This is a genomic window from Halarcobacter bivalviorum (assembly GCF_003346815.1).
Lineage (GTDB): Bacteria > Campylobacterota > Campylobacteria > Campylobacterales > Arcobacteraceae > Halarcobacter > Halarcobacter bivalviorum.
Genome location: NZ_CP031217.1, coordinates 576,715 through 807,400, shown reverse-complemented (window position 1 = coordinate 807,400; position 230,686 = coordinate 576,715). Strand labels below are relative to the sequence as shown.

The 230,686-nt window shown below is 28.2% G+C and carries 235 protein-coding genes and 12 tRNA genes (2 of these 247 running past the window's edge); 100 read left to right on the top strand and 147 right to left on the bottom strand.

The window, feature by feature from the left end:
* The 16 genes from ABIV_RS04085 to ABIV_RS04010 form a co-directional block, all read right to left on the bottom strand.
* A protein-coding gene (locus tag ABIV_RS04085; protein WP_114838688.1) for an EI24 domain-containing protein crosses the window boundary here: on the bottom strand, nt 1–629 show its 5' portion. 190 nt of this gene lie to the left of the window's left edge; the window shows 629 of its 819 coding nt (coding positions 1–629); its start codon is at nt 627–629; its stop codon lies beyond the left edge, outside the window.
* Nucleotides 630–645: 16 nt separating this feature from the next.
* Nucleotides 646–1,491: a radical SAM/SPASM domain-containing protein gene (locus ABIV_RS04080; protein WP_267284857.1), complete on the bottom strand. Its 846-nt coding sequence runs from the start codon at nt 1,489–1,491 to the stop codon at nt 646–648.
* Nucleotides 1,492–1,529: 38 nt separating this feature from the next.
* Nucleotides 1,530–2,066: a hypothetical protein gene (locus ABIV_RS04075; RefSeq protein ID WP_114838686.1), complete on the bottom strand. Its 537-nt coding sequence runs from the start codon at nt 2,064–2,066 to the stop codon at nt 1,530–1,532.
* A 9-nt stretch (nt 2,067–2,075) separates the two neighbouring features.
* Nucleotides 2,076–3,656: a PAS domain-containing sensor histidine kinase gene (locus tag ABIV_RS04070; RefSeq protein ID WP_114838685.1), complete on the bottom strand. Its 1,581-nt coding sequence runs from the start codon at nt 3,654–3,656 to the stop codon at nt 2,076–2,078.
* Between the two features lie 65 nt (nt 3,657–3,721).
* Nucleotides 3,722–3,798 (bottom strand) — tRNA-Gly (locus tag ABIV_RS04065).
* 47 nt (nt 3,799–3,845) lie between these two features.
* Nucleotides 3,846–3,922, bottom strand: a tRNA-Gly gene (locus ABIV_RS04060).
* Between the two features lie 14 nt (nt 3,923–3,936).
* A tRNA-Ile gene (locus ABIV_RS04055) sits at nt 3,937–4,013 on the bottom strand.
* Nucleotides 4,014–4,038: 25 nt separating this feature from the next.
* Nucleotides 4,039–4,129: transfer RNA gene (locus ABIV_RS04050), tRNA-Ser, on the bottom strand.
* 57 nt (nt 4,130–4,186) lie between these two features.
* Nucleotides 4,187–4,876 carry an orotidine-5'-phosphate decarboxylase gene (pyrF, locus tag ABIV_RS04045; protein ID WP_205526972.1) on the bottom strand — a complete coding sequence of 230 codons (690 nt, stop codon included), beginning with the start codon at nt 4,874–4,876 and terminating at the stop codon, nt 4,187–4,189.
* Between the two features lie 14 nt (nt 4,877–4,890).
* Complete coding sequence (gene nusB / locus ABIV_RS04040; RefSeq protein WP_114838683.1) at nt 4,891–5,286, bottom strand: transcription antitermination factor NusB; 396 nt, start codon at nt 5,284–5,286, stop codon at nt 4,891–4,893.
* 1 nt (nt 5,287) lies between these two features.
* A complete protein-coding gene (gene ribH, locus ABIV_RS04035; protein ID WP_114838682.1) occupies nt 5,288–5,758 on the bottom strand; it encodes a 6,7-dimethyl-8-ribityllumazine synthase in 471 nt (156 codons plus the stop codon).
* Between the two features lie 50 nt (nt 5,759–5,808).
* Complete coding sequence (gene kdsA, locus ABIV_RS04030; protein ID WP_114838681.1) at nt 5,809–6,609, bottom strand: 3-deoxy-8-phosphooctulonate synthase; 801 nt, start codon at nt 6,607–6,609, stop codon at nt 5,809–5,811.
* On the bottom strand, nt 6,609–8,297 hold the full coding sequence (locus tag ABIV_RS04025; protein ID WP_114838680.1) for a potassium channel family protein: 1,689 nt from the start codon (nt 8,295–8,297) through the stop codon (nt 6,609–6,611). The genes kdsA and ABIV_RS04025 overlap by 1 nt, the downstream gene beginning before the upstream one ends.
* 25 nt (nt 8,298–8,322) lie before the next feature.
* Nucleotides 8,323–8,700 (bottom strand): DUF6394 family protein, encoded by a 378-nt coding sequence (locus tag ABIV_RS04020; protein ID WP_114838679.1) that lies wholly within the window; start codon nt 8,698–8,700, stop codon nt 8,323–8,325.
* Entirely contained in the window at nt 8,690–10,438 is a 1,749-nt protein-coding gene (locus tag ABIV_RS04015) for an FMN-binding glutamate synthase family protein (RefSeq protein WP_114838678.1), read from the bottom strand. The genes ABIV_RS04020 and ABIV_RS04015 overlap by 11 nt, the downstream gene beginning before the upstream one ends.
* 1 nt (nt 10,439) lies before the next feature.
* Nucleotides 10,440–11,324, bottom strand: coding sequence for a DMT family transporter (locus tag ABIV_RS04010; protein WP_114838677.1), 885 nt, complete (start codon nt 11,322–11,324; stop codon nt 10,440–10,442).
* A gap of 90 nt (nt 11,325–11,414) precedes the next feature.
* On the opposite strand from ABIV_RS04010, the gene murA reads away from it, so the two are divergent.
* The 3 genes from murA to ABIV_RS03995 are packed head-to-tail and all read left to right on the top strand — an operon-like array spanning nt 11,415 to nt 14,413.
* Nucleotides 11,415–12,680 carry a UDP-N-acetylglucosamine 1-carboxyvinyltransferase gene (gene murA, locus ABIV_RS04005; RefSeq protein WP_114838676.1) on the top strand — a complete coding sequence of 422 codons (1,266 nt, stop codon included), beginning with the start codon at nt 11,415–11,417 and terminating at the stop codon, nt 12,678–12,680.
* 14 nt (nt 12,681–12,694) lie between these two features.
* Complete coding sequence (locus tag ABIV_RS04000) at nt 12,695–13,792, top strand: HdrB C-terminal domain-containing protein (protein WP_114838675.1); 1,098 nt, start codon at nt 12,695–12,697, stop codon at nt 13,790–13,792.
* Nucleotides 13,793–14,413 (top strand): HNH endonuclease, encoded by a 621-nt coding sequence (locus ABIV_RS03995; RefSeq protein WP_114838674.1) that lies wholly within the window; start codon nt 13,793–13,795, stop codon nt 14,411–14,413.
* A gap of 10 nt (nt 14,414–14,423) precedes the next feature.
* Here the strand turns inward: ABIV_RS03995 and ABIV_RS03990 are convergent, their stop codons facing one another.
* Both ABIV_RS03990 and ABIV_RS03985 read right to left on the bottom strand, forming a co-directional pair.
* Nucleotides 14,424–15,830, bottom strand: a complete 1,407-nt coding sequence (locus ABIV_RS03990) for a type II secretion system protein GspD (protein WP_114838673.1) — start codon at nt 15,828–15,830, stop codon at nt 14,424–14,426.
* A 57-nt stretch (nt 15,831–15,887) separates the two neighbouring features.
* On the bottom strand, nt 15,888–16,463 hold the full coding sequence (locus ABIV_RS03985; RefSeq protein WP_114838672.1) for a YigZ family protein: 576 nt from the start codon (nt 16,461–16,463) through the stop codon (nt 15,888–15,890).
* Nucleotides 16,464–16,540: 77 nt separating this feature from the next.
* Between ABIV_RS03985 and tlyA the strand changes: the two genes are divergently transcribed.
* From tlyA to ABIV_RS03950, 7 genes are read left to right on the top strand one after another with little or no spacing between them, the layout of a single operon-like run.
* Nucleotides 16,541–17,248: a 23S rRNA (cytidine-2'-O)-methyltransferase TlyA gene (gene tlyA / locus ABIV_RS03980; protein ID WP_114838671.1), complete on the top strand. Its 708-nt coding sequence runs from the start codon at nt 16,541–16,543 to the stop codon at nt 17,246–17,248.
* A complete protein-coding gene (locus ABIV_RS03975; protein WP_114840442.1) occupies nt 17,217–18,053 on the top strand; it encodes a bifunctional riboflavin kinase/FAD synthetase in 837 nt (278 codons plus the stop codon). Before tlyA ends, ABIV_RS03975 begins: the two co-directional genes overlap by 32 nt.
* Nucleotides 18,054–18,099: 46 nt before the next feature.
* Complete coding sequence (cmoA, locus tag ABIV_RS03970; protein ID WP_114838670.1) at nt 18,100–18,810, top strand: carboxy-S-adenosyl-L-methionine synthase CmoA; 711 nt, start codon at nt 18,100–18,102, stop codon at nt 18,808–18,810.
* 26 nt (nt 18,811–18,836) lie between these two features.
* A complete protein-coding gene (gene bcp, locus ABIV_RS03965; protein ID WP_114838669.1) occupies nt 18,837–19,346 on the top strand; it encodes a thioredoxin-dependent thiol peroxidase in 510 nt (169 codons plus the stop codon).
* A gap of 8 nt (nt 19,347–19,354) precedes the next feature.
* Complete coding sequence (locus ABIV_RS03960; RefSeq protein ID WP_114838668.1) at nt 19,355–20,446, top strand: plasminogen-binding N-terminal domain-containing protein; 1,092 nt, start codon at nt 19,355–19,357, stop codon at nt 20,444–20,446.
* Nucleotides 20,433–21,827 carry an FAD-binding oxidoreductase gene (locus tag ABIV_RS03955; RefSeq protein ID WP_114838667.1) on the top strand — a complete coding sequence of 465 codons (1,395 nt, stop codon included), beginning with the start codon at nt 20,433–20,435 and terminating at the stop codon, nt 21,825–21,827. The genes ABIV_RS03960 and ABIV_RS03955 overlap by 14 nt, the downstream gene beginning before the upstream one ends.
* Nucleotides 21,828–21,838: 11 nt before the next feature.
* Nucleotides 21,839–22,636, top strand: coding sequence for a YihY/virulence factor BrkB family protein (locus tag ABIV_RS03950; RefSeq protein ID WP_114838666.1), 798 nt, complete (start codon nt 21,839–21,841; stop codon nt 22,634–22,636).
* Here the strand turns inward: ABIV_RS03950 and ABIV_RS03945 are convergent.
* The 3 genes from ABIV_RS03945 to dbpA form a co-directional block, all read right to left on the bottom strand.
* Nucleotides 22,633–23,229 (bottom strand): pentapeptide repeat-containing protein, encoded by a 597-nt coding sequence (locus tag ABIV_RS03945; protein ID WP_114838665.1) that lies wholly within the window; start codon nt 23,227–23,229, stop codon nt 22,633–22,635. The two genes, ABIV_RS03950 and ABIV_RS03945, sit on opposite strands and share 4 nt — an antisense overlap.
* A 10-nt stretch (nt 23,230–23,239) precedes the next feature.
* The gene (locus ABIV_RS03940) at nt 23,240–23,626 is read right to left on the bottom strand and encodes a thioredoxin family protein (protein WP_114838664.1); all 387 of its coding nucleotides are present in this window, start codon (nt 23,624–23,626) and stop codon (nt 23,240–23,242) included.
* Nucleotides 23,627–23,690: 64 nt separating this feature from the next.
* Nucleotides 23,691–25,058: an ATP-dependent RNA helicase DbpA gene (dbpA, locus tag ABIV_RS03935; RefSeq protein ID WP_114838663.1), complete on the bottom strand. Its 1,368-nt coding sequence runs from the start codon at nt 25,056–25,058 to the stop codon at nt 23,691–23,693.
* Nucleotides 25,059–25,222: 164 nt separating this feature from the next.
* Between dbpA and ABIV_RS03930 the strand changes: the two genes are divergently transcribed.
* On the top strand, nt 25,223–27,622 hold the full coding sequence (locus ABIV_RS03930; RefSeq protein ID WP_114838662.1) for a methyl-accepting chemotaxis protein: 2,400 nt from the start codon (nt 25,223–25,225) through the stop codon (nt 27,620–27,622).
* Between the two features lie 17 nt (nt 27,623–27,639).
* Here the strand turns inward: ABIV_RS03930 and ABIV_RS03925 are convergent, their stop codons facing one another.
* On the bottom strand, nt 27,640–28,170 hold the full coding sequence (locus ABIV_RS03925; protein ID WP_114838661.1) for a DedA family protein: 531 nt from the start codon (nt 28,168–28,170) through the stop codon (nt 27,640–27,642).
* Between the two features lie 217 nt (nt 28,171–28,387).
* Here ABIV_RS03925 and ABIV_RS03920 point away from each other — a divergent pair, with 217 nt between their 5' ends.
* Complete coding sequence (locus tag ABIV_RS03920; RefSeq protein ID WP_162917972.1) at nt 28,388–29,602, top strand: EAL domain-containing protein; 1,215 nt, start codon at nt 28,388–28,390, stop codon at nt 29,600–29,602.
* Entirely contained in the window at nt 29,602–30,399 is a 798-nt protein-coding gene (locus tag ABIV_RS03915; protein WP_114838659.1) for a diguanylate cyclase domain-containing protein, read from the top strand. Before ABIV_RS03920 ends, ABIV_RS03915 begins: the two co-directional genes overlap by 1 nt.
* Here ABIV_RS03915 and ABIV_RS03910 read toward each other — a convergent pair.
* The 8 genes from ABIV_RS03910 to ABIV_RS03875 all read right to left on the bottom strand — a co-directional run bounded on the left by ABIV_RS03910 (nt 30,396) and on the right by ABIV_RS03875 (nt 37,821).
* Nucleotides 30,396–31,310 carry a 5-oxoprolinase subunit C family protein gene (locus ABIV_RS03910; protein ID WP_114838658.1) on the bottom strand — a complete coding sequence of 305 codons (915 nt, stop codon included), beginning with the start codon at nt 31,308–31,310 and terminating at the stop codon, nt 30,396–30,398. The genes ABIV_RS03915 and ABIV_RS03910 overlap by 4 nt on opposite strands.
* The gene (gene pxpB, locus ABIV_RS03905) at nt 31,307–31,984 is read right to left on the bottom strand and encodes a 5-oxoprolinase subunit PxpB (protein ID WP_114838657.1); all 678 of its coding nucleotides are present in this window, start codon (nt 31,982–31,984) and stop codon (nt 31,307–31,309) included. The genes ABIV_RS03910 and pxpB overlap by 4 nt, the downstream gene beginning before the upstream one ends.
* Nucleotides 31,985–32,734 carry a 5-oxoprolinase subunit PxpA gene (locus tag ABIV_RS03900; protein ID WP_114838656.1) on the bottom strand — a complete coding sequence of 250 codons (750 nt, stop codon included), beginning with the start codon at nt 32,732–32,734 and terminating at the stop codon, nt 31,985–31,987.
* Between the two features lie 26 nt (nt 32,735–32,760).
* Nucleotides 32,761–34,095, bottom strand: coding sequence for a TRAP transporter large permease (locus tag ABIV_RS03895; protein ID WP_114838655.1), 1,335 nt, complete (start codon nt 34,093–34,095; stop codon nt 32,761–32,763).
* On the bottom strand, nt 34,088–34,570 hold the full coding sequence (locus ABIV_RS03890; RefSeq protein ID WP_114838654.1) for a TRAP transporter small permease subunit: 483 nt from the start codon (nt 34,568–34,570) through the stop codon (nt 34,088–34,090). Before ABIV_RS03890 ends, ABIV_RS03895 begins: the two co-directional genes overlap by 8 nt.
* An 8-nt stretch (nt 34,571–34,578) precedes the next feature.
* A complete protein-coding gene (locus ABIV_RS03885) occupies nt 34,579–35,535 on the bottom strand; it encodes a TRAP transporter substrate-binding protein (RefSeq protein ID WP_114838653.1) in 957 nt (318 codons plus the stop codon).
* A gap of 68 nt (nt 35,536–35,603) precedes the next feature.
* Nucleotides 35,604–36,284, bottom strand: coding sequence for a response regulator transcription factor (locus ABIV_RS03880; RefSeq protein WP_114838652.1), 681 nt, complete (start codon nt 36,282–36,284; stop codon nt 35,604–35,606).
* Between the two features lie 4 nt (nt 36,285–36,288).
* Nucleotides 36,289–37,821 carry a sensor histidine kinase gene (locus tag ABIV_RS03875; RefSeq protein ID WP_114838651.1) on the bottom strand — a complete coding sequence of 511 codons (1,533 nt, stop codon included), beginning with the start codon at nt 37,819–37,821 and terminating at the stop codon, nt 36,289–36,291.
* Between the two features lie 159 nt (nt 37,822–37,980).
* On the opposite strand from ABIV_RS03875, the gene ABIV_RS03870 reads away from it, so the two are divergent.
* Together ABIV_RS03870 and ABIV_RS03865 are read left to right on the top strand one after the other, a co-directional pair.
* Entirely contained in the window at nt 37,981–38,604 is a 624-nt protein-coding gene (locus ABIV_RS03870) for an LOG family protein (protein WP_114838650.1), read from the top strand.
* A gap of 69 nt (nt 38,605–38,673) precedes the next feature.
* Nucleotides 38,674–39,216 (top strand): HPP family protein, encoded by a 543-nt coding sequence (locus ABIV_RS03865; RefSeq protein WP_114838649.1) that lies wholly within the window; start codon nt 38,674–38,676, stop codon nt 39,214–39,216.
* Here ABIV_RS03865 and ABIV_RS03860 read toward each other — a convergent pair.
* Nucleotides 39,213–39,647, bottom strand: coding sequence for a hypothetical protein (locus tag ABIV_RS03860; RefSeq protein WP_114838648.1), 435 nt, complete (start codon nt 39,645–39,647; stop codon nt 39,213–39,215). The genes ABIV_RS03865 and ABIV_RS03860 overlap by 4 nt on opposite strands.
* A 67-nt stretch (nt 39,648–39,714) precedes the next feature.
* Here ABIV_RS03860 and ABIV_RS03855 point away from each other — a divergent pair, with 67 nt between their 5' ends.
* Nucleotides 39,715–40,524: a DUF4197 domain-containing protein gene (locus ABIV_RS03855; protein ID WP_114838647.1), complete on the top strand. Its 810-nt coding sequence runs from the start codon at nt 39,715–39,717 to the stop codon at nt 40,522–40,524.
* Nucleotides 40,525–40,546: 22 nt separating this feature from the next.
* Here the strand turns inward: ABIV_RS03855 and ABIV_RS03850 are convergent, their stop codons facing one another.
* The gene (locus tag ABIV_RS03850; protein ID WP_114838646.1) at nt 40,547–41,158 is read right to left on the bottom strand and encodes a hypothetical protein; all 612 of its coding nucleotides are present in this window, start codon (nt 41,156–41,158) and stop codon (nt 40,547–40,549) included.
* The gene (locus ABIV_RS03845; protein ID WP_114838645.1) at nt 41,145–41,708 is read right to left on the bottom strand and encodes a hypothetical protein; all 564 of its coding nucleotides are present in this window, start codon (nt 41,706–41,708) and stop codon (nt 41,145–41,147) included. The genes ABIV_RS03850 and ABIV_RS03845 overlap by 14 nt, the downstream gene beginning before the upstream one ends.
* A gap of 116 nt (nt 41,709–41,824) precedes the next feature.
* Between ABIV_RS03845 and ABIV_RS03840 the strand changes: the two genes are divergently transcribed.
* Nucleotides 41,825–42,673, top strand: a complete 849-nt coding sequence (locus tag ABIV_RS03840; protein ID WP_114838644.1) for a YitT family protein — start codon at nt 41,825–41,827, stop codon at nt 42,671–42,673.
* Here the strand turns inward: ABIV_RS03840 and ABIV_RS03835 are convergent.
* From ABIV_RS03835 to ABIV_RS03805, 7 genes are all read right to left on the bottom strand, one after another.
* The gene (locus tag ABIV_RS03835; RefSeq protein WP_114838643.1) at nt 42,670–43,500 is read right to left on the bottom strand and encodes a tetratricopeptide repeat protein; all 831 of its coding nucleotides are present in this window, start codon (nt 43,498–43,500) and stop codon (nt 42,670–42,672) included. The genes ABIV_RS03840 and ABIV_RS03835 overlap by 4 nt on opposite strands.
* Before the next feature lie 11 nt (nt 43,501–43,511).
* Entirely contained in the window at nt 43,512–43,994 is a 483-nt protein-coding gene (locus ABIV_RS03830) for a GNAT family N-acetyltransferase (protein ID WP_114838642.1), read from the bottom strand.
* A gap of 80 nt (nt 43,995–44,074) precedes the next feature.
* A complete protein-coding gene (locus ABIV_RS03825; protein WP_114838641.1) occupies nt 44,075–45,874 on the bottom strand; it encodes a TRAP transporter permease in 1,800 nt (599 codons plus the stop codon).
* Between the two features lie 11 nt (nt 45,875–45,885).
* The gene (locus ABIV_RS03820; RefSeq protein WP_114838640.1) at nt 45,886–46,836 is read right to left on the bottom strand and encodes a TAXI family TRAP transporter solute-binding subunit; all 951 of its coding nucleotides are present in this window, start codon (nt 46,834–46,836) and stop codon (nt 45,886–45,888) included.
* A 174-nt stretch (nt 46,837–47,010) separates the two neighbouring features.
* Nucleotides 47,011–47,829, bottom strand: a complete 819-nt coding sequence (locus tag ABIV_RS03815; protein WP_114838639.1) for a LysR family transcriptional regulator — start codon at nt 47,827–47,829, stop codon at nt 47,011–47,013.
* Nucleotides 47,830–47,838: 9 nt separating this feature from the next.
* On the bottom strand, nt 47,839–48,582 hold the full coding sequence (locus ABIV_RS03810; protein WP_114838638.1) for a sulfite exporter TauE/SafE family protein: 744 nt from the start codon (nt 48,580–48,582) through the stop codon (nt 47,839–47,841).
* Between the two features lie 99 nt (nt 48,583–48,681).
* Nucleotides 48,682–49,302, bottom strand: coding sequence for an ATP-binding protein (locus ABIV_RS03805; protein WP_114838637.1), 621 nt, complete (start codon nt 49,300–49,302; stop codon nt 48,682–48,684).
* 216 nt (nt 49,303–49,518) lie between these two features.
* Here ABIV_RS03805 and ABIV_RS03800 point away from each other — a divergent pair, with 216 nt between their 5' ends.
* Nucleotides 49,519–49,857 carry a DUF6172 family protein gene (locus ABIV_RS03800; RefSeq protein WP_114838636.1) on the top strand — a complete coding sequence of 113 codons (339 nt, stop codon included), beginning with the start codon at nt 49,519–49,521 and terminating at the stop codon, nt 49,855–49,857.
* Nucleotides 49,858–49,864: 7 nt separating this feature from the next.
* Here the strand turns inward: ABIV_RS03800 and ABIV_RS03795 are convergent, their stop codons facing one another.
* The gene (locus ABIV_RS03795) at nt 49,865–51,064 is read right to left on the bottom strand and encodes a tetratricopeptide repeat protein (RefSeq protein WP_114838635.1); all 1,200 of its coding nucleotides are present in this window, start codon (nt 51,062–51,064) and stop codon (nt 49,865–49,867) included.
* A 235-nt stretch (nt 51,065–51,299) separates the two neighbouring features.
* Nucleotides 51,300–53,213, bottom strand: a complete 1,914-nt coding sequence (gene htpG, locus ABIV_RS03790) for a molecular chaperone HtpG (protein ID WP_114838634.1) — start codon at nt 53,211–53,213, stop codon at nt 51,300–51,302.
* 453 nt (nt 53,214–53,666) lie between these two features.
* On the opposite strand from htpG, the gene ciaB reads away from it, so the two are divergent.
* Together ciaB and ABIV_RS03780 are read left to right on the top strand one after the other, a co-directional pair.
* Nucleotides 53,667–55,541 (top strand): invasion protein CiaB, encoded by a 1,875-nt coding sequence (ciaB, locus tag ABIV_RS03785; RefSeq protein WP_228254332.1) that lies wholly within the window; start codon nt 53,667–53,669, stop codon nt 55,539–55,541.
* An 89-nt stretch (nt 55,542–55,630) separates the two neighbouring features.
* Nucleotides 55,631–56,068, top strand: a complete 438-nt coding sequence (locus ABIV_RS03780; RefSeq protein ID WP_114838632.1) for a globin domain-containing protein — start codon at nt 55,631–55,633, stop codon at nt 56,066–56,068.
* Here the strand turns inward: ABIV_RS03780 and ABIV_RS03775 are convergent, their stop codons facing one another.
* The 6 genes from ABIV_RS03775 to ABIV_RS03750 form a co-directional block, all read right to left on the bottom strand.
* Nucleotides 56,069–56,836, bottom strand: coding sequence for a GGDEF domain-containing protein (locus ABIV_RS03775; RefSeq protein ID WP_114838631.1), 768 nt, complete (start codon nt 56,834–56,836; stop codon nt 56,069–56,071).
* A gap of 83 nt (nt 56,837–56,919) precedes the next feature.
* Nucleotides 56,920–57,129 (bottom strand): hypothetical protein, encoded by a 210-nt coding sequence (locus ABIV_RS03770; RefSeq protein WP_114838630.1) that lies wholly within the window; start codon nt 57,127–57,129, stop codon nt 56,920–56,922.
* Between the two features lie 83 nt (nt 57,130–57,212).
* The gene (locus ABIV_RS03765; protein WP_114838629.1) at nt 57,213–60,413 is read right to left on the bottom strand and encodes an NAD-glutamate dehydrogenase domain-containing protein; all 3,201 of its coding nucleotides are present in this window, start codon (nt 60,411–60,413) and stop codon (nt 57,213–57,215) included.
* Nucleotides 60,414–60,510: 97 nt separating this feature from the next.
* The gene (ybaK, locus tag ABIV_RS03760) at nt 60,511–60,981 is read right to left on the bottom strand and encodes a Cys-tRNA(Pro) deacylase (RefSeq protein ID WP_114838628.1); all 471 of its coding nucleotides are present in this window, start codon (nt 60,979–60,981) and stop codon (nt 60,511–60,513) included.
* A gap of 19 nt (nt 60,982–61,000) precedes the next feature.
* Complete coding sequence (locus ABIV_RS03755) at nt 61,001–63,340, bottom strand: diguanylate cyclase (RefSeq protein ID WP_114838627.1); 2,340 nt, start codon at nt 63,338–63,340, stop codon at nt 61,001–61,003.
* A gap of 103 nt (nt 63,341–63,443) precedes the next feature.
* Nucleotides 63,444–64,520 carry a DNA alkylation repair protein gene (locus tag ABIV_RS03750; RefSeq protein WP_114838626.1) on the bottom strand — a complete coding sequence of 359 codons (1,077 nt, stop codon included), beginning with the start codon at nt 64,518–64,520 and terminating at the stop codon, nt 63,444–63,446.
* A gap of 93 nt (nt 64,521–64,613) precedes the next feature.
* Here ABIV_RS03750 and ABIV_RS03745 point away from each other — a divergent pair, with 93 nt between their 5' ends.
* Nucleotides 64,614–65,363 (top strand): TIGR00266 family protein, encoded by a 750-nt coding sequence (locus ABIV_RS03745; protein ID WP_114838625.1) that lies wholly within the window; start codon nt 64,614–64,616, stop codon nt 65,361–65,363.
* 13 nt (nt 65,364–65,376) lie between these two features.
* On the opposite strand, the gene ABIV_RS03740 is transcribed toward ABIV_RS03745, so the two are convergent.
* The 8 genes from ABIV_RS03740 to ABIV_RS03705 all read right to left on the bottom strand — a co-directional run bounded on the left by ABIV_RS03740 (nt 65,377) and on the right by ABIV_RS03705 (nt 73,843).
* The gene (locus ABIV_RS03740) at nt 65,377–66,687 is read right to left on the bottom strand and encodes a 2-isopropylmalate synthase (protein ID WP_114838624.1); all 1,311 of its coding nucleotides are present in this window, start codon (nt 66,685–66,687) and stop codon (nt 65,377–65,379) included.
* A 73-nt stretch (nt 66,688–66,760) separates the two neighbouring features.
* Nucleotides 66,761–67,456, bottom strand: a complete 696-nt coding sequence (locus tag ABIV_RS03735) for a helix-turn-helix transcriptional regulator (RefSeq protein ID WP_205526949.1) — start codon at nt 67,454–67,456, stop codon at nt 66,761–66,763.
* Between the two features lie 118 nt (nt 67,457–67,574).
* On the bottom strand, nt 67,575–68,495 hold the full coding sequence (locus tag ABIV_RS03730; RefSeq protein ID WP_114838622.1) for a manganese-dependent inorganic pyrophosphatase: 921 nt from the start codon (nt 68,493–68,495) through the stop codon (nt 67,575–67,577).
* Between the two features lie 60 nt (nt 68,496–68,555).
* Nucleotides 68,556–69,050, bottom strand: coding sequence for an asparaginase domain-containing protein (locus ABIV_RS03725; protein ID WP_114838621.1), 495 nt, complete (start codon nt 69,048–69,050; stop codon nt 68,556–68,558).
* An 11-nt stretch (nt 69,051–69,061) separates the two neighbouring features.
* Nucleotides 69,062–70,468, bottom strand: a complete 1,407-nt coding sequence (gene aspA / locus ABIV_RS03720; protein WP_114838620.1) for an aspartate ammonia-lyase — start codon at nt 70,466–70,468, stop codon at nt 69,062–69,064.
* A 74-nt stretch (nt 70,469–70,542) separates the two neighbouring features.
* The gene (locus tag ABIV_RS03715) at nt 70,543–71,226 is read right to left on the bottom strand and encodes a response regulator transcription factor (RefSeq protein WP_114838619.1); all 684 of its coding nucleotides are present in this window, start codon (nt 71,224–71,226) and stop codon (nt 70,543–70,545) included.
* Between the two features lie 4 nt (nt 71,227–71,230).
* Nucleotides 71,231–72,355, bottom strand: coding sequence for a sensor histidine kinase (locus tag ABIV_RS03710; protein ID WP_114838618.1), 1,125 nt, complete (start codon nt 72,353–72,355; stop codon nt 71,231–71,233).
* A gap of 45 nt (nt 72,356–72,400) precedes the next feature.
* Nucleotides 72,401–73,843, bottom strand: a complete 1,443-nt coding sequence (locus ABIV_RS03705) for an alanine/glycine:cation symporter family protein (protein WP_114838617.1) — start codon at nt 73,841–73,843, stop codon at nt 72,401–72,403.
* Nucleotides 73,844–73,989: 146 nt separating this feature from the next.
* Here ABIV_RS03705 and ABIV_RS13735 point away from each other — a divergent pair, with 146 nt between their 5' ends.
* The gene (locus ABIV_RS13735; protein ID WP_267284855.1) at nt 73,990–74,118 is read left to right on the top strand and encodes a hypothetical protein; all 129 of its coding nucleotides are present in this window, start codon (nt 73,990–73,992) and stop codon (nt 74,116–74,118) included.
* Nucleotides 74,119–74,132: 14 nt separating this feature from the next.
* On the opposite strand, the gene ABIV_RS03700 is transcribed toward ABIV_RS13735, so the two are convergent.
* The 3 genes from ABIV_RS03700 to ABIV_RS03690 form a co-directional block, all read right to left on the bottom strand.
* Nucleotides 74,133–74,453: an antibiotic biosynthesis monooxygenase family protein gene (locus ABIV_RS03700; RefSeq protein WP_114838616.1), complete on the bottom strand. Its 321-nt coding sequence runs from the start codon at nt 74,451–74,453 to the stop codon at nt 74,133–74,135.
* 127 nt (nt 74,454–74,580) lie between these two features.
* On the bottom strand, nt 74,581–74,787 hold the full coding sequence (locus ABIV_RS03695; protein ID WP_114838615.1) for a tautomerase family protein: 207 nt from the start codon (nt 74,785–74,787) through the stop codon (nt 74,581–74,583).
* A gap of 31 nt (nt 74,788–74,818) precedes the next feature.
* Nucleotides 74,819–76,009, bottom strand: a complete 1,191-nt coding sequence (locus tag ABIV_RS03690) for a YbfB/YjiJ family MFS transporter (RefSeq protein WP_114838614.1) — start codon at nt 76,007–76,009, stop codon at nt 74,819–74,821.
* A 98-nt stretch (nt 76,010–76,107) separates the two neighbouring features.
* Here ABIV_RS03690 and ABIV_RS03685 point away from each other — a divergent pair, with 98 nt between their 5' ends.
* A complete protein-coding gene (locus ABIV_RS03685) occupies nt 76,108–76,935 on the top strand; it encodes a LysR family transcriptional regulator (RefSeq protein ID WP_114838613.1) in 828 nt (275 codons plus the stop codon).
* A gap of 13 nt (nt 76,936–76,948) precedes the next feature.
* On the opposite strand, the gene ABIV_RS03680 is transcribed toward ABIV_RS03685, so the two are convergent.
* Nucleotides 76,949–77,812, bottom strand: coding sequence for an MBL fold metallo-hydrolase (locus ABIV_RS03680; protein ID WP_114838612.1), 864 nt, complete (start codon nt 77,810–77,812; stop codon nt 76,949–76,951).
* A 116-nt stretch (nt 77,813–77,928) separates the two neighbouring features.
* On the opposite strand from ABIV_RS03680, the gene ABIV_RS03675 reads away from it, so the two are divergent.
* Nucleotides 77,929–78,420, top strand: coding sequence for a MarR family winged helix-turn-helix transcriptional regulator (locus ABIV_RS03675; protein WP_114838611.1), 492 nt, complete (start codon nt 77,929–77,931; stop codon nt 78,418–78,420).
* On the opposite strand, the gene ABIV_RS03670 is transcribed toward ABIV_RS03675, so the two are convergent.
* The 7 genes from ABIV_RS03670 to ABIV_RS03640 form a co-directional block, all read right to left on the bottom strand.
* The gene (locus ABIV_RS03670) at nt 78,406–79,533 is read right to left on the bottom strand and encodes an MFS transporter (RefSeq protein ID WP_237673227.1); all 1,128 of its coding nucleotides are present in this window, start codon (nt 79,531–79,533) and stop codon (nt 78,406–78,408) included. The two genes, ABIV_RS03675 and ABIV_RS03670, sit on opposite strands and share 15 nt — an antisense overlap.
* Before the next feature lie 42 nt (nt 79,534–79,575).
* Nucleotides 79,576–80,289: an LrgB family protein gene (locus ABIV_RS03665; RefSeq protein ID WP_114838609.1), complete on the bottom strand. Its 714-nt coding sequence runs from the start codon at nt 80,287–80,289 to the stop codon at nt 79,576–79,578.
* Nucleotides 80,286–80,636 carry a CidA/LrgA family protein gene (locus tag ABIV_RS03660; protein ID WP_114838608.1) on the bottom strand — a complete coding sequence of 117 codons (351 nt, stop codon included), beginning with the start codon at nt 80,634–80,636 and terminating at the stop codon, nt 80,286–80,288. The genes ABIV_RS03665 and ABIV_RS03660 overlap by 4 nt, the downstream gene beginning before the upstream one ends.
* Nucleotides 80,637–80,648: 12 nt before the next feature.
* Entirely contained in the window at nt 80,649–81,365 is a 717-nt protein-coding gene (locus tag ABIV_RS03655) for a sulfite exporter TauE/SafE family protein (RefSeq protein ID WP_114838607.1), read from the bottom strand.
* A gap of 89 nt (nt 81,366–81,454) precedes the next feature.
* On the bottom strand, nt 81,455–82,105 hold the full coding sequence (locus tag ABIV_RS03650) for an amino acid ABC transporter permease (RefSeq protein WP_114838606.1): 651 nt from the start codon (nt 82,103–82,105) through the stop codon (nt 81,455–81,457).
* Nucleotides 82,105–82,830: an ABC transporter substrate-binding protein gene (locus tag ABIV_RS03645; protein ID WP_114838605.1), complete on the bottom strand. Its 726-nt coding sequence runs from the start codon at nt 82,828–82,830 to the stop codon at nt 82,105–82,107. The genes ABIV_RS03650 and ABIV_RS03645 overlap by 1 nt, the downstream gene beginning before the upstream one ends.
* Entirely contained in the window at nt 82,827–83,381 is a 555-nt protein-coding gene (locus ABIV_RS03640; protein WP_114838604.1) for a CD3072 family TudS-related putative desulfidase, read from the bottom strand. Before ABIV_RS03640 ends, ABIV_RS03645 begins: the two co-directional genes overlap by 4 nt.
* Before the next feature lie 211 nt (nt 83,382–83,592).
* Here ABIV_RS03640 and ABIV_RS13780 point away from each other — a divergent pair, with 211 nt between their 5' ends.
* From ABIV_RS13780 to ABIV_RS03615, 5 genes are all read left to right on the top strand, one after another.
* Complete coding sequence (locus ABIV_RS13780) at nt 83,593–83,844, top strand: CBU_0592 family membrane protein (protein WP_114840441.1); 252 nt, start codon at nt 83,593–83,595, stop codon at nt 83,842–83,844.
* A complete protein-coding gene (locus ABIV_RS03630) occupies nt 83,834–84,064 on the top strand; it encodes a hypothetical protein (RefSeq protein WP_114838603.1) in 231 nt (76 codons plus the stop codon). The genes ABIV_RS13780 and ABIV_RS03630 overlap by 11 nt, the downstream gene beginning before the upstream one ends.
* 89 nt (nt 84,065–84,153) lie before the next feature.
* Nucleotides 84,154–84,807, top strand: a complete 654-nt coding sequence (locus ABIV_RS03625) for a peroxiredoxin-like family protein (RefSeq protein WP_114838602.1) — start codon at nt 84,154–84,156, stop codon at nt 84,805–84,807.
* 8 nt (nt 84,808–84,815) lie between these two features.
* Nucleotides 84,816–85,388 (top strand): TetR/AcrR family transcriptional regulator, encoded by a 573-nt coding sequence (locus tag ABIV_RS03620; protein ID WP_114838601.1) that lies wholly within the window; start codon nt 84,816–84,818, stop codon nt 85,386–85,388.
* An 8-nt stretch (nt 85,389–85,396) separates the two neighbouring features.
* Entirely contained in the window at nt 85,397–86,191 is a 795-nt protein-coding gene (locus ABIV_RS03615) for an exodeoxyribonuclease III (protein ID WP_410471237.1), read from the top strand.
* Nucleotides 86,192–86,212: 21 nt separating this feature from the next.
* Here ABIV_RS03615 and ABIV_RS03610 read toward each other — a convergent pair whose 3' ends face one another.
* Nucleotides 86,213–87,196, bottom strand: coding sequence for a hypothetical protein (locus tag ABIV_RS03610; RefSeq protein WP_114838599.1), 984 nt, complete (start codon nt 87,194–87,196; stop codon nt 86,213–86,215).
* Between the two features lie 245 nt (nt 87,197–87,441).
* On the opposite strand from ABIV_RS03610, the gene ABIV_RS03605 reads away from it, so the two are divergent.
* A complete protein-coding gene (locus ABIV_RS03605) occupies nt 87,442–88,473 on the top strand; it encodes a cytochrome-c peroxidase (RefSeq protein WP_114838598.1) in 1,032 nt (343 codons plus the stop codon).
* Here ABIV_RS03605 and ABIV_RS03600 read toward each other — a convergent pair.
* The 4 genes from ABIV_RS03600 to ABIV_RS03585 all read right to left on the bottom strand — a co-directional run bounded on the left by ABIV_RS03600 (nt 88,470) and on the right by ABIV_RS03585 (nt 91,062).
* Nucleotides 88,470–89,360 (bottom strand): radical SAM protein, encoded by an 891-nt coding sequence (locus tag ABIV_RS03600; protein WP_114838597.1) that lies wholly within the window; start codon nt 89,358–89,360, stop codon nt 88,470–88,472. The genes ABIV_RS03605 and ABIV_RS03600 overlap by 4 nt on opposite strands.
* Nucleotides 89,357–89,782, bottom strand: a complete 426-nt coding sequence (locus tag ABIV_RS03595) for a phosphate-starvation-inducible PsiE family protein (protein ID WP_114838596.1) — start codon at nt 89,780–89,782, stop codon at nt 89,357–89,359. The genes ABIV_RS03600 and ABIV_RS03595 overlap by 4 nt, the downstream gene beginning before the upstream one ends.
* A 133-nt stretch (nt 89,783–89,915) precedes the next feature.
* Nucleotides 89,916–90,782 (bottom strand): ADP-ribosylglycohydrolase family protein, encoded by an 867-nt coding sequence (locus ABIV_RS03590; protein ID WP_114838595.1) that lies wholly within the window; start codon nt 90,780–90,782, stop codon nt 89,916–89,918.
* Nucleotides 90,783–90,795: 13 nt separating this feature from the next.
* The gene (locus ABIV_RS03585) at nt 90,796–91,062 is read right to left on the bottom strand and encodes a DnaJ domain-containing protein (protein ID WP_114838594.1); all 267 of its coding nucleotides are present in this window, start codon (nt 91,060–91,062) and stop codon (nt 90,796–90,798) included.
* A gap of 177 nt (nt 91,063–91,239) precedes the next feature.
* Between ABIV_RS03585 and ABIV_RS03580 the strand changes: the two genes are divergently transcribed.
* The 10 genes from ABIV_RS03580 (at nt 91,240) to ABIV_RS03535 (ending at nt 103,331) form a co-directional block, all read left to right on the top strand.
* Nucleotides 91,240–93,015: an ATP-binding protein gene (locus tag ABIV_RS03580; RefSeq protein WP_114838593.1), complete on the top strand. Its 1,776-nt coding sequence runs from the start codon at nt 91,240–91,242 to the stop codon at nt 93,013–93,015.
* 98 nt (nt 93,016–93,113) lie between these two features.
* Nucleotides 93,114–95,093 carry a methyl-accepting chemotaxis protein gene (locus ABIV_RS03575; protein WP_114838592.1) on the top strand — a complete coding sequence of 660 codons (1,980 nt, stop codon included), beginning with the start codon at nt 93,114–93,116 and terminating at the stop codon, nt 95,091–95,093.
* Nucleotides 95,094–95,224: 131 nt separating this feature from the next.
* Nucleotides 95,225–95,698, top strand: a complete 474-nt coding sequence (locus tag ABIV_RS03570) for a J domain-containing protein (RefSeq protein ID WP_228254331.1) — start codon at nt 95,225–95,227, stop codon at nt 95,696–95,698.
* Nucleotides 95,699–95,711: 13 nt separating this feature from the next.
* On the top strand, nt 95,712–96,209 hold the full coding sequence (locus tag ABIV_RS03565) for a SprT-like domain-containing protein (protein WP_114838591.1): 498 nt from the start codon (nt 95,712–95,714) through the stop codon (nt 96,207–96,209).
* A gap of 91 nt (nt 96,210–96,300) precedes the next feature.
* Nucleotides 96,301–96,777 (top strand): glutathione peroxidase, encoded by a 477-nt coding sequence (locus ABIV_RS03560; protein ID WP_114840439.1) that lies wholly within the window; start codon nt 96,301–96,303, stop codon nt 96,775–96,777.
* The gene (locus ABIV_RS03555) at nt 96,778–97,473 is read left to right on the top strand and encodes a choline/ethanolamine kinase family protein (protein ID WP_114838590.1); all 696 of its coding nucleotides are present in this window, start codon (nt 96,778–96,780) and stop codon (nt 97,471–97,473) included. It begins immediately after the preceding gene.
* Between the two features lie 63 nt (nt 97,474–97,536).
* Nucleotides 97,537–98,448 (top strand): hypothetical protein, encoded by a 912-nt coding sequence (locus ABIV_RS03550; RefSeq protein WP_114838589.1) that lies wholly within the window; start codon nt 97,537–97,539, stop codon nt 98,446–98,448.
* Nucleotides 98,449–98,497: 49 nt separating this feature from the next.
* Complete coding sequence (locus tag ABIV_RS03545; RefSeq protein ID WP_114838588.1) at nt 98,498–100,384, top strand: sensor histidine kinase; 1,887 nt, start codon at nt 98,498–98,500, stop codon at nt 100,382–100,384.
* A 5-nt stretch (nt 100,385–100,389) separates the two neighbouring features.
* Complete coding sequence (locus ABIV_RS03540; protein WP_114838587.1) at nt 100,390–101,049, top strand: response regulator transcription factor; 660 nt, start codon at nt 100,390–100,392, stop codon at nt 101,047–101,049.
* 182 nt (nt 101,050–101,231) lie between these two features.
* Complete coding sequence (locus ABIV_RS03535; RefSeq protein ID WP_228254330.1) at nt 101,232–103,331, top strand: methyl-accepting chemotaxis protein; 2,100 nt, start codon at nt 101,232–101,234, stop codon at nt 103,329–103,331.
* A 10-nt stretch (nt 103,332–103,341) separates the two neighbouring features.
* On the opposite strand, the gene ABIV_RS03530 is transcribed toward ABIV_RS03535, so the two are convergent.
* Nucleotides 103,342–105,246 carry a sensor histidine kinase gene (locus ABIV_RS03530; RefSeq protein ID WP_114838586.1) on the bottom strand — a complete coding sequence of 635 codons (1,905 nt, stop codon included), beginning with the start codon at nt 105,244–105,246 and terminating at the stop codon, nt 103,342–103,344.
* Between the two features lie 110 nt (nt 105,247–105,356).
* Here ABIV_RS03530 and uvrC point away from each other — a divergent pair, with 110 nt between their 5' ends.
* From uvrC to ABIV_RS03515, 3 genes are read left to right on the top strand one after another with little or no spacing between them, the layout of a single operon-like run.
* Entirely contained in the window at nt 105,357–107,210 is a 1,854-nt protein-coding gene (gene uvrC / locus ABIV_RS03525) for an excinuclease ABC subunit UvrC (RefSeq protein ID WP_114838585.1), read from the top strand.
* 3 nt (nt 107,211–107,213) lie between these two features.
* Nucleotides 107,214–108,236 (top strand): alanine racemase, encoded by a 1,023-nt coding sequence (locus tag ABIV_RS03520; protein WP_114838584.1) that lies wholly within the window; start codon nt 107,214–107,216, stop codon nt 108,234–108,236.
* Between the two features lie 11 nt (nt 108,237–108,247).
* Nucleotides 108,248–108,913 carry a tetratricopeptide repeat protein gene (locus tag ABIV_RS03515; RefSeq protein WP_114838583.1) on the top strand — a complete coding sequence of 222 codons (666 nt, stop codon included), beginning with the start codon at nt 108,248–108,250 and terminating at the stop codon, nt 108,911–108,913.
* 4 nt (nt 108,914–108,917) lie between these two features.
* Here ABIV_RS03515 and mgtE read toward each other — a convergent pair whose 3' ends face one another.
* The gene (mgtE, locus tag ABIV_RS03510; protein ID WP_114840437.1) at nt 108,918–110,285 is read right to left on the bottom strand and encodes a magnesium transporter; all 1,368 of its coding nucleotides are present in this window, start codon (nt 110,283–110,285) and stop codon (nt 108,918–108,920) included.
* A 2-nt stretch (nt 110,286–110,287) separates the two neighbouring features.
* A complete protein-coding gene (locus ABIV_RS03505; RefSeq protein WP_162917971.1) occupies nt 110,288–111,259 on the bottom strand; it encodes a zinc transporter ZntB in 972 nt (323 codons plus the stop codon).
* A 76-nt stretch (nt 111,260–111,335) separates the two neighbouring features.
* On the opposite strand from ABIV_RS03505, the gene ABIV_RS03500 reads away from it, so the two are divergent.
* Nucleotides 111,336–113,120, top strand: a complete 1,785-nt coding sequence (locus ABIV_RS03500; protein ID WP_114838582.1) for a mechanosensitive ion channel domain-containing protein — start codon at nt 111,336–111,338, stop codon at nt 113,118–113,120.
* Here ABIV_RS03500 and ABIV_RS03495 read toward each other — a convergent pair.
* The 33 genes from ABIV_RS03495 to rpsJ all read right to left on the bottom strand — a co-directional run bounded on the left by ABIV_RS03495 (nt 113,110) and on the right by rpsJ (nt 136,442).
* Entirely contained in the window at nt 113,110–113,823 is a 714-nt protein-coding gene (locus ABIV_RS03495) for a 2OG-Fe(II) oxygenase (protein WP_162917970.1), read from the bottom strand. The two genes, ABIV_RS03500 and ABIV_RS03495, sit on opposite strands and share 11 nt — an antisense overlap.
* A 123-nt stretch (nt 113,824–113,946) precedes the next feature.
* Nucleotides 113,947–114,711 (bottom strand): competence/damage-inducible protein A, encoded by a 765-nt coding sequence (locus ABIV_RS03490; protein ID WP_114838580.1) that lies wholly within the window; start codon nt 114,709–114,711, stop codon nt 113,947–113,949.
* 5 nt (nt 114,712–114,716) lie between these two features.
* Nucleotides 114,717–115,301, bottom strand: coding sequence for an adenylate kinase (locus ABIV_RS03485; protein WP_114838579.1), 585 nt, complete (start codon nt 115,299–115,301; stop codon nt 114,717–114,719).
* Nucleotides 115,302–115,372: 71 nt separating this feature from the next.
* Nucleotides 115,373–117,124, bottom strand: a complete 1,752-nt coding sequence (locus tag ABIV_RS03480; RefSeq protein WP_114838578.1) for a YgiQ family radical SAM protein — start codon at nt 117,122–117,124, stop codon at nt 115,373–115,375.
* Nucleotides 117,125–117,200: 76 nt separating this feature from the next.
* Nucleotides 117,201–119,774 carry a cache domain-containing protein gene (locus ABIV_RS03475; RefSeq protein WP_114838577.1) on the bottom strand — a complete coding sequence of 858 codons (2,574 nt, stop codon included), beginning with the start codon at nt 119,772–119,774 and terminating at the stop codon, nt 117,201–117,203.
* Nucleotides 119,775–119,858: 84 nt separating this feature from the next.
* Nucleotides 119,859–120,665, bottom strand: a complete 807-nt coding sequence (locus ABIV_RS03470; protein WP_114838576.1) for a metal ABC transporter solute-binding protein, Zn/Mn family — start codon at nt 120,663–120,665, stop codon at nt 119,859–119,861.
* Nucleotides 120,666–120,681: 16 nt separating this feature from the next.
* Nucleotides 120,682–122,433, bottom strand: coding sequence for an aspartate--tRNA ligase (gene aspS, locus ABIV_RS03465; protein WP_114838575.1), 1,752 nt, complete (start codon nt 122,431–122,433; stop codon nt 120,682–120,684).
* A gap of 59 nt (nt 122,434–122,492) precedes the next feature.
* A complete protein-coding gene (locus ABIV_RS03460; RefSeq protein WP_114838574.1) occupies nt 122,493–123,686 on the bottom strand; it encodes a hypothetical protein in 1,194 nt (397 codons plus the stop codon).
* Nucleotides 123,683–124,348 (bottom strand): uracil-DNA glycosylase, encoded by a 666-nt coding sequence (locus tag ABIV_RS03455; RefSeq protein ID WP_114838573.1) that lies wholly within the window; start codon nt 124,346–124,348, stop codon nt 123,683–123,685. The genes ABIV_RS03460 and ABIV_RS03455 overlap by 4 nt, the downstream gene beginning before the upstream one ends.
* Nucleotides 124,349–124,502: 154 nt before the next feature.
* Complete coding sequence (locus tag ABIV_RS03450; protein WP_162917969.1) at nt 124,503–125,756, bottom strand: GGDEF domain-containing protein; 1,254 nt, start codon at nt 125,754–125,756, stop codon at nt 124,503–124,505.
* Nucleotides 125,757–125,837: 81 nt separating this feature from the next.
* Nucleotides 125,838–126,056, bottom strand: a complete 219-nt coding sequence (gene infA / locus ABIV_RS03445) for a translation initiation factor IF-1 (RefSeq protein WP_114838571.1) — start codon at nt 126,054–126,056, stop codon at nt 125,838–125,840.
* An 18-nt stretch (nt 126,057–126,074) separates the two neighbouring features.
* A complete protein-coding gene (gene map, locus ABIV_RS03440; RefSeq protein WP_114838570.1) occupies nt 126,075–126,836 on the bottom strand; it encodes a type I methionyl aminopeptidase in 762 nt (253 codons plus the stop codon).
* A 4-nt stretch (nt 126,837–126,840) separates the two neighbouring features.
* Nucleotides 126,841–128,103 carry a preprotein translocase subunit SecY gene (gene secY, locus ABIV_RS03435; protein WP_114838569.1) on the bottom strand — a complete coding sequence of 421 codons (1,263 nt, stop codon included), beginning with the start codon at nt 128,101–128,103 and terminating at the stop codon, nt 126,841–126,843.
* 2 nt (nt 128,104–128,105) lie between these two features.
* Nucleotides 128,106–128,504 (bottom strand): 50S ribosomal protein L15, encoded by a 399-nt coding sequence (gene rplO, locus ABIV_RS03430; RefSeq protein WP_114838568.1) that lies wholly within the window; start codon nt 128,502–128,504, stop codon nt 128,106–128,108.
* A 4-nt stretch (nt 128,505–128,508) separates the two neighbouring features.
* Nucleotides 128,509–128,952, bottom strand: coding sequence for a 30S ribosomal protein S5 (gene rpsE, locus ABIV_RS03425; protein ID WP_114838567.1), 444 nt, complete (start codon nt 128,950–128,952; stop codon nt 128,509–128,511).
* Between the two features lie 9 nt (nt 128,953–128,961).
* Nucleotides 128,962–129,324 carry a 50S ribosomal protein L18 gene (gene rplR, locus ABIV_RS03420; protein WP_114838566.1) on the bottom strand — a complete coding sequence of 121 codons (363 nt, stop codon included), beginning with the start codon at nt 129,322–129,324 and terminating at the stop codon, nt 128,962–128,964.
* 10 nt (nt 129,325–129,334) lie between these two features.
* Nucleotides 129,335–129,868, bottom strand: a complete 534-nt coding sequence (gene rplF, locus ABIV_RS03415; RefSeq protein ID WP_114838565.1) for a 50S ribosomal protein L6 — start codon at nt 129,866–129,868, stop codon at nt 129,335–129,337.
* A 9-nt stretch (nt 129,869–129,877) separates the two neighbouring features.
* Nucleotides 129,878–130,276: a 30S ribosomal protein S8 gene (rpsH, locus tag ABIV_RS03410; RefSeq protein ID WP_114838564.1), complete on the bottom strand. Its 399-nt coding sequence runs from the start codon at nt 130,274–130,276 to the stop codon at nt 129,878–129,880.
* 13 nt (nt 130,277–130,289) lie between these two features.
* On the bottom strand, nt 130,290–130,475 hold the full coding sequence (locus ABIV_RS03405) for a type Z 30S ribosomal protein S14 (RefSeq protein ID WP_114838563.1): 186 nt from the start codon (nt 130,473–130,475) through the stop codon (nt 130,290–130,292).
* Nucleotides 130,475–131,023, bottom strand: coding sequence for a 50S ribosomal protein L5 (gene rplE / locus ABIV_RS03400; protein WP_114838562.1), 549 nt, complete (start codon nt 131,021–131,023; stop codon nt 130,475–130,477). Before rplE ends, ABIV_RS03405 begins: the two co-directional genes overlap by 1 nt.
* A gap of 1 nt (nt 131,024) precedes the next feature.
* On the bottom strand, nt 131,025–131,264 hold the full coding sequence (gene rplX / locus ABIV_RS03395; protein ID WP_114838561.1) for a 50S ribosomal protein L24: 240 nt from the start codon (nt 131,262–131,264) through the stop codon (nt 131,025–131,027).
* Nucleotide 131,265: 1 nt separating this feature from the next.
* The gene (gene rplN, locus ABIV_RS03390) at nt 131,266–131,634 is read right to left on the bottom strand and encodes a 50S ribosomal protein L14 (protein ID WP_114838560.1); all 369 of its coding nucleotides are present in this window, start codon (nt 131,632–131,634) and stop codon (nt 131,266–131,268) included.
* Entirely contained in the window at nt 131,634–131,885 is a 252-nt protein-coding gene (gene rpsQ / locus ABIV_RS03385) for a 30S ribosomal protein S17 (protein ID WP_114838559.1), read from the bottom strand. The genes rplN and rpsQ overlap by 1 nt, the downstream gene beginning before the upstream one ends.
* A gap of 11 nt (nt 131,886–131,896) precedes the next feature.
* Nucleotides 131,897–132,088 (bottom strand): 50S ribosomal protein L29, encoded by a 192-nt coding sequence (rpmC, locus tag ABIV_RS03380; protein ID WP_114838558.1) that lies wholly within the window; start codon nt 132,086–132,088, stop codon nt 131,897–131,899.
* Nucleotides 132,075–132,500 (bottom strand): 50S ribosomal protein L16, encoded by a 426-nt coding sequence (gene rplP, locus ABIV_RS03375; protein WP_114838557.1) that lies wholly within the window; start codon nt 132,498–132,500, stop codon nt 132,075–132,077. The genes rpmC and rplP overlap by 14 nt, the downstream gene beginning before the upstream one ends.
* A 2-nt stretch (nt 132,501–132,502) precedes the next feature.
* Nucleotides 132,503–133,204 (bottom strand): 30S ribosomal protein S3, encoded by a 702-nt coding sequence (gene rpsC, locus ABIV_RS03370; protein ID WP_114838556.1) that lies wholly within the window; start codon nt 133,202–133,204, stop codon nt 132,503–132,505.
* On the bottom strand, nt 133,204–133,536 hold the full coding sequence (rplV, locus tag ABIV_RS03365; RefSeq protein ID WP_114838555.1) for a 50S ribosomal protein L22: 333 nt from the start codon (nt 133,534–133,536) through the stop codon (nt 133,204–133,206). The genes rpsC and rplV overlap by 1 nt, the downstream gene beginning before the upstream one ends.
* 1 nt (nt 133,537) lies before the next feature.
* A complete protein-coding gene (gene rpsS, locus ABIV_RS03360; RefSeq protein ID WP_114838554.1) occupies nt 133,538–133,816 on the bottom strand; it encodes a 30S ribosomal protein S19 in 279 nt (92 codons plus the stop codon).
* A gap of 9 nt (nt 133,817–133,825) precedes the next feature.
* A complete protein-coding gene (gene rplB / locus ABIV_RS03355) occupies nt 133,826–134,653 on the bottom strand; it encodes a 50S ribosomal protein L2 (RefSeq protein WP_114838553.1) in 828 nt (275 codons plus the stop codon).
* Between the two features lie 11 nt (nt 134,654–134,664).
* A complete protein-coding gene (locus ABIV_RS03350) occupies nt 134,665–134,946 on the bottom strand; it encodes a 50S ribosomal protein L23 (RefSeq protein WP_114838552.1) in 282 nt (93 codons plus the stop codon).
* A 1-nt stretch (nt 134,947) separates the two neighbouring features.
* A complete protein-coding gene (gene rplD / locus ABIV_RS03345; protein ID WP_114838551.1) occupies nt 134,948–135,538 on the bottom strand; it encodes a 50S ribosomal protein L4 in 591 nt (196 codons plus the stop codon).
* Nucleotides 135,535–136,110, bottom strand: a complete 576-nt coding sequence (rplC, locus tag ABIV_RS03340; protein WP_114838550.1) for a 50S ribosomal protein L3 — start codon at nt 136,108–136,110, stop codon at nt 135,535–135,537. Before rplC ends, rplD begins: the two co-directional genes overlap by 4 nt.
* Nucleotides 136,111–136,127: 17 nt before the next feature.
* Nucleotides 136,128–136,442, bottom strand: a complete 315-nt coding sequence (gene rpsJ, locus ABIV_RS03335; RefSeq protein ID WP_114838549.1) for a 30S ribosomal protein S10 — start codon at nt 136,440–136,442, stop codon at nt 136,128–136,130.
* Nucleotides 136,443–136,705: 263 nt separating this feature from the next.
* On the opposite strand from rpsJ, the gene ABIV_RS03330 reads away from it, so the two are divergent.
* Nucleotides 136,706–136,957, top strand: a complete 252-nt coding sequence (locus tag ABIV_RS03330) for a hypothetical protein (protein ID WP_129088486.1) — start codon at nt 136,706–136,708, stop codon at nt 136,955–136,957.
* Nucleotides 136,958–136,960: 3 nt separating this feature from the next.
* On the opposite strand, the gene ABIV_RS03325 is transcribed toward ABIV_RS03330, so the two are convergent.
* From ABIV_RS03325 to ABIV_RS03310, 4 genes are all read right to left on the bottom strand, one after another.
* A complete protein-coding gene (locus tag ABIV_RS03325) occupies nt 136,961–138,046 on the bottom strand; it encodes an ATP-binding response regulator (RefSeq protein ID WP_114838547.1) in 1,086 nt (361 codons plus the stop codon).
* A 65-nt stretch (nt 138,047–138,111) separates the two neighbouring features.
* On the bottom strand, nt 138,112–139,362 hold the full coding sequence (locus ABIV_RS03320) for an NAD(P)/FAD-dependent oxidoreductase (RefSeq protein WP_114838546.1): 1,251 nt from the start codon (nt 139,360–139,362) through the stop codon (nt 138,112–138,114).
* A gap of 102 nt (nt 139,363–139,464) precedes the next feature.
* Complete coding sequence (locus tag ABIV_RS03315; protein ID WP_114838545.1) at nt 139,465–139,929, bottom strand: hypothetical protein; 465 nt, start codon at nt 139,927–139,929, stop codon at nt 139,465–139,467.
* Between the two features lie 5 nt (nt 139,930–139,934).
* Nucleotides 139,935–140,282 (bottom strand): RidA family protein, encoded by a 348-nt coding sequence (locus ABIV_RS03310; RefSeq protein WP_114838544.1) that lies wholly within the window; start codon nt 140,280–140,282, stop codon nt 139,935–139,937.
* A 106-nt stretch (nt 140,283–140,388) separates the two neighbouring features.
* Between ABIV_RS03310 and ABIV_RS03305 the strand changes: the two genes are divergently transcribed.
* The gene (locus ABIV_RS03305) at nt 140,389–140,655 is read left to right on the top strand and encodes a hypothetical protein (protein WP_114838543.1); all 267 of its coding nucleotides are present in this window, start codon (nt 140,389–140,391) and stop codon (nt 140,653–140,655) included.
* 20 nt (nt 140,656–140,675) lie between these two features.
* On the opposite strand, the gene def is transcribed toward ABIV_RS03305, so the two are convergent.
* The 7 genes from def to ruvA form a co-directional block, all read right to left on the bottom strand.
* Complete coding sequence (gene def / locus ABIV_RS03300) at nt 140,676–141,209, bottom strand: peptide deformylase (RefSeq protein WP_114838542.1); 534 nt, start codon at nt 141,207–141,209, stop codon at nt 140,676–140,678.
* A 17-nt stretch (nt 141,210–141,226) separates the two neighbouring features.
* A complete protein-coding gene (locus ABIV_RS03295) occupies nt 141,227–141,715 on the bottom strand; it encodes an HIT family protein (protein WP_114838541.1) in 489 nt (162 codons plus the stop codon).
* Between the two features lie 60 nt (nt 141,716–141,775).
* The gene (locus ABIV_RS03290) at nt 141,776–142,129 is read right to left on the bottom strand and encodes a four helix bundle protein (RefSeq protein ID WP_114838540.1); all 354 of its coding nucleotides are present in this window, start codon (nt 142,127–142,129) and stop codon (nt 141,776–141,778) included.
* A gap of 43 nt (nt 142,130–142,172) precedes the next feature.
* Nucleotides 142,173–143,621 (bottom strand): Mur ligase family protein, encoded by a 1,449-nt coding sequence (locus ABIV_RS03285; RefSeq protein ID WP_114838539.1) that lies wholly within the window; start codon nt 143,619–143,621, stop codon nt 142,173–142,175.
* Nucleotides 143,621–144,340 carry an alpha/beta fold hydrolase gene (locus tag ABIV_RS03280; protein ID WP_114838538.1) on the bottom strand — a complete coding sequence of 240 codons (720 nt, stop codon included), beginning with the start codon at nt 144,338–144,340 and terminating at the stop codon, nt 143,621–143,623. Before ABIV_RS03280 ends, ABIV_RS03285 begins: the two co-directional genes overlap by 1 nt.
* 1 nt (nt 144,341) lies before the next feature.
* Nucleotides 144,342–145,376: a D-alanine--D-alanine ligase gene (locus ABIV_RS03275; protein ID WP_114838537.1), complete on the bottom strand. Its 1,035-nt coding sequence runs from the start codon at nt 145,374–145,376 to the stop codon at nt 144,342–144,344.
* A gap of 137 nt (nt 145,377–145,513) precedes the next feature.
* On the bottom strand, nt 145,514–146,077 hold the full coding sequence (ruvA, locus tag ABIV_RS03270) for a Holliday junction branch migration protein RuvA (protein ID WP_114838536.1): 564 nt from the start codon (nt 146,075–146,077) through the stop codon (nt 145,514–145,516).
* 95 nt (nt 146,078–146,172) lie between these two features.
* Here ruvA and ABIV_RS03265 point away from each other — a divergent pair, with 95 nt between their 5' ends.
* Nucleotides 146,173–148,362, top strand: a complete 2,190-nt coding sequence (locus ABIV_RS03265; protein WP_114838535.1) for a methyl-accepting chemotaxis protein — start codon at nt 146,173–146,175, stop codon at nt 148,360–148,362.
* Between the two features lie 24 nt (nt 148,363–148,386).
* Here the strand turns inward: ABIV_RS03265 and ABIV_RS03260 are convergent, their stop codons facing one another.
* From ABIV_RS03260 to ABIV_RS03250, 3 genes are all read right to left on the bottom strand, one after another.
* Entirely contained in the window at nt 148,387–148,752 is a 366-nt protein-coding gene (locus ABIV_RS03260) for a hypothetical protein (RefSeq protein WP_114838534.1), read from the bottom strand.
* A gap of 95 nt (nt 148,753–148,847) precedes the next feature.
* Entirely contained in the window at nt 148,848–149,912 is a 1,065-nt protein-coding gene (truD, locus tag ABIV_RS03255) for a tRNA pseudouridine(13) synthase TruD (protein WP_114838533.1), read from the bottom strand.
* A gap of 31 nt (nt 149,913–149,943) precedes the next feature.
* Nucleotides 149,944–150,768 carry a thiamine-phosphate kinase gene (locus ABIV_RS03250; RefSeq protein ID WP_114838532.1) on the bottom strand — a complete coding sequence of 275 codons (825 nt, stop codon included), beginning with the start codon at nt 150,766–150,768 and terminating at the stop codon, nt 149,944–149,946.
* Between the two features lie 84 nt (nt 150,769–150,852).
* On the opposite strand from ABIV_RS03250, the gene ABIV_RS03245 reads away from it, so the two are divergent.
* The 7 genes from ABIV_RS03245 (at nt 150,853) to ABIV_RS03215 (ending at nt 159,751) form a co-directional block, all read left to right on the top strand.
* Entirely contained in the window at nt 150,853–151,239 is a 387-nt protein-coding gene (locus ABIV_RS03245) for a class II SORL domain-containing protein (protein ID WP_114838531.1), read from the top strand.
* A 320-nt stretch (nt 151,240–151,559) separates the two neighbouring features.
* On the top strand, nt 151,560–153,608 hold the full coding sequence (locus ABIV_RS03240; RefSeq protein WP_114838530.1) for an ATP-dependent helicase: 2,049 nt from the start codon (nt 151,560–151,562) through the stop codon (nt 153,606–153,608).
* A gap of 80 nt (nt 153,609–153,688) precedes the next feature.
* Entirely contained in the window at nt 153,689–153,997 is a 309-nt protein-coding gene (locus tag ABIV_RS03235) for a hypothetical protein (protein ID WP_114838529.1), read from the top strand.
* 82 nt (nt 153,998–154,079) lie between these two features.
* Nucleotides 154,080–156,713, top strand: a complete 2,634-nt coding sequence (locus tag ABIV_RS03230; RefSeq protein ID WP_114838528.1) for a valine--tRNA ligase — start codon at nt 154,080–154,082, stop codon at nt 156,711–156,713.
* 24 nt (nt 156,714–156,737) lie between these two features.
* Nucleotides 156,738–157,499, top strand: coding sequence for a hypothetical protein (locus ABIV_RS03225; RefSeq protein ID WP_114838527.1), 762 nt, complete (start codon nt 156,738–156,740; stop codon nt 157,497–157,499).
* A gap of 83 nt (nt 157,500–157,582) precedes the next feature.
* Entirely contained in the window at nt 157,583–158,845 is a 1,263-nt protein-coding gene (locus ABIV_RS03220; protein WP_114838526.1) for a serine hydroxymethyltransferase, read from the top strand.
* A 60-nt stretch (nt 158,846–158,905) separates the two neighbouring features.
* Complete coding sequence (locus ABIV_RS03215; protein WP_114838525.1) at nt 158,906–159,751, top strand: methylated-DNA--[protein]-cysteine S-methyltransferase; 846 nt, start codon at nt 158,906–158,908, stop codon at nt 159,749–159,751.
* A 9-nt stretch (nt 159,752–159,760) separates the two neighbouring features.
* On the opposite strand, the gene ABIV_RS03210 is transcribed toward ABIV_RS03215, so the two are convergent.
* The 3 genes from ABIV_RS03210 to ABIV_RS03200 all read right to left on the bottom strand — a co-directional run bounded on the left by ABIV_RS03210 (nt 159,761) and on the right by ABIV_RS03200 (nt 164,455).
* Complete coding sequence (locus ABIV_RS03210) at nt 159,761–160,528, bottom strand: sulfite exporter TauE/SafE family protein (RefSeq protein WP_114838524.1); 768 nt, start codon at nt 160,526–160,528, stop codon at nt 159,761–159,763.
* 61 nt (nt 160,529–160,589) lie between these two features.
* Nucleotides 160,590–161,300: a hypothetical protein gene (locus tag ABIV_RS03205; RefSeq protein ID WP_114838523.1), complete on the bottom strand. Its 711-nt coding sequence runs from the start codon at nt 161,298–161,300 to the stop codon at nt 160,590–160,592.
* A 65-nt stretch (nt 161,301–161,365) separates the two neighbouring features.
* Nucleotides 161,366–164,455 (bottom strand): efflux RND transporter permease subunit, encoded by a 3,090-nt coding sequence (locus tag ABIV_RS03200; protein WP_114838522.1) that lies wholly within the window; start codon nt 164,453–164,455, stop codon nt 161,366–161,368.
* A 362-nt stretch (nt 164,456–164,817) separates the two neighbouring features.
* Between ABIV_RS03200 and ABIV_RS03195 the strand changes: the two genes are divergently transcribed.
* Entirely contained in the window at nt 164,818–165,132 is a 315-nt protein-coding gene (locus ABIV_RS03195; protein WP_114838521.1) for a hypothetical protein, read from the top strand.
* 12 nt (nt 165,133–165,144) lie between these two features.
* On the opposite strand, the gene ABIV_RS03190 is transcribed toward ABIV_RS03195, so the two are convergent.
* Genes ABIV_RS03190 through ABIV_RS03180 form a run of 3 tightly spaced genes read right to left on the bottom strand, consistent with a single transcriptional unit; the run spans nt 165,145 to nt 169,357 of the window.
* Nucleotides 165,145–167,364, bottom strand: a complete 2,220-nt coding sequence (locus tag ABIV_RS03190) for a bifunctional diguanylate cyclase/phosphodiesterase (protein ID WP_114838520.1) — start codon at nt 167,362–167,364, stop codon at nt 165,145–165,147.
* A 10-nt stretch (nt 167,365–167,374) separates the two neighbouring features.
* Complete coding sequence (locus ABIV_RS03185; protein ID WP_114838519.1) at nt 167,375–168,022, bottom strand: transglutaminase-like cysteine peptidase; 648 nt, start codon at nt 168,020–168,022, stop codon at nt 167,375–167,377.
* A 21-nt stretch (nt 168,023–168,043) separates the two neighbouring features.
* Nucleotides 168,044–169,357, bottom strand: coding sequence for an MFS transporter (locus ABIV_RS03180; RefSeq protein ID WP_114838518.1), 1,314 nt, complete (start codon nt 169,355–169,357; stop codon nt 168,044–168,046).
* Between the two features lie 76 nt (nt 169,358–169,433).
* Here ABIV_RS03180 and ABIV_RS03175 point away from each other — a divergent pair, with 76 nt between their 5' ends.
* On the top strand, nt 169,434–170,024 hold the full coding sequence (locus ABIV_RS03175) for a non-canonical purine NTP pyrophosphatase (protein ID WP_114838517.1): 591 nt from the start codon (nt 169,434–169,436) through the stop codon (nt 170,022–170,024).
* 23 nt (nt 170,025–170,047) lie between these two features.
* Here the strand turns inward: ABIV_RS03175 and ABIV_RS03170 are convergent, their stop codons facing one another.
* From ABIV_RS03170 to ABIV_RS03150, 5 genes are all read right to left on the bottom strand, one after another.
* Nucleotides 170,048–171,373 carry a Na+/H+ antiporter family protein gene (locus ABIV_RS03170; RefSeq protein WP_114838516.1) on the bottom strand — a complete coding sequence of 442 codons (1,326 nt, stop codon included), beginning with the start codon at nt 171,371–171,373 and terminating at the stop codon, nt 170,048–170,050.
* Nucleotides 171,374–171,482: 109 nt separating this feature from the next.
* Nucleotides 171,483–171,815, bottom strand: coding sequence for a hypothetical protein (locus tag ABIV_RS03165; protein WP_114838515.1), 333 nt, complete (start codon nt 171,813–171,815; stop codon nt 171,483–171,485).
* The gene (locus ABIV_RS03160; RefSeq protein WP_114838514.1) at nt 171,812–172,171 is read right to left on the bottom strand and encodes a prepilin-type N-terminal cleavage/methylation domain-containing protein; all 360 of its coding nucleotides are present in this window, start codon (nt 172,169–172,171) and stop codon (nt 171,812–171,814) included. The genes ABIV_RS03165 and ABIV_RS03160 overlap by 4 nt, the downstream gene beginning before the upstream one ends.
* Complete coding sequence (locus ABIV_RS03155) at nt 172,161–172,466, bottom strand: hypothetical protein (RefSeq protein WP_114838513.1); 306 nt, start codon at nt 172,464–172,466, stop codon at nt 172,161–172,163. Before ABIV_RS03155 ends, ABIV_RS03160 begins: the two co-directional genes overlap by 11 nt.
* Complete coding sequence (locus ABIV_RS03150; RefSeq protein ID WP_114838512.1) at nt 172,435–173,199, bottom strand: pyrroline-5-carboxylate reductase; 765 nt, start codon at nt 173,197–173,199, stop codon at nt 172,435–172,437. Before ABIV_RS03150 ends, ABIV_RS03155 begins: the two co-directional genes overlap by 32 nt.
* 136 nt (nt 173,200–173,335) lie before the next feature.
* Between ABIV_RS03150 and ABIV_RS03145 the strand changes: the two genes are divergently transcribed.
* From ABIV_RS03145 to ABIV_RS03115, 7 genes are all read left to right on the top strand, one after another.
* Nucleotides 173,336–174,007 (top strand): outer membrane protein assembly factor BamD, encoded by a 672-nt coding sequence (locus tag ABIV_RS03145; RefSeq protein ID WP_114838511.1) that lies wholly within the window; start codon nt 173,336–173,338, stop codon nt 174,005–174,007.
* A 31-nt stretch (nt 174,008–174,038) separates the two neighbouring features.
* Entirely contained in the window at nt 174,039–176,456 is a 2,418-nt protein-coding gene (lon, locus tag ABIV_RS03140) for an endopeptidase La (protein ID WP_114838510.1), read from the top strand.
* A 4-nt stretch (nt 176,457–176,460) separates the two neighbouring features.
* Nucleotides 176,461–177,030 carry a hypothetical protein gene (locus ABIV_RS03135; protein WP_114838509.1) on the top strand — a complete coding sequence of 190 codons (570 nt, stop codon included), beginning with the start codon at nt 176,461–176,463 and terminating at the stop codon, nt 177,028–177,030.
* Nucleotides 177,017–177,550 (top strand): rhomboid family intramembrane serine protease, encoded by a 534-nt coding sequence (locus ABIV_RS03130; protein WP_205526948.1) that lies wholly within the window; start codon nt 177,017–177,019, stop codon nt 177,548–177,550. Before ABIV_RS03135 ends, ABIV_RS03130 begins: the two co-directional genes overlap by 14 nt.
* A 348-nt stretch (nt 177,551–177,898) precedes the next feature.
* Complete coding sequence (locus ABIV_RS03125; protein ID WP_114838508.1) at nt 177,899–178,939, top strand: HD domain-containing phosphohydrolase; 1,041 nt, start codon at nt 177,899–177,901, stop codon at nt 178,937–178,939.
* 5 nt (nt 178,940–178,944) lie between these two features.
* Complete coding sequence (locus tag ABIV_RS03120; RefSeq protein WP_114838507.1) at nt 178,945–181,890, top strand: ATP-binding protein; 2,946 nt, start codon at nt 178,945–178,947, stop codon at nt 181,888–181,890.
* Between the two features lie 175 nt (nt 181,891–182,065).
* Complete coding sequence (locus ABIV_RS03115) at nt 182,066–182,344, top strand: c-type cytochrome (protein ID WP_114838506.1); 279 nt, start codon at nt 182,066–182,068, stop codon at nt 182,342–182,344.
* A 26-nt stretch (nt 182,345–182,370) separates the two neighbouring features.
* On the opposite strand, the gene ccoS is transcribed toward ABIV_RS03115, so the two are convergent.
* Nucleotides 182,371–182,598 (bottom strand): cbb3-type cytochrome oxidase assembly protein CcoS, encoded by a 228-nt coding sequence (ccoS, locus tag ABIV_RS03110; RefSeq protein ID WP_114838505.1) that lies wholly within the window; start codon nt 182,596–182,598, stop codon nt 182,371–182,373.
* Nucleotides 182,599–182,610: 12 nt separating this feature from the next.
* Nucleotides 182,611–185,049 (bottom strand): heavy metal translocating P-type ATPase, encoded by a 2,439-nt coding sequence (locus tag ABIV_RS03105; protein WP_114838504.1) that lies wholly within the window; start codon nt 185,047–185,049, stop codon nt 182,611–182,613.
* A 96-nt stretch (nt 185,050–185,145) separates the two neighbouring features.
* Here ABIV_RS03105 and ABIV_RS03100 point away from each other — a divergent pair, with 96 nt between their 5' ends.
* Nucleotides 185,146–186,768: an EAL domain-containing response regulator gene (locus ABIV_RS03100; RefSeq protein WP_114838503.1), complete on the top strand. Its 1,623-nt coding sequence runs from the start codon at nt 185,146–185,148 to the stop codon at nt 186,766–186,768.
* Between the two features lie 2 nt (nt 186,769–186,770).
* Here ABIV_RS03100 and gmk read toward each other — a convergent pair whose 3' ends face one another.
* Genes gmk through rpsB form a run of 5 tightly spaced genes read right to left on the bottom strand, consistent with a single transcriptional unit; the run spans nt 186,771 to nt 190,743 of the window.
* On the bottom strand, nt 186,771–187,388 hold the full coding sequence (gene gmk / locus ABIV_RS03095; RefSeq protein ID WP_114838502.1) for a guanylate kinase: 618 nt from the start codon (nt 187,386–187,388) through the stop codon (nt 186,771–186,773).
* Complete coding sequence (locus ABIV_RS03090; protein WP_114838501.1) at nt 187,388–188,170, bottom strand: hypothetical protein; 783 nt, start codon at nt 188,168–188,170, stop codon at nt 187,388–187,390. Before ABIV_RS03090 ends, gmk begins: the two co-directional genes overlap by 1 nt.
* 2 nt (nt 188,171–188,172) lie before the next feature.
* The gene (locus tag ABIV_RS03085; protein ID WP_114838500.1) at nt 188,173–188,859 is read right to left on the bottom strand and encodes an ABC transporter ATP-binding protein; all 687 of its coding nucleotides are present in this window, start codon (nt 188,857–188,859) and stop codon (nt 188,173–188,175) included.
* A 35-nt stretch (nt 188,860–188,894) separates the two neighbouring features.
* Complete coding sequence (tsf, locus tag ABIV_RS03080; RefSeq protein ID WP_114838499.1) at nt 188,895–189,938, bottom strand: translation elongation factor Ts; 1,044 nt, start codon at nt 189,936–189,938, stop codon at nt 188,895–188,897.
* Nucleotide 189,939: 1 nt separating this feature from the next.
* Entirely contained in the window at nt 189,940–190,743 is an 804-nt protein-coding gene (gene rpsB / locus ABIV_RS03075) for a 30S ribosomal protein S2 (protein ID WP_114838498.1), read from the bottom strand.
* Nucleotides 190,744–190,967: 224 nt separating this feature from the next.
* Here rpsB and ABIV_RS03070 point away from each other — a divergent pair, with 224 nt between their 5' ends.
* The 11 genes from ABIV_RS03070 to ABIV_RS03020 all read left to right on the top strand — a co-directional run bounded on the left by ABIV_RS03070 (nt 190,968) and on the right by ABIV_RS03020 (nt 201,089).
* The gene (locus ABIV_RS03070; RefSeq protein ID WP_114838497.1) at nt 190,968–191,393 is read left to right on the top strand and encodes a rhodanese-like domain-containing protein; all 426 of its coding nucleotides are present in this window, start codon (nt 190,968–190,970) and stop codon (nt 191,391–191,393) included.
* A gap of 76 nt (nt 191,394–191,469) precedes the next feature.
* Nucleotides 191,470–192,420, top strand: coding sequence for an AAA family ATPase (locus tag ABIV_RS03065; RefSeq protein WP_114838496.1), 951 nt, complete (start codon nt 191,470–191,472; stop codon nt 192,418–192,420).
* Nucleotides 192,421–193,254: a DUF58 domain-containing protein gene (locus ABIV_RS03060; RefSeq protein ID WP_114838495.1), complete on the top strand. Its 834-nt coding sequence runs from the start codon at nt 192,421–192,423 to the stop codon at nt 193,252–193,254.
* Nucleotides 193,251–193,640 (top strand): hypothetical protein, encoded by a 390-nt coding sequence (locus ABIV_RS03055; RefSeq protein ID WP_114838494.1) that lies wholly within the window; start codon nt 193,251–193,253, stop codon nt 193,638–193,640. Before ABIV_RS03060 ends, ABIV_RS03055 begins: the two co-directional genes overlap by 4 nt.
* Nucleotides 193,633–194,547, top strand: a complete 915-nt coding sequence (locus ABIV_RS03050) for a vWA domain-containing protein (RefSeq protein WP_114838493.1) — start codon at nt 193,633–193,635, stop codon at nt 194,545–194,547. Before ABIV_RS03055 ends, ABIV_RS03050 begins: the two co-directional genes overlap by 8 nt.
* 10 nt (nt 194,548–194,557) lie before the next feature.
* Nucleotides 194,558–195,415 carry a hypothetical protein gene (locus ABIV_RS03045; RefSeq protein WP_114838492.1) on the top strand — a complete coding sequence of 286 codons (858 nt, stop codon included), beginning with the start codon at nt 194,558–194,560 and terminating at the stop codon, nt 195,413–195,415.
* 100 nt (nt 195,416–195,515) lie between these two features.
* On the top strand, nt 195,516–196,487 hold the full coding sequence (locus ABIV_RS03040; RefSeq protein WP_114838491.1) for a helix-turn-helix domain-containing protein: 972 nt from the start codon (nt 195,516–195,518) through the stop codon (nt 196,485–196,487).
* 104 nt (nt 196,488–196,591) lie between these two features.
* Nucleotides 196,592–198,661 (top strand): TonB-dependent siderophore receptor, encoded by a 2,070-nt coding sequence (locus ABIV_RS03035; RefSeq protein WP_114838490.1) that lies wholly within the window; start codon nt 196,592–196,594, stop codon nt 198,659–198,661.
* Nucleotides 198,662–198,705: 44 nt separating this feature from the next.
* A complete protein-coding gene (locus tag ABIV_RS03030) occupies nt 198,706–199,008 on the top strand; it encodes a hypothetical protein (protein WP_114838489.1) in 303 nt (100 codons plus the stop codon).
* A 9-nt stretch (nt 199,009–199,017) separates the two neighbouring features.
* Entirely contained in the window at nt 199,018–200,592 is a 1,575-nt protein-coding gene (locus ABIV_RS03025) for a PepSY-associated TM helix domain-containing protein (RefSeq protein WP_114838488.1), read from the top strand.
* Entirely contained in the window at nt 200,589–201,089 is a 501-nt protein-coding gene (locus ABIV_RS03020) for a hypothetical protein (RefSeq protein WP_114838487.1), read from the top strand. The genes ABIV_RS03025 and ABIV_RS03020 overlap by 4 nt, the downstream gene beginning before the upstream one ends.
* A 17-nt stretch (nt 201,090–201,106) precedes the next feature.
* Here the strand turns inward: ABIV_RS03020 and ABIV_RS03015 are convergent, their stop codons facing one another.
* The 4 genes from ABIV_RS03015 to ileS form a co-directional block, all read right to left on the bottom strand.
* Nucleotides 201,107–202,390 carry a UDP-N-acetylmuramoyl-L-alanyl-D-glutamate--2,6-diaminopimelate ligase gene (locus ABIV_RS03015; RefSeq protein WP_114838486.1) on the bottom strand — a complete coding sequence of 428 codons (1,284 nt, stop codon included), beginning with the start codon at nt 202,388–202,390 and terminating at the stop codon, nt 201,107–201,109.
* Entirely contained in the window at nt 202,371–202,964 is a 594-nt protein-coding gene (locus tag ABIV_RS03010) for a hypothetical protein (RefSeq protein WP_114838485.1), read from the bottom strand. Before ABIV_RS03010 ends, ABIV_RS03015 begins: the two co-directional genes overlap by 20 nt.
* Entirely contained in the window at nt 202,964–203,242 is a 279-nt protein-coding gene (locus ABIV_RS03005; protein ID WP_114838484.1) for a NifU family protein, read from the bottom strand. The genes ABIV_RS03010 and ABIV_RS03005 overlap by 1 nt, the downstream gene beginning before the upstream one ends.
* 112 nt (nt 203,243–203,354) lie before the next feature.
* Complete coding sequence (gene ileS / locus ABIV_RS03000; RefSeq protein ID WP_114838483.1) at nt 203,355–206,084, bottom strand: isoleucine--tRNA ligase; 2,730 nt, start codon at nt 206,082–206,084, stop codon at nt 203,355–203,357.
* 384 nt (nt 206,085–206,468) lie between these two features.
* Between ileS and ABIV_RS02995 the strand changes: the two genes are divergently transcribed.
* From ABIV_RS02995 to ABIV_RS02875, 25 genes are all read left to right on the top strand, one after another.
* Nucleotides 206,469–207,827 (top strand): FAD-dependent oxidoreductase, encoded by a 1,359-nt coding sequence (locus ABIV_RS02995; RefSeq protein WP_114838482.1) that lies wholly within the window; start codon nt 206,469–206,471, stop codon nt 207,825–207,827.
* Between the two features lie 73 nt (nt 207,828–207,900).
* Nucleotides 207,901–208,377, top strand: a complete 477-nt coding sequence (locus ABIV_RS02990) for a CinA family protein (protein WP_228254329.1) — start codon at nt 207,901–207,903, stop codon at nt 208,375–208,377.
* A gap of 58 nt (nt 208,378–208,435) precedes the next feature.
* Nucleotides 208,436–208,511, top strand: a tRNA-Lys gene (locus ABIV_RS02985).
* Between the two features lie 16 nt (nt 208,512–208,527).
* Nucleotides 208,528–208,602 (top strand) — tRNA-Glu (locus ABIV_RS02980).
* A gap of 8 nt (nt 208,603–208,610) precedes the next feature.
* Nucleotides 208,611–208,686 (top strand) — tRNA-Val (locus ABIV_RS02975).
* A gap of 12 nt (nt 208,687–208,698) precedes the next feature.
* Nucleotides 208,699–208,775: transfer RNA gene (locus tag ABIV_RS02970), tRNA-Asp, on the top strand.
* A gap of 16 nt (nt 208,776–208,791) precedes the next feature.
* Nucleotides 208,792–208,867 (top strand) — tRNA-Lys (locus tag ABIV_RS02965).
* Between the two features lie 16 nt (nt 208,868–208,883).
* Nucleotides 208,884–208,958, top strand: a tRNA-Glu gene (locus tag ABIV_RS02960).
* Between the two features lie 31 nt (nt 208,959–208,989).
* Nucleotides 208,990–209,065: transfer RNA gene (locus ABIV_RS02955), tRNA-Val, on the top strand.
* 37 nt (nt 209,066–209,102) lie between these two features.
* Nucleotides 209,103–209,179, top strand: a tRNA-Asp gene (locus tag ABIV_RS02950).
* A gap of 94 nt (nt 209,180–209,273) precedes the next feature.
* Nucleotides 209,274–210,857: a sensor histidine kinase gene (locus ABIV_RS02945; protein ID WP_114838480.1), complete on the top strand. Its 1,584-nt coding sequence runs from the start codon at nt 209,274–209,276 to the stop codon at nt 210,855–210,857.
* A complete protein-coding gene (locus ABIV_RS02940) occupies nt 210,838–211,500 on the top strand; it encodes a response regulator transcription factor (protein ID WP_114838479.1) in 663 nt (220 codons plus the stop codon). The genes ABIV_RS02945 and ABIV_RS02940 overlap by 20 nt, the downstream gene beginning before the upstream one ends.
* 178 nt (nt 211,501–211,678) lie before the next feature.
* Nucleotides 211,679–211,933, top strand: coding sequence for a DUF4212 domain-containing protein (locus tag ABIV_RS02935; RefSeq protein WP_114838478.1), 255 nt, complete (start codon nt 211,679–211,681; stop codon nt 211,931–211,933).
* Nucleotides 211,934–211,944: 11 nt separating this feature from the next.
* Nucleotides 211,945–213,822, top strand: a complete 1,878-nt coding sequence (locus ABIV_RS02930; protein WP_114838477.1) for a sodium:solute symporter family protein — start codon at nt 211,945–211,947, stop codon at nt 213,820–213,822.
* A 121-nt stretch (nt 213,823–213,943) separates the two neighbouring features.
* Nucleotides 213,944–215,761 (top strand): DUF294 nucleotidyltransferase-like domain-containing protein, encoded by a 1,818-nt coding sequence (locus ABIV_RS02925; protein ID WP_114838476.1) that lies wholly within the window; start codon nt 213,944–213,946, stop codon nt 215,759–215,761.
* Entirely contained in the window at nt 215,761–216,393 is a 633-nt protein-coding gene (locus ABIV_RS02920; RefSeq protein WP_114838475.1) for a 3'-5' exonuclease, read from the top strand. Before ABIV_RS02925 ends, ABIV_RS02920 begins: the two co-directional genes overlap by 1 nt.
* Nucleotides 216,394–216,643: 250 nt before the next feature.
* Entirely contained in the window at nt 216,644–216,958 is a 315-nt protein-coding gene (locus ABIV_RS02915) for a DUF485 domain-containing protein (protein ID WP_114838474.1), read from the top strand.
* A complete protein-coding gene (locus ABIV_RS02910; protein ID WP_114838473.1) occupies nt 216,958–218,607 on the top strand; it encodes a cation acetate symporter in 1,650 nt (549 codons plus the stop codon). Before ABIV_RS02915 ends, ABIV_RS02910 begins: the two co-directional genes overlap by 1 nt.
* A gap of 311 nt (nt 218,608–218,918) precedes the next feature.
* The gene (locus tag ABIV_RS02905) at nt 218,919–219,233 is read left to right on the top strand and encodes a DUF485 domain-containing protein (protein ID WP_114838472.1); all 315 of its coding nucleotides are present in this window, start codon (nt 218,919–218,921) and stop codon (nt 219,231–219,233) included.
* Entirely contained in the window at nt 219,233–220,882 is a 1,650-nt protein-coding gene (locus ABIV_RS02900; protein WP_114838471.1) for a cation acetate symporter, read from the top strand. Before ABIV_RS02905 ends, ABIV_RS02900 begins: the two co-directional genes overlap by 1 nt.
* 94 nt (nt 220,883–220,976) lie before the next feature.
* Nucleotides 220,977–222,821 carry a putative nucleotidyltransferase substrate binding domain-containing protein gene (locus ABIV_RS02895; RefSeq protein ID WP_114838470.1) on the top strand — a complete coding sequence of 615 codons (1,845 nt, stop codon included), beginning with the start codon at nt 220,977–220,979 and terminating at the stop codon, nt 222,819–222,821.
* A complete protein-coding gene (locus ABIV_RS02890; protein ID WP_114838469.1) occupies nt 222,814–223,434 on the top strand; it encodes a 3'-5' exonuclease in 621 nt (206 codons plus the stop codon). The genes ABIV_RS02895 and ABIV_RS02890 overlap by 8 nt, the downstream gene beginning before the upstream one ends.
* A gap of 60 nt (nt 223,435–223,494) precedes the next feature.
* The gene (locus tag ABIV_RS02885) at nt 223,495–224,688 is read left to right on the top strand and encodes an acetate/propionate family kinase (RefSeq protein ID WP_114838468.1); all 1,194 of its coding nucleotides are present in this window, start codon (nt 223,495–223,497) and stop codon (nt 224,686–224,688) included.
* Between the two features lie 194 nt (nt 224,689–224,882).
* Nucleotides 224,883–225,875: a phosphate acetyltransferase gene (pta, locus tag ABIV_RS02880; protein ID WP_114838467.1), complete on the top strand. Its 993-nt coding sequence runs from the start codon at nt 224,883–224,885 to the stop codon at nt 225,873–225,875.
* A gap of 36 nt (nt 225,876–225,911) precedes the next feature.
* Complete coding sequence (locus ABIV_RS02875; RefSeq protein WP_114838466.1) at nt 225,912–227,111, top strand: acetate/propionate family kinase; 1,200 nt, start codon at nt 225,912–225,914, stop codon at nt 227,109–227,111.
* A 64-nt stretch (nt 227,112–227,175) separates the two neighbouring features.
* Here ABIV_RS02875 and ABIV_RS02870 read toward each other — a convergent pair whose 3' ends face one another.
* The 3 genes from ABIV_RS02870 to mqnF form a co-directional block, all read right to left on the bottom strand.
* Entirely contained in the window at nt 227,176–228,558 is a 1,383-nt protein-coding gene (locus ABIV_RS02870; protein WP_114838465.1) for a DEAD/DEAH box helicase, read from the bottom strand.
* 156 nt (nt 228,559–228,714) lie between these two features.
* Nucleotides 228,715–229,605, bottom strand: a complete 891-nt coding sequence (gene sppA, locus ABIV_RS02865) for a signal peptide peptidase SppA (RefSeq protein ID WP_114838464.1) — start codon at nt 229,603–229,605, stop codon at nt 228,715–228,717.
* Nucleotides 229,598–230,686, bottom strand: partial view of an aminofutalosine deaminase family hydrolase gene (mqnF, locus tag ABIV_RS02860; protein ID WP_114838463.1) — the 3' portion only. 141 nt of this gene lie beyond the right edge of the window; only the last 1,089 of its 1,230 coding nucleotides appear in the window; its start codon lies beyond the right edge, outside the window; it ends in the stop codon at nt 229,598–229,600. Before mqnF ends, sppA begins: the two co-directional genes overlap by 8 nt.

Here is a 230,686-nt window from a genome sequence, read left to right as displayed (position 1 = left end):
CTTGAATGTATTACGGCATACTCATCTTTAGTAAGAATTGTTGAAGCTATATCATAATTTAATAGTTTGTGAAAAAAGTAGTATAGTGGTAAATTAAAAGCTAAGATATTAATAAAAGGAATAAAATATAAAGGCATAAAAAGAAAAAACATAACTACCATAATAATAGTACTTTTAAGTAAAACCCAAAGAGGACTTAAAATATTTCCAAAGCCATTTGTTTTTATCTCAGGATAGTGTCTTTTTTGAATAATATCTAAAATAAAAGGTGTTAAAAATCCAATAATAATAATTGTTGTAAAAACAGAGAACATCATTACAAAAACTGTACCTATAGTATAAAATAAAAATCCAACTAACCAAGAAGTAACAGAGTATTGAAATAAAAATGCAATTACAGTTGTTGCCCAAATATAATAAAAAGGAGCATTAGGGTCAATTGTTACTTCTTGTCCATTTTGAGTTGTCTCAATATAAACTTGTAAAGAATCAAAACCATAATCAGCAGCACTATAAAATAGTACTAATAAAACAAACATTGTAATTATAAGTGGTAAAAAAGCAATCTTAAGCATAGGCTTTGTAAAAAAATCCTTAACACTTATTGCTATCATTTTTCCTTCAATCATCTAAAATTTCCTTAATTTATTTATCAAACCTTGTTCTATATTCACATTTTTGACAAAGTTCTTCAATTACTTTACCATTTTTAAAACCATCTTTAATCTCTTGAACTTTTTTAGAAGATAGAATCTCTTTTAAAGAAGAGTTATTAATATCTCCTAAATTAATCACAGCATCCTTATCTAAACAGCAAGGTACGACTTTTCCAGAGCTTAATATTGCAAAGTGTGAATCTAAACCATAACAAGTTCCCTCTTTTGAAACAAACTTATTTTCTAAACTTGGCCAATTAAAATATTCATCAAAGTTTATAAAAATCATTCTTTCTAACTTTATATTTTTTGGCTTTTCTTTATAAATTGAAGCTAAATCTAATTTAACTTCAAACTCTTGTTCTAAAAGATTAAAAACTTTAGCATTAAACTCTTTTGCACTTTTAGATTCATCTAAATTCCAAATTCTATAATTTATAAAAAAGTGTTGTTTTCTTTTTATTGCATATTTAGTAAAATCAATAATTGGATTTAAATACTCTTCAAGAGATTTTTTATGTGAGTTTGCATTATATGAGTTAATTGAAAAGTTAATTTGTCTTATAGCCTCATGCATTAAAACTTCATGGAAACTCTCATTTATATTATTTGCTGTGGTTACAAGATTTACTTTTAATCCATGTTTTAAACTAATATCTAAATACTCTTTTAGGTTTTTTAAAACTAAAGGGTCTCCTACAACATGATAAGCTAACTCTTTAGTTACTTCTTTTAACTCTTGATTTAGCTTATCAAATTTTTCAAGTTTCATAGTCTCATTTGGTAATAGTTTAGGAGGACAGAAGCTACATTTTAAATTACAAATATTAGTAATTTCTACATGGACTTTTTTAAATTTTTTTATAACTATTCCTACTTAAGTAAATAAGGTAAATCAGATTTAATTGATTCTAATAAATCTTCATTTAAAAAGAAGTTTGCAAACTCAAATTCTCTATTTTTATATGCATAAACACATACATACCTATTTCTTCTGATTAATTCAATAGTTTGCTCTAAAGAAGCTTGTAACTCTTTATTTTCAAGATAGTAATTATACATAGCTTTTAAAGGTTCTTCCATATTACTATCTTTTAAAAATACAACATTATCATCTAAAAAATCAATAACATTCTCTTCATTTGATTTAATATTTAAAAAAGCTGATTGTATATCTTCCATTCGTAAATCAAATTTATATCCTAAAAGAAGTAACTCTTTTAAATTAGCTAAATCATTTTGTTGAAAATAGTATTGTAATAGAAGTTTTAAATAGTGGTCTTTCACATCCCCATCAAAATCCTCTAAATACTCTAAAACATAATCAATATCATCTATTTTTTTATTATCCAATAATGTCTTATGAATAATTCCTATTTCGCCTAATATTTCATGTAATCTATCATTCATCTCTTGGCCTTATCTATTTTGTACAAAAGGTAGTTTTATTTCAAAACATGCACCTAAATATATAGAACTATTATACTCAACATTAACATTTTCTACACTTATCTGACCATTCATATGTTTTACTATATTCTTTGACATATAAAGACCTATTCCTGTTCCTTGAGAATTATGTTTTGTAGTAAAATATGGTTCAAAAATTCTATCAACAATATATTTATCAATTCCACCTGCATTATCTTTTATTTTAATATATAAATAATCTGAATCAGAGTGAGTATCAATAATAATAAATTTTTTACCCTCTTTTTTTATTAATTCATCTTTTGCATTTGAAATAATATTTAATAAAACTTGTAAAAGCTCATTTTCATAAGTAAAAAGTTCCATATCCTCAATATTTGTGACAAAATCAATATGTTTTTTTGTATATCTTGCTTTTGAAAGTTTTATTGAAGTTTTAATTACATTTTTTAAATGAAATCTGTTTTTTTGTTTATTTGGCTTAAAGAAATTTCTAAAATCATCGATTGTTTTAGATAGATATTGTACTTGCTCATTTATATCATTTAAACCAGCATCTAATAAATCTTTATTTAGAAGGTCTTGTTCATTTTGCAATATCATCCCAGTAGAAAGAACTGAAACAGCAGAAAGAGGTTGTCTCCATTGGTGTGCTATGTTTTCAAGCATTTCTCCCATTGCAGCCATTTTAGATTGTCTTTTCATTATGTTTTCATAATCAATTAAATCTTTTCTTACTTTACTAATCTCTTTTTCTAAAGTTTTATTATAATTTTTAAGTTTTGAGTTTAAATCCTCTTTTTTACCCTCTATTTCAAGTCTTTCTGAAATATCTCTTGAAATTGCAGTAACAAAAAACTTTCCTTGATACTCTTTTAAATGAAGTGAAGTCTCTACTGGAATTTTTCTTTTATCTTTTGTTATATAAATACCAAAAGTTGTTAAAGTATGTTCTTTTTTTATCTTTTTAAGAACTTCAGAAATAGTAATATTTCCAGAGCTTTCCATTGGTTTTCTAATCTCTGAAACTTGTTTCTTTTTAAGTTCTGCTAAGGTATAACCCAAAGTATCACAAGCTGTTTCATTTGCAAAGGCAAAACACTCTGTTTCATGGTCAACTACAAAAATCATATCCCTTGAAGAGTTAATTAAATCAAAATATAAATTTATCTCTTCAGTTCTTCTTAGTCTACTTGTAATATCTCTTACAAAGGAGAAAAGATAATTTTCACCATTTATCTTAGTAAATTTAGAGACAACTTCAACAGGAAAAATCTTTCCATTCTTTTTTCTATGGTAAGTTTCTAAAGTATTTGGTTGCCCATCAGGACCTTTTATTTGAAAGTTTTCAACTGCTTGTAAGTATCTCTCTTTTGTATTTATATTAACATCAATTTCCCAAACATTTAATTTTATGATTTCTTCTTGTGTATAACCTAAAGTTTCAAGTGCAGTATTATTTGCATATAAAACTTTACCTTCTATATTTAATAGGTAAATTGCTTGATTTGATAAAGAGAAAGAAGCTTCTAAAATAGCATTTAAATTATTAGTAGTAAAATCGTTCATGCATCTATCTTTATTTGATTTTCTGGTATTGTATTGAAGTTTTTATTAAGATGTAGTTAAAAAAGTGGAGCGGGAGACGAGACTCGAACTCGCGACAATCTGCTTGGAAGGCAGAGGCTCTAGCCAACTGAGCTACTCCCGCAATGGGTTGAAATTTTATACTAAAATTTCTTAAAAAAAAATAAAAAGTGGAGCGGGAGACGAGACTCGAACTCGCGACAATCTGCTTGGAAGGCAGAGGCTCTAGCCAACTGAGCTACTCCCGCAATATATTATAAAGTGGTGGGTTCTCGGAGATTCGAACTCCGGACCACTCGGTTATGAGCCGAGTGCTCTAACCAGCTGAGCTAAGAACCCAACCACACTAATAATCCATAATTAGTGGCGGACAAGGAGGGATTCGAACCCTCGGTACCGTTGCCAGTACGCTTCCTTAGCAGGGAAGTGGTTTCAGCCAACTCACCCACTTGTCCAACGAATTAGGAATGAGATTTTAATGAATATGTACTTAAAAACATCTTAATTTCATACTAAATGTTATTTAAAATATTATCTACCACTTCTTTTGGATTTTCAGCTTTGTAAATTGGTCTTCCAACTACAATAAAGTCTACTAAGTTCTCCTTAGAAAAAGCAATATCAGCAACTCTTTTTTGATCTCCTGCCTCTTCACCAAAAGGTCTAATTCCAGGACATAAAGTAATAAAGTTATTTGAAGTATTCTTTTTAATATCTAAACTTTCAAAAGCTGAACAAACAACACCATCTACACCAGATTCATAAGTATCTACTGCTAATTTTGTTGCTTTTGTTTCTATATCTTCATTATAAACTGCTTTAAATTCATCATTATCAAATGAAGTAAGAGCAGTAACTGCAATAACTAAAGGTTTATTTGGAACATCTTTAATTCTATCCATAACCTCTTTCATAGCTCTTTTACCTGCACTTGCATGAACATTAAACATATCAACAAGTCCACCAAAAGAAGCAATCTCTTCAGCTGCATCAGCCATAGTATTTGGAATATCATAAAGTTTTAAATCTAAAAAGATTTTAAAGTTAGGATTAATAGCTTTTAGACTTTCTAAAAAAGCTTTCCCATCTCTAATAAAACTTCTAAATCCTACTTTTAACCAAACATCATAATCTTTAATCTGTTTTACTAATGCTAAGTTTTCTTCAGCACTTGGCAAATCAAGAGAAACACATAATTTCATATCATTCATCTTACTTATGCCTTGTTGATTTTATCTAATAGACCATTTACAAATTTAGGTGCTGAATCAGAAGCTAATTTTTTTGATAATTCAATTGCTTCATTGATCACAATTGCTTTATCAAGTTTTTTAAATTTTATTTCATAAATAGCAAGTCTAAGAATTGATTTTTCTACACTTCCAGTGTCTTTGATTCCACCTTGTTTTAAGTGAGAGATAATCTCTTCATCAATCTCTGTAATATTATCTACTACACCATTGAATAAATCTAAAGCAAAATCTTTTTGCTTATTTCTAATCTTTTTTTCTTCTAAAATTTCATCAACAAACTTTACAATACCTTCATTTCCAAGGTCATATGCATAAAGTAACCCTATAACTGATTCTCTTGCTTGTGTTCTTGTAGCCAAATTATTTCCCCATCTCTGAATAAAGGTCTAACATCTCAATAATTGTAACCATTGCTTCTGCACCTTTATTTCCTACTTTTGAACCAGCTCTTTCAATTGCTTGCTCGATTGTATCAGTAGTTAAAACACCATTTGATACTGGTTTTCCATATTTTAAAGTAACTGTTGCAATACCTTTTGTTGCTTCAGCAGAGATATAATCAAAGTGTGGAGTTGCACCTCTAATTACTGCACCAACACAACAAACTGCATCATATTTACCAGTTTCTAAAGCTTTTTCTAGGGCAAAAGGAATTTCAAAAGCACCTGGAACTAAAATTAAATCTAAATTCTCTTCATTTCCACCATGTCTTAAAAATGCATCTTTTGCACCTTCTACTAATCTATCAGTAATAATATGGTTGAATCTTCCATTGATAATAGCGATTTTTTCATCACCTTTTAATCTTAATTTACCTTCAATAATTTTCATAAAATTTCTCCAAATTTCTCAAATATTTAGCCATTATATCTAAAAATATATTAAAGGCTTTGAAGTGCTTCTTTTATAGCAAATATCTCTTCAATTGTTTTATATAATTTATCTACTTGAAGCATATTTGGACCATCACTTTTTGCTACTTTTGGGTTTGTATGTGTTTCAAAGAAGAATCCATCAACTCCAACAGAAGCAGCAGCTCTTGCCATATAAGGAACAAATTCTGAATTTCCACCTGTTGTTCCACCCGTACTAGGAATTTGAACAGAGTGTGTTGCATCAAAAATCACAGGAGCATACTCTCTCATAAGAATTAAGTTTCTCATATCTACAACTAAAGCTCCATATCCAAAGGTATTTCCTCTTTCACAAAGCCAAACACCTGCTTCTTGAGAGTTAATATAACTTACCTCATCAACTCCTCTAGTTTGTAAAACTTTCTCTACAGGATGTTTCATAGCATCAGCTGCTAAAAATTGACCCTTTTTAATATTTATTTTACAATTAGTCTTTGCAGCTTCTACTAGAAGGTCTGTTTGTCTACATAAAAATGCAGGAATTTGTAATACATCTAAAACTTCACTTGCTGGTTTTGCTTGATTTGATTCATGAATATCACTTACAAGTTTATATCCAAACTGCTCTTTTATCTCAGAAAATAGTTTTAAACCCTCTTCTAAACCTGGGCCTCTATATGAACTTAAACTTGTTCTATTAGCCTTATCAAAAGAGGCTTTAAAATAAAAATCTACTCTTTTATCTTCACTTAGGGGTAATAGTTTTTCTGCAATTTTTAATACTGTATCTCTATCTTCTAAAACACATGGTCCAGTTAATATTTTCATTAAATATCCTTTTTAAATATCGTTCTTTTTTCTTTACCTGTTAATGCATAATGAAACTCATAAATATTTTGTGAAATATACTCTATATCACTTTTTGCATTTTCATCACATGCAAATAATATTGAATCTAGTTTACCTACTTTCTCATCTAAAGTTGGTAGTAAAATATAATTATCATTTCTTTTTAATAGAAGTGGTATTATATTGTTTTCTTTATCTTTATTATATAAAGACCTAGTAAATATTTCTAAATTTATATCTTTTTTACTATCTATTGCTTCATAAATCATTGGGGCACTCTTTTTATCAATTGTTAATTCATATAATAAAGGAGATTCATCTATTTTAGAAGTTAGAGTTTTTACTAATTTTGAAGCCCAAGCATCATCTTTTTTAGACATAAGCCTAATAAACTTATCTGATAAGGGATTTATTAAAGCATTTGTTGTTTTATTAATTAAAATCCTTGAAGGCATAAAACTATGGTCTATTTTAGCATTTTGAAAGATAGAAAAATCATCCATCTCATTTTCTCTCGCTATTGTCATAATTTTTGGATTTAATTTTTTTGCTGTTGCTAAAACAGAAAGATTAGTTGTATCATCATTTGTTGCTGAAATAATTGCCACTGCATTATCTATACCTAAATCTTGTAAAAGATTTTTATCATCTGCATTTCCATAAGTAATATGCATATAGTTATCACTGGCAAAAGTACTAGCTTTACTTCTATCTATCTCTACAAATTCTACTTCTAAATCATAATATTTTAATCTTTTATAAATATGTTGTCCCATTCTTCCATATCCACAAATGATATATTTACCTTTTGGAAAAGATGGTAAACTTGCATTTAGATTATCAATTTTATAAATCCATTTTTCAAGTTTTAAAAGATTTGGTGCTGTTAAAGCCATAGATATTTCACTTGAGATTATAGAAAATGGATTTGCAATAATTTCTACATCTAAATCTTTTAAATTATCTGAATGATTTTTAGTTGTTGATTTTACTACTAATTTTACATGGGAATTTAAAAGTTTAGAAGTTAGAGCTATTCGCAAGTTTAAAGAGTCATCTTCAAATAAAGATACTAAACCTTTACAATATTTGCTCTTAATTCCTGCATGCTCTATCGCCCAAGCAGAATGTGCATCTGCCACTAAAACAGGAACTGTTGGAGTAAAATTTTCCAAGATAGCTTCATTTGCTTTTGTCTCATCTTTTTCAATAATTACTGCTCTAATTCCTTGTTCTATAGCTCTATTTACAATCTCATTTGTAATTTGGTTATAACCTAAGATAATAATAAACTTCTCTTTTATAGAACTAACTTGTTTTTTAAACTTTGTTCTTTTTATCTCTCTTATAAATAGTTTATCTTGAAGTAAAGAAACTAAAGTACCTACAGCATAAAACCAGCCTAAAACAGTAATATAAATAGAAGCACTAACCCACATTCTTTGAGCATAAGTAAAAGTATAAGGTGTTTCTCCAAATCCTATTGTTGTTGCAGTATATGTAACAAAATAAAAAGCATCAAAAATAGTCATTTGATAAGGCTTACCATCATTATCAACTCCATCAATAATCAATAAGCCTATTATTGCAATAGTATAAGTAATTATTAAAACCAGTACTGGTTTTCTCATTCTTTGTAAAACTATAAATAGTGAACTATTTTTCAAAACTTCTCTTTATTTTTTTAGTTTATTAACGCTTTGATTTTAAAGTATCACCAATATAAAGTGCTACTGAAACAAGATTAGCTAATAGTGCTCCACCTGATAAAGAGATAATAATACTTGTAATCTCTTGGTCAATCGTATAAGCATAAGCTGCTATTGTCCATACTGTTGCAGCTGCTATTAATTGAATATCAGCAACTAAAGATGTTGCTAAAAGAACAGAACCCATTTGAGTTTTATCCCCAAGCTTTAAAGTTGTTGCAATTAGGTTTACAATAATAGCTGCCATTAATTCATATTTACTATGAGATACTAAAGAGTCCATATCTCCATAAAAAAAACCAAAGTTTAGCGTCATTGCTAAAATTATAAAAAAACCAGAAATTACCTTATCAAGATTCATGAAACTTATCCCCTTTATCTTTTCCAATATCTAAAATTCGTCCAAAAACATCATCTATATTATCATGTACTTTTGAGTTTCTATCTAAGAACATGATTTTATGTTTATCTAACTCTTTTATGTTTTTTAATCCCATTACAGCTAATAAACCTCTCACACTTTTTAAAAGATTTTTATGATAATCCCTTACTTTTTTTGCTTGTTTATGTACAAAATATTTTTTTCTTTTCTCTTTATTTTGAGTTGCAAGTCCAACTGGACAATCATGTCCTGTAGTTCCAGAACAATATCTTGCACGAATACACCCGGCACTCATCATAAAACCTCTTGCAATTTGTACAAAATCTGCACCTAAAGCCATAATTACAATAATGTCATCAGGGGTTAATAGTTTGCCACTAGCTACTAACTTAACCTTTTGTCTTACTCCGTGGTCTTCTAAAACTTTATTTACTAAATAAATAGAATCTCTAATATTAAGACCTATTCTTTCCATCATTTCAATTGGAGCAGTAGCACTTCCGCCACTTCCTCCATCTATAGAGATAAAATCAGGATATGCACTACTTCCAGCCTCTATTCTTTTTTTAATCTCTTTTGCAAAGGGAACAATATTTTCATAATCAGAGATAACTATTTTAACACCAACTGGTTTCTCTGATAACTCTTGCATTTGCCCTATAAAATCGAATAACTCTTCTATTGTATTTGCATAAGGAAATCTATTTGGAGAGAATAAGTCTTTATGTGCTTCTACATTTCTATAATAAGCGATTGCAGGGCTTACTTTATCTGCAATAAGTTTCCCACCTGTTTGTTTTGCACCTTGTGCAATTTTTATCTCAGTCATCCTACAAAAACGCATAACTTTTTGATATCTTTCTGGGTCAAACTTACCATCTTTTGTTCTTACAGAATAAAGTCCTGAACTAACTTGTAAAATAATATCAGGCATATCTTCAGGAACTTCTTTAGGGAAAAACTCTAAAGGAGCATTCCAATTAGGTCTGTGAAAAACTTGTGTTCTTGCATCAAAAACATAAGTTTCTGCTTCTGGATTATCTTTAAATACTAACTTTCTATAAACATCAGCAGCTAAAGCTCCATTAAAAAGTTTTAATACAATATTTTTAACTCTTTTTTGAAAAGCAGTTCCATGAACTATTTCCATATACTTTTCATCATAATTTTGATGAGTAACAAAAAAGTTTGAAGTTAATCCACCCTCTCCTGAGTTTATTGGGAAATCTCCCATAAATGAACCTCTTACAAAAGCTCTTGTCCCTTCAGGAGAAATAGAACCATCACTCATTGCTGATCTTGCAATAATTGATTTTGCTTTATAAGGTTTATTTCTATTTAAACCAAAAGTTACAGAAAAATCTGTATCAACTTCATCTTCATTTAAAACAATAGTTGCGTGTCTTAACATAAATTTTGGTTTAGGTAAGGGTTGAGAAGGAGAGAAAGAGGCATAATTTGGTAAGTCTCTTGAAGCTTTATAAACCCAATCTAATTTATCTTTAGATTCATAAAATTTTTCATCTCCAAAATATTGTCTGAAAGGTTCTCTTGCCTCTTCTAATAGGTATCTAAGTCTTCCTATAATAGGATAATTTACAAGTAACTGATGATCTCTTTGTACATATTTATCATGTACATACCAAGCTAGAATTATTATTAGAATAACTAAAATAATAATTTCTATATATAAAAATAACTCATTTAGTATATCCATACTAATCCTTTTTTGAAGAGACTAAAACTCCACTAAATACGATTAAAATTATACCTAATATAATCCAAATATCAGGAAAATTATCACCTAAAAGTATTCCAATTAAAATACTAAAGGCAATATTTGAATAAGATATTGTACCAATTATTCCTGCTTTTGCAACAGAATAAGCTTTAGTCATATAAATTTGAGCAGCAGTTGAAACTAAACCTAAAAGTATTATATAAATCCAATCCTCAGTTTGAGGCATAATAAATTTTCCAAAAATAAAATCATATTTTTCATTTACATAAACTTCTGAAATAGCCATTAATATCATTGGTCCTATAGTTCCAATTAACATAAAAGATAAAACAATTGTTCTACTATCATAATATTTTCTAAGCTCTCTAATTGAAGTATATGCTAAAGCAGCTCCTACTCCTGATAAAATTCCTAACCAATCTGTTTTATCTAAACCACTTCCATCGAAACCTGTAATAAATAAAATTCCAATAAAACCTACAAAAACTCCAAGCCAACCTTTAAAGTTAAGCCTCTCTTTTACAAAAATAAAAGCAAAAATTGCAGTAAAAATAGTAGAGGTTTTAGAAAAGGTCATAGCTTCAGCTAAAGAGATATTTGCAATATTATAAAAGAAAAAAAGTAAAGCTGAAAATCCAATTGCACCTCTAAAAATTAATAACCAAGGTTTTCCACCTTTTTGAACAAGGGGAGTTTTATAGATAGAAATAAGTATTAATACTACTCCAAAAACATTTCTAAAAAATACAACTTCTATTGAACTCATTGTATCACTTAACTCTTTTGCGAATGCTCCCATACAAGCAAACATAAAAGAGGCAAAAAGCATATATTTTATCCCCAAAGAGACATTATTTGTCATTTAGCACCCTCTATTAAAAAGCGAATTTTAGTAACTTTTAGATAAAATATCAACATTTACATAATTATTGAAGATATTATTAGGAAACAAATGGAATATTTAAAAATTATCGGGCAAAAACCGCTTCAAGGTGAAGTTACAATTTCAGGAGCAAAGAATGCTGCTTTACCTTTAATTGCTTCAACTATCTTAGCAAAAAATGAAGTAAATATATGCAATATGCCAAATGTTGTTGATATTAACACACTTTTAAAACTAATTGATAAACTAGGTGGTAGCTTTACAAAAACTGAGGATTGTATCAAAATTGATACTTCAAAACTACACAACACAACTGCAACTTATGACATCGTTAAAACCATGAGAGCCTCTATTTTAGTATTAGGACCTATTTTAGCTAGATTTGGTCATTGTGAAGTATCTCTACCAGGTGGTTGTGCAATAGGTCAAAGACCAGTTGATTTACATCTTAAAGCCTTGGAAGCTATGGGAGCTAATATTGAAATTAAACATGGATATATTGAAGCTACTGCTCCAAATGGACTAAAGGGTGCTAAAATTGTATTTGATAAAGTAACTGTAGGTGGTACAGAAAATATTGTTATGGCTGCTGCTTTAGCTGAGGGTATGACTACAATTATCAATGCTGCAAAAGAGCCAGAAGTTGTTCAACTTTGTGAAGTGATTGCTAATGCTGGTGTAGAAATTGAAGGTATTGGAACTTCAAAACTGATTATTCATGGAACAAATAGACAATTACTAGATTTTAAAAATATTGATGTAATTCCAGATAGAATTGAAGCTGGAACTTATATGTGTGCTGCTGCAATTTCTAACTGCAAACTAAAAATAAATAAAGTAATCCCTTTACATCTTGAAGCTATTATTTCAAAACTTGAAGAGATGAATTTTGAAATATTACAAGATGAAACTTCTGTAACAGTTCTACCAACAAATGAAATTAAACCTGTAAATATAGTAACAACTGAATATCCTGGTTTCCCAACAGATATGCAAGCTCAATTTATGGCACTTGCAACACAAGCAAATGGAACAAGTACTATTGATGAAAGATTATTTGAAAATAGATTTATGCATGTTAGTGAACTATTAAGACTTGGAGCAGATATTCATTTAAATGGAAATATTGCAACAATTAATGGGAAAGGTGGAGAACTAAATGGTACTGATGTTATGGCTACAGATTTAAGAGCTTCATCTGCATTAGTACTTTGTGCTTTAGTTGCCCAAGGAGAGACTTCAATTCATAGAATTTATCATCTTGATAGAGGTTATGAGGATTTAGAAGGGAAACTAAGCAAAATTGGTGCTACAGTAAGTAGGCACAAAGAGTAAACTAAGGTTTTAAAATGAAACTAGAATTATCAATTTTTAGATTTGATGCTAAATCTGATTATTTACCATATTATAAAAAACACTTTATAAAAATAAAAGAGCAAAAGACGCTTTTAGATATTTTTAAACAAATAAATATTGATGAGCCTTTTGGTTTTGAAGCTTCAAATGATTTCTCTCTTGTAATAAATGGGCTTTATACAAAACTATCAATTACAATAGAAGAACTTATAAATCATTTTGGAAAAGATTTAACAATTGAACCTTTATCAATTAGAAGAGCTTATAAAGATTTACTTATTGATGAAGAGGATTTTAAAAGTAGACTTGAACTTTTAAAAGATTTTACTAAGGAAGAGGATAAAAAAGAGTATTTATCAAATAAAATCTATTTCTATGCTTCTAATACCTTAAATTTTCAATATAACTATATAGGAGATGCTCTTTTACTTCTTGCACATAAGCTAATTGAAAAAGAACCTAAAAACAAAGGGGCTATTTTAGAAATTATTTCCAATGAAGAGAATAGTATAGAATCTCATACAAGTTTAGAAAATAGAATCTATAATTTTGATAAAAGTATTGAAAAGAGAATTAGACAAATAAAAGAGAGTCTATCTTTAATAAAAGAAATAAAAGAGCAAAATTTTTGTTTAGATAAAAATTCAAATGTTAAATTCTTTGATTATGATAAAACTCTTCCTATAAAACATGATTTTCATGACTTTAATTTAGCATACTATTATGGAAATAAAATTGATGAAGAGACAAATAATTTGTTAAATAAGTTATGTGCAAAAAAAATAACTCTTGAAAACAAAGATGTTGATTTAAATTTAGAGACTTTTCATATTAATCCAAACCTTACAATAAGAATTGCAGCTTCAATTATGCTTGAAGCCTTTGATGGAGGAGCTGATTTATTAATTGTTGATAGTGAAGAGGTTTTTAAACTTTTTGATTCAAATAGAGAATCACTTTCAAAAGTAGTAGGTAGAGAAGTTATTATTCCTATTTTACATAAAAGTGAACTATTTAATTTAGCACAAGGTGAGCACGATAAAATAAGAGACTCTTTAAAAAAGCATGAAATAGATCCAGAGATAATATAAATGGTATTAGATTTAAGATTTGTATTTATTGGCTTTTTAGTTATTGCTTCATTAATTCCTCTTTATATTTATAGAAAAGAGATTTATAAAAGATTTTATAAAACAGGAAGCATAAAAGCTTTTTTAAAAGATTGTGAAATCTATTTAGTTTCAAATTTTCCTAAAATCTCTTTTGATTTTAACTGTTACTTAAAATATGAGAATGAAAAAGACATTAGAATAAAAGAGACTTTGATTGTAGAAGACTTTGTAAATCAATTTATAGCACAGGAATATGAACTAACGACTCAAAACTCTATAGCAAAAGAGCTTCTTTGGGGTGGATATGAAGCAAACTCAAGATTAATAAAAGACAATAAAAGACCTACAGATTGGGCACAAAGAAAAGAAGCAGCTTGGAATAGAGAAGCTGGTAAATGTAATAGATGTGGAACAAAAACAAAACTTATTGACTCTCAAGCTCTTTTAGCAAAACAGATGAAAGATGGAGGTGGATTTAATCTTGAAAATATTGTTATTCTTTGTTCTGATTGTAGTAAAATTATAAGATCAGAAAACAAACAAAGAACAGCAAAAGATTTAAACCTAACTTATAATTTAATGAAAAAAGTAGAAGCATAACTTCTACTTTTTAACTTTCTGTAAATCTTTTTAATATTTCTTCTTGCTTTAAAGAAGGCTTTTTTTCATCTATTCTTTTCTCTTTTAATTTAAACAAAAACTCTTCTAATAATTTATCTTCAAAAACTTTTATCTTAGACAATTCTTGAGTTACAAAAGTTAAATCTTTTTTTTCTGGAACTATATATGGAGTAATAATTATAATTAAATTTTTAGTTCGCTTCTCTTTATATCTATTTTTAAATAACTCTCCTAAAATAGGAATATCACTTGCAAAAGGAACTTTTTCTATACTCTTTTCATTTCTTTTTTCAATTAAACCACCTAAAATTACACTCTCCCCATTATTTACAAAAGCAGTAGTTATAATCTGTTTTTTAGAAGTATCTGGATTATTATTAGTTCTATTATTTTTAATTCCTTCAATTATTGCTTCGATATTTAAAAGAACCCTATTTTCATTTACTCTTGGTTTTACTTTCAAAGTTAAACCTATATCTTCTCTTTCAAATACATTTTTTGTAGTACCACCATCAGTAGTAGTACTTCCCGTTTGAATAGATACTGTTTCCCCTACATAAATAGAACTCTGCTTATTATTTAAACATAAGAGTGAGGGTTCTGAAACAATATCTAAAGCATAGGTTTTATTTAATAGATTTAAAGAAGCTCCTAAAGCAATAGAAGAACTAAGATTTGGAATTTCAAGACCAATTGTTGAAGTATCAAAAGTAAGAGCAGTTCCATTATTTAAATTGGAACTAAAAGTGTGTAAGCCTGAACTATAAGCCTTTGCTTTTAATATTCCAAATCTAAAGCCTATCTCATTTAATAAAGAATCATCAAGTTCTACAATTTTAGCTTTTACATAAATCTGTTTTTTTCTTCTATCTAAATCTTTTATTAAAGAGACCAGTGAAGAAAGTTCACTCTTTTTTGCACTTACAATAATAGAATTAGAACTCTCTTCATATACGATTATTGGAGAAAAGGAGTCTTTTTTATATCTTTTTTCTACTAACTTACTTATTATATTTTCTAACTCTTTAGCCTCTATATTTAAAAGTCTTACAACTTCTGTTTTTACTAAGAGGTTAGAACTATTTTTTATTTTAGAAAGAGTTACTTTTTTAGATAAAGGTTTAACTCTTAAGATTCCACTTTTCTCTTCTAAAAAATAACCATTCTCTTTTAAAGTAAGTTTTAAAATCTCTAATAATTGTTCTTTTGAAATAGGAGAAGAGGAGACAAAATTCACTTTTCCTTTTATCTCTTGGGAGACTAAAATATTTTTGTTTATTGTTTTAGAAGTGATTTTTATTAGTTCAATTAACTCTAAGTTATTGAAATTTACATTGATTTTATCTTCTGAATATAAAAAGATATATAGACAAAGAATAATTAAAAAAGCTTTCATAAAGCCTCCTTAAATAATAAATTAAATTATTATATTAAACTTTTATTTATAATTTATTTAATTATTCAATTGTAAGTCTATTGGTAGCTGTTTTTCCAACTCTAATTTTTGTTCTTTTGTTACAAGTAAAAAAAGAGTTACTTCATTTTGAAACTCTTTGTTAGAAACTTCTATTTCTAATTCATTTAAAATATATTCTATTTTTGATAATCTTGAATAATCTACTTTTAAAGTAACTTTTTGTTTATCTTCATATTTTATTAACTTACTATTATTAATCACTAAATTTACAGCATCACTATATGCACGAACTAAACCACCTGTTCCTAATTTAATTCCACCAAAATATCTAATAATAATTACTGCACTATTTATTAATTCATTTCCAGCTAATACATTTAAGGAAGGTTTTCCACTTGTACCTCGTGGCTCTCCATCATCACTACTATTTTCTACAATTTGATTAAATTCATTTAAATATCTATAAGCATAAACGAAGTGTCTAGCTTTAGGATGTTCTTTCCTTAATTCTTTCATCAAAGAATCAAATTTGCTAAAAGGTGCTAAATAAGCTATAAATTTTGATTTTTTCTCTTCATATGTAGATGAAGTCTCTTCTTTTACAAAATACATTTTGGTATTTTACAGAAAGAGACTAAAATAACTATAAATAATCAAAGCAGAAGTATTTTTTTATTATAATTTGCCCCATGAGACTAGATTTATATCTTACAAAACATTTTGATATTCAAAGCAGAAATAAAGCAAGTGAACTTATAAAATCAAAAAAAGTAAAAGTAGACGAAAAAATAATTTTAAAACCATCTTTTATTATTGATGAAAATTCAAAAATTGAACTACTTGAAGAGGATTTTTATGTAAGTCGTGCAGCATACAAATTAAAATACTTTTTAGAAGAGTTTAATATTGATATTAAAAACAAAACTGCTTTAGACATAGGAAGTAGCACTGGTGGTTTTACACAAATTCTTTTAGAGAAAGAAGTAAAAAGTGTTGTTTGTGTTGATGTTGGTTCAAACCAATTACATGAAAGAATAAAAGATGATAAAAGAATTACTTTTTTTGAAAATCAAGATATTAGAACTTTTGAAAGTGATGATTATTTTGAAGTAGTTTCATGTGATGTATCTTTTATCTCTATTTTAAATATTATTGAAGATATTCATAGATTATCAAAAGATAAAATCATTATTCTTTTCAAACCTCAATTTGAAGTTGGAAACAATGTAAAAAGAGATAAAAAAGGTGTTGTAAAAAATACTAAAGCTATTTTAGAAGCAAGAGAAAAATTCTTAGAAAAATGTAAACAATTAAATTGGAATCTTATAACTTGTGCAAAAAGCAAACTTGAAGGAAAAGATGGAAATGAAGAAGAGCTCTTCTATTTTAATAAATAAAAAAGAGATAAGTGCTATTGCAATTGGTGGTTTTGATGGGATGCATTATGCCCATCAAAAATTATTTGAAAACCTTGGAACAAATGGAGGTATTGTCTCTATTGAATCAGGTTTTGCAAACTTAACACCTAAAAGTTATAGACAAGAGTATTCTATTTATCCTATCTATTATTATGAGTTAGAAAATATTAAACATTTAAGTGGTAATGAGTTTATTAATCTTCTAAAAGAAGAGTTTCCAAATCTAAAAAAAATAGTTGTTGGTTTTGATTTTTGTTTTGGGAAAAATAGAGAAAATTGTATTCCTCAATTAAAAGAGCTTTTCAAGGGAGAAGTTGTTGTAGTTGAAGAGATTAAAATTGATAATATTGCTGTTCATTCAAGAATTATTAGAGAGTATCTAAAAGAAGGAAATATCAAATTTGCAAACAAACTTCTAGGAAAAAATTATAAAATTTTTGGAGACCAAATTAAGGGACAAGGTTTAGGAAGTAAAAGTTTTGTACCTACTATAAATTTAAATATTGAAGACTTTTTATTACCTAGTGAAGGGGTTTATGCTACTAAAACTATAATTGCCGAAGAAAGCTATAACTCAGTAACTTTTTTAGGTCATAGAGCAACAACTGATGGAAGTTATGCCGTTGAAACTCATATCTTAGGTAAGACAATTAAAAATAATTATAGAACAGTACAAGTTGAGTTTATTGATAAAATTAGAGACAATCTAAAGTTTGATTCTTTTGAAGCTTTAAAAAAACAGATTGAAAAAGATATAGAAATAGCAAATTCTATTTTAAAATAAATTATTGATAAATAATAATTAAACTTCATTTGGCTAAAATATCTCTATGACAGATAAGGTATTTGAAAAATCAATAACAAAACAATTTGAGTTTGACGAAGAAGTAGCATCAGTATTTGATGATATGTTAAATCGTTCAGTTCCTTTTTATAAAGAGATGCAACGATTAACAATAAACTTTGCACTAAACTATTTAGAAAATAATGATAGAGTTTATGACTTAGGATGTTCTACTGCTTCAACTTTAATAGAGTTATCAAAACACTCTTCAAAGAAGTTAAACTTAATTGGAATAGACAATTCTCCTGCAATGCTTGCAAGAGCAGCAAATAAGTGTAAAGCTTTTGGTGTAGAAGTAAAACTTTTAAATGAAGATTTACATAATATTGAATATCCAGAGGCAAAACTTATTATCTCAAACTATACACTACAATTTATAAGACCTCTTCAAAGAGAAAAACTAGTTAAAAAAATCTATGATAACTTAAAACCAGGTGGAGTTTTTATTTTTAGTGAAAAAGTGATTTCATCAGATAAAGTTTTAGGTAAACAATACATTGATGAGTATTATGAGTTCAAGAAAACTCAAGGTTATAGTGAATATGAAATTGCTCAAAAAAGAGAAGCTTTAGAAAATGTACTTATACCTTATACGGATGAAGAAAATAAGAAAATGATACTTGATGCAGGTTTTGACCATTGTGAAACACTTTTTAAATGGGTAAACTTTGCTACATTTATTGCAATAAAAAAATAAAGAACTATTGAAAGGAAATTATTAATATGTTAGAAGTTGGACAAGTAGCACCAGATTTTTGTGCACCAAACCAAGATGATATTGAAATTTGTTCTAGAGACTTAAGAGGTAAATGGATTGTATTATACTTTTACCCAAGAGATTTAACTCCAGGTTGTACAAATGAAGCTTGTGACTTTACGACAGCAGAGCCTGAGTTTGATAACTTAGATGCTATTATTTTAGGTGTAAGTCCTGATGATACAGCAAAACATAGAAAATTTATTGAAAAATATGATTTATCAATTACACTTTTAGCTGATACAAATAGAAAAATGTGTGAAGACTTTGGTGTTTGGCAATTAAAAAAATTCATGGGAAGAGAAAGCATGGGTGTTGTTAGAACAACATTTATTATCAATCCTGAAGGTAAAATTGCTGAAATTTGGAATAAAGTAAATGTTAGAAAGAAAAAAACTGTAAAAGGTGAAAAGATTGAAGTGCTTCATGCAGATGAAGTTAAACAAAGACTTCAAGAACTTCAACAAGCAAACTAAGGAATAAAATGAAACTATTATCAAAAACTTTAATTGCAGCAGTATCTACTTTTGTTCTTGCTCAAGGACTAAATGCAGAGACTACTATTTGTTATAAAAAAGATTGGAAATCTCCTTCAACAATTGAAACTACAAAATTAGATGGTGGACAATGTAAAGGTGAATTATCTTTTGCAGAGATGAAAAAAAATGGTTGGAAGTTAAAAGATTTAAAAATTGAAAATGGTAAAAAAGGTCTTAACTATATTTATGTATTAACAGATAAAGAGTTAATCTCTATTGATAATACAAATTTTATGGAAAACAAATATACTAAATTAGAATATAATCCAATTTATACAAGATTAAATAATCTATCTGAAGATACAGCAGAGATTAATGTAGGGAACCTAAGAGTTGGTCAAAGTGCAATTATTGAGCATACATATTCAAATGGAAAATCTCTTATTATTGCAAATGCTTATGTAACAGACTCAAATGCAAATAGTTCAACACTAAAAATTATTCCATTTTTAGATATTAAACAAAATGCTATTCCAACATCAAGTAGAAAACCAGTAAATGGGGATAAAGTTACAATCAATTATTTATATGATTCTTCAATGATTATTGCTCCTTCACAAGATGCTTTTTTAGCAACAAGAGAAAAATATAAAGATAATGATTTCTTACACTCAGATCTTTTTGCTGCAAAATTAAAAGTTGAAGCTGAACCATTACCTTCAAAAGAGAGAATTCAAGAGTTTGCTTCATCTCAAAATATTGGGACAATTTTCTTTGTTATTGGAAGTACAATATATATTGTAGATACTAAAACTTTTGCTATCTTAGAAAAAGGTTCTTTATCTTATAACTTTACACAAGATGAAAAAATGCCATTTTATACAAGAATTGAAAAAATTGAGAAAAATCCATTTGAATCAATCTTAGATTATGAAAACTGGCTTGGATTCTTAAAAACATTCTTAGGAGATGATGAGAGAACAGAAGAACAAATTTTATTAGAAGATGATATTGAATCTGGAGCTTTACAAGTAAAAGGTGACATCTATAATAATTATTATAAAACTATTTTAGGTTTAGAAAATGCAGCTAAATAAAGAACATATTGAATACTTTAAATCTCTAGTAGGCGAAGAGAATGTAAAAGCAGATAAAGCACATCTTATTGCTTACTGCTATGATGCTACAAAAGAGAGATTTGAACCAGATGCAGTTGTTTTTCCAAGGGATGAACAAGATGTATCAAAAATTCTAAAATATTGTAATGAACATGAAATCGTAATTGTTCCAAGAGGAGCAGGAAGTGGTTTCACTGGTGGTGCATTACCATCTAATGGAGGAATTATTCTTTCATTAGAGAGGCATATGAATAAACTTTTAGAGATTGATATGGAAAATATGGTTGGAGTTGTTCAACCAGGACTTATTAATATGCAATTTCAAAAAGCTGTTGAAGAAGTAGGACTATTTTATCCCCCAGACCCAGCAAGTGAAGAGTATTCAACTTTAGGTGGGAATGTTTCTGAAAATGCAGGTGGAATGAGAGCTGCAAAATATGGAATTACAAAAGATTATGTAGTTGCCCTAAGAGCTGTTTTACCAAATGGAGAGATTATTACTGCTGGTAAAAAAACAATTAAAGATGTTGCTGGTTATAACACAGCTGGTATCTTAATTGCTAGTGAAGGAACTCTTGCAGTTATTACTGAGATTACTTTAAAATTAATTCCAAAACCAAAATTTAAACAAACATATATGGGTGTTTTCCCAGATGTAAATAAAGCTATGAATGCGGTATTTAAATCTCTTGCTGCTGGTGCTAATCCAGTTGCTATGGAATTTTTAGATGCTCTTGTAATTAAAGCTTTAAAACAAAAGTTTCCACAAATTGACCTACCTGAAAATGCTGGAGGTATTTTAGTTGGAGATGTAGATGGTTCATCACAAGCTGAAATTGATTCACAAATTGCAACACTAAAAGAGGCTTTTGCAAAATATGGTTCTATTGACTTTATTGAAGCAAAAGATGAAGCACATGGAAAAGAGTTATGGTTTGCAAGAAGAAATGCAAGTCCAGCAACTATGATTTATGGAACAAAAAAACTTAATGAAGATATTTCAGTTCCAAGATCAAAACTTCCTGAAGCTCTAGATTCAATCTATGCAATTGGTGAAAAATATGGATTTAATGTTCCTTGTTTTGGTCATGCAGGGGATGGAAATATTCACGTAAACGTAATGGTTAAAGATAAGACAAATCCAAAAGAGATGGAAGATGGACACAAAGCTATTGAAGAAATTTTTCAACTTGTAGTTGATATGGGTGGTACTTTATCAGGAGAGCATGGAATTGGTCTATCTAAAGCTCCTTTTATGAATATTGCTTTTAATGAAGCAGAACTTGAGCTATTTAGAAGTATAAAAAGAGCTTTTGACCCTAAAAATATTTTAAATCCTTTTAAAATGGGTCTAAACTAAAAAGAATAAAAATGGAAGAACCAGAAATTGTAAAGAATCCAATTAAGACTTTTTTAAAAGCTTTGGATTCATTTTTCAATGATGACACGACTTATTATGCAGCAAGTCTTAGTTTCTTTACAATTTTTTCCATTTTACCAATAATTGCTCTTTTAATTGCAATTATCTCAAACCTTGAAGTAGTACAAAACTATGCTGATGTATTTATAAAATATACTTTTGATATTTTAAATCCTACGCACTCAGAAGATTTTATTAAAACCTTTAAAAACTATATTTCAAACTCAAATAAACTTGGTTGGCTTGGTATTTTATATATGCTTTTTGTTTTTATCATGTTTTTTAAAGATTATGAATATATTGTAAATAAAATACATAATGCAAAAAGAAAGCCTTTATTAACCTCTTTTTTCTTTTATCTATTTTTCTTAATTACCTTGCCTTTAATGCTTGCTATATTAAACATCGTATTATCTTTTTATGATAATTCTATTTTTAACTGGTTAATCACTTTCTCTTTTGCTTGGTTAATATTTTTTGGACTTTTTAAGTTAAGTGTTAATAGACATATTGATACAAAAGCTGCTGCTATTTCATCACTTTTTACACTGGTGGTATTATCCGTTACAAAAAACCTTTTTGTATATTATGTAGTTTATAATAAAACTTATGCCACTATTTATGGCTCTTTAGCAATTTTACTATTTTCATTTTTTTGGATATATATTTCATGGATTATCTATTTATATGGAATGAAAATGTGTCATAAACTAAATGTTCAACAACTTGCAAAGAGAAGAAAAGTTTAATCCTCGCAACTATTTTCATAAAGAATAGCTTCTTCTTGTTCTAAGTATTCACACTTCTTTTTTGAAAGAGTAGAGTTAGAAATTTTTGCATTCCAAAAGATAGCTTCGTCTATTTTTAAGTCTGTAAAGTTTATTGAATCAAAAATCGAATAAGCTGCACCTGCACCTGAGAAATCTACATTTTCAAAACTTGTATCTAAAAACCTTGCTCCCCAAAGTGAAAGATTTTTACATGAAAGGTTTTCTAAAGTAGCATTTGAAAGATTTGCACCTTTTAAAATTGTATTATCACATTGAACATTGATTAAAATAGCTCCTTCTAGATTTGAAGCTCTTAAATTTACATTATTTAAATTTACATTTTCTAAGGTTGTACCCCAAAGATTTGATTTAAGTAAGTCAGAGTTTTCAAAAGTAACTCCTGTTAAATTTGCTCCCATTAAGTTAGAGTTTTTTAAATCTTTATTACTCAAATTTGAAAAAGACAAGTCACACTCTTCACAAGATTTAGTCTCTAAATACTTTTCTAAATCCTCTTCATTATATGAAAAAAGAGATGTAATAAAAAATAGACTTATTAGAAAATATTTCATAATAACTCCTCTACTTTTCTATACTTTTTAAAAGTGTTAAAAACTCTTTTTCTCGCATTCCACCTAAACTTTTAGAAATAAGTTTCATATCCTTAGCATCGGCAAAAAAGAGAGTTGGTATACCAATAAATTTATAAGGAAGTTCTTTCTCCTGCTCTTTTATATCCATAATAACTGAAACAAAGTTTTCATTTACATAAGAGCTTACTTCACTATTTTTGAAAACCTTTTTTTTCATATAATTACATTCTGGACAAGTTGGTGTTGAGTACATAATCATTAAAGGTTTTTTCTCTTTTAATGCTTTTGCTTGTGCTTTTTTTAAACTATCTTCAAAATCTATACCTGAAGCAAACAGAAACGAAACCATAATTATTAGAAAAGATAATACTTTCATGATAAACTCCTTATTAATTTATACTATAGAAAACTCTGTCTTAAAATAGTCATAAATAAAATAACTACTTAATTTCACATCTAATAAACTTACCCTTAATTTTATTTTTTCGAAGCCCTTCATTAGCCTTTTTTATATACTCTTTTTTAATTGCAACATATGAAACAAAATCTAAAATATCAATTTTTCCAATTGCTTCTTTTGGTAATCCTATTGCAGCTGTTAACGCACCTAAAATATCCCCTGCTCTTAATTTATGCTTTTTACCACCATTTATAAAAAGTGTTCTATATTCACAATCAATTTCATCTAAACTAGCTTCAATTTCATCTTTATTACCAAAAATCAAATCATCAAATTTTTCTTCAATCATCTCAACTTTATATCTTGTTTCTTCATCATAAAAAGATACGGCTAAACCTTTTTTCCCTGCTCTTGCTGTTCTTCCTATTCTATGAATGTGAGTCTTTACATCTTTTGCTAAATCATAATTAATTACTAAATCAATATCATCAATATCTAACCCTCTTGAAGCAACATCAGTAGCAATTAAGATAGGATAAGATTTATTTGAAAACATGATTATTGTTTCATCTCTTTGTCTTTGCTCCAAATCAGAATGTAAAGTTAATACATCAACCTCATTTTCATATAAAATATCTGCCAACTCTTCACACTTTATTTTTGTATTACAAAAGATTAAAACACTTGAGGCTTTTCTTGATGCAATTAATGATGGGATTAATAAATCTTTTTCATTCTCATTTACTTCATAAAATATTTGGTTTATTGTCTGTTTTTCATGTACTGAATCATCTTGAATAAAGTGTGGTTCAATTAAAATCTGATTTGCTAAAGTCTCAATATCTTTTTCATAAGTCGCAGAAAAAAGCATTGTTTGTCTTTTTTTAGGTAAAGCCTCAATCACTTTAAGAATATCTTCATAAAATCCCATATCTAGCATTTTATCAGCTTCATCTAAAACAAGTAGCTCAACGCTACTTAAATCAATTTTTGTCTCAAAAATATGTTGTAATATTCTTCCTGGTGTTGCAACTATGATATGTGCCCCATGTTTTAAAGAAGCAACTTGTGGTTTATAAGGGACTCCTCCACAAAGAGTAAGTACTTTTACATTATGAATATGCCTACTTACTTTTCTAATTTGTTCTGCAATTTGATTTGCTAGCTCTCTTGTTGGAGCTAAAACTAAAGATTGAATTGCATATTTTCTTACTTTTAGTTTTTTTACAATAGGAATAGAAAAAGCAACAGTTTTTCCAGAACCTGTTTTTGCTTGTGCAATTAAATCTTTTCCTTCTAAAGAAAGAGGTAAAGACTCCTCTTGAATTCTTGTCATTGTTTTAAAATTAAGTGATTTTAGATTATCTAAAAATTTATCTGATAGGTTTAATTTGGTAAAATTGCTGATAACAATATCCTCTTTTTAAATTATTATAACGAAATCATTATAAATGTAATAAAATTATATTCCAAGTATATTACAATTTAAATATCTTTAAGTATAAATAGTATAAGCTTTTCAATATTTGTGAAAAAATTATTTTCATCAAAACCACTCTCAAAGGAGCCAGAATGCTTTCAAAATTATCTATAAAGCAGAAGCTAATACTAATAATGTCGATACCACTTTGTATTGTAATATTATTAGCTGCAAAACTTGGTTATAACTCTTTTATGTATTATAGCAATTTAAAGAGTTTAGACAATGTAATTGTCTTATCAACTAAAATAGGTGCTTTAGTTCATGAAACACAAAAAGAAAGAGGAATGACAGCAGGATATTTAGGAAGTAAAGGGAATAAATTCCATGATAAACTTCCAGGACAAAGAGAACTTACAAATACTAGATTAAATGAGATGAAAAGCTACTTAGCAAGTTTTAATGCAAAAGCTTATAGTCAAGAGTTTAACGAGAATTTAGACAAAAGTTTAGAGATGTTAACAAACCTTTCTAGTATAAGATCAAAAGTAACAGGTTTAAATATACCAGCTTCTGAGGCAATAGGTTATTATACAAAAGTTAATACTTCTTTATTAAATACAATAAGTAGTATCACAAAGCTTTCTACTAATGCTAAAGTATCACAAGATGTAATTGCTTATTTAAACTTTCTTTTATCTAAAGAAAGAGCAGGAATAGAAAGAGCTGTAGGTACAAATACTTTTGCAAGAGACAATTTTGGTGAAGGAATGAAAGCAAAATTCTATACTCTAATTGCAGCACAAAATGCTTATATGGATTCATTTTTAAAAATCACAGATGAATCTTCTAAAGAGTTTTATAATAATACAGTAAAAGGTAAAGCAATTGATGAAGTAAATAGAATGAGAGAGATTGCTTTATTTAAAGGACTTGATTCAAACTTTGGAGTTGATTCTTCATATTGGTTTGCAACAATTACAGATAAAATCAATCTTCTAAAAGAAGTAGAAAACTATATTGCAGAACATTTAATTGAAACAATTGATGAAGAGATGAATAATGCAACATTTGAAGTTATTCTATTTGGTATCTTAAGTGCTATTGGTGTAATTTTAACACTTGTTTTAGCTAGAACAATTGCTTTTACAATTCTATTAGATGTTGATTTAGTAAGAAAAGGTTTAGATGATTTCTTTGCCTTTATTAATTTTGAAAAAGATGATATTCATTTAGAAGTAGTTCATTCAGATGATGAATTAGGGAAAATGTCAAGACTTATTAATGAAAATATTAATAAAACAAAAGCAAATATTCAAGCAGATAAAAAACTTATTGAAAATACTATTGAAGTTGCAAATAAGATTAACAAAGGTCATTTAGATAGTAGAATTACTCATGATTCTAATAACCCTGCACTTAGTGAGCTAAAAAATATTATCAATGAGATGCTTCATACTCTAAATGAAAACTTTGAAAATATTATGAAAGTTTTAAACTCATACTCAAAACTTGACTTTAGACCACAACTTCAAGAGAATGACTTAGAAGGTATTATTAAAGAGCTTGAAGATGATGTAAATATCCTAAGAAATGTAATTACTGAAACACTAATTGAAAATAAAAGAAGTGGTTTAATCTTAAGTCAAAATGCGAATACTCTAACAAGAAATATGGATGAGATTGCAAATGCTGCAAATAGCCAAGCTGCCTCATTAGAAGAGACTGCTGCTGCTTTAGAAGAGATTACTGCAAATATTAAAAACAATACAGAAACTACAGTAAAAATGGCAGAATATGGAGATAAAGTTAAACACTCAGTTCTTACAGGACAAAGCTTAGCTAATAATACAGCTAAATCTATGGAAGATATTAATGCTCAAACAACGGCAATTAATGAAGCAATTACTGTAATTGACCAAATTGCATTCCAAACAAATATCTTATCTTTAAATGCAGCAGTTGAAGCTGCAACTGCGGGTGAAGCAGGAAAAGGTTTTGCAGTTGTTGCAGGTGAAGTTAGAAACCTTGCAAATAGAAGTGCAGAAGCAGCAAAAGAGATTAAAGATTTAGTTGAAAATGCCCAACTTAAAACTAATGAGGGTAAAAAGATTGCGACAGATATGATTAATGGATATGATGAATTAAATAAAAATATCTCAAATACTATTCAATTAATTGAAGATGTTACAACAGCGAGTAAAGAGCAATCTGCAGGAATGGTACAAATTAATGATGCAGTAAATAATCTTGATAAAATCACACAAGAGAATGCGCAAAATGCTTCACAAGCAGATACTATTGCACAAAAAACATTAGAGATTTCAAATATGATTATTGACCATGCAGATGCAAAAGAGTTTGATGGTAAAGATGAGATAAGAATTAGAAAAAGTACTACAGACTTAACTTATAATGGACAAGAAAAAAGAGCTATTGAAAAAGTTATAAAAAAAGAGCATCCAACATATAAAGAGGCACCAAAGCCAATCAAACCAAAAGAGATTAAAGCTACAAAAAGTAGTGGAGATGATGAATGGGAAAGCTTTTAAGCTTTCTCCTTCATAAATTAAACTTTTCTAAATAGATAAGCTAATCCTATTAAAATTGTAGCAACAATTGCTAAACCAACATATTTAAACTCTTCACTACTACTTAAGATATATTCTCCAGCAGTATAACTTGCAAATCCAACAACAAAAGCCCAAACCATAGTTGCAAGAGCATTAAAAACAACAAATTTCATTGCTGAATATTTTGTTAGTCCCATTGCTAAAGGAATAAGTGTTTTAATTCCATAAATATACTTTTGAATAAATACAACAAAAGAACCATATTTTCTCATCAAAATATGTGCTAAAGCAACTTTTCGTCCATACTTTTTCATCATATCTTTTGCATAAGCTTTATTTTGCCTAGCAAGAGTAAATAAAAATTGATCCCCTAAAAAATTTGAAATACCTGCAACTAAAATTGAAATAAAAATATTTAAATCTCCTGCATATGATAAAACACCTGCAATAACTAAGCCTACAAATCCTCCACCAAATGAGTATGCAAATAGAGCAACATATCCCCATTCCCTAATAAACTCTTCCACTTAATAGCCTTAAATTAATATTTAGTCCAATGCTTTTATAGCTCTGACTATTAGGATGAGATTTTAACTAAACTATCATAAATTAAGGGTTATTATACAGCATGTATAATCAATATTACAAATGTGACAATTTGCTTAAAAAAAATTACAAATTTGACTTTTATTAAAGAGTTAATCTTATATACTAAATAATTAATTTTAAGAAGGCAGTATGACTGTGTACAATAGTTTATGCAAATTTTTCTATAAAAATAACATTAAAACAACTTTTCTTGTTGATATTTTATATATGAAAGATATCAATGCTGTATATGGATTCGAAAATGGGGACTATATTATTAAGCAGTTGCATAGACTCTTAACTTCTAATATAAAAAACCAAATTCTATTTACACTTGAAAGAAAACTTTGTATTACAGTAGAAAATTCTCATGTTGATGTTTTTAATCTAACAGTCTATGAAGACCTATCAAAAATGGAAATTATAGAGATTAAAAATATAATCTTTAATACTATTATTTCACATCAATTCTCTTTACTTGATTCTGACCTTACTATTGATATTGATATTACTATTGGTTCTTCAAAAGGTAAAGGAAAAGAGCTGCAAGTTTATGCAGAAAAAGCTTTACATAATGCAAAGATGAACTATATAAACTTTATGTATTATGATGTGAATCTTTATAAATCACACTTTGAAAACGAAGAGTTATTATCTATTTTAAGAAGAAATATTGAAGAGAAAAGTGTTGAACCATTTTTTCAAGCTATTCAAGACAATAAAACAAAAGATATCTTTAAATTTGAAGCTTTAATGAGAATTTACGACAAAGATGGACAAGTTTTAATGCCTGCTGTTTTTATCGATAAAGCAAGAAAATATAGACTTTTCAATAAACTTATGGAGATTATGATTCTCAAAGTTATTGATTATATTAAAAAATATAAAATCAATGTAAGCATTAATTTAGACTATAATGATATTCTAAACCCTTCAATGAAAGAGTTTATTATAGAAAATATTAAAAATAGTGATGTGGGAGAACATTTAACTATTGAAATTTTAGAGAGTAAGCAAATAAGTAATTACTATTTAGTTAATGAATTTATTAGAGATGTAAAAAATTATAATGTTAGTATTGCTATTGATGATTTTGGAAGTGGTTTTTCAAACTATGAGCATATCTTAAATATCAATACAGATTATATAAAACTAGATGGTAGTTTAATTAAAAAGATTGATGAAGATGTTTATTATAACTTAGTAAAAAGTATTGTACTTTTTGCAAAAGAACAAAATATAAAAATTGTTGCAGAATTTGTAAGTGATTTAAAGATTTTAAGATATGTAAAATCACTTGATATTGATTATTCACAAGGTTACTATATTGCAAAACCTATGCCAATAAAAGAGATTATGGATGAGATGTAATGAAAGATAGATTAAAAGAAATTACTGACTTAACAATCAATGAACTACTTGAAGAAGAAGTTATTTTACCTTCAGAATATTTTGAATGTTTTGATAAACATGCCAAATTGTGTGAAGTTGATTTAGAAGATGAAGAGTTTGAAAAAGAAGTTGATGAGTTACTATTAAAAGAGATAGGAACTATTAATGATTATGTGAAAAGCGCTACTAAAAGTATTGATAGTGCTGCAACATTAACCCTTGATGCACAAAAAGCAATTGAAGAGAACAACTCAGATGCTTTAAAAAAGTTATATTCGCAAATAAGAGATTTACAAATTGAACTTCAAGATATTACAGAAAATATTTATAAAGACTATTTAACAAGTGCATATAATAAAAAATGGCTATATCATAAGTATTTAGCAGAAAACTCTAAAATAAAAGAGGATGCTATTATTATCTTAATAGATGTTACTGACTTTGAATATATAAAAAAGACTTACAATAAATTAATCTCAAATAATCTTCTGATTTTTATTTTTGAATTTATAAATAAAGAGTTTAAAAAAGAGGATATTGATTTTGAAATATGTAGATATTTAACTAATAAATTTATAATCTCAGTTAAAAACAATAATTTTAATAGTGTAACAAATCTAATTAAAAATACATCATCTGTACTTTTTGGAACAACTTTAAAGAGTAACTCTGGAGTAATGATTAAACCAAATTATAAATATTCTACACTATCTATTAAAAAAGATGACTCTTTTCATGAAATTTTAAATTCACTTATCAAAAAGCTTGAAGCCTAAGAAAAGGCTTCAATAAACTTTAATACTTTTTCTCGTGCTTCATTAACTTCAATTTTTTCAAACCTAATTTTATTTCCAGGTTTCATTTGAGCTAATTTAAAGCAATCAAGACTTAAAACAGACCCAATTTTTGGATAACCTCCAATTGTCTGTCTCTCTTTTAAAAGAATAATAGGCTTTCCATCTTTTGGAATTTGAATACTTCCAAAAGCAATTGCTTCTGAGATTAAATTTGAGATTGTACACTCAATAGCTTCTCCATCAAGCTTACAAGCCATAGAGTTAAAATCAGGAGTAATTGTGTACTCACTATTAAAAAACTTATCAATCTGATCTTGTTCAAAAGTATCACATTGATAAGAAAGAATAACTCTAAGAGTTAACTCTTTTTTATATTGAGGAATATATTTTTCTTTCCATCTTCTTTTTATAAAAGTAGAATTCTCTTCATATGGTAAAATATCATTATTTACAAGCTTTTGGCCATTTAAACCACCAAAACCCTCTTTTTGTGAAGTAGCGTAACTTCCAAACTCTTTTTCAATTTGAAAGCCACCTTTCACACCTAAGTAAACTCTTTGTCCTTCAAGGATTCTAGATACTTTTATCTCATCTCCTACTCTTACAAAATGAGTTTCCCAAATATTTTTTTGTTCACCATTAATAAAAAACTCGCACTTTGCACCTGTTATTGCAATAGTACTACTTTGAGTAACTTTTATCTGCAAAGAAGGAAAAAGTATTTCAAGAAGGTTAGTATCAAGACTATTATCTAAAAGCTTATTACAAGCATTGGCAGCATACTCATCCATAAAACCTGAATTTGTAACACCAAGATGCATGAAAGAAAATCTTCCTTTATCTTGTATTGTTGTATAAATTCCAGCTTTTATTAGTTCAAAGCCTTTCATATAATTCCACCTTGTTTTAAAAACTCTTCTTTTGAAATTTGATTAAATTTAATTTTTGTATTAATATCTATTTGAGATAAAGCCTCTAAGTTTTTATCAAAAAACTCAAAAGTTGTTTTCCCAATAATATTCCAACCACCAGGGCTATCTTTTGGATAAACAGCTGTTTGTGTATCAGCAATAGAAACACTACCTTTTGGTATTTTTTTTCTAGGAGTCTCTAATCTTTTTGTTGCAATTTTCTCATCTAGTACACCTAAATAAGCGAACCCTGGTAAAAATCCAATTGTATAAACATCATAAACCTTTGAAGAGTGCAGATTTATAACCTCTTCAATTGTTAGTTTATTTATACTTGCAACCCTTTGTAAATCAAAACCTACTTCTTCACCATAATAAACATCAATCTCTACAAGTTTTGAGTTAGTGTCATCATCTACTTTAACATTTTTTAGCTCTTCTTCTAAATACTTTTTTATAGATTCAAAATCATATTTTAATAATTCATATGTAATTAAAATTGAGCTATAAGACGGGATAATGTCAATAAAAGCTTCATTATTTAAAGATTTTAAATAAGCATATGAAGCTTTTACTTTGTTTGAAATCTCTTTTGAGATATTGTTATCAAAATAGATAATAACTGAATCAACAGAAGCTACTTTTATTTCCATTTAACTCACTACTTTTTGTAAAGCTTGAATAAAGCTAAGAGCATTTTCTCCATCTCCATGAACACAAACTGTATCTGCTTTTAAGAAAAGTCTATGTCCATTTATACTCTCTAAATATCCTCTTTCTTTTAGATTTTGAATTCTTTCAATAACTAAAAGTTCATCATGGATAACAGCATTTGGATTCATTCTTGATACTAAGCTTCCATCATCATTATAGTTTCTATCTGCAAATACTTCATAGATTAAATCTATTGAGTACATCTTTGCAGTATAAGCATAAGCCTCATTATTTGGGTTTGATAAAATCATTAATTTTATATTCTTATCATATGAAGATATTGCACTTAAAATAGCTTTAAAAATATTTTCATCTTTCATCATATCATTATACAAAGCCCCATGAGGCTTCACATAAGATACAGTAGTTCCATGTGCTTTACAAAAAGCACTAATAGCGCCTAATTGATAAAGAATAATTGATTTAATTTCACCTAGAGTACATTGAATTGTTCTTCTTCCAAAACCAACTAAATCTTGATATGCAGGATGTGCACCAATAGTTACATTATGTTTTTTTGCAAGTTCAACTGAACGATTCATTGTTAAAGGATCACTAGCATGGAAACCACAAGCAAGATTTGCCATACTAATGTATGGCATAATCTCTTCATCAGCTCCCATTTTCCAAATACCAAAGCTTTCACCCATATCACAATTTAATCGAATATTCATCTCATTACCTTCCATTAATATCCCTTATTTTACCAAAAAAACTATTTAATCATTTGATTAGGTAAATAGAATACTATTTCAGGGAATAAAGTAATTAAAACAACAGTAACAATCATAAGGATAAAGAATGGGAATGTTGCTTTTAAAATTGTTTGAATTTTTTCGTTACTTATTCCTTGAATTACAAATAATGAGAATCCAACTGGCGGTGTAATCTGTGCCATTTCAACCATAAATACTAAGAAGATACCAAACCATAAAGGATCATATCCAGCTAAAATTACAATAGGTAAAACGATTGGCAGAGTCATTACTACAATAGAAATTGCTTCTAAAATCATTCCTAAAATAATGTACATAATACCTATTAATAAAATCAACATTAATGGAGAAAGACCAAGTTCTGAAATAAACTCACTCATAGCTCTTGCAATTCCTAAGAATCCAATTACTTGAGAAAGAAATACAGCACCAGCAATAATAAACCCAATCATAACCGAAGTTTTAACAGAGTTTAAAAGAGCATTTTTTAGAATATCTATAGAGATAGCTTTGAAATATGTAGCAAGAATTAAACTTCCTAATACTCCAAGAGCGGCAGCTTCAGTTGGAGTTGCAAAACCACCATAAATAGAACCTAAAACAAGCCCAATAAGAGAAAAAATAGGTGCTAAATCTTTAAAAGAATTAATTCTATCTTTAAAAGTAAATACCTCTTTTTCATCAGGTAAAACACTTGGATCAACTTTTGCTTTATACATAATATAAAATGAATATAAAGAAGCAAGTAGAAGTCCAGGTAAAATACCAGCAACGAATAACTTTCCAATTGAAACATCTGATAGAACACCATAAATAATCATAATAAGTGATGGTGGGATTAAATACCCTAGTGTTCCTGAACCAGCTAATGATCCCATTGCTAAAGTCTTAGAATAACCTCTATTTTTCAGTTCTTCTAATGTAATTTTACCAACTGTTGCCGTTGTCGCAGCAGATGAACCTGATACAGCAGCAAAAAGTGAACATGCTGCAACATTTACGTGAAGTAAACCACCAGGAATGAAAGCTAACCAAGGTTTTAAACCATTTAATAATCTTGTAGAAACAGAAGACTTATAAAGTATTTCTCCCATCAAAATAAACATTGGTAAAGCTGCAAGAGACCATGAATTTAACGCATCATATAAAGATGAAGCTAATAAATCACCAATTTTGTCATAAACAGAAATTACAGGTGGTAAGTTATGATCAAACAGTAACATTCCAATAATACCTGTAAGAATTAAAGAAACACCAATCCATAATGATGATAATAAAAATACAAACATTATGGCAATTAAAATAACCGATAAAATTAAAGGATCACTAATCATTTGTAAATCCTTTAAAAATAAATAATACTACTGCTAACATAAACATTGTAATTCCTATTGGCATAGCAAGTTGAGTTAAATATAATGGTGTTTCAGAAACATTTTCTGATAACATCTCTAAAGAGTATGAATCATATGTAAATAAAGCTGTTCTATAAAGAGCAAAAGCTAAAACAGCTAAAGTAATAAGTGCTGCAAGAATATCAATTTTTCTATTTACTTTTTTTGATAACCTTGAAGTAATTATATTAATTCTAATATGAGAATCACTCGAAAAAGTATATGCAAGACCAAAGAAGATAGAAGCTAAATAAAAATATCCACTATACTCATCTGCAATCATTGTTGACATATCAAATAATGATCTAATAAAAATTTCTATTAAAATCAATGAAACTAAAGAAACTAAAATAAAAGCTGACAGATAAGCTCCCATTTTGGTAAGCTTATCTATAAAGTTTGAAATAAAACTCATAAGTTTTACTACTTTCTGTATTCTTCAAAAATTGCTTTAATTTGAGAATTTGCACCATCTAAGTAATCTTCTAATAACTCATTAGCAATTTTGTCTAATTGAGCTTTTAATTCTGGTGTTGCTTCACTAACATTCATTCCATTTTTAGTAAGCATCTCTAAAGCAACTTTATCTTCTTGTTTTGCAGCTTCCCATTGAGCTTTTTCAATCTCTGATGCTGCTTTTAACATAGCTTCTTGTTGAGCTTTATCTAATGAGTTCCAGTAATCTAAGTTAATTGTAACTGCTTGTAAAGGGTAAGCATAATTAATTTTTGTATAGTGAGATAATACTTCCCAGAATTTACCATCTTTTCCAGATGCTGAAGAAGTAACTACAGAGTCTACTAGACCAGTTCTTAATGAAGAATAAACCTCTCCCCATGGTAATGCAACTGCATTTCCACCCGCTTTATTAATAAATGAAGCTGAGTTTTTATCATAAGTTCTAGTTTTTACACCTTCAAAATCAGATAGTTTTGTAACTTCTTTTTTTGAATAAAAACCAGATGCTGGCCATGTTACAGAATAAAGTAACTTTTGATTCCATTTTTTTGCAGTTTTTTCATAAGCAGGCTTTGCTAATTGATATAACTTATAAGCATCTTCATATGAGTTTGCAATAAATGGTAAAGCAGAGATTCCGAACACTTTTCCTCCACCAGAAGTAAAAGGAATAAACATATCAGTCATTGCAACTGTTCCATCTTTTACTGCTTTTAGTGGGTTCCCTTTGATAAGTGCACTACCTGCATGTACTGTAATTTCAATAGAACCTTTAGAGTAATCTTTTACTAGTTCTGCATACTTTTCAGCACCTTTTGTATGGAAGTTATTTGCACCATATTTTGCATTTAAATCCATCTTAACATTACCTGCTAATGCAACACTTGCAAGAGCAGCTAAAAGTAAACTTTTCTTAAACATTTAAGACTCCTTTTTTAGTTTATGAAATTCATCATAAAACAATCAAGTGAGTTTCAAGTGAGTTTTTATTAAGAATTAATTAATTTATAGCCCTCTTGTGGCTTATTTGTAATAATTTCAATAGGAATTCGTTTTCTAAACTCTTTAATAAAAGTTTTTAAAGCTGTGATACTCATAGATTTATCTCGCCATAAATACTCTTCTATTAAATCATAAGTTACTACTACATTTCTATTTCGATGAAGTAAAAGCAAAAACTCTTTATCTCTTTTTCGTAGAGGAATTAATTGCTCTTTATAAAAAAGTTCTCTTTGCTCCATGTCAAAATATAAATCCTTATGAAAAGTGATAATCTCTTTTAATCTCTTTCCAAAGGCTTTTATTATTCCAGTTAATAAAGAGTCAGAATTTACAGGTTTTAAAATATATTGATTGATATTTAGATTAATAAGTTCTAAAAGATACTCCTCATTAGAGTAAGCTGTTACCATGATTACCAAAGTATCCATATCTTTTTTTCTTATATCTTCAACCAAAGAGATACCACTTTTATTTGGCATTTCAATATCAGTAATAATTAAATCAGGTTTATATTCATTATATAAATAGTATCCATCTTCCCCATTTTTTGCTTCATAAACACCTCTAAAATAGTATTTTAAAGTATTTACTAATCTTTTTCTAATACCATCTTCATCTTCAACACAAAGAACAGTATAGTTTTGAAGTTGTTTGATTATATTTTCCATATTATTAAACCACCTCTTCTATTGGAAGTACAATTAAGAAGCTTGCTCCTCTTCTTTTATTTTCAACACTAATTTCGCCATTCATATTTTTTTCAATAATCATTTTTGCCATATAAAGACCAAGACCTGTTCCCTTTGAAGCACTTTTTGTCGTAAAATATGGCTCAAAAATTAAATCAAAATAATCCTCTTCTACTCCACCTGCATTATCTTTTACTTTAATAATAACATTATTATCTCTTTTTGTTACTACTAATTTAATCTCTGGGTCAGAAATTTGTCTATGAATTAAAGCATCTTTTGCATTTGATAAAAGATTTAAAATTACTTGTGCAAACTCCCTTTCATAACCATGAATCATAGGATTATGTTTAATTCTTTTTTCTACTTTTATATTAAAGTTTTTTAAAGAAGCATCAACTAAAGTTAAAGCCTCATTGCAAGCATCTTCAATAAAAAAATCAACTTTTAATTTATCTGGTTTGAAAAAGTTTCTAAAATCTTCAATAGTATTAGACATAAATTCTATTTGCTTATTTGATTCTTTTACAGAGTCTTCAATCATTGAAGGTGTCACTTTATTAAATTTATTTGCCGTTTCAAGTTCCATTAAAATTCCAGAAACCTCACTTAAAGGTTGTCTCCATTGATGAGCAATCATTGAAAGCATAGCTCCCATTCTAGCAAGTCTTGATTGATGGAGCATTGCTCTATCTTTTTTCTTTACTTCTTTAATTGCTTTTTGAACTTTTAACTCTAAGTTTCTATTTAAATCCTCTAATAAAAGCTCTTTTCTTTTTACACTCTCTTGATAAGCACTAAATACTTGAGTAATCTTTTTTGACATAATAAAAGATAAAACACCAATAAGTAAAATAGCTAAGAAAGATACAGTAACAACCAATCGAATATGTTTATTAATCTTCTTTTCTAGTAATCTTTTATTTTGCTCAATTGAATCTTGAATATCATCAATATAAAGACCTGCTCCAATTACCCAATTATATTTTTTATAAAGTCTAAAGAAACCAAGTTTTTTTGAGAAATCTTTTTCATTTGGTTTTTGCCAATAATATTCAATAAAAACACCGTCTGGTTTCTCTTTAGTTTCATCAATAAACCTTTTAGTAATAAGTCCACCTCTAGCATCTTTTAAATCAATATCAAAGGTATCAATACTATTTTGTCTAAAAGGGTGTCCTCTTAAATAGTAGTTCGTATCATGTATCCAAAGGTATCCATGTTTTCCATATCTAATAGTTTCTAAATATTCTAAAATATCTTTTTTTAATTCTTGTTCATCTAGTTTTTTATTGTTATTTACTCTATGTTCAATGTAGTTAATGGCATAATCAATCTCTTTTTTTAGTATCTCTTTTTGTTTTTCTAAATATTGTTTTTCAACAATTAAACTCTCTTCTTCAAAATAGTTATTTTGATTTTCTATGAAAAAATATATTGTAAAAAAGGCAATTAATATAGCTGTAATAATTGGTGTAAAAATAATAAGTCTGGGTATATTTTTTTCATTAAACAACACGCTCTCCTGATAAAAAAAAGACATTTTAGCAAAAATTAGTGAGATAAAAGTGAGTATTAATTAGAAAATTAAATAAAAGTTACTACTTTTTTAAAAGATTACAAGCTTTATAATGAAAATATAAATATAATCTAGCTTTTATAAAAGGAGTTAATCATGGAAAAAAATAATGTAATTTATAGTACTAGAATAAATGATGACTTCACAAATGGTAGAGAACTTTTAAAGAATTTAAAAAACAATGTTACTATATTTGGAAGCGCAAGAACAAAACAAACAAACCTTTATGCAATGAAAGCACAAAAGTTAGCTTATTTATTAGCTAAAGAAGGAATTAATATCATCACTGGTGGTGGAGATGGAATAATGCAAGCTGCAAACAGAGGTGCATTTAAAGCTCCTGTAGGAGAGTCTGTAGGATTAAGTATTGACTTGCCTTTTGAGCAATCTGTAAATCCATACACTACAAAACAACTTACATTTAATTACTTTTTTTCAAGAAAATATATGCTTGTAAAATATTCTAAAGCTTGTGTTATTTTCCCTGGAGGATATGGAACTTTAGATGAACTTTTTGAAGTTGTAACTTTAACTCAAACAGGAAAAATGAGAGATGGATTTAGAGTTTACCTTGTTGGAAGTGAATTTTGGCAGGATTTAATGAAATTTATTGAAAATACTTTAGTTAATGAAAAAATGATAGATCCAGGTGATTTAGATATTATCAAAGTAATAGATGATATAGAAGTTATAAAAGAGGAAATTTTAAATATCTGTTAATTGATTCAAGTCATAGAATAAAACAAACATTATAGTTATACTTCATTTTTTTGAAGGTAACTATAATCTATGAAAAAGTTTTTTAAAAAATTTAAAAAAATAAATACTGAAAAAATAGAGTTTGAAAATCTAATTTGGTCTTGGATTGGCTCTTTCTTAGGAATAATTGCTATAGCTTTTATCCATTTTAGCTTTTTAAATGATACTGACTTATCTTTAGTTATTGGCTCATTTGGTGCTAGTGCTGTTTTAATTTATGGTGCAATTCACTCTCCCTTAGCTCAACCTAGAAATCTTGTAGGGGGACATATTTTAAGTGCAATTATTGGAGTTTCTAGTTTTAAACTTTTTGGTGATTATTTATGGTTGTGTTCTGCTCTTGCAGTAGCTAGTTCTATTTTAGTGATGCAATTAACTTTAACTTTACACCCACCTGGTGGAGCAACTGCTTTAATTGCAGTAATAGGAAGTGAACAAATACATAACTTAGGTTTTTTATATGTATTAATTCCTGTAACAACAGGAGCACTTATTATGCTTCTTATTGCTTTACTTATAAACAATATCCCTAAAAAGAGATATTATCCCAACTCAAAAAATAAAGATACCTAATATTGATACATATGGTATTTTTTATTCTCTTTTGCTTTTTGTTCTTCTAATTTTTTATAAGCTTCTAAAGCCTCTTGTTTTAAAACTTCATCAATCTCTTTTGTTTGAATCTCTTTTAAAATCACTTCTAAAACTAAAATATAAACGATAGAATTTAACTTCTTTGAGTCTTCATTTCTCATTTGGAAATCTAAATCTATTGCATAAATTGCTTCTTGAAAAGTAAAAAATAGTCTTTGAGATAAATCTTCTAATCTTAGGGTATATCCTAAAATCACTAAGAAGTTTTCTCTAAACTCTTCATCTAATTTCTTCTTTTTTAACTCTTCTGCAAAATCAAAAATTGCATTTGAATACTCGTTTTGTATTGAGTTTGAATCTACAACTTTTGTTTTAAAGCTATAAAAAAATTGTGAAATTTCTTCTACCATTTTATCCTACTAATATAAATTTGCGATATTTTAACATATAATATTAAAAACTTAATAGGAAATTATTATGAATAAAAAAGCAATTATCTCATCTTTAGTTTTATGCTCTTCTTTATCTTTTGCCTTTGATTTTAATGCATTGACAAAAGATGTAGTTGATACACTTACAAAAGATAGCACAAAGAAAGAACAAACTGTTACAACAAGCTCTTTATCACAAGATACAGTATCTCAAGGTCTAAAAGAGGCTCTAAAGGTTGGGGTTGATTATGCTGTTAAAAATTTAGGGGCTGAAAATGGATATTTAAATAACTCACTTGTTAAAATTCCTTTACCTGAAAATTTACAAAAAGTTGAGGCAATTATTAGAAAATCAGGAGGAGATAAAATCGCTGATGATTTAATAAACTCTATGAATAGGGCAGCAACAAATGCAGCTCCAAAAACTGCTGAGATTTTTATGAATACCATTGAAAAAATGAGTTTAGAAGATGCTAAAAAAATCCTTGCAGGAGATGAACACTCAGCAACAAACTATTTTCAAGAAAATACAAATGATGCTTTAAAAAAGATGATTAAACCAATTGTTATAAAAACAATGGAGCAAAATAGTGTTTCTACTTATTATAATAGTTTTAACTCATATTATAAAGAGTATGGAAAAGCTTATGTGGATAATAGTTCAGTTATGAATTTTGCAAAAAGTTTTGGTGCAGATAAATATATTCCAAGTGCAAGTGATGAAAATCTTGAAGATTATGTAACAAATAAAGCCATTGATGGTCTTTTTAAAATGATTGCACAAAAAGAGGCTTCAATCAGAGAAAATCCTGTAGAACAAACTACTTCTTTACTAAAAAAAGTATTTGGAAACTAAAAGTTTTAAGTTCTTAAAGAACTTAAAGCTCTAGCTTCTCATATCTAAAATAGCTCTCAATAATATTTTTTCTAACTAAGCTACTTGTATAGTCACCTTCAAATCTTTTTTTATTTAAATATTTATTTTCATAACTTGGGTCTATTTTTTTTAGCATTTTAGTATAAAACTTCCCATCATAATCTAATAAGAAAATATTTGTATTTGTAGTAGAGTAATAAACTGCACTTAAATAACTCTCATCATTGATTTTATAAGTTTTAAAACTGTATGCTCCACTATTAATTTTTTCTACAACTTCAAAAGCTTTTAACTTCAAGTCAAAATTTACACTTGTCTCAAAAAAACTATCTGGAAGTCCTGACCATTTACAAGCACTATTTAAATCAATATATTCTAAAAATATTTTTCCATACTCTTTATTTATATCTTGAATAGTATATGAATCATCAACACAAGAGGAAAAAGAGTAGTAGTTTTGTCTTGGAGTAGAAAACTCTATTGAGATAAAAGGACTTTTATCCTTTACAAAAGTTAGCTTTTGTGTACTATTTGAATAAGAAGTTATACTATAACAACCATAAAAAAATATTGTTGTTAACAATAAAAGAAATAAATGTTTAATTACTCGCATTGAAAAATCCTTTTAAACAATTCTCTTTTACTAAAGAGATATTAAAATTAACATGACCTTTCTCTTCCTCTTCAAATCTATATTTATAATCTAGTTCAAATTCAGCAAGCAGTTTTTTATATAAATCACCTTTCATATCAATTATAAATACATCAGTATTTACAGCCCAAATATAAATTATATGAAGAATAAAAACATCATCAACTTTTTTTACTTTAAAAGTATAATTTGAAACCTCTTCTTTTTCTAAAGTTTCAAACTCTTTTATTTGTAACTTCTCTTTAAAGAAGTCTTCATACATACTTAAAGCTTGTCCATTCCAAGCTGTATTTGTATCAGTTTTTACATATTCTAAAAATATTTCATCATTATTTATTGTATAAGCATCAACTACAAAAGGATCATGTCTAGTTTTCATATCATAATCTTTTAGCTCATATTCAAAATACTCTTCTGTATCCGTTTTAAAGGCTATTGCATTGTTTTCAAACTTATAAATTGGCATTGAGGCATGAGCGATTGCTCTAATGATTTTTTGAAAAATTCCCATATATAAAACCTAGTTATTTAATTATTACTACTTTATCATAAATAGCCCTCTTTTTCAATACCTTATGAATTCTTTTAATTAATTTGATATAATCCAAAAAAATAAGAAAGGAACATATGTCAACAATTTTTAATAAAAATGAATTGAAAAATATTTTTTATATCCTTCTTGGTACTATTTGTATCTCTATTTCTGTTGTACTATTTTTTATTCCTCACAACTTTACTACGGGTGGAACACCAGGAGCTGCAATTTTATTACATAAGCTAAGTGATTTTTCTGTGGGAACAATGGTTATTGCAATAAATATACCTCTTTTAATTTGGGGAATGAAATATTTTGGAAAGTTATTTGCCCTAAAAACAGTTATCACTGTAGCACTAATCTCTATATTTATTGATTTGTTTTCATATACACTAAACTTTGATTTACTTATTTCAAATATTCTTGTTGCTGCTATCTTTGGTGGAGTAATTATTGGTTTTGGTGTAGGTTTTATAATCAAAGGAAACTCTAGTGCAGGTGGTTCAACTATTATTGCAAAAATCATAGCTTCAAATTCTCATATTAAACCTGCTCAAGTAATTCTTATTAGTGATATTATTATTGTAGTAAGCTCTATTTATGTATTTAAAGATTTTGAAAAAGCTGTTTTAAGTATTATGAGTATTTACGCAACTGCAAAGGCTATTGATATTGTATTAACTGGTACTTTAACTACAAAGGTTATTCATATTACAACTTCAAAACCACAAGAGTTAGGAGCGCAGATCACTAAAAGACTTGGACATGAGGGTACACTTATTCAAGGAGATGCTCTAAATAAACAAGATGATAAAACTCTTATTTTTATGGTTATTGATGTGAAAAAACTGGGAGAGTTAAGAGAGATTATTGAACAAACAGACAAAGATGCTTTCATGATTGTAATGGAAGCATCTGAGATGTTAGGACGAGGTCATTAAAAACAGTTTTTGTTAAATTTGTCCTTATCTTTTAGAACTTCTGCTGAAGATACAATGTTCATGATGAATTCATCATGAACATTTGAAAACTTCTCAATAATCTCATCACAAATAGTTTTCAACTTCTCTTCTTCTTGAAGTTCTGCTAAGATAGCTGCTTTATTATGATAAGAAATTGCAACTTGTCTTACAAATTGTTGATAGCTTTTAATTACCTCATCAAAAAGTTCAATAGCTTTATCAAACTCATAAAGCTCTTTGTGTTTATTTGCTTTATTTACTAAAGCTTTTGCTACAAACTCTAAAAAATATTCCTCTTCAAAGTTTTTAAAAGTAGCAATTAAATCTTCATAAGCTTCAATTGACTCTTTATCTTTTTCTTCTTTTCCTAATAAAAAAGCTAGATTATATTTTGCTTGAACAATATCTTCTAATATCTTTTTATTTTTTGTCTCTTTGAAGTTTTGAAGAAACTCTTTATAAACTTCTAAAGAGTCTCTTTCCCCTTTTAATTCTTGAATACAAACCGCTTTATTCATATAAGCTTTTGAAAAAATAAGCTCACTATCAGAAGAGATATTTGAGATAAATTTTGAAAGAAGTTCATTATAAAGCTCTAACTCTTTTTTATACTCTTTTTTGTTTGCATAGATTAATGCTTTGTTATATAAAGTATAAGGAAGATACTCTTTAATTCTCTCTTCTTTTGTATCCAAATACTCTTCAAAAATTTTTGCATAAAGATTTAATGCTTCTTCAAACTTTTTCTCTTTTGTTAAAGTTGAAGCTTCACTCATTTGTGAATAAAAAAGATCTAACTCTTCCATCTTTACTTCTTTTAACTATTAGCAAAATTTGCTAAAGTATCACCTTCTAATCTATAACCAATCCACTCTTCTTGTGATGCTGCACCAATAGATTCATAAAATTCTCTTGAAGGAGTATTCCAATCTATACAAGACCATTCTACTCTTCCACAACCTTCTTCATAAGCTTTTTTTACAAGATGCTTTAAGATAGCTTTTCCAGCTCCAACACCTCTTTTATCTTTAGATACATATAAATCTTCTAAATAAATACCATTTTTTCCAAGCCAAGTTGAATAGTTATAAAAATAAACTGCAAAACCAATTGCAACTCCATCTTCTTCACAAATAAAAGCATTAACAGTTGAGTTTTCACCAAAAATAGTTTTTTTAATTTGCTCCACATTAGTTTTTACTTCATGTTCAGCTTTTTCATAAATAGCAAGTTCTGTAATAAAATTTAAAATAGTTTGAGAATCTTCAACTACTGCATCTCTAATTATAATATTTGACATAAATTTCCTTCATATTTTTAATGAAAGAAATATAACATTCTATGCTTAAATTATTATAAATAAGCTACTAAAAAAGTAGCTTATTGAAAAGGAATAAATACTATTATTAAAGCCAAAATAGCAAATATTATTCTTATAGAAGTTTTTTGTTTATCATTTACCAAAGCATTAGATAATAACCAAAGTCCTAACGCAATCTTTACAAAAGATAAAAGAGCAAAAGAGAAGTGAGTATCTGGTTTTATTAAAAAAGGATTTACTATAAAAGCTAAAGGAACGATATATAAACCAACTCCTAATTTCATAGCTTTTGAGGCAACTTTCAACCAGTTTGTTTGTGCAATACCAGAAGCAATAAATACTGTTCCACAAACAGGAGGTGTAATAGTTGATAAAAGAGCAAACCAAAAAATAAATAGATGTGCTTGAATTGCACTTAAACCATACTCTTCTAAAATAGGTCCAGCAATTGAGACACAGATGATATATGCTGCTGTTGTAGGAACTTCCATACCTAAAACTAAACAAGCAATAGCAGTAAGAAGTAAAGCTGCAAAAAGTTCCCCATTTGATAAAAATAGTATTGCTGAAGTTATTTTAACACCAACTCCAGTTACATTTAAAACTCCAATAATAATACCTGCACAAATAATAACAGAAGCAATTGTTGCAATCTGTCTTGAAGCAGTAATACAGCCATCTAAAAATTTAAAAAGAAACTCTTTAAATGATATCTTCCAATCTCTATTTACTAGAAGTAAAAAAACTGAAGCAAAAATTGCTAAAGCTGCTGAGAATTGAGGTGTTTTTCCCATAATTAAAAGAGCATATAAAAGTATCCCAAAAGGAATAGCAAAAAAAGGACTAAGTCTAAGTACAATATTTAGTTTTGGAATATCTTCATCACTCATTGCTATTAAGTTATATTTTTTTGCAAAAACATCAATACCAATCCAAACCGTAAAGAAAAATAAAATAGCTGGGAAAATGGCTGCAGCCATAATTGCAGAGTATTGAACCCCTAATAACTCAGCCATAATAAAAGCCCCTGCTCCCATAAGTGGAGGCATAATTTGTCCACCAGTACTAGCGACTGCTTCTGTTGCTCCTGCTAAACTTGAAGGGTATTTTAGTTTTTTCATTGTAGGAATTGTAAAAGCTCCTGTTGAAGCAACATTTGCAGAAGCAGAACCAGAAATAGAGCCAAAAAAAGCAGAGGCTAAAACAGATACTTTAGCTGCTCCTCCTCTTAATCTTCCAGCAATTTTAGTAGATAGTGACATAAAAGCATTTCCACCCTCTCCCACACCTACAAAAGCTCCTAAAATAACAAATACGGCTACGACATTTACAGAAACCCCTGTTAAACTTCCATAAATTCCACCCTCTGAAATAACAAGTGTTCCTAAAAAACTCTCTAAAGGTACTTCATTATGTCCAAAGTCTCCGGGAATATAGTGTCCTAAAAGACCATAAGCAAGGGCAATTGCTGCTGTTAGAGGTAGTGCTAATTTTACTGCACGCCTTGCCATTTCTAAAACTGCAAGAAGTAAACTAATAGCTACAAAATATTGTAAAGGTCCTTCTAAAGAGCCATATTGTTCTTCTAAAAGGGAATAGTTTGTGACTATAAAATAAGAAGAAAACATAGCACAAACTAATAAGATATATCCAATATACTTAGTAAGCTTTGATATATTTTCATCAAGTGTTAATAAAAAAACCCAAGGTAAAACTAAAGCTAAATGAATAGGTCTACTTACTAAATTTGGCATAAGACCAGTAAAAATTAAATAGATATGAAAACCAACGGTAAACAATGCTAAGGTAGCTACTATCACATATTTAGGTGATAGTAACTTATTTTGTATTTCACTCATAGATTAAACTCTTATTTTAATCTCTCAGGAATAGTTGCATTAACTTCGTTGTAGTATTTTAAGGCACCTTTATGAAGCTTTGTATTAAACATCTCTAAGTTTTCAAACTGAATAGCTTTCCACCAAGAGTTTTGTTTTTCTAAAGCTGGTTTTGATTCCCAAAATGCTTTTGTAAGTTTGTATGCTGTCTCTTCACTCATTTTTGTAGTTGTATAAACACCAACAGGTAAAGTAGTAGTTGAAGTATCTTCTTCAACACCTGAATATGTTCCAGCAGGAATAACTATCTTATCTCTTTTTGTAAGTGCAATTTGTTCATCACTCATAGAAAGAAGTTTGATTTTTGTACTTGCTCCTGCTTCAATAACATTTGGTGCAGGATAAGAACTAGAAGTTGCAAAACCATCTATTTGACCATTTTTAAGTGCAGATACTGCACCAGATAATTCAGCTCCAATAAGCTTCACATCATCTTGTAAACCAAATAGTTCAATATATTTTTTAGCTTCTCTTGCCCCATAACTTCCTTTACCAATAAGTAAAGATTTCCCTTTTAAATCCTCAAAACTCTTTATTCCTGAATCAGCTTTTACAACCATATGCATAGTTAAATATGGAATAGGAAAAAGAGCTCTTGCTTTTTCATAATCAGCAGGGTTATCATTTTTAAACATAGCCTCTTTTGATTTAGCTAGTTTAAGTAAAACTGGTGGTGTTGTAAAAACATAATTTCCACTTCTTTTTCTTAGCTCTTTTACATTTTGTACAGAACCTTGACTCTCTTCTATAGTAAGACTTAATTCTTTATTTGTAATTTTACTAACATTTTCTCCAATTTGTACTGCCATTTGATAATAAGAAGTTGAAGATTTTGCTGCTTTTAAAGTTAATCTTTCGCTTGCATTTGCATTTATTGCTACAGCACATATAGCTGCAATTGATAGTAGTTTTGTTAATTTCATGTTTTCTCCCTAGCATAAAATGTCAAAGATTATAACAAGAAAATTTTAAACTAGCTTGGAATTTCCTATTTTCAGGAAGTAAAAGTTACATTTTGTCAATAAAGTTGTATATTTATTATATGAAAATTATTTTGACTATTTTGACGCGATTATACAAATAATTTTTACATTATTTTATAAACTCATTTTCTTTAAATATTCATGGATTATAGGAATATAATCTTTTCTACAAATCAAATGAGTATCAAGATAATTTTCTATTTCAGTTGTTTTAACTTTATTTGTATATCCAAATTTTTCAATAATTTTAGGAGATAATAAACCTATTCCGAAACCTGCTTTTATACAACCTAAGATTAATTCAAAGTTTTCTAGCTCAACTGTTTTGTAGCTTTCATCTCTTGTATTTTTAATATAAGTTTCTAAAGTAGCACAGTTTGCACATGATTTTTTAAATACAAAACAAGTCTTTTGAGGCTCTTTAGTCAAAGGCTCTACTAAAACCATCTTCTCTTCAAAGATATTTAAAATCTCTAAATCTTTATGATGAGGATTTCCATTTACAAAAGCTATATCTAGTTTATAGTCTAAGAGTTTATCTATCAAATTTAGACTACTATCAACTGTAAATTCTAATTTCATCTGCTTAAAGTCACTATTTAATTTTTCTAAAAAAGGCATCAAGCTACTTGTAGTAAAAGTTTGAGTTGCACCTATTTTAAGTACTTCTTGGTAGTCTAAGTTTCTCATTTGAACCTTAGCTTCTTCAACTTTTTTTATAATCTCAATAGCAAAAGGGAAAAGTTTTTCCCCTTCATTTGTAAGAATAACACCCCTGTTTGTTCTATGAAACAAAGAGTAACCTACATTTTTTTCTAACTGTTTAATTCTAAGAGTTACATTTGATTGAGTAAACTCTAACTCTTTTGCAGCTTGAGAAATAGAGTTTGTATTTGCAACTGCTATAAAAACTTTTAATAAATTTGAATCCATTTTGTACCTTTAAAACTCAACTGTTTGAAAAACTAAAACCCAAGCAATAATAAATAGTAAAACTTTTAATATCTTTGCATAAAATTTTGCATCTATTTTTTTCTTTATTTTAATACCAAAATAAAGTCCAATAGCGACTATAAACATACTTGCAAATGATATTTGTACTGCTTGTGAACTAAACTCTCCAAAATAAACAAAAGTAGCAACTTGCCCTACTTTTGTAAAAAGAAAACATAAATTTGATAGTTGAATTGTATCTTTTTTTGAATACTTTAACTCTAAAGTATACATGATAGTAAGAGGTGCAACAACATTTGTAAGCCCTGATACAACTCCTCCTACAAGTCCCAATCCATAAGTTGAAGACTTAGGATAATCTGCTATAAAACTAGCTCGCAAGTTTACTAATGACTGGAAAAGATAAAAGAAAATTATAAATGCAAGTATAAGTTTAAAATACTCAGAGTTGTAGTAAACCAAGATATATGTTCCAATTACACTTCCTATAACCATAAGCAAAATAATAAGCCAAAACTTCCGTAAAGCTTCAAAAAACTTACCCTCGCTTAGAATGCTTACAAGATTTACTATCATTGTAGGGATTATTATGTATGTGATTGTTGTTTGAATATCTGTAAAAAGTGCAACTACTGGAGTTGAGATAAGACCAAGACCAAAACCTATACTTCCATGTATAAATGAAGAGATAAGAATAACAAGTGTAAAAACGATTAAAAAATCTGTTTCCATATGACTACCTTTAATATTACATATAACTATGAGTAATACCAAATAGTATTACTAAGTATTATATCTGAGTTTTATAAAGGTAGCCTAAAATATTATTTGTTAGTTAATTTTTTCTACTTTCTCTTGAAAGTTTTCATCATAATAACTTAAGAACAAATCAAAAGAAATAGACTCTTTTAAGTCATTTAGATATGAGATTAAGTTCTCTTTATTTGTAAACTCTTTTGCAAACTCATCTTTTAACTTGATATAAATAACAGTTCCTGAATAATCTTCATTTATACAAGGAGCAATATCAAAACTATTCAGGTCTGAGATAAATTTGTGTGCTGTATCTTCTTTGTGTTTTTTTGAGATAATACTTATTTTTTGTGCTAAAGCAAAAATAAAATATAAACCAAGCTCTTTTTCAAGTAAAGAGTTATCACTAAGTACTTTTTCTACTTTTTTATATGAGCTTTCATTTACAAAAGAGTTTAACTCCTCTTTACTCATACCAATACCATTGTCAACAATAGTTATAGAACTATCGCTTGGCTCAAAATATACTTCCATCATAGCTTCAAAGTCTACTTCTTTGTCTTCACAGTTTTGTTTTATTTGTAAAGCATTGTTTGCATTTAAAAGTAACTCTTTTAAAAATAGTTTTGCTTCAAAACCCTTTTTTTCTAATAAAGCTAAATACTCTTTTATTTGTTCTTTGTTTTTATAATCATTCATTTTATACTCCAAAATTAAAATGTAATATTAACCAAACTTATTTTTTAAATAATTATTTATATAAGGTAAAATTATTTGAAAGAATATTTTAAACCTAAAATGTCATAATTATATTTAGAGTTTATATCTACTTAATTTCCAAATCTTCTTCCAAAAATATTTCTATCTTCTAAAAACTTAGATACAATTGCAAAAACATAAAATCAAAGGTAAATATTGAAAAAGACTTTTAAACTAAAGCAAGAAAACAAACACCCTGATAGAGTTGTAGATTCTATTAAATATGAAGTAAGAAAATATATCAAAAGAGAAAAAAGAAAAACACTACCAGAAGATAAAGATTTTTGGTTTTTCGATTGTAAATTTGCAATAGGTGATGATGAACCTAAAGTAATAGAGTTTGCAGATATCACAAAATCTATTGATGAAGCAGCTAAATCTGAAGCTGAAACTTTTTACTTAGAGATACTTGCAAGAGCAGAAAAAAGACCTGAGAAAGAAGAAGAGGAAACTTTAGAAGTTGAATCAGAAGATGAGGATACTTTAGAAAACTAATCTAAGATTAGTTTTCCTCTACACTTTCATTGTGCTTTTCAAAGATATCTATATATCTTAAAAGCCTCTCTTTAACTACTTCATCTTCATATTTATTTATCCAGTTTTTTAATTCATCAAAAAACCAGTTTGTAAATTTTGTATCACTAAACTCTCTTTTCCATTTTTTGATTTCTATATCTTGATTCATTTTTTTTGCATTCTCAATTATTCTTAACATTGAATACTTCATTAAGTTTTCTTTTCTCTCTTTTGATAAGTAATGAAAAAGAGATAAATCATCTTCATTATTTTCATTATTCTCAATTAAGTTCATTTCTATTTTATTAATCAATGCATCAAGAACTTTTTCCTTAATAACTGCTCCTTCATCATTTTTAAATTTATTTATTACTTCATTATATATAACAATTGCATCATTATTTCTCTCCAATTGCCCAAGAATAAAACCCTTTCTAACTAATGCAGTTACTAATTCTGAATTATTTTTAGATTTACTAATTGCATTATCAATAGCTTCTAATGCATCTTCATATCTTTCTTTATAGTAATAATCCAGAAACTTTGAATTCCAATCATTATAAGTATATTTTTCTTTTTCTTTATGTTCTAATAACTTATTAACTTTATTAAAGATTTCTGTTTCTGTTTGTTTTTGATTTTCGTTTAGCTTTTTATCAAGGTTTAACTCTTTTAATTGATCTTGATAAAACATTAATGCCTTATCTTCTATATTTCTTAATAAATCATTTCCTTCTTTATGTATTGGCTCAAGAATTTTATCTTTGTTTTTATTTATCCACTCATCTACTTTTTCAAGATGCTTTTTATTTGATACATAAAAAAATGTTCCTGTAAACAATAAAAGAATAACAGTTATTAAAATGCCAACTACTGTTACACTTATTGACAACTTATCTACGTGAGAATTTATATCTGCTATTCTATTATTCTGATAATTTATTTCTCTTTCTAAATCTTCTTTATTCACATATTCTTTTAATTCTTTCTCTAACTCTTTTATCTCATTCTCTTTTTGGATTATCTGTCCCATGATAAGAGTGATTTTTTCATCATTTATTTTTTGAGCATAATCGTGTGAAGTTTTTAGTTCAAATATTTGTTGATTTATTTTTTCATTTGAAGCTTCTAAAAAAGAGACGAAAATCAGAGATAAGAATATAGTAAAGAAAAAGTTTTTAAACATAATAAATAATCCTATTAAAAATTTGAATCATATTTTATTATTATATTTCTATGTTAGTGATTAATTTTTGTATAGTTTTAAAATTAGATTTTGATTTGTTTTATAATTCTTATATAGAATAATGAGTTTGGTTTAGATTCTAGAAGAAGGGGTTCTATTTCGAAGGAGTTTACAAGGAGTAAATGACTGAGAGATAGGTTCTCTTCGACGACGAAGATGAACCTAAATCATTATTCTATAATGCTTTTGCAGTAATTCTAGAAAGTCTCTGTGCAAAAGAAACCGCATCAGTAATTTCCATACCTTCAGACAGTTTCGCTTGGTCTAACAGTACCCATGATACATCTTCAATCATCTTATCATCAGCACAACCATTTAGCTTCTTAACAATCTCATGGTCAGGATTGATTTCTAAGATTGGAGCAGAGTCTGGCATCTCTTGTCCCATTGCTCTCATCATTTGCATCATTTGAGCCATTTGTGCGTCACCTGCATCTTTTACAACACAAGATGGAGATTCAGAAAGTCTATTTGTAACTTTTACATCTTTTACTGCCTCACCTAAAATATCTTTGATTTTTTTCGTAATAGATTCAAATTTTTCTTCAACTTCTTTTTTCTCTTCTTCTGTTTGCTCTACTTTTGGAGCTTCACAAGAAGTAATATCTTTAAATTCCCACTCTTTATAAGCTCCATACATTGGAGTTACAATTTCATCAATTTCTTTATCATCTAAGATAAGAACTTCAATCTCATTTTTCTTATAACTTTCTAATAATGGAGAATTTCTTAATACTTTCTCATTTTCACCAATAATATAATAAATAGCTTTTTGCTCTGAATCTGCATTTTCAATATACTTCTCTAAAGAAGTCATTTCATCATTTTCAGTTTTACTAGATTTGAATCTAATAAGCTCTAAGATTTTATCTTTATTTGTAAAATCTTGATAAGCTCCCTCTTTAAGTGGTCTATTGTATTGAGCAATAAACTCTTTATATTTCTCTTCATCTTTAGAAAGTTTTTTGATTTCTGATAAAATTTTCTTTACAGAAGATTGTTTGATATTTGCTAAGATTCTATTTTCTTGTAAGATTTCTCTTGAAACATTTAGTGGTAAATCTTCAGAATCGATAATACCTCTTACAAATCTTAAATAAGTTGGTAATAACTCTTTGTCATTATCTGTAATAAATACTCTTTTTACATAAAGTTTTACACCTGGTTGATAATCTGCTCTGTACATATCCATTGGTGCAGTTTTAGGAATATAGAATAATGTTGTATATTCACTTACACCCTCTGCTTTTGTATGAATTACAGCTAATGGGTCTTGTGAGTCATGAGAGATTGATTTATAAAAATCATTATACTCTTCATCTTTTACTTTTGATTTTGGTTGAGTCCATAAAGCTGTTGCTTCATTTATTTTCTCATGTCTTCTTTCAGTTGTTTTTTTAGGTTCTTTACCCTCTTTTTTCTCTTCTTCTGAAAGCTCTTCTGTCACTTCTTCTGAATAATTTAAGTAAATTGGGTAAGCAATATGATTAGAGTATTTACCAATAATATTTTTAATTCTATATTGACTAGCAAACTCTTCTACTTCTTCATCTTTTAGTTTGATATAGATAACTGTTCCATTTGTCTCTTTTGTTACAGGAATAATTTCAAACTCTCCTGTTCCATCTGAAGACCATTTATAAGCTTGTTCTTCTCCAGCTTTTTTAGAGATAACATCTACTTTATCAGCTACCATATATACAGAATAAAAACCTACTCCAAATTGTCCAATTAGGTTTGAATCTTTTTTTGCATCTCCTGTTAAAGCTTCAACAAAAGATTTTGTACCTGATTTTGCAATAGTACCAATAGAAGCGATTAAATCTGCTTCATTCATACCAATACCATTATCAACAATTGTTAAAGACTTATCAGTCTCATCAAAAGCAATATTGATTTCACCAGTCCAATTTTCTGGTAATTTTGCTTTCATGTTATCATCAGTTAATTTTAAATAGTTTAATTTATCGATTGCATCACTTGCATTTGATACAAGTTCTCTAATAAAAATCTCTTTATTTGAATATAAAGAGTGAGTCATTAAATGTAGTAGTTGACCTACTTCAGTTTGAAATTGATGTTTTGCCATAAATTTCTCCTATATTTTTTAATTTTTTATAGAAGAATTTTATCACAACTTTATAAAAGGAAGCTAAAGTTTAAATAAAAATTAGCACTTTTTTATTTTGAGTGCTAATCAAAATTTAAATTGATATTAATCATTGACTTATTTGAAATCTTATACTAAAGTACATAAACAATTAAGGATTTCTATGTTTTTTAATTTATTCAAGAAAAAAGAGTGGAAAAACGAAAAAAGACCTGTTTTTGTCTGCAAACACTGCAAACTTACTTGTAAAACATGTGATACTATGTACTGTTTTACTTGTTATATGAATAAAGCAAATCCCTGTCCTAGATGTGGCAAAAAAAATTCTGATGATTAGAACAACTAATTAAAACTTAACTAACTTATTTCATATATCTTATAAAATTTTTTTTATGTTAGAATACCTTTTTTAAAAAATAAAAAGGTTTTATAATGAATGATAAATTTTTAAATGATTTAGCAGAAGTTTACGAATATTTAGACTTACAAAAAAACAATATAAACAAATTAATAACATATTTAGAAGATGAGCAATTAGACAAACTTACTATTATAGAAGAGTTTGCACAAAAACTTGGTTTAGAATTAGATTCTAATCTAAGACTAGCTCTTGTTACAAGACTTGTAAATTTAAGAGATGACTCTTTAGTTCAAGTTCTAAAAAAACTTGGGAAAAAAGAGGATGAAGTGATTGCTTTACAAGAGAAAGCATATTGTTTTGTAAGAGATTATTGGCATGAGAAACATAAAAATACAGTTGAGTATATTAAACACAATAATCTTTTAACTCCTTTTTATCAAGCTATTTTTGAGGGAGTTTATAAAGTAGGTCTTAAAATGTCTTCTTGGCAAAGTTCTTGGACTGCACATATTATAAACGGAATAAATAAAGAGCTTTTAAATATGTTTGAAGGGGATGAAAAAAAGGTTTTTGAATATTTAAAAAAGCATAAACTTTTTGATTTAGGACACAATAATATTGAAGCTGATAGGTCTTACTCTGCACTTATAAAAGAGAAAGGTGAATATAAATCAAAAGCTTATATTGAAAGCTTCAAAGAGCAAACTACAGCTGTGATTGATGAGCTAGAAGAGTTTGAAGAAAAACTTATAGAGTTAGAAGATGATATTTATAATCAAAAGTGGGATTATATTTTATATATTCAAGCACTTATAAAAGCATTTTCAGAGAATAAAACTCACTTACTGGTTGAAAGATGGGCGGATGTTGATAGAGCTTGGATGAAGATAAAGGCACCAGTTCAAATTGGACACCCTTTAGAATATTATGAAGACCATTTTAGAAAAGCAGTTGCTTTAGAGTGGGATATTAGACTTACAAATCCACACTTTGCACAAAATGACCACCGTGTAAATAAAATCAAAGCTGCTTTTGCAAAGATATTTGATAAGTTTGAGAAATCAGCAAAATATCAAAATACTTATGATTTCTCACTAAAATCACTTGATAAAGTACAACTATATATTGGACGACCTGCTCTATTTTTTGGAGCTGAATTCAATGGACTTTTTTCAGCACAAGTTGTACCAAATGATGAAATAGTATCAAAAGAGGAAGGTAAAAAAATATTTGCTTTTTCAGATGAGATACTACAAACATCAAGAGCAAAACCTTTTTTAAAGTTAAGTAGAGAAATCTTTGGACAAGAGTTACTTCAAAAAGATAGAGAGTTTTTATTTAATGAGACTGATAAATGGCACCAAGTATATGATATAAGTACTATTGGACATGAGTATGGACATATTTTATGGTGTGATGATGAAACAGAAACTGTGATGAATGAAACAGGTAACTTCAAAAATATAGAAGAGTTCAAAGCTACTACAGGTGGACTTATCTCATTTTTCTTAGATAGTGAAGATGATGAGAAAGATTTAGAAGAGCATGTTTTAATAGATTTAGTAAAAAGATCTGTAGGACTTATAGGATGGATGGAAGTAGATGAAGTTCAACCATATTATTGTGAAGGTTTAATTCATTTAACTGGTCTATTTGAAGTAAATATTTTAGATTTTGAAAATGAAAAACTAAGTATTGATTTAAGCAGTTCTAAAATAGAAGAGTTAAAACAGTGGTATGTGAAAACATATAGCGACTTAGCACAACACTATTTAGATAAAAAAGATGCAACTTTATTCCTAGAAAAGTTTGCTAAAAAAGAAGATAAATACTTTATGCCTCTTGATTCAAAGATTAAATCTTTTGTAGAGTTCTATTTCAACAGATACAAAGAGATAGGTCAAGAACTAGATAAAGAAGATAAAAAATCTAATTATATTAAATAGGGTTGAATTCCCCTATTTAATTTTTAAACTTTCTAAAACTTATAAATAAAATTTTGTATATTCTTCCTAAATTTTAATTAGGATATATAATGCAATATAAGATAACTCCTGCTCAAGTAGGAACAAGACCACAAGTATCTTTACCAAATCCAAAAATCTTAGAAGCTTTAGGTGAAGAAGGGATGAGAAAAATGGTTTCTGACCATTATGATTTATTAAGACAAAGTAATATCAGAGGTCTTTTCCCTCCTACAGATGAAGGTTTTGAAATGGCAAAAAAACATTCAGCTGACTTTTTTATTCAAATTTGTGGAGGACCTAGATATTTTGATGAAAGTAGAGGTGCACCAAGAATGGTAGCAAGACATATGCCTTTTGCTATTACTCAAGAAGCTAGAAGAATTTGGTTAGAGTCTTATATCATGGTTTTAAATAGTTTAGACTTAGAAGAAGATCTTAAAGAATCTTTTTGGAACTATATAGACATCTTCTCAATTTGGATGATGAATACTCACGATAATCACTAATTATAAAACTCTATTTCGTCCAGACTTTTTAGCTTGAGATAAAGCCTCTTTTGCATTTAAAAGAAGTTCCTCTTGTTGGTCTGGATGAAGAGGTAATAAAGTACTAGCTCCCATACTAATAGTAAGAATATTTGAAGCAATAGAGTTATCATGTGGAATATTTAATCTTCTTACTGAATCTAAACACTTATTTGCAATTGTTAAAGGCTCATTTGTATTTGGAAGTAGAATATAAAATTCATCCCCTTCAAATCTTGCTACTAAATCACTTGGTCTATTACAATGATTTACTAAAATATTCGCAATAAGTTTTAAACACTCATCCCCTTCGCTTCTACCATAAATATCGTTAAAAGCTTTAAATTCATCAATATCAACAACTATTAATGACAAATATTGTTTATCTCTTATAGCTCTTTTTATCTCTTCATTAAATCTTTCCATAAAATATTTTTTATTTAAACATTGAGTTAAAGTATCTATGTGAGAATGGATTTTTAACTTTTCATTTTCATTTAAAATTTCATTTGTTCTTTGGATAATCTCTTTTTCTATATATTTATTTTTATAGATTTTAAAAAAAGTAAAGATTAAAGCAAGAGTTATAAAAATGATTGATAAAGAGATAATTTTTATAGTAAAAAATTCTTTTGTAGAAATAGCATTATTGCTAAAAAACTCTATGTATGTTGTGATTGAAATATATGATAAAAGAACTATTGATAATAAAATAGAAAACTTACAAAAATTAAATTTTTTAATATTCATGAATACCCTAAAAAGTGTGTTAAAATATTATACTCAATTTTATTTTAACAAGAGTTTTTTAGGGTACTGTTTTTAAATATTATCTATTTTTTACTTGTATTTATTCCTGGTGCATCTTTTGTACCAACATAATCGTCAACTTGACTATTATATTTCATATAAGCTAGTACAGCACCTACTAATAAACAAAAAATCACAACTAATCTAACAGTATTTCTTTTTTGTTTTGACTCTTTATTATTATAATCATCAATCTTTTCTAAAGATAGTTCATCATCCATATTACTTTTCATGATTACTCCTTTTTAGTAATATATATCATTTTAACTTAAAATAATAGTCATAAGATGAACTTATGATATAAATTAAGCTAAAATTATAATAAAGATACCATTATCTGATTTACAGTAACGGCTATTTCTTTAATGTCTTTATTCTCTTTTGTCATAAAAGTATCTAAATTATCTCTTACTTTATAGAAAATATCTTTTTCATTGTTAATATAACTTGCAAAAGCTGCATCTGGGTCTTCATTTACCCTTTGGAAATCTAATATCTTTTTAGTATAGTCAACAACAATAAAATCAATAAATTGTAAAACTTGATTTCTAAGCACCATATCATTTCTTGAGATAATTTTTACTCTATTTAAAGCAATAATAATATCTAAGATATTGAACTCATGGATTAATAGATAAAATAGAGTTACTACATCTTTAAATGAGTGATTTGTAGAAGATTTAATCACAATTGCTGGAATTGCAAACCTTAGATAATCAATCACTGTAAAGAACTGGTTAAATTCCTTATCCCCTTCTATAAAGTTCTCTATTTTTTGTTGATGTACTTGTTCTAATAAAGAGAATAACTCTTGTTTATGGTCAAGAATATGTGCTGCATCTAGCTGATTCTTTTTAAGATACTTAACCATCCATTTTGTACTAGCATAAAGAGTATACTCTAATTTATTTATTAGGCTATATTGCCGCTCTACATCCATAATATAATCTTGTGAATATAGTTTTGCTCTTATATCTTTTGCACCAAATAATTGTTTTGCAATAAGATAAGATTTTACTTTTAATAAAAACCTCTCTTCTCCTAGTTTATTGAACTCACTAATAAAAGTACAACCTTGTGAATTTATAATTGTATCTGCAATTTTTGTAGCAATAATTTCTCTTTTTAAAGGATGAGAAAGTAGCTCATGCTCATATGCACCTACAAATGATTTAGGGAAATATCTATATAAATATCTAAGTGCAAATTGCTCATCAATAAGCGTTGAATTTAATAATATCTTCTTTACAAAAATTTTTGAGTAAGAGAATAAAGAGCATAAAACAGGTCTTACAATTGAACCATCAATATCTACAACCTCATGAATATTTTCATTCTTTGGTATAAAAAAAGCTTTTCTATCAAAGGCTTCAATATTTTGTTCTAAAACCTCAATAACTTTTAGAAAATCATTTGGATATCTTCTTGAAAATCTTTCATCAATAGAGATTGCTAAAGCTTGATTATAATTACTTTGTAATACTAAACTTACAACTTGCTCTGTCATTGAGTTTAAAGTACTTTGAGTCTCTTCTTTACAAAGATTTTGAGTTGTTCCTATTGTATTTAAAAGGATTTTTAAATTTACTTCATGGTCTGAAGTATCAACTCCACCTGCATTATCAATACCATCAATATTTATTCTTCCTCCACCTAAAGCATACTCTATTCTTGCTTTTTGTGTGAAACCTAGATTTCCACCTTCACATACAATTTTTGCTCTAATATCACAAGCATCAACTCTTACTGCTTCATTTTGTTTATCCCCAATATCAATAGAGTTTTCATCACTTGCTTTTACATAAGTACCAACTCCCCCATTAAATAATAAATCAGCTTCCATTGTAAGAAGTAGTTGACATAATTCTTCTCCACTTACAACTCTCTTTTTTGTTCCTACTAAAGCTTTGATTTCAGGGCTTAGTTCTATCTCTTTATCATGCCTATTAAAGATTCCTCCACCAGAAGAGATTAGTTTGGTATTGTAGTTTTTCCAACCCCCATTTTTTGATTCAAAAAGTCTTTTTCTTTCTTTATATGAACTTGCTAAATCAGGATTTGGATCTACAAAAATATCTTTATGAGAAATAGCTGCAAGAAGTTTGAATTTATCTGATTCAATTAAACCGTTTCCAAAAACATCTCCACTCATAGAACCAATACCTACAACAGAAACCTCATCTTTATATATATCAATTCCTTTTTCTATAAAGAATCTCTTTGTTGACATTATTGCTCCACGAGCAGTGATTCCTAAATCTTTATGACCATACCCATTACTTCCACCACTTGCAAAAGCATCTCCTAACCAATAGCCTCTTTTTATTGCAATTTCATTTGCAACATCACTCATAGAAGCAGTTCCCTTGTCTGCCGCAACTACAAAATAAGGGTCATCTTCATCATATTTTACGATTTCAGGATTTGAAACTACTTTTCCCTCTACCATATTATCAACTAAATCAAGATTTGCATTTATAAACATAGAGTAAATCTCTTGGAAATACTCTTTTGTTACTTCACTTGCTTCTTTATTTATTACGAATCCGCCCTTTGAACCATCTGGAATAATAATAGAGTTTTTACCCTCTTGTGTAATCATTAAAGATTTTACTTCTTGTCTATAATCTTCATGTCTATCAGACCATCTTAGACCACCTCTTGAAATATTACTCATTCTAAGATGAACTCCATAAAAAGCAGGATGATAAATAAAGTTTTCTAAATTTGGTTGTAAGCCTCTTAAGTTTTCGCCAAACTTTTTTGTATCTATTTTAAAAGCAATTGTTTGTGAATTTAAATAAAAATTTGTTCTTAATAAAGATTGTAGAAAAGAGAAAGTTAATTTTAAAATCCTATCATCCATAATTTGAGGAATCTGTTTAATCTCTTCATTTATCTTTTCTTCAAGCTTTTTTAACTTCTCTTCTCTTTTTGTAGTTTTAGGATTAAATTTAATACAAAAATATTCTACAAAAGAGGCTGTAATTTTATGATGAGTAATTAGTGTATGTAAAATTGTTGCTGAATTTATTGTTAGTACTGCTTGGTCTAAATACTCAATAAAGGCTCTTACCAGCATAATATTTTTTAGATTGAAATTTTCATTATAAACTAAAGAAAATACTTTTGAGTGAACTTGTGTAACATCTAATAAACAAGTTGTAATAATATTTTCAAGATTTATTTTTGAGTCATTTATTTTATTATGTTCTGATTTATCTTTTATCTTAAGATTAAATCTTGAAACAAAAATACTATCTTTATTGTTTTGAATATTATAAGTAACTTCATCAACAATAACAAATCCAATATCATGTAAAATAGGTGTTATCTCTGATAAAAATATCTGTTTCTTTGAATATATCTTTATACTACTAGAAGTTTTAACTTCTTCTATTTGTGTTACAACACCATCTTTTAAAACTTTTTCAAATAATTCATTTGATATCTCTAAATCATTAGGAGTAAGTAATTGAGAACAAATCGCGTTCATATCAGAAGAAGTAGTACTCATAAAATATCCTTTTTTTGTTATATTTGCTTTAATACTACTGTTAAAAAATTAAGAAAAATATTAAAAATTAAAAATAACTAAAAATATTTTATAAATTTTATTCTGAAGTAATATCTGCAATTGTTAGATTTAATAACTTCTCAATATCTTTAATATCAACTTCAATATCTAAGCCTCTTCTTCCACCACTTACATAAATAGTTTTAAAAGTTTTTGCACTCTCATCTAAAACTGTTCTTAATCTCTTTTTTTGTCCAAAGGGAGAAATTCCACCAAGTAAATATCCTGTAGTTTTTTGAGCTTCATCTTTATCTGCCATTTTTGCACTTTTTGCACCTAAAGCTTTTGCAATATTTTTTAAAGACATCATACAATTTACAGGGATAATCCCAACTGCTAACTCTTTTGGATTTAATTCAACTAATAATGTTTTATATACTTGATTAGCATCTAAATTTAGTTTTTCTGCAGCTTCTAAACCATAATTTGTACACTCAGGGTCATGGTCATATTTTAGGATTTTAAAATTACATTTATTTTTTTTAAGTAGATTTATAGCAGGGGTCATAATCTTTCTTTTTGCTCAATTATAGCAAAAATACTGCTTTATTTCTACCTTTTGCTTTTGCTTCATATAATGCTTTATCTGCTCTACTTAAAACACTCTCTTCTGTGTCTCCTTGTTTATAAGTAGTTATCCCAAAACTTGCTGTCTTTTTCCCTACTTTTGTAAAGTTATAATCTTCAATAGCTTTTCTAAGTTCTTCTGCTTTTATTATTGCACCCTCTTTTTCAGTATGAGGACAAATTATCAAGAACTCTTCTCCTCCCCATCGACCAAGTACATCCATTTGTCTTAAATCACTTCCTAAAATTTTAGCAAACTCAATAAGAACAATATCTCCTACTTGATGACCATACTCATCATTTGTCTCTTTAAAGTGGTCTATATCAACCATTATCATAGAAAACTTATATCCAGTTCTTCCACTTCTATAAATCTCTTTTTCTAACTCTGCATCTAATTTTTGTCTATTATATACATTTGTAAGCTTATCAGTAATATAAAGTTTTTCTAACTTTTCATTCTTCTCTTCTAAAAGCTTTTCTGTAATTTTTAACTCATTTAATAGTTTTTCTGTCTCCTCTTTTTGAGAAGTTAATTTTCTATTCCAATAAACAAAAACTAAAATAATAGAAACAAAGAAGATAACTATATACCAAACCAAAGTATAATCTTTTCTGCTTTCATAAGAGATAGCCACATACTTATTATAAATAAACTGTCTTGCCTCATCCCCAATTCTTGATAAAAGATTTTGAAAAATATGTACAAGTTCTGGTTCATCATTTCTAAATCCTATACTAAGTTCTAGCTTTTCATCAAATTTTGCAGCAATTTTTAGCTGACCAAGATAACTCTCTTTGAATTTATATGCAGCAATTGGTAAAACTCCTACAAAACCAAAAATCTCACCTTTTATAACTTTCATTAAACCATCATCTACATTTTTTACCTGTACAAAGTTTAAATAAGGATATCTATCTTTTAAAGTTTTTTCAAAACTATAATCTTTTACTATTCCTATTTTTTTATCTTTTAAAGTAGTTAAATCGTCTATAAAAGTTATATCAGGTCTTGTAGCTAAAACAAGAGGGGATGTAATATAAGCAGAAGAAAAATTTAGATATTTTTCTCGCTCTTTTGTTTTCATAGCTAGTGATAAAATATCACACTTTCTACTTTTCATATATTCTAAAGTTTGACTCCAGCTCTTAGTTTTTACTAAAGTAATAGGAATTTTTAGCTCTTTTCTAAAAATATTAAAATAATCACTTGTAAGACCAATGTGTTTCCCTTCTTCATCTATAGCTTCAAAAGGCATCCAACTAGGATCTATACATAAAAAAAGTCTCTCTTTCTTTTTTAAATACTCTTTTTGTCCTTTTGTAAAAATTGGATTATTTATCTCTGGTTCAAAAATAAAATTATTTAATTTACTTAACCTCGATTTATCTTTTACTATTCCAAGTTGAACATAAGTATCAGCTATTCTTTTTACTCTATTTATATCAATACTCCCTAAAGGATATACTGATTTTAAGATTAGATTTTCAATCTGATTAGCTTCAAAAAGTAGTTCTTCTCTTGTCTTATTTTGAGAGTTATATTTTTCTAAAATAATATCAACTAACTCTTCTTTATGTTCTAAAGCATATTTCCAACCTTTTATAGTAGCAATTTTGAAAGCTTTTACTCTATTTGGATATTTTATATACTCTGTTTTAGAAGTAAATAGATTATTTACATAAAACTCTGCTCCATAATCTTCAGGATTTATAATGTTATAGTCAACCCGCTCTTTATTTAAAGTATAGGTTTGATTAGTTAGATAAATAGAAGTGACATCAACTTTTTTTTGAATAAAATCATCAATACTAAAAGATTGTGGAACATCTATAAAATCTTTCTCACTAATATTAAATTGACTAAGCATTAAATTAAAAGAGGTGTTTTTTAAAGCATCTTTTCCACCCATAAATCGTTTACCAATCATATCAGTTGGAAGTTTTATATTTTTTTGAGAAATTAAAACTAAAGGAGAACGTTTTAAAAAATTTGCTACAAAGATTATATCATCGCCATTTAAGTATCTTTCTATAATACTTGAATATGAAATTGCAAAATTTATTTTTTGAGATAAAACATCATCTATAACAGAGTCTTTTCTAAGATAATTCATCTCTTTAATAATTACATCAAGACCTACTTTATCATAGAAACCTTTTTCTTTAGCTGCATAATAACCTGCATACTCAAATTGATGTAACCATGATAGTTGTAATACTACTTGTTCTTTATTTGCAAATAGTGCTGAAGGGATTAAAAATAGTAAGATAAATAAAAGTATATTTATAGTTTTCATAATAATTACCTTATACTAATATTCCATCTTAACTTAACTTAAATAAAATTAAGTTTACAAAATCAAAATAGTTACATTTTAATTACATTATTTTAAAGAAAGCCTATTTTAAAATAAATTCATGCTCTTTAATAATTAAAGAATTAATTACAATTGAGAGCTTATGTTTTCCTTTATAATGTTTTCTTGTGGTCATATTTTGAAAGCTTTGTTTCTTTGAAAAGCTCTTTTTAAATGTTTTTATCTCATTTTGGTTTATTACAAATATCTTATTTGAATACAAACCATTTGCTTTTAAATAAGAGATTATATACTCTACTCTTAATTTACCTAAAGGTTCATCTTCACTTATTAAATCAAAAGAAAAAATTAGGTTATCTCCTATAAAAAGTGATTCATCACAGATGAAATTTTCAATCTTTACATGCTTACTTTTTTCATAACCAAATAAAACAAGTATCTCTTTATCTCCTTTTTTAAGCAAAGTTCTAGCTGCATGTTTACAAATCCAATCTAACTCTTTTGTTTTCCCAAGATTTGATTGTATAAACTCTATTACAAGTTTTGGATTATCTTTTGAGATATCATTTAGATTATTTGCAACACTTTTTTGTACATATTTTGATTTATCATTTTTTAGAAGTTCTAGTATCTCTAATACTTTTGTAGGGTTCTTTTTAAACTCTGGCAAAGCAACTGCCCAAGGAAGTCTTGGTCTACACCCTTCACTTGCAAGTCTTCTTAAGTGTTCATTTTCAGATTTTGTCCAAAGTTTTAATTGAGACATTGTTTTATCTTCTTCTTTTAAAATAAATTGTCTAATTGCAAACTCAGAAGAAGATTCAAGGGTAAAAACTTCTAAGGCTTTTATAGAATCTTCATAATCATCTAAGCCATAAACCTCCACAAAATCTTGAAAAAACATCGCTTCAAAAGAGTAAAAATATTTAGACACAAACTTTAAAACTTCTAACTGTTTTTTATACTCTAGTTTTATATTGTTGTTTAAAACTATTGCTATATGTCTCATTCTTTGTTTTAATTCTAAACTTTCCCATGAAGAATCAAAGATTTCTTTGCAAAATTTTTCTTTATCAAAAGAAGAATAATACTCTTTTATTTTATTTGCTAAGTTTCCTATATACTCTTTAGTATAGACATTTTTTAATTGCTCTGCCATTTTTTCACTTTTTTATTTTATTATATATAAATATTATATTGACCATAATATATATTGCAAAATGTAATTTAGATTTATTATAAAAGGAAACAGATGAATTCTCACGAAATTGATTATGAAATATTTGGTGATTCTATGCAAGTTGTAGAGATAGAACTTGACAAAGATGAAACAGTAATAGCAGAAGCAGGAATGATGTCTTGGATGGATTCAAATATAAAATTTGAAACAAAAGCAGGAGATGGAAGTAGTTTAAATGAAGGCTTTTTTGGAAAAGTATGGGGTATGGGTAAAAGACTTCTAACAAGAGAGTCTTTATTTATGACTCACTTTACAAATACAGTTGATAAAAAACAAAAAGTTGCTTTTGCTTCTCCTTTTCCAGGGAAAATTATGGCAGTTGATTTAAAAGAGACTGGAAAATTAATTTGTCAAAAAGACTCTTTTTTATGTGCAGCAAGGGGAACAAAACTTGATTTAGAGTTTAATAAAAGATTAACATCTGGTTTCTTTGGAGGAGAAGGTTTTATTTTACAATCACTTAGTGGAGATGGTAAAGCTTTTATTCATGCAGGTGGAACTATTGTAAAAAAAGAGTTAAAAGATGAAAAACTGATAGTTGATACTGGAAGTTTAGTTGCATTTACTGAAGGTTTAGAATATAAAGTTGAAGTAAGTTCAAGTATTAAATCAATGCTATTTGGAGGAGAAGGTATTTTCTTAACTACTTTAGAAGGTACAGGAACTGTCTATTTACAATCTCTACCATTCTCTAGACTTGCTGATAGAATAATTGCTCAAATACCAAAAGGTGAAGGGCATTTTGATATAGCAGATAAATAATCCCAAAAAGGGATTATTTAAAAGAGTCTTTATTCTCTTTGTAAAGGTTAATTATCTCATCTTTATTTAGTTCTCGTTGTAAGCTATCACTTTGTTTTTTAACTATTTTTCCAAACTTTATTGAACTCTCTTTACTTAGTTTTTCATTTAAAAACTCTTCTATAATAAAAGCAACTCCTCCTTTTTCTGATTGAGAATTTACTCTAATAATATTTTCAAAAGTTCTATTTATATCCCTTGGGTCAATTGGTAAATATGGAACTGTCCAAAACTCACTTTTATTTGCACGATAAAAATCTATACCTTTTTTTACTGCGTCTTGATGTCCACCACTAAAAGCTGTAAAAATCATCTCTCCAACAAAAGGGTGTCTTTCATGTACTTTTAGTTGTGTCATTTTTTCATACATCTTTTTAACTTCATCTATAAAAGTTAAATCAAGTTTGGGGTCTATTCCTTGAGAATAGATATTAAAAGCAAAATTTACTAAATCTAAATTCCCTGCTCTCTCCCCATTTCCAAACAAAGTACCCTCTACTTTTTGAGCTCCTGCTAAAACTGCTAATTCAGCTGAGGCTACAGAAGTTCCTCTATCATTATGAGGATGAACACTTACGATTACTGCTTCTTTATTTATCAGATTATTACACATCCACTCTATTCTATCTGCATAAATATTTGCAGTACATGCTTCTAAAGTATTTGGAAGATTTATAATCATTTTATTTTCAACAGTTGGCTTTACTACTTTTATTACTTCATTACAAATTTCAAGGGCAAACTCTAACTCAGTTTGAGAGAAACTCTCAGGAGAGTATTGATAAGTAACTTTCCCTTCAAACTCACTTGTAAGTTCAATTAGATACTCCATTGACTCAACTGCCATTGAAATAATCTCTTCTTTGCTTTTTTTAAAAACTACTTCTCTTTGAAACTCATTTGTTGGATTATATAGATGAAAAACTGCATTTTTAACTCCAACCATTGCTTCTACACTTCTTTTAATCCACTCTTTTTTAGCTGGAATTAAAATTTGAATAGCTACATCTAAAGGAACTAAATCCTCTTCTATCAGTTTTCTAACAAAGTTAAAATCAGTATCAGAAGCACTTGGATATGCAACTTCTATATTTTTAAATCCCATCTTCACTAAAGTTTGAAAATATTCTAATTTTTGTTCTTCATTTAAAGGGTTTACTAAAGCTTGATTTCCATCTCTTAAATCTACACTACAATATATTGGTGCTTTTTCAATTGTTTTATTAGGCCACTGTCTTTCTAAGTTCTCTACACTTGGATATTGTTTATATTTTTTATATAACATCTTCACTCCACAAAATTCATTTTTGTAAAGTATATAAAATAAAAAAAATTAAGTCTTGTACAAAATTAACATCCTAAGCGAAGATGCTTTTTTGAAACTCTTTTGGGCTTAGTTGGAAAACTCTTTTAAAACTTCTACTTAGATGGCTTTGGTCAAAAAAACCACTTTGCAAAGCTACTTCTACAATACTTAGATTTGACGCTAATAACTCTTTAGCATAGTGAACTTTTTTATTAAGAATATAAGAATGAATAGGAAGTCCAAACTCTTTTTTAAAGACTCTTATCAAATGAATTGTTGATAAATTAAAAGTTTCTGACATCTCTTCTAAAGTAAGTTCTTCTAAATAGTTTTTGTCTAAATACTCTTTGATTTTAAAAGCTAGATTATCATTTTCTTCACATTTTTGGGCTTCTTCTTTATGAAAAGTATCAATGCAAAACTCTAAAAAGCACTCTTCTTTAAAAATTAAAGAAGCTTTTTCATCAAGAAGTATTTTACATAAAGAGATAAACTTTCTATAAACCTTTTCACTAAAAATATGCTCAAAATCTTTGTCATAAAAAATCTCTAAAGCTTTTAAATACTCTTTATTTATATATAAAACATAACCATGTTCAGAGACTTCATTTAAAGTAGCACAATGAGAGATATGGTCATTTATAACTATCAACTCTTTAGGCTTTAAAAGCTTTTTGCCTTCATTAAAAATGATATTTAAAGAGCCTTTTTTAATTGCAGTGATAGTTAGTTCTTCATGTAAGTGCATTTTTTGACATTGGGTAATTTTTTCTATATATCTTAGTTCTAAAAAATTTAGTTTTGAGGATTTGAAAATTTGTGTTTTCATTGAAGAGAAGAAGAACTAAAAAGTTCTTCTTTTATAATTATGCGAATGCAGGCTCTAAGAAAGGAATAATCTGTTTTTTTCTAGAAAGACAACCGTCTAACCAAACTTTTCCATCTTCTAATTTTACATCAAATGCTTTTTCAAATACTGAAGCATCAGCTGAAGAAACAAGTACTTCAGAACCCTCTTTCATAATATCAGTTAAGATTAAACATGCTGTGTGTAAGTTATTTTCTTCTCTTAACTTGTCTAAATCAGCTTGTAATTCAGCTTTAACTGAATCAAAAATTGCTAAATCAATAACTTCTAATTGACCAATACCAACAGCAGATCCATGCATATCAAATGGTTTATAGTCTCTTAAAATTAAATCTCTAACAGGAACACCTTCTACTGCTGATTTTACTTTGAACATTTCCATACCTAAAGCACCAAAATCTTCAACACCAGCGATTGCTGCAAGTTCTCTTACAACTTCAATATCAAGTGGTGTACAAGTTGGAGATTTGAAAATAACTGTATCAGAAAGGATTGCACAAAGCATTACACCAGCAATATTTGCAGGAATTTCAACTTTGTGATAATCATACATCTCTTTTACAATTGTATTTGTACAACCAACAGGTCTAATCCAACATTCAAGTGGAGTTGAAGTAGTTAAGTCCCCTAATTTATGGTGGTCAACAATACCAACAATAGTTGCTTGGTCAATATCAGCAGGAGCTTGTCCTTTATCAGAATAATCTGTAATAAAAATCTCTTCACCAGCAAATTCAGTTTTAAGCTCAGGAGCTTCAAAACCAAATCTGTCTAAAATAAATTGAGTCTCTGGAGAAACTGGTCCTTGTCTAGCAGGAATTGCGTCTCTTCCAATTTTATTTAATAAATAAGCTAACGAAATCGCTGAACAGATAGAATCTGAATCAGGAGTTGTATGCCCACATGTATAAATCGCCATAAAAATATCCTATTTTAATTTTTGGCTGATTTTATCTAAAGTTTAGTAAAAAAACTATTATTACTCTTGAATTAAAAATTGTCCCAACTCTCTATTTTTTACTAATTTTGAACAATCAACTACTACTCCATGCATAGCAATATATGTTCCATCTTCAACATCTGCACTTAAAAAACCAAGTGCTTGTGAGAAGTTCATTGTAGCTTCAACCTCATCAATACTCATAGGAACCATAGCTCCTGTAAAAACTATTTTTTTATTGATTCTTCTTTGTTTTATTAGTTCAGAAGTAAGATGAACAGTATCTGTTCCATGAACAATAATCACTTTGTCATTTTCACTTGATTTAATAGCTTCACAAATTGCTTCTCTATCAGAATCTATCATATCTAGACTATCTTTTGAAACAATATTTTTTATTTCAAACTCTACATTATGACAAGAAGCTATTATCTTATCTAAAGCAATATTATCCGCAGGGACTTCAAGTTGTCCCTTTATTGGATTATATCTTTTATTAAATGTTCCACCTGTATTTATTACAGTTACTTTCATTTATTTTTCCTTTAAATATCGTCGTAGTTATTTACCATGTTTTTTGGATGTAAAAGCTCATCTAACTCTTCTTTTGTAAATAATTCTTGCTCTAAAATAATATCATATACTCTTTTGTTTGTTGCAAGTGCTTCTTTTGCTAAAGCTGAACTCTTTTCATATCCTAAAATAGGATTTAGGCAAGTTACAAGAGTAACTGAATTTAAAATATTGTTCATACAAACTTCTTCATTTGCAGTAATACCTTTTACACATTTTTCAGCTAAAGTATAAAAAGATCTTCTCATCATATTAATAGAAGTAAATAGTTTATAAGCAACTAAAGGTTCAAATACATTTAACTGTAATTGTCCACCTTCACAAGCTAAAGCAATAGTTGTATCTGCTCCAATTACTTCATAAGCAACTTGATTTACAACTTCTGGAATTACAGGATTTACTTTTCCTGGCATGATAGAACTTCCTGGTTGCATTTTAGGAAGATTAATCTCATTAAGCCCTGCTCTAGGACCTGAACTTAAAAGTCTTAAGTCATTACATATTTTAGAGATTTTAATTGCAACTCTTTTTAAAATACCAGAGATATGAACAAAGTCACCAGTATCTTGTGTAGCTTCAATTAAGTTACTTGCACTTTCATAATCAATACCAGTTACATCTCTAAGATTATTAATTACTTTCTTTCTATATGCTTTTTTAGTATTAATTCCTGTACCAATTGCTGTTGCACCAAGGTTTACCTCTTTTAATAGAGTTTGACAATCTCTTAATCTAAAAATATCATCATCAATCATTACAGCATATGTTTTAAATTCTTGACCTAAAGTCATAGGAACAGCATCTTGAAGCTGAGTTCTACCCATTTTAAGTACATCTTTAAACTCTACTGCTTTTTCATTGAATGAGTCTCTTAAATATCTAAGAGAATCTTTTAACTTATAGATTAACTCATAAAGAGTGATTTTAATAGCAGTTGGATAAACATCATTTGTAGATTGACTCATATTTACATGATTATTTGGATGTACAATATCATATGAACTTCTTGGTTTTTTTAGAATCTCTAAAGCTCTATTTGCAATAACTTCATTTGCATTCATATTTGTAGAAGTCCCTGCTCCACCTTGAATTGGGTCAACAATAAATTGGTCATGAAACTTTCCATCAATTATCTCATTACAAGCTTGAATAATAGCATCTCTTTGCATATCATTTAAATCACCTAACTCATAGTTTGTAAGAGCACAAGCTTTTTTAACTTTTGCTAATGACTTAATAAAAGTTGGGAAAAGTGATAAACTTGTGTGTGTGATATCAAAGTTTTCACTCGCTCTTAACGTTTGGATACCATAATAAGCATCTTTAGGAATCTTTTTTTCACCTAAAAAATCTGTTTCAATTCTAACTTTCTCTTCCATTATTTTTTACCTTTTTTTATTTTAAAGCACAATCATATAAAAACGAAGTAAGAAAAAAGTGTGCTTTTTAAAAATTAATCAAATTTTGCTAAAGTATACCCTTCTTGGGGAACATTTTTGATTACATTTACTGGTAATTTATGTCTTAAATCTTTTATAAATGATTTTAGAGCATGACTTGTCATCTCTTTTTCAGCCCATAATTCGTCTTCTATTTGCTCATAACTTAAAATAGAGCCTTTTTTTTCATATAAAAGTTGAAGAAACTCTTTCTCTCTTTTTCTTAAAGAGATAGTCTCATTATTATAGTTTATTTCTCGTTTTTGTAAATCTAAATAGATTCCTTCATATATCTCAATAGGCTCTAAAGTTCTATTTAGAAACTTTAATAAGGCTTCATTTAGTTTTTTTAGGTTTAAAGGCTTTAAAATAAAATGATTAATATTTAAATTTATCAAATCAACTAAATACTCTTCATTTGAATAGGCTGTCAACATAAAAATTGTAGTTGAAGAGTCCTCTTTTCTAATTCTTTTTACAAATTCTATTCCATTACAGTTTTTCATCTGTATATCTGAAAGAATAATCTTTGGCTTATACTCTTGATATATTTCATAAGCTTCTTCACCATCTTTTGCCTCATAAACTTCATCAAAGTAGTATTTTAAAGTCTCTACAATTATTTGTCTAATTCCATCTTCATCTTCTACACATAAAATTGGAATACTTTTTAACTGCTCTAATAACTTTTCATCCATTTTTTTATCCTGCTAAAATGATTTTAAAAACTGCACCTTCATCATCATTTGAAACACTAAATTCTCCACCCATATTTCTTTCAATAATAAGTTTTGAAATATATAAACCTAAACCTGTCCCTTTTGAAGAATCTTTGGTACTAAAGTAAGGGTCAAAAATCAAATCAAAATGCTCTGGTTTTATTCCACCTGCATTATCTTTAACTCTTACAATACTTAATAAACCTTTAGTCTCAATAATTATTACTATTTTAGGAGTTGAAATCTCTTTCTCTACTAAAATATCTTTTGCATTCATAAGTAGATTTAAAATAACTTGTGAAAACTCTGTGGGATAACCATTAATTTGTTTATCATTTTTTACATCAACTATTAGCTTTATTTTAGCATCATCTAATGAAGCATTTATGAGATTTATAGCTTTTTGACAAGAATCTAAAACAGAGAATTTCTCTTTTTTCTTGTCAGGTTTAAAAAAGTTTCTAAAATCATCAATAGTATTTGACATAAACTCAATCATCTTATCACTTCTTTCAATTGAGTTTAAAATATGATTATCTGTAACTTTTTTAAATCTAGTTGCTGTTTCAAGTTCCATTAATACGCCAGATAATTCAGTAAGAGGTTGTCTCCATTGATGGGCAATCATATTAATCATAGAACCCATTCTTGCCAATTTTGATTGTTGTAAAATTGCCTTATCTTTTCTTTTACCCTCTTCTATTCCAATAGCTACTTTACTTGCAAGGCTTTTATTTAGAGTTTGAAGTTTATGTTCTTTATTTTCAACTTCTTCTTTATATTTTTTAACAACATCTGAAATTATGGAAATCATTAACAGAGAGAAAAGAGCCATAAAAATTATTATAGCTATAGTAAGAACAACCATGAAATCAGTAAACTCTTTTTGGTATTTTTTATGTTCTAAAGTTTTTTTATGAATTTGTTTTTCTAGGTTTTGTGAGTCATTGCTTTTTAAAATATATTGTTGTTTATACTCTTTGATACTATTATCAAAGGCTTCATTTGTTACTTTCAAATGATATGAAGTAGCAAAAAAAGCTATAAATAATATACTTAAAAAAGGAATAATAACTGTAAAAAAAGGAATCCCTTCTTTATTAAACATTTAAACTCCATGAAAATAAAGAAGTAAGAAACCTTACTTCTTTATTTATGCTTTTTCTTTCTTATCGTTAATATTATCTACAATTTCTTTCCAAGTCTCTTTATCAATCTTAAATTCATGATAGTCATTATATCTTAAAACAGGTTTTCTTCCCTCTTTTAATTGTCTATCATAACCTTTAATCAATCTAAGAACTGGTTTATATAAAATTGCAATAACAACTAAGTTGATTACAGCAAGTAATCCCATAGATAAATCAGCAAATGCAAAAATAGAACCTAAATCTTGTAGTGAACCCCAAACAATTAAAGCAACACATAAAACTCTAAATCCATTAAATAAAGCTGCACTATCTTTTGAGAAGAAGTTTAAACTATTTTCAGCAAGATAGTAGTTATATAACATTGAAGAAAGACCAAATAAGAACAGTGCAATAGTTACAAAATATCCACCTAATGGTCCAATATGTTCAATTAAGGCATTTTGAGTAAGTAATACACCTTGTACTCCTTCAGCTCCTGGAGTATATACACCAGATAAAAGAATAATAAATGCTGTACAAGAACATAAAATAATAGTATCAATGAATACAGAAAAAGATTGAACAATACCTTGTTGAACAGGATGTGCTACGTAAGCAACTGCAGCTACATTTGGAGCAGAACCAAGTCCAGCCTCATTTGAGAACATACCTCTTTTTGCACCTTGTAAAATTACAGCACCAATACCACCACCAATAGCAGAAGATGGATTAAAAGCTTGTTCTACAATCATAGTAATAAGTGCAGGAATTTTCTCTACATTTAATGCAATAACAACAATTGCAATTAATAAATATCCCATCGCCATAACTGGAACAATAACTTCTGAAAACTTTGTAATTCTTTTTACTCCACCAAAAATAGCAATAGCAAAAACGAAAGTAACAATTGCACCTGTAATCCAAGTTGGAATATCAAATGAAGCTTCAAAAGATGTTGAGATAATAAAAGATTGAGTTGCATTAAAAGCAAAGCCAAAAGTAACCATTAATAAAACAGAGATAATAACACCAAGCCATCTTTGACCTAAGGCTTTTGTTACATAATAAGCAGGCCCTCCTCTATATACGCATGAGTCTTGACCATCTTTTTCTTTATATAATTGTGCTAATGAGCACTCAAAGAAACTTGTACTCATACCAATAAGACCAATTATCCACATCCAGAATACTGCACCTGGCCCACCAAGAGTAATTGCAACAGCAACACCAGCAATATTTCCACCACCAACACGTCCAGCAACACTTAGCATTAATGCTTGAAAAGAACTAATATGTCCTTCTTTATCATGTACTGTGTCCCTTAGTACATTAAACATCTTAAAAAAATATCTAAATTGCACGAACCTTGAAGTTACAGTAAAAAATATACCCAATGCAGGAAGTAAGTAGATTAAAATGTTCCCCCAAATCAGGTTATTTAAAAAGTCGTTTATTTCACCTAACATTTTTTCTCCTTTAAATGTGTGAGAATTGTAACATGCCAAGGAGGGATAAAAGTGTCTTTTACTTTTTAAAAGTAAATTGTAACTTATATGTTTTTTTAATAATTACTATTTTAAAATACGAAGAAATAAGTAAAAAAGGAGTTCTTATGGCGATGATAAATAGTGCCTATGCACAAAAAACATTTAGTGAAGAATTACACTCTTTTTTAGATGAAGTTTTTGAAAAAGTTATACATTTTGTATATAAAAATCACAAATATCTAGGATATTTTTAAAATCCTAGATAAATTTACATCTTAAAATCACTACTTTCCATAGTGTAACTTCGCTCTATTTTTGCAATAGAAATTTTATAATCTTTAAATATTGATTCTCTACCTTGCTTTTGTGCAGCCATATGATCTATATTTTTTTTCCAATTTAACAAAGAGTTCTCATCTTCCCAAAAAGATAAAGATAAAAGCTTTCCTTCATTTACTAAAGATTGAAATCTCTCAATAGAGATAAAGCCTGGCATTTTAACTAACTGCTCTTTTAAATGAGCTGCAATATTTAAATATTGCTCTTTTTTTCCATCAGCTATTTCAACTTCAAATATTACTGCATACATAATGTCTCCTAAAAATTAGTCCCTAATTTTCAGGAACCGTTATATAATAATTTACTTTTAACAAAACTTGTAAAAAGTTTCTAAAGTAAAACAAACGCTAAAGAGAACAACTAGTTGTTCTTAGACTCTATGAGTCTCTTCTTATATTTGTGATTGTTTTTCCACCTATTGCATAGTTATCAGTAGATATTTCATCAATAGTTACAACACAAGTCTTTTCACCTCTTCCAAAAACATCCACAAAAGCTTGAGTTAGTTTTTGAGCTAATTGTTCTTTTTGTTCTTTTGTTGCTCCACCATCTTCATGTGTCATTTTTACATTTATTATTGGCATAAATTTTTTCCTTTAAAATGTCCCATTTTATTTATATTTTACTTTGTTCTTGTGTTGCAAACTTCTTTGCCACAAATAAAAGCATAACTCCTGCTAAAACAATTGCTGCTGTTACATAAAGTGCATTTGAATAGTTTCCATAGATTTCAATTAACTTTACACTATAAAGTGGAGCACCTACTTGCCCTATTCCATAAGCTGTTGTAAAAGCTCCCATCAAAATAACAGGATTACTTCCAGCTAATTTTCCACCTAAATTCATAAAAAGAGCAACAAGTCCTACAAAAGTTCCACCATATAAAACCCCAGAAAAAAGGTTTAAATAAACATTTGTTGTAAGAGCTGAAATAAGTATCCCAACTACTTGTAAAAGCATAGCTATTATAATAATATTCACACTTCCAAACTTATTTGCTAATGTCATCCAAATAATACATGAAGGAATTCCAGCAAGTCCAACTAAAGTCCAAGTAAAACTTCCGTAGCCATTTAAACCTTCAAGTGAATTGATAATATCAGGTAAAAATGTTCCTTGAACAACAAATCCTACACCCTCTGTAAAATATGCAATAATTAGTAAAATTACAAAAGGAGAGAACAAAGACTTATCAAACTTGTGTTTTACTACATTTTGTTTTAGCTCTTTATCAAAAGATAAAATATACATAGAATACATAGAAGCTACAAAACCAAAGATAGTTAAGACTATCCAAGCATCTCTCCAACTTCCCTCATAAGCAAACACAATTCTTACAATAATATCAGTTACAAAAACAGAAAAACCTATCCCACTAAAGTGAATTCCCATAGCTTTAGTTTTGTTATCCATTTTTAGTTTTGTCATAACAATTGCAGAACCAACAACAAGTGCCATAGCTGCACCAAAACCAGCAACTACCCTTGAAATAGCCCATAAAGTTTCATTTGAACTTATACCTAATACTAAAGTAGTAGCTAGACATAAAAATATTCCAAATCTAAAAAACTTTACTTTTGTATTGATATCTTTAATAAAGATTGCAAAAATAGAACCACCCAAATAACCAACAAAATTAATTGAAGCTAATACTCCTGCAAAAGTAATCGTTAGAAAATCATCTAACATAGGAGGAAGTAAAGAGGTAAAAACAAACCTCGCAACTCCAACTCCTACAATTAAAGCAAGTATTCCAGCTAAGATAATAGCTGGATTACTATTTCTATCAAGAAGATTAATATTCATAAGTTTCTTTTCCCTTTTAAAAAACTTTTGTGTATAATATCACTAAAAATGATGATGTGTCAAATATCAAATCGTGATTAATGATATAAGGAAAAGTGATGGACTCTAACTTACTAAAAGTATTTGTAGTAGTTGCCCAAGAACAAAGTATTACTTTAGGTGCTAAAAAACTTGGCTTTGCTCAATCAAATGTTACATCAAGAATAAAGCAACTTGAAAAATCAGTTGGCTACTCATTATTTCATCGTGTTCCAAAAGGTGTAGTTCTAACATATGAGGGAGAAAAGCTTTATAAACACGCAGTTGAAATAGTAAAAAAAGTAGAAAATGCAGTTTTAGATATGCAAAATATGCAATATCAAAAAAAACTTGTAGTTGGGTCGACAGATTGTAATGCAGCTGTTAGAATCTCCTCTTTTTTAATGAAACTTCATAAAGACTATCCAAAAATTCAACTTGAACTTCTAACTGGAACAACAAGAGATGTGATACAAATGATTTTAAATTATAAAGTTGATATTGCTTTTATAAGTGGAGAACCAAACCATGAAGAGCTTATGGTTTTACAAAAGCTTGAAGAAGAAATAGCTATTTTAGAACCTCAAGATGAAACTTGTCCAAATGTGATTTTATCTTTTAAAGAGGGTTGTGCTTATGATGAATTTTTAAAAAACTACTATATTCAAAAAGGTGAAGATATAGAAAAGTCACTAGCTTTTGGTAGTTTAGAGACTATTTTAGCTTGTGTAAAATCAGGTATGGGAAAAACTTTACTTCCTACAAATTTAGTTGATAAATTAGGCTTTAGTAAGGATTTAAAAATCACAAAACTAGATAAAAAAACGGCATATATTCCTACTTGCCTTATTTGCAGAAAAGATAATATTCCAAAAATTGCTGAATATTTAAAAACTTTAGAATACTAAAAGATAAAGTGGCTTACCACTTTATCTCACCTTTTGTTACCTCTGCTCCAAGTTTTAAAGAGAAACTATCTCTGTCTAACATTGGATATATATTTTGCATTATAGAGATTAATTCTTTTGAATTTTTAGCTTTTGAATTGGCTTTTTCATATGTTTCAAGATATTTCATAGAAAAATCAATAGCACTTATATCATTTTTGCTTCCCTCTTTTGAGTGAGCAGGAATAACAGTTTTTATCTCTAAATTCTTCATCTTTGATAAAACATCTAACCACATTTTTCTATCATTTTTATAAGGAGTGTCTGCTAACCATAAATGCTCTTTATCTGTCACATTTATACCACCAAAAACTGCTTTTAATGAAGGTACATAAATATAAGACCTTGATGAGTTAAACTCCATAATTTTTAGTTCCTGATTTTCTAAAGTGATAGTATCTTTTTCTATAATATCTGGAATAATCACATAATCAGAACCATTAATTCCTAATTTAGGTTGCCAATATTTTAGCTTATCTTGAAATGTTTTTCTAATATGCTTCACAGTTTGCTTTGTAGCATACACTTTTGCATTAGGAAACTCTTTTATAATAACTGGTAAACCAAAATAGTAATCAGGATCTCCATGGCTTATATAAATTGATTTTAATTCTCTTTTACTCTCTAAAATTTGAGCTACAACTTTATAAGCATCTGCTTTAGTAAAATGAGTATCAATTAAAACTGCTTCTTTTTCTCCTAAAACTAAAACTGAAGCAAAATTAAAGCCATCTTCCTTAGCCCTATGAACTTCATAAGATAGTGTTGTTTCTTTTGCAAATAATGTATTAGAAAGAAGAAAAACAAAACTAAAAAGTATGAATAATCTCTTTTGCATATCTATCCTTTTTTAAAAATTTTGAAATAGTATCATTATAAAACTTAAATTTATTTTACTGGTAAAATACTTTTAAAATACCTTGTAATTAATTTACTTTGATATATAATTACACTATGAAAATTGAAAACTTAGAAAAAGACATACAAAGAAATAAAGATAAATCTCCTGAAACTTATAATGAGATTTCAAACCTTACTGTACCTTTTTATATGTTTTATAACAAAATGTATGGCGGTGTTTGTAAATTAGAAGAAGAGAGATTTCAAATGACTCATAGTGAATTAGATATTTTATCTTGTTTAAAAATGAGTGAAAATGATGAGAATATTTTATCTCCAACAAAAATACAAGAAAGAGTTTTATTTACAGGTGGAGCAATCACTAAAGTTTTAAAAAAACTAGAGAAAAAAAAGTATGTTATAAGAGTTGAAAATGAGTATGATAAAAGAAGTAAACTTGTGCAACTAACACCTCTTGGAAAAGAGATTCATGATAAAGTAATGAATGAGGTGTTAGCTTTTGAAGCAGAATGTTTTTCTGCTTTAAATAAAGAAGAACAAGAAAACTTCAAACAAATGCTTCTTAAAATGCTAAAAAACTTTTAGTGTAGTCTCAAAACCTTGTTCAGGATGTCTTGGTATCAAAAAGGATAAAGAAAAAGACATCAAGGCAATAGCTGCTCCAATAATAAATACTAAAGAAGTAGAATATAACCAAACTATTCCTAAAAGTGCTGGTAAAAATACTGCTGCTATATGATTTATAGTAAAAGATACAGCACTTGCACTTGCAATATCTTTTGGGTCAGCAATTTTTTGAAAATATGTTTTAAGTGCAATTGCCATAGAAAATAGAATATGGTCAATAACAAAAAGAAAATATGCTACATAAAGATTTTCAACAAAAGCATAAGAAACAAATACAAGCATAAGTCCAAGATACTCAAATCTTAAAGTATTTCTCTCTCCAAACTTTACGATAAATCTTCCTATTTTTGGAGCAAAATACATATTTAAAACTGAGTTTATAAATAAAAGTGCAACCATATTATGAACATCTACACCAAACTTTTCTACAAGTAAAAACCCTGCAAATACAATAAAAATCTGCCTTCTAGCTCCCGCAAAAAAAGTTAATACATAAAAAAGCCAATACTCTTTTTTAAGAGTAATTTTTTTTTCTTGAACCACATCATCTTTGAAGTGTTCAAATGCCATCCAAGAAATTATCCCAACGATTAAAGTTATTCCACCAAAAAAAGCATAAACATATTTATACTCTACAGAATAAAACTTCATCATAATAAAAATAAGCACAAAAACTACAAGAGAAGTAAAAGATTTAGCAGCTGTGATTTTTCCCAAAATAATAGGAGCTTTCTCTTTACTTAGCCATTGTAAGGCTAATGACTGATTTAAAGTTTCAAGATAGTGAAAACCTATAGACATAATTACTGTTGTAATATAAAGCCCAAGTGCAGAAGGATAAAATCCAGTTAATAAAACCCCAACACCAAGCATCATCATAGAGATATACGCAAGTCTTTGTTGAGCTACAAAAATTATCACTAATACAACTGTAAAAGCTAAAAATCCTGGTATCTCTCTTAAACTTTGCAAAATTCCTATTTGGCTTCCATCAAATGAAGCTGCTTCAATAACAAAGTTATTAAGCAGACTCATCCACGCAGAAAAAGAGAAAACCATAGATATAGACATAATGTATAGCAAAGCTACACGAGATTTGAATATCTTTTCCATCTATTTAAAAAATTGTACAACTAAAGGAAGGAAAACTGCTGTTAATATTCCTGTTAGTCCCATAGCTAAAGCTCCAAAAGCTGCTGCTTTTTCAGAGATTTCAATAGCTCTTGCAGTTCCTATACCATGAGAAACTACTCCAAGAGCAAAACCTTTTGAAGTATCATGTTTGATTTTTAGAAATTTAAAAATTGCAGTTCCTAAAAGAGCTCCAATAATTCCAGTAATAATCACAAATCCAACTGCTAAAGAAGGAATTGCACCAATTTGCTCTGATGTAATAATTGCAATTGGAGCAGTGATTGATTTTGTAGTCATTGAAAGAATAGTTGGAAGTTGTGCATCTAAAGCCCATAATAAAGCAATTGCAATTGCAATAGTAAATGTCCCTGCTACAACAAGGGTAATAAAGATTGGGAAAAATAGTGACTTAATATGCTTTAAATTCTTATATAAAGGAAGTGCCAAAGCAACTGTTGCAGGCCCTAGAAAGAAGTGAATAATTTCTACTCCTTTAAAATACTCTTCATATGAAGCCCCTGTAATAATAATTGCTGTCATAATAATCAAATATGCAACAATAATTGGTTGTAATAGTGTATGTTTATCAAATTTTTCATAAACAATTATTCCAATTTTAAATGCCCCTAAAGTTAATAACAACCATACAAGAGGAGTATTTGTAACATATTGTACTAATGCATCTATATTCATTTTTTATTCTCCTGTCTTATGGTTAAATAATCCATTAACTTAGCACAAAAAGCTAAGGCAATAATTGTTCCTGCAAATAATGAAATTGTAATAGCCCAAAACTCTTTTGAGATAATATCAACTTGTGTAATAATTCCCATTGCAGCGGGAATAAACAACATTGGTAAATATCTCAAATGAATTGCAACTGCATTATCAAGACTTGAAAAACTAGCCTTTCTAATAATTAGAAAAATAAGTAATAAAACCATACCAATAACTGGTCCTGGTACTAATAAATCAAAAAGTTTGGCAATACATTCACCTATAAATTGAAAAAATATTAGTGTAATAATTCCTTTTAACATCTGTCCTCTTTTTTACATAAATACAAAAATAACAAGCTTTATAGCCATAAGTGATAAAATAATTTTTAAAGCTAACATAAATTTTTTACCATCAATTTTATCTCTTAGTTTTGTTCCAGCATAACTTCCAGCAACTGCTCCTATAATCATGGCAACTAAGATACCAATATAATCAAAAAATACAAAACCAAAAAGCATAAAAGCAAAAACTTTAAGTAAATGAGTAATACTCATCAAAGCTGCAGCAGTTGCCACAACTGTATCTTTATCATTATAATCTTTTACTAAAAGTGTAGTTGCAAGTGGTCCAGTAGCACCAACAACTATAGAAAAACCACTTTGGATAAAACCAATTAGATAATAGCTTTCAAACTTTTTGATTTTGTCATTAAATTTTTGACTCCAGAGAGAAAGCAAAATATAAATTCCTATAAAAAGAGGAATATATGTTAATGAAACAAAATACAAAATAACAGCAAAAAAAGATACCCCAGCAAGTGAGCCAATCAAAAATTTAGGTATCACTTCTACTTTTACATCTTTATAGCCAAATACTGCACGACTTAAGTTACTACTTAGTTGAGTCAAACCGTGAATAGGAACTAAAGCATTTATAGGTAAAAAAGAAGGAAGGACAGCAATAAGTATCATTCCTCCACCAAGACCAACAACTCCAGCAATAGTAGATGTAAGAAAAGTGATTATTCCTAATAATATTTCAGTATTCACATCTTCTCTTTATAAAAAAATTAAGCTATTAAAATAGCGAAATGTTGCTTATAAAAAAAGAGAAAATGTAGTTAAATTTTATTTATATATTAATTATAATTTAATCTCTTTTCTATTTTTTTAGAAATAACTGATATGGTATAAGTCATTACAAAATAAAATACTCCAAGAGTAAGATATATTTCAAAAGGTTCATAGGTTCTTACATATATTAACTGCCCTGCTCTTGTTAATTCGGTAATAGATAAAACCGAAACTAAAGAGCTATCTTTTAAAATTGCAGCATAAGTATTTGTCAAAGAAGGTAAACTCAATTTTAAAGCTTGAGGATAAATAATATAAACTAGAATTTGCAAGTTATTCATACCTAAAGATTTAGCAGCTTCTGCTTGCCCTTTATCTACTCCTTGAATCCCTGCTCTAACAATCTCAGACATATAAGCTCCAAAATTTAAAGATAACCCTATAATAGCAGCTTCATGACTTGACATAGAAATACCTACTTGTGGTAGTCCATAGTAAATAAAAAAAAGTTGTATTAATAAAGGTGTTCCTCTAAAAATTTCTATATATGAAGAGAGAAATAAATTTAAAAGCCAATGAATTTTATAGCTTCTTAATGTTCCAACAACCACTCCTAAAAAAAGAGCAATTATAAAAGAGATAAATGATAAATATATAGTAAGCCATGAGGCTTCTAAAAGAAACCCCAAATTATCAAAAACTGCACTAAAGTTCATTATTTAACTATTAGCCACTTTTTTACTAGCTCATCATAAGTTCCATTCTCTTTTAATTGAGTTAAAGCTTTATTAATATCATTTGTTAAAGAGTCTTTCCCTTTTTTCATCACAACTACCAGCTCTGAAGGAGCAATTTTCTCAACTATCTTATACTCATTATTAAAGTTTTTTTGATTTATTGCATAAGCATATCCTACAACAACAGCATCAATTCTATTGTGCTTTAAATCTAAGAAAGCTTCAGGATTATAATTATATCTTGATATTTTTTTTAATCCTACTAACTTATCAACTACTTGTTCACTTCCACTTCCAAGTTGAACTCCAACTACTTTATCTTTTAAATCTTCTTTAGAAGTAATTGAAGTGTTATCTTTTTTTACAACAATCACATCATTTAATAAATAATAAGTATTTGATAAATTTACATTATTTGTACCAGCTTCTTGTTTACTCATAGCACTTAAAATAATATCATAGTGATTGTTTTTTAGTCCACCTAATAAAGCTTGCCATTCAGCATCTTTTATTACAACTTTTTTATTTAATATTTTTCCTATTTCATGTGCTAAATCAACATCAAAACCTACAATTTCCCCACTTTTTGTATCTCTTGATTCAAAAGGAGGATATGCTGCACACAATCCTACAGTTAAAAATTCTTCTTTTGCATAAGAAAATATTGCAAAAAGTACCATAATTCCTAATAGAATTTTTTTCATTCAAGTTCCTTTAATATTTTTTCTACTGAAGCTTTTGGATTAGATTCATCTATTGCAAGAAAATTTATTTTTAAATCATTTTCAAGAAGTAACTTCTCAAATACTTCCATAAAGACACCCTTTTCTTCTACCCAGTTTAAAGCAGAAGTAACATCTTTAACAGAAAAAGATTCATCTATTTCTCTTCCCCAATTATGAGCTCTACAGGTAATATCAACACCACAACTAGGACTTCTATCAATACCTATACATGAAACAATTTTATACCCATTTTTACTGTAATCTAATACTTGATCAATTATTGGAGCAAGTAAGCTTTTACAATGTTTATAAAAATATGGTGTCTCATATTGGTCTTTAACTTGTCCCCAACGTTTTAGACCACATGAGAGAAGTTCTGGACAAGGTAGTTGAATAAATCCATAACCTTTTTGGATTAAAGGAATCATCAGTTCTTCTAAAGAACCTTCATAATTTCCTATTCCATAAACCTTTGAGTTTACATTTAAAATACAATGACTTAAAAGAATGATTTTTTTTCCACGGTGCATATAAAAAACCTTGATAACTTCAGTTTTTATAAAAAAGCACTAGACAAAGAGAGAAGCAGATTGTCGTTCCAAGCCTTGGAATTTGCTTAATTTAATAATTTAGATTTTATATATTTTGTTCTTAAAAATGCCTAAAAAAAGAACTTCAAAGATTAAATATGTAAAATTACATTTTCATAAAAAATTATATAAAAGGTAAAATATTTTGGAAATGGATATCTATCAATTTATTGGTTTTGTAGGAATGCTTTTTGTTGTATTGGCATATTTTTTACTTCAAACTAATAAATATACTATAAGTTCTCTACCTTATCAGGTTTTAAACCTAGTTGGTGCAATATTATTATTCATATCGTTATGTGTGCATTTTAACTTAGGTTCATTTATTATTGAAGTATTTTGGATACTAATTACACTTTATGGTATGTACACTAATCTTAAAAGGAAAAAAAGTGAAGCTTAGTATATTAGTAGCTCTTTTATGTAGTCTTTCTTTTGCAAATGATTATTACAAAGAAGAGAAAGGAAAAATCGATATGCATGGAGGAAAAGGAGATAAACTTCTTGGTAATTCATCGCATTTTTCAAATCAAAAAGAGTTAAACTCTTTGCAAGATTTAACTATTAAAAAACCTACAGAACCTTCTAAACCAAAACAACCAATTATCACTCAAGAAAAATAAATTTTTTAAAACTACTTGACAAGATTGAAAAATCTTGTTAATATTTCAACAGACCAACTGGTTGGTTTTTTATTTTAAAGGATTAAATCATGTCAAGATTATTAGACGAAATCAACAAATATCAAGAGGCTTTCAAAGAAAAAGTTCCTCAAGATATTCAGCAAGTAATGTTAGATGCAACAGAAAACTTAAAAAAATTAAGTCTTTCTAAAAATGCACTAAAAGTAACTGACAAAGCAATTGACTTTGAATTACCAAATGCAGTTAATAAACCTGTTTCACTAAAAGAGGCTTTAGAAAACAATGAATTTGTAGTTATTAATTTCTATAGAGGTATTTGGTGCCCATATTGTAATTTAGAGCTTCAAGCTTTACAATCAATCAACAGTGAGTTAGAGAAGTTAAATGCAAAACTTATTGCTATTTCACCACAAACTCCTGATTCATCTCTTACTACAAAAGAAAAAAATGAGTTAGAATTTGAAGTATTAAGTGATAAAGACAACAAAGTAGCTAAAGAGTATGGTTTAGTATTTTCATTAGCAGAAGAGTTAAGACCTATTTACAAAAGTTTTGGAATAGATATTGAAGCTGCAAACGAAGAAAACTCTTTTGAACTTCCTATGCCTGCTACTTATATTGTAAATAAAAATCAAGAGATTATTTATAGTTTCATTGATGAAGATTATACTAAAAGAAGCGAACCTCAAACAATATTGGATATAATACAGAAAAATTCATAAGAGGTTTGATGAGTACTGTAAGAGAAAAATTGATTGAAGCAACATATGAAGAAGTATTTACATGCGGATATAATGGGGCTTCATTATCTAATATTTTGAATCGTGCAGGAGTAAAAAAAGGGGCTATGTACCACTATTTCTCTTCTAAAAAAGAGATGGTACTAGCCATGGTAAAAGAACAACACCAAGAGAGAATAGAAAGAAAGTGGAAACCTTTGATTGATGAAGAAAATGATACTTTATCAGTAATAATCTCAAGTCTAAAAGATACTAAAAGATGGGATTTAACAAATGGTTGCGCCTTTGGAAACTTAATGCAAGAATCATTTGACCAAGATGAGGATTTTGCGAAACTACTTGAAGAAATACTAGACAGCTGGAAAAACTTATTTATAGTTGCCTTAAAAAAAGCACAAAACAAACAACAAATAAAAGATGATATAAACTTAGAACAATGTGCTACTTTTATTATTGCTACTTTTGAAGGAGCTCTTTTATTGAGTAAAAAATCAAAAGATACAAAAAACTTTGAAGACTGCATGACTCAACTTACAATCTTTTTAAATACCTTAAAAAAATAAAAGGAACAATATTGTCAAAACAGAGATATAAATTTATTTCATGGAATGTAAACGGAATCAGAGCAGTAGATAAAAAAGAAGCCCTAAAATGGGTAGATGACGCAAGTATTGATATACTTGGATTACAAGAAACTAAAGCCCAAGCTGAACAAATACCAAACACTATTTTTGATAAAAACTATGATAATGTACTTGTATCAAGTTCTGCAATAAAAGGAAGAAGTGGAGTTGCACTTTTCACAGATTTAAAACCACATTTTACTTGCAACTGCCCTACTGTAGATATACTTGATGAAGGAAGAATAAACGAAGCTCACTTTAAAGTTGGAAATAAAGAGATTGCTTACTTTAATGTATACTTTCCAAATGGACAATCAAAAGAGGAAAGACTTGTATATAAAATGGAGTTTTATGATAGATTTTTAGAGCATTGTGAAAACCTAAAAAAAGAGGGAAAATCTATCATCGTATGTGGAGATGTAAATACAGCACATACTGCAATAGACTTAGCAAGACCAAAAGCAAATGAAAATACTTCTGGTTTCTTACCAATGGAGAGAGAATGGATTGATAAATTTTTAGCTCATGGTTATGTGGATACTTTTAGACATATAAATGGCGAGATAGAAGACTCATATAGCTGGTGGAGTTATAGAGCAAATGCAAGAGCAAATAATGTTGGCTGGAGAATTGACTACTTCTATGTAAGTGAAGATTTAAAAGAAAACATCTCAAATGCTTATATCATGGCAGAGGTAATGGGAAGTGACCATTGCCCTGTAGCATTAGAGATAGAGATATAAAAGAAGAGAATAGCTCTTCTTTTAATTAATTACCACTTGTTTCACAGAAGAAAATCCAGTAGTTTTTTTAAAATTCATATTATGAATAAAATTTTGCATTGAATCAGAAGGGTCAATATTATTTAAATTTAAACTTTCTATTGTATTTCTAATAATAAAGGCAGAAAGAATTATTTCTAAATTTTTATATCCTGTTTTTGAATCTAACATTTCATCTTTAGCAGTAATTACAATTTCATTTATAGGAATTAATGAAAACACTTCTCTTGCAATTCTTAATACAGCACTACAAACATAATCTTGATATAATTCATTATAATTACTTTTAGTCATCTTTTTAATTGATATTTTTCCACTTTTTAATAATGTTTTAACTTCTAAGGGAATAATCTTATTAGATAATACATTAACTACTATATGTAACTTTTTATCTATAAAACTAAAACTTATTTTTGTACCTAAATTATCAATTTCATCAAAAGGAGAAAATTCTTTTATAATATTAATAATTGTAGTTTCATCTTCTTCAAGTATTTTTTTTGCATCTTTCCTATTATTTTCTATTTCTATTAACAATAAATCATAGTCTTTAAGACTTTTTTGATATTTTAATTCTTCTTCTTTTTCTAAACTTGCTATTTTTTCTTTTAATTTTAATTTATTTTTTTCTACAGAATTAAACAACTTTTGAAAAAATGTTCCTTTATAATTATCTAACTCTTTTTCTAATGCAATTATTTCTTTTTTATCAAATATTGGTTTCAAAGGTATCTCTGCATTAACAATCTCATTCCAATCAATATATGCAGAACATTCTTTATGAATAGATTTTATTCTTTCAATATAATTATCAAATTCTTCTACTTCAAAAGCTGCTCTTTCTAGCTCTTGCATCTTTTCATAGTTTTGTCTTCTTTTTTCTAGTTCTCTTTCTCTTTTTCTTGATTCTCTTTCAATTTTATTCATAGTTGCATTTATACTTCTAACTGTTCCTCTCCAACCCATTTTAACTCCTTATTAATATTTTATTCTATCAATTTCCAGTCACACCCAAGTCACATGATTAAGAAAAGTATCAGTTTAAGTTACTTTTTATTAATACTTCGATTGCTTATAAAAATATCATTAGTGATTACAAAACTTAATAAGAGATTAATTTTATTCAATAATAAAGATATTTTATTTACTTTAATTTTCAATTAATAAAAATTATCCTATGATTTTATTTATCTAGTATAAAGGAGAAAAATATGAAAACAGCTAGTGTAGTTTTAAGTTTAGCATTTGTAGGTGTTAGTGCATTTGCAGCTAACGATATGCAACTTTTAAAAAAAGTTAAAGAATCAGGGATTAAAGCAATTCCTCAAAGCCAATTAGAGCTTTTAAAACTTGTTGATGATCCAAACAATCCAATTACTGAGAAAAAAGTAGAATTAGGTAAAAAGTTATACTTTGAACCAAGACTTTCAAAAAGTGGTCTTATTTCATGTAATACTTGTCATAACTTAGGAATGGGTGGAGCAGATGGTGTAGCTGCTGCTATTGGTCATAAATGGACAGCTAACCCTGCACATTTAAACTCACCTACTGTTTATAACTCTGTTTTAAATAAAGTACAATTTTGGGATGGAAGAAGTCCTCACTTAGAAGACCAAGCTCAAGGACCTATCCAAGCTGGACCAGAAATGGCAGCTCCAAAAGAATTAGTTGTAGCTAGAGTTACTTCTATGCCTGAGTATGTTGAAGAATTCAAAAGTGCTTATGGGGATAAAGTAAAAATTGATTTCAAACTTATTGCAGATACAATTGCAGTATTTGAAAGAACTTTAGTTACTCCATCAAGATTTGATGACTTTTTACATGGGGATTTAAATGCTTTAACTCCTGCAGAAAAAGAGGGTCTAAACCTATTTGTGGACAAAGGCTGTGTATCGTGCCACAATGATATTGGTTTAGGTGGAACAATGCAACCATTCCAAGTAGCAAAAAAATATAAATTTGCTTCATTAGGTGGTTTCCAAGGTGATAAAAATGGTATGGTAAAAACTCCAACACTTAGAAATATTGAAGAGACTGCACCATATTTCCACAATGGAGCTATTTGGTCACTTGCAGATGCAGTAAAAGAAATGGGTTCTGTTCAACTTGGAATTAATATTTCAGATAAAGAGTCTAAAAAGATTGTTACATTCTTAAAAGCTCTTACAGGAGATAAACCAGAAGTATCTTATCCTATTTTACCGGTAAGTACTCCTAAAACTCCAAAACCTGATATGAACTAAAAACCTCTTAAAAACATTGGTCTTAGCATAGAGTTATCCTCTATGCCTAAGTCCAATATTTCTATCAACTCTTCCTTGTTTTTTGGCAATGTTCCTTTTAAAGGCAAAGCATTTGAAGCATGATTTGATCTAAAAACTATAGGCTTTTTAGGATTGATAAGTGATATTAATCTTTTTTGCTCTTGTAACATCTCTTTATCATCACAAAAAATAAATTCACTATTTTTTTTCTCAAATCTTTTGAAAAAGTTATCCTCTTTTGTATCTGTTAATCCAAGTTGCAAGGTAGAGAGATAGTTTATATGTTCACACTCATTAATCAATTTCGCACTATCTTCAATATGTTGTTTTGATAAATTCTTTCCACCAAGTCCTAAAATAAGTGTTGCAGAGATTTTTATATTTGCATTTGTAGCTTTATTTAATCCCTCTACCATTTTACTTGGAAGCATTGGTTTATTTACATATTTTAGTAGTTCATGATTTCCACTTTCAATGCCATAATAGACTAAAGATAAACCATTTTCTCTAAGAAGTTCTAGCTCTTGGGCTGTTTTTTGTAAAAGATTATATGGGCTTGCATAAGAAGAGACTCTTTGAAGTTTATAAAAAGAGCTTTTCAAAAACCTCAAGACCTCAACAAGAAAAGAAGTATCACAAGATAAGGCGTCTCCATCAGCTAGAAATACTCTTCTTGCTTGAGGATAATAAGCAGAAACTTTTTCAATATCTTTTTTTATCTCTTCTAAAGTTCTTATTTGGAATTTTTTTGTTTCATACATAGAACAAAAGCTACACTTGTTGTAAGAACAACCAAGTGTAACTTGTATGATTATAGAGTCTGCCTCTGCTGGTGGTCTATATAAAGGCTCATGATAAAATATCATTCTTTTATATTTTTTTTCTTTAAGTTATCAATAATATATTTTGGAGCTGTTTTAATAGATAAAAACCTTACAATAAAAAGAAATATAATAACCCCTGCAATAATCATAATATTATAGTTTAAACTATTTGACAAAAGGGCTTCAACAGAATCAATCTTTTCATTATTGATTTTTACAAGATTTACAATCAACTCTCTTAGTGCTAAGATAATAAAAGCATCAACTAAAAAAGAGATGACAACTCTTTGTTCCCGTATATAGTTTATTACTGCTCTTACTATTTCAAGATAGATAATAAAATAAAGCATATAGATTATAAACTCTAACATTAAATCCAATGCTAAAGCTGCTAAAAATAAAATTGAAGCTACTACAATCTCTATATAAAATTTATCTTGAAAAAATCGTATAAATCTTCTCATTTTTCTCCTTTTAATAGTTCCTATGAAAAGGAACCAGTAACTTTTAACTTCTTTTAGCGATAAAAATAAATTTTATCTAAAGAAGCAAACTTTAAAGGGCTTTAAGAATAAAGCTTCTTTTTTCTAAATCATTTTAAATAATTGTTGCTCTAATACTTAACCATGATGTTGGTATTTGAGACAACTTTTTATCAGGTTGTGCCATAAAAATAAGTGTTGCAAGCATTGCTCTTGCACTTGTTTCTCCTCCTGCTTTTGCATTACAAATAAGCATATCTTTTAAGTTATCATATTTACTTAAAAGATGTATTGTTCCTTGAAATCCACCATTAATATCACAAGCTGGACCAAAGTTTCTAATTGCTTCGGCGGTATCTTCTGTTTTAGAAGAGATAGCACTATTTACATAAGCTTGTATTTTTGAATCAAATTTCTCTTTTGTCTCTTCAATTGCTTTATTTAACTCATCCCCTGCTAAAACTCTAAGAAGAAGTTTTGCAAAAAATCTTGAAGCAACTAAAGCTTCATTTGAGTTATGTGTTATTTGTACAAAATTTTCTACATTTTCTAAAAACTGCTCTTTATTTTTTGAAACTAATAAAAGAGGAGCTATTCTTCCAATAATTGATAAATCAGTAGAAGAAGAACCTGTAGGAAAAAGACCTTCATTGATATTTACTAAAGTATCTCTTGTTGCTCCATCAATATATCCATTATAACACTGCATTCTATCAAACCAATATTTGGTATACTCTTTTGTATCAAACTCTTCTTTATTTTGTAAAAAGTTATATAACCAAAGAATTTGGTCTCCATAATGAGTAAACTCTCCTGCTTTTCTACCCTTATGCCATAAGGCTTTTGCATCATTTAGTTCATTCCAATTAACATCAAGGTTTAATAACTGTTTTTCATCATAAACCCAATGTGAACCTAAAGAATATGAATCAGCAACTAAAGTGCTTAGTATCAACTCTTTTATATTTTTAATATCAGTCATCTAAAACCCCTTATTATTTATTCCAATTTTTATAATTGGTAAATGGAGGAAATTGAGCTTTAAACTCTTCTTCATCAAACGAGTACATAAATGAGTCTATATATGAATTTAAAAGTTCATAGGCTTGTTGTAGCTCTTGAAACTTTTCATCACTTCCTTCTGGCATATCTGGATGAAACTTTTTTGAGAGTTTTAAATACTTCTGTTTTAACTCTTTTTTTGAAACTCTTGTTAAGATACCAAAAAGGTCAACAGCCTTTTCAAACTCTTCATAATCCATATATTTTCCCTATATTACATACTTTCATTAAGTTTATAATCATACTTTATAATTATTAATCTTTTATTAAATTAATTTAAAGGCTCTAAAAAAAATAACATTTTGATGGAAAAATTTTATTAAATAAGATTATTTTTGTTATAATATTTCAATAAATAAGTATTTAAAAGATTATCTATGTATAAATCAATTGTTATTAAATTTGTTTTTCTTTTTATTATTTTATCTACCGCTATAATAGGATTTTTCTATTCTAATTATAAAATTTCTATAGAAAAATTATTAGAAACAAAAACAAATAAACACTTCTTAGAATATAAAGCAATATATGACAAACAAAAAGATATTGCAAATATTATTTTTAATACAGAAATAAATACATCTACTATTTTAAAAACTTTTGAAAAAGCAAATTTTGCAGATGAAGAGAAAAAAGCTTTTATTAGAAAAGAGCTTTATGAACTTTTAGAAGAAAAGTATAAAAAACTAAAAAAATACAATCTAAGACAGCTTCATTTTCATCTACCAAATAATGAATCTTTTTTAAGAATGCATAGACCAAGTAAATTTGGAGATGATTTAAGCTCTTTTAGAGCGACAGTTAAATATGTAAATGAAAATAAGAAATATATACATGGCTTTGAAGAAGGTAGAGTTTACAATGGCTTTAGATTTGTATATCCTCTAAAATATAAAAATAGACATATAGGAAGTGTTGAAGTTTCATTTAGTTCTTTAGCTTTAATCAATACTATAAAAAATACTTACAACAATGAATCATATTTTTTAATAAGAAAAAGTATTGTTGATAGTAAAGTCTTTGATGATGAAAAAGATAATTATGCTCAAAGTCCACACAAAGATTTCTATTATGAAAAGAAACTTTTAAATAAAAATAAACCAGTAAGTCTTACAAATGATGCAGAGGATTTAACTCAAAAAATCTTAGAAGGAAAAGCATTTTCAATTTTTATAAAAGATAAAAATCTTATAAAATCTTTTATTCCTATTCAAAATCCTATAAGTAAAGAAATTGTTTCAGTTTTATGTATTTGTGAAGAAGATACTCTTATCAAAAATGAGTTTAGAAACTTAATAATAATCTCTAGTGCAGGAGTATTTGCATTAGCTTTAATTTTTTACTTGTTTTTTATGCAGAAAATCACAAATGAGAAATTGAGAAAAACAAATAAAGATTTAGATAGAAGAATTGAATTAGAAATAAAAAGAAATAGAAAAAAGGATGTCTCTTTATTAAAACAGTCAAAAATGGCTTCTGTTGCAGAGATGTTGAATCATATAGCCCATCAATGGAGACAACCTTTAAATGTAATCTCTACAAGTTCTAGTGGTTTGATTATTCACAAAGAGATGGAGAGTTTAGATGATGAAACTTTTTATTTACTTACAAAATCAATTGAAAATCAAGCTAAATATCTATCTAGAACTATTGAAAATTTTAGAGAGTTTTTAAATGATCATGAAGAGAGTAAAAAAAGAATTGTTTTACAAAATAAAATTGATGAAACAATAAAAATTATAAAAGCAAGTTTTGATTATGAACATATTGAAATTATCAAAGATTATGAAAAAGAAGACTTATATGTGACAGTAAATGTAGGAGACTTAATCCAAGTTATTTTAAATATCTTAAATAATGCCAGAGATATTCTTATAAAAAACAATGAGATAAATAATAGAAAAATAGAAATAAGTATTAAAAATAGAAGAGAAAATATCCTACTTTGCATAGAAGATAATGGAGGAGGAGTTCCTGAAAAGTTTGCTGAAAAAGTCTTTGACCCTTACTTTACTACTAAACATGAATCTATTGGAACAGGTATAAGTTTATATCTATGTTATGAAATTATTACTAACCAAGAGAGAGGAAAAATCTATTTTAAAAATAAACGTGACGGTGCCAAGTTTTGTATAGAGCTTCCAAAGTCCTAAATTAGGGCATAAAAGTTATTTCAGAAAATTATTCATTATAATATTATAAAATTGTAATAGTGTCATAAAAGTGACAACTTGAGAATAAAAGGACGTTTATGTTTTCAAATGTTTCAACGAAGATGAAACTTCTAGTTTTACCTGTTTTATTTCTTCTTATAACACTGGTTGCTGGTAGTATTTACTCTTACTATAATGGTGTACTTAAAACAAAAAGTACTAATGCTAAAATTACAGATGAGATGATTCAACAAGTTCTATCAGGAAGAATCACTGTGTATCAATTTCTAAGAAGCCCAAATGATAATAATGCTACGAAAGTTAGAGAATCTTTTTCAATAATTGATAAGCAAGCCAAACAATTACTTGCAAGATTAGAAAAAAAGAAAGATATTGACTTAACTAAAGATATTATCAAACTAGCTGAAGAGTATCTAGTTTTTTTTGATGACTTTGCTAATGAAAGAATAAGAGACTATGAAAATGGCATAAAAGAAGAGACGCAAGAAGTACTTGAAAGTATGAAAAAAATGGTTGATGTTGGAACTCAACTAGAAAAAGAACTTGATGAAATAAATGTACATGCAAATATGCAAAGAGCAGAAGCAGAAAGTACACAAACAATGCAATTACTTATAGTAGGTGTGATTGCTTCAATTCTTTTCTTAGTTATTGCGATTTTACTAATCAAAAATATTTTATCAAACTTAGAGAACTTCCAACATGGATTAATCTCATTCTTTAAATACCTAAATAATGAAGCAGAAGATGTACAACTTTTAAATGATTCAAATAAAGATGAATTTGGACAAATGGCGAAAATTGTTAATACAAATATTGAAAAAACAAAATTCAACATTGACCAAGATAGAAAAATTATTGATGAGTCAGTTAAAATTTTAACAGAATATGAACAAGGTGACTTTAGTTCTAAAATCAATTTAACTTCTTCAAATGAAACACTTAATGACTTAACAAAAATGATTAATCATATGAGTGCAAATTTAGAAAGAAATATTGATTCTATTTTAAATGTACTTGGACAATACTCTAATTCTGATTATAGAAATAAAGTTCCAACAAATGGGATTAAAGCTCATTTAGAAAAACTTGCTTTAGGTGTAAATTCTTTAGGAGATAGTATCTCTGAACTTTTAAAGAAATCATTAGAAATTGGTCTTACACTAGATGATTCTTCAAATATCTTAATTGAAAATGTTGATATTTTAAATAACTCTGCAAATTCTGCTGCTGCTTCATTAGAAGAGACTGCTGCTGCTTTAGAAGAGATTACAAGTACAATTGTAAGTAATGGTCAAAATATCCAACAAATGAATCAATATACAGATGATTTAAATTCTTCTGCAAAACAGGGTCAAAACCTTGCACAAAGAACAACAACTGCAATGGAAGATATTACAGAGCAAGTTACATTAATCAATGAATCAATCTCTATTATTGACCAAATTGCATTCCAAACAAATATTCTTTCATTAAATGCAGCTGTTGAAGCAGCTACTGCTGGTGAAGCTGGAAAAGGTTTTGCCGTTGTTGCAGCTGAAGTTAGAAACCTTGCAAGTAGATCAGCTGAAGCAGCTAAAGAGATTAAAGATTTAGTTGAAAATGCTACAAATAAAGCAAATGAAGGTAAAAACATTAGTGCAGAGATGATTAGTGGATATAACTCATTACTTCAAAACATTAGTAACTCAACAGAAAAAATTAATGAGATTGCAAGAGCAAGTAAAGAGCAAGAGACTGGTATCACACAAATTAATGATGCTATCAACTCTTTAGATAAACAAACTCAAGAAAATGCAGCCACAGCTAACAAAACTCAAGATATTGCAGTTGATACAGATAGAATTGCAAAAGAGATTGTTGCTGATGCACAAAGCAAAGAATTTATTGGAAAAGAGAATGTTAATATTCAAGTAACATCTATTTCAAAAACATCTACAAAAATAAATAAATCTCTAAAAGTAGAGAGTACTTCATCTAATAGTTCTTCAAAACCTGTAAAAAATCAAACTTTTAAAGCAATAGAAGAAAAAGAAGATGAATGGGAAACATTTTAAAACTATCTATTAGTTTAATATAAAAAGGTATGAGTTTCATACCTTTTTATGAACTAAAACTTCGATAAGCTAACACTTTAAATTAAAATACTATAATACCAGCAAAATTTATAAAAAATAGGATTAATATTTTGGCACAATTAATTAGTAGTCTTATTAAATGGGCATTATTTTTTGGTATTTTATACTTAATATTTACAAACTTCGGAACATTTTTAATTATATTATTTGTACTTATTGCTATTGGTTATTATCTTGTATATCAATTTAAAAAGAAAATAAGAGAGGCTTCTTCTGGAAGTGGAACTCATTTTAAATTTACTTTTAATGGGCAAGACTTTTCACAAGCTGGAGCAAACAACTTTAACTTTAATGATTTTCAAGAACAATTTAGAAGAGGAAACTTTCAAGCAGCACCACAATTTGGAGAAGTTTCAAAGGCAAAAGAGTTTTTTGGTTTTACAAGTGACCCAACAAAAGAAGAGATAAAAAAAAGATACAAAGAACTTGCAAGAAAATATCATCCAGATATAAATGACCATGGAGATGAGTTAATGCAACAATTAAATCACTACAAAGATGTTCTTTTAAAAGCCTTTCCATAAAAAAGGTTTTTAAATGTTTTTACAAAGATTAAAACTCTTTTTTATATTACTTACAATAATAAGTGCTTCTCTTTTAATATATTTTTGGTATGACAATTATAAATTTAAAACTTCTGATTTAGATGAGAGTACAAAAAGAAAAATCTATGAAAAAACAGTTTATTTACAAAAATTAGCCTATAGTAAATTTGCTATTTCTAAAAATATACCTATTAAAGTTTCTGATAAAATGCCTTCAAATCTATTTGGAGCAGCAACACTTAGCCAAGATGGTAAAATTGTTGTTTTTTTAAATAAAAAAAGATTTAAAGAGAGTATTGATTATATGATAGAAGACGTTTTACCCCATGAGTATGCTCACGCTTTAATGTTTGTATTGGGTGATTTAAGTAAAGAAAATGGTGGTCACTCTAAAAAATGGCAAAGTATCTGCAAAGCCTTAGAAGGGAAAAGATGTGATAGATTTGTAAATTACCATGATGTAATTTTTGATAAAACAAATCTATTTTAAAATATTTGTTAAAATATAAAAAAGGATTAACATGTTTATTAAAGCTATTTTACTTTTATTTCCCCTATTTTTATTTTCAAAGGAGCCTATTATGAGTATTTATGATTTTAAAGTAAAAAATATAGAAGAAAAAGAGATTTCTTTATCGAAATACAAAGGAAAAGTTTTACTTATTGTAAATGTAGCAAGCAAGTGTGGATTCACTTCTCAATATGAAGGTTTAGAAAATTTATATCAAAAACTTAAAGATAAAGATTTTATGATTTTAGGTTTCCCTTCTAATCAATTTGGGAATCAAGAACCAGGGACAAATGAAGAGATTGCTCAATTTTGTAGATTAACTTATGGAGTTGATTTTGATATGTTTGCAAAAATTGATGTAAATGGAGAAAAAGAAGAACCTTTATATACATATTTAAAAAAAGAGGCTTCAGGTATTTTAGGAACTCAAAAAATCAAATGGAATTTTACAAAATTTTTAATCAATAAAGAGGGAAAAGTTATTAAAAGATATGGTTCAATGACAAAACCAGAAGATATAGAGAAGGATATTTTAAAACTTCTATAGATGATAAAAAGAGTTAAAACCCAAGGGCTTTGTAATGAAGTTTATAAGATAGAAAAAAACAACAAAGAGTTTATATTAAGATTTTTTAAGAAAGCTCATTCAGTAAAAATAGATAGAAAACAAGAGTTTAAAATTCAAACTCTTGCTTATAAGAAAAATCTTGCTTCTAAACCTATTTATTTAGATAAAGATTTAAAATTTATGACTTGTGAATTTTTAGCTGGTAAGCATAAAAAAAGTTTATCAAAAAAACAAATAAAAATTTTAGCTAAGAGTTTAAAAAAACTTCATGGAATAAAATATAAAAAAAAGCCCTACTCTTTGAAAAAAGAGTTTTTAAATTACAAAAACTATTTGAAAGATAAAAAGAGTAAAAAACTGATAAAATATTCTATTGATATTCTTAAAAAAAATGATAAAAAAAAGGATTTTGTTTTATCTCACAATGACTTAAATAAAGAAAATATAATTTTTAATAATAGAGTATTTTTTATTGACTGGGAGTTTGCTTCAAAAAATAACAGATTTTTCGATTTAGCTACAATTTCTATAAAATTCAAGCTAAATAGAAAAGATGAAAAACTACTTTTAAGTACCTATTTTTCAATTCTTGAAAAAAAACAAAAGAAAAAATTCAAAAAATTCAAAATTATTTGTAAAAATTATTGGAAACTTTGGTTTAAAGCAAATTTTTAAATTTTTTTTCAATATTTTTGAATATACTTTCGCAAAGAAAATTATTTAACACAAAGCGGACAAATGAAAAAAAGTTTAATTTTTATAACTGCACTATTTACTTTTTTAACTCAAAATGTATTAGCTAATACAACTTTAGTTGAAAAACCTGCTGAAAATAGTGAGATTAAAAAAAGTGAAGTGATGGTAGGTTTTTATGGAAGACCTTATACTCCATCTTTAGGTATTCTTGGGGAAAGCCCAATTGACAATGTTGTTGTAAAACTAAGAGAAAAAGGTAGCTATTATACAAAAGAACTAGGTGAAAACTTTGATATTCAATTGGCATTTCACTTAATTTATGGACTTGCAACAAAAGATCCTGGTAAAAATGATGACTATATTATTAATCTTCCTCATAAAACAGTTATGAAATATATTGAAAGAGCTCAAAAAGAAGGTTTTGCAGTAATTATTGATTTACAACTTGGTGTTTATACTCCTTATGAAGCTTTACAACCCGTTTTAAAATATTTAAAATATGATAATGTTCATTTAGCTTTAGACCCTGAATTTAAAATTCCAAAACATAGAAAATATCCTCCAGGTAAATTTATTGGTCATATTTTTGGAGATGATGTAAATCAAGCTCAAGAATTAATAAGCAATTACTTAAAAGAAAATGGAATAAAAGAGAAGAAGAAACTTATTGTTCATATGTTCCATGAAAGAATGCTAAGAAAAAAAGAGTTAGTTAAAAACTATGACAATATTGAACTTATTTATAATATTGATGGACATGGTAGAGGTGGAATAAAAGTTCAAATTTATAATAATTTATATTCACAAGATGAATCTCTTGTAGCAAACAGTGGATTTAAAATCTTCTATAAAAATGATAAAAAACCCTTAATGACTCCAAAACAGATTTTAGGATTAGAGTCTGTTGGAACAAGAAATATTAAAAGACAACCTTACTATATAAACTATCATTAAAAGCTATATTTATTAGCTCTTTCTAATAGAGATATGACTACAATAACAAATGTATAATTTTTTTGTTACATTTGTTGTTGTAATTGCAATCAACCTACTAATCCCTTCTAAAGCTTATAGCTCACATTTTACACATGATATTGAACATCATATTTTAGATGAAATCTTTTATTATAAAGATAATACTTCAAATAAATCAATATCAGATATTATTAAAATAAATAAATGGCAAAAAAGTACAAATATATCTTTTGGATATTCCAAAGACCCTTTTTGGATTAAACTTGATTTCAAAAGCTTAGAAGATAAAAATAAACATTTTTTAGTATTTCATGACTATTTAATAGATAAGGTTAATATCTATTATGTAAAAGATAATAGTGTAAAAAAAGAATTTACTTGGGGTTTAAAAAGTGATTCAAATAAAAATGCAATTCATTTTAGAAAAGCTTCTTTCCCTTTAGATAATGAGCTTGATTCTATTTATTTAAAAGTTCACAGTCAAAACTATCCTATTACATCAAATGTAGAGTTATATGATGAAATAAACTTTTATAAAATGATGGGCTTTGATACAGCACTTACAAATATATTTTTTGTAATAATCTTTCTTATGCTTTTTTATCATGCTTTTTTATATTTTATTACAAAAGTAAAAATATATATTTACTATTCTGTTTATTTAATTTTATTAATTATCACAGCCTCTTTTTCAACTAATTTTATTCATTTATACCTTTTAACCGAACCATTAAGTAATCTACAAATATCTATTTTCCAATTTATTGGGTTATTGATGATTTTCTCTTTGATTTATATTATGAAACCATTTTTAAAAATAAAAGTTCTTTGTGAAAAAATTTTAAATATAAATATATTACTTCTATTTTCACTCTTTATTATAGGAAGACTCTATTTATTAATAACAAACAATATAAGTGAAACTCTATCTTTATTATTAAACTTTTCATTTATTTTACTAATTGCAACAGTGATTTTTATTCTTTTAAAAACTTATAAAAATTCACTTTTTTCTTCTATTTCAATGATAATTTGGTTTCCTTTATTTTCAATGTTTTTACTTTTTGCATCAAATCAATTTTTTGTTTTTGTAGACCCTTTATTAATTGAGTATTTATTAAAATTTGTTTTTATTTATGAGACTATTATTATCTCACTTATTATTGCTTATAAAGTAAAAAATCTTGAAGAGAAAAGTATTCAGCTAGAATTAAAAGCTAAAGAGAATGAGATTTTTATGTTAAGAACAACAAAACTTGCAGCAATGGGAGAGATGATAAATAATATTGCTCATCAATGGAAACAACCTCTTGCAAGAGTAAACTCAATTCTTTTTGATATGAATTATTCTATTGAAAAATGTACTAAACAAGATTTTCAAAAAGCTATTGACTTAATAGAAAATGAAGTAATTGAAATGTCAAAAACAATCTCTAGTTTTTCTCAATATTTTCATCCTAAAAAAGTTATAACTTTTTTTAAAATAAGTGAAGTAATTGAAGAACAAATTAAATATTTTACAAGTGACTTTAATAAAAATCAAATAGAACTTTCTTTAAACTACGAAAATGATATTTCAACTGAAGGTTATAAAGAAGAGTATTCACAAGTAGTTTCTGTAATTCTTCAAAATGCTATTGATAGTTTAAAGACAAACAAAGTTAATAATCCTAAAATTACAATTTATATACATAATAAAGAAAATTTACCATTATTAGAAATAGAAAATAATGGAGAAAAAATAAAACAAGAGGATATTAATAGAGTTTTTGAACCATACTTTACAACTAAAAATGATAAACACAATAATGGTATTGGTTTATATATGTCAAAAATGTTAATTGAAGATGGAATGAAAAAAAGACTATTAGTTGAAAATACAAAAAATGGAGTTAAATTCTCTATATTAGGATAAATAATATGAATATGCTTTTTCTAGAAGATGATGTAATTATTAGAGATGGTTATAGAAATTATCTAAAAAACTATTTTAATGAGATATATGAAACTAGTCGGGCAGAAGATGCTCTTGATATAGTTGGAACTAAAGATATTGATTTTATGATTGTAGATATAAATTTGGAAGAAATGGATGGTCTAACTTTCATAAAAAAAATTAGGGAAAAGAATTTAACTTGTCAAATAGCTATTTTAAGTGCTTATGATAATAAAGATTTTCTTATTAAAGCAATTCCACTTAATTTAGTAACATATATGGTTAAACCTGTAAAAAAAGAAGAGTTTATTAAAACAGTAGAGACTGTTATTTCAAGAAATACTATTTTAAACTCAATCACTTTAGAAAATGACTATATCTGGGATAAAAGTCTTAAAAGACTAACTTGTGATAAAAAGATTATAAAATTAACAAAAAATGAATATATTTTATTTGAACACTTCTGTAATAAAGAGCAATTAAAGTTCTCTTTAGAAGATGCTTTTAATGAAATTTATCCTAATGATTTTTATAATGAAAATAAAATTAGAATGATTATAAAAAGGCTAAGACAAAAAACTTTTAATGAAATTATAGTAAATGACTATAATCTTGGTTACAAATTCAATTATAAACTCTCATAAAAAATAAATTTTACTAATTTTTTTATTATTAATTAACTTTTAAATTAAGTAAAAAGCCCTCAGCTATTAGCTTTTGTTTGGGCTTTATCTTAAAAATTACCTAATCATTTTAATTGTTATCTACATGACCTATTTTTGACTTTATCCTTTTATAAAATATAGAAAAAAAAGTAAGGATAATTATGACAATTAAGAATAAATTAATATTTTTAACTATGTCTGTATTGGCGGGTTTTATCACTTTAGTTTTAACAGAAACCTACAAAGAGAGTAAGATTAACACTCTTAATAAAGCTTTTTTATCTATTGAAGAGATAAAAATAAGTGAATTAGAATTAAGAAAGAGTGAAAAAGACTTCTTACAAAGAAATGAATTAAAATATGTAGAAAGATTCAATAAAAGCTACAAAGAATTAACGCAACAAAATAAAGAGATTCTTGTTACTTTAAATGACTTAGGAATGGAAACAAAAAACATTCTTAGCTTTATTGAAATTAGTAAAAAATATAATGAAATTTTTCAAGAGATTGTAAAAATTGATTTAGTTATTGGTCTTGATGAAAATAGTGGTTTAAGAAAAGAGTTAAGAGCTAGTGTTCATAAAGTACAAGAAGATGTAAAAAGTTCTAATGATTATATTATGCTTACTTCTATTCTTGAATTAAGAAAAGATGAAAAAGACTTTTTCTTACGAAAAGATTTAAAATATGTTAAAAACTTTGAAAAAAATATAAATAAACTTATTTCAAATAGTTCGAATGAAGAGTATAAAAAAAACCTTCTAAACTATAAAAATAGCTTCTTAAAAGTTGTAAACTTTGAAGAACAAAAAGGTTTAACTGTACATGATGGACTACTTGAAAATCTAAGAAAAACCATTCATTCTACTGAGACTGTTTTGGAAACATTACATGATACTATTGTTGCAGAAACAGAAGAGAAATCATCTTTTTTCAATACTTTGACAATAATAATTATCTTACTTAATATTTTAGTTATTATCTCTATTTCTTATTTTATTTCAAAAGATATAATTAAATCACTTAAAACTTTTCAAGAAGGTCTATTATCATTTTTTGCATATCTAAATAGAGAAAATGATGAAATTATTCATTTAAATGATACAAAAAATGATGAGTTTTCTCAAATGGCTAAAGTTGTAAATAAAAATATAGAAAAAGCAAAACACAATATAGAAGAAGATAAAAAACTAATTGAAGAGACAATTTTAGTATTATCTGAATTCGAGAATGGAGATTTATCTCAAAGATTAAAAACTACTGTTTCAAATCCTGCATTACTTGAACTAAAAGAAGTATTAAACAAAATGGCAGAAAAATTAGAATTAAATATAGCAAATATTTTAAAAGTTTTAGACCATTATTCAAACTACAACTATCTATCAAAAATAGATGAAAATAGTTTAAAAGAACATCTTTTAAAACTAGCTACAGGAGTTAATAATTTAGGGGATTCTATTACAAGTATGTTAATAGAAAATAAAGCAAACGGATTAACCCTTGAAAAAAGTTCAAATATTTTATTAAGAAATGTAGATAAGTTAAATAGAAGTTCAACAGATGCAGCAAGTTCTTTAGAAGAGACAGCAGCAGCATTAGAAGAAATTACAAGTACAATTAGAAATAACAGTGAAAGCATTTCAAAGATGTCATCACTTTCTACTGATGTAAAGGCTTCAGCAAGTCAAGGAATCAACTTAGCTAATAAAACAGCACAATCAATGGAAGAGATAAATGAACAAGTAACACTAATTACTGAAGCAATTTCAATTATTGACCAAATTGCTTTTCAAACAAATATTCTTTCACTAAATGCAGCAGTTGAAGCAGCTACTGCTGGAGAAGCTGGTAAAGGATTTGCCGTTGTTGCAGCTGAAGTTAGAAATCTTGCTAATAGATCAGCTGAAGCGGCAAATGAGATTAAAACTTTAGTAGAGACTGCTACAAGTAAAGCAAATGAAGGTAAAAATGTCTCTTCTTTAATGATTGAAGGGTATTCACACTTAAATGAGAATATTAATCAAACTACTAATCTAATTTCAAATGTTGAAACTGCTTCAAGAGAACAATTACAAGGAATTGAACAGATTAATATTGCAATTAATCAATTAGATAAACAGACACAAGAAAATGCAATGATTGCAGCACAAACAAATGATGTAGCAATTACAACAGATAAAATTTCTAAATTAATCGTAACAAATGCAAATGATAAAGAGTTTAAAGGGAAAGAAGAAGTAAAAGCTAAAGAAGATATCTAAAAAAGGTGAATTATTCACCTTTTTTAGGAAGTTCTATTCTAAATAAAACTCCTTGATAACCTTCTGCTTCTATATACATATCAGAGTTTTCTACAAATACTCTTCCTTTTAAATATTTTGTAACAATTTCTCTAACAATATATAATCCTATTCCTGTACCTACTGATTGATGTTTTGTTGTGAAATATGGTTCAAAAATTCTATCCATAATCTCTTCAGAAATTCCACCTGCATTATCTGCTATTTGGATAATTATCTTCTCATCTTTTTCATAGATTTCAATATTTATATATTTTTTATATGAAAATTCATTTGCCAAAAAAGCATCTTTTGAGTTGTTTATAATATTTATCATTGCTTGCAGTAAAATATTATCAACCTCTTCTAAATAAAGTTCTTCACTTAAGTCTAAAGTTAATTTAATATCATAATTTTTTAGTGTTAAGTTCAAAATCTTATCAATTTTTTCTTCTAAAAGTTTATATGTAATAAAACTTTTACTCTCATTTGGTTTTAAAAAATTTCTAAAATCTTCAATTGTTTGTGATAAATATTCTGTTGAAACATTTAAAAGTTCCATATTTTTATCAAAGCTATTTTTATCTAACATATTCATATCATTTTGCATTTTCATACCAGTTGCAATAGATCTTATCACACTTAAAGGTTGTCTCCATTGGTGAGCAATATTAGATAACATCTCTCCCATTGCAGCCATTTTACTTTGTTGCATTAGATATTTTTCTTTTTCTCTTAAACTATTTTTATATTTAGTAAATTTTTCAGTTAAAAGTTTTGAAAGATATAAAGAGAATAACAAAGTTAAAAGAAGCATTACTGCACAAATAAAGAAAAACTCTTTTAACATATACTCTTTTTTCTCAAGAAGAAACTCTTTTTTCTGTTCTAATTGCTCATTTAAATCATTGATATAAAAGCCTGTACCAATAATCCAACCCCATTGAGAGAAATCTTTTACATAAGATATTTTTAGATTGTTTAAAGTATTTTCTTCTTTGATTTTTGGTGTATATTCTATAAAACTATTACCTTTTTTTGTCTCTTCTACTATTCTATTTATCAAGCCAATATTTAAAGAATATATTTCATTCTTATCATAAGAAAACTCTTCATTTAAATATACTTTTTCATTTTTATAATCAATTACAAAAAAGTAACTCTTTTTAGAAGAAGAAAACATTTTTAGATTATTTAAAAACTCTTCTTTTTCAATATCTACAAAATCATCTATATACTCGCCCGTACCGATAATACAATTGTAAGGTTCAAAATATTTATAAAAACTTATCTTTCTAAAAGGCTTATCATCTTTATCATTTTTATACCAATAATAAGTATCGAAACTTTCACTTTTATTGTTTATTGTTTCAATAATCTTTTGTACAAACTTATATCCTGTAATATCTTTGTATGCTGATAGATTTTGTCCTTCAAGTTGTTTATTTAAAGGTTGAAGAAGTTTTGTTCCCTTTTCATCATCTATAAAAAAGTACCCTCTTCCATTGTTATAAATAATACCACCTAATGCATTTTTAATAGTTTGAAAGACATGCTCTTTTTGATGAATACTATTATTATGGGGAGTAATCTCATGCTTATAAATATTTGTTGCTAAAGAATGAGCTTCATAAACTCTACTTTTAAGCTCCTTTTTTAGCCTATCTTCTGAGCTTATTTTCTTCTCTTCTAAAATAGAATAAACCTTTTCAACCTCATATTTAATTCTATTTTTATTCTCTTCAAAATATGTTTGAGAGAGTAAAGCTATTTCATTTTTATAATTTTTATTGATATTGTAAAGAACCACTTGTACAATTATGATAAAAAACAGAATATTTAAAACAAAAGGGGTATATTTAATAAAAAAAATTATTCTCTTAGAGCTTGTTTCCATCTTATAACTTTATAATACTTTTTAACACTATTATAGCAAATATTTAAGTCACAAATAAGTCACATTTACTTTTACAAAATTACAAAGCTTCTTTTAGATAAAATCCAAAAATGAATTTAGAAGAGAAATTAAAGCAACTGCCAAACGAAGCAGGAGTTTATCAATATTTTGATAAAGATGGTCATTTACTCTATATAGGTAAAGCAAAAGTACTTAAAAACAGAGTTAAATCATATTTTAAATTTACTCCTTCTTTACAACCAGCAGAAAAGCTAGGTCCTAGAATTTATAAAATGATTACAGAGGTAGTCTCTTTAGAGTGGATTGTTGTACCAAATGAACATGAAGCTTTGATTTTAGAGAACTCTTTAATTAAACAATTAAAACCTAAATACAATATCTTACTTAGAGATGATAAAACCTACCCTTATATAATGCTTGATAATAGTGAACTTTTTCCTAGACTTGAAATAACAAGAAGAGTTCATAAAAACAATAATATTAAATATTTTGGTCCTTATTCAACAGGAGCAAGAGATATGCTTGATTCAATTTATGAGATAGTTCCTTTAGTACAGAAAAAATCATGTATTAAAGGAAAAGAAGCTTGTCTTTTCTATCAAATAAAAAAATGTCATGCACCTTGTGAAGGTAAGATTTCTACGGCAGAATATGCAAAGTTAGTTGATGAAGCTTGTGAATATATCTATAATAAAAATAAACTAATAAGTAAGCTAAGTGAAAAGATGATGCAATATTCAGATGAATTTAGATTTGAAGATGCTATGAAATTAAGAGATAGAATAAAATCAATTGAAAAATCTCAAATCAAATCAGGAATAGATTTAGCTTCAAACGAAGACTTAGACCTTTTTGCAATAAAAGCTGGTACAAAAAAAGGTGTAGTTGTAAGAATGTTTATAAGAGATGGGAAAATAACCTCTTCTTCTTATGATTTTATAAAATTAGACTTTTTAGAAGATAATAAAGATATTGACTTAAATGAAGCATATCAAAGAGCAATAGTAAATTATTATGATAATGAAATCCCCCTACTTCCAAAAGAGATTTTAATTGCACAAGAAATTGAAGAAAAAGAAGAGATTGAAGAGTTCTTAAAAACAAGATTTAATAGAAATATTAAAATCATAAACCCTAAAAAAGATAAGAAAAAAGCTTTAATAAATATTGCTTTAAATAACTGTGATGAACTTCTTAGAATTGAATCTTCAAAAAATCAAACAACTATTTATGATGAGTTAAAAGAGTTATTTAATCTACAAACTCTACCATATTTAATAGAGAGTTTTGATAACTCCCATATGATGGGTCAAGCAACTGTTGGAGCTATGGTTGTTTGGAATGAAGAGCTAAATGCCTTTGATAAAAAACAGTTTAGACACTATAACTTAGAAGCAAAAGATGAATACTCACAAATGAGAGAGATGCTAATAAGAAGAGTTGAAAGTTTTGAAAAAAATCCTGCTCCTGATTTATGGATAATTGATGGTGGAGAGACTCTATTAAAACTTGCCTATGATATTGTTCAATCTGTGGGAGTAAACTTAGATATTATAGCTATTGCAAAAGAGAAAGTAGATGCAAAAGCTCATAGAGCAAAAGGTGCAGCTAAAGATATTGTTCACTATAAAGATAGAAGTGGTGAAATTAGAAGTTTAAAACTACGAACAAGTGATCAAAGACTACAATTTATACAAAGACAAAGAGATGAAGCACATAGATTTGTTATAAACTTTCATAAAAAACAAAAAAGAAAAGAAGATAAACAAGTTTCACTTTTACAAATAAAAGGTATTGGTGAAGCAAAGGTTAAAAAGCTACTACTTTACTTTGGAACTTTTGAGAAAATAAAAGAGGCTTCAATAGAAGAATTAAAAGAAGTTCTAAATGAAAAAGATGCTATTTTACTAAATAATTATTTCCAGAATAATCAAGAGGATTAAGACTTGGCAAAAATCGTTTTAAATAAAGAAAATTATTTTCATAACTTAAAAATAATTTCTGAACAAGCAGGTTCAAAAGATAAAATCGCAGTGGTTTTAAAAGATAATGCCTATGGTCATGGACTTGTAGAAATTGCTTCAATGGCAAAAGAGTTTGGAATTAAAAATGCAGTTGTGAGAACATGTGAAGAAGCTAAAAAAATTGAGACATTTTTTGAGCAAATCTTAATCTTGGCTGATACTACTTTTCACACTTATTCACATTCTTTTCACATAGTTGTGAATAGCCTTGAACAACTTGAAAAAGTACCCGAAAATACGAATGTTCACTTAAAAATTGATACAGGAATGCATAGAAATGGAATTTCAATAGAAACTCTAGAAGAGGCTATTCATGGTACTTTAAGGAAAAATTTAAACTTGACAGGAGTAATGACTCACTTTAGAAGCGCAGATATTTTATCATGTGAATTCTTTTGGCAAAAAGAGAATTTCAAGCGCGCAAAAAACATAACTGTGAACACATGTGAAAAACTTTTTTTACCAATTCCGAAGTTTCATTCAGCTAACTCTTCAGCTTTATTTAGATTTAAGAATTACCAAGAAGATTTAGCTCGAGTTGGTATTGCACAATATGGTTATTTAGAGTCAGATTCTATCTTTGATAATCCAGATTTAAAACCTGTAATGTCTCTTTGGGCACAAAGAATTTCTAGTAGAAAAATAACGAAAGGTCAAAGAGTTGGTTATGGAGGAATTTTTACTGCAAAAGAAGATATGGATGTATCAACTTATGATGTTGGATATGGAGATGGCTTCTTAAGATTAAATGGTAAAAAAAGATATACTACTCCTAAAGGATATGAGATATTAGGAAGAGTATCAATGGATAATTGTTCTATTAACTCTAAAGATGAAAAAGTATGTATCTTTGATGATGTTAGACAATTAGCAGAGATTCATGATACAATAACTTATGAAATAACTACAACACTTAATCCAAATATAGAAAAAGAGATTATATAAAAGAGTAAAAAATGAAACACCTTATCTTAACTATTTTAATTACAAGCTTTGCCTTTAGTCTTAGTTTTGAAGAAGTAAGAGAGATAGAGAAAGAAAAAGGTGTTTTAGAAGCTCTAAGCTCTTATAGAGTTTTAGCTAAAAGAGAGGATACTAATTCAATCTTTAGACTTGCAACTTTATATTTAAAAGGGGAAGGGGTACAAAAAAGTATCTCAACTGCAAAAATCTTTTTAGAACAAGGCAGTTTACTTAATCATCATAAATCAACTTACTTTTTAGGAAAACTCTATATTAATAAGAAGTCTCCTTATTTTGATGAAAAACTAGCTTTCAATACTTTTTTAAAAGCAGCAAATGATGGATATGCACCTGCTCAGAATATGATAGGTCAATTTTTAGCAGCAGGAATTGCTGTAGATAAAGATTATAAACTAGCTATTAAATATTTTGAATATGCTTCTAAACAAGGGGATGAAGATGCCCATTGTAATCTTGCTTTTATGTATGCAAATGGAAAAGGAGTATTTCCAAACTTTGGAAGAGCACATCAGTTTGCCAAAGAGGGAGTTAAAAACGGAAATAAGAAGTGCATAAAAGTTTGGGAGACTTACAACCTTGAAAAATATGATGAAGACAAGGGTTGGAAGTTTAACTTTTATACAAAACCTTCTAATTAACGAGTTATAATAGAATAATTGTTGCTAGACCTAAAAAGCTAAAGAAACCAACTACATCTGTAACTGTTGTTAAAATTACAGTAGAACCAATTGCAGGGTCAATTTCAAACTTTTCTAAAAGTATAGGAATAACTGCACCAAAGAAACCTGCACTAAATAAATTTATAACCATTGAAATAGCAATAACTACTCCTAAAAGAGGCATCTTAAACCATAAAAAAGCTATCACACCAATTACGAAAGCAAAAAGAAAACCATTAAAAAGTGAGATTATTACCTCTTTTTTAATAGTCTTCTTTGCATCTGTATAAGAGATATCTCCTAAAGCCATTTGTCTAACTGTTACTGTTAAAGTTTGTGTTCCTGCATTTCCTCCCATTGAAGCAACAATAGGCATTAAAACAGCTAAGGCAACTAAAGATTGAATAGTTGAATCAAACAGACCAATAACAACAGAAGCTAAAATAGCTGTAACTAAGTTTATTCCTAACCAAAAGGCCCTATTCTTACCAATAAGATACATACTCTCTTCTTGCTCTGCATCATCATTAACCCCAGCAAGAGAATATAATTGTTTAGTATCTTGTTCTTGAATTACATCATGAATATCATCGTGAGTAATTCGTCCAACTAATTTATTATTATCATCAACAATTGCAATTGCACTTAAGTTATAGTTTGTAAACATATCAACAACTTCAGAAATATCTAAAAGGTGACTACTTGAATATGTTTTTATCTTCTCTTTTGGTAAATCATCAAAAGTTAAATCTCTATCAAATACAATTAACTCTTCAAGACCAATACTTCCAATAAAAGTTCCATCTTTTTCTGTTAGATAAGCATGAAAAACATTATCTAAATACTCTTCTTCTTTTAGCTTTTTTAATCTTCTTAGTGCCACATCTATTTTTTCATATAAAGATACGGAAAAAAGCTCACTTTGCATATATGAACCAGCTTCATTATCCTCATATGAGTTAAGTTTTTCAATAACTTCTTTATCTTCTTCATCAAGTTTAGAAAGAATAGTTTGTGCTGCTTCCTCATCTTTTTGAGAAATATTATAAATAAGTTCAGAGGCATCATCACTATCCATTTTAGAAGTAATATTTGCAACTTTTTTACTACTAATTACTTCTGGAATCTCTTCTTGAACATAAGTTGGCATTTCACAAAGAATTTCTGCAAAAAGTTCACTTGGAATTTTTTTACACAGACTCTCGTATTCTTCATGATTTAACTCTCTTAATCTTAATAATTGTTCAGCTAAATCATAAGGGTGAATATCAAAATTCTCTCCCTTTTTATAATCTTCTATTGCTTGAAATAAAAACTCTTTAATCTCTTCAAAATCTTTTAATTCTTCCATCTTTATATCCATTTAAATTTTTTTAATAAGTAATACTGAAATACTCCTACCACAGCTAAAATACCAGAAAAAACCATAAAAGCATTTGAATTTTCAGTTCCAGGTAAACCTCCAACATTTATACCAAAAAGACCAGTTAAAAAACCAAGAGGTAAAAATATTGCAGAGATTATTGATAATACATACATTCTTTGGTTCATCTCTTCACTAACTTTATTTAATAACTCTTCTTGTATTAAAGTTACTTTGTCATTTACTGAGTCTAACTCTTCAATATATCTAATTAGTTGGTCAGTTATCTCTCTTAGCTGGATTTTATCATACTCATTAAGCCATGAGATTTTATCGTGATATAATTTATACATAGCTTCCCTTTGTGGAGCTAGATATCTTCTTAGTGATATTGCTTCTCTTCTTATCTTTGAGATTTCTGTTCTTAGTTGAATACTACTTGATTCTAACATCATCTCTTCTACTTCACTTGATTTATCTTGTAAATCCTCAATAGTTCCTTCCATTCTTGAAGTAAGCCTATCAGTAAGAGATATTAAAAACTCTGCACTATTCTCAGGTCCTTTATTTTTTTCAAAACTATCCAAAATATCTTTTACAGAGAGTAAATCTCTTTTTTTTGTACTTATTATTAAATCTTCACTAATAAAAAGTCTAATTGAAATCATATCTTCAGGATTTGAGTTTGCATTTAAATTTACTCCCCTTAAAGCTAATAAGATAGAATCATCAAAAACTGTTGTTCTAGGTCTTGTTTCAGCAGTTAGCAAGGCTTCACTTGCGATTGGATCAATTCCACTTTTATTGCTTATCCACTCTATTGCTTCTTGGCTTGAATAGTCAAAATGAACCCATAATAATCCCATCTCTTTATTATAATTTTCTATTTGCTCAAAAGATAAGGTTTTAGCACCTCCTTTTTTATCAAAAATAACAGCATGAGATAATCCATTTTGTTTCACTTTCTATTCCTTTAAAATATTAAACATCTATTTTGCTTTTGTATTATATTATAATAAAAAAATTCTAAGGTTTATAATGAGATTTATTTTTATTTTTTCTTTACTTTTCTCTTTTTGTCTTTCAGCTGCAATTGATACAAAACTTTTTGATACAAAAGAGAACATTCAATATTTTGAAAAAATTGAACAACAAATAGAAAACTCTTTAAAAAAAGAGGAAAAACCTCTAAAAATAATAGAAGATGAAAGAAAATATCTAGAAATTTTAAAAGAAGCAAATGAAAAAGTTGTTTCTATAAAAGAGTATAAAGATACGCAAATTGAAACTTCGAATGAAGCAATTGAAGCTATGAAGTTTTTAGTTGATTTAGATAAAAAAGAGGATGAAGATAAAGAGTTATCTTTTGAAGTACAAGAAAACTTATCTTATCTAAAAAAGAGAATTGAAAATATCTTAGAGATTGAAAAAAATAGACTGTTGATTTATCAATTACAATTTGCTTATAATAAAATAGAAAAAGCTAATCTTGATAAAAAAATCTCTTTATATGAAAAACATAAAATAGAAATTTTAAATAGAATTGATGGCTCTTTAAATGATTTAAGAATTGAAAAAGAGAGTACTCTAACAACAAGTATTAATAAAAATAACAATGAAATAAATAATTTTGAAGAGAGTATTAACTCTTTAAAAAACTCTCTTCAACGAGAGAGATTAAATGATAATACAAAAACTATTCTTGAACTTGAAAAGAAGATTAACTTAGTAGATAAAAAAAGAGAAAATCTACTTATTTCAAATATCTATTTATCTTCAAAAAAACTTCTACTTTTTCTAAAAGAGAAGAATGAAGAAGCTTATCTAAAAGAGTATAGATTTTTAAACTCAATTATTCTTGAAGTAAATGAGTACAAATATTTAAAAGAGGCCTTTGCCCACCTTGCAAAAAAGAGGTTAAATAATACGAAACTTGCCCTAGCAACATCAAATATAAAAATCTCTACTTTTTTTGATTCAATAAAAGCTTTTTTTGATACTAGCTTAGTAGTTTTTAATGAACAAGCCATAACTCCAATGAGTTTAGTAAAAGCCTTTATACTTATTATCATAGGGATTGTAATAGGGAAAATCTACAAAAGATGGATTTTTAAAATCTCTTCAAAATGGCCAAATATAAGTGAAATGTCATTAAAAATCTCTTCAAATGTTGGTTTTTATCTAATTATTTTTATTACTTTTATAATAGCTCTTGGAAGTTTAGGAATTGATATGTCCTCAATTTCACTAATCGCTGGAGCTTTATCTATTGGTATTGGGTTTGGACTTCAAACTGTTGTTTCAAACTTTATTTCTGGAATTATTCTAATGTTTGAAAGAACAATTAGAATTGGAGATGTTATTGAGATAAGTGATCTTTTAAAAGGTACAGTAACAGATATTAGAGTAAGGTCAACTACTGTTAAAACTTTTGATAATATTGATATTGTTGTGCCAAACTCATCTTTTATTCAAAACAATGTTATCAACTGGACTTTAGAAGATAAATCAAGAAGACTTCATGTTCCTTTTGGTGTTGCTTATGGAACAAAAATTGAAAAGGTAAAAGAAGTTGTTTTAGAAGAGTTATTAAATAGCAGTTTAACTTTTATCAGAGATGATAAAGATAAACAACCAGAAATTAGATTTGAAAATATGAATAATAGTAGTGTTGATTTGGAGCTTCTTGTTTGGATAAAAACAAACGATAGAGTTACTCCAAATGCTTTAAAATCAGACTTTCTACTTCTTATTTATAATACATTATATAAAAATAATATAGAAATTCCTTTCCCTCAATTGGATTTACATATTAAGAAATAAGAGCATCATGCCATTGAACTAAGCTCAATCTGTAACCACTTTTTACCTCTAAAACTTCATGGGTAAAATAGGGGTTACTTAAAAAGACAATCATCTCTCCAGCTTTAGGTTTATATTTTATAACATCACCCTTTTCATCAAAAAGAAAATTAAAAACTAATTCTCCTCCACTAAAAGTGTTATACTCTTTCTTTTCCTCATCACATGAAGAAGCAAAAAGAACAGTAGTAATTTTTCTGTTAATTGCTACATTTTTAAAACCTATAAGCTCTTCATCTTTATAAATCATATTTGAATCATCACTGTGTGCTTTATAAAAAGAGCCTTCTTGATACTCTAAAACCTGTACTTTTGTACTTGTAGTAAGAGCTAAAGAAAAATACTCTTCTATTTGTTTTTGGCACTCTAAAAATCTCTTTGTATAGATATTTTTATACTCATCTGAAAGTTTATAAATTTTTGTTTTTCTAATACTTTTATCTGTATAGTTTAAATAGTTCTCTTTTTTGATTTTTGCATCAATAAAATCATCTTCTTTTTTGACACTTTTTATAATATCATCACATATTGTTTGAGATAAAAAATCTTTTATAATTAAAAATGGATAATCATAATAGGGATTGGGAAGTAGTTTTATTTCAAAATCAAAATCATTTAATCTTCTATCACAGAAAACATAATTACTAATTTGATCTAATTTCAAGTTAGTTCCTAAATTAAAGTTAAGCACGCAATTATAGTTCAAAAAAAAGGTTTTTAACTAAATTTTTTCTTAAGTTAGAAGCTACTCTTTACAACTATCTACTTTCTCGATAGTTATAAAGAATTATTTTACTTGATTTATATCTTCAAGAGTATATTTTATACTCTTTTCTTGACAAAAATTTATAAATTTTTCAAAATTTGTTTCTAAGAGTTCTTTATTTGAAGAACTTAAAGAGAGAACTACTTGTCTTTTATCCTCAATTATTTTAGGTAAAGAAGATAACTCTATTTCACTAGGTACTTCTTTCATCAAAGAGATTAAATCATTTTCTCCACAAAAAGCAGTTAGAGTCTTTCTATATTTTATTAGTTCATTTTTAGCATAATGTTTATCTAAAGCTTCAATAACCATGGATTGACTCATTGAAGGGAAACCTGGAGTAAAAAAGAATCTATCATCTAAATAAAAACCAGCTACATTATTTACTACATTTTTAAGAAGTTTTGCATTTATAGGAAGATTTCCCATCTCTATTCTATGGGGATAAGCCTCTTGTCCAAATTGGTTTATTATAAGCTCTTGTGCTTTTTGATTATATTCCATTTTCCCATCTCGAAATACTTTTGCAGCTATTTGTCTCGTATAATCATCAGGAGTAGCACCAATACCACCATATGAAAACATCACAGAATTTTTATCTTCTTTTATGAGCTTATAGATATTTTCCATTAAACTTGTATCATCTTCAATCACAAAAGAGGCTTTGTGTGTCCAACCTCTTTTAAGAAGTTGCTCATTTAAAAAAGCAAAATGGGCATCTTTTCGACGCCCATTTAATAATTCTGTACCAATAATTACTGAGTAGAAATTTGCTTGTTTAAGCATTTTGTTTAAACCCTTGATTGAATAAATTCATCCATCTCTTGAACGATTTGCTCAATAGTTCCCTCTCCACTGATAACTTTTAAAAGATTTTTTTGAGTGTAAAATGATTTGATTTCTGCTAAAGGCTCAATATAAAGTTTCATTCTATTTAAAAATACTTCTTCATTATCATCAGCTCTTACAACTTCTGCATCAGCAGCTCTTCCTAAAACTCTTTTAAAAGCTGTATCTTGAGATACTTCAACTTCAATAACATTAGTTAATTCTACTTCACTTTCATTTACTAAATATTTATCTAGTTCTGTCATTTGTTCAATAGACCTTGGATAACCATCAATTACAACTATATCAGTTGAAGCATTTTTAATAGCAGTTACAATAGTCTCAATTACAATCTCAATAGGAACAATTAAACCTTTTGAAACAAAAGAGTTAATCTCTTCTCCTCTTTTACTTCCACTTGCAATTTCAGCTCTTAACATGTCTCCAGTTGAATAGTGTGTAATATTTTCATGTTTTTTTGCAATAAGTTCAGCATCTGTAGTTTTACCAGAACCAGGAGCTCCAATAATTAAAAATAGTTTTTTCAAATATCTTCCTTCTTAAATCTTTTTGTATTAAAAAAAGGCATTATATCTATATCTTTCTTATTTTTAAAATCTTAGCTTTGTAAGCCTGCACTACTGTTTTTTCTTCGTTGATAATACTTTTTATCAATTACTATGCTTTTTTGTTTCTCTTTTCTATTTCTATCTTTTTCCACATAAATTTTTTCTCTTGTTTCTGGATCCATCTCTGTATAGTACATAACAGAAGAGTAAGTTCCTGGTGTTGGAGTAAAAATCTGTGCTTGTTCTGGATTCATCTTTAATTCATGAGTTGTAAACTGTTTTAACTCATGCATATCTTTCTCTTCACAACCTGGATGTGCTGCAATTAAATAGTATGTTAAAAACTGCTTTTTACCCGCTTCTTTATTTAATTTATCATACATTTTTTTAAAATCAATTAGTGGTTGTTTTCCTGGTTTTCCCATAAGTTTTAAAACTCTATCAGAAGTATGTTCAGGAGCAACTTTCATTTGTCCAGAAATATGATGTTCTACCAATTCTTTTAAATACTCATAGCCATACTTTTTATCTGCTGGAATAAAGTCATATCGTAAACCTGAAGCAACAAAAGCTTTTTTTACCCCTGGAACTTTCCTTATGTCTCTTAATAAGTTTAAATGTCTACTATGGTCAACTTTCATTACCTTACAAAGTCTGTCATAATCAACACATCTAATCTCTGCACAAGTTCCTTTTTTAAGCTTTTTATTACACTCATAACCATACATATTAGCTGTTGGTCCACCAACATCTGAGATTACACCTTTAAAATCTTTGTCTTGTGTAAACTCTTTTGCTTCCCAAAGAATATTTTTTTCACTTCTAGTTCTTATTGTTCTTCCTTGATGAACTCCAATAGCACAGAAGTTACATTCTCCCCAACATCCGTGATGAGTCTGAATAGAGAATTTTATCGTCTCTAAACATTTAACTTTTCCTTGTGGTTTATGGTATGGATGTAAATCTCTTATATAGTTATATGAAGCTACCTCATCCATCTCTTGCTCATTTAAATAATCACATGGAGGATTTTGAATTGCATATCTTGTATCTACTTTTTGACAAAGTCCCTTTGCAGATATAGGATCATTATTTTTATAAAAATCATCAAAAAGGTCTATATATTTCTCTTTATTATCTAAACACTCTTGATGAGATGGAAGTTGTAAAAACTCTTCTACAGGCTCTTTAGAGATATAACAAACTCCTCTAACTTCTCTTGGGTCTTTTCCATCTCTTAAAGCAGTTGAAAACTCTCTAATTGCTACTTCTCCCATACCATAAATAAGATAGTCTGCTTTTGCATCAAAAAGAATTGGTTTTCTTAATTTATTTGTCCAAAAATCATAATGAGTAACTCTTCTTAAACTTGCTTCAATTCCACCTAATACAATTGGAACTGTATCTTTATAATGTCTTCTAATAAGATTTGTATATACTAATGTTGCACGGTCTGGTCTTTTATCATTTTTTCCACCAGGAGTATAATCATCTGAATTTCTAAATTTTTTTGTTGCTGTATAATTTGATACCATAGAGTCAATACTTCCACCACTAACTCCCCAGTATAATTTAGGTTCTCCTAATCTTTTTACATCTTCATTTGTTATATCAGGTTGACCTATTATTCCTACTTTAAAACCTAAAGCTTCAAGTATTCTTCCAACAACTGCAACACCAATAAATGGAGAATCAATATAAGCATCCCCACTTACTAATATTACATCACATTGGTCCCAGCCAAGTTCATCCATCTCTTTTTTTGTAGTTGGTAAAAATCTTTGTTGTTTATTTGCACTCATTAAAATTATACTTTCTTATTAATTTTTCGTATTGTGCCAAAAGATGTTTTAACCTAATATATAAATTTCTAACTAGTTAGAGTTTCTTTGTTAAATTATCATCTATCTTTTTAATATCAAGTATCATTGCAACTTGTGATTCTTCATAATCACTAATATCAGCTAAACTCTCAATTAGAGTTCCTGCTCCTAAAAAATGACTTTGGATTTGTTGAATTGAGTCTTTTTCCACAACAGAAACACTCTGTAAAGAAGAGACTAAAATACCAATACAATGCTCTTTATTATCCTTATCATACTCAAAAAGAATAATAGTATTTAACTCTTCATCTTTTATATCTTCTTTAATAAAGCTTCTTATATCAAGTACAGAAATTAGATTATCTTTATACAAAACCATTCCTTTAAAAGGATTAGTTTTATCCATATCTATTGAAACCTCTAACTTATCAATAGAGATTGATTCTATAACATTTTTTGCTTCAACTGCAAGAAATTTATTTCCTAAGTGAAAAGTTGCTAATTCAACACAAGAATCTGTAAATATTTTTTTAGAACCACTATTTAAAAACTTTGATTTATTTTCATATTTTCTTTCATCAAAAGCTTTTTCTCCTATATAATTAAAGACTAAACAGAAAACATCATTTACATAATCATCTGTTGCACTTTTATACTCTCTATATCCTTGCGAACATCGTACACCTAAAGCATAATATTTATTATTTATTTCAACTACTTCACTTTTTTGTTCTGCATTTTTTAACTGGAAAAACTTATCATCAAGTTCAATTATAGAGTTGATTTCAATCTCTTTATTTGTAGAAGAGATTACCTTTTTATCCCTTGTTGTAAAAAGAGCAAAAACGCTCTCATTTCCTTTTGGTAAACTATCTTGTAACATAGCTTCAAATTGAGGTGTAGAATCAAAAACAACAGCTATTCCACCATTAATTTTATCTGCATTTTCAAAAGACCTAATTGCCGCACAATAAACATAAGTAGCCTCATTTGAATAAAGATTTGTTTTTTCAAATTTTGATACACAATATTTAGAAGTATCTTCTAGTTTTAAAGTTTGCCCTACCCACTCTTGAGAGAGATATTTACCCACTAAAAACTTTTCATTTTCATTTGAAACAGCAATTATTTTACCTTCTGTATCAAAAACTAAAATATTTGTATAAACTGTATATAAATCATTTATATATTTTAAAATTGCAGAAATTTCCTCTTCTTTATAAAGTAATGACTCTTTCTCATCAAAGGCTTTTCTAAAATATGAAGTTAAAGCCCACCATCTACAATCATTTGCTCTTTCATAAAGATTTCTATCCATAATATCTATTGCAAGAGAAGATAGAAACTCACTATCTTTTAGAATTGAACTAATAATTGTTTGATTTAAATTACTTAAAGAAGAGTTTGCTTTTATTCCTGTAACTCCTATCTCACTTAAAAGTGATTTGGAGAACTCTCTATTTGAAGAGTTTAGTTTACTTTGAGAAACATTCCCATTCCAAATTACTCGTCCAAGATTTTCTTGAATAGTTTTACTCTTATTAAAAACCTCTTTTAACTCTTTTGAGAAGTGTTGTTCATTTTCCATCATTGAGTTTATAATGGCTTCATCAATTTTAAACTCATTATTTTGATTACTTAAAAAAGCATACTCTAAAGGAATCATAATATGTCCATACCATTTAAGACCGTTAAAACCTTGATAACCATTTGTTAAACAAGTTTTTGCAATATAATCTCTTCCACAAAAAGAGACAATTTTAAAATCTTCATCTAGTACAAGTTCAAGCTTTGATTCTAAAGGAATATAGTCTTTATCACTAGAAGCAATTACATAACCCTCTTCATCTAAAATAGTTAAAGCCTCTTTATTTCTTTTTTCAACTAAATTATTAAAAATACCTTCCATCTCATCTCTAAATCTAAAACACAAACAAAGAACACCAAGTACTTCAGAATCAGAATCATTTGTTTGAGTTACCTTATAAGAGTAAACTAAAGATTTCTTTTTATGGGGAATAAAATCATGGTATTGAAAACTCTCTACATACTCCTCATTTGAAGTTATTATTTTTTGAGTAAACTCTTTATCTAACCAATCAACTTTTATATTATTATCAAGCCTTGCTACAACTTTTCCTTTTGTATCAGCAAGAACAATGTCATAATATACAGAGTACTTTTGTACATACTCTAAAAATCTTTTTTGTATCTGCTCTTTTAACTCAACACTATCACTATTATATCTTGACACAAAGTTTTGTAAAAACTCTCTAATATCATCATCAGTTGCTAAAAAGCCAATATCTGCCGTTCTTTCAAAAAGATTTCTAATCACAATATCAATTGCAACTTGTGCTTTAAATTTCATTTCAGTGGTTACTTTTTTTACAGTCTCTTCACTTAAGTGATTTAATAAAGTAGTAGTAAGATTTAAGAAGTTCTCTTTTGTTTTTCCAATATCAATATTTATATCCCCTAATTGTCCTAAAAGGGCAAAAATATCCCAAGAAGAGCTTAACCTTCCTAACTCTTCTCTATATTTATCCACATCCTCAATATGTTTGATTATTGGATAAAGTTCTTTATTTACTTTTATACCTTTGTAGTCCACTAAACTCTTTGACATTTTAGTACTCCTAAATAGTTATAGGAATATGTTACACTAAAAATTAAGCAGTTTTTTTATACAAGTTGTTTATTAAATATTCAATTATAGATTTTTTTTGTATCTTGCTAATTTTCTAGCAAGGGCTTGAAGATTCACTTTCCAATTATATTTAGTGATATCGTGTTCAACAATATCTGCGTTAATATTTGAAGCTAAAGATTGGGCTAATTCATAAGAACTACCCTCTTTTATAAGTAGTTTTTCAATATGGTGTTTATCAGAATATTCAATAAGGTCTGAGACTTCATTTAATTCTGTAAACCTATTTTCTTTATAATATAAATTAAGTCTATATCTCTTTGCAATATAGTGCCAATAAGGCTCATACACATAAATATTATAGAACTCATTTCTATCAAATTTCTTTTTTAAATCTAAAAAGAATTGATCTAACTCTAATAAATACTCTTTATATTTTTCTTCGTAAAACTCTTTTCTATAAGATTGTAAAGAACTAAGAGTATTAAAAAGATTTGTCATTAGTTCTCGTACTAATAAAGGGTCTGTCCAGATATAATGATTTACTTTTCCATTTACTATATCTTTTTTTATTCCCTCTGAAATATCAATAACTTTCATATATCTATTTTTCTTTTTAAAAAGTTCAATATATTTTTTATCCTCTTCTAACCCTAAAGTTAAAAAAACATCACTATAATAGATTTCATTTTTGAAAAGATTACTTTGGTCAGAGAATTTAGTATTTCCTGTTTCTATAACTTTAATAAAAAAATCATCTCTTGAAATTTTTTCAATAAATTTTTTATGTACAGGAAAAGTAACGACAATGCTTATTTTTGCATTTAAAAAAGAGAATAGTGACAACAATACGAATATATATTTAATCATATTGTTGCCTTTAAAATTAAACCTCAGTCTTTCTGATTCTAAGACTTAATTCTTTTAATTGTTCAGTATCAACTTCAGATGGAGCTTGAGTCATTAAACACTGAGCTTTTTGAGTTTTAGGGAATGCAATAACATCTCTAATAGAATCAGTTCCTGCAAGTAGCATAACCATTCTATCAAGACCCATAGCAAATCCACCATGAGATGGAGCACCATATTGTAAAGCATCAAGTAAGAATCCAAATTTTTCTCTTTGTTCCTCTTTTGAAATTCCCATAAGTTCAAATACTTTAGCTTGAATCTCTTCTTTATGAATTCTGATACTTCCTCCACCTAGTTCTGTACCATTTAACACAATATCATAAGCAATTGATTCAATAGCTTCTAGATCTGTTGTATCTTCTAAAGATTTTGGCATTGTAAATGGGTGGTGAAGAGCTTTCATTTTTCCTTCTTCAACTTCAAACATTGGGAAGTCAACAACCCAAATGAACTCATAAGTATCAGCAGGAATAATTTCCATTTGCTCTGCAAGATAAAGTCTAAATCTTCCCATATAATCCCATACAGTTTTCTTATCTCCAGCTCCAAAGAATACAACATCACCTACTTCTAATTCAGTTGATTTTACAATTGCTTCTAAATCAGCTTCTGAGAAGAATTTTGTTAAAGGACCTTTTAATCCATCTTCTTTCATTTGGAAGTAACCAAGACCTTTAGCTCCAAATTTTCTTACATAATCTTCAAAACCTTTCATTTGTCTTTTTGAGAAAATATTATCTCCATTTGGACATCTTAAAGCTTTGATTCTGTTGTTTTTTGTATCTTTAGCAATATCAGCAAAAATTTCATTTGTAGAGTTAGCAAAAATATCAATAACATCTACCATTGCCATATCAAATCTCATATCTGGTTTATCAGAACCATATTTTTCCATTGCATCAAAATATTTAATTCTAGGGAAAGTTTGAGGAACTGTTTTACCACAAGCAGTAAATACATCATAGATTAATCTTTCTGCAACTTTGATTACATCTTCTTGATTACAAAAAGACATTTCAACATCGATTTGAGTAAATTCTGGTTGTCTATCTGCTCTTAAATCTTCATCTCTAAAACATTTAGCAATTTGGAAATATTTATCAAATCCAGATACCATTAATAGTTGTTTGAATAGTTGTGGTGATTGAGGAAGGGCATAAAATTCACCTGGATGAACTCTACTTGGAACAAGATAATCTCTAGCACCTTCTGGAGTAGATTTAGTTAAGATTGGAGTTTCAACATCTAAGAAACCTAATTCATCTAAAGTATTTCTTACTTGGATAGTTGCTTTAGATCTTAATTTGAAAATATCAAACATTTTTTTAGATCTTAACTCTAAAAATCTATTTCTTAATTTGATTTCATCATTTACTTTTTCATCATTTAAATCAAATGGCATAGGCTTAGATCTGTTTTCAATTACTAGTTCATCTAAAATGATTTCAATTTTACCAGTAACTAAATTTGGGTTTTCTAGTCCTTCCCCTCTTGCTCTTACAGTACCAGTTGCAATTAAAACAAACTCATCTCTTACATCTTCTGCTGTTTTTAATGCAGCTTCGTTATGTGCAGGGTCAGCTACTAGTTGAACTAATCCACCCTTATCTCTTAAGTCAATAAATATAATTCCACCGTGATCTCTTCTACTGTTAACCCAACCAGCAACAGTAACTTTTTCACCGATGTTTTTTTCAGTTACTTCTGTACAATAGTGCGTTCTCAATTCTTACTCCATTTCTATAAATATTCGCGATTATATCTAAAGATTTCTTAATCTTTTTATTATTGATTTTTTAGAGCTTCTTGCTCTTTTTTTGCCTTTTTTTCTTCTTCTCTTTTAAGCATTGTGTTATATGTATCTTCTAATGCAGCATCCACATCTAATACTTGCTTAAAGCCATAAGAAGTACCTCTAAATAACTTAGGTTCATATTGAACTTGATTATCTTCAATCTCTGTTTCTATAATTTTTTTGTTTTCATCTGTATCTAAATTCATTAAGTATTCTGTACCAACTAAAGATGAATAATCTACCCAATTATAAGTAATATCAGCACCTAATAAATCAGCATACTCTTCAATAAAACTATCAACTTTTCCTATAGAACTTACTACAAAGAAATTTGCTCTATCTCTTGGCTGAGTTAATTTCACTAATAAAGGATTATAGTTTAATTGTGTAGATAAAATTCTAATTGGGTCTACCTCATAAGCTGTTAATTGAGACATAATAATTGAAGTTTTAATAATAGGTGTATTTAATAAAACTGTATTATATACAATTCTCTCATCATTCATGATATATTGATACTTATTGTTATTAATTTGTATCACTTTTGTTATAGGATTTGTATCAGCAAATTCAGTATCATATAGTGCTTTTAATTTATTTCCTAAATATGAAGGAACATAAAACATTGTACTGTTTTCACTTGATAAAGTTTTTAATAATTTAACTTGCTTTTCATATGAAATTCCACCAAATACAAAGTTATCTTTTGGAAGAGATACCTCATTTTTATTTATTAAAGGAAAATATACTTTTGCAAAATGTAAAGCATGAGTTCTATTTAGAGTTTCATAACCTTTTTGTGTAAATAGTGCAATCACTTTTTTAAAGTCTTGCTCTTCAATTTTTTTAATTTGACTTAAGATATTTAAGCTCTCTTCATCATAACTATCAAAAGATATTACTTCAAACTCTTTATTATTATAAATTAAATATGCAATTATGGCATTTACCGTTGATTTTGCATATTTTCCTACTACTTTAGAAGGGTATAATACTGCAATTTTATTTGCTCCTTTTTCATCGGGAACTACAGGTATTTGAACTACTGCATCTTCTTCTATTTCTGAAGGCTTTTCATAAGTTGGTTGATAAACATCTTGTTTTTGAGACGTAGTTACTTTACCCTTTGGGGCACAACCTACAATTAAAAAACCAAGTAATGCTATTAAAATTATATTTTTCAATTTGACTCCAAAATCGATTTAATCTTCAACATATCTAAAAAAGCCTCTTTTTTAAAAGATGGATTTCTTAAAAGAAAACCAGGGCTATATGTTGGTAATACATCGTAATTTTTAAAATTCATTAACTTACCTCGTATCTGATAAAAAGGTGTTTTATCTTTACAAAGAAACTGATAAGCTTTATCTCCTAGTGTAACTATTAATTTAGGTTTTACTAAATCAATCTGCTTATATAAATAAGAACTACAACTATTAAAGTGTGTTGATTCAAATCCATTATAGCTTTTACACTTAACTAAACTTGTTATATATACATCCTCTTTTTTTAAAGGCAATACATTTTCAATCATTTTTGCTAACTGTTCTCCTGCTTTTCCAACATAAAAAGAGTTCAATTCATCTTCACTTGTAGTTGGCTCATCAATTAAAAACATAATATCTGCTACTGTATTTCCATAAGAGAATAAAACATTTTTTCTTGATTTTGATAATTCACATAAGTAACAATTGTTTACAATTTGTTCTAAACTATTAATATCATTAGGTAAAGAGTCTTCTACAATCTCTTTATTAAAAGCTTTTACACTTTCATGATATTCATATCCGATTGATTTTAAAAAATGTAACTGAGATAAAATTCTATTTTTAATTACTTTTGTCATACGCAATTGTACAAAAAAACTTCTTTTGAATAAATTTGTTCTTATAATTAAATTTTTTTGTAAAAAAGATGACTTTTTACTAAAAAAGTGCTATGATAATACCATAATACGAAGAGAGAGGTTTTTAACGCGAACAAAAGCCTTTTTACTTCGTTTAAACTTCTTCCCCATTATCTATTATAATTTTATTTCTACCCTTAGATTTTGCAGTATATAATAATTCATCAGCTTTTTTAATTGTCTCTTCATAAGAGTTATAATTTTTTCTATATGCTACACCTGCTGAGAATTTAACATTGATTTTAATATCATTATATACAAATCTATTATTTGAAATAATATTTTTTACTCTTCTTAAATAGTTTTTTATTTCCATTTTATTTTTATAATTTACTATAGAAATAAACTCTTCTCCCCCATATCTAGCAATTATATCCCCTGTACGAGTAAGGTTTTTAAGAATTTGTGCAAAAGTAGAAAGAACAGAATCTCCACAATCATGTCCATGCATATCATTTATCTCTTTAAAGTGATCAATATCATAAAAAACTAAAGCATAGTTTGAATCATAAATTTTAAATTCATTTTCTAACCGCTCAATCTCAACAGCATAGGCTCTTCTTGTTAAAACATTGGTTAAAAAATCAATTGATTTTTCTTCTTCTGCTTTATCAAGATTATGTTGTAACTCTTCAATTTGCTCATAAAGATTATTACATTCTAATTGATTTTTAATTATATTTTTTTCTGTTTTTACTAAAGAAGTTTCAAATTTATCAATTGATGAGATTAGATCACTTTTAATTTGTTCTAAATCTTTTAAAGAGGACTCGGAGAGTTCAAGAGAATAAATCTCCTCTTTCAATTTAGAAATATCAGAATAAGTTGAAGTATGATTTACTAAAAACTTATTTATATATTCTCCAAGAAAACCTATTAATTTCTTAACATCACTTGTTTTTTCTTTAAAAAGTTTTTTATCATTATTAATTCTTCTATCAGTTAGCTTTCTTAGCTCTCTTAAAACTTCACTATCCATTAAGGTTTCTGGATTTTTTGCAATATCAAGACAAACTTTGTCAATATCCTCTTTCATTGTTTTATCAATAGAAGAAGAGATAAAATATGAAAAGTCTTTTAAAAACTCTCTGATTGTTTGATTAGAAACTCTTTGAGAAAGAATTAAAGATAATTCTCTAAAAGTAGTTATATCACTTGTTAATTGTTTTTTTTCTGTAGTACTTAGCTTTGAAACAATTTCTTTAATCTCTTCAGTCTCTTCAAGGATTAAATCTGTTTTTTGTAATTGTTTATAGAATTCTGTTTCAAAATTTGTAGGGTTTGCTATTTTTTTTTGTTTATTAAGACTATCTAAGGTTAAGCTTATAATATTGATTATATCGTTCATTATCCTATACTTTAAAGCAATTTTTTTAAAGTATAACATAAAAAAGAGATAATAAATCTTATTTTATTATCTCTTTGTAAATTACTTGTATCTGTGAGTAATTCTACCCTTATCTAGTGAGTAAGGTGTAATTTCTACCTTAACTTTATCACCAGGTAAAATTTTAATGTAGTGCATTCTCATTTTTCCTGAGATATGACATAAAACTACATGACCATTATCTAATTCAACTCTAAACATAGCATTAGGTAGAGCCTCAATAACTTTACCATCAATTACTATTACATCATTCTTTGCCACTTTTTCTCCTAAGTTTACTCAATCTACTTTGCTTAAAATTACTGCTTTTCCGTCTACTACAGCAACTGTATGTTCATAATGACTACCTCTTTTTCCATCTTCAGAAACGACATCCCACTCATTTTCTAAAATAACTGGTTCTCTTCCTTCTTGACAAATCATAGGTTCAATACAAAACACCATTCCATTTTTAATCTTTGGTCCAGATTTAGTATTTGTACCTGTTATATAGTTAGGAATTTCTGGTTCACCATGTGGTTTTTTACCAATACCATGTCCACAAAATCTAACTAAAGGTTGATACCCTCTTTCTACAATAAAATCTTCTATTGCTTTTGAAAGTTCTTTAAATCTCATACCTTCTTCAATAATATCAATGGCATAATACAGTGCATCTTTCGAGCAAGCAATTAAATCTTCATCTTCTTTTGATATCTTACCAATAGGCATAGTAATAGCTGCATCACCATACCAACCATCTATTTCAGATCCAATATCAAGTCCTAAAATGTCACCTTCTTTTAATACAGTGTCATCAGGGATACCATGAATAATAACTTCATTTAAAGATGTGCAGATTGCACCAGGAAAGCCGTAAAGCCCTTTAAAAGATGGTCTAGCACCAAGGTCTCTTAAATATTTTTCACCCATAGCATCAACTTCTAATAAAGTCATACCAGGTTTAACATTTTCTTCTAGATATTTTAGAGTCTTCGCAACAGCAAGACTTGCTGTACGAAGTTTTTCTATTTCATTTGGTTTTCTTAATGGAATAGCCATGTTATTAAAGTCCAACTGCACTTAATGTTTCATATTTATTCATATACTGTTGAGCTTCAATCTTTCTCATAGTATCAATTGCTACTTGAACAACAATAAGTACCGCAACCCCTCCAAAATAGAAAGGTACACCCATTGCTTTTACTAGTAACCAAGGCACTGTAGAAATAAGACCTAAATAAATAGCTCCCCAGAATGTAAGTCTACTTGCTGTTTCATTTAAAAACTCTGATGTAGATGCTCCTGGTCTAACACCTGGAATAAATCCACCTTGTTTTTTTAAGTTTTCTGCAATATCTTTTGCATTAAATGTAATTGATGCATAGAAGAAAGCAAAGAAAACTACAAATAAAAACATAAATACATTAAATGTATAAGATGTAGGACTTAAATAATCTGCAATAGCAACAAGATATTTATTTTGACTACCTTGTAAAACTGTAGCAGGGAACATTAAAATTGCTGATGCAAAAATAGCTGGAATAACTCCAGATAAATTAACTTTAATTGGTATATAGTTCATAACTCTTTTGTTTTGAGCTTGCATCATTACTTTTCTTGAATATGATACTGGAACTCTTCTTTCACCTAATTCAACATAAATAATTGCTCCAACAGTTGCTAGAATAATTACTAAAATTGCAATTACAGTTAAGAAGTTCATTTGTCCATTGTTAACTAAATCAATAGTTCCACCAATTGCACTTGGAATTGCAGAAACAATACCAGCGAAGATAATTAATGAAATACCGTTACCTATACCTTTTTGTGTGATTTGTTCACCAATCCACATAAGAAGCATAGTACCAGTTAACATAGAAATTGCAGAAACTGCAACAAATGTATTCATATCAATAGAAATAGCACTTTGTCCACTTTGACCAGTTAATGAATTTAGACCCATTGATACACCAATTGATTGAATTAATGTAATAACAATAGTTGTATATCTGATGATTTGCATATATTTTTGCATACCATCTCTCTCTTTTTTCATTTTACCAAGTGCGGGGAAAGTTGCTGCTAGAAGCTCCATAATAATTGAAGCTGTAATGTATGGCATAATACCAAGTGAGATAATAGACAGTCTTTCAACTGCATTACCACTAAACATGTTTACAAGACCTAATGCGTTATTTGCATTTGAATCGAAGAATTCTTTAACTACGTCAATATTCACTCCAGGAACTGGCACATATGCCAGTAACCTGTAAAGTAGAATAAAACCTAATGTAATAAGAATCTTATTTATTAGATCTTTACTCATAATTATTTTCCAGTAGTTGTTACGTTTTCGTCTTTAATTTTAGATGCTAAATCTTTTGCAGATGAACCAACTAGTTTAACTTTTGTAACACTCTTAGAAAGTTTGTAAACTGTTTTAATAGATTCAACTGTAATCTCTTCAAGTTCTGCAACTTTTTTTACTTTATCAACGTTAATTGAGTAAGGTTTAGTAACTCTTGAAGTAAATCCAATTTTTGGAGTTCTTTTTTGAAGTGGCATTTGACCACCTTCAAAGTGTCTCTTGATCTTATAACCAGATCTAGATTTTTGACCTTTTTGACCTCTAGTAGCAGTCTTACCCATTCCTGAACCTTGACCTCTACCTACTCTTTTAATGTCTTTTGTACTACCAGCTGCTGGTTGTAAGTTATCTAATGCCATCATCTTATCCTTTAATTCTTGCTAATGCTTCAACTGTAGCTTGTACAAGGTTGTTTGGATTATTTGAACCTAAAGATTTTGCAACAATATCTTTAACTCCAGAAAGCTCAAGAACTGGTCTTGCTGCACCACCTGCAATAAGACCCGAACCTTCAGGAGCTGGCTTTAATAAAATAACACTTGAATTGTATTTATGTTGAATATCATGTGCAATTGTTGTACCATGAATATTAACTTTTACTAAAGATTTGAATGCATCATCTAAAGCTTTTTTAATTGCATCAGGAACCTCTTTCGCTTTTCCTGTACCAAATCCAACTGTACCGTTTTTATCTCCAACAACAACTAAAGCTGTAAATCTGAATCTTCTACCACCTTTTACAACTTTTGTTACTCTTCCGATTTTAACGATTGCTTCTTGAAAATCTTCTCTATTTACTGCTGCCATCATTAACCCTTATAATTTGATACCATTTTCTCTAAGTCCATCAGCAAATGCTGCAACTACACCGTGATAAAGGTATCCGTTTCTATCAAATACTACTTTTTCAATTCCTGCAGCTTTTAGTTTTTCAGCAAACTCTGCTGCTACTTTTACTGCATTTTCTCTACTTGCACTTAAGTTTAATGCTTTAGAATTAACTGCTGCTAATGTAACACCAGCAATATCATTAATTGCTTGTGCACTTAAATATCTGTTTGATTTAAAAACAGAAACTCTAGGTGTTTCAGCAGTACCTTTTGCGATGCTTCCTCTAACTCTTTTTTTTCTAATGATTCTTAAAGAGTTCTTTTTTGCTATATCTTTTGTTCTACTCATATTTCACACCTTACTTAGCAGTTTTACCAGCTTTTCTAACGATATGCTCGTCAGTATACTTAACACCTTTACCTTTATATGGTTCAGGTTTTCTAAAGCCTCTAATAATTGCAGCCGCTTGACCAACTTGTTGTTTATCAGCACCTTTTACATGGATAATGTTTTTTTCAACAGTAACTTCTAATCCCTCTGGAATATCATAGTTAATTGGGTGAGAGTATCCTAATTGTAATTCTAATACTTTACCTTTAACTGCTGCTCTATAACCAACACCGTTGATTTCTAAAGATTTAGCAAAACCTTCAGATAAACCAGTTACAGCATTGTTAATTAAAGCTCTATAAGTTCCCCAGAAAGCTGCTGATTCTTTAGTTTCACCAACTTTAGATAAAACAACTTGATTATCAGCTACTTCTACTTCAACTCTTCCGTGAGTTTCAACAGGAATTACATTATTTCCTTTTTTAACGTTAACAACAGTTCCATCAACTGTTACTTCTAATCCACTTGGGATAGCGATAGGTTTTTTTCCAATTCTAGACATTACACTCTCCTACCATACAGTACATAGTACTTCACCACCAACGTTTGCAGCGAATGCTTCATCGTTAGCGATAACACCTTTGTTTGTAGAAACAATGATTGTACCATATCCATTTTTGAAAGATTTAATTTCAGAAGCGTTTTTATAAACTCTTCTTCCTGGAGTAGAAACTCTTTTAATTTCATTGATAACAGATCTTTCGTTGTCATCATATTTTAATGTAACTTGAATAGTTTTTTTATTGTTTTCACCATCAACTACTTTGAATCCTTCAATATACTCTTTCTTTTCAAGTACATTTAAAATTCCTACTACTGTATTAGAATGTAATAATGTTGCAACTTCTAATTTTCTCATTGCAGCATTTCTAATTCTAGTTAAAGCATCTGCGATAATATCATTCATCATAGCTTTTATTCTCCTACCAACTAGATTTTTTAACGCCAGGAAGTAATCCCTCGTTAGCCATTTTTCTTAAACAAACTCTACAAAGACCGAAATCTCTGTATACAGAGTGTGGTCTACCACACACAGAACATCTTGTATATGCTCTTGAAGAGAACTTAGGAGTTCTCTTTTGTTTAGCAATCATAGATTTCTTTGCCATTACGCTCTTCCTTTAGTAAATGGAACTCCAACAAGTTCTAATAATCTGTAAGCTTCAGCATCATCATTAGCAGTTGTTGAAATTGAAATATTCATACCATGAGTTTTGATGATATCATCATAAACAACTTCTGGGAACATTAATTGTTCATCAAGACCAAAGTTAAAGTTACCTTGACCATCAAAACCATTTCTGTTAAGACCTCTAAAGTCTTTTACTCTTGGTAATGCAATAGAACATAATTTATCTAAGAATGCATACATTCTTTCACCTCTTAGAGTTACTTTAACTCCTACAGGCATACCTTCTCTTACTTTAAAACCAGCAACTGATTTCTTAGCAATAACTTTAACTGCTCTTTGACCAGCAATTAAAGAGATAGTATCTTGCATACTTTGCATTAACTTACTATCTTTCATAGCTTCACCAGCACCTACAGAGATAACTACTTTATCTAATCTAGCAGTTAACGTTTTGTTCTTTGGGAACTCAGTTTCTAAAGTTGGTTTAATTTCAGCTTTGTATCTTTCTTGTAATCTGTTTGCCATCTTACTCACCTTCTACTTTTGCTACATTTGAGATATCAATAGGCATCTCTTTGTTTACAAAACCACCTTCAGGGTTTTTCTCTTGATCTGGCTTAACTGTTTTTTTAGCAACTTTACAATCTTTAACGATTACTTTGTTTACTTTTGGTAATACAGCTAAAACTTCTCCAGTTTTACCCTTGTCATCACCAGCGATAATTTTTACAGTATCACCTTTTTTAATTTTTAATTTAACAGCCATATTATAATACCTCCGGAGCAAGTGAAACAATTTTCATGAAACCTGAGTATCTAACTTCTCTTGCAACAGGTCCAAAAATTCTTGTTCCAATTGGTTCTTTTTTAGCATCAAGAATAACAGCAGCATTGTCATCAAATCTAATTAATGAACCATTTTCTCTTTGAACTTCTTTGTGAGTTCTTACGATAACTGCTTTAACAACTTGACCTTTTTTAACTTTACCAGTTGGTAAAGCTTTCTTAACTGAAGCAACAATTACATCACCAACAGATGCATATCTTCTCTTAGAACCACCAAGAACTTTGATACACATGATCTCTTTTGCACCAGTGTTATCAGCTACGTTTAATCTAGTAAAACTTTGAATCATTATTTAACTCCTGTAGCTACAATTGTCTTTAATCTGAAAGATTTTGTTTTTGATAATGGTCTACACTCAATAGCAATTACAGTGTCACCTTCATTTAACTCATTTCTCTCATCATGAACTAAGTACTTTTTAAATCTTTTTACAGTCTTGTGATATTTTGGGTGTAAAACATATCTTGTAACTAATACAGAAGCAGTTTTATCTCCAGATTTTCTTACCACTACACCTTGAATCTCTCTTTTATGTGTCATACTTTAGATCCTTAGTTAGCTTTTGCTGCAGTAATAGCTGTTTGAATTTTAGCGATATCTTTTTTAGCCACTCTTAATTCAGAAGTATTAGTTAACTGCATAGTTTTTAGCTTAGCTTTTAATTCAAAAAGAAGCACCTTTTTCTCTTTTAACATCTCGTTTAGCTCTTGTAAGCTTTTATCTTTTAAATCAGTATAGTTCATTTTCACTTTCTCTACTTACAATTTTAGTTTTGAATGGTAACTTATGTTGAGCTAGAGATAATGCATTTCTTGCTAAATCTTCAGAAACACCAGCCATCTCAAAGCACACTCTACCTGGCTTAATATTCATAACCCACTTGTCAATAGGACCTTTACCTTTACCCATTCTCACTTCTAGTGGTCTTTTAGTTAAAGGTTTGTGTGGGAATACCATAATCCATACTTTACCTTGTCTTTTGATTGCTCTTGTCATAGCAATCCTAGCAGCTTCGATTTGTCTAGAGTCAATTCTACCATGCTCAACAGCTTTGATTCCAAATTCACCATAAGCTAAAGAGTTAGCTCTCATAGATTTACCTCTATTTCGACCCTTCATTTGCTTTCTGTATTTTGTTCTTTTAGGCATTAACATGATTATTTACCTCTTCTTTTAGATGGTCTTCTCTTTTGTGGTTTAGAAGTTGTATCTTTTTCAGCAGGAATACCTTTAGCTAGTACTTCACCTTTGAAGATCCAAACTTTAATACCAATACAACCATAAGTTGTATGTGCTTCAGCGAAACCATAATCAATTCTAGCTCTTAAAGTATGTAAAGGAACTCTACCTTCTAAATACCACTCAGTTCTAGCCATTTCAGCTCCACCAAGTCTACCAGAAACAGAAACTTTAATACCTTTAGCACCAGATTTAAGAGCGTTTTGCATAACTCTTTTCATAGCTCTTCTGAAGGCAACTCTTCTTTCTAATTGTTGAGCAACATTTTCAGCTGCTAATTGTCCAGAAAGTTGTGGTTTTCTCTCTTCTTTAATATTAACTGCAATATCTTTTCCAACTAATTTAGAAAGATTATCTTTTAGTTTTTCTACGTCTGCACCTTTTTTACCAATAATGATACCTGGTCTAGCAGCAACAATAGTAACTCTAACTTTCTTAGCAGTTCTTTCTACGATAGTTTGAGCAATACCTGCATAGTATAACTCTTTCTTAACGTATTTTCTGATTTTGTCATCTTCAGCAACATTTGCTGGCATGTTTGAAAACTTTGGAAACCATCTTGATTCCCAGTTTCTGTTGATACCTAATCTTAAACCTATTGGATTAACTTTTTGACCCATTACTTGTCTCCTTTAGATGCAGCAGCAACTTCAATCATGATGTGTGCAGTTGGTTTATGTTTTGGTGACGCACTTCCTCTTGCTCTAGGAGTAAATCTTTTAAGAACTGGTCCTTTATCTACTCTAGCGCTTGTAATTACTGCATCTTCTGGCTCTAAACCAGCATTAGCTACAGCTGAAGCGATAACTTTTGAAATAATCCCTGCTGCTTTATTAGGAGTAAACTCTAATGAAGCAATTGCATATTCTGCATTCATACCTTGAACTTCTCTTGCGATAAGTCTTGCTTTTGTAGGTGAAAGTCTAATAAATTTTAATACTGCTTTAGCCATCTTATCCTACCTTCTTCTGTACAGAGCCTTTGTGCCCTTTGAATGTTCTAGTTGGTGCAAATTCACCTAATTTGTATCCTACGTGATTTTCAGTTACTAACACTGGAACAAAGTTTCTACCGTTATGCACATTGAAAGTTAAACCAATCATATCAGGTAAAATCATTGATCTTCTTGACCAAGTTTTAATTGGTTTTTTATCATTAGCTTCAACAGCTTTGATAACTTTTTTCATTAAGTGTGCGTCTACAAATGGACCTTTTTTTACTGATCTTGCCATCTTAAACCCTTACTTCTTTCTTCTTGAAATGATTAATTTATCACTAGCTTTTTTCTTTCTAGTTTTATAACCTTTAGTTGGCATACCCCAAGGAGTAACTGGATGTCTACCTGAGTTAGTTTTACCTTCACCTCCACCGTGTGGGTGATCAATTGGGTTCATTGCAGAACCTCTAGTTTGTGGTCTAATACCAAGGTGTCTAGTTCTACCAGCTTTACCGATAACCATATTAGAGAAATCTTCGTTTCCAACAACACCAATTGTTGCCATACAAACACCTAAGATTTTTCTCATTTCACCAGATGGAAGTCTCATAATTACATATTTGTCTTCTCTACCCATGATTTGTGCGTAACCACCAGCAGATCTAGCGATTTGACCACCTTTTCCTGGTTTCATCTCAATATTGTGAACCATTGTACCAACAGGGATGTTGATTAATTTCATTGCATTACCAGCTACGATATCTAATCCAGACTCAGCAGCAGCAACTTTATCACCTACTTTTAATCCAGAAGGTTGTAAGATATATCTTTTATCACCATCAGAGTAAGTTACTAAACAAATTCTACAGTTTCTGTACGGATCGTACTCAATAGTAGATACAGTACCTTCGATACCAAATTTGTTTCTTTTGAAATCAATAATTCTATATAGTTTCTTAGCACCTGCTTCTTTGTGTCTAGATGTAATTCTACCGTTATTATTTCTACCAGCTGAAGCTTTTACTCTAACAAGTAAAGATCTAACTGTTGGTTTAGAAGTAATATCAGAAGTATCCATAACAGACATGAATCTTCTTGCAGGAGTTATTGGTCTAAATTTTTTAATTGCCATCTATAATCTCCTTAAGCTGATAGGTTCGCTATTTCAGCGCCCTCAGGTAATGTAACATAGAATTTTTTGAAGTCTGGTCTTCTTCCAGGTCTTCCTCTAAATCTTTTAACTTTACCATCTTGTCTTAAAGAGTTAACTTTTGCTGGAGTTACTCCAAAATACTCTTTAAAAACTTCTTTTAAACCGTTTTTAGTCATTCTTGGACTAGTTTGAACAACGATTACACCATTTTCTTGAAGCTCGATTGTCTTTTCTGTATATAATATTGCTTTAATATCTGTAATATCTGCCATCTTACGCCTCTTTTGTTAATGATTCAAGTACTGATTTCTCAACTAGTACTGAGTGATATGCAGAAATTAAATATGCATTAATTTCTTGTTTTTCAATAACATAACAGTTTTTAACGTTTCTGAACGCTAAATATGTTTTCTCTTCAATTGAATCAACGATGATTAAAGTATCTCTTTGATTTAATTGGTTGATAATTGAAACCGCATCTTTAGTTTTACCTGACTCAACTTTGATAGAATCAGCTACAAATAAAGAACCATTTTCAGCATGAGCGTTAATAGCAAAGTTTAATGCTAAAGCTTTTTGCTTCTTATTGATTTTTTGGTTGTAGTTTCTCTTAGTAGGTCCAAATACTTGACCCCCACCAACGAATAATGGTGATCTTTTAGAACCCCATCTAGCTCCACCAGAACCTTTTTGAGCTTTAGGTTTTTTACCACCACCGCTTACTTCAGATCTGTTTTTTACTCTAGCAGTGTTTGCTCTTTGCGCTGCTAAGTAAGATTTAACATATAAATATAAATTGTGTGAGTTAATATCTTTGAAAGACTCTGGTAACTCGTTTGTCTTTACTGCAACTGCGTTACTCATTTAGCAATCCTTACTTTTCCTAATCCACCATTTGGTCCAGATACTGAACCTTTTACAACTAATATACCTGTTTCTGCATCGAATGAAATAACTTCATTTTTAACAGTTACATTTGTATTTCCGTATTGTCCTGGCATTTTCTTACCTGGCATAACTCTACCTGGCCATTCACAGTTACCGATAGAACCTACTCTTCTACCCATTCTGTGTCCGTGAGATGCTCTACCACCAGCGAAGTTCCATCTTTTAACCCCACCTTGGAAACCTCTACCTTTTGTTTTAAAAGTTGTTTTTAAAACAGCAGCTTCAGTTAATCCAGAAACATCTAAATCACCAGCTTCAGAATTTGCTACATTAATTGTTGCAAATCTATTAAACTCTTTGCTTAAACCATATTTTTTTTGTTGACCTTCAATAGCTTTGTTGAATTTCTTCCCTTTGCTATATGAAACAAGTGCTACACCCTCATTTACGTCACATACTTTAGTATCAAGAACTTTTAAAAGTGTAACAGGTGTTGCAGGAACTGAAACAGTTCTACTCATACCGATTTTTTCTACGATAAATTCCATTTATTACCCTTTCTTTATTATTCTTGACCCATTGATCTAACTTCAACATCAACTTCAGGAGCTAAGTCAAGTTTCATTAATGAATCTACAGTATCAGGAGTCGCAGCAATGATATCAATCATTCTTGAGTGAACTCTGATTTCAAATTGCTCTCTTGAATCCTTGTTTACGTGAGGACCTTTAAGAACTGTATACTTTCTGATTTTAGTTGGAAGAGGAATTGGACCTCTTAACTCTGCACCAGTTCTCTTAACAGCTTCAACAATTGAAGCAACACTTCTGTCTAAAACTCTGTGATCATAAGCTTTAAGCTTTAATCTAATTTTTTCCATGTATTTTCCTTTAAAGAACTCGTTAGATATACCAAAAAAGGCACTCTAACCATTTTTATGGACGCGGATTATAACTTAATCTTAGTTAAATGTCAAGTATTATGGGGTTTTGATGTTTTTTTTAACTATTTTATTTCCTTTTAAAAAGGATAACTATGTATGTTTTACTATATCTTTTAAGTAATTCTAAAGTTAATGGCTACAGATTGATTACAACTTTTTATAGTATACTTCATAAAAAAGTTTTAAGGAATTTTAAAATTATGAAGAAACAAATTGTTGTAGGTGGTTTCTCAAAAGAACAAAGAGAAAAAGAGTTAGAAAAGATAAAGAAAAAGTACTCTAAGAAAGGTTATAAGTTTTTAAACTATCTTGAAAATGGAGCATTAAAATCAGTAGCAGTATTTGAAGTAGATGAAGCACTTATAAAAAAAGAAAAAGCTACTAATCTTATTTTACTTGGTATATTTTTTATGGCTGTTGCAGCTATTATGTACTACAAAGCAAGTGTGTAAGTTTTAACTTACATACATATTTGGTATTTTGATTTTTACACAAACTCCTTTTTCTTTTTCTATTTCCATGTTTTCTAAACTTATTTGTGCATTTACTAAAAGCATTAGTGATACTTTTGAAAGGAAAAGTCCTAAGCCTCGCCCATTTAATGATTTATCTGAATGATATAAATCAAATACATTTTCTAAAGTTTCAGCTTCAATACCACCTGCATTATCACAAATTTTTATATTAAGAAAATCATTATCTTGATATGAAGTTATTAAAATTTTTCTCTTATTTATACTATTTTTTTCGAACTGTTCATATGAGTTTTTAATTATACTTTTAATAATATTTTTAAACTCTTCATAATCACTTTTTATATGAAGATTACTTTGTATATCAAGTTTTATTTCATCTTTTATGACATCTTTAAACAACTCTGTTAAAGAGAAATCTCTTGTACTTTTACGTTCTAAGAGAGTATTAAATTTATTAATAGTAGAAGATAAATAGGTATTTTCTTTTTCTATATTTTCTAAGTTTGTAGTTAAAATATCATCTGTTAATTTATTCATTTGAGAATATATTCTAAGTTTGCTTGCTATTGAACCTATTCTAGAAAGAGGTTGTCTCCATTGATGAGAAATCATAGAGACAGTCTTTGCAATAAGAATATCTTTTGCTTGTTCTTTTATTATCTCTTCTTTTCTTTTGTTTTCTAATTCAAGGAAGTATGGCTTTAAGATAGAATCTATATTCTCTTTTAAAATAATACAATCGATAGGTTTTTTCATAAACTTATCAATTCCTAAATTAATAGAATCTAATAAATACTTTTCATCACTTACTGCTGTTGTAAAGATAATAGGAGTTTTTTTATTAATACCTTTAATTTTTTTTACAAGTTCTATACCATTCATCTTTGGCATATCAATATCAGAGATAACTAAATCAACTCTATTCTCTTTAAAAAAGTTATAAGCATCTTCTCCATTAAGAAAGTTATAGACACTATAATTAAGTTTTCTTAATAGCGTAGAAATAGTTTCATTTACAACTTCATCATCTTCTACATACATTAAATTAATATTATTAACACTCATTTGAATACCTCTTTATATAAAGAAAAGTATATTAAGAAAAGGTACTAAAAAAGTGTTAAGCTATATTAATATTGATAAAATCCTGAAAATAAAAGTATGTCATCATTTTTTGCATTTGTTTGGTTGAACTCAACTAAATCCCCAATTATTTCTCCAATTGAAGGAGCAAAAGTCATTCCAAGCCAACCTAAGCCCATGGCATAAATAAGATTAGAATAGTTTTCATCTCTTCCTATAAGTGGAATATCATTGGGAGTAAGAGGTCTAAATCCTGTCCAAGTCACTTCATCTTTCATCTCAAAAGGAATACTATACTCTTTGAAGTTTCTTTTGATACTATCTATTTGTCTTTGTACTACAGTTGGGTCATCACTTCCAAGTTCTAATTTAGAAGTTAATCTTACGTCATTGAACCTTGGGGTCATAACAATAAATAAATCATTAAATAGTGTAGATGTTTTGGGTTTTAATTCTTTAGGCATATTAAAAGTAATACTATATCCTTTTGCAGGTGTTAGCATTAGTTCTTTATTTCCTTTTTTTGCTAAGTTGGTTTTATAACCCGTTGACATAACAAAAGTTTCGGCTTCATAAAAATTTCTATTTTGAGAGAGTATATATTTTACTTTATTGTTTTCATATTTTATATCTGTAATCTCTTCATTTAATATAAACTCTACTCCAGACTCTTTTAGATACTTTTTAAGTCCAAGCATCAATTTTTTTGGGTCTATGTGAGCATTTTTTTTAAATAAAATTGCCCCTTCTATTTTATCATTGGCAAAAGGAAGATACTCTTTAATTTTTGCTTCATCAAAAATTTCAAATCTATCTTCTTCATCTATATAATTATATTTTTCAAGCTTCTCTTTATAGGTGTGTTTTTGAGTAAATACTGAAAGCATACCTTTATGATGAAAATCAAAATCTATACCCTCTTTATAAACTAAATCTTTATAGATATCAAGAGAGATTTGTCCATACTTTTCAAAAAGCATCATTGTCTTTTTGGTACGAACTTCATTTGCACTTTGTACAAATTTATATAACCATCTATATAGTTTTAAATCTAAGCCTGGATGAAAGATAACAGGAGATTGACCTTTTAACATCAGTTTTAAAGTATTCGATACTACATTTGGGTAACTTAAAGGTGTTTTATCAAAAGCAGATAAGAGTCCAGCATTTCCAAAAGAGGTTGCATTTTCAATAGTACCTTCATCTATTACAGTAACTTGTCGTCCTCTTTTATGAAGATTGTAAGCACACATAAGTCCAACTATACCACCACCAATAACAATTACATCTTTTTTCATAGAAGTATCCTTTAAAAACATATGATGAAATCATACAAAAGAAAAGTATATATTTTAAAAAAATTTATATATAGTTTATTTTATTAAAGATAGAATAATCTTCTATCTTGCTTTATACTCTATTATTTTTACTATTATAGGAAAAGTTTTATATGAGTTGGATTTGGCAATCTCTTCTAAAGTTTGTTCTTTTGAACTAATTAAAAGTTTATGTTTTTTAAATACTATTTCAAGCTCTTCAAACTCCAAATCAAAAATAGTACAAAGTTCTTCTAGGTTTTTTGTTTCTAAAGAATCAAGCAATTTATCCATATCACTATCAAGGGTAACTTTTTTATTTTTAGAAAAGATATTGAAAAACTCTTGAGTTAGTTTTTTTAATTTTTTTCTTCTTATTATAATATGTATTAAAGTTACCACAAGTAGAGCTATTCCTGCTACTTTATGTATAAAAATAGTATCAACAGAGATAGAACCTATATAAAACTCATAGGCAGTATATGTTAATAAAAACATTAATACTATTAGAAAAACAATTGTTAGATACTTATAGATAACTTCAAACATCTTAGTTATTTTTTAGCTGCTGTAAAGATAATCTCTACAAGAGTATTATGACTTGCCATATTTGCTTCAACACAAGCTCTTGCAGGTTTTTCATCAGAAATCCAAGCCTTCCAAACTTCATTAAAAGCATCAAAATCTCTATAAATATCTTTTAGGCAAATCTCTGCTCTAAGTAAGTGATGTTTATCTGTTCCTGCTTCTTTAAATCTCTCTTCTGCTATTTCTAAAGCTCTTTTAGCTTGAATTTTAATATCTAACTCTTTATCATCAGATACAATTCCAGCAAAATAAATCGTACCGTTGTGTTCTACAATTCTGCTCATTTTTTCATTTATTATTTTTCTAGTAATCATTTTGTGTCCTAAAAACTTTTATTTAAAAGTATATCATCCTATGTTAAAGTTAACCTAAGTATTGAATATATAAAGATATAATAATTAAAATAGAAAAAGGGACAAAATGTCAGAAATAAAAAAAGAGTTATATGAACTTGTTACAAATACCATGATACCTGAAGTTGAAAACTATATTGAAGATTTACATAAACTTATTGAAAATAATGAACAAACAGATGAGACACTAGAAGAAGTAAGAGACATGGAGTCTTTTTTAGTAGAACTTCAAAATATTCTTTTAGCAATTGATGAAAATAAAATAGAAGATGAACAAGCAAAAGAGATTCTTGAAAAAATCAATAAAATGATTGAAGAACATAGTGAACATTAAAGTAGAAAGAGTAATTCTTACTACTTTATAGTTTTAAAATAGACCTCTTCTGAAACTATCTCTTTAGAGTCTTCGACTCTATCTAAATAAACTTTTCCTATTAAATGATCATATTCATGTTGAAATATTCTTGCTACAAAGTCTTCAAAAACAACTTTTGCTTTTGTACCATCTAATTTTGTATATTCAACTTCTATAGTTTTATGCCTAGGAACTAAAGCTCTAATACCTGGAATACTCAAACAACCTTCCCAATCTTTTTCTATGATTTCTGATTTATTTATAATTTTGGGATTAATAAGTATCTCATCTTCCATAAGTGGAGCATTTGGATACCTATCATTTGGGTGTGAAGAGATTATAAGTATTTGATAACTTTCAAAGATTTGAGGAGCGGCAAGACCAACTCCCCTACTTCTCTTTACACAATCAAGCATTTTCTTTATAACAGTTAATATCTCTTTTGAGTTTATATTCTCTACTTCCTTGGCTTTTTCTCTTAAAACTTTTTCACCAAGTTTTGCTATCTCACACTCTTTTTGTTTGAAAAACATTTAGATCTCTTTTATTTTTATTCAAAATACTTTGAAGCATTAGCTTTTAGTTTATTAAATATCTCATCAAACTCGGCAGGGTAAACTCTTGTTCCCCCAACAGTAGAGATAAAATTTGTATCTCCTATCCATCTAGGAAGTACATGATAATGTACATGCTGTTCTATTCCAGCACCTGCAGCTTTACCTAAGTTCATACCTATATTTACACCTTCACAAGGCATAACTTCTTTTAATAGTTTTACTGCTTGTCTAGCTCTTTTTGAAACTCTCATCCAAATCTCTTCTTCTAACTCTTCTATCTTATCAGTATGAAAATATGGAATTACCATCATATGCCCTGGAGAGTAAGGAAACTTATTCATAACTACATAACATAACTCATCGTAAAAAAGAACTTGATATTTCTCTTCATCTTTGTTTTTTGCTATATGACAGAACACACACCCTTCTATTTTTTCTTCACTAACATAAGAGTATCGCCAAGGTGCGTATAGGTGTTCCATTATATTTTTCCTTGAAAAATAAATGAATAGTGAACAGTGAATAGTGAATAATATTTTAAATTAAACATTGTTTTCCTTAGCAGTTTTTATACTTGAAGTTAATATTTTTAACAACTCTGTTAAATCAGGACTTATACTTTTATGCATTTTATCATTTATGTATGAAGAGTCTTTTAATAAATTTAACCAATAGTTAGTTTCATTTGCTTCTTTAATAGAAATATGTAATTTAGAAATAAAGTCAGACTTTGATTGAGCATACTCTGACTCTGCTATTAGTGCACCAATTGCTGTACCACTTCTTAGTATCTGTTTTGATAAAATAAACTCTTTTTTCTCTTCTTGTAAATATTTAGTTAAATTTACAATTCTAAGAGCAAAGTCATAAGATTTATTTTTCAAAACATTATTCATTGTTCACTATTCCTTATTCATTTAATTTTATATAAGCATTTGCTTATATAAAATTAGGTGCATCATTTGCAAAAAGGATTAAATCTCCTGCTTTTGTAACAGAGGCTAAAGTCTCTTCAAGTTTTGATTTATCTTTTAATACAAATACTTTATCTTCATCAATATTTGAACTTAAAAGATGAGAGTTTAACTCCCCTGTAATAATTGCTAAATCAAACTTTTCATTTATCTCTTTTGCAAGTAAAATATTTGCTTCAGAAGTTGATTCCACTAGACCTGGAGTGATAATAACTTTTCTTCCTTCATGCTTAGTACAAATATTTATAGCTTCAAGCATACCTTCAAGATTTCCATTAAAACTATCATCAATGATTATCTTTCCACCAGCTTCTATTTTTTGAAGTCTATGTTCTACTTGTGGTAAATCTTTTATTGCAAGTTTTATCTCATCTATAGTCATACCAAGTTCATATGCTACAAGGATTACAGCTGTAAGATTTATGGCATTAAAACTTCCAAGAACTGGTGCATGGAAATGTTGTTGTTCTCCATCAATTAAGATATCAAACCAAATACCATCAAGATTTGACATAGTTACGTTTAGATTATCAGGAAATTTTGTAATCTCTTCATAATCTTGTTTTAAAGGAACTGATTCATGTACAAAACCTCTTACCATTTTTGGAGACCTTAATATTTCCATTTTAGTATGAATAATATTTTCTATAGTTTTAAAGTATTCAATATGCTGTTCTCCAACACTTCCTAAAATACAATATTGAGGTTCTAAATACATAGTAATCTCTTCAATATCTCCCTCTTGTCTTGCCCCTGCTTCAGCAATATAGATTTGTGTATCAAGAGGTAAATCTCTATTTACATCAAGTACAATTCCTGCAATTGTATTTACAGACCTTGGAGTTTTATATACTTTATATTTTCTTTTTAATACATGATATAAATAGTTTTTAATAGAAGTCTTTCCATATGAAGCAGTAATAGCTATAGTTCTTAAGTTAGGAATTGCTTGAAGTCGTTGTTTTCCTTTGTGTTTAAAAGAGATAAAAAACATCTTTTCTATTAAGTATGTAATACCAAGAGTTAAAATAATAGGTACAAAAATAGCTGTTGCATGACAAGATTCACTTAAAATACATAATAAATGTAGGGCAAAAGTTACAAATAAAAGTACAGATAAAAATCTTTTAACTCTTGAAGTTAAAACTAAAGCCCTATCAAGTTTTTTATTCCAAAGAACAAAACTTGTCATATATATTAAATAAAAATAGATAGAGAAATATAAATCAGGTAAAAGATGAAACAGTACAACAGGAGAGGCAAAATATGTGATATGCCACTGCCATTTATGATGTTTGAAGATTACTCTTTCTAACTTATAGTTATACCATTGTAAATTTGTAATTAAATACCAACCTAAAGACATGATTAGTAAAACATGTGTAAATATATAAAAGTATTCTAATATTTCCATTATTTCAGTCCATTTTCAATTTTTTCACAAATATCTTTTGCATGCTTTAAAAAGAAATAGTGGTCACCTTCATAGGCAGTAAAACTACTATTTTTTATAAGCTTGTGGATTTTTTCTCCAGCAGGAAGTGTTGTAGCAGTATCTGCTTTCCCCCAAAAAATCATAGCATTTTTTTCAAAAGATTCAAAAATAAAAGTAAAATCTTCATCAACTACATTTTTAAAGGTCTCATACATCTCGTGACTCATCTGCTTTACATCATCACTTCTAAATGATTTAGTAATTTTTCTAAGACCTAATTTATTAAAGATTTTTGCAAAACAGATTTTTGTTTTTACTTTTAGGCTTTTTTCTTCTAAAATTCCAGCTGTACTTAAAAGTATAAGATTTTCAGGATTCATAAGTGTTGCAACTTTTCCACCAAATGAGTGTCCTGCTATTGCTACAACATTTGTATTCAAAGTCTCTATAAATTTTTTTATAATTAGTGAATAATCTTTTGTAGTAAGAACATAATTATTTGAACTCTTACCAAAACCTGGCATATCAATATATATATGTCTAAACTCATGTAAGTATCTTCCAAAAGCTTGTTTCATAATCTCTTTATTTGAACCCCAACCATGAAGGATAACAATATCCTTCTTTTGATTTGGGTTAACTATCTCATAAGAAATATCAAATTTTCTATCTAAAACTTCAATGCTTTTAGAAGCCAAATTATTTACCTTTTGATGCTTGGATTTTATTTACATATTCGTATGTAATTTTAATATCTTTTTGTTTTGGTAAAGATTTAGCAAGAGAAGTTAATACTAAATTAAAATCTTCAAATAGATAATTTGCCATAGAACCAGGGATTGGGTTTATCTCATTTAAATATACTTCATCCTCTTGTACAAAGAAATCACATCTAATAAGTGAACCCTCAAAAGTGTTATTATAGATTGCTTTAAAAGAGTCTCTTATTCTATCTTTAAGCTCTTCACTAATATTAGCTTCTAAAGCTTGTGATGTTCTAGTAAAATCTAAATATTTTTTATCAAAGTCTAAAAACTCTGCTTTTTGTGGTTCTTCAATTATTGAGAAGACAAACTCTCCATTTACTTTTGTACCTGCTAAGTTATACTCTTTGATTCCAGAAATAAATGGCTCAACAATTACTGCTTCATCAAATTCAAAAGCTACATCAAGGGCATAATCTAATTCTTCTTGAGATTTTACAATTGAAACTCCAATAGAACTACCTAAAGTTACAGGTTTAATAATTACAGGGAAAGAGTGGATTTCTACTTTATCATTTTTAGTGAAGTATTTATAATCAATAGCTTTTACACCTACACTTTGAGCATAACCTTTAGTTAAAAACTTATTGAAACTTACACTACAAGCACCTTTTCTAGGACCAATATAAGGAATATTTGCAAACTCAAATAAAGAAGCTAGAAGTCCATCTTCTCCATCTCCTCCATGAGTAATATTTAAAACAACATCAAGGTCAAAAGGTTTTACTCCAAACATAGCTTTTTTAGAGAAACCTTCCTTAGAGAAGTTTAAAATATCACATTTTTTATATTCACCACTACTAAATAGTTTTGATTTAATTTTATCTGTTGGAATATGATAAAACTCTCTGTTTGTATCACAAAAAATATAAACTAACTCATCTTTTAAAACATCTTTCATAGCAATTGCTGAAACAATTGAAATTTCATGTTCATATGATTTACCACCAAAAACTATTCCTATTTTCAACTTATCTCCTTTTAAATGTCCCATTTAAAAGGGACCATTTCATAATAACTACTTTTTAGCAGGATTTATAAAAAATCCTTAAAAGTATAAAAACTCTAAAGAAAGCAACGAATTGCTTTTATCTTAATATTCTATTACTATTTTTGTAATTGTTTAAGTGCTTGTTTTACTAAATCACTTGTATTTGTACCTGTACAAGCTTTTAGAACTTTTGATACTACATCTTTTTTGAAACCTAATGATTCTAAGGCAAGAGCTGCTTCTAAAGTAGCATTGGAACCTGAAATAGAATCAGCAGAAGCATCTTCAACTATAAATCCTGATAATTCCACTAAAATTCTACTTGCTCCTTTTGGACCAATACCTGGAACTCTTTTTAACATTGATACATCATTTTCACTAACAATTTGTGCAAATGAACCTGGAGTAAAAGTAGAACAGATAGCTAATGCTACTTTTGGACCTACTCCATTTATCTTAATTACAGTATCAAATAATTTTTTTTCGTTTGGATCTAAAAAGCCATAAAGAGTTTGAGAATCTTCTCTAATAATATGAGTTGTATGAAGTTTTACTCTCTTATCAGCAATTTTTGAACTACAGTTTACAGATACAAAAACCTCATAAATTAGACCATTTACATTTACATGTAGATGCGTTGGTTCCTTTTTTTCAATACTTCCTTCAATACCTATTATCATCATTTTCTTTCAAAATTCTAAATTTTAATTGCTTTTTATATACAATAAATAATATTCATTATATAATATTGAAGCTTAATATCAAGGTTGTGTTGATGATTGATTTGATAACAAAAAAAATAAGTAATAAAATAATAGTTTCACTATTTATTTTAATGTCTCTTTCGAGCTTAATTGTAACATATATGACTACTGAACAAGTAAGAGAAGACTCCATTGCAACAACTAAAAAGAATTTAGATATGTTAAATACTGCGGTATTTCAAAGTTTAAGAAATGCAATGAACACGGGTGTTCCTGAAACAATTAAACAAGCAGAAGATGATGCAAGACAAATAGAAGGTGTAAAAAAACTTATAATTGCAAAAAGTCAACCTCTTATTGATATGTATGAACCTGGTGCAAAGTTTACTACTGACCCAGATATTTTAAAATCGTTTAAATCAAAAGAAAGCCAACTCTTAGAGACTGATGATGCAGAAGGTCATAACTTAAGAATGATTAAACCTATGATTGCTGCACAAGAATGTCTAATGTGTCATGCAAATCAAAAAGAAGGTGATATTATTGGTATTATGGACCTTACTTTTTCACTTGCTGAATCTGATGAAAAAATCAGTACTTTAGTGATAGAAATCTTAACTAGTTCTACAATATTTGGATGGATTACTATTGGTTTAATTTTTATAATTGTAAAAAGAGCTACAAAACCTATTGGAACATTAAAAGATGGTTTTGAAAATCTACTTAAATCAAATGACCCAAGTATCAAATTAGAAGTTCAATCAAAAGATGAAATAGGAGAAGTGGCAAATCTATTTAACTCTTATATGGATAAAGTAAGAGAAGGATTGAAAAAAGATGAAATAGTTATAGAAGAAGCAAATGATATTTTAGAGAAAACTGGAAATGGTTTCTTTGTATATCAAGTACATTCAACAGCTGCAAACCCTTATGTTGAAGATTTAAAAAATAAATTAAATACAATGATTAATCATACAAAAGAGACTCTTGATAGAATTAATTTAACTCTTAAAAACTATTCTGAATCAAAATTTGATTATAAGATTAATGATAAAGGAATCTATGGAGATTTAGGTTCACTTGCTGCTGGTATTAAACTTGTTGGAAATAATACATCGGAAATTTTAGCAATGATTATGAATACAGGAGACTCTTTAAAAGAGAGTACTCATACATTATCAACTGCTTCAAATAAACTTTCGACATCATCATCTCAACAAGCAGCATCATTAGAAGAGACAGCTGCTGCACTAGAGCAAATTACTGCAAATATCAAAGGTAATACGGAAGCTTCGGTAGAGATGTCTAATTTAGCTAACTCAGTTACTAAATCTGCACAAAATGGACATTCATTAGCAAATGAAACAGCAGTTGCAATGGATGACATCAATGCGCAAGTAACATCTATTAATGAAGCAATCGAAGTTATAGACCAAATTGCATTCCAAACAAATATTCTTTCATTAAATGCTGCTGTTGAAGCTGCAACTGCTGGTGAAGCAGGTAAAGGATTTGCTGTTGTTGCTGCTGAAGTTAGAAACTTAGCAAGTAGATCAGCAGAAGCTGCTAAAGAGATTAAAGAATTAGTTGAAAGAGCTACTCAAAAAGCAAATGATGGTAAACAAATTTCTGATAATATGATTACTGGTTATGAAGAGTTAAATCAAAATATCAAATCAACTATTGAAAAAATTGAGCAAGTATCAAATGCTTCAAAAGAGCAAGAAAGAGGAATTGTTCAAATTAATGACGCAGTTAGTTTATTAGACCAAGCAACTCAACAAAATGCACAAGTTGCAGAACAAATTTCTAAAATGTCAACAAATATTGCTGATATGTCTAATTCTTTAGTTACTGCTGCTTCAAGAGCTAGTTTCTTACAAGAAGCTAGAGAAGAAGTTTGTAATGTAGATTTAGTATATGATACTGCAAAATTAAAAGTAGATGTTCTTGAATTAAAAGATAGTATCTATTCAAAACTAGGTAAATATGAAAAATGGAATACATCTTGTTGTGACACAGTATCTATATGGATTAAAGAGTATTTAGAAATTAATCCAAATTGTGATTACACAGCAATTGAAGAACTAGAAAAATTAAATATAAGCCTAAAAAATAAACTTCAAGAGCTTGTAGATGCAAATGCTGCTAAAGCTGCTAATGAAGTATTAAATGAAAAAGCTAAAGCAGTAGAGATTGAATCTTTAAGAATATTTGGAACACTTAATAAGCTAAAAAAAGAAGCTTGTAAGAATAAATAAAAAGGTTTAAAAAACCTTTTTATTTTAGTTAGCTGTCTGCATACTTTTAATTAATGCTTCCAACTCATCATCAGAAACTACATCACAAGACTCATTTCCTGATATATGTTTAGCAGAAGAAGCAATATTATACTCACTTGAGTCAATATTGTTTGTTTCACAAACATGATTTACAACTCTTTCAATTTTTTGTCTATGTAAGTCTTGGTGCTGTAATAGACCGAAAGAATTAGAAATCAGTTCTTGAACCTTTCTTGCTTTATGTAATGGAATATCAAGTTCAGAAATAAGGTTTTCTACATTCTCTAAATTTTCATAAATAGAAACTGCATTATTCTCTGATTCTTTAATTACATCACACAAGTCCTTTATTAGATCCTCGTACGTCATAATATAACCTTTTAACAAAAGTAAGAAAAGTGTATCTTATTTTTCCTTAATAATGTTATGAGTAATTAATTATTTATAACCATAAAAAAGATATTTTAATGAATTACCTCAGCAATAAATTCAGTTGCATAAGAACCTTTTGGAAGAGTAAATTGTAACTCCATCCAATTCTTTTCTTCTTTATATTCTGTCTCTACTTCTTCAGGAAAAACCCATGCAAACCTTCTACTTCCATCCTCTTTAGTATCAAAATCAAACTCTTTTTCTATTTCAGAAGCTAATCCTTCTGCTTTTTTAACTCTCTTCCCACAAAGAAGACCAGTTGCAACTCTATCTCTTGCAAAAAACTTTTCAGCCTCTTCTTTTAAATTTTCTACATGAAAAATTTTTCCATAAGGATAATGACTCATTAAGTCTCCTGGAATAAGTTTGAAAGGGTGTTCTTGTTGTTTCATCTCTTTTACAACATCTAAAGGTAGTTGAAGTTTCTCATAAATTTCATTTGCCTTAAAAGAGTCCACAAGTTTTGAAATCTCTATTCTTTTTGAAAGCCAGTTATTAAAAATATAACTTTGATAAGAGTTTATAAACATCTGTTTTAGTTTTCTATTTCTCTCTTTTAACTCACCTTTTATAATAGCTTCACCTTTTTTATAATTATCTCCATCAATTCCAAATCTTTGAAAACCGAAATAATTTGGCATACCAAAAGATACAATACTTTCTACAGCTTGTTCTATTTTTTTAGCATCTATTAAATTAACTCTTTTTAATCTAATAAAAAACCTATTACCTTTTAAATGCCCTACTCTAATTTTATTATTATGTTTTGTTACTTCTAATATTTTTATTTGCTCATGGTTAAAATTATTTAATTTTTCTTCAAACTCTTTAGGAATAGAAATATGTTGAATAGTCATTGCATTTTTATCTTTTAGACCTGCATATCCTATATCTCTACTCTTACAACCTAAATGTTCAGAAAATATTCTAACTGCATCCCAAGTTGTTAAATCTTTCTTTCTAAATTTAACAATTAGATGGTCTCCCTCTCCACTAAACTCATAAAGAGGTATCTCTGTTACTACAAAATCATCTTTACTTTGTTTAAATACAACATCTATTTTTGAATGGTTTAAATACCTTTGTAACTCTTCCAATAATTATCCTTTTATATGTATCCCAATTATATTAAAAATGATGATTTGCACACTCACAACTATATTTACCCTTTACAGCTTTTGCAAATATAGTTAAAGGTACATCATATTTTTTAGCTATTTTTTCTATTTTCTCTTTATATTTTTCTTCAAAAGAAAAAAGTAATTCATACTCTTCTCCTGAACAACCTATCTCTTTATCAATTTTATAAAAAAACTCAAAACCTACACTACTTTGTTTAGACATTCTTTCAAGTTCAAAAAATAGACCATCTGAAATATCCATAGAGGCATTTACATATTTTGAAATTTTATAAAAAAACTCTCCATGAAGTTTTGGTCTTATAAATTTTGACTCTTTTGAAAGCTTTTCTTTCTTGAAAAGTTTTTCTAAATCTCTTTTTGAAGTTCCCAAAGTTCCTGTATAACAGAGTAAATCATCTTTTTTTATTCCACTTCGTAAAATTGGTTTTTTTGTTTTTGAAATAATTGTTACAGAGATATCAAGCTTCTCATTTGAAATTGTATCTCCACCTATGATTTCTAAATTAAACTCTTTTGCAACCTCTTTAAAACCCTTTGCTAAACTTTTTAAATCACTCTTTGTATAATCTTTTGGAATAGCAACAGTTAATAAGGCATACTTTGGTTTTGCATTCATTGCAATTGCATCAGATATATTTACAAGCATTGCTTTTCTCGCAATTTGCTTTAAACTCATCCACTCTTTTTTAAAGTGTACATTTTCAAAAAAAGCATCATTGCTATATACCCATTTACCTATTACTGCACCATCATCACCAATAAGTTTAGTATTACTAATAAATTGTTTTATAAAAAAGTCTTCTTTATTCATAAGCGTGATAATATCATAATTGTTCTTGCTTTCTATTTTAATTATTTTTCTGTATAATACGCCATTATATATTAAGGAGAAGAAATGCCAAAAATTAACAAATATGTTGATATAGATACTGTAGAAAGAGAAGCAAAAAAAGATTTAATTGATAGACACTCGCCATTTATCCACTGTAATGAAACTGCTACAAAAGGTGAGCCTTTTGAAGTAACTGTTAAAATGGGAAATGAATATACTCATCCAGATGATTTTGATCACTATATTGAATCTGTTTCATTATTTAATGGAGAGACTTTATTAGCTAAAGCTACTTATGTTCCTGGAACTTTAGGAAATGTAAAAGCACACAACACTACAACTTTTACTATTATTCCAACTTCTAAAAAATTAAATCTAGTTGCTCACGGATACTGTACTAAACACGGTATTTGGGAATCAACTCCTGTTGAAGTGTCTGTAGCTGAGTAATCTTTACAAAGCAAAAAGAGTAAAGCAGCTAGCTTTACTCTAAAAAACTCAATAAATTAATAAAAAAACTCTCACATTAACTCTTTGTTAACTTTTTATTTTACTTTAGTTAATACTCATCTATTATAATTTTCTTATGGATTAAGAAGATTGCGAAACTTCTTACTTTAAAATTGCGAATTTTTTTAAAGTTTTCCAAAACTTATTTCCTTGTGTGTAAAAAAGCTCCTTCTCCTTGGGAGCTTTTTTTTTGCTCAAAAAATAAGTATCATTATGCTAATATTCGCCCAATGAAAATACTACTAAAGAATATAAACTAAATGCCCCTATCTAATTTAAATAAAGAACAACTCGAAGCTGCAACCTGTGAAAAAGGCTTTAATCTTATTATTGCTAGTGCAGGAACAGGTAAAACCTCAACTATTGTTGGAAGAATTGCAAACTTAATCAATAATGGTGTACAACCAGATGAAATTTTATTATTAACTTTTACAAATAAAGCTGCTGCAGAGATGGTACAAAGAGTTGCTAAATTTTTTGGAAAAGATATGGCAGCAAAAATTATGGCAGGAACTTTTCACTCAGTTTCATATAAATTATTAAAACAATTAAATAAAAATATTACACTTAAACAACCAAATGAATTAAAAACTCTTTTTAAATCTTTATATGAAAAAAGAGTATTTTATGAAAGAGAAGATGGAGTAAATCCTTATGATGGTGGATATTTGTATGATATGTATTCACTATATCTAAACTCTAATGAAGGTGAAAGTTTTGAAGACTGGATTAAAAATAAAAATCCAGACCATGAATTATATACAGCTATTTATGAAGATGTTGTTTTAGAGTTTAATGAGCTAAAAAGTAAATATGGTTATGCAAATTTTGATGACTTACTTACTATTATGCTTGATACTTTAAAAGAAGAAGAGTTTGATTTTAAAGAAATCTTAGTGGATGAATATCAAGATACAAACCCTTTACAAGGAAGATTACTTGATTCTTTTAGACCAAAATCTCTATTTTGTGTAGGAGATTATGATCAGAGTATTTATGCTTTTAATGGTTCAGATATTGGAATTATTTCAACTTTTTCTACAAGATATCCAGGTTCAAAAGTATATACGTTAAGAAAGAATTATCGTTCTAGTAAACCTATTTTAGACCTTGCCACAAAAGTTATAGAACATAATGAAAGAATCTATGAAAAACAACTTCAAGTAATGAGAACTGATGTTTCAATTCCTCCAAAATTATTGGAATTTACTGAACTTTTTGCTCAATATCATCATATTGCAGAAAAGATTTCTCAAAGTTCAACTTCACATAGTGATATAGCTATTATTTTTAGGAATAACTCTAGTGCAGATGGAATTGAAGCAAACTTAAGAGAATATGGAATTCCAGCAAAAAGAAAAGGTGGAATGTCATTTTTTGATTCTGTTGAGATTAAATTTGTACTTGATATCTTAGTAATGCAACTCTCTCACAATGATATGATGGCTTTTATTCATGTTTTAGAACATGGAAAAGGTATTGGAAAAGCTATTGCAAAAGATATTTTTGATGCCTTAGTAAAATTAGGTCATGGAGATGTATTTAAAGGTCTATTTACTCCTGATTCAAGCATAAATAATCCTTATCAATCAAATCGTGTAAAAAATATTCAGCTAGGTCTTTTTGATGATTTTATAGAACTTGGAAGTGTTTCAAAATTTAAAGATTGTGGTTTTGAAGAAGCCTTTTTATCAAATCCTATTTTAAAGCATCCAAAACTTTCTGTTGATGGAGCAAAATATTTATATGACTTCTATCTTCTAATGAAGCAAATTAGAAGAACTAAAGTGCCTGATTCTTTAGTATCTTCAGTTACTTCATCAATGATGTATTCAAGACTAAAAGAGTCTTTAGCTACTAAAAGAGCTACACAAAAAGATGGAAATGTAAATATAATTCAAAAAACAAAAGCTCTTGCTAAAATAAATAGAAAAGTGATGCTTTTAAGAAATCTTGCAAGAAATTTTCAAGACCTTTCTAAATTTGTAAACTCTATGATTTTAGGTGGTGGAGAGATGAGTGAAGGAGAAGGAGTAAATCTTCTTTCAGTTCATGCTTCAAAAGGTTTAGAGTTTAAAGAAGTATTTGTTATAGACCTTATGGATGGAAGATTTCCAAATAGAAAACTTATGAGTAAAGGTGGAAGTATCGAAGAAGAGAGAAGACTTTTTTATGTAGCAGTAACAAGAGCAAAAGATGTTTTATACCTTAGTTTTGCAAAATATGACAAGATTAAAAAACTTGATTTTGTTTATTCTCCATTTTTAAAAGAAGCTGGTCTTATAAAAAAAGAGCATCCTGAAGAATAAAACTTTACTTAAATACGTGACAAAGATGTGACATTTTTTAGCTAATATATTTCCGTTAGAGAATTTGAGGGAAAAATATTATGCTAAAAAGCAACTATTCAATTAAAAAACTACTAGATAATAATTCAAATCAAAATGATATAAGAAGAATAAAAAAAATTTTAAAAGATGAAAAAGTAAGAGAACAACTTACTCTAAATGAACTTTTAAAAGCCAAGAACTCTGATGAAACACATATTAAAAAACTAAATTCTTATCTACTTCAAATCAAAACAAATATTTCAAAATTAAATTTTTTACTTGAAAAACTGAATGTACAAAGAAAAATACCTAAATTGAATATTTCAAGCCTAACTCAATTAAGAAATGAGAATAAAAGCTTTTTATAGTATTACCTTAAATAAAACCTTTTTTAGATATAATCGCGAATATTTTAAATAAAAAAATGACTTAAACTAATAGGAAATTTTAATGAGCGGAAAATACGAACCAACAAAAGTAGAAGATAACTTTTATAAAATCTGGGAAGATAGAGGTTATTTTGAAATTGATGGAAACAAAGAGATTCAAGAATTTGATGAAAATGGAAAGCCAAAAACTTTCTCTATCATGATGCCTCCTCCAAATGTAACAGGAAGCTTACATATTGGACATGCTCTTACATTTACTTTACAAGATATTATTACTAGATTTAAAAGAATGGATGGCTATAAAACTCTATGGCAACCTGGAACTGATCATGCTGGTATTGCTACTCAAAATGTTGTTGAAAAACAATTATTAGCTGAAGGTACAACAAAAGAAGAGATAGGTAGAGAAAAATTTTTAGAGAGAGCTTGGCTACAAAAAGAGACTTCTGGTGGAAATATAGTTCACCAAATGAGAAAACTTGGTGTTACTCCTGCTTGGAAAAGAGAAAGATTTACTATGGATGAAGGTTTACAAGAAGCTGTAAAAGAGGCTTTTGTATCTTTATACAATGAAGGTTATATTACTCAAAATAACTATATGGTAAATTGGTGTACACACGATGGAGCACTTTCTGATATTGAAGTTGAGCATGAAGAGATAAATGGTAAATTTTATCATATGATTTATAAATTTGCTGATGGAAGTGGAGAAGTACAAGTAGCAACAACAAGACCTGAAACATATTTTGGGGATACTGCTATTATGGTACATCCAGAAGATGAAAGATATAAAGATATTGTAGGAAAAGAAGTATTACTTCCACTAACAGATAGAAAAATAAAAGTTATTACAGACTCTCATGTTGATATGGAGTTTGGAACAGGTGTTGTTAAAGTAACTCCTGCACATGACCAAAATGACTATGAAGTTGGAAAAAGACACGATTTAGAATTTATTAAAGTATTTGATGAAAAAGGTATTTTAAATGAATACTGTGGAGAGTTTGCAGGTTTAGAGAGACTAGAAGCAAGAGAACCTATCGTTAAAAAACTTCAAGAAGAAGGTTATATTGTAAAAATTGATGAACATAATCATCAAGTGGGACACTGTTATAGATGTAAAAATATTGTTGAACCTTTTATTTCTCAACAGTGGTTCTTATCTGAAAAAGTAGCACAAAGTTCAATTGAAAAAACAAAAGCACATAATAATTTCCACCCAGCACATTGGATTAATTCATATACTGCATGGATGGATGAATTAAGACCTTGGTGCATCTCAAGACAATTATGGTGGGGACATAGAATTCCTGTATTTACTTGTGATTCTTGTAATCATCAATGGGCAGATAAAAATGATGAGCCAGAAGCTTGCCCTAAATGTGGGAATAAACACTATACACAAGACCCTGATGTATTAGATACTTGGTTCTCTTCTGCTTTATGGGCTATGTCTCCATTAGGATGGGGAAATAATGGAAAACTTCCAGAACTTTATAATGAAAAAGAGGATATGAAAGATTTCTATCCAAACTCTTTATTAATTACTGGATTTGATATTATGTTCTTCTGGGTTGCGAGAATGATGATGATGGGGGATCATTTCCAAGGTAAATTACCTTTTAAAGATATTTATATGCACGCACTTGTAAGAGATGAGCATGGAGCTAAAATGTCTAAATCAAAAGGAAATGTAATTGACCCACTTGATATGGTTGAAGAACATTCAGCTGATATTATTAGATTTACGCTTGCATTCTTAGCAGTTCAAGGTAGAGATATTAAACTAGGTGCTAAAAACTTAGAGCAGTTTAGAAACTTTACAAATAAACTTTATAACGCAGCTAATTTCTTAACATTAAATGTTGATACTTTTGCAGATTTAAAAGATATTGAAATCAATACAGCACTTGGAAAGTATATGCAATCAAGACTTTCAAAAGCAGTAGAAGATGTAAGAGAGGCTTTAGAGACATTTAAATTCAATGAAGCAGCATCAATTTTATATAAATTTGTATGGACAGAGTTTTGTGACTGGGGAATTGAGTATTCAAAAGCTTCAAAAGAGTCTATCTCTGAATTAGGAGCTATTTTCAAAGAGACATTAAAACTTGTTTCTCCATTTATGCCATTTATTTCTGATTTCTTATATCATAGATTATCGGGAACTTCTTTAGATGATGGAGCAAAATCTTTAATGGTAACAAACTTCCCTAAAGATATAAAACAAGATAAAGAGACTGAAGCTATGTTTGCTATTATTGAAGAAGCAATTACAGCATTAAGAAGAGCAAAAGTTATTATTGATATGGGTAACTCAAAAATTGCTAAAGCATATATCAAATTAGACTCTAAAATTGATACACAATTAGCAAAACCATTTATTGAAAAGTTAGCAAAAGTTGAAGAAATTGAGTTTGTAAGTGCTAAAGTTGAGAACTCTATTACTGATGTATCAGATAACTTAGAGGTTTATTTACCAACTTCAGAGATTGATATGAGTCCAATCATTGATAAACTAACAAAACAAAAAGAGAAAGTAGAAAAAGAAGTTGCAAAACTAAATGGAATGCTTTCAAATGAGAGATTTGTAGCAAATGCACCAGAGGCAGTTGTTGCAGAAAATAAACAAGCATTAGAAGATGCAAAAACAAAACTAGAAAAAATTGAAAATGAGTTAAAAGCTATTTCTTAATAGCCTTTAACTAAAAGGTAATAGATGGGATTTAAAAGTTTTTTATTAATTATATTATTTACACTTTTTTTTACAGGATGTATGCCTAAGCAAGATGATGTAAAAAATGTATTTCAATCTGATTCAGCAAATATAATTAAAAGAGACTATCAAAAAAGTCAAAAACTTTTAATCTCATTTAAACAAAAACTTGATAAAAGAAATCCTAAAGCCTATGACAAAGCTTTAGAACAAAAAATTTATGATTTAATTATAAACTCTGAAAAAACATTACACTTAAAATATAAGAATAGAATTCTTGAAAACTATAAAGACTATTTACAACTAGCTTTTAGTAAAGATTTTATTTCTGCTAGAAATGATTACTTAATTTTAGGACTTTATTACTCTTTATATGAAGCTTATGATATAAAAAGTGGACATAAAATAATAGCTTTAGAGTATGAAAAAGAGAAACTTCATAAACTACATAAAAATCTTCAAATTTTAAAGTGGAAAATAAAAGTAGATAGAGATTTAAATAATGAATATCTATTTTTAACTTGGCAAAACAATTGGCAGATTGAGCTTGAAAAAAAACTAAATAATAATGAAGAAATTTCATATGATGATATTAAAAATTTAGCTTTTATAAAAAATGGTAAAGAAAACTTACTTAGCCGTTCAAATTTTACTTTTGAAGTGATTTTAACCCAAATGATTTATAATGTTGAAAATAGCTTATATGCCTTAGGTGAAGAGCCAAAAAAACTTGCACTTGATGCAGTATTCTTCTTATTTATATAATAAAATTTAATTTTAGCAATATCTGGATTGTTATAAATTTTTCTTTGTGTTATACTTCTTAAAATTTTTTAAGAGGTGAGACTATGAGCTACGTAACAGAGGCAAGATTAGAGCAAGCAGATAAAGAGATCTATGATATCATAGAAGCAGAGTTAGAGAGACAAACAACACACTTAGAGATGATAGCAAGTGAGAACTTCACAAGTGCAGCAGTAATGGAAGCAATGGGTTCTGTATTTACAAACAAATATGCAGAAGGTTATCCATATAAAAGATATTATGGTGGATGTGAGTTTGCTGACAAAGCAGAGCAATTAGCTATAGATAGAGCTTGTGAAATTTTTGGATGTTCTTATGCAAATGTTCAACCACATTCAGGAAGCCAAGCTAATGGTGCAGTATATGCAGCATTATTACAAGCAGGAGATAAAATTTTAGGTATGGATTTATCTCATGGTGGACACTTAACTCATGGTTCAAAACCATCATTTTCAGGGAAAAACTATCAAGCCTTCTATTATGGAGTAGAACTAGATGGTAGAATTAACTATGATAGAGTATTAGATATTGCAAAAATCGTACAACCAAAAATCATAGTATGTGGTGCTTCAGCATATGCAAGAGAGATTGATTTTAAAAGATTTAAAGAGATAGCTGATGAAGTAGGAGCTATTTTATTTGCAGATATTGCACACATTGCAGGATTAGTAGCAGCAGGAGAGCACCAATCTCCATTTCCATATGCAGATGTTGTAACAACTACAACTCATAAGACTTTAAGAGGTCCAAGAGGTGGTATGATTATGACAAATGATGAAGAGATTGCAAAGAAAATCAATTCAGCTATTTTCCCAGGATTACAAGGTGGGCCATTAGTACATGTAATAGCAGCAAAAGCAGTAGCCTTTAAAGAGATTTTAGATCCATCATGGAAAGAGTATGCAAAACAAGTAAAAGCAAATGCAAAAAAACTAGGAGAGGTATTAGTTTCAAGAGGATATGATATTGTATCAGGTGGAACAGATAATCACTTAGTATTAGTAAGCTTTTTAAATAAAGATTTTTCAGGGAAAGATGCAGATGCAGCATTACAAAATGCAGGGATAACAGTAAATAAGAATACAGTACCAGGTGAGACAAGAAGTCCATTTGTTACAAGTGGTGTAAGAATTGGTTCTCCTGCATTAACTGCACGTGGAATGAAAGAGAAAGAGTTCGAATTCATTGCAAATAAGATTGCTGATATTTTAGATGATATTAATAATACTGATTTACAAGAGCAAATCAAGTTAGAGCTTAAAGATTTAGCTAATAACTTTGTTATCTATAATAACCCTACTTACTAATATTTTGAGAGTTAAAGTGGTATAATACTACCACTTTAACACAAAGCATCAAGGTATTTTATGGAAAATAAACTTTTAGAAAAAAATGAAAATTATAAAAGAATTGAAAAAGTTATAAAATATATTGATGAAAACTTCAAAGAACAACCCTCAATCGATACAATTGCCCAATATATAGGAATGAGTAAATACCATCTTATTCGTGTATTTAAAGAGTATGTTGGAGTAACTCCAATACAGTTTTTACAATCTGTTACTTTAAATTATGCAAAAGAGCATTTAAAAGAATCAAAATCTATTTTAGATAGTGCTTTAGATATTGGTCTTTCAAGTCCAAGTAGACTTCATGATTTATTTGTAAATATAATTGGAGTAACACCTAAAGAGTATAAAGAGTTAGGTCAAAATGTTCAAATAACTTATGGTTATGGGAATACTCCTTTTGGAAATGCAATTGTAGCTACAACAAAAAGAGGAATTTGCTACTTAGGTTTTTATGATGAAGCTACAAAAGAGTCTGTTTATACTAGATTTAAAGAGGTTTGGGCAAATGCAAAGTTACAAGAAGATAATAAAAGTGCGGATGAGATATTAAATAGTATTTTTATAAAAAAAGATAAAAAATTTAATCTTTATGTTAAAGGTACAAACTTCCAAATCAATGTTTGGAAAGCACTTATAAATATTCCTGATGGCTCAATTACGACTTATGCTGATGTAGCTAAATACTTAAATAATCCAAAAGCTGTAAGAGCTGTTGCTAGTGCTATTGGGTCTAATCCTATTGGGTTTTTAATCCCATGTCATAGGGTATTAGGAAAAAGTGGAGCTATGACAGGATATAGATGGGGAATAGAAAGAAAGAAAATCCTTGTTGCATATGAGGCAATCAAAAATAAACAATAAACAAAAGGATTAAGAGACTATTATCTTAATCACATTTGCTAAAAGCATAAAAATAAGTACTGTAATTAGTACCTTTTTAATAAACTCTTCTCCACCTTTTATAGCATAATGACTTCCCACATAAGAACCTGCAATATTAGCTAAGCCCATAGGAAGAGCTACTAACCAGATTATTTTACCAGCAAAGAAAAAAGCAAATACAGAACCAACATTTGTAGCAAAGTTTAAGGGTTTTGTTGAAGCAGTAGAAACTAAATAATCAAGATGTAAAAACTTTTTCATTGAGATAGTTAAATAAGTTCCTGTTCCAGGACCTAATAAACCATCATAAAAACCTATAGGTGCAGTTGCAAGAATAATATTCTTTTTATTTACCTCTGTTTTCTCTTCTTTTATTGCTTTACTCTTTTTTAACATAAAAAAAAGTGCTACAGGAATTGCTAATAAAATTGCCCATTGAATAACTACATCAGGTACATACATTACTAAAGAACTTCCAATATATGAAGCTATAAGACAAGGAATAATTGCAATACCAACAACTTTCCAAGATATTTTTTTGCTCATTGCATATTTTATTGTTGCCATCGATACACCTAAAACAGAAGCTACTTTATTACAAGCAAGTACAAAAACAGGAGGAATACCACTAAATAAAAGTACTGGAACTTGAATCATTCCACCTCCACCTGCAATGGCATCAATATATCCAGCTATAAAACCTGTTAAAATAAAAATTAAAATCCATGTAGTAGTTATATTATCTAAAAATTCCATAGTGCTATTTCCTTAAAAGGAAAAATTATAGCACTATTTTTGAATAAATTGGTGTTAGATTTTAAGAAAGTTTTGCTTTTATTGCTTGAGCGTTAAGATTTGATTCTGCTTTATAAGTCTCTTCTAACTTTTTTTGTTCTTCATAATACTTTTCAAATAGGTCTTTAAATTTTGAGAAAACTGATTTTAATTCAGGAGAAGTATATGACATTGGCTCAGGATTTAATATCCTATCAAACATTTTTAAAATAGTATTATAATCTTTAACTGTATCATCATAAACAGGTTTAAATTCACCATTATTATCAATAATTATTCTATCTGGTAAACCTATTAAAAACATAGCTTTAAATCTTTCCCCTTCTTCCATCTCATTTAAAGAGGCAACTAAAGCTTTCTTTTCCGTATCTGGCATATTTACAGGAATCATACTAGCAGTTTGTGCTAACCCCACATCTGTTGTTCCATTTTGGTCAAAATCAAATCTTTCATAATGATGTACTAATAAGTTATAAGCACCTTCATTTGATAAACTATTGGTTTTTATTGGGTCTGCTAAGCCTACATAGTATTGAATAGTTGATAACTCCTCTTCACTAAGAGAGTTTAAAAACTCTTTTGCACTAGAAAGGTTTACTCTACTATCTTTAGCTTCTGCATAAATTTTTTCAAAATCATCTTTATATTCTGCTCTTGTAGCAGTAAAGTCACTATGCATTTTAAGTTCTTTTACTATTTCAACATGTTTTGCATAAGAAGGTGAAAGTTGCATTTTATTTTCCTTTAAGAGCTTAAAAATATTTTACTTTATTATATTTTTATTCTCTTAATTAACTCTTAACAATCTTTCTTTAGCTTGTGAGAGATTGAATAAATTACAGGAAGATAGATAAGATTTAGAATTGTTCCCCATAAAAGACCAAAGCCAAGTCCTATTGCAATAGGTTGAAAAATCACAGCTTGTCCTGTTGGAAAAAAGATTAATGAACTCATACCTATTAAAGTTGTTATTGTAGTAAGAATAATTGGTCTAAATCTTTTTGTTGCACGAATAAATACTTCATGTAAAGTTTTTGCCTTTTTTAAATATGTCATCATAATAATACCATCATTAATAACAACTCCAGCAAGCCCAAGCATACCAATTACTGAAGGCATAGAGAGATTTAGACCCATAACTTTATGTCCTATTAATACTCCTAAAATAGAGAAAGGAATAACTGACATAAGAATAAATGTTTCTCTAAAAGAGTTAAATAGATAAAGCATTGATAACATGATTAAAATAATTGCTAAACCACTAGCTAAAATCATATCATTTTTTAAATCTCTTTTTTTCTCTTCTTCTCCTTTAAAAACAAGTTTTATACCACTTTTTTCTACCTCATCTAAAATAGGTTTTATCTTTTCGATTGCTTCCCCTGCTGTTAAAATATCAGGATCAACTTGTCCATATACATAAAAGTTTTTAAGTGCATTATCTTTAATAAGTTGCTCAAAACCTTTTATAATTCTAAATTCTGCAACCTCATTTAATGCAACAAAAGTTCCATCTTTTAATGGAATTTGAGTTGTTCTAAACTCATCAAAATTATCTTTATTTACACTTTGGATTTTTATATCAAGCATAGAGTTCGCATCAAAAGTTACTGCTTTTTTCTTTAATAGATACATATTAGAAAGATATGAACCAATATATGCCTCATCTAAACCTAATTGTTGTCCATAATTATTTACTTTTAATTTAATTTCATCAATTCCAAATTTTAAAGAGTTTGCAACTGATTTCATTCCATCTAACTGAAGCATTGCTTTTTCAAGTTTTTCAATAGAACTTATGATTTTTTCATTATCGTTTGAGATTAAACCTATTTTTATATCAGCTTTTACAGGTCCAACTTTTCTCTCTACTACAGCAATCTCTTCTAAGTTATATTTAGTTTTATAATCAGCTTCAACTAAATATTTTTTTAAATTTTTAGCTATCTCTTTAGAGCTTTGAGTTCTTGTTCTTCCCTCATCATCATAATAAAAACTTAAATAAGGAGTTATATACTTATCTAAAATATTTGCTTCTTTTCTTTTTTGTAGCTCTAAAGTCATATACATTACATAAGGAAATCTCTCTGTATTATCTGCACTATCTCTTCTAAATCCAGCAACAGAATCTATACTTCTAATAAAAAACTTATCTTGTTTTGCTATTAAGTCACTTTCAATTGCTTGAACAATTGCAAAAGCCTCTTCTAATTTTGTATTTTCATTTGCTTTTATTGTGATTTTTACATCACTCGCATCAAATTTTGGAAAGATTTGAAATTTTGAACTTTTTATCTCCATAAAAGTAAGAATAGGAACTAAGATAATAAAAATAGTTAAGAAACTCTTTTTCCAATCCATAAAAAAGTGCAAAATTGAGTTATAGATATTGTTTGCTTTTTCCCATGAAGTTACCTTTGAACCATTTTTTAATACATGTGCTGCATGAATAGGTAAAAAGATAAATGATTCAATTAATGAAGCTACAACTAAAGCAGATAAAGCAATTGGAATAAGTTTAATAACTTCTCCCATAGTTCCACTAATCATTAAAATAGGTAAAAAAGAGAATAATGTAGTAATAGAAGCAACTGTTACTGGTTTTACCATCTCTTTTGCACCCATTACAGCAGCTTCTTTAGGAGGATAGCCCTCTTCAATATGTTGTTGAATATTTTCACTTACAACAATAGCATCATCAACTACAATACCAATCGCAATTAATACTCCAACAAGTGAAATCATATTTATTGTATAACCTGATAGATACATATAAACAGCAGCAATTACAAAAGAAGTAGGAATACCAACTGCAATAATAAAAGACATTCTAAAGTTAATTAAAAGCATTACTAAGATTGTAATTAAGATAATTCCTAACATAATATTTGATACTACAATATTAAGTCTATCTCTAATTCTTTCACTATTATCATCAGCAATTTCTATTTGAACCTTTGGATTATCTGCATTAAGCTTTGGAAGCATAGATTTTATTTGTTCAGTTAATCTAATTGCATCTGCTGTATTATTTTGTTCAACTTTTAAAGATAAGGCATTTTTCCCATTAAATGAATATAAAGTAGATGAATCTTCATACTTTTTAGCAATTTGGGCAACATCAGAAAGATATAAATTTGTTTCCCCTACTCTTATAAGAGTTTTTGCAAACTTCTCTGCACTTTTTTCTCCATTATAAGTTGAAATATAATAGTGTTTTCTACTATCCTCTATCTTTCCTACAGGAAAGATATAAGAAATAGTAGAGATTGCATTAAAAAGTTCACTTTTATTAATACCTAAAGCTTCTACTTTTTTATCATCAATTAAAATCTCATAATACTCATCTGAATCACCATAAATTGTTACATCATTAATTCCAGTAATTGTTAATAGTTCACTTTTTAAATCACTTGCAAGAGGTTTAAGTTGGTCAAGAGTTAGTTGTTTCGAAGTAAGTGAAATATCTAATAGAGTTCTTGTTCTATCTAAGACATTGACAGAAGGTTCATCCATATCAGAGGGCAAATCACTTTTTACTAAAGTGATAATATCTTTTATTTTATTTGCTTCATTATATTTGTCTTTACCTTTTTTTAGTTCCACAATAATTGTAAAACTACTAGGGCTTATAACTGTTGTCATAACATCAACACTATCAAGATTTTTAAGGTTATCTTCTATCTCTGTTACTGCCATCTTATCAAGTATATCAACAGAAGCTCCTGCATAAGAACCATTTACAGAAATCATCTCTAATTCAAAACTAGGGAAAATCTCTTTTGCTGTATTATTATATGACCAGATTCCAACTAAAAAAACTAAAACAAAAAGTGTATAATTCATTCTTGAGTTATTAACAAAAAACCTTAAAAAACTTTCAAACATTTATTACCTCGATGATTAAAAGAAAGTATTATATTTTATAATTATTAATGCTGTATTAACATTTTATCTTTTTTTTAAATATATCTATATTTTATAAGATATTAATAGCTTTATGAAAAAATATAAATCAACTAATAACTTATTTATTTTTTATCAATTATTTTTGTGCTATTTCGTAACAATATAAAAAATATATGATTTTATTACAAAATTATTTTTTATTATTACCAAATGCTAAAAAAACAAAAACTTTTCTATTTTACTATCTTTATAAATTATTTTTTTAGATATGTATAAATTATGTAATCTTATTTTTTTCTGTTAAGATTGACAAAATTATTTCAAAAAGAAGGACAAATATTATGAGTAATTTAAATAGGTTAAATGAATTAGAATTAATAAAACTAGCAAAAACTAGTAATTGTCAAGACACACTAACAAATCTTGCAGATAATATTTTTATTACAGTAAGAAGATGTGTTGCAAAAAATGAAAATATAACTACACCAATTGTAAATAAATTAGCAATTGATTCAGCTTCAAATGTATCTTATTGGGCAACAAGACACAATAACTATTCTGCAAAAAGAGTTGTTCAATCAAATGACCCTTGTGTAGTTTGTTCTATTGATGAACTTCAATATCATAATACATGTTCATCATGTAGTTTAGTATAACAAGTAGATAATTTATCTACTTGCTCCTGTAAGTTTTAAATTTTTTACACAATTAAAATCTTCATCACTTTGTACATTTTCACAATATACTTGAATATTTAAAAGAGTTGCTAATTCTTGAATAGACTCTACAAAACTTTGTTTTGCACTATCTAAACTAATATTTGAAGTATATTCTCTTGCTAACCTTATATAATCAAGATTAAAATCTTTTAAACTCTCTAAAGAGATAAATTTACTTTCAAATCTTTTTACAATTATTTTTGCACCTATGCCATGGATTTCATCACAAAACTTTTTAAACACATCAATATCTTTTGCAACTGCATATGCAGTAACTGAAAAAATAAGTTGTGAAGAGATTGCTTTATTTCTTTCAACTACCTCTTTTAACCAAAGTAAAAAGTTATTATTTGAAATTGTTTGTAATGATAAATTAATCATAATATCATTTGTCAAACTATTTACTGTTATATACTCTATAACCTTTTGAATAACTGCTTTATCAAAATCTACTACTTTTTCGTACTTTTCTGCAATTGAAACAAATGTTCCAATTGGTATATTTTTATCATCTTTATCTCTTGCACTTGTGAAAGCTTCTTGCATTAGAAGTTTATTACTATTTTCAAAACTATATGTTTCATTAATATAATCTACATTAAACTTTTTATTATCAATAATATCAAATACTAAATTTCTCCACTCTTCCATATCTCTTGTCAGATCATCATTATTTCTTAAAAAGAATTCATTTGGTCCAATTAATTTTGCTTTTTCATAAGCTTCTGTTGCAGCTTCTAACATCTCAGGAGTAGTACCATATTTATTAAAAGGAGTCCCTCCTATATGTGCTACCTCATCTAAACCATATTTTTTTCTTAATGCTTCAAAGTCATTTTTTAATCTTTTACAAACTTCTTTTGCACAATCTTCATTACATTTCTTTATTAAAAGCATGAATTCAGAGCCAAAAAATCTATATGCTGTTGCTTTAATATTCTGATTTTCAATTATCGAAATATTTTTTAAAATATTTGCAAAATCTATAATAAAACTATTTATCTCGCTATTTGTATGAGTTTTTGCATAAGAACCAAGTGAATGAATTTTAATTTTTAAAATATATCCACTACTTTTTTGAATAAACATCTCTTTCATATCTGTTTCAAAAGTTGGTCTTAATGCTAGTTTTGTAAGCTCGTCTTGTGATAGTTTTTTTGATAAAACTTCAAGATTTTTATTTAACTTATTAATAATAGATTCGATTTTTCTTGACATATCATTCATAGCTATTGAAACATGTTTTATCTCAGTAGTTAAAGGTAGTTCAGAAATTGTTTCAAACTTCCCTTGTGCAATAGATTTTGCTAGTTTTTCTATTTTCTTTAATGGTTTTAATAAATATTGTACAAAAATAAAAAGAAGAAGCATTGAACCTAAAAAGGCAATAACTGCATACATAATTGAACTTTTTGCTTGTTCATAAAGTTTTGCATAAGCTTCACCTGGATTTGGACTTACATAAATAATTGCTGATTTTTTCCAGCCATCTGAAATTTCACTAGATTTTTCTTCTAAATTAAAAGAGATTAAATTTACAAACCAAGAAGGTACATAATCAAATTTAACTTCTCTTTTTTCTTGAACAATCACTTTTTTAATATCTAAAGTTATTTTTCTCTCTACAATTTTATCTTCTTGTCTAATTGTAAGGTTAAAATCTATTTTTCCACCATTAAGATACTCTTTTTTAGGAATAAATCTATACTTATTTTGAGTTCCTTTATTATCTAAAGATAAATCTAATTCTTCATTCTCTAATTTTAAAAGTTGTTTATCTAAATCACTATCTAATTGAACTTTCTCTAAAGTACCAAATTTATTAAGAATAGATACTCTTTTTATTCTCCAATCACTTGGATAATTACTATTAATTGTACTTAGTAAATAATCATCTGAGATTACAAAATCACTATCTTCTAATCTAATCTCTTTATAAAAACCTCTATTTGAGATTGCTTTTATAATAGTTTCAATTTCAGGGTCATTTTTATCTTTAATAAGAGGTCTTAGACTCATTCCTAATGATGTTGCTGTATCTTGTGCTTTTGTTTGTGATTCAATTTCTAAATACTCTTTTGTGTTTTTAATACTAATAATAAAATTACCAGTAAAAATTACAAAAAATATAAAAGTTATAATTAAATACAACTGTTTTGATAAAGACATCGATTCTCCTTTAAATTCTACTCATCATAGATTTCCAATTTTTTAGATTGTTCTCTCCAACTTTAACTGAAGTTCTTCCTTTGTTTTTTGCTTGCCATAAGCCATTTGCATTAAAACTATATACAGGAGTTAAATCAGGTCTTTTTGAAGCTAATTTTAATTTTTTATTAACATTGTCTAAAACAATTGGTGTTGATGTTGGTTTGTGATAATAAGTTAATACCATATGAGCTTGCTCATATTTAGTTCCTCTTTGTTTTAACTTAACATAGGTAATTCTTAATTTTTCATCAGGAACACCTAATTGTCTAAGCGTAAAATATTTTGCAATTGCATAATCTTCACAATCTCCAGCTCCTGTTCCTAAGAACTCAAAAGGAGATGCCCAGTAATCATTTTGTCCCCAATGATCACTATCTCTTAGATATTTTACTTTATTAAAAAAATCATTCACATATTTTAATTGGTAAAGAATATCCTGTCCCTTTGCTTTTTCAATGACTTTATCCCAAAGTTGAACTCGCTGAACAGCTTTTTTACCATATTTTTTAGAAACTTTGTCAAGTTTTTCAGAAGAGATATTAAATAAGTTTTCTGCAGTAATAAAAGAGATAAAAAAAGAAATAGCAATAAAAATTAATAAATATTTATTCTTCACTATCTCTCCTTTTAAAATTGGCTATTTTAAGTTGTGTAAAATTGCCTCTTCATCTATCTTATCATTATCATATTTTACAATTAATAAATTTTCAGTATCATTAATATACCACTCATCTATAGCAGATATTGTATCTAATTTATGCATATTGTTTCTATAATCATTATTTATCTCAATATACATTAGTTTTTTCTTTGCAGGATTTGGCATAGTAAGAATTAATATAATCCAGATTAAACATACAACTGCAATCGTGTAAACAATTGTAGTAAGTCCCACATCTTCAAAGAAAATACCACCTAAAACTCCACCTAAGAAAGTTCCTAGATAACCAAAAGAATTGAAGATTCCTAATACTAATCCTCTTTGATGAACTTTTGCAAACTTTGAAGCAAGAGATTGCATAATAGGCTCATGCATATTAAATCCAATAAAGAAAATAACAACACCTACAATAAATAAAACATACCCTGCACTAAGTCCAATTAATAAATATGAAACTGCAAAAAATACAATACCAATTGCAAGAATTTCTTTAAATTTACCCTTTTTTTCTGCTAATATTGCAGCAGGAGCCATTGCAAGAAATCCAAAAATCATTGCAGGAAGATAAACTTTCCATAAATCACTCATTTGCCATTCATAATTGTTGATTAAAACCATTGGAATAATCATAAAAGCAAAAGTCATTAAACCTTTTTGTAAAAAGTTAGTGATATTCATTTTTATTAAATTTGGATTTAATAATACATCTGAAACAATCATTTTTTGTTTATATGTATGTGTAATTTTTGGAGGGTTTGGAACCATTTTTACTAATACTACAATTGAAACTAAAGCAATTACAGCTGTTAAATAAAATAGAGTAGGAACTCCTGAAAAAGAAGAGATTGTTGGTCCAAGTATCATAGAAGCAGCGAAACTCATTCCAATAAACATTCCCATTGTAGCCATTGCTTTTGGTCTTTGTTCTTCTTTTACTAAGTCACTAATCATAGCAGTAACAACTGCTCCAATTGCTCCTGCACCTTGTAGAAATCTTCCAACCATTAACATTAAAATATCATTTGCAATTGCACAAAAAATTGAACCAATTGCAAATAATAAAAGTCCTGTAATAATTGTACCTTTTCTTCCTAATTTATCACTCATTACACCAAATGGAACTTGAAAAATCATTTGAGTTAAAGCATAACCCCCAATAACAATCCCAACTAAAGTTGTAGTTGCTCCATAAAGATTAATAGCATAAACTGATAAAACAGGTAAAACAATAAAAAGTCCAAAAAATCTAAACGATATAATTAGACTAAGAGGTAAAATAGATTTAATCATATATAATCCCATAAGTATTTAAAATAAAGCAAGATTATATATCAATAAAGTTAATAAGACGTTAAAAGGAAAAAGTGTGAGAATTATTTTAGCTACGGGAAATAAAGGTAAAATTGATGAGTTCAAAAAACTCTTACCAAATGAAGAAGTATTAACTTTTAAAGAGCTAATTGGAGATTATGAAGTTGTTGAAGATAAAGACTCTTTTCAAGGAAATGCTGTAAAAAAAGCTCAAGAAATTTATCAAAAAATTGCAGATGAAGATGCAATTGTAATCTCTGACGATAGTGGGATTACTGTTCCTGCAATAAATAATGAACCAGGTATTTACTCTGCAAGATATGCAGGAGAGAATGCAAATGATAAAGAAAACAATGCAAAACTTATCTCAAAACTAAATGAAAAAGACTTAGAAGAGACAGAAGCTTATTATACAGCTTGTATAGCAATTGTATATAAAGGTTTCACTTATAGCGTACATGGATGGATGTATGGAAAAGTTATAAATAAAGAGATAGGTGATGGTGGTTTTGGTTATGACCCAATGTTTATTCCCAATGGTTTTGATAAAACTTTAGGAGAGCTTCCTAGTGAAATAAAAAAAGCATTTTCACATAGAAGTAAGGCTTTAAACTTGGCTAAAAAAGTTTTAGAGGTAATTTTATAAAAGTAGGAAAATCCTACTTTTATTTAAAAAATATAAACAGCTGCAATCCATCCAAAAATAATTAATGGAATATTGTAGTGTAAGAATGTTGGTACAACTGAATCCCAGATATGATCATGTTGTCCATCTACATTTAATCCTGATGTAGGTCCAAGTGTACTATCAGAAGCTGGACTTCCAGCATCTCCTAAAGCAGCTGCTGTTCCAATAATAGTAATTGTTGCCATCACTGAAAAATCTAATTGTAAACATAAAGGTGCATAAATAGTTGCAATAATAGGAATAGTTGAGAAAGATGAACCAATTCCCATTGTAATAAATAGACCAACTAAAAGCATTAGAAGAACTGCTAAAGATTTATTATCTCCAATAATATCAACTACTGATTTAACTAAAGTTTCAACTCCACCAGTTGCATTTATAACACTTGCAAAACCATTTGCTGCAATCATAATAAAACCAATCATTCCCATCATTTTAAGACCTTTTGCAAAAAAGTCTTGAGTTTGGTCAGCTTTAATAACACCAGCAACAATAAAGATTATAAAACCTGCAAGAGAACCTAAAATAATTGAGTTTGTATATAATTGAAGTCCTAAAGCTGTAATTACAGAAACAAGAGCAATTGCAACATGAAAATAGTTAATCTCTTTTGATTCAGATTCAATTTCTAAAATCTTACTAATATCATATTTTCTTTTCTTTTTATATGTAAAAAATATAGCTACTAATAGACCTAAGAACATACCAAAAACTGGTACTGCCATAGCCATAGGAAGTTGTCCAGAAATAGCAGAAACACCATTATCAACTAAGTTTTTTAATAAAATTTCATTTAAGAAAATTCCTCCAAAACCAACTGGTAAAAACATATAAGTTGCTACTAAACCGAAAGTGATAACACAAGCAACTACTCTTCTATCAATCTCTAATTTTGCCATTGAGTGTAAAAGAGGTGGTATTAAAATTGGAATAAATGCAATATGTACAGGAACAATATTTTGAGAAGAAATTGCAGCTAATAAAATAAGTGTTAGCATCAAATATTTTATATAAATGAATTGTAATGTAGACTCACCCTTACCTACTTTTCTTATAATCATATTTGACAATAAGTCAGTAATTCCTGATTTAGAAATTGCTACAGCAAAAGTTCCAAGCATTGCATAACTTAATGCTATTGTTGCTCCATTTCCTAGACCATTGTTAAAGGCTTTTATTGTTTCATTTATGTCTAAGCCAGCACTTAGACCACCAACTATTGCCCCAACAATTAAAGCAATAACGATATTTACTCTTACTAATGAAAGTAAGACCATTAAACTAACTGCAATTATTACAGAGTTCATACTTTGTCCTTCGTTTTAGTTTTATAAAAATTACATGATTTTTATAAGAAAGTTTTAATTTTAAAGCAGAAGTTTACTTAATTGCATATGAAAAAGTCATAAAGTGATTTTATTTACTTACAGTAAAACTTTTATGAACTCTTACATTATGCTCAAAAGCTTTTACTATTAATTCAATTTCATATAAGCTCTCTTTAGATGAAATAAAAGCAATAATCTTATAATCTTTATCCTCAATTTCTAGTTTAGATAAAGAGGAGAAATCATTTAAACTTCTAAGATACTCTTCTAAAAATAGTAGATGATTTTTTGCTTGTATATATTTATATTGATTTACTATATTTAAAGAGTTTATACTTTTTGTTTCATAGATTTTTATCATTAAAAGAGAAAAAACAAACAATAAAATAATTACAGAAAAGAGAATAAAAGATTTTTTCATAAAACAAAACTCCACTCTTGAACAATCTTTTTATCAAGTTCAATTTTTATTTTTAATATATTTGCATTTTGAATCATTGAAAAAGAGCTTACTCTTTCTAAAAGAATACTATTCTCATAAAAAAGTTTATCTTCTTTATAAAGTAATTTGTTTTTTGAAGATGGCAAATTTTTTTCTATAATTATCTTAGCAGAGTTTAAATCTAATTTCATCATTGCTAACTCTTGATTATGCACTTGATTTTCATATAACTCTTTTGTATAAATTGTTGAATAAAAAACTATAATTGAACCTATTAAAATTACAAAAACAAGTTCCAGTAAAGAAAAAGCTCTTTTAATATTTTTATAATTCATATTTAAAAAGCCTTATTTTTTCATTACTATATTCAATCTTTTTTATGTTTATATCTTTTTCTTCTATATCATTAATTTTAAGAGTAAGTTTTTGATTATTTTTAATATATGTTGAATCATAAGAGGAAAGAGTAAAGGAGTTTTCTATTTTATTTAGAAGTATATACTCTTCATCAAAATTATCATAAGAGGAGATATTAGAAAATCCACTTATAATAATTGATAAAAGAAGAATACTTATTATTGTTTCAAGTAAAGTAAAACTATTTTTTTCCGATTTCGCAAGCTTTTTCATAGGCAGCTTCAATTGCTTTTATCATTGAGTCTCTAACAGCACCCTCTTCTAGTTTTCCCATTCCTGCAGCAGTTGTACCACCAGGACTCATTACTGAATCTTTAATAATTGCAGGATGGTTATTTTCTAAAAGTTTTGCATATCCTGAAAATAGACCATGTACAAGTTCATTACTAATATTTCTTTCTAGTCCAGCTTTTACAGCTCCATCACTTAAACTCTCTGCAACTAAACTTAAAAAAGCAGGTCCACTACCTGCAACTGCTGTTGCAATATCTAATTGATTTTCAGTATTAACCCAAACAGTTTTTCCAATATGATTAAATAGCTCTAAAGCTAAGTTTTTTGCTTCCTTATCCCCTGTAATTGTAGTCATAGAACCCAATACAGAAGCTGCAACATTTGGCATACTTCTAATATAAAATTTTGATTTTATCTGTTTTTTTAAGTTATCAATTGTAGTTCCTGCAAGGATTGAAAAAAGTATATTTGCTTGACCTTCTAATCTTGCAGCAACACTTTGTAATGCATATGGTTTTACACAAAAGATGATATTCTTATCTGTAATATTTTCAGCATCACTCATTACTTTAACTTCTATATTTGGAATTTTAGTTTTAATATCATTTAATTTTTTTTCATCTCTTCCAATAATCTCTACTTCAAAGTTATTCACAAGTCCTCTTGCCAGCGCTTGTGCCATGAAGCCATTTCCTATAAGTGTTAATTTCATTTTGGCGACCTTTAAAAATTATTTCATTTATTATAACTAATTAAATATAATATTAGAAAAATAAAATAATAAAAAGTAAGAAAATAGCAAGGATACATAAGATAAAATACTTGCTTTATGACAAAGGATAATTCAAATGATTAACAAATTAAAGTTCAAGAATTTTGTATTAATTATTGGTTTAGGTTTTATGTTAACTGCTTGTTCACAAAAATCTGATAGAGTACAAGAGTATGACAAACCTGCATTATATTGGTATAATGAGATGCTGAACCAGATTTCTACGGGCTACTTAGAAGAAGCTGATGACGTATATACTTCTTTAGAAAGTGAGCATAGAAACTCACCTTTAATCCCAACTGCACTTTTAATTTTAGCTAATGCACATATTGATAATGAAGAGTATCAATTAGCTAATTTCTATTTAGATGAATATATTAAAAGATTTGCACTAAGTAAAAATATTGATTATGTAAGATATTTAAAAATTAAAGCAAACTTCTTAGGTTTTTCAAACGAACTAAGAGATCAACAATTAATTGAAGACACAATTAAAGAGATTGAAGAGTATAAAAATCTTTTTTCAAACTCTAAATATATGCCTTTAGTAAATACAATGAATGCAAGATTATATATGGCAAAAGCCTCTTTAGATAAAGAGATTGCTGATTTATATAAAAGAATTGATAAACCTAAAGCAGCTAAGTACTATGAAGAGAAAGTAAAAGAGTCTTGGGTTGATCCAAAAGAGATTGAGCCAGTAGAGATGCCTTTATACAAATATCCTTTTGAAAAAAATATTTTTTAAAAAATTAAATAAATTTTAGGAGTTAATATATATGGAATTAGAGAATTATGATTCTTTTCCACAAGAAATACCTTTAATAGTTGAAGATGAAGTATTTTTATATCCATTTATGATTGCTCCATTGTTTTTAGGAAGTGAAGAGAACTTAAAAGCAGTAGAGCATTCTATTGAGCATAATAAACTTGTACTTGTAACTGTTAGTAAACCTGGACATGAGGGGAAAAGAGATAAAGATAGTTTCTATGATGTTGGAGTAATCGGAAATATCATGAGAAAAGTATCTTTACCAGATGGAAAAATAAAAATCCTTTTTCAAGGATTAGCAAAAGGTAGGATATCTGAATTTAATGAAGAAAATTCAACTTTTGCACTTGTAGATAAATTAGAAAATGAAGAATTTTCACAAGATAGTATTGAATCAATTATTGATGTTTTAAGAGAACAAGTAAAAAAATTATCAGCAATTAACTCTAAATTTCCTGCAGATTTAATTAAAACAATTGAAGAAAATAATGATGCTACAAGAATTGCTGATTTAATCTCTTCTGTTTTAAAAGTTAAAAAAGATGAAGCTTATAGACTTTTTGCTGAGACAAATTTAGAGCAAAGACTTTTAAATATCATTGAAACAATTAAAAAAGAGATTGAGAGTTTAAAAATACAAAAAGAGATTACTCAAAAAGTAAACTCAAAAATTGAAAAAACACATAAAGACTATTTCTTAAAAGAGCAAATTAAAGCTATTCAAAAAGAGTTAGGTACAGACAATCAAAAAGAGTCTGAACTAAAAGTTTATAGAAGAAAACTTAAAAAACTAAAACCTTTTATGCCAAAAGATGGTTTTAAAGAGACAAAAAAACAAATTGATAAATTAAGTAGAATGCACCAAGATTCACCAGATAGTGCTCTTTTACAAACTTATATTGAAAATGTTTTAGAAATTCCTTTTGGAAAATATGCTCAAGGTGATATTTCAGTAAAAAGTGTTGAAGAGCAATTAAATGAAGACCACTACTCTTTAGAAAAACCAAAAGAGAGAATTTCTGAGTACTTTGCAGTAAAAGAATTGCTTGAAAAAAGAAATATTGAAAACCTTAAATCAAAAGGTACTGTTCTTTGTTTTGTAGGACCTCCAGGTGTTGGTAAAACTTCACTTGCAAACTCTATTTCACAAGCTTTAAAAAGACCACTTGTGAGAGTTGCTCTTGGTGGAATGGAAGATGTTAATGAACTAAGAGGACATAGAAGAACTTATGTTGGAGCTATGCCAGGAAGAATAGTAAAAGGTATTTGTGATGCTAAAACTATGAATCCTGTTGTTGTTCTTGATGAGATAGATAAGTTAGGTGCAAACCATAGAGGTGACCCAACAGCTGTTATGTTAGAGGTTTTAGACCCTGAGCAAAACAATGAGTTTAGAGACCTTTATTTAAATTTTGCTATTGATTTATCTCAATGTATTTTTGTTGCAACTGCAAATGACGCAAGAAGAATTCCGGCAGCACTAAGAGATAGAATGGAGTTTATTGAAATCTCTTCATATACTCCAAATGAGAAATATCATATTGCAAAAGATTATCTAATTCCACAAGAGTTAGAAAAACATGGATTAAAAAGAAGTGAAATCTCTTTATCAAAAGCTACAATAGAAGCTATTATCTCTAAATATACAAGAGAAGCTGGAGTTAGAAATTTAAGAAGAGTTTTTGCAAAGATTTTTAGAAAAACTGTTAAAAAACTTCTAAAAAATCCAGATTTAAAGAAAGTAACTATTTCAAATAAAAATCTAAAAGAGTTTTTAGATAATCCAATCTTTGAAATAGACCCAGCTGAAAAGAAAAATTCTATTGGAGTTACAAATGGTTTAGCTTGGACTGCTGTAGGTGGAGATGTTTTAAAAACTGAAGCAGTTAAACTTAAAGGAAAAGGTATCTTAAGTGTTACTGGAAATATGGGAGAAGTTATGAAAGAATCTTCTAAAATCTCTTATTCTGTAGTAAAGCTTTTAATTGATAATAAAAAATTAAAAATAGACCAAGAGCTTATTCCTAAAACAGCAAAAGAGCTTGAAGATAAAGTTAAAGTAGACCCAAGTGAAATCTACAAAAGATATGATATTCACTTACATATTCCAGAAGGAGCAACACCTAAAGATGGCCCTAGTGCAGGAATAACTATGGCAACAACAATTGCTTCAATTTTAAGTAACCGTGAAGTTAAAGCTAATATTGCTATGACAGGAGAGCTAACTTTAACAGGAAAAGTTCTTCCAATTGGTGGTCTAAAAGAGAAACTTATTGCTGCTCATAAAGCAAAAATGAGTTTAGCTTTAATTCCAAGAAAAAACTATCAAAGAGATTTAGATGAAATCCCTAATGAAGTAAAAGAGAATATGGAAATTAAAGCTGTTGATACAATAGAAGATGTTTTAAAAGAAGCATTAATCTAAAAAAATGAAGGTAAAAAGAACAAGAGCTAATGATAGTATCATCATAAATAATCTTTTTACCTTTGCAACAATTGTTATGATCTCTATATCAATTGTTTTATACTCTACTTTTATAGTTGAAAAACCTAAAGAAGAAATCCCTGTATCTAAAGTAGAAAAACTTCCTTGTCAAGAAGAGACTTCTAGCAAAGTTAGAATAAAAAATCATGAACTCTTAAAGAAGTCGCACAATGCAATAAAAAAAGGTTATTACAAAATAGAAGGCTCTTTTATAAAAAAAGAGAAAGACTCAAAAATTGAGAATGTAATTACTTTAAAAGAAGCAGATGAAGAGATTAAAAAACTAATTAATGTTCAAGCTAAAAATGAGTTACAAAAGTATTTAAAGATAAAATATGAAATAATAGAGAATAATAAAAATGAGCTAAGTGCAGGAAAAGTTTTAGTCTCTTTTAGAATCAATTCAAAAGAGATTTTTTTTATGCAAAGTGATTTTCAATTTATGTATAAAAATGCAATTAAAGAAAGAATCCAGTGCTCTATAAAGGTATATGAAAATTATGTTCAAAACTAGGTCAAACTTTACACTTACAAATATCACTATTGCAATAACTATTGTAATGTATCTCATCCAAACAAATATCTCTTATGGTGGTTTATATCTAGGTCTTAATATGTACTTTGTAGAAGCTGATTTTTATTGGCAACCTCTTACTACAATGTTTGCACATGGAGGATTAGGTCACCTTGCTATGAATATGTTTGTTTTATATCAATTTGGAAATGCAATCGAACTTTATAGAGGGAAAAAAGAGTTTATAATCTCTTATTTTATCGCAGGTCTTATAACATCTATTCTTAGTTTTTTATATATCTATTATATTGATAATTATGTAAATCTTGTAGGAGCTTCAGGAGCAATTTGTGCCTTAATGGGATATATTGCTTATATAGATAGATTTCAAAGAAAAGCTATTATAACTTGGGTATTAATAATCTCAGTAGCCCCTGTACTTATTGGTCTTCCAATTGCTTGGTATGCCCATTTTATAGGTTTAGGAATTGGGTTTTTAATAGGAATAATTAGAAGATAGTTCTAATTATTCACAAAATAAGTTACTACTGACATAATAGCAATAACAAAAGCCATTCCTATTACAATCTCTTTTATTTTAACTGTTGGATTTAAAGTTCCACAATAAGGACATTGTCTTTTTTTTGTTTCAATCTCTCTTTTACAGTGTCTACAGGGCTCAAGTTTAATGATAAATCCTTTAATTTTTTTCTAATTTTATCTTTTTATCTCTTTATTTTTTTATATTAAAATAATTCTCTCTATATTTATATTACACTTTTGATACTTTTCTGACCTATGTAGAAATATAATATTAAGTTATATAACTATAAAATAAAAAGATTTTTTATTAATTAAAGGCTTTTTTATGGATTTTGAAAACTTGCAAATTGTATCAATTGATGACAATGAAAATAATTTATTATTAATAGAAGCTATTTGTGAGGAGATGAACTTAAAAGTAAAAAGTTTTTCAGACCCACTTGAAGCACTAATGCATGTTTTACAAAATCATGTAGACTTGATAGTAATTGATTATATGATGCCAAATCTTGATGGTATAGAATTTATTAAAGAATTTAGAAGACAAAATGATAAAGTTCCTATTGTAATGGTAACAGCAGCAGGAGATGATGAAACTATTCATAAAGATGCATTTAAAGCAGGAGTAAATGACTTTTTAAGTAAACCCGTTAATTCTGTACTATTTAAAGCAAGAGTTACAAATCTTTTAATAAGCTATCAAAATAGACTTTTAATTGAAGATAGGGCTAAATTATTAGAAGAAGAAGTTAAAAAAGCCACAGAAAAACTAATCAAAAGAGAGCATGAAACTCTAAATATTTTAGGAAAAGCAGCCGAATATAAAGATCCTGAAACCGCTTCTCATGTTGCACGAGTTGCTCACTATTCAAAACTTATTGCTCAAGAGTATGGTTTAGATGAAAAAGAGCAAGAATTAATGTTTTATGCTTCACCTTTTCATGATTTAGGAAAAGTTGGAATAGAAGATAAAATTCTTTTAAAACCAGCAAAACTAGATGAAGCTGAGTTTGAAAGAATGAAAGAACATGCTCAAATAGGTTATGATATTCTTAAAGACTCACAAAGTGAATTTTTACAAGCTGGTGCAATAATAGCTTTAACTCATCATGAAAAATTTAATGGGACAGGGTACCCAAAAGGCTTACAAGCAGAAGATATTCATATTTATGGAAGAATTGTTGCAGTAGTTGACGTTTTTGATGCTTTAACCTCATATAGACCTTATAAAGAAGCTTGGCCTTTTGAAAAAGCTATAAATCTATTAAAAGAAGAGAGTGGAAAACACTTTGACCCCAAAATTGTAGAATTATTTATAAAAAATATTGATAAAATCAAAGATATTCACGATTCATTCCAGGAATAATATAAATGAAAAAACTTTTCAGCCTTTTTTTTAATCCATATATTGGCCCAATATTAGTAATTGGTTTAATTTTAGTATATTTAGTTACTTTTATTTTACCTGAGTTTTCAAATAAAAATAAAATTGAAGAGATGACTAAACAATCAATTCAAATGGTTAATACTTTAAAAAAAGTAAGAAGCTATTATACTTCACATATTATTGATGAAGTAAAAGAGTTTAGCTCATTAGAGATAAATTATAACCATGATGATAAAAAAGGGGTTATTCCTCTTCCTGCAACTTTAGTTCATGATTTAAGTAATCTTATTACAGAAAAAGAGATGATTATAAAAATGTATAGTAATTATCCTTTTCCAAATAGAAAAGACAGAGTACTAAGCGATTATGAAAAAGAGTCTTTAAGTTACTTAATAAAAAACCCTACAGATATTTTTAGAAAAACTATAGAAGAAAATGGTCAAAAAGTTTTTAAAGTAGCTATCGCAGATATATTTTATGACCAATCTTGTGTAACTTGCCATAATACAAGAGTTGACACTCCTAAAAATGATTGGAAACTTGGAGATGTTAGAGGAGTTATTGAAGTATCTATTCCTGTGCAAAATAGTTTTTTATTAACAAGTCATCAAATTATTTTAATAATCTCTTCTCTTATTGGAATTATCTTAATTTTAGGAGTTCACTATACAGTTGTTTCAATTGAAAGACAAAAAGAGCATAGAAATGCAAAAAGAAAACTAGAAGAAAAAGTAGAAGATAGAACTCAAACTTTACAAAATACAGTAAAACTTCTAAATCAATATAAAAAAGCAGTTGATTCTAGTGCTATTGTTTCAAAAACAGATAAAAAAGGAATCATCACTTTTGTAAATGACGAATTTATAAAAATATCTAAATATAAAGAAGAAGAACTTATTGGGAAAAACCACAATATCGTAAGAGATAAAGATATGCCAAAAGAGGTTTTTGAAGATTTATGGAAAACAATTTTAGATAAAAAAGTTTGGAAAGGTCAAATTAAAAATAGAGCAAAAGATGGAAGTGCTTATTATGTAGCTTCAACTATTGTTCCTATTTTAAATTATCAAGATGAAATTGAAGAGTTCTTGGCTATAAGGTTAGATGTTACTGATATTGTAGATGCTCAATTAAAAGCACAAAAAGCGGATGAAGCGAAATCAACATTCTTAGCAAATATGAGCCATGAGATAAGAACACCATTAAATGCAATAATAGGATTTTCAGAGATACTAAGTAATTCAAAAGAGTTAACAGTAGAAAATAAGAAACAAGCACAAATAATCCAAACAAGTGCAAGCTCATTATTAGCAATAATAAATGATATTCTAGACATAAGCAAAATAGAGAGTGGAAACTTTGAGATTTCAATAGAAAAAAATGACTTATATTTTATAAGTGAACATGTAGTAGAACTCTTTTCAAAAAGAGCAAGTCAAAAACATATAAGCCTAATCTTTAACATAGACCATAAAATACCATTATGTGTATATACAGATGGAGTAAGATTAAGACAAGTATTATCAAACCTTCTAGCAAATGCAATAAAGTTTACAGAAAAAGGGAAAGTATCTTTAAATATAACTCTTATAGAAGAAAAGAATAATAAAAGCAAAATAAGATTTGAAATAGAAGATACCGGAATAGGAATAGCAAAAGAGAAAGTAGATAATATCTTTAAACCTTTCGTACAAGTAGATAATAAATCAAATAGAGAATATGAAGGGACAGGTTTAGGTCTAAGTATCTGCTCTCACATAGTACAAGCTTTAGGATCAACTTTAAAAGTAGAGAGTGAAGAACAAAAAGGAAGTAAATTCTATTTTGAATTAGAATTAGAGAGTTGTGATGATAATCTACATATCTCAAAAAGCTTTTTAAATCAATTGAAATTTAAAGTAACAAAAGAAGATAGTGATTTATATCACTATATAAAAAGATACCTAAATATCTTTGGAACTATCACAAAAGAAGGTGAGAAACCAGATATTCTAATCTGCTCTTGTGATAAAACAAAAGAGAATCTAAATAGAATGAGAGAAGAGTATAAAGATATACCAATCTTAATTCTTTTTGAACATGAAAATGAGATAAAAGAGTTCGAAGTAAGAGCAAATGAACTTGCTTTAGTATTACCCTTTTATGCATCAAAAGTAAATGATTCTTTACAAGAGTTACTAAGAAAAACAAAACAAAGAAAAACAGTACAAGAAGAGATAAAAACAAACTATAAAGCAAAAGTATTAGTAGCAGAAGATAATGAAGCAAATCAAGAATTAATCTCTTATATCTTAGATAGTATGAATATAGAATACTCAATACAAGAGAATGGATTAAAAACCCTAGAAGAGTATAAAAATAACTCATATGATTTAATCTTAATGGATATAAATATGCCAATCTTAGATGGAGTAGAAAGTTTTAAACAAATAAGAATATATGAAGAAGAGAAACTCTTAAAACAAACACCAATAATAGCCTTAACAGCAAATGCAATAAAAGGAGATAAAGAGAGATTTCTTAACTTAGGAATGAATGATTATCTAAGTAAACCAATTAATACAGAAGAGTTAAAAAAGATTTTTGATAAATACCTTCCTAAAAAAGAGGAAGAAGAGATAAAAAAAGAAGAAATAGATATGACTAAAATAATAGATAAATTAGGAGTATCAGAAAATATAGCAATACTAATAATAAACAAATTTAAAAAAGATATTCTACAAGATATGCAAGAATTAGAAGATAAAATAAAAGCAGATGATAAAGAAGCAATATCACAAAAAGCACATTATATAAAGAATTCTTGTTTAAATCTTGCCTTAGATGAGATTTGTTCTTTATTAGAAAAACTTGAAAACCCTAAATTATCTAAAAAAGAGTATGAAGATATCTTTAATCCTCTTCTTATCTCAATAAAAGCTATCTTATAGCTTTTATTGAATAGTGAGAGAAATGTAATTTGTAAACAATTAGAATAAAAATCATAAGAAATATTATCCTAAGTTATAATATTTAATAAGAAGATAATCAAATATTAAAGAAATTTATAAGTTAAATAAAAGAATAAATTGCTAAAATTTATTCTTTTATAATTAAGGAGAATAAATGAAAAAGATTGTTTTAGGAACAATGATTGCTGCTGCGTCTTTAATGGCTGCAAACTGGGCACCATGTGCTGGATGTCACGGAGCTGCTGCTGAAAAACCTGCTTTAGGAAAATCTGCTGTAATTAAAGGTTGGCCAGTTGAAAAAACTGTTGCTGCATTAAAAGGTTACAAAGATGGTTCTTATGGTGGACCAATGAAAGGTGTTATGAAAGGTCAAGTTGCAAGACTTTCTGATGCTGATATTGAAGATTTAGCTAAGCAAATTGCTGCGTTCTAATTAGCTTTTTATTTATTAAAAGTGAATCATTTTTTTGATGATTCACTTTTTTTATCCTCTTTTGCTTTTTTTACTTTTTCCTCTTTTTTAATAGCATCATTTAAATCATCTGTACCATCAAAAAGTAATCCATCCATCATTTTTCTACTATCATCAAATTGACCGCCTTTTGCACCCCAAATAAATACTGCTAAAATAGCAAAAGATACAACAAGTCCAACAATTAACATCATTAATAAAGTATCATTTATCATTTTTTTATCCCATTAATCTTTTTGTTTAATTCTCATAGAATTTGCAACCACTAACAGTGAACTTAAACTCATTGATAAAGCTGCAACTAAAGGTATTACAAATCCAGCCATAGCTAAAGGTATAGTAATTGCATTATATACTAAAGATAAAGTAAGATTCTGTTTTATAAATTTATATGTTCTTCTTGAAATTTTAAAGGCTTTTAACAAACTCTCTAAAGAGTTATTTAGTAAAACTATATCTGAAACAGAAATCGTAATATCAGAAGAATTACCCATTGCTATAGCCACATCTGATTTAGCTAAAGCAATAGAATCATTTATTCCATCTCCTGCCATAATTACAACTTTTCCTTTTTCTTTTAAACTCTCAATATATTTTGCTTTTTCTATAGGGTTAATTTCTGCAACAAAATTTTTAATTCCTACTTTAGAAGCAACTTTAGAGGCAACACTTTCATTATCCCCTGTTAGCATTACAACTTCTAAACCATTATTATAAGCATCTTCAATAAGCTCTTTTGCACCTTCTTTTATCTCATCAACTAATTCAAAAGTTGCAATAACTCTTCTATTTATAGCAAATAAATAAACTGTATTTGAAGAATCAAATTTATAACTAATATTATTTTCTCTTAATAATTCAATGTTTCCACCCAAAAGATGAAATAGTTTACCATCAACATTTTTATATTTAGCATTTATTCCTTTTGCTTCTATAGTTTTTACATCAAAAATCTCTTTATTTAAAAGGCTAAATTTCTTCTCTAAATGTTTTTTTACTGATTTAGAAACTGGATGATTTGAAGAATCTAAAAGTGAATATAAAAGATTTAGTTTATGAATATTATCATCTAAGATTCTCATCTTTTTAACTTTTAATTCACCTTTTGTAATTGTTCCTGTTTTATCCAAGACTAAAGTATCAGCTTTAGCCATAGACTCAATATATTTTGCTTCTTTAAATAAAAGACCTTTTTTTGCAAGTTCTGAGATACCAACTAAACTTGCAATTGGTGTAGCAAGAGCTAAAGCACAAGGACAAGCTATTACAATTACTGAAATTGCAACAATAAATGATTTTTCAAAATGATTAGTTCCCTCATAATCAAAACCTAAATCTATTCCCAAAAAATACCAAACTAAAAAAGTAAGTAAAGATAAAGAAAGAATAGTAAGAGTAAAACCTTTTGAAACCTCATTTGCTTTATGTTCAATTTGTGGTTTAGAACTTAGTGAATCTTCAAGAAGTGTCACAATAGAGTTTAAAGTTGAATCTTTATAAGTTTTTATAGCTTCATATCTAATAACACTATCACTATTAATAGTACCACTAAATACTTTTTGACCTATCTTTTTATATACAGGTAAAGATTCTCCTGTTAAGCTTGACTCGTCAAAATTTCCCTCTCCACTAGTTATTAAACCATCAATACAAACTTTTTCACCTGATCTTAACTCTATAATATCCCCTACTTTGATACTATTTAAAGGTATTGATTTTTTAACTCCATTATCTACAATTGTAGCTTCTAATGGTAGTGTTCCTTTAATTTTGTCAAGAGTATCTACTGCACTTTTTTTACCGATTACTTCTAAGTATTTTCCAACAAGAACAAAGGTTATAATCATTGCAACAGAATCAAAATAACTCTCTCCTTTTGCTCCAAAAAGAATAAAAAGTGAATAAATATAAGTTAAAGAAGCTCCAGAACTAACTAAAAAGTCCATATTTAAAATACGATTTTTTAAACCATAGTATGCACCACGGAAAAATATCCATCCCGAATAAAAAAGAACAGGAGTTGCAAGAATAAACTCCCCTAAATGAACATAAGTTCTAATCTCTTCATCCATTCCAGTAAAGAAACCAGTATATTTTGCCACAGAAAGCATCATAATATTCATACTTGCAAAAACTGCAACCATCATACGAATAAAATAATCTCTTTTTGCTTTTACTGCTTGTTCATCAGCAACACTAGCATCATAAGCATATGCGTTATATCCAATACTTCTTATTTTTCTAATAACATCAGATAATTTAACAGTATCATCATTCCATACTATTTTTGCTTTATTATTTGTAAAGTTAATTTCAGCACTTACTATGCCATCTGTATTATAAAGTACTTTCTCATTTAGCCAAATACAAGCAGCACAATGAATACCTTCAATGATTAAATCAATCTCTTTAAAACCATCACTATTTGTAGTAATAAACATCTCTTCAAAACTTTTAGTATCAAATCTATTTATATCATCATCTACTTCAATAGGAGGAGTAATAGTTTTATTTCCTAGCTTATCATAAAAAGAGTCTAAGCCATCATCTTTTAAAAGATGATAAACACCTTGACAACCTTTACAGCAAAAATTCAAACTGTTTTCTTTTATCATTACACTATCATCAAACTCTAAATGACAGTGATCGCATTTTATCTTTGACACTAAATTTCCTAAAATAATATTATATATTTCTTACGTATAATATTCATCTAATATATAGTATAATATTATATCGTAATATATATGGAGTAAGTCTTAATGATAGAAAATGTCGCAATTTTAAAAAATATAACAATTCTTTATGCGGAGGACGAAGCTGCATTACGAGAAATAACACTTAATATCTTAAAAGGCTTTACCAAAAAACAACTTGTTGCTGAAAATGGTGCGCAAGGGTTAGAACTTTTTAAAGAACATGAATCAGAAATAGATATTATTATTACTGATGTAAATATGCCTATTATGAATGGCCTTGAAATGATTAGAGAGATTAAAAAAATCAATCCAAACATTCCAATTATCGTAGCTACTGCTTTTTCAAATACAGAATATTTATTAGAAGCAATTGATATAGGTGTTGATAAATATGTATTAAAACCTATTGATATGAAAAAACTTCTTCAACTAATGAGTCAATCATTACTGTACCATGAATTAAAAGATTTATATGTTGATAACTTAACTCATCTTCCTAATAGAAATAAACTAAAAAAAGATCTTGAGATAACAGAGCAAGGTCTAATGGCAATGATTAATATAGATAAATTTTCTACTATTAATGACCTTTTTGGTGAAACAAATGGAGATAAAGTATTAATTGAATTTGCTGATTCATTAAGAAAGTTTTTTAATAAAGAAGATTTTAGAATTTACAGAATTGAAGCTGATAAGTTTTTAGTTGTAGCGAATGAATTTAATACAGATGTTCAAGACCTATATGAACTATGTAAAAGTTTTGAAAATTATATAGAAGAAGATCCTGTTTATATCGATGAACATGAGATTGATTTAAATATCACAATTGGTATTGCAAAAAGTGAAAATGCCAATGCCTATAAATATGCACAAAGAGTTGTCTCTTATGCAAGAAGAAAATTTGAACCAATTCTTATTTATGATGATTCATTTAATATTCAAGAATCATTTGAAGAGAATATCAAATGGATTAAAAAGATTAAAAATGGTGTTAAAAATGATAACTTTAGAGGGTATTTTCAACCAATTGTAAATACTCAGACAAAAGAAGTATATAAATATGAAGCACTTATAAGATATATAGAAGATGATGGAACTGTTGTTAGTCCATTTCAATTTTTAGATATTGCAAAAAAAGCTAAGCTTTATCCTAATATCATAAAAATTATGATTAATGAGGCTTTTAATTTAATTATTAAAAAAGCAAAAAGAGTAGCTGTAAATATCTCTTTTGAAGATATTGCAAGTGATAATACTATGTCTTATATTTACTCTGTTATAGAAGAGAATAAAGAACATGCACATCTTTTAGAATTTGAAATTTTAGAATCAGAAGAGATTTCAGATTTTTCTGAAGTATTTAAATTTATTGAAAAAGTAAAATCTTATGGTTGTAATGTTGGGGTTGATGACTTTGGAGCTGGATACTCAAACTTTAATATGCTAGTAAATTTAAAAATTTCATATGTAAAAATAGATGGTAGTTTAATTAAAAATATTGATTCATCAGAAAATCAAAAAATTATTGTAAAAACAATTACAGAATTTGCTAAGAGATTCGGTTTTGCAACAGTTGCAGAGTTTGTTTCAAGTGAAGAAATTTATAATCAAATTAAAGAAATTGGAGTTGATTACTGCCAAGGGTACTACTTCGATGCACCTTTAAGTTTTGATCAGATTAATTAAGACTAGTTTCCTAACCAGTTCTTAATTAACTCATCTTTGTCAAATAGCTTAGATTTTATTCTAGCTATTTTTGCAATAGAGATTAGCTCATTACTTGCTTTTTCTAAATCATCATTTTCAATAAAATAATCATACTTTTGAAATGATTTGATTTCATATTTTGCATTTTCAATTCTTCTAGCAATTACAGCACTTGTATCTGTATCTCTATTAGTTAATCTTCTTTCTAACTCATCTAAAGATGGTGTTGTAATAAATACAGAGGTAACTACTTTTTCTAGTTTTTTTCTTACTATTTCATGTCCTTGAACATCAATATCAAAAATCACTAATTTACCTTCTGATAAAGCCTCTTTTATTGGTTTTAACGAAGTTCCATAGTAATTTCCATGAACTTCTGCCCACTCTAAAAATTGACCATTTTTAATATCTTCTTCAAAATCCTCTTTTCTTACAAAGAAATAGTCAACACCATTTTGTTCACCCTCTCTTGGTTCTCTTGTTGTTGTAGAAATAGAGAAATAGTAATCTTCAATATTTTCATAAACTTTTTTTAAAAGTGTTGACTTTCCACAACCACTAGGTCCTGAAAGAATTAAAATAGCACCTTTTTTATCCATTAGTTATCTACCTTTAAACTTAATCTAACATCTATATCTTCACCATTAGAAAGTCTATCAATTACATTTTGATTAAACTTTTGTAAAAATGGTTTAAGCTCTTCAATTGAGTAATTATTTAATAATACTTTGATAGGTTGCTCTTTATCATCACTATTATCTAAATTAAATTCATATTCACTTACTTCACTTAAAGCATCATCAATAATTTCATTGATATCTTTCCAATCATTTTCAGTAACTAATACTTCTCTTTCAATCTCTTCATCATGTAGAATATCACTAATTTTACTTAATTCACTATTATCTAGGATTCCACCTTGATTTAAAGAGGCAATACTTACTATTGATTCATCATTCTCTTCTTCTATATTATAAGCAATATCATCGGCTAAGGATTCGACATAATTTGCTACAACTTCTTCTTCATTTGCAGCGTTTTTTATGTCTTGTTTAGTAGTATCATCTTCTTTTATATACTCAATTTGTTCTGAAAGTAACTCTTCTAGTGTAGTTGGTAAAAAAGGTCTATTGATTATAAAATCTCTTGATTTTTCAAAAGGAAGCTCTTCACTTGTAATTGCAGCAAGTTTTTTTGTATGTCTTTTTAAACTATTAAAATCATCATTAATAAACTCTTCATCAACAATGATAAGATCATATACTTCCTCTTTTTCAAAAGAAGTACTATCTTTTATAATAACTTCTAAATCTAGTTTTTTACATACAAGTTTAAATATTTTTTCAATTATTGGAGTCTTTGTAATTAGTATCAAGTCCATATTTATTTCAACTCCTTTAATTGAAGGTTTTCTAATTTATATACTTTATTACACTGATTAGCTAAATCAGTTTCATGTGTTACTAATATTAATGCTGCATCATTCTTTTTAATATAGTCAAATAGTGTATCCATAACTATTTGAGCTGTATCTTTATCTAAATTACCAGTTGGTTCATCTGCAAATATAATTTTGGGTTTTTTTGTAAGAACTCTAGCAATAGACAATCTTTGCTGTTGTCCTCCACTTAGTTCTCCAACTCCTTGATTTAATACAAATTCAATATTAAGTTTTTTTAGAAGTTCATTATCAACTTCTTCTTGACTTAATAGTGTTGCAATCTTTAAATTATCACTTGCAGAAAAACCACGAAATAGATAATGTGCTTGAAATATTATACCAAAATCTTCTCTTCTTATATTTAAAAGTTCTTTTTTCTTTAATTCATATAAGTCTTTATTATTATAGATTATTTCACCTGATTTAGGTTTTAATAAAGAGGATAAAATATTAAGTAGAGTTGATTTACCACTTCCACTCATTCCAATTATAGAGATTGATTCTTGAGTTTTTACTTTAAAGTTAATATTTTCAAAAAGTTTGTAATCAAATTCGTGAGATAAATTTTTTGCTTCTAGCAAAGTAGTATGTTCCGTAATGGGTGATATATTATCTAATTGTTCACCCATTACTTCATCTTCATTATTATTTACTAAAATAGTAATTAGTTACCCATTTGAGCAGCTACTTCAGCAGCGAAATCTTCTTCTTTTTTCTCGATACCTTCACCAAGCTCAAATCTTACATACTCAACGATTTCAATTGATGCATCAACAGCTTTAATAGCTTCTTCAACAGTCATTGAATCATCCATAACGTAAGTTTGTGATAATAATGCATGAGTTCTATCTAATTGAGAGTTATCTTCAATCCATCTAGAAATTTTACCAGCAACGATGTTGTCAATAATTTTTTCTGGTTTACCTTGAGCGATTAACTCTTCTCTCATCTCATTTCTTGCAGCTTCTACTGCATCATCAGTTAATTGTTGTTTAGAAACAAATTGAGGGATATTTTTTAAAGGCTTTCCAAGTCTTACTAACTCTTCATTCTCTTTTTCAATATCAGCAATAATTGCTTTGTTTTCTGATTCAATAAATTCAGCATCTAAATCAGTATAAGAGATTACAGATGGTTTCATTGAAGCTGCGTGCATTGCAACTTTTTTTAGTAAATCAGCAGTTTTTTCTTTTGCAGCATCATCACATTTAGCAGCAAGGATAACCCCTACTTTCCCCATGTGAACATATCCATTTACAACAGTACCTTCAACTGTAATAACTTTTCTTGCAACTAAGTTTTCACCGATAACTGCAATTTTTTCATTTAAAAATGTAGTAAACTCTTGACCTTCAATTGAAGAGTTAGCTAAAGCTTCTGCATCATTTAAATTATTATCTTGAACGTGAGTTGTAATTTGATTAGTTAATGCAATAAACTGATCATTTTTAGCAACGAAGTCAGTTTGAGAGTTAACCTCAGTCATTGAAGCTTTTGTATTATCTTCATTAATTAAGATAGTGATTAAACCTTCTGCTGCAACATTTCCACTTTTCTTAGCTGCTTTTGCTAAACCAGCTTCTCTAAGAAATTTCATTGCTTCTTCAATGTTTCCATCACACTCATTTAATGCATTTTTACAATCAAGCATTCCTGCACCAGATTTTTCTCTTAACTCTTTAATTAGTTTTGGAGTTGCTCCTGCCATATTATGCTTCCTTTGTAGTTTCTTCAGTTTCTACTGCTTCAGCTTCACCTTCTGCTACAGCTTCAGCAACTACTTCTTGTGCTTCTTCAGCAGATACTGGAGCAACTTCTTCACCAGTTTCATCAGCTAAAGCAGCTCTACCTTCATTCATAGCTTCTGCCATTTCGTTGCAGAATAATTGAATTGATCTGATTGCATCATCATTTCCTGGAATTGGGAAATCTACAACATCTGGATCACAGTTTGTATCTAAAGGAGCAACAACTTTAATTCCAAGTCTTCTAGCTTCTTTAATTGCAATTTTTTCTTTTACAGCATCTAATACGAACATCATATCAGGAAGTTTGTTCATTTCTTTAATACCACCAAGGTATAACTCTAACTTCTCTTCTTTTCTTGTAAGCATTAAAGCTTCTTTTTTAGTTAGAAGGTCTAATTGTCCTTCTTCTCTCATTTTTTTAATAACTTCTAATTTTCTAATTGATTTTTTAATAGTTCCGTAGTTTGTTAACATACCACCTAACCATCTATGGTTAACGTATGGCATACCACAAGAAATAGCAGCTTGTTTTACAGCTTCACTAGCTTGTTTTTTAGTACCAACAAAAATCATTGTTTGACCTTCTGCTGCTGCATCTCTAACTACATTATAAGTATATCTGAAATATCTTAATGTCTTTTGTAAATCGATAATATAAATATTTTTTCTAACACCGAAAATGAATTTTTTCATTTTTGGATTCCATCTTCTTGTTTGGTGTCCGAAGTGTACACCACACTCTAATAGGTCTTTCATTGTAACCATAGTTTTTTCCTTGTTTTAATTTTTTAGGGTTTTTTAGCCTCTGTGCCCCTTAATGGCAAGTTTGTAACTTGTCACAACCCATACCAGGATTGACACATGTGACTTTCTATTTTAGAAATAGAGTCGTGATTTTAGCTAATCAATCTTTAATTCTACTTTAAATGATTTTTCATAAATCTTTATGATATAATACTTTTAAAAAATAATAAAAAAAAGGATTTTTAATGAAAAGTTTTAAATTTTTAAGCCTAGCTATTTTATTTATCTTATTAAATAGCACATTCTTAAATGCACAAGTAAAAAGTATAGATGTAAAAGAACTTATAGAACTTAAACAAAAAGGTATAAAAATTATTGATATTAGAAAACAAAAAGATATCAAAGAGACGGGAATTATACCTAGTTCATATAGATTAAGTTTTTATAAAAAAGATGGAACTATTAATAAAGAAAAGTGGTTAAACTCTTTTATAAATTTAGTTGGAAATACTAATATAAAATTTGTATTAATTAGTGAAGATGGGGAAAAAGCAAAACATGGTGCAGAACTATTATATGAGAAAAAAGGATATATCTATCCCTTATATTTAGAAGGTGGGATTAATGCTTGGATTGATGCTAAAGAAAAAATAGTAAAAGTAAAAAAATAAATATCCTTTTTTAGAATTCAAGTTTAAAAAACATAACTTTTGATAAAATACTTCAATTTTAATATGAAAGAGAAGAATGCTTAATAGTAAAATAGAAGAAATTAAAATTGAATTATCAAAAGTTATCGTTGGTCAAAATGAGATGATTGATGCCCTACTTATTGGGTTATTTACAAATGGTCATATCCTTTTAGAAGGAGTACCAGGTCTTGCAAAAACAACTACAGTAAAAGCTCTTGCAGATATTATAAACCTTAATTTTAAAAGAGTTCAATTTACTCCTGATTTATTACCAAGTGATATTATTGGTGCACAAATTTATGATATGAAAACAGGTGAATTTAAAATAAAAAAAGGACCTATTTTTACAAATCTTTTACTAGCAGATGAAATAAATAGAGCTCCTGCAAAAGTACAATCTGCACTTTTAGAGGTTATGCAAGAAAGACAAGTAACAATAGCAGAAGATAGTTTTAAAGTTGATTCTCCTTTCTTAGTATTAGCAACACAAAACCCCATTGAACAAGAAGGAGCATATACACTTCCTGAAGCACAGCTTGATAGATTTATGTTTAAAATTGTTGTGGGATACAACACAAAGGAAGAAGAGTTTGAAATAGCTAAAAGAGTTACCTCAACACAAAGTATTTCATTAAATAAAGTTTTAGATAAAGAGACTCTATCTTTAATAAAAGAAGAAATTGCAAAAGTTCATATAGATGAAGAGCTTGAAAAATATATTGTAGATATTGTTTGTGCAACAAGAGAACCCAAAGAGTATGGTTTAGAAGAGATTGCTGATTATATTCAATTTGGAGCAAGTCCAAGAGCTACTATAGATATGTTTAAAGCAGTTAAAGCAATGGCTTACATTAGAGGAAATGATTATGTAAGTCCTATTGATATTGCTCTTGTAGTAAAAGCTATTTTAAGACATAGAATTATTCTAAGTTATGAAGCAGAAGCTATGCAAAAAACTACAGATGAATTAATTCAAAAAATCATGGAAAAAATAGATATCCCTTAGATGAATCATAATTTAAGAAAAATCCTAATTAAAACAAAAAGAGAAGTCTTTTCAGAAAATATTGGAAATAACTCTACTTTACTAAAAGGTGAAGGTTATGACTTTTTAGAATTAAAAGAGTATGAGTATGGAGAAGATATTAAAAATATTGATTGGGTAATTAGTGCAAAATTCAAAAAACCATATGTGAAAGTTTTCCATGCACAAAGAGAGTTAAATATTTCAATTGTTCCTATTTTAAGTGGTTCTGTATATTTTGGAACTAAAAAATTCAAACAAGAGCTTATTACGGAGATTTGTTCAATTCTTGCTTACTCATGTATTAAACAAAGTGACCCTTTTAGTTCATATATTGCAAATGAAAACCTTCAATTACTTACAAAAAAATCAAAAAGAAATTTTGCAGTAAATAAAATGTGTGAAGAGATTTTTAATTATAAATCTATTGGAAAACAACAAAAAATAAAAACTATTTGTGAAGAACTTTTTTTAAAAATAAAAAAGAGATCTACAATATTCTTAATAGGAGACTTTTTTGATATAAAAGAGTTAGATTTAAGAACATTAAATAAAAAACATGAAATCATAGTAATTATTATAAGGGATAAATTTGAAGAAAAACCTGCAAACTTAGGAAATGTAAATTTAGTTGACCCTGCAAATGGTTATAATTTTGATGGGAATATTAATAACTCTTTAATAAAAAAATATGAAGAAGCAGTAAAAGAAAACGACCACTATTTATATGAACATCTACAAAAGTGTTCAATTAGATTTGTAAAAATATATACCCATGAAGAACCTCTTGCAAAACTTTTAAGGCTAATGAGATGAATCAAGAGATTAAACTACACGATATAAAGAGTCTTGTTGAAATTCCTGATTTCTCATTTTATCTTTATCTTCTCTTATTAAGTATTGCTATCTTAATTGTAGTTCTTCTTATTTATTTAGTTTATAAACTTTTTAAAAATAGAAAAAAAGATGAAAGAAAAACATATTATGAAATATTAGAAAATGTTGATTTTAAGCAAGCAAAAAAAAGTGCCTATGAAATTACAAAATATGGAAAACTTTTAGCTAGTTCTGATAGAGAAAAAAAGTTAATTGAAGAGTTAATTGAAGAGCTCGAAAAATATAAATATAAAAAAGAAGTAACTTCTATAGATAATGAAGTAAAAATCTTATTTAATAGATTTATGGATAGTGTTGATGTTTAATTATTTACTTTCTATAAGATTTGAATACCCTTATTTACTAGTTTTGATATTACTTTTTGTTATTTGCTCTTTATATTGTAAAGCTAAAATTCCAACATATATTGTTCCTCATTTAACAATATTTTCAAAAACACATACAAATACAAGTGCCATGCAGACTCTTTTAAAAGCGCTTGTTATTTTAGGTACTATTTTTGCTTTGGCTTCACCTTATAGAAATTTTGATACTCAAATTATTAAAAATGATGGGATTGATATTGTTCTTAGTTTAGATACAAGTGGTTCTATGAATGAATTGGGTTTTAATCCTTTAAACCCTATGGAGACTAGATTTACAGTTGTAAAAGATATTGTAAAAGAGTTTATTCCTAAAAGAGTAAAAGATAATATATCAATTGTAGTTTTTGGAAGTTCAGTAATGATGGCAACACCTTTAAGTTTTGACAAAGATGCACAACTTGAAATTATTGATTATCTTGATGTTGGTATTGTAGGAGATAAAACTGCACTTATTGATTCTCTTGTTTCTTCAACAAATATACTAAAATCTTCTAAAGCTAAATCTAAAGTTATCATCTTATTAAGTGATGGAGCAGATAATGCAAGTACAATTCCTTTAGAAATAGCACTTAAACTTCTAAAAAAATATTCTATTAAAGTTTACACAATAAGTATTGCAAACTCAAATAAAATAATTCTTAACCAAATTGCTATGCAGACAGAAGGAAAATCATTTTCAGCAAATTCAAAAAATAAATTAAATGAGATTTATGAAGAGATTAATAAACTAGAAAAAAGTGAAATTGATAATAATAAGCTTACATTTAAAAGTTATTTATTTTTCTATCCACTATTTTTAGCTATCATATCACTAATCATTCTGATTTATTTAAAAAACAGAGAATAAGGGCATTTTTTTGGAAAAAAAGAATACGGAAAAATTAAAAGAAGTACTAAGTCAAACTATCTCAAAAGAGAATATTGAAAAGAAGCTAAAAGAAAATACAAAATCTAGTGATAGACCAAAGACTTCTTCAAACACTAAAAAGCAAAAAACAATAAACCCAGCCCACTCTATTCCTAAAGTTAGCCCACAAGCAAAACCTAAAATCAGAAATACAAATAAAATCAGATTTATAAACTATATTGTTTATTCTTTATCATTGATTATAATTATTACTCTTAGTGCTATAATCTACTATCTTCTTGAAAAAAAGGTTTTAGAAACTGAACCTAAAGTAGTAGAAAAAGAAGTAATAATTGAAAAAGTTGTAGAACAACAACCTAAAGAGATTGAAGTAATAAAAGAAGTTGAAGTAGTAAAAGAGAAAGTAGTTACAAAAGTTGTTGATTTAGATAATAAAAACTTTAGAAAGTTTTACTATACACAAAAAACAAAAATTTTAAGATGTTATGATTTTAAAGCAGATAGTTCTCTTTTAACAAAAGAGTGCCAAGAGAGAATTACTAACTTTGTAAAAAATACTAAAAATCTTACAAGAATAGAAATTATTGCAGTAGTTGCAGATGAAGATAATGTAGTTTATAATGAAATAAAAGATGATATACAAAATCAACCCAAACATGTACAAAAAAGAGTTAGAGAGTATTTAATAAGAGGTTTCTCAAGAGAAAGAGTAATTGAAACTGCTTCTTTTATTAGAGACAATCTAAACGAATATGCAGTAGTAACTCCTACAAACTATTATGTTAAATCAGCAAAAGATAATAAAGGTGTTATTATAAAAGGTTTTTATACAACTGAAAGTAAATAATAACTTCGTTGAAAACCTTAATAACAAGCAATAAATAGCTATTAAATAATATTTAAATATACATTTGTTTTTTTAAAGAAATAACTGTACAATCCATTTTATGGACAAAATTAGTAAAATTGAATACTTTGATATCTTTGAAGAGATAAAAACAATCAAAAATCCTTTTTCAAGAGAAAACTTTATATGTAATGTTAAACCTGAATATGGGTTAGGCAATTATGTTGGCTATGATTCAGGAAGTGGTATTGCTTTTTTTCTTAGTAGCTTTTTATTAAACCAAAACAAAATCTTAATTGAAAGATCAAATGTTGCAGGTGCAGTTTTAATTTTTAATCTTGGGAATAACTACTCTTTTACCTTTGAGGATAACTCAACTTTTGAACTTAAAAAAAACTCTTATTTTTTAGGCTTTTGTTCAGATAAATTTCTTGTCGATGTTAGCATAAAAAAAAGTGCTAAATACAATATGTTAACAATTGGAATTAAAGAAGAACTATTTTTAAAACTTGCTCATAATCTAAAAAACTTAAATGAAAAGATGAAAGAAGCTAAAAATAAAAATTATGCAATTGTTGAAGGGGGTCAAATAGACCCTGAACAAAAAGAGATTTTATCTGCCTTTTCTAAAAAATCTAAAGATGAATACTTACTTACAGATTTAAATCTTGAATCAAAAACAATGAATCTAATTGAATACACAATTAAAAAAATAATCTCAAATATAAACTCAACATATAATTTAGATAAAAGTATAATTAACTCTTTAGAAAAAGCAAAAAAACTAATAAATGAATCTTATTTTGAAAACCTTACAATAAAAGAGATTGCATACAAATCAGCAATAAATGAATGTTATTTAAAAAAAGATTTTAAAAAGTATTATGGCATGACTGTATATGAGATGTTACAAAAACAAAGACTTAATAAAGCAAAAGAGCTTTTACAAGAAGATTTTACAGTAAAAGAGGTTTGCTCAAAAGTTGGATATAAACACTTAGGTAACTTCAGTAAACTCTTTCAGCACTATTTTAATATCTCTCCTAGTAAATATAAAAAAGAATTTAACTAATATTTTTCCCTTTCTTATATAAAAAATTCCCTTTTTTGACTTTAATATATTGATAATCATAATCATTAATAGTAATATTCCATAATTTAATAAGGAGTATATTAATGAAATTATATTTTTCTAAAAGAAATATATCAATCTACCTTTCTAGTTTATTAATTGCTAGTACATCATTATTCGCAAATGATACAGAAAAAGAGACAAAAAAATTAGATACAGTAACTATTGTTGGTTCACAAGCTTCAAATTATATAAGTATGGATGAACCTTCTATAAATAGAACAAATATTGATATAGAAGATAGTGCAAAATCTATTCAAATCTTCAATGAAAATTTTATTGAAGATTATCAGCCTCAAACACTAGATGACATAATTAAAATGTCTTCAAACACTACTTATCAAGGTAACAATCATGGAAGAAGTATTGAAATAGGAATGAGAGGATTTTCAAATGTTCCTATTTTAATAGATAGTATGAAAATTACAAATAGTACTGCAAACCAAGAACTATATAATTTACAAGCTATTGAAGTATTAAAAGGTCCAGACTCATTGCAGTATGGAGAGTCAAGTCCAGGTGGTTTAATTAATTTAGTAAAGAAAAAACCTCAAAAACAAGAACATGGAGAAGTTCAACTTAAAATTGATGAACATACAGCATATACTACAAATGCAGATTTTGGAGGAGGTCTAAATAATGATTCATCATTAAGATATCGAGTTGTAACAAGTCTAAAACATGGAGAAGACTATACTAACTCAAATACAGATATAAATAGATTATTTATTGCTCCAACTATTGCATACGATATTAATGATAATCATAGTTTCTCTATTATGGCTGAATATTTAAAAGAGAAATCACCCTCTTCTTTTGGTACATATATAACTAGCAAAGGAAAACTTATAGCTCCTATTGAGAATATTAGCTCAAACCCAGATGAAGAATTCAAAAAAACTCAAAAGATAATAGGTTTTGATTTAGATAGTAATTTTGATACTTGGAACTCTAATTTCAAATATAGATATATTGATTATGTGGGATTTAATGGTGATGTTCATATGCCCTTTGCTTATAATGAAGCTACTGATAAGGTAAAAAGAGTTTATGCTTATCAACGACAAGAGTTTTCAGAGCATGCCCTACAATATACTTTAAACAAAGAGTTAAATATTTTTAATGTAAAAAATAATATTAGTTTAGGTGCTGATTATAATAAAGCTTATTCAAGAACTTTTATGCATTTTGACCCATTTACTGCTTATAATCTTGACTTAAGTAATCCAGATTATGAAGACCTAACTTCTTTATCTGACCATCCAACAGCTAGAGATATGACAAGTGAAAAAATATATAACAAATCTTGGGGTATTTTCTTACAAGATAGTATTCATTTAAGTGATAATTTAATCCTTAATGCGGGAGTAAGATATAGTGAATCAAAACCAAAAGATGGACAGAAAAGTGATGCCTTAACACCTTCATTAGGTTTAGTATATAAAGTTACTCCTAGTACATCAGTTTATGCAAACTATTCTGAATCATTTACTCCAAATACAAATATGGATGAAAATGACAAAATTCTTGACCCTGAAGAGGGGAAAGGTTATGAAATAGGTATTAAACAAAAGTTCTTAAATGACAAACTAAATCTTACTGCTGCAATTTTTAAAATTGAAAAAGAGAATGTTCCTTTAGTACAAGGTCTTGCTCCAAATACATATTATAAAGCAAGTGGAAAACAAGAGTCTCAAGGTATAGAATTTGACCTAACAGGACAAATTACTTCTGATTGGGCAATTGTTGCTTCATATGGTTATACAAAAACTAAAGACTTAGATAATGATAATAATAGACTGAAAAATATTCCAACACATACTGCAAATATTTTTACAACATATCATCTAAGTTCATTTAATCTTCCAAACACATATATAGGTGGTGGTGCTAGATTTTTAGGAAGTAGATATACAACTGATGCAAATGATTTAAAACTTGATTCTGAAATTATTTATAACGCAACACTTGGATATAAAAAAGGAAATTGGAAAGCAAGTTTAAATGTACAAAACTTAACAGATGAAGAGTATGTAGAAGGAGCTATTCTATCTCCAAGAGTATATACGGGTACGCCAAGAACAATTATGGCAACAATAAGCTATAAATTCTAATTATATTTTCAAAGAGTTTTCTCTTTGAAAATAAAAGGTAAAAAATGTTAAAAAATATATACACTTACTTGAATAGCCCTGAAAAAGATGGAAAAAAAATTGGTTTATTTAGAGGAGTCCTTTCTATTATTGGAGGCTTGCTTCTTGCTTATTTGGGAATGACTCTTTTTGCCCTACTTCCTTTTATGGAAGTAAAGGAGGCTGCTATTTTATCAATTATGTTTAATACTTTTGTTTGGGCATGTGCAACTACTTGGATAGCTCTTTCAATATCTAAACTTCAAGCACTATATAGATTTATTATACCTACAAGCCTATTTTCTATAGCACTAATTATTTTATATTAAGGTATCAAAATGGAAGAATCAAAATCAAAATTATTTAAACAAAGACTATTTAGAATCCATATAGCAGCTGGAGTAACTTTTTCTATACTTATGTATATTGCAATCTTTTTTGGAGTATTTGCTATCTTACTTCCTTATATTAAAACTTGGGAAAAACCCTCAAGACATATTGAAAAGGTTGATATTACAAAAATTGATTATAACTACATGATTAAAGAGGCTTTAAAAGAGCCAAATTATCCAAAAAACAATCTAATGATAAATCTTCCCGGAAATATGGAAGACCCAGCTGTTGTTATTACACATAGATTTGCAAAACCTCTTGCATTTAATCCTAAAACAAATGAGAAACTAAATAATGAAACAAAAGAGCAGACTCATTTAGCAGAGTTTTTAAATGAGTTACATTATGGGCAACCTTTAAAAGTAATAGGAAGAGTCTCTTTTGGTTTAGTTGCAGTTGGAACTATGGTTTTAATTATAACTGGACTTATACTTATTACTATAATGAAATTTAAAAATCAAGGGAAAACCCAACAAGCAGTTTTCTCTAAAATCCATGTGAAAGTTTTTACTTGGGCATTTATTCCCTTTTTCTTAATTACTCTAAGCGGTGCAGTGATGAATGTAGGGTTAATAAGTTCAGCTCCTATGGCAAAAATATTAACTAAAGGTGAAGCAAATGCTATAGATGGTGTAGTAGGAACTATTTTATTCCCTCAAGCAAAACCTCTAAAAAAAGCAGAGATAAACCAGCCAATGCTTCCAATAAGTGAACTCTTAATAAAAGCTAAAAAGATTAACCCTCAATTAGATTTAAAACAAGTAAGATTAATCAATTGGAATGATAAAACAGCTCAAGTTGAAATTATTGGTTATAACCCTTATAAACCCTTTTTAAATGGTGGAATCTTTAATAAACCCTCTATAACTTTAAGTGCAACTACTGCTGAATTAATAAAAGAACAAAAAGTTATGGATAAGATTTGGCCTGTTTTTGTTGCAGAAGGACTATTTTTCTTACACTTTCTTTTTGGAATAGATATTTTTTCAAGACTTGCAGTTGCAATTATTATGTCTTTTTGTGCTCTTGCTATTGGCTTTGGGGTAATGCTTTATTTAGAAAAGAAAGCTAAAAAATATGATGGGAAAATCACTTTTTATCATTGGCTTGGAAAATTATGCTTAGCTAGTATGATAGGAGTTATTCCAGCAACTGCTTCTCTTTTTGTATTACAATGGGCTCTACCTTTTGATTTACAAGATAGAGTTTTATGGCAACAAGGAATTTTCTATAATGTGTGGTTGTTTACCCTATTTTGGTCATTTTTTAGAATAAACTCATATAAAGCTTCAAAGGAGTTTTTATTCCTAGGAGGTATCTTATTTATACTCTCTACTTTTTTTCATACTATAAATTCTAATTTTAGTCCTAGTGATTTATATATTAATGGTATGGGAAATATTTTAGGAGTAAATATCGGACTATTATTATTTGGAACTCTTTTAATATATATATCTAAAAAACTTCCTAAAGAAAGAGAAGAAGCAAAACAATTTTGGAAAATAAAGGCAAAACAATGAATAAACTTTTAAAAACAATATTAATATTTTTAATTCCAGCTACTTTATATTCACACTCTTTATTATTAAATATCTTTGATAATCAAGATGGAACGATTACAGTAGAAGGAGTATTTAATACAGGAGAGAGTGCTGCTGGAGCATTTGTAAAACTACAAGCAATTGAATCAGGAGAAATACTTTTTGAACAAAGATTACCTGACTCAAATGAACTTACAATAAAAATACCTAAAGTAAACTATCAAGTTTTACTTGATGGAGGTCCAGGACATATTGTTATAAAAGAAGGAATTCCTCCAAAAGGTGGTTTTGAAAAAGTTGAAGTTGTTAAAGAGAAGAAAAAAGATAAAACTTCTAAAATGAGTGCTGAACTTTCAAGTAGTAAGGCAGTAACTATTTCAATAATAGTTGCTTTTATTCTACTTTTAGCAACTATTTTTATAAGTATAAGAAATACAAATAGATTAATGAATGAACTTCAAACTAAAAGTAGATAAACTCTACTTTTAGTCTCTTAAAGATATTTTAAAACCTCTTCTTTATCACTTAAAGGCATTTTTTGGTCATAAATAATTTGATAAGGTTCATCACCTTTTCCTAAGATTAAAAGTACTGAATCTTCATCTTGTCTTGCAAGTTCAATACCTTTTTTAATAGCCTCTTTTCTATTTACCTCAATATAAAGATTATTTTTATTGTTAATACCCTTACAAATATCTTCAATAATTAAATCAGGGTCTTCAAATCTAGGATTATCGCTAGTTACAATAATAGTTTTTGCAAACTTTGAAGCTATTTGTCCCATAAGTGCTCTTTTCTCTTTATCTCTATTCCCACCTGCTCCAAATACTGTTATTATATTCTTATGATTGAAGCTTTCATATACTTCTTTCATTCCATCAGGAGTATGTGCAAAATCAACTATTACAAAAGGCTTGGTACTAATTGTTTCCATTCTTCCACTAACTCCCGCAAAATTTTCAACAACTGCACATATCTCATCTAAACTATTACTTGTAACCATATCAACTGCGGCAATTGCTGCTGTTAAATTATAGATATTAAAAATACCCATTAAAGTAGAAGAATACGAATACATCTCTTCTATTTTAGAGAACATTACATTTGTTCCATTTTTAAAAGAGTAGGCATTTACTTTATAAGTTGAAGGATTATCTAAAGAGTAAGTTAAAGCATTTGTTGGATTAAACTTAACTACCTTATCATCTTTGTTTATTAGTTTTTTACTATTATCATCAAAGAAAGAGTTTTTAACATTGATATACTCTTCAATTGTTTTGTGATAATCTAAATGGTCTCTTGTAATATTTGTATGAATTTTTAATTCAAACTCTAAGCCCTCAATTCTTTTTTGTTCAATAGCATGAGAACTTACTTCCATTACAAAAAACTGACACTCATTTTCAATTGCTTTTTGAATATGAGCAAAATTTCCAAGCTGAACAGGAGTTGTTAAAGAGTACTCTTCTACTCTCTCATCATTTATAAAAAATCCTCTTGTTCCTTGTAGGGCAACTTTATACCCTAAATCTAAAAGGATAGAATAAATAGCAGCCGCTGTTGTAGTTTTACCATTTGTTCCAGTAATACCGATTACTTTAATAGAACTCATATCAAAATAGTTTTTTAATTCATCTGCTTTAATTATCTTTTCACAACCATTTGCTATAGCAGCCTCTTTAAACTTTTCATTTTGTTTTGAAAGAACAAAAACTGTTCCTTTTACTGCTTCATTTGAATTATCTGTGAAAATTTTATTATTTATGATTAATTGCAAGTTTTTTCTCTTCTAGTTTTTTATAAAGTTCTTCTATTTTAGAATCATATGAAAAATATTCATTAAAGCCATCTAAATATGAATAAGCAGTACTATTAAAATCATTCTCTATTAGCTTATCTACAAAATCAAAAAAATCCTCTTTTGATTCAATTGCAACTTTTGTAGAAAACATAATATCTTCAAAAGCTATTCTAAAAGAACCTCTTGATTCAATAAGTCTTTTAAAATCTTCATATTTAATAGCATCAAGAGAATCTATAGTTGAAGAACTTAAATCCTTAAGTATCTCCATCATCTTATCCATATCACCATCATATGCATTAATTACATCTTCTACATAAGCGATAGCTTCTTCAATATTTTCATCTTTTGCTATTGAAAAATAGTCATATAAGGACATTGCTTTTTGTTCATCTTCACTTGCAATATCACAAAAAAGAGCATAAATAGGATACTCTTTATTCTCTGGAAAGTTTGATGATAGTTGTGAATATATAAATAATGCTTTTTCAAAATTTTTATCTAAAAAATATCTATTTGCTTCATTAAATAATCTATTCTCATTTATCATTAAAGCTCCTGTAAATTATTTTCCATACCTTGTGGTACATTTACAATTTGAAGGTCAGGATGAATTGCAGCTTTTAACTCTTTTTCTACAATGAATTTTAGTGTACTTCCACTTGCACTACATCCTACACATGCACCTTGTAACTGTACAAATACTCTTCCACCTATTATATCTAATAACTCTATAGCGCCACCATCTCTTGCAAGCATTGGAGCAATTCTTGTTTCAATAATATTACTTACTGGTGGTCTTAAGTCTTCATCAGAAAATGGCATCATATCTACTTACCTTTACTCTTTTTATTAACATAAACTATTCCCATAGCAGTAAAAAATATAATTACTGCTATTGTCGAGAATATAAAGTTTAATGTTACTTCAGATTCAAACATTAACTTAACACACTTTCACATCTTGAACAAAGTGTATCTTCACTTTCTGAAGTAAACTTCCAACATCTTGGACATTTTGCTTTATTAGCTCTTGAAATAGTAAATGAAGAACCATCAATCTCAAAATTAGCTAAAGCTTCACTAACTGAAGCTTCTTTAGATACAGAACTTACTAAAAACCAATCACTTGCTTCTATTGCATCTAAAGATAAAATGTCACTTGAATCAGTAACAATTTGTAGCTCTAATGTAGACTTGATAATTTTATCTTTTTTAAGTGTATCAATTGCTTCAGAAAATTTTTCTTTAGCTTTTAATAAAACTTCTTCATTAAGATTAGTTTCAACTACTGGTAAAATTTGTTTTTCAAAATCAAAGATATCTTTTGCATCACCTTTTATAAATTCAGGTGCATACTCTAATAACTCATCCATTGTATAAGTTAAAATACAAGCTAATGTTGAAATTAGTTTTTTCGCAATAATTGCCATTGCACTTTGAGAGCTTCTTCTATGAATATCATTTTTATCATCACAATATAGTCTATCTTTACAAACATCTAAATAGATACCTGATAAATCAACAACTAAGAAGTTATTTAATTTATTTAAACCTTTAGAGAACTCATAAGATGAGAAAGAATCTTCAATTTCATCAAAAACTTTTTTAGCTTTATTTAAAACCCATTTATCTAATTCACCCATTTTTTCAACATCAACAATTGCATCTAAATCATCAATATTTGCTAAAAGGAATCTTGCTGTATTTCTAATTTTTCTATAAAGTTCAGCATTTTGTTTTAAGATATTATCAGAGATTTTTAAATCTGATTGATAATCACTCATTGCAACCCAAACTCTTAAGATTTCAGAACCATACTGTTTCATAACCTTATCAGGAGCAACAACATTTCCTTTTGATTTAGACATCTTTTCACCTTTTTCATCAACAGTGAATCCATGTGTTAAAATCGATTTATACGGTGCTACTTCACTTGAAGCAAGAGTTGTTAAAAGTGAAGATTGGAACCAACCTCTATGCTGATCACTTCCTTCTAAATACATATCTGCGGGGAATGTTCCTGCATCATAGTTTCTAGATCTTAAAACTGCATTTTGAGTAGAACCAGAATCAAACCATACATCTAAAATATCCATAGTTTTTTCTAAATCCTCAGGATTTAATCCACTTCCTGGATATAATAACTCTTCAATTGAAAGGTCATACCAAGCATCACAACCTTTTTGTTCAAAAATCATTGCAGTATAATTTAATACTTTCTCATCAAATATAACTTCACCAGTTTTTTTACTCACAAAGAAGGCAATAGGTACACCCCAATCTCTTTGTCTAGAGATACACCAATCAGGTCTTCCATCAAGCATAGATTTTAATCTATTTCTTCCCCACTCTGGATAGAATTTTAGATTCTCTACAACTTCTAAAGCATTTTGTCTAAGTGTTTTATTTTGTTGTCCATACTCATCATCAATAGAGATAAACCACTGCTTAGTTGCTCTAAAAATAATAGGTTTATGTGTTCTCCAACAATGTGGATATGAGTGTCTAATATCTGTATGTTTTAATAAAGCTTCACCTAACTCTTCTAAAATTAGTTCATTTGCTTTAAATACATGAAGACCTAAATATTTTTCTGTATCATTAAATAATTTTTCTCTTACAATTGTTTCATCATATTTACCATATGCATCAACAGGCATAAGAACATCAAGACCATATTTAAGACCTACTTTGTAGTCATCCTCTCCATGTCCAGGGGCTGTATGTACTGCTCCTGTACCAGCATCCATCTCAACGTGTTCACCAAGGATAATTTTAGATTCTCTTCCGTTTAATGGATTAATTGCATGAGAGTTTTCTAAATCTTTTGGATTTACAGAATCTACAATATCACCTTTTATTACTTCATTTTCTATTAATGAGTTATATAATTTTTTAGCTACAATGAATTTATCACTTGTTAAAACATACTCTTCTTCACCATTTAAAGCAATTCCTGTATTTGCAGGAAGTGTCCAAGGTGTTGTTGTCCAAATAATTACACTTACGTCTAATTCTTCATGTTTAAATGCAACATAAATAGAAGGAGATGTTTTATCTTCATACTCTACTTCTGCTTCAGCTAATGCAGTTTGAGCTGCCCATGACCAATATACAGGTTTGCTTCTTTGAACTAATAAACCTTGTTTTGCAATTGCACAAAGCTCTCTATAAATATTAGCTTCAAATTTAAAGTCCATTGTTAAATAAGGATTATCCCAATCCCCAATTACACCTAATTGTTTAAACTCATCTCTTTGAATATCAATAAATCTTGAAGCATGTTCTCTACATAACTCTCTAATTTTTGATTTAGGTAACTCTTTTTTCTTTGAACTACCAATTTTTTCTTCAACTTTTTGTTCAATTGGTAAACCATGACAGTCCCAACCTGGAACATATCTAACAGATTTTCCATCAAAATAGTGAAATTTAACAATAATGTCTTTTAATACTTTATTTAATGCATGTCCAATATGAATATGTCCATTTGCATATGGAGGTCCATCATGTAGTGTAAATGAAGGAGCACCTTTTCTATTCTCTTTCATTCTGTCATAAACTTTTGAATCATCCCAAAATTTATATCTTTTAGGTTCATTCTGTGGTAAGTTTCCTCTCATTGGAAACTTAGTATTTGGTAATAGTAAACTCTCTTTATAATCCATTTTCATACCTTAATTAACTCAATTTCTATAGTCTTTATATAAATCGCCGATTATATCCAAAGGATATTTAATTTTGTATAAGTCAATAAAACTACAAAAATAATAAAGAATTACTCTTTTTATAATTTATAGTTATAAATCTATTAAAAATGCTTTTTTGTACAAAAAGTGTACATTAAAAAAATTTATTAAACATTGTAAGCTTTTTTAGATATCATATGTACATTTATTGAGTACAGAAAAAATTGAAGAAAAAACAATAAAATGTTACTATTACGCATATTTTCTTTAATGGAAAGTCTCTTTGCCAAAATTATAATACAAACTCAAGTTAAATGTGTTAATATTTTTTGCAAAAATAAACTATGATAGGAATAAATTATTATGAGTACAAAACATTATCAGGTTGCAATTATAGGTGGTGGTATCTCTGGTGCTGCACTTTTCTATGAAATCGCTAGATATACAGATGCAAAAAGTGTATGTATCTTAGAGAAATATGACGATTTAGCAACATTGAACTCTAAAGGAACAAGTAACTCTCAAACTATTCACGTTGGAGATATTGAAACAAACTATACTTTAGAAAAAGCTAAAATCACTAAAAGAACTGCAAAAATGATTGAGAAGTTCTGTTTACAGTATGGACTTCAAGATAAAATTATGTTTGCTCACCAAAAAATGGCTTTAGGTGTAGGTGAAAAAGAAGTTGAATTTATTAAAAATAGATATGAAGAATTCAAAGAATTATTCCCTTATTTAGAGTTATGGGACAAAGAAAAACTAAGAGAATTAGAGCCTTTATTAGTTTATGCTGATAAAGAAAGAACAAAAGATAGACCTGAACCAATTTTAGCAATGGGTACACAAAGTGAATATACAACTGTTGATTTTGGTGAAATGACAAAAGAATTAGTAAAAGCTGCAAAAGAGCAAGAAGATGTTGAAACTGACGTTTATTTCAACGCTAGAGTAGATGAGATTGAAAAAGTAGGTGATAAGTATAAACTTACAACAACAAGTGGTTCAGTATTTACTGCTGACTTCGTTGTAGTTAATGCTGGTGCTCACTCTCTACACCTTGCACACAAAATGGGATATGGAAAACATATGGGATCTTTATCTATGGCTGGGTCTTTCTATATTACAAATGGTACATATTTAAATGGTAAAGTTTATATGGTTCAAAATCCAAAACTTCCATTTGCTGCACTTCATGGAGATCCTGATATTCTTTGTGATGGAAAAACAAGATTTGGACCTACTGCTTTAGCATTAGCAGTTCTTGAAAGATATAAAGGTGGTAAATCTTTCTTCGAATGTTTAAAAACTATGAATATTGGTGGAGATACTATCAAGATTTTCTGGGATTTATTAAAAGATTCTGATATTAGAAACTATGTATTCAGAAACTTCTTATTTGAGGTTCCTGGTATCAACAAAGGTTTATTTGTTAAAGATGCAAGAAAAATCGTTCCTTCATTATCTACAGAAGATATTGAATATGCAAAAGGATTTGGTGGAGTTAGACCACAGGTTTTAGATAAAAAAGAGCAAAAACTAATGTTAGGTGAAGCTTCTATTAACCCAGGTGGAGGAATCTTATTTAATATGACTCCATCTCCAGGTGCTACATCTTGTTTAGGAAATGCAGAAAGAGATATTAAAATTGTTGCTGAGTATCTTAACTTAACATTTGATGAAGATAAGTTCTTAGATGAATTAACTGATAAAGAAGACTAATAGGATTTTTCCTATTAGTTACTCATATTTATAACTATATATAATGTATACAAATCTATTCACTCAAAAAGATATGATAGATTTTCAAAATCTATTAAAAACCCACAAAAAAACAATCACAACAGCAGAGAGTTGCACAGGAGGATTAATTGCCTCAAAAATAACTGAGATTGCAGGATCATCAAATATATTCAATGGTGCAGTTGTTACTTACTCTAATGAAATAAAATCACAAGAATTAAATGTAAAAGAAGAGACTCTAAACAAATTTGGTGCTGTTAGTATTCAAGTTGTAGAAGAGATGTTAGAGGGTGTAATAAAAAAATTTAATGCTGATTATGCAATTGCAGTAAGTGGGATAGCAGGACCAGATGGTGGAACAAAAAACAAACCAGTAGGAACAGTAGTTATCGGTATTATGGGAGCTAAAGAAGGTAAAGATATCGAAATTTGTCACTTTTCAGGAAGTAGAAATGAAGTTCAAATTCAAGCGGCAGAGAAAAGTTTGAAAAAAATTTCGAAATTTTTTCAAAAAACCCTTGACAAATAAAAAAAAACCTATTATAATTCCAGTCCATTTTAAGAAGAACAACTTCTAAAATGCGTTTGACCCGTTAGCTCAGCTGGTAGAGCATCTCCCTTTTAAGGAGGTGGCCGAAGGTTCGAATCCTTCACGGGTCACCAGTTTTATTTTATTTATGGCCCCTTCATCTAGCGGTTAGGATTCATGGTTTTCATCCATGCCACAGGAGTTCGAGTCTCCTAGGGGTCACCATAAAATAAGGTCGATTAGCTCAGTTGGTAGAGCGCTACCCTTACAAGGTAGATGTCAGTGGTTCGAGTCCACTATCGACCACCATTTATAAATGTTGCGGCTGTAGTTTAGTTGGTTAGAATGCCTGCCTGTCACGCAGGAGGTCGCGAGTTCGAGTCTCGTCAGCCGCGCCATTTTTTTATAATATTTGACCCGTTAGCTCAGCTGGTAGAGCATCTCCCTTTTAAGGAGGTGGCCGAAGGTTCGAATCCTTCACGGGTCACCATTTCGATATTTAAATTGGCCCCTTCATCTAGCGGTTAGGATTCATGGTTTTCATCCATGCCACAGGAGTTCGAGTCTCCTAGGGGTCACCATTTAATGGCAAATCCATTTTAAATATCAATTGGTCGATTAGCTCAGTTGGTAGAGCGCTACCCTTACAAGGTAGATGTCAGTGGTTCGAGTCCACTATCGACCACCATTATTGCGCTAAGGCGCTTTTTTTTTGCTTTTAGTGAGCGGCTGTAGTTTAGTTGGTTAGAATGCCTGCCTGTCACGCAGGAGGTCGCGAGTTCGAGTCTCGTCAGCCGCGCCACTTTTTTATTTACACATTTCTTACATTTTTTATCATTTATTTATTTTATTTCAGATATTCTTTTTTGTTATTTAAATCAAGGAATATACTCGCAATGATTCGTGCAAAATCTTTATACCACCTAATTCTTTATAGTATTATCTTTATTATCTTCTTAACATCATCATTTACTTTTATTATTATTGACAATGCTTTTGATGATTTTAATGAAAAAATACAAATCATGAAAAGTGATTATTTTAGTAAACAAAAAGATTTAATAGAAGCCGATATAAAAAAAACCGTTAAATTTATAGATTATTATCATAATAAATATAAGGGTACAAAAAGTGAAGAAGAGATAAAAAATGATGTTCTTCATGCAATAGAGATGATGAGAGAAGATGAAAATATAAATGACTATGTTTTCATCTACAATTTTGAAGGAACTTCTATATACTACCCTATTTCAAGAAATAATATAGGGAAAAATCTTTATGAATTCACAGACCCAACAGGCAAAAGAGTAATAAAAGAGTTAATTGATATTTCTCAAAATAAAAAAGGTGGTTTTGTAAAATATATCTGGTATAAACCTGAATTAAAAGACGAAGCTCTTAAAATCTCTTATGCCCTATCATATTCACCTTGGAATTGGACAATAGGCAAAGGTATCTATTTAGATGAAATTGATACTTTAATCAAAGAGAAAAGACAAGAGCATGATGAAAAAATCTCTAATTATATTCTTCAAATTATGTCTTTAACAATAATGCTTGTTCTTTACTCTATTTTTATTTATAAAAATGCAACTATTTTAATTGTAAATGATGTTAAAGAGATTGGAAAATATTTTAAAGAGACACAAAAATCAGATACAAGAATTAGTCAAAATAGGCTTATCTTTGGAGAGTTTAAAGTAATTGCGAACTACGCTTATGATGCTATGCATAATATTAAAGACAAAAACCAAATGCTAGAAGGTATCAATAAACATCTTGAAGAGAAAGTAAATGAACAAACAAAAGAGTTAAGTAATCTTCTTGATTCTCAAAAAAGATTTTTAAAGAACTCTGTTCATGAAGTTAATACTCCTTTATCTATTATTAGAACAAACATAGACCTTTTAAAAAGACATACTCCTACAAATAAATATATATCTAATATTGAAAGTGGCGCAAAGATTATTCAATATATATATGATGACTTATCATATTTAATTAAAAAAGATAGAGTTGACTACCCAAAAGAGTATATTAATTTTTCAGAATACTTAAATGAAAGATTAAACTTTTTTGATAGTATAGCAACTGCAAATAACTTATATTTTATAAACAATATTGATGAAGAGATATATATTAAATTTAATAAAACAGAACTGCAAAGAATTGTTGATAATAACATTTCAAATGCTATAAAATATTCAAAAGCTAAATCACCTATTTATATAAAACTTACTTACTTTAATGACGATATTGTCGATTTCTCTGTAAAAACAAATTCAGACAAAATTGAGAATAAAGATAAAATCTTTAGTGACTTCTATAGAGAGAATAATTCTCGTGGTGGCTTTGGATTAGGACTTAGAATAGTAAAAGAAATATGTGATAAAAATTTAGTTATAATTAATCTTGATTCAAACGATAGAGATACAAAATTTACGTATAGGTTTAGAATAAATGAAAATACTACTTCTTGAAGATGAAATAATGTTAAACAATGCAATATCTGAGTATTTAAAAGATATTGGGCATATGGTTGAAAGTTACACAAATGGTGAAGATGTAATTGACAATGTTGATTCCTCTTTTGATCTTTTAGTGCTTGATATAAATGTACCAAAAAAAGATGGATTTGAAATCTTACAAGAACTAAATAGCAAAAAAATATATATTCCAACAATATACATTTCTGCACTTTTAGATATTGAAGATATTACAAAAGCATATGACTTAGGCTGTAGAGAGTATATTAAGAAACCTTTTCATTTAGAAGAGTTAGGAATTAAAATAAATCAAATCCTAAAAAAAGACCAAAGCAATACCACTCATATTAGATTTTCAGAAAATTACTCTTACTCTAAAACTGAAAAAACTCTATATTTTAATGGTGAACCACAAACACTAACAAAAAAACAATTAGATATTATTCATATCTTAGCCCTAAATATCAATATGATTGTTGACTTTGAAAGATTTAGAGTTGACATTTGGGGAGGGGAAAATATTGATAATCCTACTATAAGAGCAGAAATTTCAAGATTAAAAAAAGCTCTAAAAGAGGATTTTATTAAAAATATCAGAGGTTTAGGCTATAAAATTGACAGATATTATTCTGTTTAAAAAATCCCTTAAATAGGCTCTTTGAGAGCCTAAATGCTACGTTCATCCTACGAAATATAAATTTTTTTATAATTTTTTTTTAATTGCTACCCTTTTGCTACAATCAACTATTATACTTACAATGTTGAATTACTGAAAAAGATTTATTCTTTTTAGTAAAACTTAAAAAGGAGTACTTATGAGTCCAGAAAAAGCTCAAGCTTATTGGAAAGAAAACATTTCTACTATTCTTAAGTTATTAGTAGTATGGTTTGTTGTTTCTTTTGGTTGTGGAATTTTATTCATAAATGAACTTAATACTATTGAAATTAGTGGTGTTAAATTAGGTTTCTGGTTTGCCCAACAAGGGTCTATCTATGTTTTCGTAATCCTTATTTTTGTATACGTTGCAAAAATGACAGCGATTGATGAAAAATATGGCGTACACGAATAGGAGTTATTAAGATGGAATTACAATCATTAATTTACCTATTTGTAGGTATTTCATTTGCAGTATATATTGGTATTGCACTTTGGGCAAAAGCAGGATCTACTAAAGATTTCTACGTAGCTGGTGGAGGTGTTCACCCAGTAGCAAATGGTATGGCAACTGCTGCAGACTGGATGTCAGCTGCTTCATTTATTTCGTTAGCAGGTATTATTGCATTCAAAGGTTCTGATGGTGGTGCTTATTTAATGGGATGGACAGGTGGATACGTTCTACTTGCTATGCTATTAGCTCCTTATTTAAGAAAGTTTGGTAAATTTACAGTTCCAGATTTCGTTGGTGATAGATATTACTCAAACGTTGCAAGAACTGTTGCAGTTATCTCAGTTATCTTCGTATCATTTACATATGTTGCGGGACAAATGAGAGGGGTTGGTATTGTATTCTCTAGATTCTTACAAGTTGATGTAAATACAGGTGTTGTTATTGGTATGGCAATCGTATTTATTTACTCTGTACTTGGAGGTATGAAAGGTATTACTTATACTCAAGTTGCACAATATGTTGTTATGATTTTTGCATACATGATTCCTGCAATTTTCTTATCATTACAAGTTACTGATACATTTTTACCTCAATTAGGTATTTTTGGTACTACATCTTTTGAATTCCATGATGGGGTAAAAACAATTCCTGAAGGAACCTATCTGCTACATGCTCTTGATACAGCTGTTACAGATTTAGGATTTAAAGCATATAGTGAGCCAGGTAACTTATGGAATATGTTCATGTTAACAACTGCATTAATGCTTGGTACTGCTGGTTTACCACACGTTATTGTTAGATTCTTTACAGTTCCAACTGTACAAGATGCTAGAATTTCAGCTGGTTGGGCATTAGTATTCATTGCTATTATGTATACAACTATTTCTGCTGTTTCTGCTTTCTCAAGATTAAACTTAATCAAAAACGTTCAAAATGTTGAATATGCAGCATTTGTAAACGGTGAGTTAAAGCATGCGGATGGAACTCCAAATAATGGTTCTTGGTTTAAAACTTGGGAGCATGGTGGATTATTAGCGTGGACTGATAGAAATGGTGATGGTAAAATTCAATATGCTCCAGGAGCTGCTTTCGAAGGTAAAGGTGGTAAACCTACATTTGATGGTGATAAAGTTGGTGAGCATGGTGAGAGAGTTACTACTAATGGTAAACCATCTGCAAACACTGGTAAAATTGAAAATGAGCTTTATGTAGATAGAGATATCATGGTACTTGCAAATCCAGAGATTGCTAACTTACCTAACTGGGTAATTGCATTCATCGCAGCTGGGGGTCTTGCAGCAGCATTATCTACAGCAGCAGGTTTATTACTTGTTATTGCTTCTGCAATTTCTCACGATTTAATGGGACAAGTAATTTTTAGAGATCCAGAAACTGGAAAATCTAAATTAACTGAGAAATCAGAGTTAATGTGGGCAAGAATTTCAGCGGTAGTTGCAATTTGTATTGCAGGTTACTTAGGAATTAACCCTCCAGGTTTCGTTGCACAAGTTGTTGCTTTCGCATTCGGACTTGCAGCAGCAGCATTCTTCCCAACAATTATCCTTGGGGTATTTGATAAGAGAATGAACAAAGAAGGTGCAATTGCTGGTATTTTAACTGGTTTAATCTTCACATTTGGATACATTGTATACTTCGTATTCTTAGGTGGAAAACCAGAAGATTATTTCTTAGGAATTCACCCAACTGGTATTGGTACAATTGGTACAATTCTACACTTAATCGTTGCGATTGTAGTATCTAGAATGACTCCAGAGCCACCACAAGAAATTCAAGATCTAGTTGAGCAAATTAGACTTCCGAATAACGCTGGTGAAGCTCACGACCACTAAAACTAAAGTCAACCCTCGGGTTGGCTTTTTTACTTTTAAAATAAAATATTTTTTTACATTACTATAAGAATTTGTGTCATAGAATATAATAATGTAAAAAAATATTATAAAGGATTCTCTTATGAGTCTTCGAGACCAAAAAGCCTTTCTTTCAAATATCCATCCCTTTGAGTTATTAACTGAAGAACAAATGGATAAGTGTATTAGACATATGGATATTGCTTATTATGCAAAAGATGAGATTCTAATAACACCTGAAAAAATACCCGAACACTTTTTTGTAATTATTAAAGGAATTGTTCATGAATATAAAGAAGATGAAGTATTAATGGACTACCATTATCAAGACTCATTTGATGCAAACTCACTTATTTATAGTAAAACTGATAATTCATTTAGAGTCTATGAAGATTTAATCTGTTATGAAATTGAAAAAGATATATTTTTAGAACTTATTGAAAAAAATGATGGTTTTAAAGATTTCTTTTTAAATAATCTTGTAAATAAATTTCAAACTCTAAAAGATAAAGAGTATGCTTCTGAATTATCTTCATTTATGATTGCAAAAGTTGAAGATACTATTTTACACCCTCCTTGTTCTGTAGAAAAAGGAACAAAACTTATTGATGCAATCGATAAATCAATGAAACAAAACACTTCTACAATTATTGTAAAAGGTGAAAATAATGAGTATGGAATTATCACAGATTCTTTACTTAAAATAAAAGTTTTATTAGAAGGTAGAGACTTAAACATTCCAGTTGAAGAGATAGCTATTTATCCTATTTTAAGTGTTAATCTTGATGACTATCTTTTTGAAGCACTTACTTTACTTATTAAGAAAAATATAAAAAGAGTTGGTGTTGTAAATTCTCAAGGAGAGATGGTAGGGATTTTAGAACAAATAGATGTTCTTTCTCACTTTGCAAACCATACTTATGTGGTTGATTCAAAAATCAAAAATGCAAAAAATCTAGAAGATTTAAAAGAAGCCAGTACAGAACTTGTAGATACTGTTAAAACTCTTAATGCAAAGGGTGTAAAAGTAAATCATATCTCTAATTTAATTGGTCAATTAAATACAAAAGTTTATAGAAAAATCTATAAATTTATAGTGCCTGAAGAGTTACAAAAAGATGCTTGTCTTATAGTTATGGGAAGTGAAGGAAGAAATGAGCAGATAATTAAAACAGACCAAGATAATGCTCTTGTTGTAAAAGATGGTGTTGATGTGGAACAATATAGACCTTATATGAAGGAGATTACTGAAACATTAATTGATTTTGGTTATCCTCCATGTGAAGGTAATATTATGGTATCAAATCCATTTTGGTGTAAAACTGTAAATGAATATAAAAGAGAGACTGCTAGATGGATTGAAGCACCTGATATGCAAAATTATATGGATTTAGCAATCTTTTTTGACTCTTTTGCAGTTGCAGGAGATAAAGAGTTATTAATTAATTTAAAAGATGATTTATTTAATAAACTTCATGATAAAGATGTTTTTATGGCATATTTTGCAAAAGCAACACTTACTTTTGATACACCAAGTACAGTAGCAAATTTTATGACTAAAACATATAATATTGATGTGAAAAAAACTGGTGTATTCCCTATTGTTCAAGGTATTAGAAGTTTAAGTCTTAGAGAAAGAATTAGAGAGACAACAACAGTAAAAAGAATTAAAATTTTACAAGAGATGAAAGTTTTAGAGAATGAAACAGCAAATGAATTACTTGAAGCTTTTGATGTATTAAATACTTTAAGATTAAAAGCACATTTACAAAAAATACAAGATGGTAAAAAAATCAATAATGAAATAGATACCCATGCTTTAGGTAAAATTGAAAGGGATTTATTAAAAGATAGTTTCAAAATTGTTAATAATTTTAAAAAGTTTATTGTCTATACATTTAAAATTGATAAGATTTCATAATGTTTAAAAATCTAATTAACTCATGGCGAAAAAAGAATCTTATAGATAAAAAATATGAATATCTATTTGATACTCCACCTAAAGATGAATATGTTTGTCTTGATTGTGAAACAACTGGTTTAAATCCAAGAAAAGATGAAATCTTATCAATTGCAGCAGTTCATATCAAGAAAAATAAAATTATGATGAGAAAGACTCTAAATATTTTTGTAAAACCTTCAAAAAAAATTACAGAAGAATCAATTAAAATTCACCAAATTAGACCTGTAGATTTACAAAATGGGAAAGACCCAAATGAAGCAATATTAGAATTACTTGAATTCATTGGAAATAGACCTATTGTAGGTTATTACATCAAATTTGATATTGCAATGATTTCAAAATATACAAAAAAAATAATTGGTGTTTCTTTACCAAATAGACAAGTTGAAGTTTCATCAATGTATTTTAAAACTAAAAAAAGAAGTTCTGATTATGAGTTTGTTGACTTAAAATTTGACACGATTTTAAAAGAGTTAGATATTCCTGAACTTGGAAAACATGATGCACTAAATGATGCAATTATGACATCTATGATATTTTTAAAATTAAGAGATTTATCTCCTGCAAATTCAACTTTTTATACTGGATAAATAGCAGTTTCGTAGCATTAAAATAGCACCAACATAGCATTAAAATAGCATGCTATTTTAATGCTATTTTTCCTTGTAACTATTCGTTACTTAGGGACTTTCTTCACTTAAACTTGACTTAATAGTCAACTTAAAAATGATTTAATTAATAATCTCATGTATAATATTCAAATGTTTTTTATGAATTATTATTTTAATTATATATTATTAAAATAAATTACATAAAAATATTACTTTAGAAAGGACGACTATGAATGATCAATTAGTAGCGAAAATTAAAGCTAATCCTAATTACCAAGAATTAGTAGAAAAAAGATCTAGTATAGCAGTTAAACTTGCTATCTTTGTACTTGTACTGTTTTATGCATTTATTCTTACTATTGCATTTGAACCATCACTTTTAGGAATTAGAACTGGAGATGGAGTTATGACAATTGCTTTCCCTATTGCGGCAGCAATTATTATCATCAGTTTCTTAACTACACTTGTTTATGTAAAAAAAGCAAATGGTGAATTTGAGGAATTAATCGAAAAAGTTAGAGAAGATGTAAAGGATGAATTATAATGTTTAGAGTATTAGCACTTTTATCAATCTTTGCCGTTGCACTATTTGCAGCAGGTGATGCTACTTTTGAAGCATCAAAAAGTGAACTTAATATTGCAGCTATTATTATGTTCTTTATTTTTGTTGGTGGTACATTAGGTATTACTTATTGGGCAGCTAAAAAAACAAAATCTGCAAGTGATTTCTATACTGCAGGTGGAGGAATTTCAGGATTCCAAAATGGTATGGCAATTGCTGGAGATTATATGTCAGCAGCATCATTCCTTGGTATTTCAGGACTTGTATACTTAAGTGGATATGATGGATTAATTTATGCTGTTGGATTCTTAGTTGGGTGGCCTGTAATTTTATTCTTACTTGCTGAAAAATTAAGAAATTTAGGTAAATTTACTTTTACAGATATTGCTGCTTATAGACTTGGGCAAAAAGAGATTAGAACTCTTGCTGCATTTGGTTCATTAGCTGTTGTAACTTTATATTTAATTGCACAAATGGTTGGTTCAGGTAAACTGATTCAAGTATTATTTGGTTTAGAGTATGAATATGCAGTACTACTTGTTGGTGTAATGATGATTATTTATGTAACTTTTGGTGGTATGCTTGCAACTACTTGGGTACAAATTATCAAAGCTATTTTACTACTTTCTGGGGTTTCATTTATGGGATTCATGGTATTAAGCCATTTTGGATTCTCTTTTGAAGCATTAGCAACAAAAGCAGTTGAAACACATGAAAAAGGTCAAGCAATTATGGAGCCAGGTGGATTTATTTCTGATCCTATTTCTGCTATTTCTCTTGGTCTTGCTTTAATGCTTGGTACAGCAGGACTTCCTCACGTTCTTATGAGATTCTTTACTGTGGGAAATGCAAAAGAAGCTAGAAAATCTGTTGTTTATGCAACTGGATTTATTGGGTACTTCTATTTAGTTATTGCAGTAATTGGTCTTGGAGCAATTGTTTTCTTAAACTCTCCAGAAGGGCAAGCTTACTTTGTAGATGGTAAACTATTTGGTGGAAATAATATGGCTGCAATTCACTTATCACATATTGTAGGTGGAAATATTTTCCTAGGATTTATTTCAGCTGTTGCATTTGCTACAATTTTAGCAGTTGTTGCTGGATTAACACTTGCTGGGGCATCTGCAATTTCTCATGACCTTTATGCATCTGTTATTAATCCTAATGCTACTGAAGAGCAAGAGATTAGAGTTTCAAAAATTGCTGTAATTATTATTGGTATTATAGGTGTTGTACTAGGTATTGCGTTTGAACAACAAAATATTGCATTTATGGTTGGTCTTGCATTTGCTATTGCAGCTTCTGCTAACTTCCCAATTCTATTCTTATCAATTTACTGGAGAAAATTAACAACTAGAGGTGCTTTCTTAGGTGGTATTGTTGGTTTAGCTACTGCTGTTATTTTAGTTGTTGTTGGTCCAATTGTTTGGGTTGATATCTTAGGAAATAAAGAGGCATTATTCCCTTATAAACACCCTGCACTATTCTCTGTTACTGCTGCATTTGTTGCTATTTGGTTCTTCTCAGTTACTGATAAATCTCAAAGAGCAAAAGATGAAGAAAAAGCTTTTGAAGCTCAAAATATTAGAGCTGAAACTGGTTTTGGAGCTGCAGGAGCAGTTGATCACTAAAAGTACACTATGTACAATTTTAGTACATCAAGGAGAGTTTAAATACTCTCTTTGAACAAAAAAACTCTATATTCCCCTATTTATAGGCATTTTTATCTGCTACATTGTTGCTACTTTTTTACAAACTTTTAACTTTTTTAATTTTTATTGTACAGTTTTTGTTAAAATTAATTTTTTCCCATGTATAATTGTAATTGTTTTATTATGCTATGCCAATGCTACTATTTGTATAGCTTATTACTAAACAAATTATAAATATTAATTTATCTTATTTGTTAGTAAATAAGAGTAGATTGATAGAAGGGGAAAAGATGAAGGACGAATTAGTTGAAAGGATTGAAAACAATCCTAAATACAACGAGCTGCTATCTAAAAAGAACAGCCTAGGTATTAAATTAGGGTTTTTTGTTCTAGTAATGTTTTATGCATATATCTTAACTATTGCATTTAACAAAGAAGTACTTGCAACAAAAATTGGTGATGGTGTTACTACAATAGCATTTCCTATTGCATTAGCAATTTTAATCATAAGTTTCTTAACTACTGTTATCTATGTAAGAAAAGCAAATGGTGAGTATGAAGACTTAGTAAATGATATAAAAGATGATGTAAAGGATATAATGTAATGTTAAGAGTATTAGCACTAATTTCTATCATTGCACTTTCTGCATTTGCTGCAGGTGATGCAAGTTTTGAAGCCTCAAAAAGAGAACTTAATATTCCTGCTATTATTATGTTCTTTATTTTTATTATGGGTACTTTAGCTTTAACATATTGGGCTGCAAAGAAAACTAAATCAGCAAGTGATTTCTATACTGCTGGTGGGGGAATTACAGGTTTTCAAAATGGTCTTGCAATCGCAGGTGATTATATGTCTGCTGCTGCATTCCTTGGAGTTTCAGGTTTAATCTATTTAAAAGGTTATGACGGTGTTATCTATGCAGTATCATTCTTAGTTGGTTGGCCTATTATTCTTTTCTTTATGGCTGAAAAGTTAAGAAATCTAGGTAAATTTACTTTTGCTGATATTGCTGCATATAGATTAGGTCAAAAAGAGATTAGAACACTAGCTGCATTCGGGACACTATCAGTTGTTGTTTTATATCTAATTGCACAAATGGTTGGTGCAGGAAAACTTATCCAAGTATTATTTGGTATGGAGTATGAGTTTGCTGTAATCTTAGTTGGTGTAATGATGATTATTTATGTAACTTTTGGTGGTATGCTTGCAACTACTTGGGTACAAATTATCAAAGCTTGTTTACTTCTTTCAGGGGTAACTTTTATGGCAGTTATGGTTTTATACCACTTCGATTTCAACTTCGAAAGTTTAGCTGTAACAGCTGCGGAAAGACACAATGATGGAGAAGCAATTCTTGCACCAGGTGGATTTATTTCTGATCCAATTTCTGCTATTTCTTTAGGTATGGCATTAATGTTGGGTACTGCTGGTTTACCACACGTTCTTATGAGATTCTTTACTGTTGGAAATGCAAAAGAAGCTAGAAAATCTGTTGTTTATGCAACTGGTTTTGTTGGATATTTTTGGATTATCATTACTATCGTTGGATTTGGAGCAATTGCATTCTTAAACTCTGATGCAGGAGCTGCTTATTTTGTAGATGGTAAACTGTTTGGTGGAAATAACATGGCATCTATTCACTTATCACATATGTTAGGTGGAAATGCATTCTTAGGATTTATTTCAGCTGTTGCATTTGCTACAATTTTAGCAGTTGTTTCTGGTCTTACACTAAGTGGTGCATCTGCAATTTCACATGACCTTTATTCAAATGTAATTAATCCTAATGCAACTGATGAGCAAGTTGTAAAAATTTCAAGAATTACTGTTGTAGTTGTTGGTTTTGTAGGTGTTATTTTAGGTATTGCGTTTGAACAACAAAATATTGCATATATGGTAGGATTAGCATTTGGTATTGCAGCTTCTGCAAACTTCCCAATTCTTTTCTTATCAATTTACTGGAGAGGTTTAACTACAAGAGGTGCTTTCTTAGGAGGATTAACAGGTCTTGTTACTGCTGTAACACTAGTTATTATTGGACCAATTGTATGGGTACAGATTTTAGGAAATGCAGAAGCATTATTCCCTTATAAACACCCTGCTTTATTCTCAGTAACTATTGCATTTGTTGCAATTTGGTTCTTCTCTAAAGTTGATAACTCAGAAAGAGGAAAAACAGAGAAAGAATTATTTAGAGCTCAAAATATTAGAGCAAACACAGGTATTGGTGCATCAGGAGCAGTTGATCACTAAAACTTAAAATCAAAGAGAATTTCTCTTTGATTTTAAAGATTTCTTTTATTAATTTTAATATAATAAATTAATAAATTAATAATAGAGATCTAAAATGAGCATATTAGAACAAATAAACTTTTTAAAATCAATTCATCCCTTTGACAAACTAACAAAATCTCAGCTTGAATATTTTTCAGATAATCTTGATATTGTATATTTAAAAAAAGATGAGATAATTCAAGATTTTTCACAAGAACCTCAAAACTTATATTTTATTATAAAAGGTATTGTGCAAGAGAAAAATGAAGAGAAAGAGGTTTTATCTTTTTACTCTACTTTAGAGTTTTTTGATTCAGTTTCTTTAATAGAAAATTTTTCTAAAAATCGTTTTGTTACAAAAGAAGAGACTATTTGTTATAGCTTACCAAGAGAAATTTTTATCAAAGTTTTACATGAAAACCCTACTTTAGAAAGCTTTTTCTTCCAATCAATTTCTCAAAAATTAAATGGAAATATTCACCACGAAAAAAATAAAGAATTAGCAAACCTAATGATTGCAAAAGTTAAAGATGCAAGAGTACATGAAGCTCTAATTTTACCTTTTGAAACTACAATTTTTGAAGCAGTTACAAAATTAAAAGAGGCAAAAGTTCCTACACTTTTACTTGAAGATGAAAATAAAGAGATTCATATTGTTACTGACTCTGATTTCAGAGAAAAAGTTATTTTAAACCGTATGGATTTTGATGAAAGTGTTGGAAAAATTTCTAATTCGGGTTTAAAATATGTAAATGAAAATGACTTTTTATTTAATGCACAACTTCTAATGACTAAACATGGATTAAAAAGATTAGTAGTAAAAAATAATGATGAAAAAATAGTAGGAATCTTAGATCAAATCTCACTATCTTCATTTTTTGCAACACATACTTTTTCTGTATCAAACGAGATAACTCGTGCAAATAATGTAGAAGAGTTAAAAGTAGCAAGTCAAGCCTTATTAAAAATTATCAAATCTTTATATGCAAAAGGGGTAAAAGTTTCATTTATTTCTAAATTGATAAATCAATTAAATAGAAAAGTTATGGACAAACTATTTAATATGTTAGCTCCAAAAGAACTTATTGGAAATTCTGCGCTTATTGTTATGGGAAGTGAAGGAAGAGGAGAGCAGATTCTTAAAACAGACCAAGATAATGCCTTAATTATCTCAAATGATTGCACTATTTCAAAAGAGGATTTAGAAAACTTTACAAGGTTATATACTGAAACATTAGTTGATTTTGGTTTCCCAAGATGTGAAGGTAATATTATGCTTTCAAATCCTTATTGGTGTAGAACTCAAAAAGAGTTTAAAGATTTAATCTATAACTGGATTAACAAACCAGAAAAAGATAGTTATATGAATCTTGCGATTTTCTATGATGCAATTTGTGCTTCAGGAAATAGAAAATTATTAGATGAATTAAAACAACACTTATTTAATGTATGTTCTGACTCAAAAAGCTTTTATATGCATTTTGCAAAAATAGTTATGGATTTTGATGTACCACTTGGATTTTTTGATGGTTTTGTTTTTGATTCAAAAAATAAAGAACATCAACATGAATTAGATATAAAAAGAGGTGGTATCTTTATTGTTGTTCAAGGAATAAGAGCACTTTCATTAGAACATAAACTAATGAGAGCAAATACTTTAAAAAGAATTAAAGAGCTAACAGATAAAAAAGTATTTACTACAGAATTTTCAGAAGAGTTAACTGAAGCCTTTAACTACCTTTGTACATTAAAACTAAAATCAAATATAGAGAAACTGGATTCTGGACAAGTGATTGATAATTATATTGACCCTGATACTTTAACTACAATGGAAAAAGATTTATTAAAAGATAGTTTTAAAATTGTAAATAAGTTAAAGAAAAAACTGGAAAACCATTATAAGTTGAACTATGTTTAATTCACTAAAAAATTACTTTAATAAAAAGAATTTAAAAGATGAGAAATTCTCTTTTCTTTTTGATAAGCATACAGAAGATGAATTTGTCTGTTTTGATTGTGAAACAACAGGATTAAATCCTTTAAAAGATGATATTATCTCTATTGGTGCAGTTATTATAAAAAATAATACTATTGTATCTAGTAAAAAATTTGTTAGATTTATAAAACCAGAAACAAAACTTCAAGTCGATGCTATTAAAGTTCATCATATAAGAGAATGTGATTTAATAAATGCAGATAATATAAATAAAGTAATTGAAGAGTTTTTATATTTTATTGGAAATAGAAAATTAGTAGGTTACTACTTAGAGTTTGATATTGCAATGATAAATAAGTATTTAAAACCAAAATTAGGAATAAAACTTCCTAATAAAGCCTATGAGGTTTCAGCTATTTATCATGACTGGAAAATAGAAGCTATCCCACAAAGTAATATAGACTTAAGATTTGACACAATTTTAAAAGAGCTAAAAATCCCATCTTTAGGGAAACATGATGCATATAATGATGCTATTATGACAGCTATGATGTTTCTAAAACTAAAAAATCAGCCTAAGGTTAAAATAAAATAATTACATATCATTGACACATCTTTTTGATATAATGAATAAAATTTTTAAAAAGGTGTGATAATGTTAGTTCTTGTACTAAATGCGGGAAGTTCTTCTTTAAAATATCAACTAATAAATCCAGAAACAGCTGAAATAAAGGCAACAGGACTTTGTGAAAGAATTGGTATTGATGGTGTTATAAAACATGAAATAGCAGAAAATAGAAAGTTAGAAATACAACATCCTCTTCCAACTCATAAAGAAGCTATTGAATTTGTATTAGATATTTTAACAAAAGGAGATACTCAAGCTATCTCAAATATTGATGAAATCTCAGCAATTGGACATAGAGTTGTTCATGGGGGAGAATACTTTAAAAAATCTACACTAATAAATAGTGATGTAATAAAAAAGATTGAAGAGCTTATTCCTTTAGCACCTCTTCATAACCCTGCACATATTTTAGGTATTAAAATTTGCCAAGAGCTTATGCCAGAGAAACCTAACGTAGCAGTATTTGATACAGCATTTCATCAAACTATGCCAGAAGAAAACTATCTTTACGCAGTTCCACATGAAGATTATACAAAACATCAACTAAGAAAATATGGATTTCATGGAACATCTCACTACTATGTATCAAATGAAACAATTAAATTATTAAATAAAAAAGACTCAAAGATAATTGTATGTCATTTAGGAAATGGTTCATCTATTTGTGCAGTAAAAGAAGGTAACTCTATTGATACTACTATGGGATTGACTCCTTTAGAAGGACTTATTATGGGTACAAGAAGTGGAGATATTGATGCTGGAGTTATTCCATATTTAATGGATAAAAAGAATATGAACTCTCATGAAATAGTTGATTATTTAAATAAAAAGTCAGGTATTCTTGGTGTTTCAGGTGTTTCATCTGATTTAAGAGAAGTAATTAAAGCTGCAAAAGATGGAGACCATAGAGCAAAACTTTCTATAGATATGTTATGTAATAGAATTAAAAAATATATTTGCTCATATGCTGGAATACTTGAAGGAGTAGATGCCATCTGTTTTACAGCAGGAATTGGAGAAAATGCTGATTTAATCCGTGAAAAAGTTTGTTCAGGACTTGAATTTATGGGTGTTGAAGTTGATATTAATAAAAACAAAGCAAAAGCTAATTCTGGAATAAAAGAGATTCACAAAGATACATCAAAAACTAAAATATTTGTTATTCCTACAAATGAAGAACTTATTATTGCACAAGATACATATCAGTTAGTAAAAGCATAATGCTTTTACTAACCACTTATAACCACTAAACAAAAAAATACACAAAAATTTATCTTTATATAAAACAGATGTACTACTTTTATACACACATAATAAATATGTATAAAACTTTTTCATTTCTGCTAGGCTAATGCTATTTTAATGCTACGCTTGAATATTATAATTTTTACTGATTTTATAAAAAAGGACGCTTGATGGGTTTAATTGAAAGTATCAAAGAGAATGCTAAAAAAGAACTTAAAACAATTGTTCTTCCAGAATCTGAAGATGAAAGAGTATTACAAGCTACTCAAAAGGTTCTAGAAGAAAAAACTGCAAAAGTAGTTTTAATTGGAAATGAAGAACAAATTAAAGCTGATGCAGCTGCATGTGGTGCTTCAATCGAAGGTGCTACAATCATTGATCCTAAGAAATTTGATGGGATTGACAGATATATTGATGAATTAGTTGAACTAAGAAAATCTAAAAACTTATCTAAAGAAGAAGCAGCTGAGATTATGACTACTGAGCCAAGATTTTTTGGTTGTATGATGGTTAGACTTGGTGAAGCTGATGGACTTGTTGCTGGTTCTAACTCACCTACTGCAGACGTATTAAGAGCTGCTATTCAAGTAATTAAAACTGCACCTGGTATAAATACAGTTTCATCTGCATTTATTATGGAAACGGCTGATGGAAAATTTGGAGATAATGGATTAATTTTATTTGCAGATTGTGCAGTTATACCTGAGCCAAATGCAGAGCAATTAGCTGATATTGCGTGTGCTACTGCTGCTACGGCTAAATCTGTTGTTGGGTTAGACCCAAGAGTTGCTATGTTATCTTTCTCAACAAAAGGAAGTGCTAATCATCCTTTAGTTGACAAAGTACAATATGCGGTTGACTTACTAGAAGAAAGAAATGTTGATTTCTCTTTTGATGGTGAAATGCAAGCAGACGCTGCAATTGTTGAAGCTATTGGAGCTAAAAAAGCACCAGACTCAAAAGTTGCAGGGAAAGCTAATGTACTTGTATTCCCAGATTTACAATCAGGAAATATTGGATATAAATTAGTTCAAAGATTTGCAGGAGCTGCTGCTCATGGTCCAGTTGTTCAAGGTTTAGCAAAACCAGTTAATGACTTATCAAGAGGTTGTTCAGTAGATGATATTGCAAATTTAGTTGCTATTACTGCAACACAATGCTAAGTTAAAACAAACATAAAAAGAGAGGGAAAAGATAATATGTTAGTATTCATTTTAAACGCAGGAAGTTCATCATTAAAGTACCAATTAATGAACCCAGTAAACAAAGAAACTTTAGCTGTAGGTATTTGTGAAAGAATTGGTATTGATGGTGCACTAAAACATGAGTATGGAGATGATAAAAAGTTAAAAATTGAGTCTGATTTACCAACTCATAAAGAAGCAATTGAATTAGTACTTAAAACATTAACTGAAGGTGAAGGAAAAGTAATCGATTCAATAGATGATATTGAAGCAATCGGACACAGAGCAGTACACGGTGGAGAAGAATTCGCAGGTTCAGTAATGGTTAGTGAAAAAGTAATTAATAAAATGAAAGAGTTAATTCCATTAGCACCTTTACATAACCCAGCAAATATTATGGGTATGGAAATCTGCCAAGAATTAATGCCTGGTAAACCAAATGTAGCAGTATTTGATACAGCATTCCACCAAACTATGCCTGATTATGCATATATGTATGCTTTACCATATGACCAATATACTAAAAACGGTGTAAGAAAATATGGTTTCCATGGAACATCTCACTTCTTTGTATCTAATGAAGCTGCAAAAAGATTAGATAAGAAACACAATACAAGAATTATCGTATGTCACTTAGGAAATGGTTCTTCTGTTTCTGCTGTATTTGATGGTAAATGTATTGATACATCAATGGGTTTAACTCCTGTTCAAGGTCTTATGATGGGAACAAGAGCTGGTGATATTGGTGCTGGTGCTATTCAATACATGATGGAAACTGAAGGTTGGGATATTAAAGAGATGCTAGATGTACTTAATAAGAAATCTGGTATTGTAGGAATCTCTGGAAAATCTTCTGACTTAAGAGAAGTTCTTGAAGGTATGGAAGCTGGAGATGAAAGATGTAGATTAGCAGTAGATATGATTGCTTATAGAATTAAACAATATGTTGGTTCTTATGCAGCTGCACTTGATGGTGTTGATGCTTTATGTTTCACTGGAGGAATCGGTGAAAATGCAGCAATTATTAGAGAGAAAGTATGTGCTGGTTTAGATTACATGGGATTAAATATTGACCCAGTTAAAAATAATAAAAGATCAGGAGAAGCAAGAGATATCTCTACTAATGGTTCTGCTGGAAGAATTTTCGTTATTCCTACAAATGAGGAATATGTTATTGCAAACGATACTTATAAAATCGTTAAGGGTATTGAGTAAGAATTTACTTAATACTTTATCTAGGGAAAAGAAAAAAGGCAAGGATCACACACCTTGCCTTTTTTTATTTACTTTTACTGCCTAAACCTTTTCTATAATTACCTGTAATTTTTCTGTTTGAATTTCTTTTAGAAGGCTGTTCTTTTCTATTATTAATAAACTCATCTATTTCTTTTTTAAAATCTTTTTTATCGCTATTTTTAACTCTTTTATTTGAACTTGGTTTTGCTCTTCTCTCATTTGTTTTAGAAGAGTTTCTTTTAGTACTTTTATTCTTTGCATTTGAAGTTTTCATTGGCTTTTTTAATGAACTAATTGTAAAACCTTCTATATCTCTTACTGGAATAGTTGTTTTTGTTAACTTTTCAATATCTTCTAAAAATTGAGCTTCCTCATCACAAACTAAAGATAAGGCTTCTCCAATATTTCCTGCTCTACCTGTTCTTCCTATTCTATGAACATAATCTTCAGGTACATTTGGTAATTCATAATTAATTACATGGGGTAAAAGTTCAATATCAATACCCCTTGCAGCAATATCAGTTGCCACAAGTACTCTAATTTTCTTTGCTTTAAAATCTTTTAAAGCTGTTGTTCTTGCACCTTGTGATTTATTTCCATGAATTGCTAAAGAGGAAATATTGCTTTTATTTAAAAACTCACTTAGTCTATTTGCTCCATGTTTAGTACGAGTGAAAACTAAAACTTGATTCCATTCTTGAGTATGTATTAAAAAGGCTAGAAGATTCTTCTTTTTCTCTTTTGTTACATAATGAACAGCTTGTGAAACCTGTTCAGATAAAGTATTACTTCTAGCAACTTCTACAGTTTGGGGATTAGTTAAAAATGAATTAGATAGCTTCTTTATTTCATCAGAAAAAGTAGCTGAGAAAAGTAATGTTTGTCGTTGGCTTGGAACTTTTGATACAACTCTTTTTATATCATGAATAAATCCCATATCTAACATTCTATCTGCTTCATCAAGAACTAAAAAATCTACCCTTGATAAGTCTATAGTATTTTGGGACATGTGATCTATCAATCTTCCTGGTGTTGCAATTACAATATCAACACCTTTTCTTAAGCTAGCTTTTTGTGGATTTATTCCAACTCCACCAAAAATTACTGCTGTTTTTAAATGAAGATATTTACTATAAGATTGAATATTTTCAAAAACTTGAAGTGCTAGTTCTCTTGTTGGAACCAAAATAAGTGCTTTAATATAAGCTTTTTGCTCTTTTTTATGAGATTTTGAGCTCATAAACTCTAAAAGAGGTAAAGTAAAAGCTGCTGTTTTACCCGTTCCTGTTTGTGCTGCTGCAAGTAAATCTTTTTTTTCCAAAATTTTTGGAATAGCTTGCTCTTGGATTAAAGTAGGTTTTGTATAACCTTGCTCTTCAATCGCTTTTAAAATATTAGAATTTAATCCTAATTTTATAAATGACATATTATATGACCTTTCATATATTAGTAGTCTAAAAAAGTAATTCGTGATTAATGAAGAATATGCAGATTTTTACTATAATTTTTTCGTATTATAACACAATTTTTAAAAAGTAATAAAAAAAAGAGAAAAAAAGATAGAATTAAAAAATTCTATCTTTTAGTAAGCTTTTAGTCCACCCTCAAATAATACAGAGAAATTACTTACTGTTTCTTGGATTATTCTATCTAAGAACTTATCAAATTTATCTTCTTTTTTCCAAACTGGATTTGAAACATTAGATAATTTTACAATTCTATTTTTTGCAAAACTTAAAGTATTAACCTCATCAACTAATCCAACCTCTTTTGCCTGAGAAGATGTAAAAATATGAGCATCAGCAAATTGTGTGTGATTTTCTACTTTTAAACCTCTTGCCTTAGCTACATCAGTTATAAACATATTATATGTATCATTTATAACTTTTTCTAACTCTTGCTTCTCATAATCATTCCACTGTCTTGTAGGTGTTCCAGACTCTTTAAACTTTCCTGCTTTTATAGTTTGAGTTTTTACACCAATTTTGTCCATTAGCTCTTCTAAATTAGTTCCTTGGAAAATAACTCCAATAGAACCTACCATAGCTCCTGGATTTGCAATAATCTCTTTAGCCCAAATAGAAGCATAATAACTTCCACTTGCCATTACTCCACTTGCATATACTACAACTGGTTTTAATTCATTTAACTCTTTTATTGCATAAGCTAACTCAACAGAGGGTGCTACTGCTCCACCAGGAGAGTTTACATCAAGTAATACACCTTTTATATTATTATTCTTTTTTGCTTCATCTATTTGAGCTAATACTTTTTGAGAGTCTAAAATAGGACCAAATAGCTCAATTTTTTGTAGATTTGCTGTTTCAAAACTTCCTTCTTTCATTGCTACATCTTCTGATGTTGATACAAAATAGTAAACAATTGTTAAAAAAACTATTGTTTTAAAATATTTAGTAATAAAATCTAAAATAGCAATAATAGGATAAAATAGTTTTTTAAAAAAATCAAACATCATTTCCTCCAATATATACTTTATTTACAAACTTAGTATGTAAAATAACATTCATACATAAATCCTCTTTCTCTTTTACTTTATCAGGTAAAGTAATAGCAATAATATCTGCATCTTTATCTTTTGATAACTCACCTTTTTCTAAACCTAAAGCTTTTGCACCATTTAAAGTTGCTGCTTGTAGTAAAGTTTTTGAAAAAGAGATAGGATTTTTATGTAGATGTATCATTAAACAGTTTCTTAACTCATCAAACATTGATAATGAATTATTTGAACTAAGTCCATCTGTACCAATTGTAAATGGTACTTTTAAATCAATTAATTTATCTATATTTAGTTTTGTATTGTTTAGTAACCTATTTGAAGTTACACAATGATTTACAAAAGCCTTTAACTCTTTAATTTTTAATAAATCATTATCACTTGCTTCTACACAGTGTGTAAAAGATAGATTCTTTAAACCTGTAAATTGATTCAAAAACTCCATTGGCTCTGTAACACTTTTCTCTTGCCCTAAAAAGTTTTTAAAGAATTCTAAAAAACCACCTTCATTGCGATGTAACCACTCAAACTCTTCAGGAGATTCTAAAAAATGAGAACTCACACTTAAATTTTCTTCACGTGCTAAATTTAAAGTTTCTCTTACTAAAAAAGGATGTACTGAATAAGGAGAGTGAATTGCAATTGCTGGAATAAAACTTTTATTTGCTTTACTTTTTGCACTATTTAATCGTGCTTTAAAATCTGCAAACAAAGTATCAATCATATCAGCCTTACTTCCTATTACTTCTGTAAAATATACAGTATTTATAGCAGAATTAATACAAGCTTCCATATCTAAAGAATAAGAAGAGATAGCTCCTATTGTAGTAGTACCACTCTTTAGCATCTTTGATAACTTTTTACTAATTAGTTTTGAGCTTGCTTTTTCAACTAACTCTTCTCTTGATGCAATAACAGAATTTAACCATTGCATAAAGTTTCCATATTTTAAAGTTGTTGAGTTAGAAGAGAATTCTAAATGTACATGAGAATTAATAAGCCCAGGCATTAAAACTGAGTTTTGACCTAAAGACTCAAT

What these genes read in the sequence shown, in the direction of transcription:
- ABIV_RS03320 (WP_114838546.1), bottom strand. Translation starts at nt 139,362, where the DNA reads ATGAAAAAAGATGTAATTGTTATTGGTGGTGGTATAGTTGGACTTATG.
- ABIV_RS03200 (WP_114838522.1), bottom strand. Translation starts at nt 164,455, where the DNA reads ATGTTTGAAAGTTTTTTAAGGTTTTTTGTTAATAACTCAAGAATGAAT.
- ABIV_RS03625 (WP_114838602.1), top strand. Translation starts at nt 84,154, where the DNA reads ATGTCAAGATTATTAGACGAAATCAACAAATATCAAGAGGCTTTCAAA.
- ABIV_RS03675 (WP_114838611.1), top strand. Translation starts at nt 77,929, where the DNA reads ATGAAAATTGAAAACTTAGAAAAAGACATACAAAGAAATAAAGATAAA.
- rplC (WP_114838550.1), bottom strand. Translation starts at nt 136,110, where the DNA reads ATGGAATTTATCGTAGAAAAAATCGGTATGAGTAGAACTGTTTCAGTT.
- ABIV_RS03700 (WP_114838616.1), bottom strand. Translation starts at nt 74,453, where the DNA reads ATGTATGCAGTAATATTTGAAGTTGAAATAGCTGATGGAAAAAAAGAG.
- ABIV_RS03640 (WP_114838604.1), bottom strand. Translation starts at nt 83,381, where the DNA reads ATGCACCGTGGAAAAAAAATCATTCTTTTAAGTCATTGTATTTTAAAT.
- ABIV_RS03030 (WP_114838489.1), top strand. Translation starts at nt 198,706, where the DNA reads ATGTTAAAAAATATATACACTTACTTGAATAGCCCTGAAAAAGATGGA.
- rpmC (WP_114838558.1), bottom strand. Translation starts at nt 132,088, where the DNA reads ATGAACTATACTGATTTAAAAGATAAAAGCTTACAAGAGCTAAACGAG.
- ABIV_RS03845 (WP_114838645.1), bottom strand. Translation starts at nt 41,708, where the DNA reads ATGGGAATTTTTCAAAAAATCATTAGAGCAATCGCTCATGCCTCAATG.
- ABIV_RS03855 (WP_114838647.1), top strand. Translation starts at nt 39,715, where the DNA reads ATGAATAAAAAAGCAATTATCTCATCTTTAGTTTTATGCTCTTCTTTA.
- ABIV_RS02995 (WP_114838482.1), top strand. Translation starts at nt 206,469, where the DNA reads ATGAGTACAAAACATTATCAGGTTGCAATTATAGGTGGTGGTATCTCT.
- ABIV_RS03145 (WP_114838511.1), top strand. Translation starts at nt 173,336, where the DNA reads ATGATTAACAAATTAAAGTTCAAGAATTTTGTATTAATTATTGGTTTA.
- ABIV_RS03060 (WP_114838495.1), top strand. Translation starts at nt 192,421, where the DNA reads ATGAATCATAATTTAAGAAAAATCCTAATTAAAACAAAAAGAGAAGTC.
- ABIV_RS03560 (WP_114840439.1), top strand. Translation starts at nt 96,301, where the DNA reads ATGAGTATTTATGATTTTAAAGTAAAAAATATAGAAGAAAAAGAGATT.
- def (WP_114838542.1), bottom strand. Translation starts at nt 141,209, where the DNA reads ATGTTTTTCAAACAAAAAGAGTGTGAGATAGCAAAACTTGGTGAAAAA.
- rpsB (WP_114838498.1), bottom strand. Translation starts at nt 190,743, where the DNA reads ATGGTTACAATGAAAGACCTATTAGAGTGTGGTGTACACTTCGGACAC.
- ruvA (WP_114838536.1), bottom strand. Translation starts at nt 146,077, where the DNA reads ATGATAATAGGTATTGAAGGAAGTATTGAAAAAAAGGAACCAACGCAT.
- ribH (WP_114838682.1), bottom strand. Translation starts at nt 5,758, where the DNA reads ATGAAAATTATTGAAGGTAAATTAAGATTAAAAGGTGATGAAAAAATC.
- ABIV_RS03490 (WP_114838580.1), bottom strand. Translation starts at nt 114,711, where the DNA reads ATGCTTAAACAAGCAAATTTCTACTCAGTAATTATTGGTACAGAATTA.
- ABIV_RS03190 (WP_114838520.1), bottom strand. Translation starts at nt 167,364, where the DNA reads ATGTCTTTATCAAAACAGTTGTATTTAATTATAACTTTTATATTTTTT.
- ABIV_RS03210 (WP_114838524.1), bottom strand. Translation starts at nt 160,528, where the DNA reads ATGGAATTTTTAGATAATATAACTACTACATGGATTTTAATTTTTATT.
- ABIV_RS03900 (WP_114838656.1), bottom strand. Translation starts at nt 32,734, where the DNA reads ATGGAAGGTAATGAGATGAATATTCGATTAAATTGTGATATGGGTGAA.
- ABIV_RS03585 (WP_114838594.1), bottom strand. Translation starts at nt 91,062, where the DNA reads ATGGATTATGAAGAGTTTGAAAAGGCTGTTGACCTTTTTGGTATCTTA.
- ABIV_RS03240 (WP_114838530.1), top strand. Translation starts at nt 151,560, where the DNA reads ATGCCCCTATCTAATTTAAATAAAGAACAACTCGAAGCTGCAACCTGT.
- ABIV_RS03880 (WP_114838652.1), bottom strand. Translation starts at nt 36,284, where the DNA reads ATGGAAAATATAATCAAACAACTTCAAAACTATACTGTTCTTTGTGTT.
- ybaK (WP_114838628.1), bottom strand. Translation starts at nt 60,981, where the DNA reads ATGACCCCTGCTATAAATCTACTTAAAAAAAATAAATGTAATTTTAAA.
- ABIV_RS03825 (WP_114838641.1), bottom strand. Translation starts at nt 45,874, where the DNA reads ATGAGTGAAATACAAAATAAGTTACTATCACCTAAATATGTGATAGTA.
- htpG (WP_114838634.1), bottom strand. Translation starts at nt 53,213, where the DNA reads ATGGCAAAACATCAATTTCAAACTGAAGTAGGTCAACTACTACATTTA.
- rplE (WP_114838562.1), bottom strand. Translation starts at nt 131,023, where the DNA reads ATGGCAAACAGATTACAAGAAAGATACAAAGCTGAAATTAAACCAACT.
- rpsJ (WP_114838549.1), bottom strand. Translation starts at nt 136,442, where the DNA reads ATGGAAAAAATTAGATTAAAGCTTAAAGCTTATGATCACAGAGTTTTA.
- ABIV_RS03740 (WP_114838624.1), bottom strand. Translation starts at nt 66,687, where the DNA reads ATGTTATATAAAAAATATAAACAATATCCAAGTGTAGAGAACTTAGAA.
- ABIV_RS03470 (WP_114838576.1), bottom strand. Translation starts at nt 120,665, where the DNA reads ATGATTAAATATATATTCGTATTGTTGTCACTATTCTCTTTTTTAAAT.
- cmoA (WP_114838670.1), top strand. Translation starts at nt 18,100, where the DNA reads ATGACAGATAAGGTATTTGAAAAATCAATAACAAAACAATTTGAGTTT.
- ABIV_RS03135 (WP_114838509.1), top strand. Translation starts at nt 176,461, where the DNA reads ATGAAGGTAAAAAGAACAAGAGCTAATGATAGTATCATCATAAATAAT.
- ABIV_RS03930 (WP_114838662.1), top strand. Translation starts at nt 25,223, where the DNA reads ATGCTTTCAAAATTATCTATAAAGCAGAAGCTAATACTAATAATGTCG.
- rpsS (WP_114838554.1), bottom strand. Translation starts at nt 133,816, where the DNA reads ATGGCAAGATCAGTAAAAAAAGGTCCATTTGTAGACGCACACTTAATG.
- ABIV_RS03265 (WP_114838535.1), top strand. Translation starts at nt 146,173, where the DNA reads ATGATTGATTTGATAACAAAAAAAATAAGTAATAAAATAATAGTTTCA.
- ABIV_RS03065 (WP_114838496.1), top strand. Translation starts at nt 191,470, where the DNA reads ATGCTTAATAGTAAAATAGAAGAAATTAAAATTGAATTATCAAAAGTT.
- rplX (WP_114838561.1), bottom strand. Translation starts at nt 131,264, where the DNA reads ATGGCTGTTAAATTAAAAATTAAAAAAGGTGATACTGTAAAAATTATC.
- ABIV_RS04015 (WP_114838678.1), bottom strand. Translation starts at nt 10,438, where the DNA reads ATGGATATACTAAATGAGTTATTTTTATATATAGAAATTATTATTTTA.
- ABIV_RS03835 (WP_114838643.1), bottom strand. Translation starts at nt 43,500, where the DNA reads ATGGAAGAGTTAGATCTTTTTTATTCACAAATGAGTGAAGCTTCAACT.
- ABIV_RS03775 (WP_114838631.1), bottom strand. Translation starts at nt 56,836, where the DNA reads ATGAATATTAAAAAATTTAATTTTTGTAAGTTTTCTATTTTATTATCA.
- ABIV_RS03590 (WP_114838595.1), bottom strand. Translation starts at nt 90,782, where the DNA reads ATGACTGATATTAAAAATATAAAAGAGTTGATACTAAGCACTTTAGTT.
- ABIV_RS03180 (WP_114838518.1), bottom strand. Translation starts at nt 169,357, where the DNA reads ATGATTAAATCTATTTTACCTCTTAGTCTAATTATATCGTTTAGATTT.
- ABIV_RS03865 (WP_114838649.1), top strand. Translation starts at nt 38,674, where the DNA reads ATGAAAAAGTTTTTTAAAAAATTTAAAAAAATAAATACTGAAAAAATA.
- pyrF (WP_205526972.1), bottom strand. Translation starts at nt 4,876, where the DNA reads ATGAAATTATGTGTTTCTCTTGATTTGCCAAGTGCTGAAGAAAACTTA.
- ABIV_RS02990 (WP_228254329.1), top strand. Translation starts at nt 207,901, where the DNA reads ATGATAGATTTTCAAAATCTATTAAAAACCCACAAAAAAACAATCACA.
- ABIV_RS03215 (WP_114838525.1), top strand. Translation starts at nt 158,906, where the DNA reads ATGGAAAATAAACTTTTAGAAAAAAATGAAAATTATAAAAGAATTGAA.
- ABIV_RS03715 (WP_114838619.1), bottom strand. Translation starts at nt 71,226, where the DNA reads ATGGATGAAAAGTTATTAGAGCAGTTAAAAAGTATTCCAATTTTATGT.
- uvrC (WP_114838585.1), top strand. Translation starts at nt 105,357, where the DNA reads ATGAATTTAGAAGAGAAATTAAAGCAACTGCCAAACGAAGCAGGAGTT.
- ABIV_RS03290 (WP_114838540.1), bottom strand. Translation starts at nt 142,129, where the DNA reads ATGAATAATGTTTTGAAAAATAAATCTTATGACTTTGCTCTTAGAATT.
- ABIV_RS02930 (WP_114838477.1), top strand. Translation starts at nt 211,945, where the DNA reads ATGGAATTACAATCATTAATTTACCTATTTGTAGGTATTTCATTTGCA.
- ABIV_RS03205 (WP_114838523.1), bottom strand. Translation starts at nt 161,300, where the DNA reads ATGCAACTTTCACCTTCTTATGCAAAACATGTTGAAATAGTAAAAGAA.
- ABIV_RS03170 (WP_114838516.1), bottom strand. Translation starts at nt 171,373, where the DNA reads ATGAACTCTGTAATAATTGCAGTTAGTTTAATGGTCTTACTTTCATTA.
- ABIV_RS03780 (WP_114838632.1), top strand. Translation starts at nt 55,631, where the DNA reads ATGCAATATAAGATAACTCCTGCTCAAGTAGGAACAAGACCACAAGTA.
- ABIV_RS03725 (WP_114838621.1), bottom strand. Translation starts at nt 69,050, where the DNA reads ATGAAAGTAACTGTAATAAATACAGGTGGAACATTTAATAAAAGATAT.
- aspA (WP_114838620.1), bottom strand. Translation starts at nt 70,468, where the DNA reads ATGGAAGAGAAAGTTAGAATTGAAACAGATTTTTTAGGTGAAAAAAAG.
- ABIV_RS03580 (WP_114838593.1), top strand. Translation starts at nt 91,240, where the DNA reads ATGTATAAATCAATTGTTATTAAATTTGTTTTTCTTTTTATTATTTTA.
- ABIV_RS03550 (WP_114838589.1), top strand. Translation starts at nt 97,537, where the DNA reads ATGAAAAAAAGTTTAATTTTTATAACTGCACTATTTACTTTTTTAACT.
- kdsA (WP_114838681.1), bottom strand. Translation starts at nt 6,609, where the DNA reads ATGAAAATATTAACTGGACCATGTGTTTTAGAAGATAGAGATACAGTA.
- ABIV_RS03670 (WP_237673227.1), bottom strand. Translation starts at nt 79,533, where the DNA reads ATGTCTATATCTATGGTTTTCTCTTTTTCTGCGTGGATGAGTCTGCTT.
- ABIV_RS03755 (WP_114838627.1), bottom strand. Translation starts at nt 63,340, where the DNA reads ATGAAAACTATAAATATACTTTTATTTATCTTACTATTTTTAATCCCT.
- ABIV_RS03225 (WP_114838527.1), top strand. Translation starts at nt 156,738, where the DNA reads ATGGGATTTAAAAGTTTTTTATTAATTATATTATTTACACTTTTTTTT.
- ABIV_RS03315 (WP_114838545.1), bottom strand. Translation starts at nt 139,929, where the DNA reads ATGTTTGAAGTTATCTATAAGTATCTAACAATTGTTTTTCTAATAGTA.
- pxpB (WP_114838657.1), bottom strand. Translation starts at nt 31,984, where the DNA reads ATGGAAATAAAAGTAGCTTCTGTTGATTCAGTTATTATCTATTTTGAT.
- ABIV_RS03040 (WP_114838491.1), top strand. Translation starts at nt 195,516, where the DNA reads ATGGACAAAATTAGTAAAATTGAATACTTTGATATCTTTGAAGAGATA.
- ABIV_RS03230 (WP_114838528.1), top strand. Translation starts at nt 154,080, where the DNA reads ATGAGCGGAAAATACGAACCAACAAAAGTAGAAGATAACTTTTATAAA.
- ABIV_RS03310 (WP_114838544.1), bottom strand. Translation starts at nt 140,282, where the DNA reads ATGATTACTAGAAAAATAATAAATGAAAAAATGAGCAGAATTGTAGAA.
- ABIV_RS03450 (WP_162917969.1), bottom strand. Translation starts at nt 125,756, where the DNA reads ATGAACGATATAATCAATATTATAAGCTTAACCTTAGATAGTCTTAAT.
- ABIV_RS03860 (WP_114838648.1), bottom strand. Translation starts at nt 39,647, where the DNA reads ATGGTAGAAGAAATTTCACAATTTTTTTATAGCTTTAAAACAAAAGTT.
- ABIV_RS03985 (WP_114838672.1), bottom strand. Translation starts at nt 16,463, where the DNA reads ATGTATTTTGTAAAAGAAGAGACTTCATCTACATATGAAGAGAAAAAA.
- ABIV_RS03530 (WP_114838586.1), bottom strand. Translation starts at nt 105,246, where the DNA reads ATGGAAACAAGCTCTAAGAGAATAATTTTTTTTATTAAATATACCCCT.
- ABIV_RS02885 (WP_114838468.1), top strand. Translation starts at nt 223,495, where the DNA reads ATGTTAGTTCTTGTACTAAATGCGGGAAGTTCTTCTTTAAAATATCAA.
- ABIV_RS04010 (WP_114838677.1), bottom strand. Translation starts at nt 11,324, where the DNA reads ATGACAAATAATGTCTCTTTGGGGATAAAATATATGCTTTTTGCCTCT.
- ABIV_RS03035 (WP_114838490.1), top strand. Translation starts at nt 196,592, where the DNA reads ATGAAATTATATTTTTCTAAAAGAAATATATCAATCTACCTTTCTAGT.
- ABIV_RS03710 (WP_114838618.1), bottom strand. Translation starts at nt 72,355, where the DNA reads ATGTTTAATAAAGAAGGGATTCCTTTTTTTACAGTTATTATTCCTTTT.
- ABIV_RS03915 (WP_114838659.1), top strand. Translation starts at nt 29,602, where the DNA reads ATGAAAGATAGATTAAAAGAAATTACTGACTTAACAATCAATGAACTA.
- rplP (WP_114838557.1), bottom strand. Translation starts at nt 132,500, where the DNA reads ATGTTAATGCCTAAAAGAACAAAATACAGAAAGCAAATGAAGGGTCGA.
- ciaB (WP_228254332.1), top strand. Translation starts at nt 53,667, where the DNA reads ATGAATGATAAATTTTTAAATGATTTAGCAGAAGTTTACGAATATTTA.
- ABIV_RS03910 (WP_114838658.1), bottom strand. Translation starts at nt 31,310, where the DNA reads ATGAAAGGCTTTGAACTAATAAAAGCTGGAATTTATACAACAATACAA.
- ABIV_RS13780 (WP_114840441.1), top strand. Translation starts at nt 83,593, where the DNA reads ATGGATATCTATCAATTTATTGGTTTTGTAGGAATGCTTTTTGTTGTA.
- ABIV_RS03870 (WP_114838650.1), top strand. Translation starts at nt 37,981, where the DNA reads ATGGAAAAAAATAATGTAATTTATAGTACTAGAATAAATGATGACTTC.
- ABIV_RS03005 (WP_114838484.1), bottom strand. Translation starts at nt 203,242, where the DNA reads ATGATGCCATTTTCTGATGAAGACTTAAGACCACCAGTAAGTAATATT.
- ABIV_RS03960 (WP_114838668.1), top strand. Translation starts at nt 19,355, where the DNA reads ATGAAACTATTATCAAAAACTTTAATTGCAGCAGTATCTACTTTTGTT.
- rplN (WP_114838560.1), bottom strand. Translation starts at nt 131,634, where the DNA reads ATGATTCAAAGTTTTACTAGATTAAACGTAGCTGATAACACTGGTGCA.
- tsf (WP_114838499.1), bottom strand. Translation starts at nt 189,938, where the DNA reads ATGGCAGGAGCAACTCCAAAACTAATTAAAGAGTTAAGAGAAAAATCT.
- ABIV_RS03950 (WP_114838666.1), top strand. Translation starts at nt 21,839, where the DNA reads ATGGAAGAACCAGAAATTGTAAAGAATCCAATTAAGACTTTTTTAAAA.
- rpsC (WP_114838556.1), bottom strand. Translation starts at nt 133,204, where the DNA reads ATGGGTCAAAAAGTTAATCCAATAGGTTTAAGATTAGGTATCAACAGA.
- ABIV_RS03245 (WP_114838531.1), top strand. Translation starts at nt 150,853, where the DNA reads ATGCCAAAAATTAACAAATATGTTGATATAGATACTGTAGAAAGAGAA.
- ABIV_RS03680 (WP_114838612.1), bottom strand. Translation starts at nt 77,812, where the DNA reads ATGCAAAAGAGATTATTCATACTTTTTAGTTTTGTTTTTCTTCTTTCT.
- ABIV_RS03695 (WP_114838615.1), bottom strand. Translation starts at nt 74,787, where the DNA reads ATGCCAATAATAAATGTAAAAATGACACATGAAGATGGTGGAGCAACA.
- ABIV_RS03745 (WP_114838625.1), top strand. Translation starts at nt 64,614, where the DNA reads ATGAATTCTCACGAAATTGATTATGAAATATTTGGTGATTCTATGCAA.
- ABIV_RS03850 (WP_114838646.1), bottom strand. Translation starts at nt 41,158, where the DNA reads ATGCGAGTAATTAAACATTTATTTCTTTTATTGTTAACAACAATATTT.
- ABIV_RS03055 (WP_114838494.1), top strand. Translation starts at nt 193,251, where the DNA reads ATGAATCAAGAGATTAAACTACACGATATAAAGAGTCTTGTTGAAATT.
- ABIV_RS03235 (WP_114838529.1), top strand. Translation starts at nt 153,689, where the DNA reads ATGCTAAAAAGCAACTATTCAATTAAAAAACTACTAGATAATAATTCA.
- murA (WP_114838676.1), top strand. Translation starts at nt 11,415, where the DNA reads ATGGAATATTTAAAAATTATCGGGCAAAAACCGCTTCAAGGTGAAGTT.
- tlyA (WP_114838671.1), top strand. Translation starts at nt 16,541, where the DNA reads ATGAGACTAGATTTATATCTTACAAAACATTTTGATATTCAAAGCAGA.
- ABIV_RS03020 (WP_114838487.1), top strand. Translation starts at nt 200,589, where the DNA reads ATGAATAAACTTTTAAAAACAATATTAATATTTTTAATTCCAGCTACT.
- ABIV_RS03540 (WP_114838587.1), top strand. Translation starts at nt 100,390, where the DNA reads ATGAATATGCTTTTTCTAGAAGATGATGTAATTATTAGAGATGGTTAT.
- ABIV_RS03305 (WP_114838543.1), top strand. Translation starts at nt 140,389, where the DNA reads ATGTCAGAAATAAAAAAAGAGTTATATGAACTTGTTACAAATACCATG.
- ABIV_RS03975 (WP_114840442.1), top strand. Translation starts at nt 17,217, where the DNA reads ATGAAGAAGAGCTCTTCTATTTTAATAAATAAAAAAGAGATAAGTGCT.
- ABIV_RS03945 (WP_114838665.1), bottom strand. Translation starts at nt 23,229, where the DNA reads ATGAAATATTTTCTAATAAGTCTATTTTTTATTACATCTCTTTTTTCA.
- ABIV_RS03890 (WP_114838654.1), bottom strand. Translation starts at nt 34,570, where the DNA reads ATGAGTTTTATTTCAAACTTTATAGATAAGCTTACCAAAATGGGAGCT.
- ABIV_RS03955 (WP_114838667.1), top strand. Translation starts at nt 20,433, where the DNA reads ATGCAGCTAAATAAAGAACATATTGAATACTTTAAATCTCTAGTAGGC.
- ABIV_RS03805 (WP_114838637.1), bottom strand. Translation starts at nt 49,302, where the DNA reads ATGAATGATTATAAAAACAAAGAACAAATAAAAGAGTATTTAGCTTTA.
- rpsH (WP_114838564.1), bottom strand. Translation starts at nt 130,276, where the DNA reads ATGATGAATGATATTATCGCAGATGCTTTAACTAGAATTAGAAATGCT.
- ABIV_RS03130 (WP_205526948.1), top strand. Translation starts at nt 177,017, where the DNA reads ATGTTCAAAACTAGGTCAAACTTTACACTTACAAATATCACTATTGCA.
- ileS (WP_114838483.1), bottom strand. Translation starts at nt 206,084, where the DNA reads ATGGATTATAAAGAGAGTTTACTATTACCAAATACTAAGTTTCCAATG.
- ABIV_RS02900 (WP_114838471.1), top strand. Translation starts at nt 219,233, where the DNA reads ATGTTAAGAGTATTAGCACTAATTTCTATCATTGCACTTTCTGCATTT.
- ABIV_RS04070 (WP_114838685.1), bottom strand. Translation starts at nt 3,656, where the DNA reads ATGAACGATTTTACTACTAATAATTTAAATGCTATTTTAGAAGCTTCT.
- ABIV_RS03565 (WP_114838591.1), top strand. Translation starts at nt 95,712, where the DNA reads ATGTTTTTACAAAGATTAAAACTCTTTTTTATATTACTTACAATAATA.
- ABIV_RS02915 (WP_114838474.1), top strand. Translation starts at nt 216,644, where the DNA reads ATGAATGATCAATTAGTAGCGAAAATTAAAGCTAATCCTAATTACCAA.
- ABIV_RS03325 (WP_114838547.1), bottom strand. Translation starts at nt 138,046, where the DNA reads ATGAGTGTTAATAATATTAATTTAATGTATGTAGAAGATGATGAAGTT.
- lon (WP_114838510.1), top strand. Translation starts at nt 174,039, where the DNA reads ATGGAATTAGAGAATTATGATTCTTTTCCACAAGAAATACCTTTAATA.
- rplB (WP_114838553.1), bottom strand. Translation starts at nt 134,653, where the DNA reads ATGGCAATTAAAAAATTTAGACCAATAACTCCTGCAAGAAGATTCATG.
- ABIV_RS03285 (WP_114838539.1), bottom strand. Translation starts at nt 143,621, where the DNA reads ATGGAAATATTAGAATACTTTTATATATTTACACATGTTTTACTAATC.
- ABIV_RS03250 (WP_114838532.1), bottom strand. Translation starts at nt 150,768, where the DNA reads ATGAATAAAGAAGACTTTTTTATAAAACAATTTATTAGTAATACTAAA.
- ABIV_RS04000 (WP_114838675.1), top strand. Translation starts at nt 12,695, where the DNA reads ATGAAACTAGAATTATCAATTTTTAGATTTGATGCTAAATCTGATTAT.
- ABIV_RS04075 (WP_114838686.1), bottom strand. Translation starts at nt 2,066, where the DNA reads ATGAATGATAGATTACATGAAATATTAGGCGAAATAGGAATTATTCAT.
- ABIV_RS03575 (WP_114838592.1), top strand. Translation starts at nt 93,114, where the DNA reads ATGTTTTCAAATGTTTCAACGAAGATGAAACTTCTAGTTTTACCTGTT.
- rplO (WP_114838568.1), bottom strand. Translation starts at nt 128,504, where the DNA reads ATGGCATTAGATAACTTACAACCAGCAGCTGGTAGTACAAAAGACATT.
- ABIV_RS03050 (WP_114838493.1), top strand. Translation starts at nt 193,633, where the DNA reads ATGTTTAATTATTTACTTTCTATAAGATTTGAATACCCTTATTTACTA.
- ABIV_RS02890 (WP_114838469.1), top strand. Translation starts at nt 222,814, where the DNA reads ATGTTTAATTCACTAAAAAATTACTTTAATAAAAAGAATTTAAAAGAT.
- ABIV_RS02895 (WP_114838470.1), top strand. Translation starts at nt 220,977, where the DNA reads ATGAGCATATTAGAACAAATAAACTTTTTAAAATCAATTCATCCCTTT.
- ABIV_RS03125 (WP_114838508.1), top strand. Translation starts at nt 177,899, where the DNA reads ATGGATTTTGAAAACTTGCAAATTGTATCAATTGATGACAATGAAAAT.
- ABIV_RS03500 (WP_114838582.1), top strand. Translation starts at nt 111,336, where the DNA reads ATGAGATTTATTTTTATTTTTTCTTTACTTTTCTCTTTTTGTCTTTCA.
- map (WP_114838570.1), bottom strand. Translation starts at nt 126,836, where the DNA reads ATGGCTATTCCATTAAGAAAACCAAATGAAATAGAAAAACTTCGTACA.
- ABIV_RS02945 (WP_114838480.1), top strand. Translation starts at nt 209,274, where the DNA reads ATGATTCGTGCAAAATCTTTATACCACCTAATTCTTTATAGTATTATC.
- ABIV_RS03480 (WP_114838578.1), bottom strand. Translation starts at nt 117,124, where the DNA reads ATGAGTGCAAATAAACAACAAAGATTTTTACCAACTACAAAAAAAGAG.
- rplF (WP_114838565.1), bottom strand. Translation starts at nt 129,868, where the DNA reads ATGTCTAGAATTGGAAAAAAACCTATCGCTATCCCAAGTGGATTAGAA.
- ABIV_RS03685 (WP_114838613.1), top strand. Translation starts at nt 76,108, where the DNA reads ATGGACTCTAACTTACTAAAAGTATTTGTAGTAGTTGCCCAAGAACAA.
- ABIV_RS02920 (WP_114838475.1), top strand. Translation starts at nt 215,761, where the DNA reads ATGTTTAAAAATCTAATTAACTCATGGCGAAAAAAGAATCTTATAGAT.
- ABIV_RS03660 (WP_114838608.1), bottom strand. Translation starts at nt 80,636, where the DNA reads ATGTTAAAAGGAATTATTACACTAATATTTTTTCAATTTATAGGTGAA.
- ABIV_RS03155 (WP_114838513.1), bottom strand. Translation starts at nt 172,466, where the DNA reads ATGAAAAAGCTTGCGAAATCGGAAAAAAATAGTTTTACTTTACTTGAA.
- ABIV_RS03260 (WP_114838534.1), bottom strand. Translation starts at nt 148,752, where the DNA reads ATGACGTACGAGGATCTAATAAAGGACTTGTGTGATGTAATTAAAGAA.
- secY (WP_114838569.1), bottom strand. Translation starts at nt 128,103, where the DNA reads ATGAGTAAAGATCTAATAAATAAGATTCTTATTACATTAGGTTTTATT.
- ABIV_RS03690 (WP_114838614.1), bottom strand. Translation starts at nt 76,009, where the DNA reads ATGAATATTAATCTTCTTGATAGAAATAGTAATCCAGCTATTATCTTA.
- ABIV_RS02940 (WP_114838479.1), top strand. Translation starts at nt 210,838, where the DNA reads ATGAAAATACTACTTCTTGAAGATGAAATAATGTTAAACAATGCAATA.
- ABIV_RS03595 (WP_114838596.1), bottom strand. Translation starts at nt 89,782, where the DNA reads ATGAGAAGATTTATACGATTTTTTCAAGATAAATTTTATATAGAGATT.
- ABIV_RS03840 (WP_114838644.1), top strand. Translation starts at nt 41,825, where the DNA reads ATGTCAACAATTTTTAATAAAAATGAATTGAAAAATATTTTTTATATC.
- ABIV_RS03750 (WP_114838626.1), bottom strand. Translation starts at nt 64,520, where the DNA reads ATGGCAGAGCAATTAAAAAATGTCTATACTAAAGAGTATATAGGAAAC.
- ABIV_RS03220 (WP_114838526.1), top strand. Translation starts at nt 157,583, where the DNA reads ATGAGCTACGTAACAGAGGCAAGATTAGAGCAAGCAGATAAAGAGATC.
- ABIV_RS03120 (WP_114838507.1), top strand. Translation starts at nt 178,945, where the DNA reads ATGAAAAAACTTTTCAGCCTTTTTTTTAATCCATATATTGGCCCAATA.
- ABIV_RS03650 (WP_114838606.1), bottom strand. Translation starts at nt 82,105, where the DNA reads ATGAACTTTAGTGCAGTTTTTGATAATTTGGGGTTTCTTTTAGAAGCC.
- ccoS (WP_114838505.1), bottom strand. Translation starts at nt 182,598, where the DNA reads ATGATAAATGATACTTTATTAATGATGTTAATTGTTGGACTTGTTGTA.
- ABIV_RS03115 (WP_114838506.1), top strand. Translation starts at nt 182,066, where the DNA reads ATGAAAAAGATTGTTTTAGGAACAATGATTGCTGCTGCGTCTTTAATG.
- ABIV_RS03815 (WP_114838639.1), bottom strand. Translation starts at nt 47,829, where the DNA reads ATGGATTCAAATTTATTAAAAGTTTTTATAGCAGTTGCAAATACAAAC.
- ABIV_RS03405 (WP_114838563.1), bottom strand. Translation starts at nt 130,475, where the DNA reads ATGGCAAAGAAATCTATGATTGCTAAACAAAAGAGAACTCCTAAGTTC.
- rplV (WP_114838555.1), bottom strand. Translation starts at nt 133,536, where the DNA reads ATGGCTAAAGCAGTATTAAAATTTATTAGACTTTCACCTACAAAAGCA.
- ABIV_RS02925 (WP_114838476.1), top strand. Translation starts at nt 213,944, where the DNA reads ATGAGTCTTCGAGACCAAAAAGCCTTTCTTTCAAATATCCATCCCTTT.
- pta (WP_114838467.1), top strand. Translation starts at nt 224,883, where the DNA reads ATGGGTTTAATTGAAAGTATCAAAGAGAATGCTAAAAAAGAACTTAAA.
- ABIV_RS04020 (WP_114838679.1), bottom strand. Translation starts at nt 8,700, where the DNA reads ATGAATCTTGATAAGGTAATTTCTGGTTTTTTTATAATTTTAGCAATG.
- ABIV_RS03995 (WP_114838674.1), top strand. Translation starts at nt 13,793, where the DNA reads ATGGTATTAGATTTAAGATTTGTATTTATTGGCTTTTTAGTTATTGCT.
- ABIV_RS03600 (WP_114838597.1), bottom strand. Translation starts at nt 89,360, where the DNA reads ATGATATTTTATCATGAGCCTTTATATAGACCACCAGCAGAGGCAGAC.
- ABIV_RS03475 (WP_114838577.1), bottom strand. Translation starts at nt 119,774, where the DNA reads ATGTCAAAGAGTTTAGTGGACTACAAAGGTATAAAAGTAAATAAAGAA.
- rplR (WP_114838566.1), bottom strand. Translation starts at nt 129,324, where the DNA reads ATGAGTAGAACAAAAGATATAGCAAAAAAGAACTCTTTAAGAATCATT.
- ABIV_RS03765 (WP_114838629.1), bottom strand. Translation starts at nt 60,413, where the DNA reads ATGAGTACTACTTCTTCTGATATGAACGCGATTTGTTCTCAATTACTT.
- ABIV_RS03455 (WP_114838573.1), bottom strand. Translation starts at nt 124,348, where the DNA reads ATGACAAAAGTAATTAAAAATAGAATTTTATCTCAGTTACATTTTTTA.
- ABIV_RS03645 (WP_114838605.1), bottom strand. Translation starts at nt 82,830, where the DNA reads ATGAAAAAAATTCTATTAGGAATTATGGTACTTTTTGCAATATTTTCT.
- ABIV_RS03025 (WP_114838488.1), top strand. Translation starts at nt 199,018, where the DNA reads ATGGAAGAATCAAAATCAAAATTATTTAAACAAAGACTATTTAGAATC.
- ABIV_RS03100 (WP_114838503.1), top strand. Translation starts at nt 185,146, where the DNA reads ATGATAGAAAATGTCGCAATTTTAAAAAATATAACAATTCTTTATGCG.
- ABIV_RS03515 (WP_114838583.1), top strand. Translation starts at nt 108,248, where the DNA reads ATGAAACACCTTATCTTAACTATTTTAATTACAAGCTTTGCCTTTAGT.
- ABIV_RS02875 (WP_114838466.1), top strand. Translation starts at nt 225,912, where the DNA reads ATGTTAGTATTCATTTTAAACGCAGGAAGTTCATCATTAAAGTACCAA.
- bcp (WP_114838669.1), top strand. Translation starts at nt 18,837, where the DNA reads ATGTTAGAAGTTGGACAAGTAGCACCAGATTTTTGTGCACCAAACCAA.
- ABIV_RS03940 (WP_114838664.1), bottom strand. Translation starts at nt 23,626, where the DNA reads ATGAAAGTATTATCTTTTCTAATAATTATGGTTTCGTTTCTGTTTGCT.
- ABIV_RS03070 (WP_114838497.1), top strand. Translation starts at nt 190,968, where the DNA reads ATGAAAAGTTTTAAATTTTTAAGCCTAGCTATTTTATTTATCTTATTA.
- ABIV_RS03090 (WP_114838501.1), bottom strand. Translation starts at nt 188,170, where the DNA reads ATGGACTTGATACTAATTACAAAGACTCCAATAATTGAAAAAATATTT.
- ABIV_RS03545 (WP_114838588.1), top strand. Translation starts at nt 98,498, where the DNA reads ATGTATAATTTTTTTGTTACATTTGTTGTTGTAATTGCAATCAACCTA.
- ABIV_RS02910 (WP_114838473.1), top strand. Translation starts at nt 216,958, where the DNA reads ATGTTTAGAGTATTAGCACTTTTATCAATCTTTGCCGTTGCACTATTT.
- ABIV_RS03605 (WP_114838598.1), top strand. Translation starts at nt 87,442, where the DNA reads ATGAAAACAGCTAGTGTAGTTTTAAGTTTAGCATTTGTAGGTGTTAGT.
- ABIV_RS02870 (WP_114838465.1), bottom strand. Translation starts at nt 228,558, where the DNA reads ATGTCATTTATAAAATTAGGATTAAATTCTAATATTTTAAAAGCGATT.
- ABIV_RS03610 (WP_114838599.1), bottom strand. Translation starts at nt 87,196, where the DNA reads ATGGGTTGGAGAGGAACAGTTAGAAGTATAAATGCAACTATGAATAAA.
- mgtE (WP_114840437.1), bottom strand. Translation starts at nt 110,285, where the DNA reads ATGGAAGAATTAAAAGATTTTGAAGAGATTAAAGAGTTTTTATTTCAA.
- rpsE (WP_114838567.1), bottom strand. Translation starts at nt 128,952, where the DNA reads ATGGCAGCAGTAAATAGAGAAGATTTTCAAGAAGCAATCGTTAAAATC.
- ABIV_RS03810 (WP_114838638.1), bottom strand. Translation starts at nt 48,582, where the DNA reads ATGGAAACAGATTTTTTAATCGTTTTTACACTTGTTATTCTTATCTCT.
- ABIV_RS03555 (WP_114838590.1), top strand. Translation starts at nt 96,778, where the DNA reads ATGATAAAAAGAGTTAAAACCCAAGGGCTTTGTAATGAAGTTTATAAG.
- ABIV_RS03795 (WP_114838635.1), bottom strand. Translation starts at nt 51,064, where the DNA reads ATGTTTAAAAACTTTTTCTTTACTATATTCTTATCTCTGATTTTCGTC.
- ABIV_RS03705 (WP_114838617.1), bottom strand. Translation starts at nt 73,843, where the DNA reads ATGTTAGGTGAAATAAACGACTTTTTAAATAACCTGATTTGGGGGAAC.
- ABIV_RS13735 (WP_267284855.1), top strand. Translation starts at nt 73,990, where the DNA reads ATGGCGATGATAAATAGTGCCTATGCACAAAAAACATTTAGTGAAGAA.
- ABIV_RS03165 (WP_114838515.1), bottom strand. Translation starts at nt 171,815, where the DNA reads ATGAAAAAATCTTTTATTCTCTTTTCTGTAATTATTTTATTGTTTGTT.
- sppA (WP_114838464.1), bottom strand. Translation starts at nt 229,605, where the DNA reads ATGTTTGATTTTTTTAAAAAACTATTTTATCCTATTATTGCTATTTTA.
- ABIV_RS03830 (WP_114838642.1), bottom strand. Translation starts at nt 43,994, where the DNA reads ATGTCAAATATTATAATTAGAGATGCAGTAGTTGAAGATTCTCAAACT.
- ABIV_RS03665 (WP_114838609.1), bottom strand. Translation starts at nt 80,289, where the DNA reads ATGAATATAGATGCATTAGTACAATATGTTACAAATACTCCTCTTGTA.
- ABIV_RS02935 (WP_114838478.1), top strand. Translation starts at nt 211,679, where the DNA reads ATGAGTCCAGAAAAAGCTCAAGCTTATTGGAAAGAAAACATTTCTACT.
- rplD (WP_114838551.1), bottom strand. Translation starts at nt 135,538, where the DNA reads ATGAGTAACGCAGTTGCAGTAAAGACAAACGAGTTACCAGAGTCTTTC.
- ABIV_RS03010 (WP_114838485.1), bottom strand. Translation starts at nt 202,964, where the DNA reads ATGATAAATGAGAATAGATTATTTAATGAAGCAAATAGATATTTTTTA.
- ABIV_RS03620 (WP_114838601.1), top strand. Translation starts at nt 84,816, where the DNA reads ATGAGTACTGTAAGAGAAAAATTGATTGAAGCAACATATGAAGAAGTA.
- ABIV_RS03160 (WP_114838514.1), bottom strand. Translation starts at nt 172,171, where the DNA reads ATGAATTATAAAAATATTAAAAGAGCTTTTTCTTTACTGGAACTTGTT.
- ABIV_RS03150 (WP_114838512.1), bottom strand. Translation starts at nt 173,199, where the DNA reads ATGAAATTAACACTTATAGGAAATGGCTTCATGGCACAAGCGCTGGCA.
- ABIV_RS03535 (WP_228254330.1), top strand. Translation starts at nt 101,232, where the DNA reads ATGACAATTAAGAATAAATTAATATTTTTAACTATGTCTGTATTGGCG.
- ABIV_RS03895 (WP_114838655.1), bottom strand. Translation starts at nt 34,095, where the DNA reads ATGATTAGTGATCCTTTAATTTTATCGGTTATTTTAATTGCCATAATG.
- ABIV_RS03820 (WP_114838640.1), bottom strand. Translation starts at nt 46,836, where the DNA reads ATGAAATTAACAAAACTACTATCAATTGCAGCTATATGTGCTGTAGCA.
- gmk (WP_114838502.1), bottom strand. Translation starts at nt 187,388, where the DNA reads ATGGATAAAAAAGGTGCTATTTTAATTCTTTCAGGACCTAGTGGTTGT.
- ABIV_RS03085 (WP_114838500.1), bottom strand. Translation starts at nt 188,859, where the DNA reads ATGGGTGAACAATTAGATAATATATCACCCATTACGGAACATACTACT.
- ABIV_RS03735 (WP_205526949.1), bottom strand. Translation starts at nt 67,456, where the DNA reads ATGCACTTACATGAAGAACTAACTATCACTGCAATTAAAAAAGGCTCT.
- ABIV_RS03885 (WP_114838653.1), bottom strand. Translation starts at nt 35,535, where the DNA reads ATGTTTAAGAAAAGTTTACTTTTAGCTGCTCTTGCAAGTGTTGCATTA.
- ABIV_RS03730 (WP_114838622.1), bottom strand. Translation starts at nt 68,495, where the DNA reads ATGGCGATTTATACATGTGGGCATACAACTCCTGATTCAGATTCTATC.
- ABIV_RS03295 (WP_114838541.1), bottom strand. Translation starts at nt 141,715, where the DNA reads ATGGAACACCTATACGCACCTTGGCGATACTCTTATGTTAGTGAAGAA.
- ABIV_RS03990 (WP_114838673.1), bottom strand. Translation starts at nt 15,830, where the DNA reads ATGAAAGCTTTTTTAATTATTCTTTGTCTATATATCTTTTTATATTCA.
- ABIV_RS03330 (WP_129088486.1), top strand. Translation starts at nt 136,706, where the DNA reads ATGAAGAAACAAATTGTTGTAGGTGGTTTCTCAAAAGAACAAAGAGAA.
- ABIV_RS03195 (WP_114838521.1), top strand. Translation starts at nt 164,818, where the DNA reads ATGAGTAATTTAAATAGGTTAAATGAATTAGAATTAATAAAACTAGCA.
- rpsQ (WP_114838559.1), bottom strand. Translation starts at nt 131,885, where the DNA reads ATGACACATAAAAGAGAGATTCAAGGTGTAGTGGTAAGAAAATCTGGA.
- ABIV_RS02905 (WP_114838472.1), top strand. Translation starts at nt 218,919, where the DNA reads ATGAAGGACGAATTAGTTGAAAGGATTGAAAACAATCCTAAATACAAC.
- ABIV_RS03770 (WP_114838630.1), bottom strand. Translation starts at nt 57,129, where the DNA reads ATGAAAAGTAATATGGATGATGAACTATCTTTAGAAAAGATTGATGAT.
- ABIV_RS03350 (WP_114838552.1), bottom strand. Translation starts at nt 134,946, where the DNA reads ATGGCAGATATTACAGATATTAAAGCAATATTATATACAGAAAAGACA.